This window comes from Pseudomonas sp. microsymbiont 2 (assembly GCF_054788395.1).
The window spans coordinates 2708143-2938828 of the sequence record NZ_CM139112.1 but is presented as its reverse complement, the minus strand read 5'-3'; the positions used below and the strand labels follow the sequence as shown (position 1 = coordinate 2938828).

Sequence of the window (230686 nt, the reverse complement as noted above, 5' to 3'; positions counted from 1 at the left end):
GCTGGCCTCGTTCGCCGAGCATGCCGTCGAGGCCCAGCGGCAGGGTTTGCACCAGGCTGTCCAGCCGCGTGAGCCGCACCACTCGCTCAAGATCTTCACGGCCTGCCTGCGGAGTGCCGTAGGCCAGGTTCTGCGCCAGGGTGCCGCGAAACAGCACGATGTCCTGGCTGACCACGGCGATGCGTCGGCGCAAAGCCTGCAGGTCGAGTTCGCGCACATCCACGCCGTCGAGCAGGATGCGCCCGGCATCCGGGTCGTAGAAGCGCTGCAGCAGGTCGATCAGCGTCGACTTGCCGACCCCGGAAGCGCCGCTGATGGCGACCTTGAGGCCAGGCGCCAGGCAGGCGTCGACCCGGTCCAGCACCACGCCCTGGCGTCCTTCGTGGGCAAAACCCACGCCTTCCAGGCGCAGTTCGCCAGGCCCTTGCGGCATGGGCCGCGGGTTGTCGGCCTCGCGCACCGCGACAGCCTCGCGCTTGAGTTCCATCACCCGTTGGAGGCTCACGGCCATGCGCTGTACCGCCACGTACAACCCCAGCAAGCTCTGCACCGGGCCTACGGCCATGCCCATGTAGGTGGAAAAGGCGATCAGCGCGCCCAGTTGCCAGGTGCCCTGGATCACCCACCAGCCGCCGACCAGGAAGGCGCAGGCGCGGCACCAGGAGGTCAGCGTGCCGGGCACCGCCTGGGTGAAGAATTCGCTGACCTGTACCCTGAGCAACTGCCCCATGTAACCCTGGCCCAGCCGATCCAGACGCTCGGCCTCGCGCTGCTGCTGGCCGCTGGCCTGGATGAACTTCATCGCCGGCAGGGTCTCGACCAGGAACGACGACACGTCCGCCGAGCGCTCGCGCAGTGCGCGCACCTCTCGCTCGACCTTGCGCCGCATCCAGCGCAACCACAGCACCTCGATGGGGACCAGCAACGCCAGCAGCAGCGACAGCTGCCAGGACAGCATCAGCATCAAGGCCACCGCGCCGACCAGGCCGATCAGCGCCGATACCGCAGCGAACAACGAGTCCACGGCAAAGCGCTGGATCTCGGCCACGTCGCCATCGAGCCGGGACAGAATGTCACCGGTGCGCCGGCGCCCGTAGAAGGTTGGCGACAGCCGCTGCAGGTGACGGTACAGGTCGTCGCGCAAGGCGAACAGGATGCGCCCGGACAGCCGCGTGTGCAGATAGCGGTTGACGCCGGCCAGCACGGTGCCGAGCAACCCGGCGATGATCATGATCGCGGCCATGTGCCAGAGCGTCTGGTAATCCTTGGCCAGCAGGCCCTCGTCGATCAGCGTCTTGACCAGCCAGGGTTGCGCCAGGGCCAGCAGCGAAGCGCCCAGGGACAACCCCAGCAGCACGCCGATGGCGCCACGCTGCGGGCGCACGAAGCCATACAGCCAGGCCAGGGCCTGGCGCATCAGCTGCGGGTCGCTGGACTCGATCAGCCTGGCGAACGGTCCGCCCATGGCTCAGCCGCGCAGTTGCTTGAGCTTGCGGTACAACGTCGCCCGACTGATGCCCAGGGCCTCGGCCGCCGCCGAGACATTGCCCTGGTGGCGGTCCAGCGCGACGCGGATCAGTTCCAGTTCGTTGTCTCGCAGGCTGCCGGACGACGCCCTGCCACTGGCCAGCTCGTCGAGCAGGCAGTCGGTGAGGTGATCGAGGGTCAGCACCTGCTCGCCCTCCTCGCGCATGGCCAGGGCCGTGCGCACCACCATTTCCAGCTGGCGGATGTTGCCGGGCCAGTCGAAGTTTTCCAGCAGCGCCGCCAGCGGCGCGTCGAGGCTAACGTCTCTGGCCCCGGCCTTGTCCAGCAGGCCCTCGATGATCGTCGCCAGGTCGTCGCGCTCGCGCAGCGCCGGCAGGCGCAGGGACACCCCGTTGACCCGGTAGTACAGGTCTTCGCGAAATGCCTGGTCGCCGACCAGGCGCTTGAGGTCGCGGTGGGTCGCGCAGATCAGTGCGACGTCGATATCCTGCTCCTCGCTCGCCCCCAGCGGCGCCACCCGGCGCTCTTGCAGCACACGCAGCAGGCGCGCCTGCAAGGCCAGCGGCATGTCGCCGATCTCGTCGAGGAACAGCGTGCCGCCATGGGCCTGCATCAGCCGCCCGACCATGCCGCCGCGGCGCGAGCCGGTGAAGGCGCCGTCGCGGTAGCCGAACAGCTCGGACTCGATCAGGCCCTCGGGAATCGCCGCGCAGTTGACCGCCACGAAAGGTTTGCCGGCGCGCGTACTGGCCTGGTGCAGGGCACGGGCGACGACCTCCTTGCCGGTGCCGGTTTCACCCAGCAGCAGCACCGGCAGCCCGTTGGCCAGCCCCTGGCGGGCCATGCGCAGGGCACGTGCCAGGCGCGCATCGCGACCTGCCAGCGTTTCCAGTGCCTGAGGCCTGGCGGGTTCGGCACCTCGGGCAGACGGGGCCTGTGTCATGGCACGCGCCTGGCGCGGCAACTGCAGCGCGCGGAAGAACAATTCGCCCTTGGCGGTCTGCACACTGCTGACGCCGCCCTGCCACAGGCGCGCGATGAACGCCGATGAGCGCTCGCCCAGCAGGTCGCTGCCGCGCCGCCCAAGCAACGCCGCGCGGGACATGCGCAGCAGCTGGCAGGCATTGTCGTTGGCCGCCACCACCTCGCCCTCCAGGCTCAGCGCCAGCAGGCCCTGCCAGGCGCTCGCCAGGTACTGCGGGCGGCTGTGGAAGGCGAGTACCAGGTGCTCGGGATGATAGAGCCCGAACAGGCGGCTTTCGATGTTGCCAGCGGCGAGCATCAGCGTGGAGAGGCTGTCCTGGGGCTGGGCCATGATGCCCTCGCGCGTCACGTCGAGCACGCCGATCACCTCCCCGTGCGGATCGCGCAACGGTACCGAGGTGCAGGAAAACGGGCTGAGGCGGTCGAGGTAGTGCTCGCCGCAGTTGATCAGCGTGGGCTGGCCCTCGACCACCGCCGTGCCGATGGCGTTGGTGCCACGCAGGGCTTCGCTCCAGCAGCTGCCGGGGTGCAGGTCGCGCAGGCCTTCGCGCTGGAGCACGTGCTTCTGGCCTTCGATGGCCAGCACGTTGGCCTGGGCATCGCCGAGGATGACGATGCCGTTGTTGCCCTGGCGCCGGACCAGGTAGTCCAGCTCGGGGGTGACCGCGTCGATCAGCAGGCGGTTGTGTTCCAGCAAGGCGCCCAGGTCCAGGCCATGGCGAATGCCCAATCCCACCTGTTCGCCCTGCAGGCAGTCCAGGCCGTGGCCGAGGCTGCGGCGCCAGGAAGCGTCGATCTCGTCGCGCAGCATGCCCGAGGGCAGCTCGCCCTCGTTGGCCAGCTTGAGGCGGACCAGGCGGGATTGGTGCAGCGGGTCGTTGGCGAGCGTTGTGGGGTGTTGTCGCGCCATGGCGTGCTCCAGCGGTGCCCCGGTTTGCCGGGGTGATGGGCGTCGGATTTTTCGGCAGTGTGCGTCAGAATTCGTTGCTAGTCATCAGGTATGGGGGATCGGGGGGCTGCCAGGGGTATGACGGGATATTTGCAGCGCCTATCAGATCGAGCGCCGCCCGCGCGGCGCATCGCGACGCAAGGCCGCTCCTACATTTGTTTCGGGCCAGTCAATCCTGTGCCATTACCTGGTCCGCCTTGTTTGCACGACGCGGTTTCAGCGTGAGCACCACTGCCGCCTCGCCTGTCTCAAGACATGCACCAAGGCGGGCAACCATGGCCTGACAGGTTCGGCACGTTGCAACAAATGTAGGAGCGGCCTTGCGTCGCGATGCGCCGCGCGGGCGGCGCTCGATCTGATAGGCGCTGCAACTCTCTCGACAAACACCTAGCAGCCTCACCCCATTCCCCTCGACAAACCTCTGGCAGCCTCACCCCATTCCCCAATGCTGGGTCCCCCCGCCCACCCGCAACACCCCGCCGAACATCGCCAGCCCCCGCCAACCCCCTGCCCCAGAGCCCCCGCACACCTCCCAAGCAAACCTGGCACAACAGTTGCCGGTCCCTCCCCAGACGCCCCAACCCATGGGCCCGTTTGCAGGAGGAATCGACTCATGCACCGACCGACACCCCACCCGCTGGCCGTCGCCATCTTCGCCGGCCTGCTCCATCTACCCGCCCAGGCTGCGCTATACGCGGTCGACACCGGCCCCTACACGTTGCCCACTGGCAAGTTCCCGGCCTGGTACCAGGACAGCCATGGCCGGGTCCTCGACCTGTGCCTGTCCAAGGCCGTCAGCTCGCGGGTCGCCGGTGCCCCAGGCGCGCCGTCGTACATGTGCACCCTGCTGCCGACCCCAGGCGTGTTCGACGACACCCAGCCGATCGTCTTCCCCAGCAATTTCCCCGATGAGGCGTTCTGGTTCACCGCCGACGCCACCATCGTCGACGCCGCCCGTGGCATCGACCTGAGCTTCGGCTCGGCCATCGAGGCGGCGTTCAGCGCCGAGGAGCCGATCGACGGCGACCAGGTCAGCTTCGCCCGGGTGCGCATTCGCGTCGATGTGCCGGTGGCCGGCACCTACGTGATCACCCACCCCTACGGCGTCGAAGTGTTCGATGTGCCCGCCGCCGGCCGGCGCGCGATCAACATGACCCGCGACATCGGCATCGGCTCGCCGGGCGACCACAGCGGCGCGCTCAAGGGCGACGTCGGGCCGTTCCTGCGCAGCGTCAACGGCCCGTATACCGAGACCAACCCGGTGTCCGGCGCCAGCGAGCGTTTCGTCGGCGACCCGAACCTGGAAGAGCCGGTCACCGGCAGCCCGTTCAACACCAACTTCGTGCGCATCGAAGGCCCCAACGGTATCGACCTGCGCACTGAGCTGTTCGCCATCTCCGGCAAGCTGTCCACGGTCAACCGCCCCACCCCGCTGATCCCGCTGCGCAGTACCTATTCGCGGCACAGCGTGAACGGCGACCTGCGCGCCCAGCAGGATGTGTTCGCCATGGCGCCACCGGCGCCGGCCACGGTCACGTTGTCCAGCCAGACCCCCACCCTGCCTTTGACCGAAGCCAACGGCACCGGCGCCTGGTATGCCCAGTCGGCGCTCAATCCCACCTTGCCGCTGACGCTGCAGGTGACCGCCGACAACAGCCTGGCCATCGCCACCAGCACCCCGACCAGCGCGCCGATGCCCCTGGTCGACCTGGTGACCATCAGCCGCGCCGAATACAGCCTGGCCAGCGGCCAGTTGACCCTGGTCGCCAGCACCAGCGACGAGACCAGCCCGCCGGCCCTCACCGCCCATACCGGCAACGGTGCGCTGATCGGCGGCCTGAGCGGCAACGGCGCGGTGAAGACCCTCAGCACCGGGCTGTCGCCGATTCCGCCGGCCAGGGTGCAGGTCACCAGCGCCAATGGCGGCAGCGACAGCGAAGACGTGGTGCTGGTGCCATGAACAGACAAAGGCCCCGCCTTCAAGGAGGCAGCATGAACACATGGTCACGCCGGGCGCTGTGCGCCGCCGGTTTCACCCTCACCGTGACCAGCGCGGCCTGGGCCGCGCTGTCGGAGGTCGACCCAGGCCCCTATACCTTCGCCACCGGGGGCTACCCCATGTGGTACAAGGACGCCAACGACCTTGCCCTGGAGCTGTGCCAGTCGCGCGCCACCAGCAGCCGGGCACCAGGCGCGCCGGGGGCGCCGGCCTACCTGTGCACCCTGCTGCCCGAGCCCGGCGTCTATGACGACGCCCTGCCACTGGTGTTCCCGGACAACTGGCCGCCAGAGATGTTCTGGTTCCTCGCCGAAACCGAGATTCCCGAAACGGGCAACAGCGGCTACGAGCTGGAAGTCTATGTGGCTGCCCTGGAAGCGGCCTTCGCCGCCGAAAATCCGGTCGACGGCGATCAGCAGAGCTTCGCCCGCATCCGCATCCGCGCTTCGGTGCCGCGTGCCGGCACCTACACCGTCACCCATCCCTACGGTGTGGAAACCGTCACCGTGGCGGCCAACCAGGTCGGTCGGCGGGCGATCAACATCACCCGCGACATCGGCATCGGCGCCCCTGGCAACTTCAGCGGCGCGCTGAACGGCAACCTCGGCCCGTTCCTGCGCGGTGTCGGTGGCCCATACACCGCGGTCAACCCGGACACCGGCGCCACCGAGACCTTCATCGGTGACCCGAATATCACCGAGGCGGTGACCGGCAGCCCGAACAACACCAACTTCGTACGCATCCAGGGCCCGGCAGGCACTATCCAGACCAACGCATTCACCGTGTCCGGCAAGCTGCTCGACCAGCGCCAGCAGACCCCGGTAACCCTCGAGCGCGCCACCTACCAGCGCAATGCCGCCGGCACCCGCGTCGAGGTCTTCGCCAAGGCGCCGAACAGCGCCAGCCTGTGTCTGCGCAACGGCCTGGCGCTGATCGGCACGCCGCCGTCGCCCTGCCAGTTCGGCATGCTCGCCGACAACAACGGGCTGTTCTTCAGCCAGCAGCTGAGCCAGGCCGTGCCACCGTCGGTGGTGGTGGTCACGGCCAGCAGCCCCGCCGGCAGCACCCGGCCGACCGCGCTGTCGAGCAAGCTCAGCGATGTGGTGAAGGTCAGCACCGCGCGTTACGACTGGGCCGCGAAGCGACTGGTGATCGAGGCCCGCTCCAGCGACGAAGTGCTGGTGCCCGATCTGCTGGTGCAGGGCTTCGGGCGCATGTCCAAGGCTGGCGTGCTGCAGAGCCTGACGGTCAACGACCTGACTCAGCCGCCAGCCAGCATCACCGTCAAGTCCGCCCACGGCGGCAGCGACGTGGAGCCGGTGGTGGTGGTCGGCAGCGCGCCGGTGCAAGCCGAGAACCAGCCACCGCTGGCCCAGGCCGACACCGGCAGCACCAGCGTCGGCGTACCCGTGACCCTGAACCTGCTGGCCAACGACAGCGACCCCGACGGCAACGTGCCGTTGGCGATAACCGACCTCACCCAGCCCGGCACCGGCCTGGGTGGCGTGGTCCTCAACGGCAGCACCGCGGTGACCTACACCCCGCCGGCCGGCGCCACCTCGCCGCTGGTGGCCACGTTCAGCTACCGCGCGCAGGACGCCAAGGGCCTGAAGTCGGCGATTGCCACGGTGACCGTCAACGTCGCGCCGAACCAGCCACCGACCGCCGTGGCCGACAGCGTCGCCACCCTCGGCGTGCCGGTGACCATCGGCGCCCTGGCCAACGACACCGATCCGGAGGGCAACCTGCCGCTGACCATCGCCAGCGTCACCCAGCCGACCCCGGCCGGGCGTGGCACGGTCAGCACCGACGGCAACGTGATCACCTACACGCCACCGGCCACGGTCAGCTCGGCGTTCAGCACCAGCTTCACCTATATCGCGCGTGATTCGGTCGGTGGGCTGTCGACGCCGGGCACGGTCACCGTGCAGGTGTCGCCACGGCCGGCCCAGGAAACCTTCGCCATCACCGCGGCGACGGTCACCGCCCGCTCGAACAACCGGTACAACTGGGACATCAGCGGCACGTCCTCGGTGACCACCGGCAACACCATCACCGTGCGGGTCACCACCACCAGCGGCGTGCAGACCCTGGGCACCACCACGGTACCGGTGACCGGCCGCTGGCGCCTGGCGGTGAGCAACAGCACCACGGCGATCCCGACCGCCAGCCCGACGGTGACCGTGACCAGCAGCCAAGGCACCACGCGCACCAGCAACGTGACCGTGCAGTAGCGCCTCGGGAGGACGCCATGAAACGCCTGTATCCACTGCTGCTGTGCCTGGCCGTCATCGGCCAGGCCAGCGCCGACGACCTGATGGACAACGCCGACCTCGCCGCCGGCAGCGACCTGGGCGAGCCCCTGGTGGTGCGCCTGCTGCCGGCGGGCAATGGCCAGGTGGCGGTGATCGAGCAGCAAGGCACGGGCAACCGCGCCGCCCTCGACCAGAACGGCCAGGCCCTGCTGGGTCGGATCGTCCAGGCCGGGGGCGCGCAGGAAGCTTACATCCTGCAGGAAGGCAGCGACCTGATGGCCGCGATCAGCCAGCAGGGCTATGGCAACAACGCGACGATCCGGCAGACCGGCAGCGGCAACAGCGCCACCATCGAGCAGCTCGGCAACCTCAACAACGCCACCATCGACCAGCGCGGCACGGGGCTCAACAGCTCCGTGACCCAGGCCGGCAATGGCCAGCAAGTCCATATCACCCAGTATCGCTAGACCCGTACCGACAAACCTGGAGGCACCACCATGCACAAGCTCGCCCCCCTGAGCGCCGCCATTGTCCTGGCCCTTGCCGGCCAGGCCATGGCCGACGACAGCACCTCGACCCAGACCCAACAGGGCGCCCAGAACATCGCCGAGGTCAAGCAGACCCTGGCGCCGTTCGCCTCGGCCACGCAGAACCAGGCCGGCCATGACCACAACCACATGGCCGTGCAGGACAACAGCACCAGCCACATCCAGCAGAGCGCCACCGGCTCGTTCAACGCCGGCTACGCCGAGCAACTGTATGAAAACGGCAGCCAGATCACCCAGCACGCGGGTGGCGAACTGAACGACGCGTTCGCCAGCCAGTCGGTGGGCGAGAACAACGAGGCATTGCAGACCCAGGCCGGCGCCGGCAACCGCTCGATCATCTGGCAGGACACCCAGACCGGCAGCAAGGCCACCACGCTACAGTCGGGCTTCGGCAACAGCGCCACCGTCGAGCAGCTGTTCGGCGGCAGCAACAACAAGAGCGTGATCATGCAGCTGGGCACCGACAACCAGGCCGCCGCCGAGCACATGACCCACCGCGATGGCGATATCGCCATCTATCAGGAGGGCAAGCAGAACTGGGCCTATGGCGACCAGCGCGACGGGTTGGGCGGCACCATCGGCATCAACCAGTACGGCACCGGCCATTCGGTGGAAGTCTGGCAGGACAACCAGACCGCCAGCCAGGCCAGCGTCCAGCAGAATGGTCAGCTCAACGAGGGTTACATCGACCAGAGCTTCGGCCAGAACAACAGCGCCAACCTGAACCAGAGAGGCAACGGCAACGCCAGTTGGTCGGACCAGTTCGAGAGCAACCAGTCGGTGACCAGCATCTCGCAGGACGGCAACAAGAACCTGCACTTCACCTACCAGACCGGCGACAACCATAGCCTGACCATCAGCACCGTGGGCAATGCCAACAAGATCATGGCCAGCAACTGGAAGGGCGAGAAATCCGGTGGGCAGTTCGGCGCCAACCAGCGTGCCGAGATCAACCAGAACGGCCACGGCAACAGCGTCAACATCACCCAGGAAGGCAACAGCCAGGTTGCCCGGCTGAACCAGAAAGGCCTCTTCAACAAGATGGAGACGCGTCAGGTAGACAGCAACAACGAGCTGTACTTCGAACAGAATGGCAACGACAACCTGCTCATCGCCGATCAGCGCGGCACCGCCAACTACGCCGAAGGCCTGGCCGCCGGCAGTGGTGGCAGCATCACCGTCGAACAGTCCGGCAGTGGCAACCAGAGCTACACCTACCAGCTGCACGGCTACGGCAACGAAGCCAGCATCAAGCAGACCGACGGCGTCAACCTCGCCTACGTGACCCAGGCCGGCAACGCCAACCAGGCGTTTGTCGACCAGAGCGGGGCCAGCCAGACGGCCACCATCACCCAGTACGGCAATGCCAACATGGCGACCGTTACCCAGCAGTGAGGTTCTCCCTCCCCCCTTGGACCGCGGTGTTGGCTCTCCCTGGCACTGCGGTTCCTTTTTGCTTCAGGTTCGAGAATGCCGGTTTTGATTTTTCATGCGCATTCGCAGGCGATGTTGATTGTTCTGGCCCTTTCGCGCGCAGGGCGGGAGCGTGAAGCCTCAGGAACTCTCGCGCACCATCAGCTCGAACCCCAGGTCCTGCTGCTCCTCGGCCACCCGCTTGCCGTCGAGCATCGCCAGCAAAGCCTGCGCCGCCCCTCGCCCAACCGCCGCCCGCGGCGTGCGAATGGACGTCAACCGCGGCACCATGTGCGCCGACCCCGGCAGATCATTGAACCCGACCATGGCCACCTGGCGTGGTACTTCGACCCCCTCGCGCAGCGCCTGCAGCACCGCCCCCTGCGCCAGGTCATCGTTGCAGAAGAAGATGCCATCGACATCCGGCGCCCGCGCCAGCAACCGACTGAACAGCACGCCGCCCAGGCCAATGGAAGACGGCTGCGGATCCAGCACCTCCAGCTCGGGCGCCTGCAGCCCGGCTTCGGCCAGCGCCTGGCGGAAGCCTTCGGCACGCTGCATCACCCTCGGGTCGAGCTGCGCCGCGATGAACCCCAGGCGCCGCCGCCCGCGCTCGATCAGGTGCCGCGCCGCGGCGCGCCCGGCCTCGTGCTGGGAGAAGCCCACCGACAACGCGCCTGTCGCCCCGCCCAGCTCCATCATGTGCACGCACGGCACCTGGCTGGCCGCGAGCATCTTGCGCGCGCCTTCGCTGCGCTCAAAGCCGGTGAGCAACATCCCGCACGGCTGATAGGCCAGGTAATTGCGGATCAGGTTCTCCTCCTCGGCGATATCGTAGTGATAGTTGCCGATCAGCACTTCCAGCCCACGCGGCCGCATCACCTCATGGATCGCTTCGAGGGTGTCGATGAACAGCTGGTTGGACAGCGACGGAATCAGCACCACCACCGACTGGCTGCGCGCCGAAGCCAGGGCGCGGGCCGCCGGGTTGGCGACATAGCCGAGGCTGGACGCCGCGGCCAGGACCTTTTCCACCAGCTCGGGCGCGACCGTGCTGACCCCGCGCAGGGCGCGGGAGGCGGTGATGGGGGAAACCCCGGAAAGCCTGGCGACTTCCGCCAGAGTGGGACGACCAGTGGTACGCGAGCCAGTACGAGACATGAGTGTTGTAATTTTACTGCTTGCAGGAATGGGGAACGGTCACTAAGGTAGCGCTGTCTCTGAATGCAGGCAATGCAATCTTGGTAGCAGGCATGCGTTCAGCGTCCATACTGCCAAAGACAAGATCAATAAAACCCGGGAGGGTCGCGTTGTCGCGTTTGGTCCGCCTTGACCAAGACAGCGCTATCTCACCCAGCAGGAGGTACAGATGAACCCTTCCCTGTCCGCGATCGTGGTCATGGGCGTGGCCGGCTGCGGTAAGAGCAGCGTCGGCGCCGCCATCGCCACCCGCAGCGGCGGCCGCCTGATCGAAGGCGATGCCTTTCACCCTGCCGCGAACATCGCCAAGATGAGTGCCGGCATTCCCCTGGACGACGACGACCGTGCCGGCTGGCTGGTACTGCTTGGCCAGGAACTGCAGGCCACCCTCGCCGCAGGCGAACGCCCCATCCTCACCTGCTCGGCCCTCAAGCGCCGCTATCGCGACACCCTGCGCCAGGCCGTGTCCGAGCTGTGCTTCGTGTTCCTCGAACTGACCCCGCAGGAAGCCGAGAAGCGCGTGCTCGCCCGCCCCGGCCACTTCATGCCGGCCAGCCTGATCGACAGCCAGTTCGCCGCGCTGGAAGCGCCGCACGGAGAGCCCCTGACCCTGGCCCTGGACGCCACCCGCCCGCTGGCGATGCTGGCCGAGGACGTGCATCAATGGCTAAAGCCCAACGGTGAGCAGGCGCTGGCGCGGACTGCCTGACCCGGCGGTTTTTCCAGCTCACCAAAGACAGCGCTGTCTCCCAAGCCTCTGATGGCCAATGACGCAAGACACGCGACACCAAAACAACAACGAAACGAAAAGACCGAGGTTCACGAACCATGTTCGGACTGGCTACCGATACCTTTCTGCTACTCGACGCACTGGTCACCATCGTCGGGCTCATCCTGCTGATCACTCACTTCAAGGTTCACCCCTTCGTCGCCCTTACCCTGGCCGCGGGCTTTCTCGGCCTGACCTCCGGCATGCCGGTGGCCAAGGTGATGAAATCGTTCCAGGACGGCTTCGGCGGCGTGCTGGGCTTCGTCGGCATCGTCCTGGCCCTGGGCACCATGCTCGGCAAGCTGATGGCCGACTCCGGCGGCGCCGACCAGATTGCCCAGACCCTGATCCGCGCCTTCGGCAAGCAGAAGGTGCACTGGGCGATGATGTTCGCCGCCTTCCTGGTGGGGATCCCGCTGTTCTTCGAGATCGGCTTCGTGCTGCTGATCCCGCTGGTGTTCATCGTCGCTCGTCGCTCGGGCGTGTCGCTGGTGAAGATCGGCATCCCGTTGCTGGCCGGCCTGTCGGTGGTGCACGGCCTGGTACCGCCACACCCGGGGCCGCTGCTGGCGATCGGCATCTTCCACGCCGACATCGGCAAGACCATTTTCTACGGCCTGCTGGTGGCGCTGCCGACGGCGGTAATCGCCGGGCCGCTGTTCGGCAATTTCATCTCGCGCTACATCCCGGGCAATCCGTCCCAGGAGCTGATGGACCAGATCGCCCGTGAAACCAACCAGCAAAACCTGCCGAGCTTCACCGTGACCCTGGTCACCGTGCTGCTGCCGGTGGCGCTGATGCTGCTCAAGACCTTCGCCGACGTGGTGCTGCCCGCCGAGCATATCGTGCGTCAGTGGATGGACCTGATCGGCCACCCGATCACCGCCCTGCTCGCCGCCCTGCTGCTGGCCTTCTACACCTTCGGTTCGGCGCGCGGCTTCAGCCGCCAGCAGATCATGAAGATGCTCGACCAGAGCCTGGCGCCCACCGCCGCCATCGTGCTGATCGTCGGTGCCGGCGGTGGCTTCAAGCAGATGCTGGTGGACACCGGCGTCGGCAACGTGATCGGGCAGATGGCGGTACAGGCCGAGATCTCGCCGATCCTGCTGGCCTGGCTGGTGGCGGCGGTGATCCGCATCGCCACCGGTTCGGCGACCGTGGCCACCATCACCGGCGCCGGCATCGTCGCACCGGTGATCGACCTGGTGCCCGGGGTGAACCGCGAGCTGCTGGTGCTGGCCACCGGCGCCGGCTCGCTGATCCTGTCCCACGTCAACGACGCCGGGTTCTGGCTGGTCAAGCAGTACTTCAACATGACCGTGGCGGAAACCTTCAAGACCTGGAGCATGATGGAAACCATCCTTTCGGTGGTCGGCATCATCTTCATCATGCTGCTGTCGCTGGTGGTGTGACCGTTGATCGCCGCAATGGCACCTTGCTGACGGGTTCCAGGCCCAAGTGAGACAGAGGCCCTGCGCTGGCAGGGCCGCTTTCTCCGTCGCAAAGGAGCCTGCCCGATGAAACACGCCTTCCTCCTGGCCGCCCTGCTCGCCTCGCCCCTGGCCTTGGCCGTGGGCACCGGCACCACCTATCCCGACGATCCGCACAATCCGGCGCCACAGCCGGGCGTCGACAGCACCCTCAATCCGATCGAGAAGCCCATGCCACGGGATACGGACCCGAGGATCAAGGGCAATGACCCGCAACGCGCGCCTGCCGAGCAGAACGATGCTCGCGATCTGCCGGGGATGGGCGACAGTGGCTCGGAGGGCATGGGGCGTGAGGGTGACGGGTCAGGAAACACCGGGAAACCTTGAGCGCACACCCCTTGTAGGAGCGGCCTTGTGTCGCGAAAGGGTCGCGAAGCGGCCCTTACAATCTTTGCATCAATGCTGAAATCCCGGGGCTGCTGCGCAGCCCTTTCGCGACACAAGGCCGCTCCTACAGGGATCGCGCCGCTACTCACCACTGCCGTTTGTCCGGCCTGCTCAGCCCCAGCTTCTCGATCTTGTAGCGCAGCATGTCCCGTGACAGACCCAGCAGGCGCGCCGACTTGGTGACATTCCAGTCGGTGCGATCGAGCGTGCGGCAGACCATGTCGCGCTCCATGTCCGGCAGGCTGCCGGAAAGCTCCGATTCGTGGCGATGCGCATCGAGAACGGCAATGGTCGACGGCTGCGCCATGGGCTCGTCGACCAGGGTCATGCACAGGTTCAACTGATGCGCGCCAATCACCTCGCTGGGGGCCAGCAGCACGGTCTGCTCCAGCATGTTGCGCAATTCGCGCACATTGCCTGGCCAGCCATACCCAAGCATCAAGGCCTCGGCCTCGGTCGAGAAGCGCAGGTTCGGCTTGCCATAGCGGCGCCCATGGTGCGCCAGGAAATGCCGGGCAAGACGCAGGATGTCCTGGCCGCGAGCATACAGCCGCGGGACCTTCAGCGCGATGATGCGCAGGCGGAAGAACAGGTCTCGGCGGAACTTGCCCTGCTGGACCATCTGTTCCAGGTTGCAGTTGGTGGCACTGATCACCCGCAAGTCCACCTTGCGTTCCTTGACCGCGCCGATGCGGCGGATGCAGCGGTCCTCCAGGAGCTTGAGCAGCTTGGCCTGCAGTACCAGGTCCATTTCACCGATTTCATCGAGGAACAATGTGCCGCCATCGGCCGCCTCGACCAGGCCGACACGCCGCTCCTTGGCATCGGTGAACGCGCCCTTCTCGTGCCCGAACAGCTCGGCCTCCAGCAGGTTGGCCGGAATCGACGCACAGTTGAACTCGATGAACGGCCCCTTGGCCCGGCTGCCATCGAAATGCAGGGCACGGGCCACCAGTTCCTTGCCCGTGCCGGTCTCGCCCTCGATCAACACCGGCGGCAGGTCGTCGCTGGCCATGCGCCGCTCGGCGTCGAGCAACTGCCTGAGCGTGTGCTTGAGCTCGAGCATCACCGGCGACTCGCCGATCAGCGCCTGCATCCCCGACTTCTGCGCCTCGCGCTCCTGGTAGAAGGTCAGCGTGCGCTCCATGCGCTCGGCAGCCAGGGCCTTGTCCAGCATCAACTTGAGCTCGGCCAGCACCACCGGCTTGGTCAGATAGTGAAAAGCGCCCTCTTTCATGGCCAGCACCGCGTCCTCGACGTTGCCGTAGCCGGTCATCATGATCACCTTGAGCTCCGGCGCCTGTGCCACCAGGGTCCGCAACAGCTCATGCCCGCTCATGCCAGGCAGCGAGTTGTCGGTCAGCACGGCATCGGGCTGAACGCGCTTGACCTGCTCGAGGGCCAGCTCGGCGCTATGGCACACCGAGACCTCGAAGCCCTTCAGATTCAGGTAGGTGCGAATATTGTCGGCGAGGATCTCATCGTCCTCGACCACCAGGATGCTGCGCTCCATGGTCCCCTCCCGCTGCGATATTGAAAGTCAGGCTGACGCGGGTTCCTTCCTCTTCGCGGCTGCTCAGTTCGACCGCGCCGCCAAAGCGTTCCATGATCCGTTTGACCAGGGCCAGGCCGACGCCCAGTCCGCCCTGCTTGGTCGTGAAGAATGGCTTGAACACCATCTGTCGTTGCTGCTCGCTCATGCCTTTGCCGGTGTCGCTGAGCTGCAACTGGGCCTGCTGGCCGTCGAGCTGGCGTACCTCGGCCCGCAGCACGCCGCCTCGGGGCATGGCCTCCAGCGCATTGGCGAACAGGCTGTTGAGAATCTGGGTAAGTTGCAGCGGCTGGCTCGCCACCCACTGCGCCTGCGGCCCTTCGAGGCTGAAACACACGCCGTTGCGCTCGATCTGCGGCGCGAAGGTCTGCCGTGCATCCTCGATGGCGGCCACCAGGTCGACCGCTTCCGCTTCATCGCTGGCGGGGCGCAGCGACACCAGCAGATCGCGCACCCAGCGCGACATGCGATCGACCTGGGTGATGATGTCGCCAATGTTCTTGCGCGCCGCCGGGCTGGCGATCTCCTGGGCCAGCTCGGCGCTGGAGCGGATGTTGGCCAGCGGGTTGCGCAGGCTGTGGGCCACCGCCGAGGACATCTCGCCCAGGGCCACGTAGGTCTCGCTGGCCACCAGCCGGTCCTGCTGATGCTGCAGCAGGCTCGCGGCGCGGCGCACGATCCAGAACAGCCCGAAGTAGATCAGCGCGCCACCGGCCAGCGTGGAGACCCAGATCAGCACATAGCCACGCTGGATCCGCCGCACCAGGTCCTGGGGTTCCTTGTAGATCTCGACCATGCTCAGCACCTGTTCGCCCTGGCTGTCGAACAGCGGAATGTAGTTTTCGATGAACAGCAGCCTGGGCTCGCGCTGGAACTTCTGCTCCTCACGGTCCTCGTCGGCCTTGTGGTAGCTGGCCGACACCGACTGGCGCGACTGGAAGGCATGCTCGAGATCGTCATCGCCCTCGATACGCTTGCCGATCAGTTGCGGATTGGTCGACCAGACCACCGTGCGATCCCGGGCATAGACATTGGCCAGGAGGATGTCGGGCAGGTGTTCGACATGATCGAGGAACTCGACCCGGGTGGACTGGGCCAGTTGCGGCGTGAACTGCAGGTGCTGTTCATCCAGCCGTGGGTCGAGCAGCTCGCCCATGGTGACGCCCGGCGGCAACTGTGAGTGCCGTACCTCGGCCTGGGCCATGGCCTGGATGAACTGGGCGGTGAGCATGGCGTCGCGCTCGACACTGTCGCGCACCACGAAACGGGTCGACACATACCCCAGCCCGCCGGCGACCGAAGCGATGATCAGCAGGCTGACCAGCGAGAACCAGCGCAACAGGTTGAACTCGCGCGGCGGCGAAAGCAGCCCCGGGATAGGGGGGACGGCTTTGTCGGGGGACTCGTTCTCGAGCGTCTGCATCGCTTCATATCCGCCTGGAGGCCGGTGATCGTCACCCGCGCGCCGTCGCTACTCGCGGTAGCAAAATCCCTGGCGGCGTCATGCCTGTCATCGCCACCCTGGGGTCGAGAAGGGTCTAAGCAAAAACTTGGCCAGCGAAAAATAAAAATCATTTTTATATATAAATCATTTGTTTAGAGCTTAAACCTAAACTCGAAAGAAGAAGAATTCCCCAGATGTGGGTAAAAACCACCCGATTCAATAAAAACAATAAAAATCATTAAGTTAAAAATCTTATCTGATAAATAACATCAGGTTATTACCACGCGAAAACTCAACAGCACACGGGTACCCAAGCCTTCCTGGCTGCTCAGGCGCACCGAGCCACCGCAACGCTCCATGATCCGCTTGACCAGCATCAGCCCCACCCCCAGCCCGCCCTGCTTGGTGGTGAAGAACGGTCGGAACGCCATGCGCTGCTGTTGCTCGTTCATGCCCTTGCCGGTATCCGACAACCGTAAGGTCAGGCTGCGCCGGTCATGTCTGACCAGCTCCACGCGCAACTCGCCACCTGGCTCCATTGACTCCAGGGCGTTGGCGATCAGGCTGTCGAAGATCTGCCCGATCAGCTCCGGCTGCCCCAGCACCTGCACTGTCGGCAGCTCCGCCAGCGCCAGGCGGATGCCGCCGCGCTCCAGTGCCGGGGTGAACGCCTGCAGGCTTTCGCGCAGGGTCTGGGCAATATCCACCGGCACCGTGTCGTCGTTGAGCGGGCGCAACGACTGCAGCAGCTCGCGTACCCACTTCGACATGCGATCGACCTGGCTGATGATGTCGCTGATATTCTTCTGCGCCGGCCCCTCATCGAAGGCCTCGGCCAGCTCCGCGCTGGAACGAATGCTGGCCAGCGGATTGCGCAGGCTGTGGGCCACCGCCGACGACACCTCGCCCAGGGCCACGAAGGTTTCGTTGCCGATCAGGCGCTTCTGCTGCGCCGCCATCAGCCGCGCGGCTCGGCGCATGATGCCGTAGAGCCCGAAGTAGACCAGCCCCACGCCCACGGCAATGGCCAGCCAGATCAGCAGCAGGCCATGCTCGATGCGGGTGATCAGGTCATGGGGTTCCTTGTAGATCTCGACCATTGCCGTGACCTTGTCACCGTCGGCGTCGAACAGCGGGATATAGTTTTCGATGAACAACTGCTCAGGCGGCGTGATGAACTTCTGCTCGCTGCGCGCCTGTTCGAAGTCGTGGTAGCTGGCCGAGACCCGCATCTTGTATTCGAACGCCTTGTCCAGGTCATCGTCGGAGTCGATCAGCTTGCCGATCAGGGCCGGGTTGCTCGACCAGATCACCGTCCGGTCAGGCGCGTAGATATTGGCCAGGAGCAGGTCCGGCAGATGGGCGACATGGTCGAGGAACTCGCCGCGCGCCTTGCGCCGCGCTTCTGGCGAGACCTGGGGCACGGCATGGTCGGTACGCGGGTCGAGCAGCTCGCCCATGGTGCGCACATTGGGGATCGACACATGCCGGACCTCGGCATCGGCGATCGAGGTGATGAACTGGGCAGTGAGCAACGCATCGCGCTCGACGCTCTCGTCGATGATGAAACGACTGGAGATCAGCCCCAGGCCGATGCCCACCGAGAGAATGATGGCCAGGCTGACCCAGGCATACCAGCGCAGCAGGTTGAACGGCTTGCGCCCGCCGCCGCCATCGGCGGGCACGAACGGTTCGAAACGGGGGGCGAGGTCCATGGCAGGCTCCGCGGCTGGGCACCTCTAGAGGTTATAGCCCAGAGTTGGGGAAACCATGGGCTGCCGGCGTGGCCTTGTCGCTCACAGAACAGGAGGCGGTCCGGCCGTCGACGGCCCTCGGACATTCTAGAGCGGCGCATCCTCGGCCAAGCCCCGCAGCAGGCGATATTCGCGCAGCACGTTCGGCACATAGCGCCGTGTCTCGGCAAAGGGCGGCACCACCCTTCCCCGGCTGAGCACCGCGTCCGGCCCGGCATTGTAGGCCGCCACCGCCAGGGTGATGTCGTTGTCGAACAACGTCAGCATGCGCTTGAGGTAGCGCGCGCCGCCATGCACGTTGGCCTCGGGGTCGAGCGCATCGCTGACCCCCATTTCCTTCGCGGTGCCCGGCATCAACTGCATCAATCCCACCGCGCCCTTGGCCGAACGGGCCTTGGGGTTGTAGCCGGACTCGGCCTTGATCAAGGCATGCAGCAAGGCCTGCGGCACATCGTTGGCCAACGCGGCGGCGGCCACCAGTTCGGCATATGGCCGGCCGATGACCAACTGCGCATTGGCCGGCCCGCCCTGCGCGTCCTTCTCGCGGATCACCCGGTCGTAGTGGCGTCCCGGACGGTGCACGTTGGACAGCACGAAGCCACCCTTGCCGTCGCTGGAGATGTACACGTCGGCCTGGGCGTCCAATGCCAGCAGCCCTACCAACAATCCCAGGATCAATCCACGCATGTCGGTCGCCTCCGAGCCGTGAGCCCCCGAAGTGGGGGAAATGCCCCGCCAAGCCGGGCTTTTCGGCAATGACGCAAGCAGCGTGCCGCCGGCCATCGCCCATGGCGCCTGGCCCCGACGCAGACGAGCACGGCAGTTGCATGAGCGCAGTGAAGGCAAGCCTGCCCACGCGACGGAGGGTTTCAACATGCAACGCAACATTCATGTCCAACGTGGCTTCACCTTGCTCGAACTGCTGGTGGTACTGGTGGTGCTGGGCCTGTTGGCCGGCATCGTCGCCCCCAAGTACTTCAGCCAGTTGGGGCGCTCCGAAGCCAAGGTGGCGCGGGCACAGATCGAAGGCCTGGGCAAGGCCCTGGATCTCTACCGCCTGGAAATCGGCCACTACCCCAGCAGCGAGCAAGGGCTGCAGGCCCTGGTGGTGGCGCCTAGCGGCGAGGGACGCTGGGCCGGCCCCTATCTGCAGAAAGCCGTGCCCCAGGATCCGTGGGGGCGCGCCTACATCTATCGACAACCTGGCGAGAACGGCGGCGAGTACGACCTGCTGTCCATGGGCAAGGATGGCCAACCTGGCGGTGACGGGGAAAACGCCGAGATCAGCAGCTGGCAGTGAGGAGTTCGCTCATGCGTTATCAGCTCAAGGCCTTGGGGCGCCAGGGCGTGGTGCAGTTGCAGGTCGATGCCGAGGACATCGAGCAGGCTCGGCGCCAGGCCGAGGATCAGGGGTTGCGCGTGCTCAGCGTGCGCGGCCAGGTTCGACTCTGGAAGCGCCGCGCGGCGGCGTTCGACCTGGTCCTGTTCAGCCAGGAACTGACAACCCTGCTCGCTGCTGGCCTGCCCCTGATCGATGCCCTGGAAAGCCTGGCCGAGAAAGCCCCCGGCAGCGACGCGCGCAAGACCCTCGAACAACTGGTGCGCCAGCTGTATGAAGGGCGCTCGTTTTCCCAGGCCCTGGCCCAGCAACCCAGGGTGTTCCCCACCCTGTACGTGGCCCTGGTGCAATCGAGCGAGCGTACTGGGGCGCTGGGCGACGCCCTGACCCGCTACATCGGCTATCGACAGCGCCTGGACCTGGTCAGGCAGAAGCTGGTCGGCGCCTCGGTCTACCCGCTGTTGCTGTTGCTGGTCGGCGGCGGCGTGGTGCTGTTCCTGCTGGGTTATGTGGTGCCCCGCTTCAGCCTGGTGTTCGAAGGGATGGGCAGCGAGCTGCCGTGGCTGTCACAGGTACTGATGCAGACAGGCTTGTTCCTGCACGCCCAGCAATTGCCGCTGGGGCTGGGCGCGCTGGCGCTCATCACGACACTGATCGCCCTGCGCCGCCACCCCGCGGTACGTCGCTGGGGCAGCCGGCAACTGCGCCGCGTACCGGCCCTGCACCAGCGCCTGGTCATGTATGAGCTGGCGCGCTTCTACCGCTCGCTGGGCATTCTCCTGCAAGGCGGCATTCCCATCCTCACGGCGCTGGGCATGGCCCGGGGCCTGCTGGGCAGCGACGCGGCCACGGGCCTGGAGCACGCCAGCCGGCAGGTTGCCGAGGGCCTGGCGTTGTCCGCCGCGCTGGAAGCGAACCAGCTGGTGACCCCGGTGTCGTTGCGGCTGCTGCGCGCCGGCGAGCACGCTGGCAACCTCGGCGAGATGCTGGAGCGCTGCGCAGATTTTCATGACCAGGAAATCGGCCGCTGGGTGGAGTGGTTCGTCAAGCTGTTCGAGCCGTTGCTGATGACGTTCATCGGCTTGCTGATCGGGCTGATCGTGATCCTGATGTACATGCCGATCTTCGACCTGGCCTCGAGCATTCATTGAACACGGCGGCCAATGGCCTTGGGCTCGTCGTCGTTCAGTAGTCGAAGCGCTCCACCGCCCGACGCCGATCATTGTCATCGCGCCGATCATAGCCTGCCGTGGTCTGGATATTGGCGTGGTGCGCCAGTTTCTGCGCGATCGACAGGTCGTGTTCTTCGATCACCCGGGTGATGAAGGCCCGGCGAAAATCGTGGGGCATGATCTTCGCCCCGACTTGCGCCCCACGCTGACGGGCAATGTAGTAGATCGCATGCTTGGTGATGCGTGCCCGCGTGATATGGCTGCCGCGACGGATCCGGTTGAACAGGAAGCTGTCGTCGCGCTCGCCGCTCGGCAGGTGTTCGCGACGCAGGTCGAGCCAGGCCTGCAGCTTTTCGAAAGCCCAGGCCGGGGCGTACTTGATCAGCTGGCGATTGCCCTTGGCCAGCACCTGCACGCTGCGTTCCTGGAAATCCACCTGGGCCAGGTCGACATCCACCGACTCCGACTTGCGCATGCCCGTGCCGTACAACAGCGCCAGGATCGCCGCATCGCGCACGCCCTGAGGACGCGGATCGGCGGCGCATACCTCCATCAGCTCACGGATCAGGCTGCGGCGCAGGTTGCGCCCCGGCGGCAGGCGACTTCCGCCGGCCGGTTTGATCTCGCGGATCTTGAGCAACCGCTCATGTTCGATCAGGCCCTGGCGCCAGGCTTCGTTCATCACGCCACGCACGGCGTTGACGTAAAGCGACGAGGTGTTGGGGGCGTAGCCGTCGGCGCGCAAGGCGGCGACCAGCGCGATCACGTGCCCGGGCTCGAGATGGTGCCAAGGGACATCGGCAATGTCGCAGTCGACGAAGCCCAGGCGGTCGGCGGCGTCCTGCAGGATGTAGCGCATGGTCAGCTGGCTCGATGGCGCCAGACGGGCGAAGTACTGCAACAGCGGGTTGCGCAGGAGGTCGGTCACAAAGGGAATCCTGTAGCGATGCCACATCTCGCGAACGGCGTGACACGGAAAAACGAGTCATTTCAACCTTGATGAAGGTCAAAATGACTTCAAAACAACAAAGTCATAATGACTACAACTGGTGCCATTACCTTGATATTCAAGGGCTTTGAGCAATGGCACGGTTCGTGATGGTACCCCATTCAACCGCTCCGATCGAACCAAGGTTCCCGCCATGCTGATTCAGCCGATCGTCACTCGTCCTCGCCAGGCCCTCTGGGCTCTGGGATTCCGTCCATTCTTCCTCGGCGGCAGCCTGTTTGCGCTGATCGCCCTGTTGCTCTGGGGCGGCACGCTCGCGGGCGCCCTGTCGCCCACCCCGCCCGGCGGCATGCTCGCCTGGCATCGCCACGAAATGCTGTTCGGCTTCGCGGTAGCCATCATCGCCGGCTTTCTGCTCACCGCCGTGCAGAACTGGAGTGGCATCCCTGGCCTGGCCGGTCGGCCGCTGCAGGCTTTGTTCCTGCTCTGGTTGCTGGGCCGCCTGGCCTGGTTCATGCCACTGCCAGCCTGGCTGCTGGTATCGATCCAGGGCAGCTTCCTGCCGCTGGTCGCCGTGGCCCTGGCCCGACCGATCATCCTGCGGCGGCTGCGCAACAACTACCCGATCGTCGGCCTGATCCTGCTGATCGCGGCGTGCCAGTGGCTGACCCTGGTGGGGTGGCTGGCGCACAGCGAGGAGTGGCAACGACGTGGTGTATTGGCTGGGCTCTGGCTGGTCGCCGCGATGATGAGCGTGATCGGTGGCCGGGTAATCCCGTTCTTCACTCGTCGTGGCCTGGGCAACATGACGCCCGCCAGGGCGCGCCCATGGCTCGACCGCGCCTGCCTGCTGGGCAGCGTGTCGGTGCCGCTGAGCTTTGTCGCCGGGCTCGGTGACAGCCCCCGACCTTCGATGGCCGTGCTGTTCGCCGCCCTGGCCCTGTTGCACGGCGCACGCCTGCTGTCGTGGCATGAGCGCGGGCTGTGGCGGCTGCCGCTGTTGTGGTCGTTGCACCTGGCCTATGCCTGGCTGATCCCGGCTTGCCTGGGCCTGGCCCTGTGGCATGCGGGGATGACGCTGGCTCCGAGCCTGGCGACCCATGCGTTGACGGTCGGCGCCATGAGCGGATTGATCGTGGCGATGATGGCCCGGGTGAGCCTGGGACATACCGGGCGGCCACTGCAGGTGCCGCGCAGCATCGGCTGCGCCTTCGCGCTGATCCAGCTGGCGGCGTTGGCACGGGTGGTGATGACGCCATTCACGCCATTGGGGCTGGGGTTGTCGGTGCTGTTCGGCAGCGCTGCGTTGCTGCTGTTCCTTTGGCATTACCTGCCTATCCTGATGCGCGCCCGAGCCGATGGCATGCCGGGCTGATCCACGACAAGAGCACGACTGGTCTACAGTTCAAGCCAGGCCCTCCCCGCCAAGAGACCGCATGGACTTTCTCCGCCTCACCCGCACCCACCCCCGCCTGAGCATCGCCACCCTGGCCGGCGTGCTCGGCGCGTGGCTGATTCCCGCCGACGATACGGTGCAGCATATCCTCAGCGGCTGGAACCTGGGCGTCTGGCTGTACTTGCTCATGGTCCTGTGGCTGAGCCTGCGGGCCAACGCCGAGCGGGTGCGCAACGTCGCGCGCATCGAAGACGAGAATGCTGGCCTGGTGCTGATCACCGTCTGTATCTCGGCCATCGCCAGCCTGGCCGCCGTCACCCTGCAGCTGGTCTCGAGCCGAGGGCTGGACGGCTCCGCCCTGGCCCTGCACTACCTGTACACCGGGCTGACGGTAGCCGGCTCCTGGCTGCTGATCGCCTGCATCTTCAGCCTGCACTACGCCCGGCTGTTCTATACCGACGGCGCACAGAAGCCGCCCCTGTATTTCCCCGACGGCGAGCGCAATCCGGACTACTGGGACTTCCACTATTTCTCGTTCACCATCAGCGTCGCCGTACAGACCTCCGACATCGGGGTCGGCAGCCGGGCCATGCGCAAGGTGGTGCTGGCCCACTCACTGGTATGTTTCGTGTTCAACACGGCGATCCTGGGCTTCACCATCAACATTGCCGCAGGCCTGCTCGGCTGACAGGCGCAAGGCGAAAGCAACGATGCGCTGGCATGCCGTCTCCAGCACCTCGGCCTCCAGCACCAGCCCCAGACGCACGTGCCCCACCGCGCTTGGCCCGAAGGCGTCCGCGGGCAGCAGCGCCACGCCCTCTTCGTCCAGCAGGCGCTGGGCGAAGGCCTGGGCGCCGAGCCCGGTGCCGCGAATATCGAGCATGACGAACATGCCTCCGGCCGGACGATGGACCTGTACGCCGGGGCAACCGTCGAGTTGCGCGCACACCCGGTCGCGCCGCTGCCGATAAGCCTCGCGCATTCGCTCCACCTCTGGCAGTGGCTGCTCCAGCGCGACGCAGGCCGCATGCATGACGAACTCCGGCAAACCGAACAGCATGGCCATGGCCAGGTTGCCCAGGTGAGCGGCCAGCGCTGGCGGCGCGATCACCCACCCCACACGCCAGCCGCTCATGGCGTGGGACTTGGACAGGCTGTCGATGATCACGCAGCGTTCGGCCATGCCGGGCAGCCGCCAGGGCTGCGGCGTCTCGCCGTCATGCGCCAACCGCCGATAGACCTCGTCACAGACCAGCCAGACATCATGCGCGCGGCACAGTGCCGCCAGGCGCTCCAGGTCCGCCGCGCCGATGACCGCGCCCGTAGGGTTGTGCGGGGTGTTGAGCAACAGCCCCCTGGTCCTGGGGGTGATGGCGCGGGCCACGGCGTCGGGGTCGAGGCGAAACGCCTCCTCCGGGCGCACCGCCACGGGTACCGCCCGTGCGCCGCAAGCCCCCAGCACAGCGTGATAGGTGACGTACATCGGCTCGGCGACGATCACTTCATCTCCGGCCTCGAACAGGCATTGGCAGGTGGCGAACAACGCCCCTTGCGCGCCGGCGGTGACCACCACCTGGTCCGGATCCAGCGCCAACCCGCTGCGCCGCACGATCGCCTCGCGCAGGGCTCGGCTGCCACGCACATCACCGTAGTGGGTATCGCCTCGACGCAAGCTGGCCACCGCGGCATCCACCACCGGCACCGGGGTATCGAAGTCTGGGTCGCCCATCGACAGCAGCAATACCTCTCGCCCCTGGCTGCGCAGGTCCAGGGCCTGATAATGAATGTCCCAGGCCGAGGCCGCATCGCCGGCGATGCGTTGAGTGAGCGAGGAATAACGCATGACTGTCTCCCTGTCTGCCAATCGGCACCGTTGGTCCGAAAGATGCTGCCGGTAAACATAGCAGAGCAAGGCCTGGCTTCTGGCCCGCGTCCGAAGGAAAACGTTTGCCCTGATAGCAGCCGACATGACGGAAGTGTGACCACGGTCATGCCTTGGTACATTTGTCCTGTTTCGCGCAGATCACTGCCATGGCAGGTGCTATGGTTAAAGTCCCGATGGCCAGGATGGCCATTTGCGCAGTGCTTTGGACTCTCCACGCTCAGGACATGAACAAGGAGGCTGGCATGACCAAGATGACGTTCCCCAACGCCTGTCAGGTCATGCGTTGGCATTTCCATCCACTGGGCTTCGAGGCCAGCATGGATGCGCCACGCAGCATGATCGCCCGTCTGTTCGACCGGGCCAGCGGCGAAACCTTGCTGGCTATCGCCGGCATCCCCTGCGCGGCGATCATGCCTGCCGCCGATGTCGAACGGATCATCGAGGCCGTGGAGGCCGAGCTGGAAACCTTCGGGCTGCTCGCCAGCCCTCTGCGCGACGTCGTCTAGCTCGACGTCCCCTGGCGCTCGCGCAGCGCCTCCAGGCCTTTCATGAACTGTTCGGGCGGCACCGGCTGGCCGAGCAGATAGCCCTGCAGCGAGTCGCAGCCGAGCCGGGTCAGGAAGTCCTGCTGGCGATCCGTCTCCACGCCCTCGGCGACGATACGCAGCCCAAGGGCCTGCCCCAGGGCAACGATGGCCGAGACGATGGCGGCGTCATCGCTGTCCTGTTCGAGGTCGCGGACGAAGCCACGGTCGATCTTCAGCTCGTTGGCCGGCAGGCGCTTGAGGTACATCAGGCTGGAATAGCCGGTGCCAAAATCGTCGATGGACAGGTCGACCCCCATGTCTGCCAGGCGCTGCAGTACATGCAGGCTGGCATCGGCGTCGCGCATGGCGGTGGTTTCGGTGATTTCCAGGGTCAGGCGGTTGGCCGGCAGGCTGTTTTGCTCCAGGGCCGTGGCAACGCTGTCGACCAGACCGGCATGACAGAACTGGATCGCCGACAGGTTCACCGCGATACGCCAGTCCTCATGCCCCAGGTCCATCCACTGGCGCATCTGCCGACACGCCTCGGCCAACACCCACTCGCCAATGGGAATGATCAGGCCGGTCTTCTCCGCCAGACCAATGAAGCGGTCCGGCAGCATCAGGCCGTGCTGTGGGTGCTCCCAGCGCAGCAAAGCCTCGGCACCGATGGGCTGGCGCAGCGCGGCATCGAACTTGGGCTGGTAGTGCAGACGGAACTGGCCCAGTTCCAGCGCCATGCGCAGGTCCTGCAGCAACTGCAACTGCTGGCGCGCGTTGCTGTTCATCGACGCGTCGAAGAAGCTGTAGCCGTTCTTGCCGGCGCTCTTGGCGTGGTACATGGCGGCGTCGGCATTGCGCAGCAGCTCATGCTGGTCCAGACCGTTGCCTGGGTACAGCACGATACCCAGGCTCGCCGACAGCTGCAGGTCATGCTCGGCGACGCGAAATGGCCGGGATACCAGGTTGACCTGCTTGACCGCGACGTTCATCGCATCGTCCGGCTCGTCCAGCTTCACCAACAACACGAATTCGTCGCCGCCAATGCGCGCCAGGGTGTCCTGGCTGTGCAGATGACCGCGCAGACGTGTCGCCACGGCCTTGAGCAGCAGGTCGCCGACATGGTGACCGAAGGCATCGTTGACCGGCTTGAAGCCATCGAGGTCGATGAACATGAGGGCGAAGCAGCCGCCCTGCTCCGCCACCCGGCCAATGGCCTGCTCGATACGGTCGGCCAGCAGCGTGCGATTGGGCAATCCGGTGAGGGTGTCGTGCAAGGCCAGTTGCGTCAGTTCCTGGTTGGCCAGCGTCAGCGAACGCGCCAGCTCCGCCGTGCGGGCCTCCAGACGCGCGTCCAGCACCGAGGTCAACAGCGCGACCGCCAGCACCGCCAGGGTGGTGATCAACACCACGTACTCCAGGCCATCGCCCGCCAGGCCACCGACCAGCGCGCCGCAGAAACTGCCCTCGGGGAAATTGGCCGCGGCCATGCCGGTGTAGTGCATGCCGACAATGGCAAAGCCCATCACCACCGCCGCCACGCCTCGGATATGGCGTACGTAGGGTGTGTGTCGGCGCAGGCGGAAGGCGATCCACAGCGCCGCCGCCGAGGCGCCAACCGCTATGGCCAGGGAAGCGCCGAACAGCGCCGGGTCATAGTCGATGCCCGGCTGCATGCGCAGCGCCGCCATGCCCATGTAGTGCATGCAGGCGATGCCGGTGCCCATGATCAACGCGCCAAAGGCCAGTTGCAGCCAGGGCAGTTTCGGCTGGCTCACCAGCCACAGGGCGAAGCCTGAGGATGCCACCGCGATCAACAGCGACACGGCGGTGAGCACCCTGTCGTAACCCAGCTCGACCGGCAGGCTGAACGCCAGCATGCCGATGAAGTGCATCGACCAGATGCCGATGCCCATGGCGAACGCTCCGCCGCCCATCCACAGGTACACTGCTCGCCCCTTGGCGGTGGCGATGCGCCCGGTAAGGTCCAGGGCCGTGTAGGAGGCGAGGATGGCCACGCACAACGAGATCAACACCAGGGAGGAAGAGTAACTACCGATCAGCATTTGCACATCCAGGAACGAACCAAGGGAAGGCTCGGAAAAGCGATGATTGTACTCAAGCGCTGAGGAAACGCACGGGGTTTTCGCGAATGAGAATGGATCCAATAACCCCTGGAAGGCTCGCAGATCCTTGATGCAGAGCGCTTTGATCGACGCATGAAGGCATATTGATACTGGTCGTTCGGAGCGGTTGTCGATGGCAACAGTTGGCACTCGAGCTTCTTGACCGCTGACAAACGCCGCACCAGACGAAGCGCCTCCAGCTAATCTGAATAGGCCAACACATCAGCAACTATTTCCAGGAGCCTAAGATGGTCACGTTCCGCGGACGAATGCTCGCCCTGCCCCTGCTCGCCCTGTCTCTGGTCCTGGTGGCTGGCTGCTCGAGCAAGCACGCCGCCACGCGCTATGCCGCCCAGGGCTCCAACTGCTATGCCAAGGCCCTGCCCAGCAGTGGCGAGGGTGGTCTGGCATTCGGCCCGACCCTCGCCACGGCCAGCAGGAAGTCGCTGGACAGCTGCGTGCGCTATGCCAGCCGCTCCGGTGGCACGCCACGCACCTGCCAGGTGGTCGTGGCCAAGTGCAAGGGCTGACTCAGCCCAGCGCTTCTTCGATCAGCGCGGCGACCTCCTTCGCCCGGGAAGCCAGCGAAGCATGGCTGGCATCCAGGGTGATGGTCTTGCGTGGGTTCATTCGCGCCGACATCAGCTTCTGGTTCTCGGGCGCGATCATGTGGTCTTCGCTGGAAATCTGATACCAGGTCGGCTTGTTCTTCCAGGCCGGATTGCTGATGGTGTCAGCGAAGGTACTCGCCAGCGGCGCCTTCTGCGTTACCGCCATGACCAGTGCCTCATCGGCCGACAGGTCCTGGCAGAAGCTTTCATGGAACTTGTCCGCCTTGATCCACAGGTAACCGTCGCTGTCCGGCGCCAGGTTGGGCGCCGCCTTGGGGAGGTGCTGCTGGGTCAGGCCACCAGGGCTTTCGTCCTGGTCGGGCGCAAAGGCCGCAATGAAGACCAGACCCATCACGTTTGGCTGGTTGCCGGCCTGGGTGATCACCGCCCCGCCATAGGAATGCCCCACCAACAGCACCGGTCCGTCGACCTGCGCGACCATCTTGCGCGTGCGCTCGGCATCGTCGGCCAGCGAGGTGAGAGGCATCTCCACGGCGCGGACATTCGTGATGCCCTTGCGCGCCAGTTCGACGATCACCTTGCCCCAATGGGCGGCTCCGCCCCAGAAACCATGTACCAGTACGACAGTCGGCTTGCTCATGAGTGAACACCTTTGCTGAGAGAACAGGATACGGGGTTGCCGCAACAGCATAGGCCAGCGGATCCTTCGCTTTAGATCAAAGGGGTTGGGCGGCCTGCCGCCTCATTCCTTGGCCAGCGCTTGCTGAGCATCCCAGCCACCGCCCAGCGCCGCAATCAACTGCACACTCGCCACCAACCGCCCCTGCAGCAGCGTCAGCACGCTGCGCTCGTTGCTCAGCGCCGTGGTCTGCACGTTCACCACATCCAGATAACCGATCAGCCCGGCCTTGTACTGGTTCTCGGTCAGGCGCAACGACTCGCGCGCCGCCTCCAGCGCTTCCTGGCGCACCACGGCTTCGTCCCCATAGACCTTGAGCTGCACCAGGTAGTTCTCGACCTCCTTGAACCCGTCCAGCACGGTCTGGCGATACTGCGCCACGGTCTGGTCGTACACCGCGACGGTGCGGTCCACCTCGGCGCTGCGCTTGCCGGCGTCGAACAGGGTCAGCGCCAGTTGCGGCCCGACCGACCAGTAGCGGTTGGGCAACTCGATCCAGTTGTTGAAGCTGCTGCTGGAGTAGCCGCCGCTCATGCTCAGCGACAGGTCCGGGAAGTACGCGGCCCGGGACACCCCGATATTGGCGTTGGCCGCCATCACCTTGCGCTCGGCCGAGGCGATGTCGGGCCTGCGCTCGAGCAATTGCGACGGTAGCGCCAGCGGAATCTGCGGCAGCGCCGGAATGTCGTTGCTCGCGGCCAGGGCGAAGTCCGCCGGCGCCTTGCCCATCAGCACGGCGATGGCGTTCTCGTACTGCGCGCGCTGCCAGGCCAGGTCGATCAGGTCGGCCTGGGTGCTCTTGAGCTGGGTGCGCGCCTGGGCCACGGCGTCGGGCCCGGAAACCCCGGCGCGGTACTGATTCTCGTTCATCTTCAACGAGCGCTCGTAGGCCGCGACCGTGGCTTCGAGCAGGCGCTTCTGCTCATCGATCACCCGCAACTGCAGGTAGTTCTGCACCAGCTCCGACTGCTGGCTCAGGCGGATCGCCGCCATGTCGGCCAGGCTGGCCTCGGCACTCGCCTGGTTGGCATTCAGGGTCTCGCGCAGCTTGCCCCACAGGTCGATCTCCCAGCTCACGCCGAGCTGCGCGTTGTAGGTGTTGCGAATGCCACTGCTGTTGTTCGACAGGCTGGAGCTGGAACTGCCGGTTCCCTGCGCCGAGCGATTCTTGCTGGTGGTCAGGTCCAGCGAGGGGAACAACGAGGCCCGGCTGCTGCGCACCAGGGCCTGGGCCTGGCGATACTGGGCCTCGTATTGCGCGACCGTCTGGTTGCTGCGGTTGAGCTCTTCGACCAAGGCGTTCAATTGCCGGTCGCCGTAGATTTCCCACCAGGCGCCACGGGCGATGGCATCCGACGGATTGGCCTGGGTCCAGCCTTCGGCCTGCTTGAACTGCGCCGGGGTGCTCAGCTCGGGCCGGTGGTAGTCCGGGCTCAGCGTACAGGCACTGAGCATTGCCACGCACAGGCCGGCGCCGACCAGGCGCGAGCCACGCCCTCGGGTCAGTAGCTGGAGGGCACGATGCAGGCGGGTGTGGGCAAAGTTCATAGCGGGGTATCCAGGGCAGCGTCGGTGCGCACACCGCGCCAACGGTTGAAACGGTGGCGCAGGCGGTCAAGGTACAGGTAGACCACCGGCGTCGTGTACAGGGTCAGGACCTGGCTGAACACCAGGCCACCGATGATGGTCAGGCCCAGCGGTTGGCGCATCTCGGCGCCTTCGGCCTGGCTGAGCAGCAGCGGCAGCGCGCCGAGGATGGCGGCCAGGGTGGTCATCAGGATCGGTCGCAGACGCAGCAGGCAGGCACGACGGATCGACTCTTCCGGCGACAGGCCATCGTTGCGCTCCAGCTGCAGGGCCAGGTCGATCATCAGGATGGCGTTCTTCTTCACCACGCCGATCAGCAGGAACAGCCCCAGCAGCGAAATCAGGCTGAATTCTCCGCCGGTCAGGTACAGCGCCAGCAAGGCGCCGACGCCGGCCGAGGGCAGCGTGGAGAGGATGGTCAACGGATGGATGTAGCTCTCGTAGAGAATGCCCAGCACCAGGTACACCAGCACCAGGGCGCCGAGAATCATCAACGGCTGGCCTTCGGTGGTCTTGGTGAAGGCGTCGGCGGTACCGCCGAGCTTGGCGATCACCGACTCGGGCAAGCCAAGCTTGGCCACCGCGCGCTCCAGCGCGGCCATGGCCTGGTCCGGGCTGTAGCCCTCGGCGACGTCGAAGGCGATGTCTTCGGAAGCGAACTGGTCCTCGTGGCTGACGCGGTCGTTGGCCAGGCTGTTCTGGTAGTGGGCGAAAGTGGACAGCGGCACGCGGGCACCGTCGGCGGTGATCACCTGCACCTGTTCCAGGGTGCTCGGGTCCCAGGCGTATTTCGGGTTAATCTCCAGTACTACCTGGTACTGGTTGAGGCTGTCATAGATGGTCGATATCTGACGCTGGCTGTAGGCGTTGTTCAGCACCGCGGTGACCATGTCCATGTCGATGCCGAGGCGCTTGGCCTGATCGCGATCGACCACCAGGGTCACCTGCTGGGTACCGGCGCCGTCGTGCGCATCGATGGCGGTCAGCTCGGGCAGCTTGCGCAGCTCGGCGGCGACCTTGGGGAACCACTCGCGCAGGGCGGCCAGATCCCCGCTCTGCAGGGTATAGAGGTACTGCGAGGTGTTCTGGTCGCGCCCTCCTCCCCCCAGTTGCAGGTCCTGGTCGGCCATCAGGTAGAGGCGCCCGCCCGGAATCTTCGGCAGGTCCTTGCGCAAACGGTCGATGACCTTCTGCGCATCTTCCTTGCGCTCACTGATGGGCTTGAGGCGCACCAGCACGAAGGCATTGTTGGTGCCACTGTTGCCGCCGATGAAACCCGCGACACTCTCCACGGCCGGATCCTTGAGCAGCGCCCGACGGTAGATCTCCATCTTCGGCTGCATCACGGTGAACGACAGGCCATCATCGCCGCGGATGAAGCCTTGCAACTGGCCGGTGTCCTGTTGCGGCATCAGGGTCTTGGGCACCACCACGTACAGGGCGATGTTGAGCACGATGGTAGCCAGCAGGCTGAACAGCGTCAGACGCTTGTGGCGCAGGGCCCAGCCCAGGCTCCTGTCGTAGCCGGCGACCATGCGCTGGTGGATGCGGTCGCTCCAGCGCTGCAGGCGGGTCTGCTGCTGCGGGCCATGCGCCTTGAGCCAGCGCGAACAAAGCATCGGCGTCAGCGTCAGCGACACCACCAGCGAGACGATGATCGCCGCCGCCAGGGTGATCGAGAACTCCTTGAACAAGCCCCGGACGATACCGCCCATGAACAGGATGGAGACGAACACCGCCACCAGCGAGACGTTCATCGACAGCAGGGTGAAGCCGACCTCCTTGGCGCCCTTGTAGGCGGCGCGCATCGGATTCTCGCCATTCTCGATATGCCGCGAGATGTTCTCCAGCACCACGATGGCGTCGTCCACCACCAGCCCGGTGGCCAGGATCAGCGCCATCAGCGACAGGTTGTTCAGCGAGAAGCCGCACAGGTACATGACCGCGAAGGTGCCCACCAGCGACACCGGCACCGCCAGGCTGGGGATCAACGAGGCTCGCAGGTTGCCGAGGAACAGGTAGACCACCAGGATCACCAGGACCACGGCGATCAGCAGCGTGTGCTCGGCCTCTTTCAGGGTGGCCTTGATCACCGGCGAGCGATCCATGGCCACGTTGAGCTTGACGCTGGCCGGCAGCAATGACTGCAGCGCCGGCAGCTCGGCCTTGATCTGCTCGACGGTCTGGATGATGTTGGCGTTGGTCTGGCGGTTGACCACCAGCAACACCGCGCTCTGGTCGTTGAAGAAACCGCTGTTGTAGCGGTTTTCCACGCCGTCGCTGACCTTGGCCACGTCCGACAGGCGCAGGATCGCGCCGTTTTGCTGGCGGATCACCACCGGCCTGTAGTCCTCGGCGCTTTCCAGCTGGTCGTTGGCGCGCACTTGCCAGTTGCGCTCGCGATCCTCGACGAAGCCCATGGGCCGGCGCTGGTTGGCATTGGCCACGGCGGTACGCACTTCGTCCAGGGACAATCCGTACTGGTTGAGCAACTGCGGCTCGAGCTCGATGCGCACCGCCGGCAGCGAGCTGCCGCCGATCTGCACCTCGCCTACGCCGCCGACCTGGGCCAGGCTCTGCGACAGGATGGTGTCGGCCAGGTCGTAGAGCTTGCCCTTGGACAGCACGTCCGAGGTCAGCGACAGCACCATGATCGGCGCCTGGGACGGGTTGATCTTCTTGTAGGTGGGCATGCTGCGCATGCCGCTGGGCAGCAGGTTGCGGGTGGCGTTGATCGCCGCCTGCACCTCGCGCGCCGCGCCGTCGATGTCGCGGCCCAGCTCGAAGCCGATGATCACCCGGGTCGAGCCCTGGTTGGAACTGCTGGTCAAGGTGGTGACACCGGCAATGGCGCCGAGCTTGCGCTCCAGCGGCGTGGCCACGGTGGAAGCCATCACCTCGGGGCTGGCGCCCGGCAGGTTGGCCTGCACCACGATCACCGGGAAGTCCATCTGCGGCAGCGGCGCCACCGGCAGCAGGCCGAAGCTCACCCCGCCCAGCAGCATGATCGCCAGACTCAGCAGCATGGTGGCCACCGGCCGGCGAATGAACGGTCCGGACAGGTTCATGCTTCGGCCTGCCGCGCATCGTCAGCCGGGCGCCAGCGGCGCGCCAGTCGGTCGAAGTACAGGTAGATCACCGGGGTGGTGAACAGGGTCAGCACCTGGCTCACCAGCAGGCCGCCGACCATCACCAGGCCCAGCGGCTGGCGCAGCTCGGCGCCGGAGCCGGTGGCGAGCATCAGCGGCACGGCGCCGAACAGCGCGGCCAGGGTGGTCATCAGGATCGGCCGGAAGCGCAGCAGCGCCGCCTGGTAGATCGCGTCGCGCGGGCTCATGCCCTGGTGACGCTCGGCCTCCAGGGCGAAGTCGATCATCATGATCGCGTTCTTCTTGACGATACCGATCAGCAGGATGATGCCGATGATGGCGATCATGCCCAGGTCGTTGCCGCTGAGCAGCAGCGCCAGCAAGGCCCCCACCGCCGCCGACGGCAGCGTGGAGAGGATGGTCACCGGATGGATGTAGCTCTCGTAGAGCACGCCCAGCACGATGTACATGGTCACTACTGCGGCCAGGATCAGCAGCAAGGTGCTCGACAGCGAGGCCTGGAATGCCTCGGCGGCGCCCTGGAAGCGGGTCTGCACGCCCAGGGGCATGCCGATGTCCTGCTGCACCTGCTCGATCACCTTGACCGCCTCGCCCAGGGACGCGCCATGGGCCAGGTTGAACGACATCATCACCGCCGGGAACTGGCCGATGTGCGAGATGGCCAGCTGCGCCTGGCGCTGCTCGATGCGCGCCAGCGCCGACAAGCGCACCTGGCCGCCGTCGGTGGCCTTGACGTGGATCGACTCCAGCGCCTGCGGGCCTAGGCTGGCGGCGGTCTGCGACTGGAGCACCACGCGGTACTGGCTGGCCTGGGTGTAGATGGTCGAGATCTGCCGCTGGCCGAAGGCGTCGTACAGGGCGTTGGTGATCTGCGCCACGCTGATGCCAAGGCGGCTGGCCATGTCGCGGTCGATCACCAGGTACACCTGCAGGCCCTTGTCCTGCAGGTCGCTGGCCACATCCCGCAGCTCGGGGCGGTCCTTCAACGCGCGCACCAGCTTGCCGCTCCATTCGGCGAGCAGGTCGGCGTCGGGCGAGCTGAGGCTGAACTGGTACTGGGTGCGGCTGACCCGGTCCTCGATGCTCAGGTCCTGCACCGGCTGCATGAACAGCCGGATGCCGACCAGCTTGTCGAGCCTTGGCTGCAGGCGGTTGATGACCTCGGCGGCGGTGACGTCGCGCTCGCCGTGGGGCTTGAGGTTGATCAGCAGGCGACCGCTGTTGAGGGTGGCGTTGTCGCCGTCCACGCCGATGTAGGACGACAGGCTCTGCACCGCCGGGTCTTCGAGGATCACCTTGGCCAGCGACTGCTGGCGCTCGCTCATGGCGGCGAACGAGGTGGCCTGGGGCGCCTCGGAAATGCCCTGGATCACCCCGGTGTCCTGCACCGGGAAGAAGCCTTTGGGCACCATCAGGTACAGCACCACGGTCAGCGCCAGGGTGGCCACGGCCACCAGCAGGGTCAGCGGCTGACGTTCGAGCACCCAGGTCAACGCACTGCCGTAGTGCCTGATCAGCCAGTCGATCCAGGCGCCACTGGCACGGTAGAAGCGGCCTTGCTCCGCTTCCTTGGGTTCACGCTTGAGCAGGCGCGCGCACATCATCGGCGTCAGCGTCAGCGACACCACCAGCGAGATCAGGATCGCCACCGCCAGGGTGATGGCGAACTCGCGGAACAGCCGCCCGACCACATCGGCCATGAACAGCAGCGGGATCAGTACCGCGATCAGCGAAAAAGTCAGCGAGATCAGGGTGAAACCGATCTGCCTGGCGCCCTTGAGCGCGGCTTGCAGCGGCGTCTCGCCCTCCTCGATATGGCGGGAGATGTTCTCCAGCATGACGATGGCGTCGTCCACCACGAAGCCGGTGGCGATGGTCAGGGCCATCAGCGTGAGGTTGTTGACCGAGAAGCCGGCCAGGTACATCACCCCGAAAGTGCCGATCAGCGACAGCGGCACGGCGATGGACGGAATGATGGTGGCGCTGACCCTGCGCAGGAACACGAAAGTCACCATCACCACCAGGGCGATGGCGAACAGCAGCTCGTGCTGCACATCGCGCACGGCGGCACGGATGGTCTGGGTGCGGTCGGTGAGCACGCTGACTTCCAGCCCTGCCGGCAGGTTGTCGGTGATCGACGGCAGCAGTTCCTTGATCCGGTCGACCACTTCGATGACGTTCGCCCCGGGCTGGCGCTGGATGTTCAGCAGCACCGCTTCGTTCTGGTTGGCCCAGGCGGCCAGGCGTTCGTTCTCGGCGCCATCGACGATCTCGGCGACGTCCTTCAGGCGCAGCGGCGCGCCGGCGTTGTACTTGAGAATGAGGTTGGCGTACTCGGCGGGCGAGCGCAGCTGGTCGTTGGCGTCGAGCATCGACACCCGCGTCGGGCCGTCGAAGTTGCCCTTGGGCTGGTTGACGTTGGAGGCGCCGATCAGGGTGCGCACGTCGTCCAGGTTGAGGCCGTTGGCGGCCAGGGCGTCGACGTTGACCTTGATCCGCACCGCCTGGCGCTGGCCACCGGCGATGCTGACCATGCCCACGCCGCTGATCTGGGCGATCTTCTGCGCCACGCGGGTGTCGACCAGGTCGTTGAGCTTGGGCAGCGGCATGGTCTTCGAGGAAATGGCCAGGGTCAGCACCGGGGTGTCGGCCGGGTTGACCTTGTTGTACACCGGCGGTGCCGGCAGGTCGCTGGGCAGCAGGTTGCTGGCGGCGTTGATCGCGGCCTGGACCTGCTGTTCGGCGACATCCATGTTCATGTCGAGGTTGAAGCGCAGGGTGAGCACCGAAGCGCCACCCGAGCTGGTCGAGGCCATCTGCTCCAGGCCCGGCATCTGGCCGAACTGGCGCTCCAGCGGGGCGGTGACCGCGCTGGTCATCACCTGCGGGCTGGCGCCCGGATAGAGGGTCATGACCCGGATGGTCGGATAGTCGACCTGGGGCAAGGCCGCCACCGGCAACAGCTTGTAGGCGATCAGGCCGGCCAGGACGATGGCCAGCATGCTCAGCGTGGTGGCGACCGGCCGCAGGATGAACAGGCGCGAGAGGTTCATGCGCCCGCCTTGTCGCTCGACTCACCGGTCTGCGCCGAGCCGCCGGCGCCCTGCCCTTGCAGGTGCTGGCCGGGGGTCGTCGGCACCTGGGAGCTGTCTTCGACCACCTCGACCTTGGTGCCTTCGCGCAGGCGGTCGGTGCCTTCCAGCACCAGGCGCTCGCCGGCGGCCAGGCCCTCGGCGATCACCGTGTTGTCGCCGTCGCTGGCGCCGACCTTGAGCTTGCGGATGTTGATGGTGTTCTCGGCGTTGACGACATAGACGAAGGTGCCGTCGTTACCGAACTGGATGGCAGCGGCAGGCGCCAGCACCACCTGCTTCAGGGTATCGGCGAGCAGGCGCACGTTGACGAACTGGTTGGGGAACAGGGCGTGGTCGCGGTTCTCGAAGGTGCCCTTGAACTTCAGGGTGCCGGTGGTGGTGTCGATCTGGTTGTCGAAGCTCCCCAGCACGCCGGTGGACTGGAGTTTCTGGTCACCCCGGTCCCAGGCCTCGACCGGCAGGCTGGCGCCGCTGCGGTAGCGGGCGAGCACGGTGTCGAGCTGGGTTTCCGGGAGCGTGAACGCGACACTGATCGGCTCGGTCTGGGTGATCACCGCCAGCGCGGTGGTGTCGTTGGCGGCCACCAGGTTGCCAAGATCCAGCTGGCGCAGGCCGACGCGACCGCTGATCGGGGCACGGATCTGGGTGAATTCGAGATTCAGGCGGGCATCGTTGACCTGCGCCTGGTTGGTCTTGACCAGGCCCTGGAACTGGGCGACCTGCGCCTCGGCGGTGTCCAGGGTCTGCTTGGCGATGCTGTCCTCGGCGTACAGGCCTTTATAGCGGGCCAGGTCGACCTGGGCATTCTTCAGTTGCGCCTGGTTCTGCGCCAGGGTGCCTTCGGCCTGCTGCAGGGCGATGCGGTAGGTGCGCGGGTCGATCTCGGCGAGCAGGTCACCGGCCTTGACCTGCTGGCCCTCCTTGAAATGGATCTTGACCAGTTCGCCGGCCACCCGGCTGCGCACATTCACCGTATTGGTCGCGGTGACGGTGCCCAGGGCCTTGTAGTACAGCGGGAAATCGCCCACGCGCACCGGTTCGACGCGCACCGGCACCGCTTCGACGGATGCGCCGAAGCCCGGGCGCCCGCCCATGCCCATGCCACGGCCCGGACGCCCATTGGCGCCATCCTTGTGGGCTACCGGCGCGGGCCACAGCCACCAGGCCAGCGCGGCCACCAGCAGCAGGATCAGCAGGCCGAACAGCCAGCGACGGAGGGAACGGGAATTGGAGGCTTGCATGGGTCGAACGAACCTTGTTCAGAGAAAGACGGCGAGAAGAGCGTGAACGATAAGCACTGGCATCGTTTTAGCAAAGGGGCTTTACCAGTGCTTTACCTTCGGCTGACGTTGGCAAAGGGGTGAACTTTAAATGAAAACGGCCTGGAACAGGGTCCAGGCCGTTACAGGGTGTGACGTACCAGTGGGAGCGGGCCCCACCGGGCGCGTGGTGTTACTTCAGGACAGCCAGCGCCGCATCGTAGTTCGGCTCATCGGCGATTTCGCCGACCAGCTCGCTGTGCAGCACCTTGTCGTTCTCGTCCAGCACCACCACGGCGCGGGCCGCCAGGCCGGCCAGCGGGCCGTCGGCGATGGCGACGCCGTAGGTTTCCAGGAACTCGCGGCCACGCAGCGTGGAAAGGTTCTTCACGTTCTCCAGGCCTTCGGCACCGCAGAAGCGCGCCTGGGCGAACGGCAGGTCGGCGGAGATGCACAGCACCACGGTGTTGGCCACGTCATTGGCCTGGGCGTTGAACTTGCGTACGGAGGTGGCGCAGGTCGGGGTATCGACGCTCGGGAAGATGTTCAGCACCTTGCGCTTGCCGGCGAAGTCTTTCAGCGACTTGTCGGACAGGTCGCCCGCGACCAGGGAGAAGGCCGGCGCTGCGGCGCCAGCCTTCGGCAGTTCGCCTTTGACCTGAACCGGGTTGCCTTTGAGAGTCACTTGAGCCATGGCGGAATTCCTTATGCGGGTTTGAAAAAGACCCTGAGTTAAGCATGAAGCCGCGCAAGTGCCTATAAGCAAACATGAAATTGTTGTATTGCCGGACAATTTTCGCGGACAAGAAAATGCCCGGGTGGCGACAACCGACCCGGGCACCTGGACTGAACGTGGCGTCAGGCCAGCAGGCCGTATACCACCGAGGTCAGGGCTACCAGGCCAATGACCACCACGAACACGTTGGACAGCGCGCCACTGTACTTGCGCATCGACGGCACGCGACGGATGGCGTACATCGGCATCAGGAACAGCAGCACGGCGATGATCGGACCGCCCAGGGATTCGATCATGCCCAGGATGCTTGGGTTGAGGGTGGCGACGATCCAGCACACCACCAGCATCAGCGCGGCGACGATGCGATCCAGGGCCTTGGCGCCCGGGCGCATGCCGGCCTTGACGATCATGCCTTTCAGGCCCTCGCTGGCGCCGATGTAGTGGCCCAGGAACGACTTGGCGATGGCGATGAAGGCGATCAAGGGCGCGGCGAAGGCGATGGCCGGCTGCTCGAAGTGGTTGGCCAGGTACGACAGGATCGACAGGTTCTGCGCCTTGGCCTCGGCCAGTTGAGCGCTGCTCAGGGTCAGCACGCAGCTGAACACGAAGAACAGCACCATCAGCACCATCAGCAGGTGGGCGCGACCCAGGATCTGCCCGCTGCGTTCGTCGGCGTGCTCACCGTAGCGACGCTTCTGGTCGACGGCGAAGGCGGAGATGATCGGCGAATGGTTGAACGAGAACACCATCACCGGGATCGCCAGCCACACCGTGTGCAGGAAGGCCGAGCCGGACGGCACTTGCGCCGCGGTGTCGAGGATCCCACCGGTCCAGTGCGGCACCAGGTACAGGGCCAGCAGCGCCAGGGCGACGATGAACGGGTAGACCAGCAGGCTCATGACCTTGACCGTGGCCTGTTCGCCGCAGCGCACGATGGCCAGCAGGCCGAGGATCAACACGAACGACAGGATCGCCCGAGGCGGCGGCGTCATGTGCAGTTGGTGCTCCATGAAGCTGCTGACGGTGTTGGTCAGCGCCACGCTGTAGATCAGCAGGATCGGGAAGATGGCGAAGAAGTACAGGATGGTGATCAGTGCGCCGGCGGTGATGCCGAAATGCTCCTCGACCACTTCGGTGATGTCGCCGCCCTTGCTGCCGGAGAGCACGAAACGGGTCAGGCCGCGGTGGGCGAAGTAAGTCATGGGGAAGGCCAGCAAGGCCAGGACCAGCAACGGCCAGAAACCGCCAAGGCCGGCGTTGATGGGCAGGAACAGGGTTCCGGCGCCGATGGCCGTGCCGAACAGGCCCAGCATCCAGGTGGTGTCGTGACGCGACCAGCTGCCGAGGGTGGCGGGGGTCGATTCTGCAAAGCGTTGTTCAACGCTTGGGGCCTGCTCATTCATTCCGGGTGAAGCTCCACTCGCAAGACTGCAACAGGCTGAGAATGGCGAAATAGACGTTTCGCCCAACTCAACCGGGAAAGGGGCCGCGATTGTGCATGCAAAGGTTGCACTTGGGGAAGCCCCGCCCGAGGGACGGTTGCACTTGTCTTTACAAGCGGGTTGTGCTGGAGGGTCTGTTTTGCAGCCCTTTCCAGCCGGTCCGGCGCCCCGGCAAGGCCGCTCCTGCAGAAAACGCTGATTGCTGCAGGAGCGGCCTTGCCGGGGCGCCGGACCGGCCGGAAAGGGCCGCAAAGCGGCCCCAGGCAGGTTACTTCTGAACGGCGGCGAACGCCTCGGCCACCTGGCGCAGGTTGGCCGGACGCAGCCCGGACATGCACACCCGGCCGCTGTCGATCAGGTACACGCCGAACTCGTCACGCAGGCGACGCACCTGCTCGACGCTGAAGCCGGTGTAGCTGAACATGCCGCGCTGGCGCAGGAAGAACTGGAAATCCTGGCCCGGCAGCAGCTCGCCGAGCAGGTCGACCAGCCCCTGGCGCATGTCCAGGATACGCTTGCGCATCACTTCCACTTCCGCCGCCCACTGGGCATTGAGCGCGGCATCACCCAGCACGCCGGCGACCAGTTGGGCGCCGAACGCAGGTGGGCTGGAGTAGTTGCGGCGCACGGTGGCCTTGAGCTGGCCGAGCACGCTGGAGGCGGTCGCGGCATCGTCGCAGACCACCGACAGCCCCCCTACCCGCTCGCCGTACAGCGAGAAGATCTTCGAGAACGAGTTGCTGACCAGGCACGGCACGCCGGCACGGGCCATCTCGCGGATGGCGTAGGCGTCCTCCACCAGGCCTTCGCCAAAGCCCTGGTAGGCGATGTCGAGGAACGGGATCAACTGGCGCGCCTTGACCACCTCGATCACCTGCTGCCACTGGTTCTGGTCCAGGTCGACACCGGTGGGGTTGTGGCAGCACGGGTGCAACAGGACAATGCTGTTCGCCGGCAGGGTCTGCAGGGTCGCCAGCATGCCGGCGAAGTCCACGCCACGGGTGGCATTGTCGAAGTACGGGTAATTGTGCACCTTGAAGCCCGCGCCTTCGAAGATCGCCCGGTGGTTATCCCAGGTCGGGTTGCTGACCCAGACTTCGGCGCCGTCGAAGTAACGCTTGAGGAAGTCGGCGCCGACTTTCAGCGCGCCCGAGCCACCCACCGTCTGCACGGTGGCCACCCGGCCCTCGGTCACGGCCGAATGGTCGGCGCCGAACAGCAGCGCCTGAATGGCCTGACGATAGGCGGCCAGGCCCTCCATCGGCAGGTACAGCGAGGCTTCGTGAGGCTGGTCGGCCAGGCGTTTTTCCACTTCGCCCACCGCCGCCAGTTGCGGCACCACCCCGGCTTCGTCGTAGTACAGGCCGATACTCAGGTTGACCTTGTCGGCACGAGGATCGGCCTTGAAGGTTTCCATCAACGAAAGGATCGGGTCGCCGGCGTAGGCATCGACATGTTTGAACACAGCGTGCAGCTCCTTGGAAATCAACTCGGTTCGCGGAAAGATCAGCCGAGGATACCCGCAGTGAGCCGCGAGGAACATCACCGAAATGCAAGGAAGTCGATGCAGCGCCGCATCGACCGCCGCACCCGCGGCTAACGCAACAGCGCCTGGATCTCTTCGTGCAAGGTATCCAGGTCGAACGGCTTGGCCAGGATCGGCGCCCGCCGGGCGATCGGACTCCCGGATTCGAGAATTTCCGCAGGATAGCCGCTGATGAAGATCACTTTCAGGTCAGGCCGCAGTTTCACCGCCGGCTCGGCGATCTCCACCCCGGAAATCCCGCCCGGCAGGCGGAAATCGGTGACCATCAGGTCCAGGTGCGGCTTGCTGGCCAGAATGGCGAACGCCTGCTCGCCATCTTCGGCCACCAGCACGTGGTAGCCCTCGCCCGCCAGGTAGTCGCGCAGGATCATGCGAATCGCCGGTTCATCCTCGACGATCAATACCACATCTTGTGCATCTTCACTCATGACAACGCCTTCGAATTCAACCAGTTGGCCATCAGACCCCAAGGTTACGCAGAGGTTGCCCGCGCCTGATCGCTGGATTGCCGTACCACTGACAACGGCAGGTGAAGGGTGAACGTCGCACCCGCGCCCTCTTCGCTTTCGACCTGGATACGCCCACCATGGGCCAGCACGATCTGCTCGGAGATGTACAGCCCCAGCCCCAGCCCGCCGCTGGCCTGGTGCGCGGCCACACGCTCGAACTGCTGGAAGATCCGTCGCTGATTCTGCGCACTGATGCCAATGCCGTGGTCGCGCACCTGCACGCACGCCATGCCAGCATCCTCGAACACCCGTACCTGCACCGGCTTGCGCTCACCATAGCGCAAGGCGTTGGACAGCAGATTGGCCAGCACCTGCTCGATGCGAAACTCATCCCACTCGCCCTGCAACGCCTCGCAACACGCGAGGTCGATACGGGTATCCAGGGCGGCGGCCTGGGCGGCGAAGTTTTCCACCAGGCCTCGCGCCAATTGCCCAAGATCGAAAGCCTTGGGCCGGATCGACAACTTGCCGGTACGGATCCGCGACACATCGAGCATGTCCTCGACCAGGCGGATCAGGCTGTTGATCTGCCGTTCGTCACGCTCGACCATCGCCTTGAGCTTGTCTTCGCTGAAGGCCGCCAGGTTGCCCCGAGACAGATGCATGCGTCGCAGCTGGGTTTCGAGAATCAGGCCGTTGAGCGGCGTGCGCACCTCGTGGGAGACGATCGACATGAAATCATCGCGCATGCGTACCGCCCGCTCCAGCTCGCCACGCGCCAGCTCCAGTTGCGCCAGCAACTGCGCCTGTTCCTCGCGACCGCGCTCCAGCGCCTGCAGCTGCCGGTCCAGCGCCTTGCGCTGGCGGAACAGGTCGACGAACACCGAGACCTTGCTCTTGACCGCCAGGGTGTCGAGCGGCTTGTGCAGAAAGTCCACGGCGCCGCTTTCATAGCCCTTGAAGGCGTAGTTCATCTCGCGCCCGGCGGCGCTGACGAAGACGATGGGAATGCTGCGGGTCTTTTCCGTGCCGCGCATCAGCTCGGCCAGTTCGAAGCCGTTCATGCCCGGCATCTGCACATCGAGGATGGCCAGGGCGAACTCATGCTCGAGCAACAGTGACAGCGCCTGCTCGGCGGACTGGGCCTGATGCACCTCGCGGTCCTCTCCCTGGATCAGGGCGTCCAGCGCCAGCAGGTTTTCCGGCAGGTCGTCGACGATCAGCAGTTTGGCGGTGATGTGACTTAGCATTCGCGGGGTTCCAGGGTAGCGAGCAACTGCCCGATACCGCTCAGAGAGAGAATATGGTCGGGCGCCTGCAGGGCCAGGGCGGCCTCCGGCATCAGCGCGACCTGTGCTTCGCGGGGATCCTGGACCACTGTCCGGCCACCGCTTTGTCTGATCCGTAACAGCCCTAGGGCGCCATCTTCGTTGGCGCCGGTGAGCAGCACGCCGAGCAGGCCGGGGCCATAGGCATCGGCCGCCGACTCGAAGAGAAAATCGATCGCCGGTCGCGAGAAGTGCACCGGCGCCTCCTGGCTGAGCGACAGGGTGAAGTCGCGCTCCACCGACAGGTGGTAGCCGGGCCCCGCCACATAGATCAGGCCCGGCTCGATCCGCGCCTTGTCGAGCGCCTCGCGCACCGGGCGATGCAGGCGCCTTTGCAGGACCTCGGCCAGCTGGCTGTGACGATCGTCCGGCAGGTGCAGCACGCACAGCACCGGGATCGCGAAGCTGGCCGGCAGCGCGCCCAGCACGGCGAACAGCGCCGCAACGCCGCCCGCCGAGGCGCCGATGACGATCGCGCGCACGCCGTTCATACCTTGCGGTAGATCCGCTCGGGCCGCACCAGCGGCTCGAAGCGCTCGCCGTAGGCCGAGAAGTCCACCGATTCCTTGCTGCCCAGTACCAGGAAGCCGCGATGGCACAGGGACTCGTGGAACAGCCCGAGGGCACGGTCCTGCAGGTCCTTGTTGAAATAGATCAGCACGTTGCGGCACGACACCAGCTGCGTCTCGGAAAACACGCTGTCGGTGGCCAGGCTATGGTCGGCGAACGTCACGTTCTCGCGCAGGCTGCCGTCCATGATGGCGTTGCCATAGGCGGCGGTGTAGTACTCGGCGAAGTCCCGGCGCCCGCCGGCCTTGCGGTAGTTTTCTTCGTACTCGCGCATGCTCTGCATCGAATAGATGCCCTGCTTGGCCTTCTCCAGCGAATGGGGGTTGATGTCGGTGGCATAGACGATGGTGCGCTCCAGCAAGCCCTCCTCGCGGAGCAGGATGGCCATGGAATACACCTCCTCGCCCGTGCTGCAGCCGGCGATCCAGATCTTGATCGACGGCCAGGTGCGCAGCAGCGGCACCACCTCGTTGCGCAGCGCTAGGAAATGCCCCGGATCGCGGAACATCTCGCTGACCGGGATCGTCAGGTACTGCAGCAGCTCGAGGAACATGCCTGGGTCGTGCAGCACCCGCTCCTGCAGCGCCGACACGGTGCGGCAGTCGAACTGGCGCAGGGCATGAAGGATCCGGCGCTTCATCGAGGCGCCGGAGTAGTCGCGAAAATCGTAGCTGTACTTGAGGTAGATCGCCTCGATCAGCAGTCGGATCTCGATATCGGTGTTGCGTTCACTGGTCAAGATTTCAGATTCGCTCCAATTGCGGCAGCCAGACGCGGATCAGCGAGAACAAGCGGTCCAGGTCGATCGGCTTGGCCAGGTAGTCGTTGGCGCCGGCCTGCAGGCAGCGCTGCTGGTCGTCCTTCATCGCCTTGGCGGTCACCGCGATGATCGGCAGCTTGCGCCAGCGTGGCTGCTGGCGGATCAGCCGGGTGGCCTCGTAGCCATCCATCTCCGGCATCATCACGTCCATCAGCACCAGGTCGATGTCGTCGTTGGCCTCCAGGCACTCGATGGCCTCGCGTCCGTTGCGGCCGATCTCGACGATCGCGCCCTTGTGCTCCAGGGCGCTGGTCAGGGCGAAGATGTTGCGCACATCGTCGTCCACCAGCAGGATCCGGCGCCCCTCGAACACCTTGTCGCGGCTGCGCGCGGTCTTGAGCATGCGCTGGCGCTCGTTGGACAGCTGCGACTCGACCTTGTGCAGGAACAGCGTCACTTCGTCGAGCAGGCGCTCGGGCGAGCGCGCGCCCTTGATGATGATCGAGCGCGAGTACTTGAGCAGGTCGGCCTCTTCCTCGCGGGTCAGGTTGCGTCCGGTGTAGACGATCACCGGCGGGAAGCTGCGGATGTCCTCGGCGGTCATGCGCTTGAGCAGCTCGTTGCCGAGCATGTCGGGCAGCTTGAGGTCGATGATCATGCAGTCGTAGATGTTCTCGCGCAGCAACGCCAGGGCATCCTGGGCCATGGCCACGGCGGTGATCTCGATGTCGTCGTCGCCGATCAGCCGGGCGATGCTCTCGCGCTGCAGGTCGTCGTCCTCCACCAGCAGGATCTTCTTGAGTTTCTGCGTGAGCTTGGCCTCAAGGCGACCGAACACCGCCTTGAGCTCCTCGCGGCTGGTGGGCTTGACCGCGTAGCCGACCGCGCCCATGTGCATGGCCGCCTCGACGCGATCCTCCACCGAGATGATATGCACCGGGATATGACGGGTGCCGGCCTGTTCCTTCAGACGCTGCAGCACGGTCAACCCGGAATGGTCGGGCAGGCGCATGTCCAGCAGGATGGCGTCCGGCAAGTAGCGGGCGGCCAGTTCGAAGCCTTCGTCGGCGGCGTGGGCGACCAGGCAGCTGTAGCCCAGTTCATGGGCCAGGTCGTAGAGGATGCGGGCGAAATTCGGTTCGTCCTCGACCACCAGAATGCAGCGATTGGCGAACGGTGCTCGCTCGCGATCGTCGGCAAAGACCGGGGTCGGACGCTCGGGCCGCGTCGGTGCGGGCACCTGGGGCGCGGGGGGCAGCTCGTCGACCGTCGGGCGCAGGCTGTGGACTTCCGGCTGCTGCGCCGAAGGCTCGAAGCGCTCAGGCAGGATCAGGCTGAACACGCTGCCTTGGCCCGGGCTGCTGTCGACGCTGATCTGGCCGCCGAGCAGGTGTGCCAGGTCACGGGAGATCGACAGCCCAAGGCCAGTGCCGCCGTAGCGGCGGTTGCTGGTGCCGTCGACCTGGTGGAAGGCGCCGAAGATCGCCTGCTGCTGGTCGGCGGCGATGCCGATGCCGGTGTCACGCACCGCGAAGACCAGGCCCATGCCGGTCTGGTAGCTGATGCGCAGACTGACCTGGCCACGTTCGGTGAACTTGATGGCGTTGGACAACAGGTTCTTGAGGATCTGCTCCAGCCGCTGGCGGTCGGTGAACAAGCTCGCCGGCAACGGTTGTTCGAGCTGCACTTCGAAGTTCAGGCCCTTGTCCCGCGCCAGCGGCTGGAACATGGCCTGCAGGCCGTCGACCAGGCGCTCCAGCGGCGTGGTCTCGGCGCGCACTTCAAGCTTGCCGGCCTCGACCTTGGCGATATCGAGGATATCGTTGATCAGATTGAGCAGGTCGTTGCCGGCCGAATAGATCGACTCGGCGAACTTCACCTGCTCCTGGCTGAGGTTGCCCTCGCCGTTCTCGGCCAGCAGCTTGGCCAGGATCAGCGAGCTGTTGAGCGGCGTGCGCAGCTCATGGGACATGTTGGCGAGGAATTCGGACTTGTACTTGCTCGAGCGCTGCAGGTCGTCGGCGCGGGCCTGCAGCTCCAGTTGCGCCTGGTTGAGTTCGCCGTTCTTGCGGTCCAGGGCCTCGGTGCGCTCGGCCAGCTGCTCGTTGGTCTGCTCGAGTTCGGCCTGCTGGGTCTCCAGGTGCGCCTGGGACTCCTTGAGCACGCGCGACTGCTCTTCGAGCTCTTCGTTGGCGGTCTTGAGTTCCTCTTGCTGGACCTGCAGCTCCTCGTTCAGTTGCTGGGTCTCGGCCAGTACCTCCTGGAGTCGCTGACGGTAGCGAGCGCTTTCGATGGAGATGCCGACGTTTTCCGCGACCCGTTCCAGCAGTTCGCTGTCGCGCGCCTGCAATGGGCGCAGGAAGCCCAGTTCGAGCACGCCATTGATGCGCCCGTCGTCCCTGGCCGGCATCAGCAGGCCGCTACGCGGCAAGCCGCTGCCCAGGCCCGAGCTGAGGCGATAGTAGTCCTCGGGCAGGTCATCCAGGCTCAGCAGCCGGCCCTGCATCACGGCCTGGCCGAGCAGGCTGCCATGGTCGCCCAGGCGCGGATCGCGCCCTTGTTGCTCGGCATCGAGGCCATAGCACGCCACGCGCACCAGGTTGCCATGTTCGTCACGCACGTACAGCGCGCCAACGACGCTGCCGAGATAACCGGCGAAGAAACGCAGGATATTGTCGCCCAGCATCGGCAGGGTGAGCTGGCCCAGCACCTGCTCGGCCAGCTGGGTCTGCCCGGCTCGCAGCCAGGCCTGGTGTTCCAGGCGCTCGGCACTGCGCTGCTGGGCCTGCAGGTTGTCGACGTAGCTGCTGGAGAGCGCCAGCAGGTCACGGCGTCCCAGGTACGCGAGCAAGCCACTCAGGACGATGATGAACAGCACGAAGGCGCTGATCGCCGTCACCGTGACGCTGCTGACCTTTTCATTGCGCGCCATGCGCAGTTGCTGCTCGGTGGCGACGAAGCCGTCGAACTCCCTGCGAATTTCGTCGGTGATGCGCTTGCCCCGGCCATTGCCGATCGGCATCTGGTAGTCGCCCTTGCCGCGGCGCAGGTTGATCATCTCGCCGGCGAAATCGTTCCAGGCCCGCTGCAACGCCACCAGGCGGTCGATGCGATCGACCTGCTGGGGGTTGTCCTCGACCATGCCGCGCAGGCTGTCGAGGCTGCTGAAAATTCGCGGCTTGGCCACCTCGTAGGGGTCGAGGAAGCGCTCGTCGCCGGTGATCAGGAAGCCGCGCATGCCGGTTTCCATGTCGATCGACAGCTTGACCGTCTCGTTGGCGTTGCCGATCACCCGGTCGGTGTGTTCGACCCACTGCATGGCCGAGAGCAGGTAGTTGATCACCGCGACGAACGCCACGGCCCCCAGGAGCCCCACGCCCAGGGGCAGGCCGACGTTGCGGCTGAGCAGCTTGCGAAAGCTGCGTTGGTCCATCGAGGCTGCTTGAATCATCTGGAAGATGCCCGAGTGAAAAAGTCCATTGAACAGCATGGCTGCCACATCGTGTGTGAATTGCCCTGCGCCATGCCGACCGGGAAATACAGCGAGTCTAACCAGCTTTGGCCGATCTGGCAGGGCATTTAGCCAGTATTTGAAGGCGCTGTGCGCCAATCGTTCCATCTATTTGCCCAGGCCGTTAAGCTGGGAACTTCTGCCACCGCCTCGGGCACAGAGTAGAGACACTCCACCGAAACAGGACCCGCGCCATGCACCTTCTGGTAGTCGAAGACGACGACATCGTACGCATGCTGATAGTCGAAGTGCTCGACGAACTGGGCTACACCGCCCTCGAGGCGGACAGTGCCAGTGCAGCCCTGAAGATCCTCGAAGATCCCGACCAGCCCCTGGCCTTGCTGATGACCGATGTCGGCTTGCCCGACATGCGCGGCGAAGCGCTGGCCGCCAGGGCCCGCGAGGTCCGGCCGACATTGCCGGTGCTGTTCGCCAGTGGTTACGCCGAGAACTTCGAAGTGCCTGAGGGCATGCATCTGATCGGCAAGCCGTTCAGCATCGAGCAGTTGCGCAAAAAGGTGATCGAGATGCTCGCCACGCAGTGACCGCTCCCCAACCATGAAGTTTTCCTCAACACTCACTGCAGAAAACAACGTTTTTTTCTGTTGATCACCCCCCTTACCCTGTGCCGGTACCCGACCACGGAACCGGCCCATGCTCGCTCTGCTGCTGACCACCCTCGTCCCGATCATCCTGCTCATTGCCCTGGGCGCCTGGCTGCGCGTGCGAGGGTTTCTCGCCGAAAGCTTCTGGCCCGGCGCCGAGCGCCTGAGCTACTACGTGCTGCTGCCGTCGTTGTTTCTCCATGGCCTGGCCACCGCCAACCTGGATGGCGTGCCCGTGCTGGGCATGGTTGGCGTGCTGATGCTCTCCACCCTGCTCGGCGCCCTGCTGCTGGTTTTCTACCAGGGGCTCGCCAGCCACGACGGCGCCGACTTCACCTCGGTGTTCCAGGGCGGGGTGCGCTTCAACAACTACATCGGCGCCACCCTCGCCGCCGGCATCTACGGCAGTGCCGGGATTGCCCTGGCCGCCGTGGCCAACGCGGCCATCGTGCCGCTGGTGAACCTGCTCTGCGTGCTGGTATTCGCCCGCTTCAGCGCGCGCCACAGTTCCCTGGCCAGCGTGCTCAAGGCGATCTTCGCCAACCCACTGATCGTCGGCTGTGCCGGCGGCCTGCTGCTGCGGGTGAGCGGCCTTGGCCTGCCGGCCGGGTTGGAGCCGACGGTCAAGGCGCTGGGCCAGGCCGCGCTGCCGCTGGGCTTGCTCTGCGTGGGCGCGGCGCTCGGCGGCGCGCGCCTCGGCCAGCAGGTAAAGCCCTTGCTGGCGGCATCGCTGTTCAAGTTCCTGGTAATGCCCCTCACCACCTGGGGCCTGTGCCGGCTGCTCGGGCTCGGGGGCCAGGCCGCGGTGGTGGCGGTGCTGTTCCAGGCCCTGCCCACGGCGTCGTCATCCTATGTCATGGCCCGGCAGATGGGCGGCAACGCGCCGCTGATGGCGACCATCATCGCCCTGCAGACCGTCGCTGCCGCCGCCACCCTGCCGCTGATGCTGACCTTGACGCTGAGTTGACGCGACACGGCTAGACTGTGGGCAAGCCACCCCCGCGGAAATCTCGACATGCGCCTCGCCTGGATGATGTTCGGTCTGTCCCTGACCCTGTTCGCAGGCCCGCTCCTCGCCGCCGACAGCCAGAAGGCCGCGGTTGCCGAAGACAAGGCCCAGGCCCTCGAGGAAAAGGTCGTCGAAGATGCGCCACCACCGAAAAAGGCGGAAACCCTGACGCCCAGCGAAGCCCAGGCGGTGGACCCCGCAGGCCAGGCGCCCATGGACGACAGCATCACCTGTCTGGCGCGCACCCTCTACTGGGAAGCCAAGGGCGCCGATGCCCAGGACATGAGCGCCGTGGCCAGCGTGGTGCTCAATCGCCTCGGCCATGAGGGCTTCCCGGACAGCATCTGCGGGGTGGTCAAGCAGGGTGTGGAGAACAAGAGCTGCCAGTTCTCCTGGTGGTGCGACGGGCGCTCCGACCAGGTGGAGGAAGCCGAACGCTATGCGGTGGCCAAGGAGATCGCGCGCAAGGCGCTGAACCAGCAACTCAAGGATGCCACCGGCGGCGCGCTCTACTTCCACGACCGCAACGTGCATCCCGACTGGGCCAAGGCCTATCGCAAGACGGCCGAGACCACGCATTTCCTGTTCTACAAGCCGAACCAGGCGCTGGCTCGGTAGCGCCACCGCAGAGCACGCCTTCAAAGCACTACGGCTCAGAAATCGATCGATCCCGAGAACTTCACCAACCGTGGATCGCCCTGGGTCAGGTAGCCGCCGTTGGCCGACGCCCAGTAGTTCTTGTCGGTCAGGTTCTCCACGTTCACCCGCAGTGTCACGTCCTTCTCCTGTACCTTGAACCGATACCGCGCACCCACGTCGAAGCGGTTCCAGGTCGGCAGGCTCAGGGTGTTGGCCGGGTTGGCGTACTGCCCCCCGGTGCGCAGCATGCGCGCGTTGAGCGCGACACCCTCGAGCCCCGGCACGTCCCAGTCAACGCTGGCGTTGAGCTGGAAGGTCGGCACGCCCACGGCATGGTTGCCATCGGCCGTGCCGCCTTGGGTGTTCTTCAGCTCGGTGTCCATGCGCGTCCCCCCGGCCATCAGGCGCAGGCCGCGCAGCGGCTCGCCGAACACGCTGAGCTCGATGCCCTTGTTGACCTGCTCGCCGTCCTGGACGAACACATTGCCCTCGACGAAGCCGTCGGTGGGCCGTTCGATACGGAATACCGCCAGGTTGCCACCGAAGCGCTGGTAGTCGAGCTTCACCCCCGCCTCGATCTGCTTGGTCTTGGCCGGCGGGAACACTTCCCCGACGTTGATCACCTGGCCCGAGGCCGTGGCGCCCTGGGCCAGGCCCTCGATGCGGTTGGCGTACAGCGAGACCGACGGGTTGAGCTTGTAGACGATGCCGTACACCGGGGTGGTGACGGTCTCGTCATAGAACGCGTTGCGCCCCAGGTCCGCCCCCGGGCCATCATAGGCATAACCTTCGACCCGCAGTTGCTGGCGCCGCACGCCCACCGTGAGCAGCAAGGTGTCGTCGAACAGCCCCACCGTGTCGGACAGCGCGATACTGCGGTTGCGGGTCTTGCCGGTGACCCCCGGATCATCCAGCTTGCCACCGACGAAGGTGGGCGTGGTCGGCTTGGGCAACGGGTCGGTGCGATAGATGTTGGTGGCTTGCGAGTTGTAGAAGACGAAAGCATTTTCCTGCTGGGTCCAGATGCTCGCCGCGCCGATGTTCAACTGGTGACTCACAGGCCCGGTCTGCAGGCGGCCGTTGATGCCAGCCATGAAGGTGGTGTTGTCCTCGTTGTGGGGAATCTTCGAGCCACCGATGGTGGCCGCGCCGGTGGCCGCATTGGTGAGGATCGGCGTGCCGTAGAAGCCGTTCTCGTGGGTGTGCTTGATGCCGCCGGCCAGGTAGCCGCTCCAGTTGTCGTTGAAGTCATAGTCGCCACGAACCATGCCGAAGGTGTCCTCGGTCTCGGTCCAGGCCCAGTCCTGGCCATAGTTGTGGTCGGCGTCCGGCGCGCGCGGGATGTCGGTCAGCCCGGCCCCCAGGCGCACCGAGTTGCGCAGGTGGTTGACCCGCTGCTTCTGGTAGCCGAAATCACCGGACAGGCGAAAGTCGTCGCCACGATAGTCGAGCCCGGCGACGAACAGCTTGCTGCGCTGGTCCTGATCGTCCACCGCCGTTTCGCCCTCGCGCTGGGACAGGTTCAGGCGCGCGCCGAAACGGTTGTCCTCGCCGAAGCGCTGACCGATGTCCAGGTGCTCGCCAATGCGCCCGTCGCTGCTGATGTCCTGGGTATAGCGGCGGGTCGGCGTGTCGCCGGCGCGCTTGGGCTGCAGGTTGACGTTGCCGCCCAGGCCCGTGCCGGTGGGGCTGGCGCCGTTGAGGAAGGCATTGGGCCCCTTGAATACCTCGACCCGCTCCACCGCGTCGGTGGAGATCATCTGCCGTGGCAGCACGCCGTACAGGCCATTGAACGCGACATCGTCGCCATTGAGCGGCAGGCCCCGGATGACGAAGACCTGGGACTGGTTGCCGAAGCCGAACGACTGACGCACCGACGGGTCGTTGAGCAGCACGTCGCCGACATCTTCTGCCTGCTGATCCTGGATCAGCTGCGCGGTATAGCTGGTCATGGTGAACGGCACGTCCATCATGTCCTGGTTGCCCAGCACGCCCATCTGCCCACCCCGGGCCACCTGGCCGCCCGCATAGGTCTCGGGCAACTCGCCGCGCGGCGCCTTGGCCGCTTCGGCGTTGATGGCGGTGGCATCCAGCTCGATGGGGCCATCGGCACCGTGAGCGGTGACAGCGACGGAACAGCACAAGGCCAGCAGGGTCGATTGATACGGACAGGTACGCGCCATGAAAGGCTCCTGGTTGATGGAGGGGAGCCTTCCTGGCAGATGAGAAACATAGGGTTATCGAGTAGTGTTTCTAGCCGATATTGCGAATTATTACCAAACAATCGCACTTTCCCGCCGACCAGCGGTCTACCCCCTCTTATGCCGCCAGCAACCGATTGCCGACATTTCCATTGCACAGCACATCGCCGGGCCAAAAGCCGTGCGCTTGTGTAGGATGAGCAGCGCAGATCCAGACGCTGCCAGTTACAGGGAGATCCACATGCGCGTCCCATCCGTTGCCTGCCTCTTCGGCCTGTCGCTGGGCCTGCTCGCCTCGACCAGCGCCCTGGCCATCACCGGTGAAGAGGCGCAACTGATCGATACGATCAACGCTTACCGCAGCCAGGCCCAGCGCTGCGGTGGCGAAGCCTCGCTGGAGCTGCCACCGCTCAACAGCGATACCCGCCTGGCCCTGTCGCCCGAAGGCACCCGCGACCTGCAACAGGCCATGACTCGCGCCGCCTACCCCATGGTCAATGTCCAGGCCATCAGCCTGTCCGGGCCACGGGATGCCAAGGCGGCGATGAACGCCATCGCAGAGAGTTTCTGCCAGGTAGTGCTCGACCCGCAGTTCGTCGATATCGGCGTCAGCCAGGAAGGCCGCGACTGGCGCATCGTCCTGGCCCGGCCATTGCTGAGCGGACGCCTGGGTGACTGGCAGGCCGAGGGGCAGAAACTGCTGCAGGAGGTCAACGCCGCGCGCAAGGTCCCCCGCCAATGCGGCGGCCAGCCCTTCCCCGCCGCCCAGGCACTGAGCTGGAACGCGACCCTGGCCGGCGTAGCCGCCAACCACACGCGGGCCATGGCCAACCAGAACTTCTTCGACCATATCGACCGCGACGGCCGCACCCCGGGCGATCGGGCGGAGCTGGCCGGCTACCTGTACCGGCAGATCGGCGAGAACATCGCCGCCGGACGCGACACCGCGCGCAAGGTGGTCGATGGCTGGCTGGCAAGCCCCGGGCACTGCGCCACGCTGATGAACCCGGACTTTCGCGAGCTGGGCGCGGCCTATGCCGTGGATCCGAAGAGCGACGCCGGGATCTACTGGACGGGGCTGTTCGGCACACCACAGTGAGCCCACATCGCCAGAGACACCACGTGTCAGCCGGTGGCAGCGGGCTTGCCCCGCGATGAGACCGACTCGGACCTGCGCAAAGCCATCGCCGTGCAGCCAAAGCGCCGTCGCACCCATTTGCCCAGCTGGCTGGCGTCCGCCATGCCCACTTCATCGGCGATCTGCGCCAGGCTGTGACTGGAGTTGAGCAAGCGCCAGCGTGCCTGCTGCAAGCGCAGCTCCAACCACCAGGCCTTGGCGCTCATGCCATGGCAAGCCTGGAACTGGCGGTCCAGCTGCCGCCGGCTGATGCCCAGCTCCGCCGCCAGCGCTTCGACAGGCAGCCTCGACGCCAGGTGATGACGCATCAGCGCCATGGCCCGTTGCAGCTGCCGTCCCCCAGTGGCCTCGATCTCCAGCGAGCGCAAGGCGTGGCGACTGTCGCGGCTTTCGTCCACCAGCATGTCGGCCAGGCCCTTGAGCGCCCGGGCACGGCCACTGGCGCGGGCGATCAGTTCCACCGCCAGGTCGATGGCCGCGGTGCCGCCAGCACAGGTGACACGGGCACCGTCGAAGCAATAGAGCTGCCCGGTCAGCAGGCGCACGCGGGGAAAGGCTACCCGGAACTCGGCCTCATGGCGCCAGTGCAGCACCACCTTGTGGCCATCCAGCAAACCGCAGGCGGCCAGCAGGAACGCCGCGTTGTCGACGCATACCAGCTTCAACCCGGCCTTTGCCGCCTGCTTGAGCATTGCCTTGTAGCGTGGCGCCAGGGCCGCCGTGGCACTGGCATTGCGCCCGCCGAACAGCACCAGGTAGTCGTGTTCGCGCCAATCCACCTGATCGTGGGCAACCTCGACCTGCACGACGGCGCCACTGCTCGACGCCACAGGCTGCAGATCCAGGCCCATTACCGTCCAGCGGCAGTAGCGCTGGCGACTGTAGTCCTCGTCATCCGCGGAGAAACGCAGCTTGTCGAGGAAGGCGCCAAAGGGCAGCAAGGCGAACTCTGGCAGCGGCAGAATCAGCAGGCGCAGGTCGGGCGTCATGAAGGTGTCCAGATATGACCATTAAATGTCCTAATACTACCCTTTAAATCCTCCGCCCTGTCCTACACTGGCGCCCTGAACCATCACTAGGCATCACCATGGCACTCGACACCTGGCTTCTCTACTTGCTCGCCAGCATCGGCCTGTCGCTGACCCCCGGTCCGAACAGCCTGCTGGCCCTGACCCACGGCGCGCTGTACGGCGCCCGGCGCACACTGTTCACCATCCTTGGTGGCGTACTGGGCTTCGGCACCTTGATCGCCCTGGCGATGTTCGGCCTGAGCGCGCTGCTGCAGACCTCGGCCTCGCTGCTGACCGTGCTCAAGTGGCTGGGAGGCGCCTATCTGCTGTGGCTGGGCATCCAGCTCTGGCGTACCCCGGCGCTGCAACTGGAACAGGCCCGGGGCAGCGCCCGGCTGAGCAACGCCGGACTGTTCCGCCAGGGCTGTCTGTCGGCGCTGGCCAACCCCAAGGTGCTGTTGTTCTACGGCGCCTTCCTGCCCCAGTTCATCGACCCGCAACGCGGCTTGCCGGTGCAGTTCGTGGTGATGGCGGTGACCTTCGTCAGCGTCGAGTTTCTCGTCGAGTACCTGCTGGCGCGTCTGGCGTTTCGCATCCGCCCATGGCTGGCCAAGGGGGGCCGGGGTTTCAACCGCTGCTGCGGGAGTCTGTTCGCCTTGATCGGCGTGGCGTTGCCGTTGGGACGCTGAGCAAGCCAAAGGGCGAATACGTCCTACACTCATACCGCCTTCGCCGATGAGAGTCGCCCATGCCCGCCAATCTGTTCGCGGCCCTGCCGCCACTGGCGCCCGATGCCGAGGAGCAGTTCACCGACCTGCTTCGTCGCCCAGGCCTGCGCATCGAGCGCATCGTCTCCAGCGGCCAGGCCAGCCCACCGGGGTTCTGGTACGACCAGGCCGAAGGCGAATGGGTGGTGGTGCTCAGTGGCAGTGCCGGGCTGCGCCTGGAGCACGAGCCGCAAACCCGCGTGCTGCACCCCGGCGACCACCTGGACATCCCACCCGGTTGCCGCCACCGGGTCGAGTGGACCGAGGCCGGCGTGGCCACGGTGTGGCTGGCAGTGTTCTATCAGGCCTGAGCCAGTGCCGCCGTGGCGGGCATCGCCTGCAACCGATAGAACCGCCACGGCAGCATCACCGCCGCCACGGCCAGGCCACAGGCGAAGCCCACCCAAACGCCGACCGCGCCCAGCGAGGAGTGGAAAGCCAGCCAGTAGCTCAGCGGCAGTGCCAGCAGCCAGTAGCTGACCAGGGTCACCCCCACCGGCCAGCGGTAGTCCTGCAACCCGCGTAGCGCCCCCAGCGCGGTGGACTGCAGGCCGTCGGCCACCTGCATGGCCGCGACCACCACGAACATCGGCACGGCGATGGCGATCACCTGCGGGTCGTCGCTCATGGCCTCGGCGATGGAGCGGCCGAACAGCGCCAGCAGCACGGTGGCCACCAGCATCCAGGCGGTGACGCTGGCAAAGGTGGCGCTGCCGATGGCGCGAATGCGCGCCGCCTCGCCGCGGCCCTGGGCCTGGCTGATGCGGATGCTTACCGCCGCGGCCATGCCCAAGGGCAGCATGTACAGCAGCGCGCCGATCGACTGCACCACTTGGTTGGCCGCCAAGGCCGCATTGCCCAGCCAGCCGAGCATCCAGGCGGCGATCACTACCGCGCCCGCCTCGGCCAAGTAGCCCAGCCCCAGCGGCCAACCCTCGCCCAGCAACGTGCGCCAGGCCAACCGCGGCCCGCGCGGGGCCTGGCGATAGCGCGCCAGCGACGGCGCCAGGCACCAGTAGACCAGCGCCAGCAGCACGGCCAGCGACTCGGCGATCACCCCGGCGATGCCGGCGCCCACCAGGCCCAGCGCCGGCAGGCCGAAGTGCCCATGGATCAGGCCATAGCTCAGCGGAATATTGAACAGCACCGCGCTCATCACCAGCAGCACGCCCGTCCACGGCCTACCGATGGCCTCAAGCACATCCTTGAACACCACGGCCAGGCAGTACGGGATCAGGAAGACCGCCATCGCCTGCCAGTAAGGTGTCAGCAGCGCCACGTCCGGCAGCGGCACGCCTAGCCATTGCACCACGTGCAGGCTGGCGAGCATCGCCAGGCAACCGAGGACGCCGACCAGCAGGCCGTAGCCCAGCCCGGCGCGCAGCGTGCGCGCCACGGCGCCGGGGTCGTCGGCGCCGTAGGCATGGCCGACGCGCACACTGAGGGTGGCGAGCATGCCGTACAGCCCGGCATGGAAGATCAGCCCGGCGCTGCTGGTCAGCGCGACACAGGCCAGCACCACGGTGCCCAGCGAAGCCAGCAGCACGGTGTCGGTCAGGCTGATCAGCTCGGCCGCCGACAGGCCCAGCACCAGCGGTAGCGCCAGGCGCAACAGGCCCGGCAGCTCACCCAGCCAGGCAACGTTCTTGCGTGAAACGAGGGCAGTCACGGTCGTAACCTCCAATTGACATACGTCGCGTATGCTAATGCTATTTATTGACATACGCAACGTATGCTAATTTGCAGCCATCGCTTTTTACCCGGAGCCCTCCATGCCCACCCCTCGCCGCAGTCGCGCCGCCATGAGCGCGGACACCACCGAACGGCTGATCGCCGTCGCCCGTCGCCAGTTCGCCGAAAAGGGCTTTGCCGCCGTGGTGATGGACGAGCTGTGCGCCGAAGCCGACCTTACCCGTGGCGCCCTGCACCACCACTTCGGCGGCAAGGCCGGGCTGTTCACCGCCGTGGTGGAGCACCTGCTCGACGAGATCAACCAGGCGATCGACGCCCGCTACGCCACCCACGACGACCCGTGGGAGGGTTATATCGACACCTGCCTGTACTACTACGACCTGCTGCACGAGCCAGCCCTGCGGCGCATCCTGCTGCAGGACGCTCCCGGGGTGCTCGGCCCGCGGCTGCGCGAGCTGGAGGAAGCCAGCTACATCGGCCCCATGGCCCAGGGGCTGGAGGAGTTGCAGCAAGCCGGCAGGCTGCGCGCCTTCGACCCCGTGGCCATGGCGCACCTGATCAACGGCGCGATGGGCGACAGCGGCATGTGGGTGATCGCCCAGGACGATCCGCAGGCGGCGGCGGAGCGGGTGAAGGGGGCGTTGCGCTGCCTGATGGAGGGGTTGCAGGCCTGAGTGCTTACTCATCACTACATGGGTGGCGCCTTCCGTGTAGGAGCGGCCTTGCGTCGCGAAAGGGCCGCGCAGCGGCCCCAGGGTTTCAGCGTTAACGCAAATATCGCCGGGGCCGCTACGCGGCCCTTTCGCGACGCAAGGCCGCTCCTACACGGGGGGCGTGCAGCCTACAGAATTTTGCTCGATGCAAAATGTACTAACTTGTTAATTAGCTTGCTAAGGGCTTAAACTTCTCGCATTCCACCTGCGAGATCCCTGGCATGAAAGACTCACCCCGCGCCACTGGCGCCTCAACCTTCATCCTGGTCGGCCTGGGCGTCGTCATCGCCCTGCTCGGCTTGCTCCTCGCCGCCGGCGGCGTCAAGCTGGCCGGCCTGGGCGGTTCCTGGTACTTCCTGCTCGGCGGCCTGGCCATGGCCATCGCCGGTGTGCTCATCGCCCGCCGCAAGCCGGCCGGTGCCTGGCTGTACGCAATGTTTCTCACCGGCACCGCCGTCTGGGCCGTGGCCGACGCCGGGCTGGTGTTCTGGCCGCTGTTCTCTCGACTGTTCATGTTCGCCGCCATCGGCCTGGTGGTGGCGCTGGTCTATCCGCAACTGGTCCGGCGCCCTGCGCATGGCGCCTATGGCGTCGCCGGCCTGCTGGCCGTGGCGCTGGCGATCGCCGTCGGCAACATGTTCGTCGCCCATCCCAGCGTCGCGCCCACCGGCAATGGCCCGGGGCTGACGCCAGTCGAGCCCGGCCAGCAACAGAAGGACTGGGCCCACTACGGCAACAGCGAGGGCGGCAGCCGCTTCGCCGCGCTGGACCAGATCAACCGAGGCAACGTCGACCAGCTCAAGGTGGCCTGGACCTACCACACCGGCGACGTCGCCATCAGTGACGGCAACGGTGCCGAAGACCAGCTCACCCCGCTGCAGGTGGGTGACAAGGTGTTCATCTGCACCCCGCACAACAACCTGATCGCCCTCGACGCCGACACCGGCAAGGAACTGTGGAAGAACGCCATCAACGCGCAGTCCAAGGTCTGGCAGCGCTGCCGTGGCCTGGCCTATTTCGACGCCAGCGCGCCGATCGCCCAGCCGACCCAGCCGAACAGCTCGCCGATCACCATGGCCAGCGTGCCGGCCGGCGCCAACTGCCAGCGCCGCCTGCTGACCAACACCATCGACGCCCGCCTGATCGCGGTCGATGCCGACACCGGCGCGTTCTGCGAAGGCTTCGGCGACAACGGCCAGGTCGACCTCAAGGCCGGCCTGGGCAACGTGCCGGACTCGTACTACCAGCTGTCCTCCGCACCGCTGATGGCCGGCACCACCGTGGTGGTCGGCGGCCGCGTCGCCGACAACGTGCAGACCGACATGCCCGGCGGCGTGATCCGTGGCTTCGATGTGATCACCGGCGCCCAGCGCTGGGCCTTCGACCCGGGCAACCCGGACGAGCGCGGCGCCCCGCAAGGCGACCAGACGTACGTGCGCAGCACGCCCAACAGCTGGGCGCCGATGTCGTACGACCCGGCGATGAACGCCCTGTTCCTGCCAATGGGCTCCTCGTCCACCGACATCTACGGCGTCGAACGCAGCGAGCTGGATCACACCTACGGCGCCTCGGTGCTGGCCCTGGACGCCACCACCGGCAACGAAAAGTGGGTGTACCAGACCGTGCACAACGACCTCTGGGACTTCGACCTGCCGATGCAGCCGAGCCTGATCGACTTCACCAAGGATGACGGCAACAGCGTGCCCGCGCTGGTGATCGGCACCAAGGCCGGGCAGCTCTACGTGCTCGACCGCGCCACCGGCAAGCCGCTGACCCAGGTCGATGAAGTACCGGTCAAACCGGGCAACATCCCCAACGAGCCGTACTCGCCGACCCAGCCAAAGTCGGTAGGCATGCCGCAGATCGGCGCGCAGACCCTGACCGAGTCGGACATGTGGGGCGCCACCCCGTACGACCAGCTGCTGTGCCGCATCGACTTCAAGAAGATGCGCTACGACGGCCTCTACACCGCGCCCGGCAGCGACCTGTCGCTGAGCTTCCCGGGCTCGCTGGGCGGCATGAACTGGGGCAGCATTTCCACCGACCCGGTGCATGGCTTCATCTTCGTCAACGACATGCGCCTGGGCCTGTGGATCCAGATGATCCCGTCGCAGAACAAGGGCGCGGCGGCGGGCGGCGGCGAGGCGCTGAACACCGGCATGGGCGCGGTACCGCTCAAGGGCACGCCGTACGCGGTGAACAAGAACCGCTTCCTGTCGGTGGCCGGCATCCCCTGCCAGGCACCGCCATTCGGCACCCTCACCGCCATCGACATGAAGACCCGGCAGGTCGCCTGGCAGGTGCCGGTCGGCACCGTCGAGGACACAGGTCCCCTGGGCATCCGCATGCACCTGCCGATCAAGATCGGCCTGCCGACCCTCGGCGGCACGCTGTCCACCCAGGGCGGCCTGGTGTTCATCGCCGGTACCCAGGACTTCTACCTGCGCGCCTACGACAGCGGCAACGGCAACGAGATCTGGAAGGCCCGCCTGCCGGTCGGCAGCCAGGGCGGCCCAATGACCTATGTGTCGCCGAAGACCGGCAAGCAGTATGTGGTAATCACCGCCGGCGGCGCGCGCCAGTCGACCGACCGTGGCGACTACGTGATGGCGTACGCCCTGCCCTGAACCGCGTCGCCCTCTTCGCGGGTAAACCCGCTCCCACAGGAGAACATCCTGTGGGAGCGGGCTTGCCCGCGAAAGGGCCCTTACAGACAACCCGAGATACCGCAATGCCCCGCGCTTTTCGCTTCACTCCACTCCTTCTGACGCTCACAAGCACCGTTACCCTCGCCGACAACACCCTGACCGGCGACTGGGGCGGCCTGCGCCAACAGCTCGAGGCAGACGGCATCACCTTCACCGGCGACTACAGCGGCGAGACCGCCTACAACGCCCATGGCGGCCTGCACCGCTCGGCCCGCTACTCGCAGAATCTCAAGCTGGGCGTGCAGTTCGACCTGTCGAAGCTGTACGGCCTGGACAACGGTGGCAAGGTCCAGCTGACCATCAACGATCGGCGCGGCAACAGCGCCTCGGAGGACCTGGTAGGCAACCGCCTGCCGATCCAGGAAAACTATGGCGGTCTCTACACCCGCCTGACCGAGCTCAGCTACGAGCGCAACCTGTCGCCCGCGCTGAATCTCAAGCTCGGCTACATGGCCATGGGCAACGACCTCGGCGGGTTGGACAGCGGCATCCTGTGCAACTTCATGAACGCCGGTTTCTGCGGCCATCCGTTGAACATGTCCGGCGGCAGCGGCTGGAGCAACTACCCCAACGCCCATCTCGGCGCGCGGGTGAAGTACGACCTGGCCCCCGACTGGCAACTGCGGGTGGCGGCGTTCAACGTCGATCCCGAGAGCAACGGCAACGCCAGCCGCGCCTGGCATCTGGGGCCCAAGCACACCACCGGCACCGTGGTCCCGGTTGAGCTGGTGTACAAGCGGCGCGGCGAGCTGCCGGGCGAGTACAAGCTCGGTTACTACTACGACAGCTCGAACGTGAAGCGCATCGGCAGCAGCGAGGAAGTTGCCGGTCGCGGCGGGCATTACCTGCTGGTCGACCAGGCCGTGTGGAACGACCCGGCATCGCCCGGGCGCAGCCTGCATGCCTTCGGCCAGTACTCGGCGTCGAGCAAGGCCGCCTCACCATTCACCAGGTGGTATGGCGCGGGGGTGGTACTGTACAAGCCGTTCGCCAGCCGGCCACGGGATACCGTTGCGCTGGGGTATGGCCGCGCGGTACCGAACCCGCGTAGCCGCGCTGTGCTGGAAGATGCGGCCGTCGATGCCGGGCAGCCCTTCCCGAACCTCGACAGCGCCGAGCAGCTGGTCGAGCTGAGCTATGGCTACCAGGCCACCGCGTGGCTGAACTTGCGGCCGGATGTGCAGTACATCATCGAGCCGGGAGCGTTTTCCGGGAAGGACATCGACAACGCGCTGGTGTTCGGCTTGCAGGTCAAGGCGACGTTCTGAATACAAGCCTGGCTTGACCTGTAGGAGCGGCCTTGCGTCGCGAAAGGGCCGCGCAGCGGCCCCAGGATTTCAGCGTTGACGTATCAATCGCCGGGGCTGCTGCGCAGCCCTTTCGCGACGCAAGGCCGCTCCTACAAGTCTGCGTTGACTCGCATAGTTTTTTCCTGCCCAGCAACCACATATTTACTAATTTCCCCGCCCTACCCCCTGCCCCAGTATCTGGCGCAACTAAAACAACAAAGAGCGGGGAACTGTCATGAGTGCAAGTGCATCCGTGCCTGCCAGCGTGCAGCACGATCAAGCCGGCTTTCGCCGGGTCCTGGGGCTGGGATCGCTGCTGGCGGTGGCCGTGGGCCTGGTGGTTTCGCAAGGGGTGATGGTGATGATGCTGCAAGGGGTCGGCGCCGCCGGCCTGGGCTTCATCGTACCCCTGGGATTGGCCTACCTGCTGGCCCTGAGCTACGCATTTTCGTTTTCCGAGCTGGCCTTGCTGATACCACGCGCCGGCAGCCTGTCGAGCTATACCGAAGTGGCGCTGGGGCATTTCCCGGCGATCCTGGCGACCTTCTCCGGCTACGTGGTGGTAGCCATGTTCGCCTTGTCGGCCGAGCTGCTGTTGCTCGACCTGATCGTCGCCAAGGTCTACCCCGGGGTGTTCCCGCAGTACTCGGTAGCCTTTGGCGTGCTCGCCCTGTTCACCGCGCTCAACCTGATGGGCATCGACATCTTCGCCAAGCTGCAGAGCGCCATGGCCGTGGTCATGGTGATCGTGCTGCTGATCCTCGGCGTGGCCGCGATCAGCGAAGGGCATGCCGAAGGGGTCACCACCACCCTGCTGCAGGGCGACTGGAACCCCATGGGCACCGGGGTGCTGGCCCTGACCGCCATGGCCGTGTGGGGCTTCGTCGGCGCCGAGTTCGTCTGCTCGCTGGTGGAGGAGACCCGCAAGCCCGAACGCAACATCCCGCGCTCGATGATCATCGGCCTGACGGTGATCTTCGCCACCATCGGCCTGTACGGCTTGGGCGCGCTGTTCCTGGTGCCCCGCGAAGCCCTGAGCAGCGACGCCCTGCCCCACTACCTGTTCGCCACCACGGTGTTCGGCAAGACCGGCGAGGTGTTCCTGGTGATCGCCGCGGTCACCGCCACCTGCAGCACCCTCAACACCTCGCTGGCGGCCATTCCGCGCATGCTCTACGGCATGGCCTGCAACGGCCAGGCGTTCCCCCAGTTCAAGCAGCTCAGCCCGCGCGCCCGCACGCCGTGGGTGGCGGTGCTGTTCGTCGCGGCGATCACCGGCCTGCCGATCCTGCTGATGGGCCAGGATGGCGCGGCAATCAACCTGCTGCTGCTGGCCGCCGCGCTGGCCTGGCTGCTGGCGTACATCATCGTGCACCTGGACGTGATCGCCTTGCGCCATCGCTATCCGCATCTGAAGCGGCCATTCCGTACGCCGTTCTACCCACTGCCGCAGCTGTTCGGCATCGCTGGGATGCTGTACGCGATCTGGCATGCCTCGCCCAGCCCGGAGATGAACCTGAAGGTCTTTGGTACGGCGGGGGTGGTGCTGGCGGTGGTGTCGCTGATTGCCGTCGTGTGGATCAAGGGGGTGATGAAGAAACCATTGTTCAGGCCTGAGCCGTTGTAACCCCATCGCGGGGCCAGCCCGCTCCCACAGGTAGCTGCAAAGCCTGTGGGAGCGGGCTGGCACCGCGATTGTCATGCCTGCTTCAGGTGATCCACCAACCGCCGCAACATCGCATCGCATCCCTGCAACTGCTCGATACTGACGAACTCGTCGGGCTTGTGCCCCTGGTCCATGCTCCCCGGCCCGCAGACCACCGTGGGGATACCCGCCTGGTCGAACAGGCCACCCTCGGTACCGAAGGCCACGGTACCGAAATCGCGCGAACCGCTGAGCAACGCCACCAGCTGTGCGGCCTCGCTCTCGGCTGGCGTGGCCAGGCCCGGGTAGGCGCTCAAGGCGCGCAGGCGAATGTCGCTGGCGGCACTGACGGCACGCATGCGCGGCAGCAGCTCGGCCTCGGCATAGGTCTGCAAGCGGTCGGCCACGGCCTGGGCCGCGAAGCCGGGCAAGGCGCGCACTTCGAAGTCGAACTCGCATTCCTCCGGGACGATGTTCAGCGCCCGGCCACCCTTGATCACACCGGTCTGCACCGTGGAGAACGGCGGATCGAAGCGTTCGTCATGGTGTTCAGGGCGCGCCAGGTCGTCACCGATCTCGCCCAGCTTGCCGATCAGCCGCGCCGCGTACTCGATGGCATTGACCCCATAGGGTGCATAGGCCGAATGGCAGGCGGCGCCCTGCACCTGGCAGCGCATGGCCAGCTTGCCCTTGTGGCCGAGCACCGGCTTGAGCTCGGTGGGCTCGCCGATCAGGCACAGGCGCGGCTTGTGCGCACGCTGTGCCAGGGCGGCTAGCATGGAGCGCACGCCCAGGCAGCCGACTTCCTCGTCATAGGAGAATGCCAGGTGCACCGGCATCTTCAGCGGCTGGGCAAGGAACGCCGGCACCGCCGCCAGCACCGAGGCGATGAAGCCCTTCATGTCGGCAGTGCCACGGCCATACAGCCGACCATCGCGCTCGGTCAGGCAAAACGGCTCGACGGTCCAGGCCTGGCCGTCCACCGGCACCACGTCGGTGTGCCCGGAGAGCACCACACCACCACGATCGGTTGGCCCTATGGTGGCGAACAGGTTGGCCTTGGTGCCTGCTTCGTTGTGGAACAGCTCGCTGGCGACACCAAGACCGGCCAGGTAGTCGCGGATGAAGGCGATCAGATCAAGGTTGGAGTCGCGGCTGACCGTGGCGAACCCGACCAACCGCTCCAGCAGCGCACGGCTGGAAACCTCATTCATCACCCGGCACTCCATAGCTCGGGGCGGCGGTCGGGTTCAGGGCACGGGTGACATAGTCCTGCATCTGCGGGCGGTAGGCTTGCCAGAGGCGGTCCAGCTCGCCGATGGGATCCTGCTCGGCCCAGTCCACGCGCAGGTCCACCAGCGGCCAGGTCAGTTCGCCGGCGATCTTCAACGCCGCCGAGTGCACCGGCCCCGCCTCGCCACCGGCCGCCATGGCCGCGTGCATCGCCGCCAGCAGACGATCGGCCAGGTGGCCGCCGGCCTGTTCGAACGCCACCACCATGGCCTCGATCACCGCCCGCGACGACAGCAGGTTGCCGGCCGCCGCGCATTGATCGCCCGCCACGGCATTGTGCACGCCCAGGGCCTCCTTGCCGGTGAACAGCGCGACCTGGCCATGGCTGTCGATCACCGTGACCTGACGATACTCGCTCCAGCCATTGGCGCTCAGCACCCGGTCCAATGCCGCGGCGGGTGGCAGCTGGCCCTGCTCGAGGGCATCGAGGATCTGCGGCCCGAGGGCCGGCAGGGTAATGTTCTGGGTCGACACCGCCCCGACCCCGGCCCGCACCCATGGGCAGCGGGCGCCGACGGCGATGCTCGATGAACTGATGGCGATGCCGACCTGGCCGGTTTCCTGGCAGCGGCCGATGATGGAGAAGGTCATGGTGCAGCTCCTGTGTTGAGGTTACCGGCATTCTCGGTGGGCCCCGAAAGCTGCGAAACCAACATTTTCCTCGGTACTGGGCAGGAAAAAACTAAGGCGCCTGCGAATGCATCCTGTGTAGGAGCGGCCTTGCCGACCGGTCCGACGCCTCGGCAAGGCCGCTCCTACAGGGTCCTGGACAACCCTGAGAAACCGCTGCAGCCCATTGCCAGCAAAGCCTTCGCCAATTTATCGGCAACCCCCAGCTAAATACTATTTTCGCGATTTCCCACTCATACCTAGTCTGGCCCCAGGCAAAGGCGGTCCCCACCGACCTGAACAAGAACGCCGCTGAAGAAGGGCTGGGACATGACACTGAACAACATCGAAATCGACACCCTCGTGGTCGGCGCCGGCCAGGCCGGCGTGGCCATGAGCGAACACCTGAGCAAGCTCGGGGTGCCGCACCTGGTACTGGAGCGCAACCGCATCGCCGAGGCCTGGCGCACGGGCCGCTGGGATTCGCTGGTGGCCAACGGCCCGGTCTGGCATGACCGCTTCCCGGGGCTGGAATTCGACCTCGACGCCGACGCCTTCGCCGGCAAGGACCAGGTCGCCGACTACTTCGAGCAGTACGTGCGCAAGTACAACCTGCCGGTGCGCACCGGCGTAGAAGTGAGAAAGGTGGTGCGCAACGCCGACCGCCCAGGCTTCACCATCGACACCAACCAGGGCGTGATCCGCGCCAACCGCGTGGTAGCCGCCACCGGCCCGTTCCAGCGTCCGGTGATCCCGGCCATCGCGCCGAAGGACGAGGGCCTGCACCAGATCCACTCCGCCGCCTACTACAACCCCGAGCAGTTGCCTGAAGGCGCGGTGCTGGTGGTGGGCGCCGGTTCGTCCGGCGTGCAGATCGCCGAGGAGCTGATACGCGCCGGACGCCAGGTCTATCTGTCGGTGGGCGCCCATGACCGCCCACCGCGCAGCTACCGCAACCGCGACTTCTGCTGGTGGCTCGGCGTGCTCGGCGAATGGGACGCCGAAATCGCCAAGCCAGGCCGCGAGCACGTGACCATCGCCGTGTCCGGCGCCCGTGGCGGCCACACCGTGGACTTCCGTGCCCTCGCCCATCAGGGCATGACCCTGGTCGGCCTGACCCAATCGTTCGAAGGCGGCGTGGCGCGCTTCCAGGACAACCTGGCCGAGAACATCAACCGCGGCGACGAGAACTACCTGGCACTGCTGGATGCCGCCGATGCCTATGTCGAGCGCAACGGCCTGGACCTGCCGGAGGAGCCCGAGGCCCGCAAGCGCCTGCCCGATCCGGACTGTGTCAGCCAGCCGCTGCAGCAACTGGACCTGGCCAAGGCCAACGTGCGCAGCATCATCTGGGCCACCGGCTACGGCGTGGATTTCAGCTGGCTGCAGGTGGACGCCTTCGACGCCAACGGCAAGCCCCAGCACCAACGCGGCGTGTCGAAAGAACCCGGTGTGTACTTCCTCGGCCTGCCCTGGCTGTCGCGCCGCGGCTCGTCGTTCATCTGGGGCGTGTGGCACGACGCCAAGCATGTCGCCGGGCACATCGCCACCCAACGCACCTACCTGGCCTACCGCGACCGCGAGCAACGCGCCACGGATGAGCAGGACACCTCGATCAGCAACGTCAGCACCTTCGGAGCCCATTGATGCCTACCCACACTCGCATCCGCATGTTCAACACCAAGCAAACCTATCCCAACCAAACCCTGGACAACGACCTGTGCCAGGCCGTGCGGGCAGGTAACACCATCTACGTGCGCGGCCAGGTCGGCACCGACTTCGAGGGCCGGCTGGTGGGCCTGGGCGATCCTCAGGCCCAGGCCGAGCAGGCGATGAAGAACGTCAAGCAGCTGCTCGAAGAAGCGGGCTCGGACCTGTCGCACATCGTCAAGACCACCACCTACATCACCGACCCGCGCTTTCGCGAGCCGGTCTACAAGGAAGTGGGCAAGTGGCTCAAGGGGGTGTTCCCGATTTCCACCGGGCTGGTGGTGGCAGGGTTGGCCCAGGCCGAGTGGCTGATGGAGATCGATGTGATCGCGGTAGTCCCGGAAGAGGTCTGACCGCCAGGGCCCTGAACGCCTGTGGGAGCGGGTTTACCCGCGAATGCTGCGGTGACTTCACCGACGCATTCGCGGGTAAACCCGCTCCCACAGATACCCTCTCCTTGAAACAGGCAGTCAGTGCCGAGCGCCGCGCTCGACGCCGCCCATCTGGCCAAACCGTCCGGCCTGGAAATCATCGAACGACTCGGCGATCTCCGCCTGGCTGTTCATCACGAACGGCCCGTAGCCAACGATAGGCTCGTCGATCGGCTCGCCGCTGAGCAGCAGCACACTGACCGCCTCCAGCGCCTCGATGCGCACATCGGCACCGTCGCGCTCCAGCAGCACTAGGCTGGCCGGCCCCGCCTCACGCTCGTCGTTGACGCGCAAGGTACCACGCAACACCACCAGCGCGGCATTGCGCCCGGCGGCCACCGGCAGTTGCAGGGTGGCGCCAGCATTCAGGCGCAGGTCCCATACGTCCATGTCGGTGAAGGTGCGCGCCGGCCCCTGGTGATCCAGGTAGCGCCCGGCGATCACTCGCAGGCTGCCCGCCTCGCCTTCCAGCGTCACCCGCGGAATGTCGCTGGCCAGCAGCGTCTGGTAGCCGGCAGCGGCACGCTTGTCCCTGGCCGGCAGGTTGACCCACAACTGAACCATTTCCAGCGTGCCGCCACTGCTGGCAAAGGCTGGCGAATGGAACTCTTCATGGATGATGCCGCCTGCGGCAGTCATCCACTGCACGTCGCCCGGACCGATCAGGCCACCGGCACCGGTCGAGTCGCGGTGCTCCAGTTCGCCCTGGTAGACGATGGTCACCGTCTCGAAGCCGCGATGCGGATGCTGGCCGACGCCGCGACGGGCCGTGGTTGGGGTGAAGTCGTGGGGGCCGGCGTAGTCCAGCAGCAGGAACGGACTGATGTGCCGGGCCAGGTGATCGTAAGTGAACAGGCTGCGCACCGGGAAGCCGTCGCCCACCCAGTGGGCGTGAGGGCTGCGGTGGATACCCTGGATCTTTTTCATGAGAAGCCTCCTCTTGGATAGGTATAACCTTACCGAGGAGGCTAATTAAGCGGTAGATGGAGGAAATGACATGGATCGTCCCACTGATGGAACAGCCATACGACCCTGTGGGAGCGGCTTTAGCCGCGAATCAGGCGACGCGGTGCCTGGCACCGGCTCTGCCGGTGTTCGCGGCTGAAGCCGCTCCCACAGGGACCGCATCGACCTGATGACACGCGGTAATTCGAACGATCAGGCGATCGCCGCGTCCACCAGCACCTGGGCTTCGGCCACCAGGCGCGCCAGGTGCGCCTCGTCGATGAAGCTCTCGGCGTAGATCTTGTAGATATCCTCGGTGCCCGAAGGACGGGCGGCGAACCAGCCATTCTCGGTCATCACCTTCAGGCCACCGATGGCTTGGTTGTTGCCCGGAGCATGGCTGAGAATCTGCTGGATCGGCTCGCCGGCCAGTTCGGTGGACTTGACCTGCTCCGGTGCCAGCTTGCTCAGCAGCGCCTTCTGCCGCGCGTCGGCCTTGGCCTCGACACGGGTGGCGTAGGGCTTGCCCAGTTTCGCGGTCAGGTCGGCATAGATCTGACTCGGGTTGCGCCCGGTTCGAGCGGTCATCTCCGCCGCCAGCAGCGCCGGGATCAGGCCGTCCTTGTCGGTGGCCCAGACCGAGCCGTCCTTGCGCAGGAACGAAGCGCCGGCACTCTCTTCGCCACCGAAGCCCAACGAGCCGTCGAACAGGCCCTGGGCGAAGAACTTGAAGCCCACCGGCACTTCGTACAGCTCGCGGCCCAGATCGGCGGTGACCCGATCGATCAGGCCGCTGGAGACCACGGTCTTGCCCACGGCCGCGTCCTTGCGCCACTGCGGGCGATTGCGGAACAGGTAGTCGATGGCCACAGCCAGGTAGTTGTTCGGCTGCAGCAGGCCGTCGGCGGTGACGATGCCGTGGCGATCATGGTCAGGGTCACAGGCGAAGGCCACGTCGAAGCGCTCGCGCAGGCCGATCAGGCCCTGCATGGCATGCGGCGAGGATGGGTCCATACGAATCTGGCCGTCCCAGTCGACGGTCATGAAGCGGAAAGTCGGGTCGACCTCGGTGTTCACTACTTCCAGGTTCAGCTGGTAGCGCTCGGCGATGGCCGACCAGTAGCGCACCCCGGCGCCGCCCAGCGGGTCGACGCCCAGGCGCAGGTTGGCGCCGCGGATCACCTCGAAGTCGATGACGTTTTCCAGGTCGGCGACGTAGCTGCTGACGTAGTCGTGACGCTGGGTGGTCGGTGCCGCCAGCGCCTGCTTGTAGTCCATGCGCTTGACGCCGGCCAGGTTCGCCGCCAGCAGCTCGTTGGCCTTGGCCTCGATCCACTTGGTCACGTCGCTGTCGGCCGGGCCACCGTTGGGCGGGTTGTACTTGAAACCGCCGCTCTGCGGCGGGTTGTGCGACGGAGTGATGACGATGCCGTCGGCCAGGCCCTGCTGGCGACCACGGTTGTAGCAGAGGATGGCATGGGACACCGCCGGGGTCGGGGTGTACTCGTCATCCTTGGACAGCATGACCTGCACGCCATTGGCCGCCAGCACCTCCAGCGCGCTGGCCGCGGCCGGGGCCGACAGCGCGTGGGTGTCGGCGCCGATGAACAGCGGCCCGTCGATGCCCTTCTCCTGGCGGTACAGGCAGATGGCCTGGGTGATCGCCAGCACGTGGTGTTCGTTGAAGCTCAGCTCGAACGAAGTGCCGCGGTGGCCCGAGGTGCCGAAGGCCACGCGCTGGGCCGCCACGGCGGCGTCGGGGCGGCCGGTGTAGTAGGCGGTCAGCAGGCGGGGGATATCGACCAGCACACTGGCCGGAGCCGGCTTGCCTGCCAAAGGACTGAGCGTCATGCGGAACCTCGAAATCAACGAATGTGGGTGTTGGAACGCGCAGTGTACTGGGAGTTTCAACGCCAGGCGATGGCAGCGTTCACGCCGACCGCCACCAGGCGGGAAACATCTGCCGCACCCGTGCCTGGGCAAATCGCTCGTCGATCAGCACCAGCACGCCACGGTCGTCGTCGCCTCGAATCACCCGGCCGGCGGCCTGGATCACCTTGCGCACGCCGGGATACAGGTAGGCATAGTCAAAGCCGGCACCGAACTGCCGCCCCAGGCGCTGCTTGAACTGCTCGTTGACCGGGTTGACCTGCGGCAGGCCGAGGGTGGCGACGAAAGCACCTATCAGCCGCGTGCCCGGCAGGTCCACCCCTTCGGCGAAGGCACCGCCCAGCACGGCGAAGCCGATCCCGCGCCCATCGGCCTCGAAGCGCGCCAGGAACGCCTCGCGGCCCTGCTCGTCCATGCCCGGCGCCTGACGCCACTGGGGCAGCGACGGATGGCGCTCGGCCAGCAGCCGCGCCACCTGCTCGAGGTATTCGAAACTGCTGAAGAAGGCCAGGTAGTTGCCCGGCTGGCGGGCATACTGCGCGGCGATCAGCGCGACGATCGGCGCCACCGAGGCCTGGCGCTGTTGGTAGCGCGTCGAGACCTCGCTGACAATGCGCACTTCCAGTTGCTCGGCCTTGAACGGCGCGGCGACGTCCAGCCAGGCGACGTCCACGGGCAGCCCCAGCAGGTCGACATAGAAATGTCGCGGGTTGAGCGTGGCGGAAAACAGCGTGACGCTGCGCGCCGCGCTCATCCTCGGCCCCAGCAGCCGCGCAGGGATCACATTGCGCAGGCTCAGGGTGGCCAGGCGCCGTCCTCGCGGGCCATTGCGCAGGCTGATGTCGAACAGGAAGTGCTCATCGAACAGTTCGGCGATCCGGCTGAACTGCAACGCCTGGTAGAAGAACTCCTGCACCTTGGGCTCGACCTCGGCGGGTGACTGGTTCATCCGCTCCTGGATCAGGCCGACGCACTGCTGCAAGGCCCGCAAAAAGGCATCCGGCAGCCGCTCGCTGGCCTGGTACGGCGCCACTTGCGCCTTGTACAGCGCATTCCACTGGCGGTTCAGGCGGTCCAGGGCGCTGCCAAGGCCGACCGGCTTGCTCTGGCGCAGTGCCAGCAGTTGCCCCTGGTCCAGGCTCGCGCTGTACATCTGCCGCCCGCGCTCCAGCAGGTTGTGGGCCTCGTCCACCAGTACCGCCGTGCGCCACTGGTTGGCCTGGGCCAAGCCGAACAGCAAGGCATGTCCATCGAAATAGTAGTTGTAGTCGGCCACCACCAGGTCGACCCAGCGCGCCATCTCCTGCGCCAGGTAATACGGACAAACCTGGTGCGCCAAGGCCACCTCGCGCACGGCTGCGCGATCGAGCAGCGGCACCTTCGCGGCGGCCTCGCGGGCGGCAGGCAGGCGGTCGTAAAAACCCTTTGCCAGCACACAGGAATCACCATGACAGGCGTTTTGCGCAAACTCGCAGGCCTTGTCCCGGGCGATCAGCTCCAGGCCCCGCAGCGCCGACTGCGAACCGTCCTGGGTGAGCTGACGCAGGGCATCGAGCGCCAGCGCCCGGCCAGGGGTCTTGGCGGTGAGGAAATACAGCTTGTCCAAGCCTTGCGGCACCACGGCCTTGAGCAACGGAAACAAGGTGCCGAGCGTCTTGCCGATGCCCGTGCTGGCCTGGGCCATCAGGCAGCGACCGGTGCCTACGGCCTTGTACACGGTCTCGGCCAGCTGGCGCTGGCCCTGGCGCCAGGCCGGCCAGGGGAAGGCCAGCCTCTGCAAGCCCTGGTCACGCTCGGCCAGGCGCTGTTGCTGGGCCTGGGCCCAGGCCAGGAAACGCTGGCACTGTGCTTCGAAGAACAGCTGCAGGTCGTGGGCGTGGTGGCGCTCGCAAAGGACCGTCTGGTCATCGCTGTCCACGTCCAGGTAGACCAGCGCCACGTCGATTTCCTGCAGTTGCCGCGCCTGGCACAGCAACCAGGCGTAGACCTTGGCCTGGGCCCAGTGCAGTTGCCGATGGTTGTCCGGTTGGCGGGCCAGGTCGCCGCGGTGGGTCTTGATCTCTTCCAGGCGATTGCCCACCGGGTCGTAGCCATCGGCGCGGCCGCGCACGCGCAAGCCTCGATACTCGCCCTCCAGCGCCACCTCGACCTCGTAGCCGGCGGCGCGCCGGGCCACGATCCGCCGATGGCCGGCGATGCCTTCCTGGGCAGTGGGCGACGGGGTAAAGCGCAGGTCCAGGTCGCCTGACTTGGCACTGAACTCGCACAAGGCGCGCACGGCGACGCTGTAGTTCATGCCTGGGTCGCCTTCCAGCGCACATGGCAGACGACGACCGGCAGGCCGTGTTGCTGGCAGAACTCCAGCCAGCGCAGCTGATTGTCCTGCAGCCGATCGCCCGGCCCCTTGACCTCGACCATGCGATAGCCTCCCTGCCCCGGCCAGAACTGGATCAGGTCGGGCATGCCGGCGCGATTGGCGCGAATATCCTGCAGCAGCCGCGCGAAACAGGCCTTGAGGTGCTCGCCTGGCACATGCTCCAGCGCCAGATCGAGCAACGGCCCGTCGAGCATCGACCAGAACACGAACGGCGACTGCAGCCCCTGCTTGGCCAGGTAGCACTCACGGATGGCCTGGCGGTAGCTGCCATCGTCGAGCCGCCCAAGGCAGCGGCCGAACAGCGCGGCGCGGCGTTGTTGGAAGTCGCTGTCGTGCAGGTCCTGTGGGCCGGCCTGGAACGGGTGGAAGAACGCCCCCGGCACCGGCGCGAAGATCGCTTCCCAGCACAGCAGGCCGAACAGACTGTTGAACAAGGTGTTCTCGACGTACCGCACCACCCCACCCGACTGCTCCAGATGCATGCGCACTGCCTCCTCCACGCCAAGGGCAGCCATTTCGCAAGGCAGTTCAAGCTCGATCAGCTCCACCGCCGCCGGCCGCCGACGCGCGCGCGGCGGCCCCCCGAGCTTGCGCGCCAGGCGCGGCAGCATGCGTTCGAGCGCCTGGCACTCCAAGGCGTTGGCCGGCGCTGCCGCCATGTCGCTGGCCAACGCATGGGCCAGCTGCCACTGCTCGCTACGTTCGAGCACTCGCACTTGGCGAATACGCGCCTCAGGATGCGCGCAACCGGCATAGATGTGCAGGGCCTGCGCCCAGTCGCCCTGGCGCTCGCATTGCTGGCCAAGGCTGAATAGCAACCGCGCGCGCCGCCGCCCTAGCCATGGATTGGCGCTATCGAAACCCTCCAGCGTGGCCAGCAACTCGGCAGGGGCGTCGCCCTGCTCCAGGCGTTCGGCACACCGGTGCAGGGCCATGGCCAGGTCGATGTCGACACGCTGGCGCAAGGCCCGGGAATCGTCACTGAACGGCACCTGCTCGTAGCGCAGCAGCCCCAGGTCGGCCAGGACGAAATCCGACCAGTCCTGGTAGAGATTGCCAAAGAACAGCAGGCGCAGCCGGTCACACAATGGCTGCAAGCGCCAGTGCAGCAGCTGCGCGGGGAAGTCCGCAAACCATTCGGCCAAAGGCCTGGCGGGCAGCTGCAATGCCTGCAATTGCGCCAGCAGCTCGGCCTTGCCGGCCCTGGGGCGAGTCAGCTGCCGGGCGAAACAGCGCGCCACCTCATCCTTGCGCAGCAGCTCGCACAACAGCTCCACGGCCAGCGGCGCATCGGCATCCACCCAGCCAAGTGCCAGCAGAGGGCGCAAGGCCACTTCGGTATCGCCGATTTCGGCATACGCCAGCTTGTCGCTGCGAAACCACTCGCCCTTGCGCATGACCATGCGCACCAGCAGCGCCTGGGCAGGCGTCGGCAGCACGGCGAAGGCGCGGATGAAATCATGTTCCTGCTTGTCGAGCAGATCGGCGTAGCGCTGCTCTACCCAGTTCAGGACCTGGCGGAAGTTGTGCAGGTAATAAAGAGGGTCATCGACGGAATGGGCGATCACGGTAGCGGGTCAGGGGCGAAAGACAGTACTGGTTATACATACAGAAAAGAAGGGAAACAAGCGCTCACGTCCAGAACGCGACCGATCTCGACCAATGGCCTATCGCGTAGGTTGGGCGTGCCCAGGCGATCGGCTGATCGCTGTCGCGCAGCCTCCCAGGCGTTGTACAAACACGACCAGCACGGCGACCATGCTGTAGTGAAACAGGCGCGCAACGCTCCCCCGTGTTCACCTTGCCTGGTCGCCGCCCGCGACTTTTCGGACAGCCCTAAGGCTCTGCTGTGCTGCTTCGGGCCCAGAACGCTGAGACGGGCGTCACGTCGACAGTGATGCCCTGCTCTGGAGGGCACGCGCACAGCAAGTGATTGCCACAGCCATTGCCGCATGCGACCGGGTGCAGTTCGAACACCGGAGCCACCGTGAGCAACCCTGAGCTCACCGGCTCCACCAACGCTTGCTCTTTGAACCTCGGGCTGAACTGGCCGCCGCTGCCGCGCCATTCCTCGGCAGGCAGGTGCTTGCGCGCAACCTTCAGCTCGCCCAGGTCAGTCATGAAGCCGAGCGAGTGAGCCTCGCCTTGCGCCGAACCGAAAGCGTCGCCCATGGTCTCGCGCAACCGGGTGATCCAGCCAGCAAAGTGCGCGCTCGATGCCGGAAACGCGAAAACCTCCCGCGCCAGATAGCCGGCGATGCTTTCAGGATGACCGATGATGGAAAACGTCATCATCAGGTCGTCATATTCCACGCCAACGCTGGCGGACACGAGCTGGATCCGCCACCGCGCCAGTTCCTCGCATGCCTGCGCAAGGCAGGTCATGACGCATGCTACATGGGCCGCCGCATGCTCCCCCCGGCACACGACCAGCGGCAGGTTGACGTTATGATCTTCGAATCCCAGCACCGCCAACCCATCGGCGATCGACACCGGCTCAGCGGCTGATCGCCGAATACGCTTCAGGTAGTCGACCGCCATTCGTTCGATGTGCCTGACCGATAGCTCGCCACCCGCGCCGAGGTAGTCGGAGGGACATATGTGAATGGCGGACCCTGACGCCTCGCCAACCAGCTCATGATAGGAGACACAGCCCTGCACGCCTTGAGGCGCGGGCAACAGTGGGTGCACCAAGCGCTGCCAGCAATCTTCATCCGGTGTCTGTTCCGTCGGGTGCGACGCGAGACGCTCGCCGAAATACTCACCAATCAGGTGATTGTCCTTGTAAAAGTCGCTGATCAGGCTTTTCCACTCGGCGATGCTCAACGGACCATCGATCCGCCACAGTTTGTAGTACGCGCTGTTCTTTCCAGCCTTGGAGATATCGGCGCCCAATCGCTCGATGTAGGCGTCTTCGTCGTAGAGCCGGATAGCGCCATCGAGGTGGTACGGCACACCATCCGCGCCAACCATGGAATGGGCGTAGCGCAGGCCGAACTTCTCCTCCCCGACGCCAAGAGAAGGGAAGTCGTTGACCTCTTCGCATTCCAGCGACTGAATGCCGTTCTGCGCATGCCACCAGAATTCGGTGAACTCCACCCCGCTGTAGGCCCGGTCCCGTTCACTGGACTGGTATCGGGTGACCCCTTCGGGAATATCGTTCAGTGACTCGTTGAACTGCGGCCCCACCAGAAATCCAGCTCGATCGGTTGGCGATAGGAACCCGCCAACCCGATGCTGTCCGGGTCCAGCGCGATCTTGACCTCAAGCCCGGCCCTGCTGGCCAATCGCTCCAGTGAGCCCAGCAGTTTTTGATTCAGGTTGTTGATGCTCGACAGCGATCGCCTGAAAAACCGATGGGCGAACAAGACGTAGCCATCCACCTCGTAGACACCCGGGGCAATGACCTTGAGATGCTTGAGTTCGACCAGGGAACGCTTGTCCAGGTCGCTGGAGACGAAGAGGTGTGGCAACAGCTTTTTCGCGATCCCCGAATCGACCACCGAAAGGCATTCACGGTTGACCACCCGGCCCGCGTCGGACACCAGGCGACGCACCGCCTCAGGAAATGCCTGCAGCGCCTCGTGCTTTTCGGCGAAAACCTTCTCGTCGATAAACCGCCTGGCCATCGTGGCGATCACTTGCCCGTCTTCGTTTGATTCCGCGCGCCAGGTCTTGCCCAGCAACGCTGTTTCGACCGGAGTCAGCCAGAGTGCGAAAGGCGTCGTCCAGGCTATCGGCCGATGATAATCGTGACTGATGAAGCTCGGTGCCCCCGATCGCCATTGCTGCGCTAGCGACTGCTCCAGCGCTGTCACCTCGAAACTGTAGCCATACTTGTTGGTCAAGTCGTTGTTCAGAACCCGTATCTGTTTCCTCATGACAAATCCTTTGCTCGCTCATGATTGATAAACGCTCGGCACTCGCGCCTGATCACGTCTGCGCAACCTGCCGCGTCAAACGTGCGCAAGTACGTCTCGGTCAGCGATAGAGACACAGCTGCGCAATGGTCGCAACCACAGGTCGCGCCGAGCCAGAAGACGAAACAGGCGCCGTGTCTGCGCACTGAGCGTGTCGGCATAGATCGCCCGCAGCTGCGCCAACTCCAGGCCACTGGTGTCCACCAGCCAGTGGCTGACCGGCTCCGGACAGGGTTGCCCGCGCAACGCCCGATGCAGATACGGCAACGCAACGCGCATGCCGGGATGGCAACGCAACACGAAGTGCTCGAGATTGCTGCCAGCGGCTTCGAAAGGCGTGAACAGCAGGCACGTCAGCTGTTTTTCAGTCACGCCATAGGCGCTGGCAAAGCGGGCCTGAGCCTCGTCGCGCAAGGCCTGCCCTTGAGGCCAGGCGATCTGCTGCCCCAGCCGGGTGAGAAATGCCTGCGCGCCCTCGCGGTAGCTACTCGGCTCCAGAAACTGTGCGCGCATGCCATGCAGGTGCGCCAGCGGCAACGGATCGAACAGCCCGGCCGGGCCCAGCCCATGGCACGGATCCACGTCCTGGCGCCCCAGCATGCGGTCGAGAGGATCACCTTCCTCCAGATGCAGCAGGTCTTCCATCGTCACGATCCGCAACGCGGCCGTTGTCGGGTCGGGGGAACGCGGTACCGGAGGGCCCAGCGGGTCCGCCAGCACCTGGCCCAGTTGCTCCAGCGATTCGGCCAGGGTATTGGCGCAGTGGGGCGCCATGGTGTGCGCGACCTCCAGCGTATGACGCAGACAGCGGCGCCCCCAGGCAAGCAGGCGGTGGCGCTCGACGAGCGGCACGGCGCTGACCAGGGCATCCATGCCCGCTTGCGCACCGAGCGCCTGTGCCAGGCTTGCGGCCAGTTCCAGATAGGCCCTGGCACCCAGCAAGGCGTCGGGCCGTGCTCCGGTCAGGTGGCCATACAGCAGCCAGGCGTTGCCCGCATCGGACAACTGGCGGGGGGTCGCGGCCTGCCGGGCGCCGAACGGCCCGACCTGCCCACCATCGGCCCGCAGCAACTCCACCCGCGGGTCGTCGTGCAGGAACAAGGCGCCGAAGCAGCGCTCATGCATGGCCAGGGTCGCATCGTCGAGCGTCGGTAGCCTGGCCACCAGCACGCGCAGGCGGAACGTGGCGGCGTAACGAATAGCGATGCTCAGCTGCGCCGCTCGAAGACAGGCCAGCAAGTGGCTGCTGCGTTGATCCCCGCCATGCAGCACCAGCACCCGGAACCCACCGATGTATTCCTGACCACCGGCGATCACCAGCAGCCGCTGCACCAGCAGTTGCACCGAGGCACGCTGCGCCTGGGTCATGTGTTCGAGCAGGCGTTGCAAGACTTGCTGGTAGATATAGTGCATGGCTTGATCGTGGGTAGTGCTCATGCGGTCGCTCCATCTTCCTGACGGCTTCAAAGTAGAAGGCGAGATTCTCGCAGATGAATACAGAACCGATCTTGAAGGAAACTTCCCAAAACAAGGTAAGAGATTTAATTGAGTGAGGCCAATTGGTGCAGCCGTCCGCCATCCGGCACCGGCCATGGGGTCGAAAATGAAAAAACCCGGGAAATACCCGGGTTTTTGATCAAGCCTGACCCACTCGGTCAGGTCGCAGTCACATCCAGCACCACTCGTCCGCCACAAGGGCATTCGTCCATGTAGCGATGCGCTTCGACCACCTGGTCGAACGGGTAGACCTTGATGATCTGCGGCGTCAGCAACTGATCGGCAGTGAACTGGTTGATATCCCGCAGGGCGCGCTGCAGGGCCACCTGGTCCTGGGCGATGCCCAGCTCGGGCTTGCCGGTGAAGTTGCCGATGCAATGCACATGGAACTGGATGTTCTTCTGGAACGCCGCGCAGGCTGGGAACGGCGTCTGGTTGCCACCCTGCAGGCCATACAGCACCAGGCTGCCACGGGGCGCCAGCACATCGCCAAGCAACGACATCTGCGGCCCACCCATGCCATCGAGGACCATGTCCACGCCGCGTCCATCGGTGTACTTGCCAACCTGCAGGACAAGGTCCTGTTCTTCGGTGACGATCACCTTGTCGGCCCCCAGCCCCAGCAGGTATTCGCGCTGCTCGGGTTCCTTGGTGGCCGCGAACACCTTCAGCCCCAGGGCCTTGCCCAGCTGCACGAAGGCAGGCCCGGCGCAATGGCTGGCATCGGTGATCAACGCACTTTGCCCGGCCTTGGCCCGCGCCAGGTCGACGAAGGCGAAATAGGCAATCAGGAGCGGCGTGTAATGCACGCTGGCTTCGATCGGGGTCAGCACGTCCGGGTAACGGGTAATGGCACTGCGTGGCAGGACGATCACGTCGCCGTACACCGGATGGTCGTTGGCGCTGGTGGCCGGGAAGCTGGCGACCCGGTCGCCCACCGCGATATCGTCCACACCCTCGCCCACTGCGGTGACCACCCCGGCCATCTCGTGGCCGATACCCGCTGGCAGGCGCGCCTGGGACGGCGCCAGGTTCTGCCGCCAGAGCACGTCATACCAGCTTATGCCGATCGCCTGGACGCGGATCTGCACCTCGCCGGAGGCCGGGGACGGTTCGGCCTGCTCCTCGCAGCGCAGCACATCAGCCGGGCCGAACTTGTGGAAACGGATCATGCGGGACATCGCATACCTCGCCTTTGTGAATCTCGTATTACCACGGACTTTATCCGGGCTTTCACGGTTGGGCCATCAGTGGCTGTTAATAGTCGACATGTCTGTCATTGATTGGGCCCCTGACAATTCTGTGCATTGGCACCCGGAAATCGGTGCAGGGTACCAGCCTTTGGCCTTAAGATTCACCCCTGCCCCACTTCAAGCGAGCCGCATCGAATGAATCGTAACGACTTGCGTCGCGTAGACCTCAACCTGTTGATCGTGTTCGAAACGCTCATGCACGAACGCAGCGTGACCCGCGCCGCCGAGAAGCTGTTCCTCGGCCAGCCGGCGATCAGCGCGGCGCTGTCGCGCCTGCGCAGCCTGTTCGACGACCCGCTGTTCGTGCGCACCGGGCGCAGCATGGAGCCCTCGGCGCGGGCCCACGAGATCTTCGCCCTGCTGTCGCCCGCGCTGGACTCGATCTCCACCGCCGTCAGCCGTGCCGCCGAGTTCGACCCGGCCACCAGCAACGCGGTGTTTCGTATCGGCCTGTCCGACGACGCCGAGTTCGCCCTGCTGCCGCAGTTGCTCAAGCGCATCCGTGCCGAGGCGCCAGGTGTCGTGCTGGTGGTGCGCCGGGTCAACTACCTGCTGATGCCCACCCTGCTGGCCTCGGGCGAGATCTCGGTGGGCGTGAGCTATACCAGCGACCTGCCGGCCAACGCCAAGCGCAAGATACTGCGCCGCAGCATGCCCAAGCTGCTGCGGGCCGACAGCATGCCCGGCAACATCAGCCTCGACGACTTCTGCGCGCGGCCTCACGCCCTGGTGTCGTTCGCCGGCGATCTGTCCGGGTTCATCGACGAAGCCCTGGACGAGGTCGGCCGCAAGCGCCACGTGGTGCTGGCCGTGCCGCAGTTCAACGGTTTGGGGAGCTTGCTGGCGGGGACCGATATCGTTGCCACGGTGCCGGACTACACCGCCGACGCCCTCACCGCGGCAGGTGGCTTGCGGGCCGAGGACCTGCCGATCGAGGTGCGCAGTTTCGAACTGCACATGGCCTGGCGTGGGGCGCAGGACAATGACCCGGCGGAGAAATGGTTGCGGTCGCGGATACAGATGTTCTTCGGCGACCCTGACAGCATTTAACCAATTTCTGCAGCAGGACAGGCCGAAAGCAAGCACGGCCGCCTGCCTTCAACTACACCTGTGGAGGGTGTCACTCCGCATCCCGTTCTGAATAATGACTATGTTGGTCGCGGGCCGGCACACTAGCGTCACTTTCCTATTTCGCGCGCATGATCGCCTCTGCGAGAAACGCAGCGGTTCGGCTTCCTGGCACCGCCGCCACCTGCCGCGGCGTGCCTGCGGCCACGATACGTCCCCCCGCCTCACCCGCGCCCGGCCCCACGTCCAGCACCCAGTCGGCCTGAGTCACCGCGCGCATGTCGTGCTCGATCATCACCACGGTATTGCCGGCATCGACCAAGCGCTGCAACTGCACCAGCAGACGGTCGGCGTCGGACGCGTGCAGCCCGGTGGTCGGCTCGTCGAGCACGTACAGGCTGCGGCCCCGCTGGCTGCGTTGCAGCTCCGTGGCGAGCTTGATGCGCTGCGCTTCGCCACCCGACAGCTCGGTGGCAGGCTGCCCCAGACGCAGGTAGCCCAGCCCGATATCGCGCAGCAGCTGCAGCGGCCGTGCGATGGCGTCTTCGTCCGCGAAGAACTCCTGGGCCTGCTCCACCGTCATCTGCAGCACTTCGGCGATGTTGCGCCCATTCCAGCGCACCGCGAGGGTGGCCTCGTTGTAGCGGGCGCCATGGCAGGTCGGGCACGGTGCGTAGACACTGGGCATGAACAGCAACTCGACGCTGACGAACCCTTCCCCTTCGCACGTCTCGCACCGCCCCTTGGCCACGTTGAAAGAAAACCGGCCAGCGTCATAGCGATGCCGGCGCGCGTCCGGCGTGGCGGCGAACAACTTGCGTACGTGATCGAACAGACCGGTATAGGTGGCCAGGTTGGAACGTGGCGTGCGGCCAATCGGCTTCTGGTCGACCTGCACCAGGCGCTGGACGACATCCACATCACCGGCGAGATGACCTCCGGTGGTCTCGATTACCGCGGGCCCTTCGTTGTTGGCATTTTCCGCCGCATCGTCCTCAGGCTCGTGTCCCAGGTGCAGCAACAACAGCTCTGGCAGGGCCTGCGCGACCAGGCTGGACTTACCCGAACCGGAAATGCCGGTGACCGCCGTCAGTACGCCTAACGGGATACGCGCGTCCACGTCATGCAGGTTGTGCCGCCGAATACCGCGCAGTTCCAGCCACCCGGCCGGTTCGCGCTCGCGGCTAGCCGGCGCGGCGGTTTCATCGAACAGATACCGGGCGGTGCGTGACTCGGCGACTTCGCGCAGTCCTTCCGGCACCCCGCTGTAGAGCACGCGTCCACCGCGCTCCCCGGCATCCGGCCCTACATCCACCAGCCATTGCGCGCGGCGCATCAGGTCCAGATCGTGCTCGACCACGAACAGCGAATTGCCGGCATCGCGCAGCGTATCCAGCGAGTCGTACAGCGCCTGGCTGTCCGAAGGATGCAGGCCTGCCGAAGGCTCGTCGAGCACATACACCACGCCGAACAGCATGGAGCTCAGCTGGGTGGCCAGCCGCAAACGCTGCAACTCGCCCGCCGACAAGGTCGGCGTTGCCCGATCCAGCGTGAGGTAGCCCAGGCCCAATCCGCGCAACTGGCGCAGACGCGCCATCACCCCGCCGGCCAGGCGCTGCGCGGCGAGACGCTTCTCCTCCGACAGCGCCGAGGTACGGCGCACGTCTGGCGATACCGCATGCACCGCGCGGCCACTGGCGGCACGCTCGGCCCGGTCACGACGGGTCGCCTCGCGGTCGGTACCCTGCCCGGCCGTATGCGCAGCGAAATCGCCCTGGGCGATAGGCTCGAGCAGTGCTGCCAAGCGGTCGAGGGGCATTTGCATGAACTCGCCAATGTCCACCCCGGCAAAGGTCACTGACAGCGCCTCGGCCTTGAGTCGCTTACCGTGGCAGGTCGGGCACAGCTTGCCTTCCATGTAGCGCGACACGCGCTTTCTCATCAGCGCGCTCTGCGTGTTGGCGAAGGTGTGCAACACATAGCGGCGAGCCCCCGTGAAGGTCCCCATGTAGCTGGGTTCGAGCTTGCGCTTGAGCGCCGCACGGGTCTCGGCAGGCGTGAAGCCCGCATAGACCGGCACCGTGGGCGTCTCTTCGGTGAACAGGATCCAGTCACGGTCCTTCTTTGGCAGATCCTGCCAGGGGCGGTCGATGTCATAACCCAGGGTCACCAGGATGTCGCGCAGGTTCTGGCCATGCCAGGCTGGCGGCCAGGAGGCGATGGCACGCTCCCGGATGCTCAGCGACGGATCCGGCACCATGGTGGCCTCGGTCACCTCGTAGACATGGCCCAGGCCATGACAGGCCGGACAAGCCCCTTGCGGGGTGTTCGGCGAGAAATCCTCGGCATAGAGCATCGGCTGGCCGGCCGGGTAGGCTCCGGCGCGCGAATACATCATGCGTACCAGGCTGGACAGTGTGGTCACGCTGCCCACCGATGAACGTGCATTGCTGGCGCCGCGCTGCTGTTGCAGGGCGACCGCTGGCGGCAGGCCGTCGATCGCATCGACGTCAGGCACGCCCGCCTGGTCGATCAGGCGCCGCGCATAGGGTGCAACCGACTCGAAGTAGCGCCGCTGCGCTTCGGCATAGATAGTGCCAAACGCAAGCGAGGATTTTCCGGAGCCGGAGACGCCCGAGAACACCACCAGGGCATTGCGTGGAATGGCGACATCCACGTCCTTGAGATTGTTCTCCCGCGCGCCGCGTACTTGCACCAGGCCGCTGGCTGCAACAGTGCACGAGGATTCACCATATGATGGGTTTGGCATAGGTTGCTGTCCTGCTGTTCGTGGATGGCTGCGCGCGGACAATCCGAGTCATGCCCGGCTCAATCTGGCGATGCCGAATCATCGAGCGAGCGCAGCCAGGCAAGCTTTTCGCCCAGTTTTCGCTCACGCCCCCGGTCCGTAGGCTGGTACCAGCCCGGTCGCGCCACCCCTTCGGGGAAATAGGTCTGCCCTGCGGCGTAGGCATCGGGCTCGTGGTGCGCGTAGCGGTAACCTTCGCGATAGCCCATCTGGCTCATGAGTTTGCTTGGCGCATTGCGCAAGTGCAGCGGCACAGGCTTGGAGCCGCTGCTCTTGACGAAGGCCTTGGCCTGGCCCCAGGCGGCATAGGCGGCATTCGACTTGGGCGCCAGGGCGAGGTAGGTCACCGCCTGGGCCAGGGGAATTTCGCCCTCGGGAGACCCCAGCCGTTCGTAGGCTTGCGCCGCGTTGAGCGCCAGTTGCAATGCCTGCGGGTCGGCATTGCCGATGTCTTCGCTGGCCATCACCACCATGCGCCGAATCACCTGGGTGACGTCACCGCTGCCATCGAGGATCCGCGCCAGCCAGTACAGCGCCGCATCCGGATCGGAGCCACGCAGTGATTTGTGGAAGGCCGAGAGCTGCCAGTAGAACTCGTCGCCGCCCTTGTCAAAACGGCGCAACGATGGGCTGGTCGATAATCGGGCGAATTCGCCGTCCACCAGTTTCTTGCCGACGCCGGACGCCGCAGTGGCGACCTGTTCGAGCAGGTTCAGGAAGCGCCGGCCATCGCCATCGGCGAAACCCTTGAGCAGATCCAGCGCCCCCGCATCCAGCGCGACACCGGCCAAATGTGGCAATCCACGCTCATACAGCTGCTGCAGTTCGTCATCGGACAGCGGTTCGAGGGTATAGACCTGCGCCCGCGAAAGCAGCGCCGAGTTGACCGCCAACCCCGGATGCTCGGTGGTGCCGCCGACCAGTGTCAGCAGCCCGGACTCGACATGCGGCAGCAATGCGTCCTGCTGCGCCTTGTTGAATCGATGAATTTCATCGACGAACAGCACCGTCGAGCGGCCATGCCTATCCAGCTCGGCCTGGGCATCGTCGATGGCCTGCCGAATGTCCTTCACTCCGGCCAGCACAGCGGAAATAGCGATGAACTGGCTATCGGTGACGCTGGCGGCCAGGCGCCCCAGGGTGGTCTTGCCCACCCCCGGAGGGCCCCAGAGAATGAACGAATGCAGCTTGCCCGCCTCGAACGCCAGGCGCAGAGGCTTGCCAGGCCCCAGCAGATGCCGCTGCCCGACGAACGCGTCCAGCGACGTTGGGCGCAAACGTTCAGCCAAGGGTGGCTCAGGCTTTGTCGTGAACAGATCGACCAAGATCATCTCCCTGGCATGTCGGATAGTTGAAAGCACCAATCCACGCAGCTGGACTGGTCCGCGCCCCGCGAGGCGAGGTCCTGCGAGTGATAACTCAGGAAGACTTCTCTTCCCCCGCTGGGTCGCCGTGCGCATGCCTGATTCGCCGGACCGTCCACCAGATCGCCAGAATGACCACCGGTACCAGGCCCGCGATCACCAGCTCGGGCGCGACCTTGTCGTGCACCCCTGGAATACCTTTGAGCAGATAAGCCAGCAGGCTGACGACGTAATAGGAAATGGCCGCGACCGACAAACCTTCGACGGTTTGCTGCAAGCGCAGTTGCAACTTGGCGCGGTTGTTCATCGACTCCAGCAGGTCCCGGTTCTGGCGCTCGAGCTCGACATCGATCCACGAGCGCAACAACGCGATGGCGCGTGTCAGCTTGTCGGAAAGCTTGGCCTGACGCTCCTTGACCGACAGGCAGGTGCGCATTGCCGGCGCAATGCGTCGATGCAGGAAGTCACGCCACGTGCAGTAGCCAGCAACCGACTCCTCGGCCAGTGCATCGAGCCGCTCTTCGACAATTTCGAAGTAGGCACGACTGGCGCCGAAGCGATAGAGGTTCGCTGCCGCACCGGCCTCCAGCTCCGCCCCGAGGGTGGTCAGATCGGCCAGCAGCACATCGTTCTCACGACGCGCGCCCTTGCCGGTGCGCATTTCGTCGGTGATGGCCGCGAGCTGCGATTCCATGCGCCGCAGATCCACGGTCATCGAGCGTGTCAGCGGTAGCGCCAGCAACGCCAGTGTTCGGTAAGTCTCGATCTCCAGCAGACGCTGGACGAGCGCCCCCGCCCGGGCCTGGGTCAGGCCACGGTCGAGCACGAGGATATTGGTCAGGCCATCCGCGTCCTGTCGGAAGTCGGTCACGATGGCAGCCGTACCGTTTTCCACGACCGAATAGCACAGGCTGACAGGGTCGAAACGCTCGACCTCCCGTTCAGCCGCCGAGGTCCACGGCAACACATTCAGGCGGACACCGGAAATGACCGGGCCTGGCGGGACGAATCCGCGCTTGAACGGGTTCTCCCCACTGGGCGCCCCCGTCTCGGGATCTAGCAGAGCGCTCCACAGGTAGGTCGAGAACTCGGTGTGCTTTTCGCAGTGCAGGTCACCTTCGTCCCAGGTCAGGCCGTGAAGCGGCGACGCATTGTCGGGTTGCGCAACCCCCAAGCGCTGGGACAGTTCGGTCATCGCCGCCTGATCCTTCGCAGGATCGCCCTCGGTCATGAAGGCTAGTTGCAACAGACCACGTGGTGCCTGGATGAGCAGGTGCGGACGTGCGTGCACTTCGTCGACGGCCAGCGTACGCCCGGCATGGGCCTGCATACCATAAACCAAGGCGCTAGCAGTGGAGTAAGGGGTCGTATCGGAGAGGGGCGACTGTGTCATGACGACCTCGTTTCTCGTGGGTTGAAGGATAACGCGCTTGGCGCCCGGTGCCCCTGGCAAGACCATGGGTGACCGGCGCCAGCCAGAAAGCGAGCGCCCCCGGCAGCCCCGAAAACGACAATGGCTCAGCGAAGGTAGGAGCGAACGATGGAGATCGTGTCGTCGATCGTCTGCTTCTGCGAATCGCTCCGGTCCTCGGTGTGCGGGAACTCTTCTCGCAGGTAACTTTCCAGGATTGCCGCCATCAAGCCGTTGACCGCGCCGCGCACGGCGGCGAGCTGCTGAAGAATCGCAGCGCACTCGGCCCCGTCATCAAGCGCTTGCTCGAGGGCACCTACCTGACCTTTGATGCGTCTTACTCGGGTCAGTGCTTGTTTTTTCTCGCGAGGGTTGTGGGGCATCGAACACCTTCAAGGGTAGCGCGCAGGCATAATACTATACTCCCGTGCAGTATAAAACCTGGCAAATGGTTGAAATTCGTCGCTCAGGTCGAGCGCCGTCCATGCTAGTCGAATTTCCCCTCGAAACGCATCATCCGCTTCCGAAGCCGCCATCATTGAAAACGACATGCCCAGGCCAGGACCCGCAGCGCAAACACCGTCGCGGCTGGCCACCCCACACCTGAGCGATATCGCCACCGGGTAGCGCACTACATGTAGATGAACTGCCGATACAAGGCATCCAGTTGTTGGCGAACAGCGTCCACACGCTGTTCATCGCCCACGTCGGCATATTCCAGCAACGCTTGCTCCTTACGGGTGATCTGCGCGCAAAGCACCGCCAGGTTCGCGCAGAAAGCGCCGGTGTGCGGGGATGCCTGCTCTGCCGCCACTGGCTCGCCAGCCAACCTGCGCACCGACGACACCGGCGAGATACCGTTGGCCTGGTTGAAGGCTATCTGGCGCTCACGGCGATTGTTCGTTTCATCAATGGCCTCGCGCATCGCCGGCGTCACGCTGTCGGCATACAGGACGGCCTTGCCGTGCTCATTGCGGGCGACGCGTCCGATCATCTGGATCAGCGCATGGGCCGAGCGCAGGAAGCCCGCACGGTCGGCATCGAGAATGGCCACCAGTGACGCCTCCGGAATGTCCAGCCCTTCACGCAGGAGGCTGATGCCGATCAGCACGTCGAAATCGCCCGCCCGCAGGCCATTGATGATCTCGACCCGTTCATCCACCTTGGTCTCGGCGTGCATGTATCGGGCGCGGATCCCCTGCCCTGCCATGAATTCTCCAAGCGCTTGCGCCGCGGCCTTCGTCAGCGTTGTCACCAGGACCCGCTCATTGTCCCGGGTGCGCGCTGCAATCTCGGCAAGCAGATCATCCATGCGCCCTTGCGCTGGCCTCACCTCCACCTCCGGATCGAGCAGCCCCGTGGGCCTGATGACCTGTTCGACGACGCGGCCTTTGCAGACCTTCAGCTCGTAGTCACCCGGGGTCGCGGATACGAATATGGTCTGCGGCTTGATCGCCTCGAACTCCTTGAAGCTCAACGGACGGTTGTTCTTCGAGGATGGCAGGCGGAACCCATAGTCGATCAACGTCTCTTTACGGCTTTGATCTCCCCGGTACATCGCCGATATCTGCGGTACCATCACATGTGATTCATCGACGAACAGCAAACCGTCCTCAGGCAGGTAATCGAGCAGGGTCGTCGGCGCCAGCGCCGGATCCCGGCCATTCAGATAGCAGGCGTAGTTCTCGATCCCCGAGCAGTAGCCAAGCTCGCGCATCATTTCCACATCGTGGGTGACACGCTCATACAGGCGATTGGCTTCGACCAGGCGATTTTCCCGGTTGAGCACCTCGACCCTCGATTCCAGCTCGGCCAGTATGTCGACCGTCGCAGATTCGATCTGGTTCTTCGGCGTGGCGAACAACGTCTTGGGCGAGACCAGGTAGTGTTCCAGAGCCCCTGAGCGCTTGCCTGTCACGGGGTCGATCCAGTCGAGAGATTCTATGTACCCGTCCAGAAGCGCCACGCGAACCGCGCGGTGCTCCGAGTCCGCCGCAAAGATGTCGATGACATCGCCGCGCACCCGGAAAGACCCGCGCTTGAGGGCGTGGTCGACACGGTCATATTGCAGCAATGCCAACCTGCGAATGAGTTCGACCTGTTCCAGCTCTGCCCCCGGAGCCAGGGGAACCTGCAGCGCGCGGTATCCGTCCGGATCGCCCAGGCCATAGATCGAAGAAACAGAGGCGACGACAATGACGTCGCGGCGCTCGATCAAGGATTTCGTGGTGCTAAGGCGCAGTCGCTCCAGGTGCTCATTGATGGCGGAATCCTTCTGGATAAAGCGATCGCTGCCCGGCATGTACACTTCAGGCTGGAAATAATCGTAGTAGGAGACGAAGTACTCCACCGCGTTCTCAGGAAAGAAGTGCCTCATTTCCGCGTAAAGCTGCGCGGTCAGCGTCTTGTTCGGTGCCAGTATCAATGTCGGCCGTTTCAGGCGATGGATCACATTGGCCATGGTGAAAGTCTTGCCCGAGCCGGTAATGCCTTTCAGCGTCTGGTGCGTCGCGCCCTCCTCGATGCCGCTGATCAGGCGCGCCACCGCCTCTGGCTGGCTGCCGGCGGGGGTGTAGTTCGAGTGCAGGATGAATGTACCGCTTGGCATGGGAGCTCCTCCTGTCGCACGCATTGCATTTCAACTGCCGTGCCGGCCATGTGCCACCGAGAATGGGTCAATCGCACTAGGCTTTGTACGAAAAGTGCCTGCGCGACGATCATGCTGCGTTGAAAACAGGCTCGGAATGCTCATTTACAACCAGTAAAGTCGAGCGCGACTCCGACCGTTCCTCGCCTGTTTTCGCCTTGCCTGATCGCCGCTCGGCGACTTTTCGTACAAACCCTAGCGACGACCCAACCTTGAGACTGTGCAGCGAGCATACCGCGCATCACTGCCACCGCAGGCTCGTTGCCGAGTATCTCGCAGGGAAATGGCCGAACATCGAGTTTATCCATCCATAGGCAACCGCCGCCCTGCTCGTCAATCCGCCGAAGATGGCTTGCCTGGAACCCTCCCAGTTTGTTCGCCGGGACGCATGATCAAGCGAGAGCCACGATAGCCGACGCTGTGGTTCCAGACCCAGCTCAACGCAACGCTCAGGCGATTGCGCACGCCAATCAGGAAGTAGATATGCGCCAGCTTCCAGATCCACCAGGCGATCGCCCCGCGCAAGCGGATACGGCCCATGTCGATGACCGCCAGGCTGCGACCGATGGTGGCCAGGTTGCCCTGGTGCTTGTACTTGAACGGCTCATCCATGCTTTTGCCCTTCAGCCGGCGCTTGACCAGCTTGGCGACGTACTGGCCTTGCTGCTTGGCCGCCGGCGCGATCCCGGGCACATACTTGCCATCGGCCATGGCCGACGCCGCGGTGTCGCCGATCACGAAAATCTCCGGACGCCCCGGCACGCTCATGTCCGGCCTGACCAGCACCCGACCGGCGCGATCCGCTTCGGCGTTCAGCCAGCGCGCCGCAGGCGAAGCCTGGACCCCGGCCGCCCAGACGATGGTCCTGGCCGCCAGCGGCTTGCCAGCAACCATGACGCCTTCTTCGGAGCATTCGGTCACCGGCGCGCCCAGGGCAACTTCCACGCCGAGTTTTTCAAGGGCTCGGCGGGTGTAGTCGGAGAGCTTTTCGGGGAACACCGGCAGCAGCCGCGGCCCCGCCTCGATCAGCACCACCCGGGTGGTGCGCGGGTCGATGGCGCGGAAGTCGTGGGCCAGGGTGTCCTTGGCCAGCTCGGCGATGGTGCCCGCCAGTTCGACACCGGTCGGCCCGCCGCCAATGATCACGAAGGTCTGCAACGCGGCACGTTCTGCCGGGTTGCTGGAGCGCTCGGCCTGCTCGAACGCCGACAGGATCCGCCCGCGAATCGTGGTGGCGTCTTCCAGGGTCTTCAGTCCGGGCGCATGGGGCTCCCATTCATCGTGACCGAAGTAAGCATGGGTGGCACCAGTGGCCAGCACCAGCGTGTCGTAACCCACGCTCGAGCCGTTGTCGAGCAGGACCTGCCGCGCGCCGACATCCACGCCCTGCACCTCTGCCATGAGTGTCTGCACGTTCTGGCGGTTGCGGAACAGGTAGCGAATCGGCCAGGCGATTTCAGAGGTCGACAGCGACGCGCCGGCCACCTGGTACAGCAGGGGCTGGAACAGGTGATAGTTGCGGCGGTCGATGATCGTGATGTCGACGTCGGCGCCGGAGAATCCGTTGACGACGTCCAGCCCGCCGAAACCCGCGCCAACGACGACGACATGATGCCGTTTGTCAGAGGTCTTTTTCATTTTCAGGGTCTCCCAGTGTTCAGCGATTCAACGCAGCCGCGTGGTGGGCCATGTGCTCGCCCAGGTAGGTCGAAATAAAGTAGTAGCTATGGTCATGACCGGGCCGCAGGTTGAGGGTCAGCGGATGCCCCGCCTCTTCACAGGCGGCGCGCAGCAGTTCCGGTCGCAGCTGGTTCTCGAGAAACTCATCGCCCAGCCCTTGATCGACCAGCAGCGGCAAGCGCTCTTGCGCAGTACGGATCAGTTCGACCGTGTCATAGCGTTTCCAGGCTTCCTGGTTGTGCTCGCCCAGGTAGGCCGCCAGGGCTTTCTGTCCCCAGGGCACTTGCGTGGGCGCGACGATCGGCGAGAACGCCGAGACACTGGCGTAACGGCCTGGATTGCGCAGCGCGGCGACCAGGGCGCCGTGCCCACCCATGGAGTGCCCGCTGATGCTGCGCTTGGACGACGCCGGGAAGTTCGCCTCGATCAGTGCCGGCAGTTCGTCGACCACATAGCTGTACATCTGGAAGTGATCGCTCCAGGGCAGCTGCGTGGCGTTCACGTAGAAACCCGCCCCTTGGCCCAGGTCATAGGCCGCATCGTCGGCGACGTTCTCGCCCCGTGGGCTGGTATCGGGGGCGACGACAATGATCCCGTGCCGCGCGGCATAACGCTGTACCGCCGCCTTGGTGATGAAGTTCTGTTCGCTACAGGTCAGCCCAGAGAGCCAGTAGAGCACCGGGCGTTCTTCATGCTCGGCCTGGGGCGGAAGATAGATGCCGAACTTCATCGTGCAGCCCAGCACGCTCGACTCATGCTGATAAACGTCCTGCCAACCCTCGAAGCTGGCGTGATGTTCAATGCGTTCCATGGATAATCTCCTTAACTCAACGAAGTGATGGCCAGGTGCCAGGCAACACGCGGTGTCGCGCCTTTCGGGCGCGGGCAGGCGTACCTTGCCTTGACCACCATCAACCAGGTGTCCAGCGTTGCCACTGGCATGAGGATCGCTACTACAAACCCAGGCGCCACCACACCACGAAGGCCAGATGTCGTCTTCGATGTACAAGCAATAAAATGTGCGGCCCAGTACGCTACTGCTGCGCTGAACCCGGCAGCCGAGGCGGCCCACTGGCCCGCTTTGAATTCGGTGTTGCCTGCCTCACGCACGGTGTGCGTGGGCATTGCCCTGCTTCGAGCGTCGAGGCCGGGCGGCAATGCTGTCGGAGCGCGAGTCAGCCGATGCGGGCTCCGAGTGCCGCGACCGCTTGGCACGGTCGCGGCCAGGGCGGTGGGTTCAGCCGTGGCGAGCGGAGCAGGCTCCGCTCACCACGACCTCACCTCGCCTTGGTTTCAGACGAAGGTGTAGGCACACACCTTGTTGCCAGCCGGGTCACGCAGGTAGGCCGCGTAGGCACCTGGCAGGTGGCCACGTGGGCCTGGCTGGCCTTCATCGGTACCGCCAGCGGCAAGGCCGGCAGCGTGGAACGCATCCACCTCGGCAGGGGTGGCGGCGGCGAAGCCGACGGTCACGCCATTGCTGGTGGGTGCCGCGCCATTGCCCGGACGGGCGATGATGAACGCTGGCTTGTCACGGCCGTACAGCACCCAATCGTTACCGAATGGACCCAGGTTCTTGATGCCCAGGGCACCCAGGGCGGCATCGTAGAACGCGGCCGATTTCTGGATGTCGGCGGCGCCGAAGAACACGTGGGAGAAGATGTCGTTACCGGAAATTACTGGAGTAGCCATTAATGTGTTTCCTTGAGTATGGGTATTGAATGATCAGGTCGTGATCAGTAGTGGATAACGGTGCGAATCGACTTGCCTTCGTGCATCAGGTCGAACGCCTCGTTGATTTCATCGAGCCCCATGGTGTGGGTGACGAACGGCGCCAGGTCGATCTCGCCTTTCATCGCGTCTTCCACCATGCCTGGAAGCTGGGTACGCCCCTTGACGCCGCCGAAGGCGGAGCCTTTCCAGGTCCGGCCAGTGACCAACTGGAACGGACGGGTCGAGATTTCCTTGCCGGCACCGGCGACGCCGATGACGATCGACTGGCCCCAGCCGCGGTGAGCGGCCTCGAGCGCCGAACGCATGACATTGACGTTGCCGATGCACTCGAAGGTGTGGTCGACACCCCAGCCGGTCATCTCGATCAGCACCTCGTGAATGGGCTTCGCGTGGTCCTTGGGATTGACGCATTCGGTGGCACCAAAGCGGCGTGCCAGTTCGAACTTGGCCGGGTTGGTGTCGATGGCGATGATGCGGCCCGCCTTGGCTTGGCGTGCGCCCTGGATCGCGGCGAGGCCGATACCGCCGAGGCCGAACACCGCCACCGAATCACCGGGTTGCACCTTGGCCGTGTTGTGCACGGCACCGATGCCGGTGGTCACACCGCAACCCAGCAGGCAGACGTGCTCTGGATTGGCATCCGGGTTGATCTTGGCCAGCGATACCTCGGCGACGACGGTGTATTCGCTGAAGGTCGAGCAGCCCATGTAGTGGAACAGCGGCTGGCCGTTGTACGAGAAGCGGGTGGTGCCATCTGGCATCAGGCCCTTGCCCTGGGTGGCACGCACGGCCACGCACAGGTTGGTCTTGCCCGATTTGCAGAACAGGCACTCGCCACACTCGGCGGTGTACAGCGGAATGACGTGATCGCCAGGTTTCACGCTGGTGACACCTTCGCCAACCTCGACGACGATACCGGCACCCTCGTGGCCCAGCACGACTGGGAAGAGGCCTTCAGGATCGTCACCCGACAGGGTGAACGCGTCGGTATGGCAAACGCCGGTGTGGGTGACCCTGATCAGCACTTCACCCTTGCGTGGCGGCTCGACGTCGATTTCGACGATTTCCAGCGGTTTTCCTGGCCCGAAAGCCACAGCTGCGCGTGATTTCATGATGTCACTTCCTTTTTTGAGTGAGTCCCCGTCACCTGGGCCACCAGGCCTCGGCTACCGGAGATACGACCGAACGATGGAGATGGTTTCGTCAATGGAGTGTTGCTGCGAGTCGCTTCTCGCCCCTCTGTCAGGAAACTCCTCCCGTAGATGGCTTTCCAGAACGGCCGCCATCAGGCCGTTGATCGCACCGCGCACGGCTGCCAACTGCTGCAACACCGTGACGCATGCTGGATCCGCCTCGAGATCCTGCTCCAGAGCAGTGATCCGCCCGCTGATACTTCTCGCGTGGCCAAGAGCCGTCTCCTTCTCTTCGGGGCACCGAGGCATTACTGTCCTCCTATCGCCGTTGAGATGATCATACTATACCCCCCCATAGTATCAAGAGGGAAGTAAAAAATTTTCTTGCCCTGCGTTTTCACCCTTCTGGATGTCACGTGCATCCACTAACCACAGTGTGCGCGGGCATGACCCAAGGATGTAACGCATCTGGCTCGGCTGAGTACCCACTCGCGGCAAGTGATCCGCTCGTCGGCAAGCGAGACTGCTGCCGACGCGATGGCGTTGCTCAGTGTGGATCAGGCGCCCAGGGAGGTTTTACAAAATCCGTCACGGATTGACCGCGGGCACGCCTGGTCGCGACAACTGCATATTTCGGGCGGCTCGCCTATAGTGATTCACTCACGTACGCACACCGTCTCCAACCGCTACTGCTTCACCCCTCTGTCGACTGTATGGGAAGTACGCCATGGCGACTGTTACCAGAGATTCGATGGACCCAGCGCCCCCAGCTAGCGCAGCCAGTACCGCGCTGACGATCATTGCCTGCTGGAGCGAGCCCATCCATGCCCCATTTCCAAGCTTGCGCACACACACTGTGTTCCCCTCCCCTTGCCCGCATGCCGACGAGGCACACGCGTCCTGCGAGCAACGCTGTGTGCAGCGGACACTTGAGTACATTCACGAGCATCTATGGGCGACCATCTCCTTGAACGAGTTGAGCAGCATCTTTGGTGCAAGCCGCTGCCGATTCACCGCGAAGTTCAAGCAGCACACCGGCTACACGCCGCATGCCTACATCCTGCATCGCAAGATCATGCGCGCCCGGGAGGCTCTCACGCAGACCGACAAGCCAATCCTCGAAATCGCCCTCGACCTGGGTTTCAACAGCCAGCCACACTTCACCAGCGCCTTTCGCAAGGAAGTGGGCGTGCCGCCGGCACGCTGGCGCCAGGAAAACCGCTGACGCACTCAGGGTCTGGGAGTCACCCGCCCACCTGGGCCTGGTAGGCAGCGACGAACTGCGCGAAGTCGCCAAGGTCCTGTCGCTCCAGACACGCCTGCTCGGCCAATGAGTCACGGGCCAGGCGCTCGAAGGCCTGCTGACGCTCGGCCGGCAACCGCTGTGCACGCCAGTTGGCAGCGTGCAAATGGCTCTGGCGCAGGGAGAATTGCGCGAAGCTCTCACCGTGCTCGATCATGCTGGCCAGCACCTGGGCCGACGGCGTCTGCCCAGGGTCGTCGACCTTGGCTCGCTGCATGCTCAGCGCTTTGGCATGCTCCGTGCCGCCATGGACACGATCGAGCAGCGTGGCAAGTGGGCCAATGCGTTCGAGCAGCTCGCCGGCCCAGGCCTGCAACGCGACCGGCTGACCATGGCGCAGCAGCTTGAGCCCTGGGCGACGCCCCTCCTTGGCCACGGCAAGGAAATTGCTGGCACACCGGCCATATTCGGCGTCATCCAGTCGCGGGCTGTCCTCCAGTGCACAGAACAGCACGAAGGCGTCGAGCAAGCGCGCCTCGCTCAGGTCGATGCCCAGTGGCAGCAACGGGTTGATGTCCAGGCAACGCAGCTCCACGTACTGCACGCCCCGGGCGATCAGCGCCCGCAGCGGCCGCTCGCCGGCAAGAGGACTGTGCTTGGGGCGGATGCTCGCGTAATGCTCGTTTTCGATCTGCAGCACGTTGGCATTGAGCTGCCGCCACTCACCGTCGCGGCCCGAGCCCAGACGCTCATAGGATGGACTGTGAGTCTCGAGGGCCTTGCGCAGCCCATCGAGATAGCGGTCGAAATGATTGAGATCAGGGCGCAGATTGGCTTGCTCGCTGCTCTGGTAGCCCAGATCGCTCATGCGCAAGCTGGTCGCATGAGGCAGATACAGGGTGTCGACATCGAAGGTTTCGAGCCCCCTCGCGCGGCCACGCAGAAAACCTTTGTCCAAGGCCGGCGAGGCGCCGAACAAATACAGCAGCAGCCAGCTGTAGCGGTGGAAATTGCGCATCAGCGCGAAATAGGCCGCGCATTGGTAGGCGCGCCCGTCTTCCTCGGTGCCCTCTAGGTCGCGCAGCAGTGGCCACAGTGCCTTGGGCAAGGAGAAGTTGTAGTGGATGCCGGCAATGCACTGCATCGTGCGACCGTAGCGCAGCGCCAGGCCCTTGCGGTAAACGTGCTTGAACCTGCCGATGTTCGAGTCGCCGTAGACGGCGATCGGGATGTCCTCCTCGGCGGGCAACACGCAGGGCATGGACGAACTCCACAGCAACTCGTCACCAAGCTGGGTGTAGGCAAAGCGGTGGATCTCGTCGAGATGCCCGAGCATCTGGGCCGGATCGGCGAGCGCCGGAGTGATGAACTCCAACAACGACTCAGCGTAGTCGGTGGTGATCTGCGCATTGTTCAGCGCCGACCCCAGGCCTTGCGGGTGCGGGCTCAAGGCCAGCTGACCTTGGGGCGTTACCCGCAAGCACTCGCGCTCCACGCCGCGCAGGCATTGCTTGAGCAGGTCCAGGTTTTCCTCGATCAGTTGCAAGCGCTGCTGGTAACGCCCAGGGCCCGGCATGCCTTGTGCGCCGATCAATGTACATGCCCCACGTGCGAGAACGCGCTCGCCAGTGCCACGCCGCCGATGCCCAGCAGCAGGCAGGCAACCTGGAACGAGGTGTCCAGGGTGGTCCGGCGCTGGTGCAACTGCGGAACCAGGTCCGACAGGGCCACATAGATGAAGCTGCTACCGGCCAAGGTCAGCAGCATGGGCTGCCAGCTCGACAACTGATCCAGCAGGACATACCCGGCGGCGCCACCCAGCGCGGTCATGGCCCCCGCCATGGAGACTTTGCGCACTGCCGCGTTGCGTGGGGCGTTCTGGCGCAGGACAACAAGATCGCCCATATGGTGGGGAATTTCATGCACCAGCACGGAAACGGCAGCGATAAAGCCCAGGTGCGTATCGGCAATGAACGCCGAGGCGATCAACACCCCGTCGCCGAAGCAATGAATGCCATCTCCCACCAACAGTACCCACCCGGCATCACGGTGACCGTGCCCCTGATGGGTGTGCTCATGGCCGTGATGCCAAAGCTGTGCCTTGCTCAGCAAAAAGAACAGCACCAGGCCCACCAGCAGCGTCACGAACAAACCGTGGGCATCTGTCCGGCTTTCGAACGCCTCCGGCAGCAGGTGCAACAGCGCGGTGGCCAACAAGGCACCCGCCGCCAGGCTCAACAAGCCCTGCTGCAAGTAGCGGTCATTGCGACGGATCGCCTGGGCGCGCACGACCAACTGGTCAGCCACCCAGACACTGCCTATGCCTGCCAGCAAGGTGACAAGGATCACGGTGATCAAGGACATGATTTCAGTGCCTGATAAGAAGACGAGGCGTCCCCCGCTTGCCGGAGGAACGAGTACAGGTTGAGCGCAGCGGTCGCCGCGACACGAAATATACTATAGGGGTGTATAGTATTTATCAAGAAGCATGATTCGATCCAGCCTCATGACTGCGAATCGAAGGCCACCTTGCCCTCCTCTCGCATCCACCATTGCCCCTCGGCCTTCTGACAGCATTTCGGCTACAAAGGCCCATGCCTACTGCGAGCTGATGGCCCCTCAGGCCGACTGACCTTACTGGCGCTTTGTTCCAAACGTTCTCTCGGGAAAACCTCCTGGGTGGGGTATCAGGGACTATGACATCGCCTACTTCGACGATGACTTGTCTTGGGAAGCGGAAAACCGGGTCATAGCCCAAGCTCAGCAGGCGTTCTCGCACCTGGGTGTTAACGTCGAGATACGCAACCAGGCCCGCGTGCATTTGTGGTACGAAGGGAAATTCGGCGGCAGCTATCCACCGCTGAAAAAGGTCAAGGATGGTATCGACCGCTAGCTGATTCGGTCGACCTGTCTAGGCGTTGATGCTTGTACGGGTAAGCTCTACAGCACCCAAGGCCTGAACAACCTCTTGAACAACTGGCTCAGGATGAACGAGCTGAATCCGCGTCCAGACTTATTCAGGGCGAAAGCTACCAGGCGCGCTGGCCGTAGGTTCAATTGGTTGAATTGGCGTGCGCAATGGGCCGAAAGGCACTGGTAACCGCTGGCACCTATCAACCCATGGAGGCCATCCGATGTGGGCCGCTAGCGGCCCAAAGCCGCATTAGAGATAACTCAATCCACGGGAGCTACTCGTCAATGTCGGTGAATTTCAATCTGGAGCCCTTCATCCTCATGTGGTGCTCGAAAGTAGCTAGTGATCAGATCGAACTCCGCGTCAGTCGCCGCAAACTCATGCTCCCCACGGTGGTTGCGAAGATGTAACCTGTCTCGACAGGTGTCATCGTTCACCTCGATATAGTGGACGCAATGTGAAACCTCGGCTGCGTCAGCCAGGCCTCGCAGCCATTGTCGATCTTGAGGAGTATTTGCGGGAAAATCCAAAACGACAGTCACTCCAGCCCGAAGCACATCAATGACGAGCGGGCTCAGCACCTCCCGAATCTGGTGCGCAAGACGCACATAGTCGGTTAATGACTTGATCTGTTCAGGGTATAGCTGTGAGAGCCAATGATCCTCACTCAGCAGAACCGTCGATCCTTCAGCTGCCAAGCTTTTGGCTAGCGTTGACTTACCGGATGCAATCTTTCCTGAAATGAGATGCAGCACTGGTTTGGGCATAGAGACGTCTCCTTGTCGAACCCCGATGATGCTCATTGAAAAGCGCCGAAGCAATCACGTCCGCTATGGGTCGATAACAGCCCTTCGTAAAAAGCATTCCCATACGTACACCGCCCTGTCCCGTTTTCGACCACACAACCGTGGAGGTACACTGAAGTCCGGCGAGCGCCTGTTCGAAATTTGTCAGGAATCGCCATTCTCGGTCGCGCATTCCGCTGGGGTATCCAAGGGTATTTCTGGGGGTACATTTTTGATTCTGATAACCAAAAACACCGCCCCAGAGCCCTGTCCAAATCTTCTTTGGCGACCCTGAGAGTCTTTGATATTCCAGTAGTTCCGCTAGGGCCATGGCCTATCCCAGGCACCACTCCGGGACCGGCCTGCTTGACAGACTTGCGTCACAAAGCATCCATCTCAGCAATATCGCGTGCCACCTGATCCGCAGAGTGGTCGAACATCACCTGTTCCTTCGTATCCAGCGGCAACTCGATCACCCGCGTCCCCCCTACACAGGGCACTCCCATGGCGATGCCTGTTCGCCCGTACTCACCCTTGAGCATCGCGACCGTCGGCAAGATGTGGTTTCGTCCGTTGCCGATAGCCTCCACCATCTGCGCGATTGCGACACCCGGCATCACAGGCGCTGCCCAGCTTCTTCAAGCCCAGAATCTCGCCACCGCCCTGGCGTGTGCGCTCCACACCTTTCTCGATCAGCTCATTGGACAGGAAGTGAGACAGAGGTATCGACCCAGCGCATGAGCGGCACCATGCTGTCGCCATGTCCTCCCAGGACCAGCGCCGAGATATCCCAGACAGAAAAACCTGTCTGTTCGGCGATAAAACACTTCATCCGCGCCGTATCCAGCACTCCTGCCTGCCCGAACACCTTCTTGCGTTCCTGCTCACTCCGACACCAATCCTGGCAGGTCGGCACGTCAACCGGATTCGCCACCACCAACACTGTCGCCGTCGGAGCGTGGCGTTTGATGTCCTGCATGATGCCATCGAGGATGGGCAGAACGCACAAGTGGACAGGTAGACATTAGAGAATCACATCTATTCCAGACGAATAGCATAACCGGGGATTCTAATGCCCTCCCTCCAAAGGCTGGTTTCAATTAAGACAGACACCAACCAAGCTATGGATTGCGATTGTTAACCAAAGCCGAACAATGTCTTAACTGTCTAGGCATTTTACCCAAGACGCCACTGGGTGAAAATCCAATCACACCTTTTAAAAGCATCACCCCTCCAACGAGTGATGCCTACAAGGGTGACCTTTAACAGGAGACCCGAAATGAAAACCTTAATTGTACTTGCCGTTCTTGGATTCGCCAGCCAGACGTTTGCCGCACAAAGCTCAAATGAAATTAACAATACTGTCTCTGGCGAAGCACAGGCATACACGTACGCTATGAAACTGGATATCGACAGCGTGATTTCGACCTCGAGCGAGAACGCTAACTGTGGCGTCGTACCGGCCCGCATGACCTTTATGGACCATAACGGTCACGCGCACACCATCGAGTACCACAAGAGTTCCGACTCGTGCCAGGGTGAAAATGGTTGATGGGTGCTCCGAGGCGAGCCTAATGCTCGCCTCGCCCTTGTAGGATCAGTTCATCGGCAGTCAACCGTTCAGGCAGATATTTTTTCAAGTAATCAATCCAGGTTCTGACCTTGGCATCCAGAAAATGTCGAGACGGGTAGATTGCTGTGATACTTCGCTGATTAGCGCGTACATGAGGCAACAGGCAAACCAAATCACCATTCGTTATTGCCGCTGCTGCCACGTAGCTGGGAATCAAACAAATACCCATGTTCTCCTTGGCGGCCTGAGCGAGTGCGTCTGCCACATTTACAGAAAACTGCTGGCGGACCGGCAGCAACTCCCCAATATCAACTCCCTCTATCTCCCATCCCATCGGAAAGGCAGGGTCGCGCAACCCTAAACACCTGTGTCCGATTAGATCTTTAAGTGATGTTGGCGCCCCATGCTCCTCAATATAACCACGTCCGGCACACAGCACACTGTAGGTCGAGCCCAGCGTCTGCGCGATAAAGCCTGAGTCGGCCACTCGGCTATCGGCAGAGATAACCAGGTCGTAACCTTCAGCAATCATGTCCGGTGCCAGCTGAGAGAGGTTCAATTCAAAATCGACATTCGGATGTAAACCCGAGTATTGGGCGATCAAGGGGATAACATGATAATGACCGATGCCGTTAGGCGAGTGCACACGCAACTTCCCGAACGCTTGCAGATGAGCACCAGCCGCCTCGAGCTCTGCAATTTTCATTTCTTCGATAATGCTGCGACATCTCTCCAGGTAACGCTGCCCTGCCTCGGTCAGGGCCAGTTTCCTGGTGGTTCTGTTTATCAGCCGTGCCTGTAGGTGGCTTTCGAGATCGGAGATGCTTCGCGAGACATGCGGAGTCGAAAAACCCAAGGACTCAGCCGCAGCGGTGAAACTGCCATGTTCTATAACTCGAACGAAAATCTGCATCGCATGGAAGATCTCCACGGCATATTCCCTCATGTAGCATCCAGGGGGCAGGCGAAGCCCGCTCGGGCTTCACCCTCAGCCTGGCTGCGCATCAGCCCAGCCTGGTCAGAAGCTTAGCGGCTCACAGACCTGCGCAGGCGTGGCCGCCATCGACGATGACTTCCGCTCCCGTCATGCCCTTCCCCGCATCGGACGCCAGCAACAGCAGCGCACCATCCAGATCGCCGCTGACACAGAACCTGCGACTGGGAATACGTGCGCGCAAGCGTTCACCCGCGTCGCTGGCCAGGAACTGCTGATTGATCTCGGTAGCGATGTAACCCGGCGCGAGGGCGTTGACGCGCACACCGTGACGGGACAGTTCCAAGGCCATGGAGCGGGTCAGATGGCTGAGCCCGGCCTTGGCCGCGCAATACGGCCCGACCCCTCCGCCGACACGGCTGGCCAGGATCGACGTCACATTGATCAGGCTGCCGCTGCGCCCCGCCGCGATCATGCGCCTGGCACACTCCTGCGCCACGATCCAGGCGCCCTTGAGGTTGGTGTCGACGATGCCGTCCCAATCCTGGTCGTCATAGTCCAGCACCCGCTTGGTATCGCTGACCCCGGCATTGTTGACGAGCACATCCAAACCGCCGAAGTCCGCCTCCACGGCGTCGAGGCAGGCGATGACGGACTGGCGGGAAGTCACGTCCAACGCATAGGCCCTGGCCTCATGCCCTTCGAACGCCAGGTCGCTGACCAGGTCATCCAGGCGCTCCACCCGCCGAGCCGCAACCGCGACGCGCGCGCCCGCCGCGGCAAGGGTCTTGGCAAAGTGCAGCCCCAGCCCGCTCGAAGCCCCCGTCACCAGCACGCGCTTGCCGGTCAGGTCGAAAAGCCGTGTGATGAAATCAGTCACAGCGCACCCCCTTCGACCCGCGACAGGATCTTGCGTGCCAGGCTCATGCGATGAACCTCGTTAGGGCCGTCGTAGATCCTGAAACCTCGGGCGTCACGGAAGATTCGGTCGACGATCGCCTCGCTGGTGACGCCTTGCCCGCCAAGCACCTGCACGCTGCGGTCGATGACGCGCCAGATCCCTTCCGAGCTGATGACCTTGGCCATGCTCGACTCGAAATTGCCACGTTCGCCCTGGTCCAGCACCCAGGCGCAATGCCAGATCGCCAGGCGCGTGGTGTGCAGGTCCATCTCGTTGTCGGCGAGCATGAAACCGACCCCTTGATGCTCACCCAGGCGCTTGCCGAAGGATTCGCGTTTGCCGGCATAGCTGCAGGCCACCTCGTGCGCGCGACGCGCCTGCCCCAGCCAGCGCATGCAATGCGTCAGGCGGGCCGGCGCCAGGCGCACCTGGGCATAACGGAAGCCCTTGCCGACCTCGCCGAGCACATGGCTCGCGGGAACGCGAAGGTTCTCGAAACGCAGCACGCAATGACCGCCCGTGAAGCAGGTGTCCAGCGAGTCCATCATGCGCTCGAGGATGAACCCCGGCGCGTCGGTATCAGTCAGGAACATGGTGGCGTTACCGTCTTCGGTGCGCGCCATGATGATCGCGAAGCTCGCGCCTTCGGCGCCGGTGATCAACCACTTGCGGCCGTTGATCAGGTAATCGTCGCCATCGCGTACCGCAGTGGTCATCAGCATCGAGGGGTCCGAACCCGCGCCCGGAGAGGGTTCGGTCATGGCGAAGCAGGAACGGATCAGCCCTTGCACCAGCGGGCGCAACCAGCGGTCCTTCTGCGCCTCGGTGGCGACCACTTCCATCAGGTGGATGTTGCCTTCGTCCGGGGCGTGGATGTTCATTGCCGTCGGCCCCAACGGGGAGTAGGCCGCTTCTTCGAAGATGATGGCCTTGGCGATATGGGTCAGGCCCAGTCCGCCCATTTGCGTCGACGCATGCGGTGTCAGCAGGCCGTGAGCGCGCGCCTTGGCCACCAGTTCATCACGCAGCTCGGCGGTGGGGCCGTGGGACGTCTGGCGAGGGTCGCCCTCCAGCGGGACGATCTCATTGGCGATGAATTCGCGGACACGCGCCTGGAGCGCAAGCAGATCAGCAGAGAGTGCAAAGTTCATGTCGAATACCTTGGCAAGTGGCGAGTCAGGCACGCAGCCCGCTCGGTTGAATGGCGCGGTACAGACTCTCCAGAACGGTGTCGTGAAGGCCTGCCTTGTGCGGGTCGTAGGGGGTGAAGTTGAGGGCGCGCAGGCTGGCGCCGTAGCGTTGCCTGCCGTGGCTGTCGACATCGAGGACGTTCAGGCAGGCGTAGTCCTGCTCGAACGCGGCGATGCCTGGCAGGCCTATGCCAGCGGCCCAGGCAAGAAGCACGCGGTTGACGGCATCGTGGCTGACGACCAGCGCGCACTGCCACGAATCATCCTCGAGCAACTCGAGGAAGGTACCCAGCACACGCTGGCTGAAGTCGGACCAACGTTCGCCGCCCAGGAAGCTCGCCCCAGGCTCGGCCGCGCCGGAATAGGCGCCGATGACCGCTTCACGCAGGCCGGGCGCTGGAATTTCGCGCAGGCGCCCGGCGCGAATCTCCCGCAGCTCCGTGCGCGTTTCGATCGGCGCCGCGCGGTCGCCTAGCAGCAGGCTCAACGTCTCTTGCGCCCGAGGGTAGTCGGAAACCAGCACCCGGTCGAAGTGCGTCCCTTGCAGCACTGCGCCGAGCGCGGTGGCTTGCTCCACGCCCTTGGGCGAGAGGCTCACGCTACGCGGATCCAGCGGCCGCCCCTGAGCGTCGAAGTACTCGACGTGCCCATGCCGAACCAGGTAGCAACGCCGCCGGCGTGCCGGGGCTTCGTGGTCAATGGCCATCGCGCAGTACCTTCGGGTTGCTGATGGCCAACCGCGCCTGGGTGATCCGCTGCAAGGCGTCCAGCATCTGCAACTGCGCATTGTCCGCTTCATCGAAAACACCTTTGCGGATGAAGCTGGCCAACAGGCTGCGCGCATGCGCAGGCGTTATCTCGGCCAGGCCATGGCGGGCCATGATCTGCGCCAGCGCGTTCGCCTCGATGCTGGCCAACGCCGGCCCCTGCTCGAGTTCTCGTTCGACGATGGCCATGGCCCGGGCGATCATCCTGCATTCGTAAAGGCGCGCCCCCTTGAGTTCGGGGACCACCTCGTCGATCAGCACGGACCTGGCGGTGCTCAGCAGGTCGATGGTGGCGAGGGTATTGGTGTTCATGGACGCGCTCCGCTAAGCCGAAGAATTTCATGTTCGAGTTCCGCGACCAGATAGCCGGTGAGGGCCAGCTCCAGGGACGGTTGCTGGCCACTGGCATGGCGCTGCGCCTGTTGCAGCGCGACCACCGCCCAGCGCAGATGCGCCAGCAGCTGCCAGAAACGCAGGTCCTCTGCGCCGATGCGGTACCCGCCTACCGCCGCGTAGCCATCCAGGAATGCGCTCAGCTCGCCGATGCCGCCGGCCTCCCGCTCGGGCCTGGCGAAACGCCAACAACGGGCGGTGAACCAGCCGATGTCTTCGCGGGGGTCACCCCAGCCCGCGAACTCCCAGTCGAGGATGCCGCTGAGCCGGCCTTCGTCGACCATGTAATTGCCGGTCCGATAGTCGCGGTGCAACAGTCGTGGCGATTCGCACGCAGGTTTGTGCAGCTCGCACCAGCGCAGCCCCCATTCGATCACCGGGTGCTTCTCGGGCAGTGCGTCCAGATACTCCCGATATTGATCGATGCTCGCCTGTACCGGGTCTTTGGCTGGTGGCGGCAGGAATGCCAGGCCGGCATGGTCTGGCGTGATGCGATGAAGTTGCGCAAGATTCCTCCCCAGCGCGCGACACAGCTCGGCGCGCGAGGGGTCCAAGGCGGGGTCAGTGGTCAGGCGATGCCCGTTGGCGACACCTTCGAGCTTGCGCATGATGAAAAAGTCGCGGCCAATCACCGACGGATCGCGACACAGCCAGAGTGGCTCTGGCACCGCCACCCCGGCACCGTGCACGGCCGACAGGACGGCGAACTCCTGGGGCCTGCTCATGCTCACCGCCACGGAAGATGCCGCATCGGTGCGCAGGACCCAGCTGTCGCTGGACAGCCGTTCACCATCGCGCAACGTGCCGCTCAGTAGCCAATTCTCCTGAATCGCGCCGCCGGAAAGCCTTTGGCAATGGTTCAGCGCTACTTCGTCCATGCCTAGCTGGTGCCGCAGATACTCGCCGAGGGCGGGTAGCGCATCGGGAATACTGATCCGCTCGAAGCTGGATCCTGTGGGGTGAGTGCTGTACATCGCGTCTTCAAACTCGCTCGGAAGGGTACGTATTCCCCTCAGCAAGAGCCGCGCCAGCTTTTTAAAAACTCTATTTAGTCGTTATTTATCAATTAGTTGATGCTGAAATTGAGGATCTACCGTGGCTATCGGCACCAACCGCCATTGCAGATCTGAAACAACGGTTTCACTATGGAAAAAAAACGGAAGCCGGCCATGCATAACGAAGACTACCTGCCCAGAGTGGTTGCGCTGATCACTCACCTGCGCCTGCCAGACGGCCTCAGCCGGATGGCCCGGATCGTCGAACAGGTGATTCCGGATTACTACGGCCGCGCCCGCATAGAGATCGTCGAAACCACTGTAAGCAAGTTGCTCGACGCCGGTCACGCCCTGGAGGCCAGGGAGGATGTCGATGTGATCATCTGCTCGGGCGCGACCTCCGAATACCTGAGGCGGCATATTTCGACCGCGATCCTGTCGATTCGCATGGGCGAATACGACCTCATCCGTGCGCTCGACCTTGCCCGGGCGCGGACCACCAAGGTCGGCATCGTCAGCTTCCAGCAGGTGCACCCCGAGCTTCAGGCCATGTCGTCGTTGTTCACCGTCGATATCCGCCAGGTCACCTACAGCAGCTACGAGGGCGCTCGCCAACAGGTCCACCGCTTGGTCGATGACGGTTATCGCGTGGTGGTGGGCTCGTCCACCGCGGTGGAAATCGCCGAGGCGGCTGGCGCCCAGGGGATTCTGGCACTCAATGCCGACACCGTGCGGCGCGCGCTGGAGGACGCCCTGGCGATTTGCCGAAGCCGCCAGCAAAGCCTGGTGCAGCAGCAACGCCTCAATGCGGTGTTGCGCAATCTGTCCGATGGCGTGATCGCCGTGGATGCCGAAGGCACCGTTCAATCGCTGAACCCACGCATGGCGACCCTGCTGGATATCTCCGGCGATTGGGCGCGTGGACGGCCGCTCAATGAAGTCGTACCCGGCCTCGACTTCGGCAATGTCCATTTCAGCGATGACGCAGAGGAAAGCCGTATCCTCAAGATAGGTGGCCGAACACTAGTAGTTAACGTCACACCCATCATCGAAAACGGACGTCCCGATGGCCTGGTGATCACCTGCCAGGAGACGAACGCGATTCAGCGAGCGGAACGACGCATTCGCAGCCAGGTCAAGCCACGGCAGTTCACCGCCCGCTATCGCTTCGAACAGATGCTGGGCGAGGCCCCTGGTTTTCGCGTCATGCTGGACCTCGCCCAACGCTATGCCAACGCCGACGCCACCGTGCTCGTGCATGGTGAGAGTGGCACAGGCAAGGAACTGCTGGCGCAAAGCATGCACAACGCCAGCCCCCGCCAGGCCGGGCCTTTCGTCGCCATCAACTGCGCCGCCTTTCCCGAGTCCTTGCTGGAAAGCGAACTCTTCGGCCATGAAGAAGGCGCCTTCACCGGGTCGCGCAAGGGCGGCAAGGCCGGCCTGATCGAAAACGCCCACACCGGCACGCTGTTCCTCGATGAAATCGGCGACATGCCGGTGACGCTGCAGACTCGGCTATTGCGGGTTTTGCAGGAGCGGGAAGTATTGCGCCTGGGGGCAGCCGAACCCACCCCCGTCGACATTCGCGTCATTGCCGCCACCCATCGCGATCTGCGTGCACGGGTGCGCGAAGGCGAGTTCCGCGAGGACCTCTACTACCGGCTGAACATCTTGCGCCTGGCCATCCCGCCTCTGCGCGAACGCCCAGAAGATATACCGATGCTCGCCCAGTCGCTGCTGGCCAGGCTATCGCCGCGTACGCCAACCAACGCGGCCTCCCATGCCCTGCTCGATCGGCTCATGCCTTACCTTCAGCGTCACAGCTGGCCTGGCAACATTCGCGAGCTGGAGAACATCGTCGAGCGAGCGGTGTTATCGGCCAATGTACTCCAGGGCAGCAACGCCACCCTGGCACTGCAAACGCTGTTCGCCGAGCTGTTCGAAGCATCCCCTGCCCCGTCGCCCGAAGCGCTCGCGCCGCACCCGGCCCAGGACTTGCGCAGCCTCAGTCGCGCGCAGGAAAGCGCCCGGGTCAGCGAAATGGTGGCCCTGTGCGCGGGTGACATGGACGAGGCAGCCAGGCGCCTGGGCATCAGCCGCACCACACTGTGGAGACGCTTGCGTTCGACGACCGCTGGCTAGCCGCAACCTCGTTTCAACTCTGAATTCAATTTCAGCAATGAAATGCAAAGCGACCTGCGCGCTCCACCTCCAGTACTGGATCGCGGCCATGTTTTATTTGCATCTATCTGATTAAAAAGGACTTTAACACTTACTCCAGCAGCGCGCCGTCAGTTGGCACATCGCTTGCTCCTCCTGCTCCAGGGCCGCCACGCCCCTACGTGCGCAGCTCTGCTCACTACAAAAACAAGGCAGGAGGTGCCTGTGCTAGGCCTGATGATGAACTTCGACCTGGGTATCACCGCGATCATGCGGCAGGCGCTCATGGTTGCTGCCAATCGCGAAATCGTCTCGCTGCTCCCCAGTGGCCAGGTGCATCGCTACACCTACGCCGATGCGTTCGCTCGCGCAGGTCGCCTGGCCAACGTGCTGGATGCGCTGGACTGCCCCCCGGATGCGCGGGTCGGCACTCTGGCCTGGAACGACCACCGGCATTTCGAGCTGCATTATGCGATCCCCTGCTCAGGGCGGGTCTGCCACACCATCAACCCCAAGCTGTTCGCCGAGCAGGTCAGCTACATCATTCGCCATGCCGAAGACGACCTGCTGTTCGTCGACCCGCAGTTCGTGCCGTTGCTCGAAAGCATCCAGCATGAAATCGGCAGCGTGCGTCGCTATATCGTGCTGTGCGCGCAGGACGCACTGCCCGCCAGTTCGTTGCCCAACCTGCTCAGCTACGAAGCGCTGCTGCAGTCGTGCAAGGCAAGCTACGACTGGCCCGAGCTCGACGAGCAGCGCAGCAGTGGGCTGTGCTACACCTCCGGGACCACCGGCAACCCCAAGGGCGTGCTGACCAGCCATCGCAGTACCGTGTTGCATGGCATGGCACAGAACATGGCCGACAATGTCGGGCTGCGGGCACTCGATGTGGTCATGCCCATGGTGCCGATGTTCCACGTCAATGCCTGGGGCATGCCCTACAACGCGGCGATGGTCGGGGCCAAGCTGGTGCTGCCGGGCCCTTGGGTCGGCGATGCGGGCACCATGGTGCAGTTGATCAATGACGAACACGTCAGCTTCTCTCTGGCGGTGCCCACGCTCTGGGCCAACATTACCCAGCATCTGGACAACCACGGCGGGGCCATCCCCTCCTTGCAGCGCGCCGTCAGTGGCGGTGCCGCCTGCCCGCTTTCACTGATCGACGCCATGCACCGCCATGGCGTGGCACTGGAAAACGGCTGGGGGATGACCGAGCTCAGCCCGATGGGCAGCTACAACCGACACCAACCCTGGTATGACGTGTTGCCCGACGAGGCCCGCGCCAGGCAACTACTCAAGTCAGGCAGGGCCTTGTTCGGCATCGAGATGCGCATCGTCGACGAAGCCCTGCACCCCCTGCCCCACGACGGCCAGGCCTCCGGCTCGCTGCAGGTCCGCGGCCCCTGGGTGCGCAGCGGCTACTTCGGAGAAGCGCCCTGCGAAGGCTGGTTCGATACCGGCGACGTGGCCACCATCGACCCGCACGGCTACATGCTGATCACCGATCGGATCAAGGACGTCATCAAGTCCGGCGGTGAATGGATCAGCTCGGTGGAAATCGAGAACGCCGTCATGGCGCACCCGCACGTTGCCGAGGCGGCTGTGATCGCGGTCCCCCATGCGCGCTGGAGCGAGCGCCCGTTGCTGGTCATCGTCCCCAGGCACGCCGAAACCGCCCCCACTCACGCGCAGCTCATGGCGTTCCTGGACGGCAAGATTCCGAAATGGTGGATGCCGGACGCCTGCGAGTACCTGGACGAGCTCCCCCATACCGCGACCGGCAAGGTCAGCAAGAAGATGCTGCGCGAGCGCTTCGCCAACCCCCTGCAGCGCTGACAGAAGCACCTCTGGCACATGGTCCCGCTGACGCATTGCCCAACGCATCAGCGGGCCGATCCCACAACAAGAACAAGCGGAGCCAGCATGAACATCACGCCCCCCAGCACTACCCAACACGCCCAACGCATCCTGGCCGACCCCAGGTTCATGGTGCTTGTCCAGACTCGCTCGAAACTGACATGGCGCCTGAGCCTGGTGGTGCTTTGCGCCTACTTCGCCTTCATGGGCGTCGCCGCCTGTTGGCCTACCCTACTGCATGCTCGACTGCACCAAGGCAGCCACCTCAGCGTGGGCATCGCGGTGTCGACGCTGCTCATCCTGAGTGGATGGCTGCTGACCGGCTGGTACGTTCACCGCGCGAACACGCATTTCGACAGCCTCAGTGCCAGCATCGTCGAGGAGAGCCAGGTATGAAACGTCTCAGCGCCCTGCTCTGCCTGGCCTGCCTGCAACCTGCCGTTGCAGCTCCGGCCGGCGCTGCACCACCGAGCAGCCTCAACCTGCCGGCCATCGGCATGTTCTTGCTGTTCGTCTGCATCACCTTGCTGATCACCGCGTGGGCCGCCCGGCGAACCCGCTCCGCCAGCGATTTCTATACAGGCGGTGGAGGCATCGGCGGGCTGCAGAATGGCCTGGCGATCGCCGGCGACTACATGTCGGCTTCCACCTTGCTCGGCCTGTCCAGCATGGTCTTCGCCAAAGGCTATGACGGCCTCATCTACGTGACCGGGTTCTTCGTCGGCTGGCCAATACTCACCTTCCTCATGGCCGAGCGCATGCGCAACCTGGGGCGCTACACCTTTGCCGACATCGTCTCCTTCCGGCTCGACCAAAGACGTGTGCGGGTACTGGCCGCCTGCGGTTCGCTGACGGTGGTGTGCTGCTACCTGCTGTTGCAGATGGTGGGTGCCGGCCAGTTGATCAAACTGCTCTTCGGCCTGAACTACAGCGTCGCGGTGGTCGTGGTCGGCTTGCTGATGCTGGTGTACGTGATTTTCGGTGGCATGCTCGCCACCACCTGGGTGCAGATCACCAAGGCAATCTTATTGCTATTGGGCGGCACGGCACTGATGCTGCTGGCCCTGGAACCCTTCGACTTCAGCCTTGAACGCCTGGCGCAACGCGCGATTGAAACCCATGCGGCCGGTTGGGCGATCATGGGCCCCGGCAGCATGCTGGCCAACCCGGTGAATGTCGCGTCCATGGCCCTGGGCCTGGTGTTCGGCCTGGCGGGCCTGCCACACATCCTGATGCGCTTCTTCACCGTGCCCAACGCTCGCGAAGCACGAAAGTCGGTGTTCTATGCCTCGGGATTCATCGGCTACTTCTTCCTGGTGGTGGCCGTACTGGGTTTCGCCGCGATCGTCGTCGTCGGCACCGACCCGAGCTATTTCGTCGATGGCAAACTGGGCGGAGCATTGCTCGGCGGCAACAACATGGTTGCCATGCACCTGGCCAAGGCCGTTGGCGGCGACCTGTTCCTCGGTTTCCTGTCCGCCGTGGCATTCGCCACCATCCTGGCCGTCGTCGCAGGACTCACGCTGGCCGGCGCCTCCGCCATCTCCCATGACCTCTACGCCATGATCATCAAGCGCGGCGCTGCCAGCGAGGCCCAGGAAATGCGCGTGTCCCGGGCTGCCGTGGCCGTGCTGAGCGTACTGGCCATGGCCCTGGGCATGTTGTTCGAACAGGTCAACATCGCCTTTCTGGTCGGCCTCACATTCGGCATCGCGGCCTCCGCCAACTTCCCGGTGCTGTTCATGGCCATGTACTGGCAAGACCTGACCACCCGAGGCGCCATCTGCGGCGGCCTGACCGGGCTGGTTTCGGCGCTGGGCCTGGTGATCCTGTCCCCTACGGTCTGGGTCACCGTGCTGGAGCACGAACGGGCGCTCTTCCCCTATGACCACCCCGCGCTGTTCTCGATGCCATTGACGTTCCTGGTCATCGTCGTGGTCTCCAAGCTCGACCGCAGCGCCAGAGCTGTGAAAGACCGAGACGGGTTCCACCATCAGCTGGTCCAGGCGCAGACCGGCCTGGGGACCGCGGGCGCCCACGATCACTGACATGCGGCCGTGTACGCACGCGCGCTGCCTTTCAACAACATCTGTTTCCAAGAGGTAAAGTCCATGCCCGACTACAAGGCGCCCTTGCGCGACATGCGCTTCCTGCTCAACGACGTGTTCGATGCGCCAACCCTCTGGCAGGCGCTGCCAGCCCTGGCTGAACGCATTGACAGCACGGTCGCTGACGCGATTCTCGAGGAGGCGGCAAAACTCACTGCGGGCCTGCTCGCCCCACTCAATCGCCTCGGCGACGAGCAGGGTGCGCAGTGGGAAAACGGCGTGGTGAGGACCCCTGAGGGTTTTCGTGAAGCCTATGCCACGTACGCCGAAGGCGGCTGGGTGGGGCTGGCCGGCAACCCCGAACACGGTGGCATGGGCATGCCCAAAATGCTCTCGGTGCAATTCGAGGAAATGGTCTACGCGGCCAATGCCAGCTTTGCCCTATATTCGACGCTGTCCGCAGGCGCCTGCCTGGCCATCGACGCTCACGCCAGCGAAACACTCAAGGCCAAGTACCTCCCGGCAATGTACGAAGGGCGCTGGGCCGGCTCCATGTGCCTGACCGAGCCCCATGCAGGTAGCGACCTGGGGCAGATCCGCACCAAGGCAACGGCCAACCCCGACGGCAGCTACGCCATTACCGGCACCAAGATATTCATCACCGGCGGCGAACAGGATCTCACCGAGAACATCATCCATCTGGTGTTGGCCAAGCTGCCCGGCGCCCCCGCCGGGTCACGCGGCATTTCACTGTTCCTGGTGCCCAAGGTGCTGGTCGACCACGCGGGGCAACTCGGTGCGCGCAATGCCGTGGCCTGCGGCTCCATCGAACACAAGATGGGTATCAAGGCCTCGGCCACTTGCGTGATGAATTTCGACGGTGCCACGGGCTGGCTGGTAGGCGAAGCCGACAAGGGCCTGGCCGCCATGTTCACCATGATGAACTACGAACGCCTGTCCATCGGAGTGCAGGGCATCGGCTGCGCCGCGCAGTCCTATCAGGCCGCCGTCGACTATGCGCGCGAGCGTCAACAAGGGCGAGCCCCGCAAGGCGCGCAAACGAAGGGCGCCGCCGCCGACGCCATCATTGTCCACCCTGACGTGCGTCGCATGTTGCTGACCATGAAGGCCTTGACCGAAGGTGGTCGTGCCTTCGCGACCTATCTCGGGCAGTACCTGGACATCGCCAAGTACGCTGCCGACGCACAGCAGCGCGCCCGTGCCGAAGCCTTGGTGGCGCTGCTCACGCCCGTCGCCAAGGCATTCTTCACCGATACCGGGCTGGAATCCTGCCTGCATGGCCAGCAAGTATTCGGCGGCCATGGCTACATTCGCGAGTGGGGTCAGGAACAGCTGGTTCGTGATGTGCGCATCGCGCAGATCTATGAAGGCACCAACGGTATCCAGGCGCTGGATCTGATCAGCCGCAAAGTGCTGGCCAACGGCGGTGAGATGTTGTCGTTGTTCGCAGAAGAAGTCCGCGCCTTCGTGGCGGCAGCCCCGCAGGAAACCTTCAGCCGTCGTCTGCTGGAGGCACTGGGGCAACTGGAGGCCCTGTCCTATCATCTGATCGACATCGCCAGGACCAACCCTTACGAACCAGGCGCCGCGGCCGTCGACTATCTGCATGTCTTCGGTTACACCGCCTACGCCTACATGTGGGCACGCATGGCACGGGCCGCCACCGGAAAGGAAGACAGTTTCCATCAAGCTAAACTGGCCACCGCCCACTTCTACTTCGACCGCCTGTTACCGCGCATCGAGTCCTTGATAAGTGCTGCTCGCGTGGGAAGTGCCTGCCTTTACGTGCTGGACGCCGAACAGTTCTGAGAGATCGGCGCTGCAGCGCAGCGCCGCCGGGGTCTGGCCTGGAAGGCCGACCCCGACTGGCCAGGGCCGCGAAAATCCAACGCCATCATCCAACTCAGCACACTCGACGATACTGGGTGACTTGCGCCGGCCCCTGCAGCCATCCGGAAACCTGGACCAACGCAGCCTCGAGGTGTTCGGATTGCCAATGCAGCGCTTCGGCCTCTTCGTCTTGCCAGACTTCGAAGGATGTCAGCTGCAAGGGATTTTCCAGCGACTGATAGTAGCCATAGTCCAGACAACCCGGCTCTTGCAGGGTAGCTTCGCTCAAAGTGGTCAACACCTCGAGCACAGATTCGAGCCCTTGGGCTTTGACCAGGAAGCTGGCGGTGACATACAACGTGGACATCGGCGGGTTCTCTGCGTGGAAATACATTGTGTGCCGTAGCCGGGATCAACACGCAGCCAAGCCCCGGCCAACGGCCGCCATCTGCTGCTACTTGAGATAGTTGTGCACGACCTTGCCGGGCGCCAGCATGAAGTTGCCTAGCGTATGGCGCACTGACACGATCTCGCGAACGGGCAGCGCGGCGATCGGGACCGCCTCGTGATCGAACAGCTCGAGGCTCGCGGCCCCCGCCCAGGCTTCCTTGAGCTCTACCGTCGAATATTCGAACCTTACCAGTTCGGCAATACGCGCTGTCTTGCCGTCCACATCGGGAATGACTTTGAGAACAACCCCGGGAGTGCGCATGGCCGCCGCCGCTTGCGCCAGGTCGACCTCCTGGTACTTGTAGGCCATGCTGGCCCTGGCCACCAACGTGCCGTCGTACTCGAGCGTGCCGACATAAGATTCATTGTTTTGCCCAACACGAGGATGGCCGTATTTCTTGGGCAATCCCCAGACCTCGCGGCCCAGCATGATGGCGGTGACATTCTCGGCCACCATGAGCGGGCGAAAACTGACAGCCTCGTCCCCCAGAAAACAAGCGATGCTCTGGGCGAACTCGTAGTAGTCGCCGATCCCAGGCGCAACCATCCAAAGGAATGAAAGGCTGACGAGCGGGTCCTTGACCATCAATGGTTCAGGCACCATTGCCCGCGCGAGCTCGACATCGGTGCGATAAGTTATCGTCAGTGACGGGCGGTCCAGAAACCAACTTGGTGGTTGCGGGTAAGCCGGCGAAACGACTGGCATCGCATAAGCCTTTTGACGAACGCTTTCAGGCGTCCATGGCGTGTCGGCGGCAGAATTCGGAAGATAGAGCCCGCCCGACGAGCGAGTGGAGAGCTGCGTGCCATTGAGCGACTGGGCGAGCAAGGGTGACGAAGCGGCCACAAGCCCGATGCCTGCCGTCAGTAAAACCTGCCTACGTGAAAGATCAACTGGACAGTTCATGACTGTTGCCTCCAAGCGATAGTTTAGAAACAGCGGGTCGTTACAGCGCCAGAGGAATGGCTTCCTCAACTGAGTTGAGTGTTTTTATTGCGGCCAGCTAGCCAAATTGTTTTTTACCCAGGGATTGAAACCACGTGGCGTTATCCCAATAGGCCTTCATCGCCAGAATCAGGCCGTCGTCAGCAAGGCCAAGAATGAAGACATGAGGCAGCTCGAAGCTGCGCCCCAGGTTTTCAATGCCAAATGCATCCTTCGCCTGAGTACCGCGAATAGTCACTTCGACTACAATCGTTTGTGCCTGCTCATCAACATAGCGCGCAGTCACCTGATTATTCAAATCGGGAAATGCATCAATCAGTGCCCCCCATATTTCAAGACCAGCGACATGTACCGGTCCCTCCAGGCCAATGGGAACATAATCAATTCGACCCTGTGGAGAGAAACAGGCCAGCATGCCTTGAAGGTCATGAGCGTTATAACGCGAGAAAAAGTGTTTAGCGATGCCTAGGGATGTTTGCATCTCAATCTCCTCGATTCATCAGCCGACCTATTGGTCAATACCGATTTCAAGCGCCTCCATTTTTCTACAGCATCCTTGGCTGGTTCAATTAAGCTATCGTTCCCATACGTCTGACTGCTCTTTCTTTACCATTTCTTCAGCACTGACTGGTCGAACAGTACGATAGCTGGGCTTGTCCTGTTCAATCACCGCAGTGATCGCATTGATCATCTCGGCAGGATCATGCTGACGATTGAGCTCACGCACCGGCCAATGAGCGACAACCCTGTCACCCTGGTCCCACCACTGGTCCATGCTCTCCATGCCCGTGTCATTGAAGCCCGTGCGGTACGCACCTGGGTTGACCGTCACTACTTCGACGCCGTAAGGCATCAGTTCATCGTGCATTGCCGAACAGATGCCTTCGACCGCATGCTTGGAGGCGGCATACGCCCCATCGAAAGGCACTTTGACTAACCCGGCCACCGACGACGTCCAGACGATCCGCCCATGGCCGCGCTGGACCATCCCCCGAGCAAAGCCTTGCGCCAACTCAAGGGCGGCAAATACGTTGGTCTCAAAAACCGAACGAAACACTGACATTGGTATTTCGATAATGGGACCCGACTCCATGATGCCCGCATTGTTGAACAAGACATCGATTTCGATTGCCAGCGCATGTTTGCGGTCAATCTCGTTGAGGACATCAAGTTTGATAACCTGCATCTCAATCCCGGCCAACAACGCAGCGTTGCGCAGCTCCCACACCTGCGGCCATATCTGGCATCCAGCGATCACCTGGTGCCCACGCTCCGACAGCGCCCAGGCCACGCCTCTTCCAAAACCGGTTGCCGCGCCTGTCACCAGCACTTTTTTACCCATCATGTTGGTCTCGACCATGACCAAGGTCGCCGTTGCGAATAGCGATCTTGATCGCTTGAGCAGTTGTAGCGACACCAAGACGGCGCCGCGCCGCACGAAGAGGGTTCTCCACAGTACGCTCCGACCAGCCCGGCGTCACCGCAATATCAGCATGCCGTGAACCCGCAGCCGTACAAGTCAACACCTCGCGCTCGCGAACGGAAAGCTGTCGGACACCTCCAGCATGGGGCGTTTCCAGCCATCGGCGAGCGGCATTGAAAGCATCGGTGGCCAATACCAGACGAGCGTCGGGGCTGCTATCTACTTGATTGCCACCCAGGCCGGAATCATTGCCCTGCGGCCTCTTTCAACAGTTCAGCCGCCGCCAGCTTGCCTAGAGCGTTACCCGCCAACGGACTGTCGCCGGTCAGCAATTTACGGTCCTTATGCACCGCTCCAGAAATATCTTTGTTAATTATCTCAAGGCCCAACGCCTCTAGTTTTTCACCAAACTTCCAGGTCAAGTGACCCGGCATATAGCCAATGTCCGGCGTTTTCGCATCCAGGTCGTCAGGGAACGCACAAATCTTGTACCCGTTGAAAATATAGTTTTCTCGCCCCCCACCCAAACCTGCAGCAATAAGCGCAGCCGGGCCATGACACAACGAAATCACAAACTTGTCATTCTTGGACGCCCACTCAAGCACCTTTTTAACATCGGGACTTTCGGGCAACCCGATCAGTGCGCCGTGGCCACCGGGAATAAACACGCCGATGTAATCGGAATCGTCACCCAGTGCCTGATCGATTACTTCAGCCAGTTTTTTGGGCTGTTTAAACTTATCGCGATATTTAGCGTACAGCCCCTTCACTTCGACGTCTTCTGATGGCATCGCCCAGAACTCGAACTTGACCGGATTGCCAGACAAGGTCGCAATGTCGAATTTGAACCCTGCTTTATCCAGATGATACATCGGCAGCAGCGTCTCAACAGGGTGATTGCCTGTAGAGAACATGGTGCCATTATCGGTCAACAGATAACGCTCGTCAGCGCCGATGACCAGTACCTTCCACCGGCCACCTTTATAGGGCGCAGGATAGTCGGCACCACTGAGATCGGATTTTGGCGAGGTGAACTGGCTTAGCGAATAAGGCGAGGGGAAAAACGCATTGTCCTCTGCGGGATCTTCGGTTGGGCGCTTGTCTTCAGCTTGCGCATTAGTCATGGCTTACTCCGTCGTGGCTGGCAAAATACGATGTTCATCCTAGGGGGCCACCCATCCCGACAGCAATGAGGGTTTTCCCCTAACCAGACAGCTCCTCAACTGAGATTCAGATTGAAATTTTAGTGCAGCATCAAGGCGGGTGGAATAACCCGACCGATGGCTTCGATCACCCACCTTCGACCTGTACGGAAGGCTGATACCAGGTGTCCAGTCCCGGAGAGTCATGGTGCATATGCGCCAGCAGAAGGTACGCTTGACCCCGTGGCCGCTAGGCATGCGTTAACACCACCGGCAAGCATCAAAGCCAGCCCCGATGCGGTGGCGCCAAACCAGGCCGTCAAGCCGACAGCATTCCATGTGGGCTCCCCTCCGAACGCAGCTACATCAGAACGTGCAAAAAGAATCCGCGCAAATGCCACATCGACCCAAGCCACTACAAAGATGCCTTGGCAGGACAACGCCTTGAGCAAGTATGCGAACACATCCGCAAGCACCGCCGATAGAGCAGCCATATGCATGAACCCCAGAGCCAGCCAGAGGTTGCAGCGCGGGCAGCCGCCCCCGCACCGAAGTGCGGCGTTGGCTTGCCTTTTTGGCTTTGCCCACGCGGTGCGGCGGGCGGATCAGGTAGGGAACAGCTTGCTCAGACAGCTGAGTTTTTTCTTGTAGGAACGTCGGGCTTGCAGCGCCTCTTCCAGCGTCACCGCGACGAAACGGGCCTTCTGGTTGGGTTGCATCTGCCCGACCAGATCGAGGTCGGCGCTGATCACCGTGCCGATCATCGCGTAGCCGCCACCGGACACAGCATCGCGGTGCAGAACGATGGGCTCGAGCCCTGCCGGCACCTGGATCGAGCCGATCGGGTAGCAGCTGTCGACGATGTTCGAAGGATCGGAGCCGGCGCCGAACGGCTGCTCGCGAGGCTGGAAGCTCAGCGGACTGCCACCCTTGAAGCGATAGCCGATGCGATCTGCCTCCGAGCCGACGGTCCAGGCTTCGGCGAAAAAGCTGTCCGCCGCCGCCAGGGTCAAGCGCTCGTAGTACAGCCCCGGCACCACCCGCAGGGTGATCTCCCCTCCCAGCGACTGACGCAGCGCCATGGGCAGACTCGCCCCGACACGACCCTTGCCGCTGTCTATGCCTACCGGCAGTTCATCACCCATCGCCAGCCTGCGCCCCTGGAAACCACCCAGCGCCCCCAGCGCGTAGGTGGAACGACTGCCGAGCACCACCGGCACATCGATGCCGCCGGCCACCGCCAGATAGGCCCGCGCGCCAGCCTTGGGAAAATCGAAACGCAGCACCTGTCCGGCCTTCACGGCGAAGGCGGTGTCCAAGTGCATGTCCACGCCATCGACCTTCGGCGTCATCTGCGCGCCACATACCGCCACCAGGGCGTCCCGCTGAAATTCCAGCTCCGGCCCCAGCAACGTGCACTCCAGCGCCGCCGAATTGGCCGGATTGCCAACCAGCTGGTTGGCCGCGCTCAGGGCGTACTGGTCCAGCGCCCCGGAAGGCGGGATACCCAGATGGTAGTAGCCTTCGCGGCCGAGGTCCTGCACCGAGGTGGCCAGACCGGGTTTGAGTACCTTGATCATGCCAGCGCCTCCTGCAGCGACTTGGGATAGCCGATCGGGTCGGCGAGGAACGCATCGAGCGAGAACTCCACTGGACGGATGCGCAGATCGAAGCGCCCGGCTTCGACCTCGGCCACGGCGTGGTCATACGCTTCGCGGTCCATCGGCTTGAACTGCACGATGTCGCCGGGACGGAAGAACACCATGTGTTCCTTCAGGTACGCCAGGTTCTGCCGCGGGTCATAGATCGGTGCCGGGGTGACGCCAAACATCTGGTAGCCACCGGCACCGCGTACCGAGTAAATGCAACCGAAGCAGCCGCCATGGCCCAGGGTCAATTTCGGTGTGTCGGTACGCGGTCGCAGGTACTTGGGCACCTGCAACTGGCGTTCGCGCTCGACCATCTGGAACATGAACGGCAGGCCCGCCACGAAGCCCACCATCGAAACGAACCACGGCGCGCCACTGTGGGCGGCGATGAACGCCTCGACGTCGGCCAAGCCGTTGATGCGCGCGGCGTACTCCAGGTCCGTGGCGTTCGGGTCCTGGTGGCGGTCGCGAAAGCGCATCAGGGTTTCGTGGGTCCAGGGATCGTTGTAGAGCACCGGGATCTCGATGATCCGGGTGTGCAGGGTGCGCTCGGCCACGGCCTGGGCCTCGGCCCCCTTCACCGCTTCGAGCAGATCGGCCGGCGCGATGCGATCCGGGTCGAAGCGGACCTGGAACGAGGCGTTGGCCAGGCACACGTCGAGCACGCCATCGAGGGCCAAACGCTCCACCGCGCGGGTGACCGCCATGCCCTTGAAGAAGGCTTCAAGGGACATGCTGTCGCTGACTTCGGCGAACAGATGTTCGTCGGCGCCAAAGCTGTAGCGAATCGCACTGCTCATGCTGCACCTCCGCTGCGGCGCTCGGCCAGCCAGGTTTCCAGAGTACCGGTGTGGAAGTCGGCGCTGTGCAACCAGGGTTGCTCCAGCAGTTCGCCGTGCAAAGACAAGGTGCTGGCCATGCCGGTCAGCGTGGTCTGCTCGACCGCCAGCCGCGCGCGGGCCAGGGCTTCGCTGCGATCACGGCCATGAACAATCAGCTTGGCCAGCAGCGAGTCATAGTATGGCGGTACCCGGTAGCCTTCATACAGATGGCTGTCGACACGCACGCCCTCGCCTTGTGGCCAGTTCAGCGCTTGCACAAGCCCTGGGCTTGGGAAGAAATCCCGCGCGGGGTCTTCGGCGTTCAGGCGCATCTGCAGGGCTGCGCCGTTGATCGCGATATCGCTTTGCTTGAGTCCCAGTGGCTCGCCACCGGCAATGCGCAACATGGCCTGGACCAGATCGACACCGGTGATCAGCTCGCTGACCGGATGTTCCACCTGGATCCGTGTGTTCATCTCGATGAAGAAAAACTCACCGGTGGCGTCGTCGTACAGGTATTCAAGGGTGCCGGCGCCCTGGTATCCCAGCGCCTCGGTCAGGCGCACGGCGCTCGCGCACAGGGCCTCGCGCTGCGGCGCAGCGAGGACCGGCGACGGCGCTTCTTCGAAGATCTTCTGTCGACGGCGCTGCAGCGAACATTCGCGCTCGAACAGGTGCACCGCATGCTTGCCGTCGCCCAGCACCTGCACTTCGATATGCCGGGCCTTGCCGATGAAGCGCTCCAGATACACCGCGCCATTGCCAAAGGCGGCCTGGGCTTCGCGCTGGGAACGGGGGAATTCTTCGCGCAACTGTCGCGGGTTTTCCGCCAGGCGAATGCCGCGTCCGCCCCCTCCGGCCGAGGCCTTGATCAGCAGCGGGAAGCCGACGGATCTGGCGGCCTCGACCGCCGCCTCCACATCGAACAGTTCATCGGCAGAACCGGGCACCACCGGCACGCCCGCCGCTTGTGCGGTGCGTCGGGCCTCGGCCTTGTCACCCATGCGGCGGATGGTCTCGGGGCTTGGGCCGACGAAGATCGCTCCGGCGGCGAGTACCGCTTCGGCGAATTCGGCGTTTTCCGAAAGAAAACCGTAACCGGGGTGGACCGCGTTGGCCCCGGTGGCCTTCAGGGCAGCGAGCAAGGCCTCGACATTGAGGTAGCTCTTGTCAGCGCGGGCCGGACCGAGGATGTGCACTTCGTCGGCCATGCGCGCGGCCTGGGAATCGACGTCTGCTTCGCTGCACGCCGCCACGGTTGGAATCCCCAGCGCTTTCGCGGCGCGGATGATCCGCACGGCGATCTCGCCACGGTTGGCGATCAGCAGTTTACCAATGCCTTGGGTCATGGTCGTGCCCTCACGCGTCTTCGAGTGTCGCGATGACCTGACCCGGCTCCACCGGATCACCGTCTTCGACCAGAAACGCGTCCAGGCGCCCTGCCGTACCCGCGGTCAGTTCGGAAAACTGCTTCATGACCTCGATCAGGCCAATCACCGTGTCGGCTCTGACGTTGGCACCGGCCTCGACGTAGTTCGGCGACTCCGGGGTGGCCTTGCGGTAGAAAGTCCCCGGCAACGGGGTGATGACGGTGTGCTGCGCCATGTCTGTTCCTCTTGGAATAGTTGTAGAAAGGCAGGCAAGTAATCTGTGTGGCGAATAAGCCCTGGCGTCTGCGTGCCAGGTGTCTTCGGTGGCTTTATCGCGGTGCGCGCACCTTGATCCCCGCGCCATCGAGCGCGTTGCGGGTGGCCTCGACCAGCGCCAGGGCACCGGGTGTATCGCTGTGCAGGCAGATGGAGTCGAACTCGATCGCCAGGTCTTCACCTTCCACCGTGCGCACCACGCCTTGCTGACAGGCGCGCAGTACCCGCGCGGCTACTTGCGCGGGGTCGTAGGCACGCACATTGCGGGTGAAGACGATGGAGCCGCTGATGTCGTATTCGCGGTCGGCATAGAACTCGCGGATCACCGGTTGGCCGAGCGCCCTGGCGATACGCCAGATCGTCGAGTCGGGCATGCAATACAGCAGTAGTCCAGGCTCCAGGCGCTGCAGGTTTTCCACCAGCAAGCGCGCCGCTTCTTCGTCCCGGGCCAGGTGCATGTACAGCGCGCCGTGAGGTTTGATGTGTTGCAGGGCCACGCCTTGAACTCGGGCGAGCTCACGCAGGGCGCCCAGCTGATACAGCATGTCGTCCACCAGCTCCTGGGCCGATGCATTGATGTGGCGGCGGCCGAACCCGACCAGGTCGCGAAAGCCCGGATGGGCGCCGACGGCCACGCCCAGGCGCTTGGCCTGCTCGACTGTACGCCGCATGGTGCCGGGGTCGCCGGCATGGAAACCGGTGGCGATGTTGGCCGAGCTGATGAAGCCCATCAGTTCGCTGTCGACGCCGTCGCCGATAGTCCACGGACCGAAGCCTTCGCCCATGTCCGAATTGAAATCTACTGCCTGCATGACACTCGCTCCTGACGCTTGTGACTTCATGCAGAGCACGTTAGATTCCTGCCACCCCCTTGGGAAGATCTATTATCGGAGGGGATATCTTCTGAAAATCAGATACCTCCTCAAGCGGAGCGTTCCATGTCACTGACCCTGCGCCAGGTTCGCTATTTCGTCGCCACCGCCGAGATCGGGCAGATCTCCCAAGCGGCGATTCATCTGAATATTTCCCAGTCGGCGGTGACCACGGCGATCAAGGAGCTGGAGGGCATGCTCGGCACGCTACTGTTCCAGCGCTCGGCCCAGGGCATGAGCCTGACCGATGCCGGACGGCACTTTCTCAATCGGGCCTACGTGATCTTGCGCAGCGTCGACGACGCCCTTAACAGCCCGCTGCCGGACGTTCGCGCCACCGGCCTGCTGCGGGTAGCGGCCAGTTACACGGTGATCGGCTACTTCCTGCCGCACCACCTGCAACGCCTGCAACACTGGCACCCGGACGTGGCCATCGAAGTGCACGAACGGGAGCGCCAGGCCATCGAGCAAGGCCTGCTGGAAGGCGAATTCGACATGGCAGTGGTGCTGACCTCGAACCTGACCCACCCGGACATCGTCTCGAAAACCCTGTTCAATTCCGAGCGCCGGCTGTGGCTGCCCAGCCATCACCCCCTGTGCGAGCGCTCGGCCGTGAGCCTTGCCGACGTCACCCGCGAGCCCTTCATCCTGCTTACCGTCGACGAAGCCGAACAAAGCGCCATGCGCTACTGGGAACATGCCCAGCAGCAGCCCAACGTGCGGGTGCGCACCAGTTCTGTGGAAGCTGTGCGCAGCATGGTGGCCAACGGCAGCGGCGTGGCGATCCTCTCCGACCTGGTACACCGTCCCTGGTCGCTGGAGGGTAAACGCATCGAAACGGTGACCATCACCGACAAGGTCACCCCCATGAGCGTCGGCCTGGCCTGGCATCGCGAGCGGGAATTCAGCCCGGCGATGCACGCGTTCCACAATTACTTCCACGACGCATTTCTGGCCCCGCAACAACTTTCTGCGCGGCGCTGAAAGCAACGAAGGCATATTTGAGTGATGGGCACAGAGCGGCCCATCTTGTCCCCACGCTGTCCACGCTCACTGCCTGCCCTGACATCGAACCCGCTGCTCGGCGGTGTTCGACCTGAAGTACAACCACACTGCCGTAAGTAACAGTGCGAACAAAGGCAAGCCATGGAACAAGACAATGACCAGCGTCAGCGGCCATGACGAGTAGAAGGGGCCGACCAACAACATGCCGACGCCAAACCCAACCATCTGGCTCAACGTCAGCAAGCTGAACAGCGGCAGGCGAAGGCTCTGCGGCTCGCTCTGCGCTCGCGATATCAATGCCACCTCCGCCACCCCGTCACCCATCCCGGCCCACACGATGAATGCCAGTGCCCAATGCAATTCGCTTTGCTGAAACGTGACAATGAACGCGCTGGACATCAATGCGACCCCCAGCAAGAACGCTCGCTCCAAGCGTTCGCTGGCACGCCCCTGCAGCCGGCTACTGGCAAAGCGAGCCCCAATGAACTTGCCAAGGGCCCAGACCGCCAGCAGATAGCCCATCACGCGCGTCGACTCGCCGGGGTCGATATCCTCGGCCAGCAGTGGAAATCCCACGTTATGGGCCGCACTGCCCAAGGTGTCCAGCAAGCTGATCAGCAACATCACGGCCAGCACTGGCGCGCCACGAAGTCCTCGAACCAGCTCACGCCACTGGTCCGACAGCGTGCCACGCTCCTGCTGCGTTGACGGATACAGCACGGTCAGCGGTAGGATCAGGCCAGCAGCAACCACGTAGGTGATGACGTTCACCGTGAAGATCATCTGAAAGCCGCCAGCGGCCATGATCAGTCCGGAGCACAAGCTGCCCAGCACCGCGCCAGTCGCGCCCACGGATGTGAGCCAGGCATTGGTCGCCACTCGCTGGTCGGCCGCCACCCAGATGGGCAATTGGCTATTGAGACCGATGGCGAACAACGAATTGCCAAGGCCTATGCCAAAGGCAATGAATGGCAATAGCAGCAGTTGCTGAGCCGACGGCAAGAACAACAATGGCGTCAACAGCGACGCTCGGAACAAGTCCAGAAAAACCAGCGGCACGCGCCCAGTGAAGCGTTGGAACAACGCAACGCCGAGCAGGCTGGCCACGATGCCTCCGAAGACCCGGCAAGCGAGAAATACACTGACAGCGATTGCGCTTTGACTGAGCCAATAAACATAGGTGCTCAGCGCCACCATGTTGAGGAAGGCGCCAAAGTCCGAAATGCTTCTGGCAACGATGATCAAGCCGCGGTTTCGATTGGACACGTTCAACTCGTCATCGAGCGTCATGGCACGTCCCCCCCAAGATCATCAGGGAGGCAGCGCATGCCCACCACCAACATATCGCGCCACGCCGGCGCCGCACCGTCCACCTGACGCACTTCCCCGGCTCGGTGGTAGACCATGCGGTCGTGGACAACAAGGGTATCCAGGAACCTTTCCAGGGGCACGCTCAATACCCGACTTTGCACATCGTCGTTGGCATAGACCTCAGACAGCACCGGTTGTGCATTGGAGGTGCCGATAAAGTGCATCGACACCCAATCCAAGCCATCCTGGTGAATACCGGAGGTCGTCGGACTGCACGCATTGCCATCCGCCTTCACGCGAAACTGATGTATATCGATGCTGAAGGCGCGATCACCAAACTGAGCCACCGCCATGCCAATATCGACAGCCAGGATCTGTCGGGTGATGGCGTGGGAAATAAAACCCTCCTCGGCATAGGACAGGACATTGGTCCCCTTGCGATAGTCGACGGGGTAAATGACCGGCGAGATGAAATCAACCTCCTTGTTCAACCGCAGTCGCCCTCCTGGCAGCAAGTGGTAGCGCAAGATTCGCCGTTCGCGGTGGGTATAGGCCTTGTAAGCCTCGTCCCGTACCAGGTTTGACCAGTAACCGCGAAAGGACTGCGCCTCTGCTGGCCCAACTTGGATCCCCTCGCCGAAATCTGCGAGGTGGCAGTAATGTTTTTCTCTCAATTCCTCTGACGCCTGCTGGATATCCACGATTCATGCCTCGGCCAAAGGATGAATGACAGGTTTCAGGCACTTGCTGAAATGCTCATGCAGCGCGTGTGCATGCGCGGCATCATCGACACTCGCCCAGCACTTGAGCAGGTAGTGCTCCTCGATGTCGGCATTCAGATAACCGCCGCTCTCCTGTACGGCGTACTCCTCGACCCCATCGCAATCATCAAGATGCTCGAGGCCTTCGAACCCTTCGAAAGCGCCACTTTCTTCAGGGTAGATAGCCAGCATCGCGTAGCGCTGTCGCGACTGGCTTGCCTTGAGGGTATGCGCCTCGAGGTCCGGGCTCGCGGGAGGGTCGCCCAGCAGTAGCGCTATATAGAAGGCGTAGGGATCCATGCCGGCAAGATCGCGCAAGGCGGCATTGACGTACAAGCCGCCGAGCCTCGGGTTGATTTCAATCGCGACCGGCCCGTCCGCACTCATGCGGAATTCAAAGTGCACCATCGAGTTCGTCATCCCGACGGCGCGCAAGCAATCCTTGGCATATTGGCGGATGTCCTCGCACTGTGCCTCGGTGAACGAGACCGGCGGCGTGATCAGCAAGTTCTCGAGGATGGTGCCGCTACGCTCGGTCAGGATCAGCTTTTCATTGATCAGCATGGGGTGAATACGCTCGTCGACGATGGCGCACTCGACGGTTCCTTCTATCCCCTCGATATAGCCCTCAAGCAAGATGCTGCGACCCGGAATGTAGTCGCGCAGCGGTTCACCCTGCTCCGACAGTGTATGCGCGGCCCCGTAGAAATCGGCGCACGCAGCCTCACCATGCTGGTGCAGGTAGCGCGCGTAATGGGCGCTCAGTTCATCCCAGTTCGAACACTTCTTGATAAATACCGACGCGGCGCCGAATACCGGTTTGGCGATCAGCGGAAAGCCAATGCGCGCCGCCGCTCGAGCCAGCGACTGTTGATCATTGCAAAGTTCGAAGGGCACCGAGCGCAACTGCTGCTTTTGCAATGCCCGACGCATTAGGAATTTGTTATTGCAGGCGGCAATGGCGTCGGCACAGCTATGCACCAGACCGAGTTGCCTGGCGACTTGCGCGACGATGAGCCCGACTTGCCCACGCGCCGAAGCATGCCCGGCGTGGCAAAAAATAGCGCGAATCGTGTATTGACCGCCGAGGCGCTCGAGCAAATCCAGAAGATCGGTTTCGCTCAGCGTATCGAGGAAATAAACATCGTCACTGGTTTCGTAGAGGCGCTGCAATCGACCGTGTTCCGATAACGCCGCGGTCAGACACGTCAGGCCCCGCGCGCGCGCCGCCGCGAAGTGCGGTTCGGCGTAGCGATAGCGTCCATCAGGGCTATCGTCGACATCGACGAAGAGAATGGCATCTTGTTTCATGATTGTTTTTCGCTCCATCTCAAACGGCAGCCGTTTCGTCGTGCCAGGTGCACCATTGACCCTGCCAGTTCTTGAACCGGTAGTAACGTTGCCCTTCGCGCGTCGTAAAGTGCGGAAAATTTTCAGGCGCCTCGAGGTCCACTAGCGGCACCGTGAATTTCCCTTGCGCATGGGGCAGGACATATTCAGGCATGGCGATATTGGATATCCGTCGCTTTAACCGATTCATGAGTTCGACCGCGTTGCCGACCGTGGTCTTGTACGCCGACGCCCCCGGCGAGAACGGCATGAAGTGATACAGGTAATAGGGTTTCACACCCATGCGATAAAGCTCGATGAATAGGCGATGCAGGACGTCTTCACTGTCATTGACACCACGAATAAGGGGCATATTGGAAAACACGATCGGGACACTTTGCTGAATACGTTTTACCGCCTGCTTGAATTCAGAACTCAATTCAAGGGGATGACAGACATGCACACCGAATGCGTTGACCTGATACCTGGCGAACAACGACACCAGCTCATCCGTTACCCGGTAGGGGTTGAAGCTCAATGCGCGGGAGTGGATGCGAATAAGCAGATCGTCTCGAATGGAGCGCAAGGCATCCAGGCGCTCTTCCAACCTGCGGTCTGCCAGCATCAGCGGATCGCCACCGCTGAGAATGACCTCCTCGACGTTCGGGTTGTCGCGAATGTATTGAACCGTTTCCCGGAAGGAGTCGGTGTTGGCGTTGGCCTTTTCCGTGCTCAGTTCCAAGGTCCGCAGTGCCTCGAAACAAAATTGGCAATACGCGTTGCAGGTATTGGTCAGGCGAATGATGACGCGATTGTCGTACTTGTGCTGACAGATCGGCGTCTTCATCTCATGATCCAGCTCCCAGTTCTCGGAGACGCCATCATAGTCAGCCACGCCCTTTTCATCCCAAAATGGCACAACTTGCCGCCACAAGGGGTTCTGGGTGATAGGCTCATCCCTCAGCGACTTCCTGATCAAGTCCGCGTAATAGGGGGTAATCTGCATCTTGCGTTCTTGCAGGTTACGTTCGATGTTCGCCGTTACGTTCGCGTCCCAGCCTCCGCAGGCCTGGCGAAGTGCCAACTCATCACGTATGGCATTCTGCTGCTGCCAGCGCCAATCAGTCCAATTTCCGACTGGGTGAATAGTGCGCTCGAATACTGACATACCTCTGAAACCTCCAGTGAAAAATTGGCAAATGCTCTAAGCGTGATCGCCCGCACAACAAGAACGCTGCGCGAACGCCGCCACTGCGGCGATTGGGTCGCCGCGGCTGAAAAGTGTTGAGATATATGAGACTAGGGAAGCTAGGACTTGATCGGATCGAGCCAGCATTCAGGCGGAACCCGAACGCACTCAGAAGTTCTCTCCCCGTCGATCAACTGCTGCCAACAAACTGCAAACGAAAAATACTGGCTATCAGTACCCATGCACTTTATTTGTTGGCACACAGTGTTTCGCAAAAGTCCGCAGGGGGCATCGCCCTTCTCGTTGATCAACGAGTTTATCCATGCCCCCCTCTCAAGCTACTTGAGCTTGAATTGCGCATCTCCCGTGAGTTTAAACAGCAATTCAACGCCCTCGGGCCAGGGGCCGTACCCGGTCTGGCCATTGATATGGCCAGCCTTTTCCACCCAGACCAGTTCACTCCCCCAGTCCTGGCAGAAAGTCTTGGCCCGATCCTGGGTGACGTACGGATCATCCGTGCTCGCCACCATGATCGTTGGAAATGGCAGGCGTTGCGTCGACATCGGCACAAACCCTGACGTGCCTGGGGGATAGCTGGGCGCCTCGGTATCACTCGGCGCCACCAGCAATGCGCCACGTACCTTGCTCACCAGGGCAGACTGCTGCGCCCAGTGCGTGATCAAGGTACAAGCCAGGCTATGGGCCACCAGCACGACCTCTCCGTCGGCAGCGGCAATTTCCTGATCCAAGCGCGCGACCCAATCCTGCGCCACCGGCGTTTCCCAGTCCTGCTGCTCGACCCGATGCAAGCCCGAAAACTGCCGCTCCCACTGTGACTGCCAGTGTGTTTCACCCGAATTGAACAGGCCCGGCAAGATCAAAACCCTGACTGTCATCTTCCTTCTCCTTCAAGGCCATTCATACGCCACCAAAGAACCATTGGGCTGCAAAAAACGCCAGCACACCGATAAAACTCGACAGCAACATGCGCCGAGTCAGCAAAAACAGCACAAAGACTGCCACGCCCCCCAGCAAATAGGGGTTTTCCAGGCTGGTGTTGAGGGTTGTCCCGGTGGGTACCAGCATCGCCGGCAGCACCAGCGCTGCCAGTACCGCCGGTGGCACCGCGCCCAGCACGGTCTTGGCCAGCGCTGGCAGCTCGCGCTGCCCCCAGAGCACCAAGGGCAGATAACGCGGCAGGAAGGTGCAAAGGCCCAAGCCGAAAATCAGGATCCAGGTACTCATTTCACACCTCCTTGGCGCGACGCTTTTCCAGCATTTCACACAGCACGCCCATCACCGCCCCCGCTGCGGTTGCAACCAGCAACCCCAGGTTGTACGGCAACCCCACAAACAGCAGCGCGATCACCCCGGAACAGCTGACGATGGCCCAGACCTTCCAGTTGACCAGCGTGGAGGCCAGCATGGCGACAAACACTGCAATCATCGGGAAATCCAACCCGTGCTGAATCAGGTCGGGCAACGAGGCGCCAATGGCAATGCCGATCACGGTCGCCACCATCCAGGTCAGATACATGGCCAGGGAAGCGCCACAGTAGAACCATTGCCAGCCGGGATAGGCGTCCTGCTTTTTCTTGAAGCGGTCAAGCATCACGAAAAACACCGCGTCGATCATGCCGAAGGCCACCACCGCCCGCCAGCGCTGCGACAGGTAGCGAGTGCTTGAACGCAGCACCGTGCTGTAGATCAGCAACCGCAGGCTGAGCACCAAGCCGGTCAGCAACAACACCGACACCGCCGCATCCTGTTGCAGCAACTTGATCGCGATGAACTGCACGGTTCCGGAGTTCAGCACCATGGCCAGCGCCAGGGTCTTGGCCTCCCCCAGGCCGCTGGTCATGCCGAATGCACCGCCCAGCAGGCCCATGGGAAACGCCGAGACCAGGAATGGCGTCATGGCCCTCGCCCCGGCAACCAACTCCTCGCGCCGGTCGGGCACGGAGTTGGCATCAAGATCGGCTGCTGCAACTGCGACCGCCGCGTCCTGTACAAAAGACTCTTTGTTGGTCATGTCGATTCCTTATGAAGCAGTACGCGGGGTGTCTGCCTGGATCGCACCGATGATCACGGCAGCGACCGCCTCTGGGCGAGTCCGGCAGAAGTAATGCCCACCGTCCTCGATGACGTTCAGGGAAACGTCGTCGCTGAACAGGTTCCAGCGTTGGTAGCGCTGCGAATAGTCCGGGGTCATGCTGTCATCGTGAGTCACCACCACCGTGAGCGGTGCCGCCAGGCGGTGGGCGTTCCACGCTTGCTCGGCATCCGCCAGGTAGAGATTGGCCACCGTGGCATCGTGACGGAAGGCGCGGATCAAGGTTGTCGACTGCTGCTCACTCATCTGCGCCAGTTCCTGGTAGCCGGTCTCGCCGACCATCCAGTCCAGCACCTGCTCATGGGACAGCGCCTGAGTCTGGGCTACGCGCTGACGAGTCACCTCGGCGCTGTCCAGCAGCTTGCCAGCGACAAACACCCGGCTGATGGGCCGGCCGAGCCCTTCGAGGATCCTGGCGGTTTCCAGCATCAGCGCCGCCCCTACGCAATGGCCCCAGAACAGCAACGGCACGGACGGCGATGCTTGCTCGATGGCCCGGGCGACGCGTTGCGCGGCCTCGCGCACATCCAGCAGCGGCTCATCGGCACGGGTGATATCGTGCCCCGGAAGCTCGACCGCGAAGATATCCCGCTCGCGCCCGTCCGCCATCAGGGCCTGCCCGAGGTCACGGAAGTTGATGGCGTTGCCACCCGCATAAGGGAAGCACACCACGGCGACGCTGGCATCGCTGCATGGCGGCGTCAGGCGCTGCAGCAAGCCCTGGGCATTGCCGGCCCCCTCATCAATGGCCTCGGCCAACGGCTTGAGCGTGGAATGACGCATCAGGTTGGGGATGGAGATCAAGCCGTCGGACACCAGGGCCACGCGGATCGCGGCCAACGAGGTGCCTCCCAGCTCGAAGAAGTTGTCGTCCACCGTGATGCTCTGCACCGGCACGCCCAGAACTTCTGCCCAGACCTGGGCAATACGCCGCTCGGTGGCTGACTCTGGCGCCTGTGGCGCCCCGCTCTGCCCGGTGATTGCAGGCTTGCTCGCCCGCGAGAACGTCATGGCCTCGATGGCCCTGGCCTGGTTCAACAACCGCGCCTGCTCAGGACTCGGCAGCGCGATCGCGTCATGCCGGGCGTGCATGTCAAGGGTCATCAACTCGAACGCCTGGCGGTAGTAACTGCCCATCTGTTCGATGTACTGCGCACTGAAGACATGATCGTGATAATGCAGGCTGAGCCGGACATCATCGGTGGAGAAATGCCGGGAGAATTCGGCCCGCAGGACAAACTCGGTTTCGGAGTTGGCGCGCACGTCCAGCAGGTCGAACTCAGGCAGGCTCTCCAGGTCCTTGAGCAGGTAGAAGTGGGTGTAGTTGAACGCCGTTTCGAACAGTGCTTGCTGAGTGCCCATGTCTTGCTTGATCTGGGCCATCGGGTAACGACGATGCGGCAACAGGTCCGTTTCCGCGTTGTACACCTGCTGGATCAATTGCGCCCAGGAGCCCTCGGCAATCTTCACCCGCAACGGCAGGGTGTTGAGGAACAGGCCAATGGCCCGCGTCGCCCCCTCCACTTCCGGGCGGCCGCTGTGCTCATAGCCCACCAGCACGTCGTCATCGGCGGCCAGTTCGCTGAGGACTTTCAAGTGTGCGGTCATCAGCACGGTCTTGACCGGCACATGCAGGGCGTCGGCCAGGGCAATGATGCGCTCCGACAGCATGCTGTCGATCTTGACTTCATGGAACACCACCGACAGGCCCGAGGTGGGCGCTTCGGGTTGCAAACGCGGCACTTGAGTAAACCGCGCGCCCTCCATCAGCTTGTGCCAGAACTGGCGATCGGCTTCGCTGGCCAGGGACTGCTGCTCCAGCCCCATGTAATTACGCAGGTGGTTATCCACCAGCGGCTTGTCGTAGGCATTGCCCTTGAGCAAGCTGTAGTAGATTTCAAAAAGCTGCGTGTGAACCAGCGTAATGCTCCAGCCGTCCAGGGCCGAGTTGTGCTGACTGAGCACATAGCGGTACAGATTGTCGCTCAGTACATGCACATGCAGCCGCACCAGCCCGGCGTTTTCCCAGACAAACCGGTGGGCCTTTTCATCCTCGAGCCATTGCTGGTACCACTGCTCCTGCGCATGCTCATCCATGCCACGCAGGTCTGCCATGGTCAACGGCAACTCCACGTCCCGATTGACCATCTGAATGAACTGGTCATACCCGGACAAGTGATAGCTGGTGCGGAAAATCGGATTGCGCTGCACCAGAATCCGAACGGCCTGCTCGAATACCGCCAGATCGATCGCACTCTTGATCGTATAACTGATGATGTCGTGATACTGCGCGGTGCCAAAGCTGAGTTCGTTCTGGAAGATCAGCCCCGCTTGCAGCATGGACAGCGGGTAGGCGTCTTCGGCGCTTGAAGGCAGGCGGTCGCGATCGGCCTGGGTCAGCAACTCATAAGGCTCGAAGGTATGGCGGGCCTGCTCACCGACACTGCCTGACGTCAGCCCTTCCACCAGCTTGGCAATCGTTGGCCGGGCAAAGAAGTCCTGGAACGTGAAGTCCAGCCCTTGGCTGCGTGCCCGGCCGAGGATGGTCACGAAGTGGATGGAATCTCCCCCCAGCGCAAAGAAGTTGTGATGCACACCAATCGGGCGCACACCCAGCACGTCTTCCCAGATCGTTACCAGCAACGCCTCGCAGGCATTGCGCGGCGCCACATATTCGGTGTCGTCGGCTTTTGCCAGCAGCGGATCGGGCAAGGCCTTGCGATCAAGCTTGCCGCTCGGGGACAAGGCAAAGGCGTCAACGATGGTCAAGTGCGTCGGCACCATGTACTCCGGCAAAAATTGCCCGAGGAAACCGCGCAGGTGCGTCAAGTCCAGTGTCTGCGGCGCCTCGATGTAGCCGCACAGCGATTGGGTCTCACCGATCTGGCGAACCACTACCACCGCCTCGCGCACCTCGGGGAAGTCCCGCAGGCGGGTTTCGATTTCCCCCAGCTCGATACGCAGGCCACGCAGCTTGACCTGGTTATCGATACGCCCCAGGTACTCGATTTCGCCGCTCGGCAACCAGCGCGCCAGGTCACCGGTACGGTAGATGCGCCCTTGCGCGTCCGTTGGTCGCTCGACAAAGCGTTCGGCAGTCAACGCCTCACGCTGATGATAACCACGCGCCAGGCCGGCACCGGCAATGCACAGCTCCCCCGGCACGCCCACCGGCAACGCCTTGAGGTTGGCGTCCAGAATGTGCAGGCGGGTGTTATCGATGGGCTTGCCGATCGGTACCAAGTGGCTCAAGTTGCGCCCGCAACAATTGAAGTACGACACGTCCACCGTGGCTTCAGTCGGCCCGTACAAGTTGATCAAGGCCGTTGCGTGAGCGTCGAACAGCAGCGTTTCAAACAGCCGTACCTGATGCACGCTCAGCGCTTCACCGCTGGCAAACACCTGGCGCAGGCTCGCCAATCGGGTGCTGGCCTGAGTGCTTTGCACATAACCAAGGAACGCGTTCAACATAGAAGGCACAAAGTGCAGGGTCGAGACCCGATGGGCCTCGATGGTGTTGACCATCGCTTGCGGATCACGCTCGGCGCCCGGCGCCAGCAGACAGACCGTCGCACCCTCGATCATCCACCAGAACAATTCCCACACCGATACATCGAAGGCAATGGGGGTCTTCTGCAAAATCACATCGCCAGGGCCGATGGGATAGGCGCGCTGCATCCAGGCCAGGCGATTGACCACCGAGTGGTGCTCAACCATGACGCCCTTGGGTTGCCCGGTGGAGCCGGAGGTGTAGATGACATAGGCCAGATTGCGCGAGTCGCCCACCACAGGCAGGGCCTGGTCGTCAGCGGCATACGCGCTGGCATCATCCAGGTCGATGAGCTGCTGGGTGCGCTCCTGGGAGGCACTCAACAAATGCGTCTGCGCCAGGATCAGACGGGCGCCGCTGTCATTGAGCACATAGTCGATGCGTGACTGGGGGTAGTTCGGATCAATCGGCAAGTACGCCCCGCCAGCCTTGATGACCGCAAGAATCGCCACCAGCATTTCGTTGGAGCGCTGGGCGACCACCGCCACCACCTGGTCACGGCAGACGCCCCTGCCGACCAGGGTACGGGCCAGTTGGTTGGAGCGCTTGTCCAGCTCGGCAAACGTCATCTCCCCGTGGTCCGAGACCACCGCGACGGCATCGGGGCGCAGGCTCACCTGACGGGCGAACAGCGTTTCGAGTCTCACGTTCTGGTCGTAGGCCTGCTCGGTGGCATTGACGGTGGCCAGGAAATCCACGTCATGAGGCGTCATCAGATCCAGATCCGCCAGCGGCGCTTCAGGCGCTTGCAGGGCCTGGGCAAGGAGCTCCTCCAGGTGCATGGCCAGCCAGCGCAGCGTGGTCGCCTCATACAAGCGCGCATCAAAGTGGATAGCCAATTCGACCTGTTCAGCGGTGACGGTGAAACTGAACAGCATTGCGAGATTCAGACGCTGCGCAAGGCTTGGTTTTTCTGGGTGGGCGATCTCCACCGCCACGTCGAAGAACGGGCTCTGGCCTTCGGCCTCAGGCAGCGAGAACTCTTCGGCAAACAGCTCGAGCGGGTAATCACTGTGCTCCATGGCACCCAGTACCCGGCTGCGCACCTGATCCAGCAACTGCTTGAAGCTGGTACCCGCCTCCAGGCTGGCGTGCAGCGGGAAGGCCAGGTTTTGCGAAGCGGCCAGGCGGGCCTCGAAGCTGGCCGGCAGGCCGACCACTAGCACCTCCCGGCGCGTGTAAACGTGCAGCAGCGCCATGACCGCCGACGTCAGCAGCACTTGCTGGCTGGCTTCATTGCCTCGGGTCACCTTGATGACATTGGCCGCGACCTCAGGACGTAACGTGAAGCGCGAGGCACTCTGGCGCGGCTCGCCATTGGCCGCCTTGTCCACGGCAAAACCGGTTCTACTCCAGTCCAGCTTGAACAATTCGCGCCAGTAACTGGCTTGTTTCGGGCGCTGGGCCGCGGCGACCTTGAGTTGACCAAGGGTTTCAATGGATTGCATGACAAGCTCCAGAATTTCAGAAACAGAAATCGATAGTGGGCAGCTCGACGGCCTGTCCGGCCGGCTCTGTGATCAGCGCATCAAGGGTTTGCGAAGGGTCGGCCAACAACGCATCCAGCAATGCCAGATAGGTATCGCGAAAGCTGCCTATCGTGGGCGCAAGAAACAGATCGGTGCTGTACATCCAGGCCGCCGTGAGTTGCTGCGGCTGCTCGCTGATCTGCAGGTTGAGCTCGAAAATCGTGCTCTGCGTTGCCTCGGGGACCCAGCGTGGCTGGCCACCGAGAAAATCGATCGACTCAAGCTCAGTGTTTTGCAGGGCGAACAGGCTGTCGAACAACGGGTTGCGGTTGGGTTCACGCACCACTGGCAACTCTTTCACCAGCGCGTCGAACGGGTAGATCTGATGGTCGAAAGCCTGATTGGCGTGTGCGGCAACCTCCTGGAGGAACTGGTCAAAACCCAGGTGCCCCGGCAGTGCCAGACGCAGGCACACGGTGTTGACGAACATGCCCTGCATGCCTTGGCTTTGCGCCAGGTTGCGGCCCGAGACCGGCGTCCCGAGGGTCACATCCCGGGCCATGCTGACACGCGCCAGAAACAGGCCGTAACCGGCCAGCAAGACCTGGAACAGGGTGACGTTTCGCTCCCGGGCCAAGGCCCGCAACGCTGTGGTGCGCAGGGTGCCGAGCTCGAAATCGAGCCGGCCGCCGGCATTGGATCGCTTTGCCGCGCGAGGACGATCACAAGGGATATCCAGCGGCCTGAAGGGCAAGCGATACACCTTGTGCCAATACGCCCTGGCTTGCGTCAACAGCGGTGCTGCCGCCCCCTGGGAGATCCATTGGGCGTAGTCCTTGTAATGCAACGGCGGCTCGGCGACCGGCACGCCGCCATAGGCCAGGGCCCATTCCCGGAACAGCATGGCCAGGGAAAAACCGTCAGTGATGAGGTGATGGATATCGAACACCAGCGCGGTACCGCCGCTGTGCCGCACCAAGGCCGCTCGCCACAACGGCGCATGACTCACCTGAAACGGGCGAACGAACTCCCGCACAAATGCCTCGACCGTGCCGAGATAGTCATGGACATTCAGTTCGACCGGCACGTGTTCATGGATCCGCTGCCAGGTCGAGGCGTCTTGTTGCTGGAAATCCGTGCGTAATATTTCGTGGCGTTGCACGAGCGCCTGCAAGGCACCCCGCAATTTCGTCACGTCCACTGTTGCGGGGAGAGCTACCACCATCGGCAAATGATAATGGGTGGACCGATCGTCCTTCATTTGCTCGATGTAGACACGGTGCTGTTGCGCTGAAACCGGATAGAGCGGTTGTTTACCCGCAGCGCTCATTCCCTCGACAGGCAGCGCCAAACGCCTTTGCGCCGAATCCAGGTAAGCCGCGACCTGGGCAATGGTCGGGGTGGCCAGCAACTGCGCCACCGGGCAGCGCAAGCCCAAGGCGTGTTCGATACGCCCCGCCAATAGCGTCGCCGTCAACGAACTGCCCCCCAGCTCGTACAGGCTGGCATGGACCCCCACCTGCGCCATGCCCAGCGCCTCGGCCCATAGCCGCGCCAATACCTGCTCGGTGTCAGTCGATGGCGGCGTGGCATCAAGCGTGCCGCGGGTGAAATCAGCAAGCTCAGGCAGCGGCAGCGCCGAACGGTCGACTTTGCCATTGGTCGCCAGAGGCAAGCCCGCGAGCCTGACAAAGGCTGCAGGTACCATGTGCCCTGCCAGCTTCTGAGCCAGCGAATGCCGCACACGGTCCATGGACCCAAGGTCATCCAGGGTCACGTAGGCCACCAGCACACGCTCCTGGGTCACCGGTTGTCTCAGCACTGCCACCAGGGCTTCACGAACATGTTCCAGCGCCAGCAATTGCTGTTCTATCTCACTGGTTTCCACCCGAAAACCACGGATCTTCACCTGATGGTCACGGCGTCCGAGAAACTCGATACGACCGTCCTCCCGCCAGCGCGCCATATCACCGGTGCGATAGACCTGGCGCCCACCAATGCCGGCAGCGGACTGAAACGCTGCTTGCGTCAGCTCCGGCTGATTCAGGTACCCCAGGCCCAGGCCGTCGCCACCGACCCACAGCTCACCTTCGACACCGATCGGTACGGGGTAACCAAAGCGGTTGAGGATGAACGCCGTCGAATTGGCGATAGGACGCCCGATGGTAATCGGTAGCCCATCGGCCTGCGTAACGGTGCAAGCCGTGGAAATCACCGCGTTTTCGGTCGGCCCGTAGGCATTGACCAGGCGCAACTGGGTACAGGCGTGCAGCACCCGTTGAACGTGCGAAGGGGAAATGGCGTCCCCACCGACCAGCAACTGGCGCAACGGTTTGAACAGCGCCGGATCCTGTTCGGCCAATTGGTTGAACAGCGATGTCGTGATCAGCGCGCAGGTGGTTCGATGGGTGGCGAGGAAGCCGCCCAGCGCGGTCGCATCGAGCAATACGTCGCGATCAACAATCTGCAGGCATCCACCGTTGAGCAGCGCCCCCCAGACTTCGAAGGTCGCCGCATCGAACCCGATGGCCCCCGCTTGCAGCATGCAGGTGTGCTGATCAAGCTCGACATAGTCAGGGTTGCAAACCAGGCGCATCACGCCCCGGTGGGTCACAATCGCCCCCTTGGGCCGGCCTGTGGTGCCGGAGGTGTACATGACGTACGCCGCGGTGGCGGCGCGGTCAGGGGCCAGGGGCGCGGGATCCGCTGGCGGTTGGCAGGCAAGGTCGGCGACGGTCAGGATGCGCCCGGCAAATGCCTCGCGCCCTTGCATCTGCCACGCGCCATCCACCAGTAGATGCCCCGCGCCGCTGTCACGCAGCAGGAAGTTGATCCGCTCTTCGGGATAGTCCGGGTCGATCGGCAGATATACGCCGCCCGCCTTGAGAATCGCCAGAGTCGCCACCACCATGGCGGGCGCGCGCGGCATCAGCAGCGCCACGATCTGGCCTGGGACAACACCCTCGGCGCGCAGGCGGGCCGCAAGACTGTTGGCCTGCTGCTCCAGTTGCTGATAGGTCAAGCCGTGCGTGCGGTGCATGACCGCGCAGCGCTCAGGAAACTGCTCGGCAATCCGCGCAAAACGCTGTTCGATGGTCAGGCTCCGCGGGTAGTCACGCGCGGTCTGGTTGAATCCTTCGAGCACCTGCGCCGCCTGCTCGGCCGGCAAAGCCTGCATCTCACTCATGAGCCGGTCAGGCGCTTGTGCCAGCAGTCGATAGACATGCGCCAACTGACAGGCATACCGCCCGAAAGCGCGTGCATCCATGGCCAGATCGCTGCGCAGGCACAGTTGTCCGGCCGCACCGGCTATCGTGATTTGCTGCCAGTTACGCGGCGCGTCGTCTGGCACCTCGGCGCCGGTGGACGCGATGTAAAGCGCGGTCTCAGGCATCGGGCCCAGTTGCCGTTCAATCTGCTGCGCAAAGGCCAGGAACGCCTCGGGCAGCTCGACATCGAGCTCCAGGACCTGCGAAGGCGCATGGGTCACCAGCCGTTCAAGCTTGATCTGCGGCTGTTGGCTATAAACCTGGATCAACCAGGCCCATCCCGCCAGAAGCAACGCCGGGCTGAGGGTGGTTGCGCCGGAATCCGTCAGGTCCAGCGTTTGTTCGCGAACGACGCTGTCGTCGAGGGATGCGTGGATATTCGTCATCACAGGTCCACGCTCGACTGTTCAGCGCCAGAGGCGTGCAAGAACCCCAGCAGATTGCGAATCGTCTGCTGGATGTAGATCTCGCGCATGGGAATCGAAGGCAGATGCTGCTCACGCAACATGGCATCGATGCGCACGGCATAGAGTGAGTTGCCCCCCAGCGCGAAGAAGTTGTCATCCAGGCCCACCGGCACGCCGAGTACCGCTTCCCAGATTGCGACCAGGCTCATGGTCACGGCATCGCCGTCAGCCACAGCCTTCTTCTGCGACTGGAGTGACTGCACTTGCACCATCGGTGCCGGCAAGGCCCGCACGTCCAGCTTGCCATTGGCCGTCAGTGGCAAGACGTCGAGCACGGTGAAGGTGGAAGGCAGCATGTAATCCGGTAAGAACTTGCCGGCATGCTGACGCACGTCCTGGGCGCTGCCGCCATTGAGCACCAGATAAGCATCCAGTCGCGCCGACGCGGCATCGCCGGCCTTGCCTTGATTGAGCACCACGGCGGCCGCGACCACCGCACTGGCCTGCAACAGCACCGAGCGAATCTCATCCAGCTCGATGCGAAAGCCCCGCAGTTTGACCTGGCTGTCCAGGCGGCCAAGGTGTTCCAACCGGCCATCGGGGCGCAGGCGCCCTTTGTCGCCGCTGCGATAGAGCCGTCCCGTATCACAAGGCCTAGTGATAAAACGCTCGGCGGTCAATTGCGGCTGATTGAGGTACTCCAGGGCAACCCCGGCACCGGCGACACAGATCTCACCGCTGATCCCTGGCGGCAGCAATCGACCCGCTTCATCCATGATGTAGACGTGCCAGCCATCCACCGGCCGCCCCACCGAACGCGTGGCCTTGAGGGCCTCTCGACGGGTAATGGTCTGTGCCGTGACATGCACCGTGGTTTCAGTGATGCCAAACATGTTGACCATCCGGCACGCGGATTCGGGGTGACGATCGAACCAACGCACCAGCATCCGGGCGTCCAGAGGCTCACCGCCAAACACGACCAGGCGCAATGCCAAGGGCTCGCCACTGTGCTCGTCGGCCTCGATCAACTGGGAAAATGCCGAAGGCGTCTGGTTCAGCACGCTGACCCGCTCACGCACCAGCAGTTCGTGAAACTCCCGGGCCGACCTGGACACCCAATAAGGAACCACCACCAGATGCCCACCGGTCAACAGGCAGCCCCACATTTCCCAGACCGAAAAATCAAACGCACTGGAGTGGAACAGCGTCCAGGTATCGGACGCGGACAATTTGAAGTCCTTTTGCGTGCCGGCCAGCAGGCTCATCAGGTTGCAATGGCGAACCACCACACCTTTAGGCTTGCCGGTGGAACCGGAGGTGTAGATGACATAGGCCGGCGCTTGCGCGTCGCCAGTTATCGCCGGGGCAACCGACGGATAGTCGACGCTGCGCTCGATGATGGCCTGGGGAGACAGCAACCGCACCGGGGTCGGGAACTCCGACAGGGTACTGACGACCAGGCTTATACGGGCATTTTCCACGGCATAGCCCAACCGTTCGGCAGGGTACGCGGGGTCGAGCGGCACATAGGTGGCACCGGCCTTGAGCACCGCCAGCAGCATCACGACCAGTTCCAGGGAACGCTCCAGGCACACGCCGACCAAGTCCCCCTGCACAACCCCTTCGGCGCGCAGCACATGGGCCCACTGGGAGCTCTGCTGGTCCAGCGCTTGATAGCTCAGCTTCTGGCCTTCGAACGACAGCGCCAGGGCATCGGGATAGGCACGGGCTTGCTCGGCAAACACCTGCTCAATGCGCTGGAGCGGATCCGCCCCCCTCACCGTGCGCCCCAGCGCCCCCACCTCCAGGGCATGCTTGTCGCTGAGCAAGTGCAGGCTTTGCACGCGGTGCTGCGGGTTGGCGAGCAGTTGCTGATGAACGAAGACCAGTGACCGGGCAAAGTGCCGAATGACCTCGCCATCAAACCCGCGGCAATGGTAGGAGCATTCGAGATAGGCCTGGCCTTCAGCATCCCGAGCGCGCAGGAACAGCAGCGAATACAGGCGGCTCAACGATGACTGATAGTCACTGAAGGGGATCAGGTCGGCCTGGGCATCGTGCACGATCATGGCAGGCACAAAGGCCTTGAGCAGGCCCGCAGGCGCTTGCTCCAGACGTGGCAGCCGCGCTTCGATGTCTTCCAGCAACCCTGCGCACGGGCCCTGAGGCTCAAGGCTTATCGGCAGGTGCACCAGTCGCTCGCAGGCGCCCAGGGCATAAGGCGAACGCTGGCTATCGATTACCAGCGTCGCGACCTCGCAAGGCTCCATGTCACCGTATCGACTCAGGGTCACCGCCAATGCCGCCAGCCAACTGGCCGTGCTGCCGATTTCGTCCTGCGCCAATGCCAGACGGAAACGTTTGCGCAGCGGCGCCTGGTCAGGCTCGCCAAGCGCCCATTCCGGCACGGGAAAACGCTCATCCTCAAGGCTTTCGTCATCAAGCAGGCAGGTGCCCGCAGCAGGCTCGCCGACCAAGCGAAGCGCCAGTTCGCTACCGCCCAGCAAGGCATCCCCCAGCAGCATCAGCGAACGCAAATCCAGTTGGCTGCGACGCCCGACGAGGATCAAGTCGCATACCTCATCCTCGTACTCCAGCAACACTGCCCGCAACGCAGCCGGGCTGGAGGACGAAAGTGGCTTGCGCAGTTGCGCACGGCAGTGAGCTACCGCGATGGCGTCGCCGGATTGGCCTGCAACGGCTTCATGCCAGAGGATGGCAGGCACAGGCGCGGCGCCCGCATGGCCATCAGGCAAGTAGCGCATGACCACACGAGCATAATGTTGTTGAAGCTGTGTAACGCAGGAAACGCCACTGATCCTGTAGCGCAGGGCATGGCAATAGGCGCCATCGCGGCTCTTCGCGCCCACGACGGCGGAGCGCTGAAAACCACCAGGCTCAGTCGATACAGCAGTGCTAGGTAGAATGTCCATTTTGAACCTGCCCTCGATGCTCCTGGATATACGCCACCAAGAGCCCTGGAAAATGATGAAAAACGGGCGGACTTCAACGGGCAGTAAAACCGCCGTCGACCGTGATGACGCTGCCAGTCACCTGGCGGGCGTCATCGGACGCCAGCCAAACCGCCGTGGTCGCGATGCTCTCTGGCTCAATCAAGGCATTCATCGGCTGGGCCTGGACGAAGATTTCCTCATGCTCGCCGGGAGGCACTTCAAGTGAGCGGGCGATCTCCGACAGCATCCGTCCTTCGACCTTGGGATCGTCCCGCACCGAGCCTGGGCAGAGCGCATTGACCCGAACCTTGAAGGGGGCGAAGTCCAGTGCCGCCGCCTTGGTCAAGCCGACAATGCCGTGCTTGGCGCTGACGTAGCCGGCGAAATTGCGGTATCCCACCAACCCTGCGGTCGACGCGATATTGATGATGCTGCCGCTGCGCTGGGCCAACATGCAGTGCCCGACAGCCTTGATCATTCGCCAGGCCCCCGTCAGGTCGACGTCAATCATCAGTTGCCACTGCTCTTCGGTGATTTCGTGGATCATTTTTCCCGAAGGCGCGGCAATGCCCGCGTTGTTGACCAGCACATCGACCCGGCCAAAGCGCTCCAGGGTCGTGGCAATCGCCGCATCGATTTGTGCATCGTTGCGCACATCGACCGGGGCGGTCAGCACCGAGACGCCGTGCTCCCGGCACAGTTGCGCGGTGTAGTCCAGTTGGCTGCGGTTACCCAGCGCATAAGGGACACCCTCAATGTCCGAGGCCACATCCAACAGCACCAGGTCAGCGCCCTGCGCGGCAAAATGAACGGCACAGGCGCGTCCCAGTCCACGGGCCGCCCCAGTAATCACCGCCGTCTTGTCAGCCAGCCGCATGGGCAGCCTCCGGCGCGACGCGCGACAAGGCTGTGTGGATGGCCTGCAATACGGCGCCTGGGTTTTCACTCAGGTACATATGCCCGCCCTCCACTTCCAGGGCGGTGAAGGCGGCCGTGGTGGCGCGGGACCACTCTGCGGCCTGCTCGCGGGTGACCAGGTCATCCTGCGCGCCGCGAAGTGACAGCACAGGCACGGGCAACGGCTGATCCGATTCCGGCAGGTAGCCCTCATGCAGTTCGACGTCGGCACGCAGGGAAGGCAGCAGCATGGCGCGCATATCGGGGTTGTTCAGCGCCGGGTGGTTGTAGCCGGCGAACGAGGCAACCTGCGCCAGGAACATGTCGTCGCTCAGGCCTGTCGCCCGCGCCTCACGGGGAGACATGGGGCCCGGCGAGCCGCTGACGACCAGATGGACGACCTTCACTGACGGCTCGGAACAGAGTTTGCGCGCCATCTCGAATGCCAGAACGGCCCCCATGCTATGGCCGAAAATCGCCACTTCAGCGCGTCCCGCAAGGAGTTCCAGAACTTGCGCCAGGCTACCCTCGATGGCGTCCCTGACCGACCGGTAGGCCGGCTCGACAAACCGTCGCTCACGGCCCGGCAAGGTCACCGGCAGAATTTCAAAGAGATCACCCGCCAAGGCTTTCCATGGCTGGAAGACAGAGGGACCGGCTCCGGCAAACGGAAAGCACAACAATGGAACTTTAGACATTCTGCACCTAGATAGAGATTATCCGAGACAATTAATAACGCGACTTGAAGTGAAACTTAATCAAGGAACAGCGACAACAAAAACACAACCACCGCCCACTTGAACGCAGACCCGCAACTTGCCATTTTTCGGCAAATGCTTTTCCGAGCGCACACGAGCACCCAATACAAGTTGTATGAGTTACTGGTTTTAAAAAATGTAACTGCTCGAACGAACAGTCACAACTGAACAAGCGGAGCTTAATTAAAGCCTTGCGCGTACTGGCGGCACATCCCCACTGACTGCGTCTTGGAAGGGTTGCCTATCAAAGGCCTGGACGAAGGGTTAGACGCAATGACTGGCCAAGTATGGCCCGCGGCGAAGAGCGATGCCGAGGCTGGCCGCTCGCTACAACGGCACGTACCTACTAATATCAAGTCCCTGACACACATGATGTTTCTCCCAGAATCGCTTCCAATCTCGAGCCGAAAGGCACGCCTGGAAAAAGCCGACGAACATGTGTAACCGTCGTTCCAGGAAAAATCAACCGACCCAACCGATAAAGAAAATTTCACCTATGCGTTTGGTGAATTTCATATGCCTTTAGTGAATTTCACTACCTGCGTGCACAGTGCTTGGAAGCGATGCTGCGCATTCGCTTACTGTAGAACTGGTTTTCGCGGAGCGGTCCGGCAATGGAAGAAACATCGTACGCGATCACTTCGATACACCAGTTTGCTCGACTGACGCTCAGTGTGCCGATTCGCGAAGACGCGACCCTCATGATGTGCGCCAGGGCTCCATCGACAAAACCCAATACCAGGTTCAGCAATGGTGTCATGATGAAACCCTGATCGGCGCCAACCTCCGTCACCACGGGAATCAACCCCGTGGTCAGCAGTAATCCATCAACATGATGTTCAAAGGAGCAGGATTTCATGGCAGCACTGGATAACGTTTTTCATGGCCTGCACCAGCAAGGGCTGCTGATCCTGGCCAACGTGGCTGATGCTGGCGGCGCGCGCCTCGTCGAACGTCTGGGTAGCAAGGCAGTAGCCACCAGCAGCGCGGCGATGGCCTGGTCCCACGGCTACCAGGACGGCAACAAGCTCCCGCTGCGGTTACTCAGCTCCACCATCGGTTCGATGACTCGGGTACTCGGCGTGCCACTGACGGTAGATATCGAAGGGGGTTATTCGGACGATCCCGAACAGGTCGCCAAAGTCGTCGAGGCCGTCATCGCCGCAGGCGCGGTGGGCGTCAATATCGAAGACGGCGTGGCCTCCCCCGAGCTGCTCGTGCACAAGATCGACGCCGCCAGGAGGGTTGCCAATCAGCATGGGATCAACCTGTTCGTGAATGTGCGCTGCGACGTCTACCTGAAAAACCTGGTGCCCGCCGAGCACCGCCTGGAAGAGCTCCTCAAGCGCGCCGCACGGTATGCCAACGCGGGCGCGGACGGATTGTTCGCCGCAGGCGTCGTTGAACCCAATGAGATCGCCGCGGTGTGCCGGGAGTCGAGTTTGCCGGTCAACCTGCTCTGGCGCACAGGGCTGGCTGCTCCCGACGAGCTGCAACGTCTTGGTGTCAGACGTCTGAGTGCCGGCTCGAGCATCGCCGAGTGCTTGTATGGCGCCATGGATGGATTGGCCCGCCATTTCCTGGAGAGTGGGCAACTCGAGACCCACGACTTCAAGGCCCATACCTACGGCGAGCTGAACGCACTGATGGCACCTCAGACCGATTGACCTGTTTGAGTTCAGACGTAAGGACAACGCTCTATGGCAAGCGCCCTCGCCTACGCCTAAATGTGTCGTTGCCTCCCAGGCCAACCAGCGTATGAACGGAGCCGGCTGCAAGGCCTGTGATGACATCATCGTTATCGCTGCCCTGCGGGCCGGGCTTGGCGAACCCGTTCAGATCACCCCGTGATAAGGGTCGATTTTTTTGGACTGCGAAGAGATTCGCCGTCCATTGATCGCCTACCGCTGCTCCATTATTAACTGGTTTCTCGACCAGCGCGGCGAAAGCTTAATCGATTTGCCCAGCAGATCAGCTGAGATGCTCGGCACATTCACAGACATTGGTGGAATTTCAATCTGTTGGTTGACTCGGCCAGATGTCACCATTTTTAGCATTTTGCTCGTTTCTTCTTGATTGCCGGGCACCGCCCGCTCAATCGCGCCAACAATATCAAGCGGTGTGAAAGCAGAAATTTTGCCAAGAATCGTCGCGCTGCCTAAAGCCCCCGTCAGCACCGGGTTGCATGTTACGAAAACATGGGGATTCTGTACAAGAAGCGCCTCGAGCGGCCCAGGTGAAAGCTGTCCTGTCACTTGAATCGGGTCGAAACTTATATTCAAGTCCAGGTCATCTCCCTGTGAAGCGTCTGCCGGGGCTACATGCCCGACTATCGTGGTGCGAGCGCCAAGTAGAGCTCCGTTCAAGTGAAATGGAACAGTGCCCGGGGTCGGGCAAACCAGGACGAGACCAATTTCGTAGGGCTGAAAGTGAAGATCACCACTCATTTCCAGAGCAACGCTCGGAAGCATCTGTAGCGTCATGGTGGCCTTGTTGGGATCGTAGTCGAGCGTGGGCTCTGTAATTGAAGCGTCCGCAAGTACTCGGGCAGAGCCACTGATTGAACCGATGCCATCAAGCTTCTGAATGGCCCGAATGGCTTCGTTGACGATGTTGCAGCCCAATTTTTCCAATTCACGCAGCGTATTGCAGGCAGCTAATTTTGTTTCTTCGGCTACGTCGCAGGCTGCCTTCTCGGCGGTAGCCTGGATGTTGCATGCTCCGCGCTGAGCTTCCTCACGAACATTGCACAGCGCTTCGGATGCCTTACAGACGGGATCATCCCAAGATCCACCAAACGGTAAGCCTCTTCTGCAGTCATAGTTGCAACTATTCCGACTGCAGCTCCGTAGCCGGCAATCGTTTGTTCGCCGGCATTCTTTATCAGCGGCGCAACTGGCCTGTAGATCACCAGTCAACCTGAGTTTGCCGCTGTCGTAGGGAATACTCCCGCTATCCACGTGTCCTGCAATCGAGATATTGTTTTGCTTCAGCGTCCGATTGATCAAGGATGTGACCCAGCGCAGTGACACCGTACCCAGCAGCTCAGGTACCTGAGCATCAGGAAGCGAATAAGGCGGCAGGGTTGTCTCCCAACGAGCCTTGAAAGCCTGATCGACCATTGATGGGGTGATTCCTACAAAGACGCCGATATCGCGTTTCTCAGCTGCCAGAGCCGCTTTGGAGACGGCTTCAACAGCCTGGCTAATAGCAATGTTGGGGACTGCATAATCGTAGCCCAGCACCTGGTCTTGGAGCTCTGGCGCTTCAAGCACGAGTACTTTTATACCCTCGGGGCTGATCCGAGGAATCAGCAATAGTGCACCTGGCTTGGCAGGTACCAGCGTCTCTGGCCGCACCTTGATATTTCCGGTCGAAACCGCCACCGGCGCGAGGTCAGGTAGCGGTAAACTGATCGGTTTCTCAACCAGGGCAGAGTTAATGTACGGCAGTAACTGAGCGACCACGTCGTTCACGGAGGTCACAAAGGGTTGAATAGAGATTGGCCCACCCACATGTTGCAGATGCTGTAGCGTGATGCTGCCAACCACCAGGCGGTAGTACAGCTTGCCATCTTGAGAGGCCAGTACCCCACCACCCTGTACCGTCCCTTCGTAGTTAAGATTTGCCCCTTTTATCACGCCTTTCACAGGAAGGGTTACTGAGACAGTTTGCTCGCCGAGCTGAACCACCGGTTCGCCGAAATCCGTATCCTCAGTATCCTTGAGTGCCTCGACAAGCCCGGCATGTATTCCATCGAGCAACGTTCTCGAGCTCACCAAAGCGCCAGCGGCCACGTCCCCGAAGCTTCTAAGCGAGAACAGCGTTTGGGCCAATGCTGTTTGCTGAAGATCCTCGAGCTTGATCGGCGTGAAACTAGGTTTAAGCAAGCGTTCGAGCAACGCATCCGAAAGGAAGAGACCGGCATCACTGCGCCTTTCTCCTGATCTAATGACTGCGGACTTGCTCCAGAAAGCACTTCTGTACGCCTCAAATGAGTTGGAAGTCGGCAATATTTCTGTCTTCTTCACAGTGCCTGGGACGTCAACCTGCCCCAATAGATGAACGCCGCTGTCATCCACCAAAACTGCTATTGGGCCAAGGCGAACCGAAGGCACCACGACGACCCGGCCGTCGGGTAGAGTGATGGGAACCGGAGACGCGGGCAGCCCGGTAGCCGCTTGGTCTATCGGATACTCAAGAGGCTTTATCTGACCGTTGACGTTGGATATATACCGAGCCAGTAGCGCATTGATGGTATTGGCGATCACCCTGTCTGGTGTCCACCATCGGTCGAGGCTCAAGCTTGTCAGCTCCGCGCTCTCGAGAATTGGCTGAATGGATGCAGTTTGACCGCTGATGCTTAAAACGCTCCACCCTTTGAGTCTTGCCCTGAAGGTCCCGCCAGGCTCGGCCATGGACCCTTCAACTTCAGCAGTAACCGTTAGACCTTGTTCATCTGGGGCGACCTCTGCGGAAAGAACTCTCAGCTCACCAGAGTTAAACGTACTCAGACTATGGGCAACAGCCTCGCTCAGGGCTGCTCGCGGAATATTGAATAGCAAGCCAGGAGATTGAATGGTCGCCAACTGAGCATCGGACCGGCTCACTGCTTCCCGCTTGGCCTCTGCATGGGTTATAGGCGGGAAGTTGCTTTCAACCATCTCGTCTGCTTGGCGAAGCAAAAGCGAGCAACCTGTCTGGGTGATAACAGCAACGAGAAGAGGGAGGATTGCAAGCAGGCGAGAAAGTAGGAATGAGTGGCGTTTCATGGCTCCCCCCTTGCTATCATCAACCCTATTAGGGTTGCCAAGGCACCGCTTTTTAGCAACGGTAGTACCTTATAGAGGGATGTCAAAACGACATCCCCTGCTTCTCTTGGGTGGAAATGCCGTTGCTACGCCGCTCGAGTGCAGGACTTCACGAATGTTCTTCGGCAGCACTGAGGGACTTTGGCTCAACGAGTAAAGTCGAGCCACCTTCAGAACGTTGGTCGCGGACTGCTTCTTGAGCATGGCCATCGACTACCAGTTCTTGGCGCATGGCGTAGGAGATGCCAGCCCTACATGGCTGGCTCAGGCGATAGTGGCGCTACCAGGAGCAAGACTTGCCAGCAACGTCCACCATCGGCACTAAAACTCCACCTTGCCCCGACCTGCCTTGACCGTGCTCCGCCTGGCTTTTCCTTCGAGGCGGCGGGTCCTAGAACCGAGGGTAGGCTTGGTCGGACGGCGTTTCTTCTCGGTCTTGCCGGCAGCGATGATCAACTCGGCAAGACGCGCCAGTGCGTCGGCACGGTTCTGCTCCTGGGTGCGGTACTGCTGGCCCTTGATGATCAACACGCCATCGCCGGTGATGCGACTGTCACGCAGCGCCAGCAATCGCTCCTTGTAAAACTCGGGCAACGATGAGGCCCGGATGTCGAAGCGCAGGTGCACGGCACTGGACACCTTGTTGACATTCTGCCCACCCGCGCCTTGCGCGCGAATGTAGGTCAGTTCGATGTCGGCATCCGGCAGATGCACGTTATTGGAGATGGTCAGCATGACAAGGTCCTTGTGATTACCCTGCATTATCACAGCCTTCGTCGCTCTCCCACAGAACAAAACACGTTTGACCTCAATCACAATGATCGAGACGTTCTGATCCGCCCGTGCCAAATAGGCCTCCCAGGCCATTTTCTGCATTGAGGCTTTTGATCAAGGATGTGCAGTGTTGCCCAGCACCACGCCCTGGATGTCGAATTGCTTCTCAGCCTGGGCTCACTGTCAGCGCTTGCAGGGGAGCGAGCGATCAAAAGCGGACAGTCGTGCAGACATCTGCGAGCCACGGTACTAACTGGCTTTCAATCTATCGCGCACGAACTCGATAAAGCGCTGGGTCTTGGCAGGTAATAACCGCGTCTCAGTGAGTGCGTACACGGACACCGACGACGCCTGCCACTGCGGCAAGATACGCCGCAACTTCCCCTCAGCCACATCCTGTGCGGCAATCAACTCCGGCAGCAACGTGATCCCCAGATCCAGTGACGCCAGACGCCGCAGCATCCCGACGCTGTTGAGTTCGAAACGTCCGCCAATATCGACCTGTTCGCTTCCACCTTGGCCCGTGAGCGTCCAGCGATCCGAATCTGGGCCACGTAGTCGCAAGCATTGATGGTGGGGGAGGTCCGAAGGCAATTGCGGTTCGCCCGAGGTTTTCAGGTATTGGGGGGATGCATACAGGAAACGCTGAAGGCTCACCAGTTTTCGGGCGATCAAGTTAGAGTTTTGGGGCTCGCCCATGCGGATCACGACATCCACGGGCTCGCTGATCAAATCGACCTGGCGCGGGGTGAGGTCGAATTCAAAGCTGATGCCAGGGTAAAGCTGAGCGAACTCGGCGATCAGTGGCGCCAGGTAGACATTGGCGAAATCCACAGGAAGTGATGCCCGTAACAACCCGCTCGGGCGCGCCAACATTTCCCCCAACTGCTCATGAGCAAGCCTAGCCTCGTCGACGATCCGTTTGCAGCGTTCGTAATACAGTTGCCCGGCCTCGGTCAGCTCGATCTTGCGCGTCGTACGGTGAAGAAGACGCAGACCAATGGCTTTCTCCAGGCCGCTGATACGGCGCGAGAGCGTTGAGTTCGGCATGTCCAGTGCCTGCGCTGCCCGTCGGAAGCTACGTACCTTCACAACCTCGACAAACAACGCCATGTCATTGAGATACTCCAACACATTGCTCCACCAGTGGATCAGTGATTTCAATTTTACCGGATTTATCCCGAATTCGGATTGATCAATCATAGCCACCTCACCACTGAGGCGCAGCGCAATGAACGCTCTTTTTTCCGAAGTCAAAGTAGGCCCTTACACCCTCTCCAACCGCATGGTCATGGCACCAATGACCCGTTCGCGTTCTGATGCTGCTGGGGTGCCATCTGATCTGGTCACCACTTACTACGCCCAGCGCGCATCGGCTGGCTTGGTTATCAGCGAAGGTGTTTTTCCAGTTGCCATGGGCAAAGGCTACGTTCGCACGCCGGGTATCGAAACCGCAGAGCAGGTGGCTGCCTGGAAGAAAGTCACCAACGCCGTTCACGCTCGCGGCGGTCGCATCTTCATGCAACTGATGCATTGCGGACGTGTGTCTCACCCGTCGCTGCTGCCAAACGGTGCACAGCCTCAGGCGCCTTCGGCGATTAAAGCAGCAGGTCAGACTTACACTGCGACGGGTCTGCAAGACTTCGTCACCCCACATGCTCTGACCGTTGTCGAGATTGCCGAAGTAATCGCGGGCTATCGTCAAGCGGCACGCTTGGCAATCGAAGCCGGTTTCGACGGTGTCGAGCTGCATGCGGCTTCGGGCTACCTGCCAGAGCAATTCCTTTCCACCGGCAGCAATCAGCGCGACGATCAATACGGTGGCTCAGTCGCAAACCGCGCTCGCTTCGTACTGGAAGTGCTCGCCGCGATGGTCAGCGAAGTGGGTGGAGATCGTGTGGGCATCAAGATCTCGCCAGAAATGAACTTCAACGACATCGTCGACGCCAACCCGCAAGACACCTACACCCATCTGGTCGCTCAACTGCGCGAGCTGAAACTCGCCTACCTGCATGTCGCGCTGTTCGCTGCCAAGTTCGACTACCACGCCGCCCTGCGTCCTCTGTTCGATGGCAGCTACCTGATCGGCAGTGGCCAAACCAAAGAAAGCGCTCAAGCGCTGATCGCCGAGGGTAAAGCCGATGCTGTCGTATTCGGTGGCGCATTCCTGGCCAACCCCGACCTGCCAAAACGCTTTCTGGAAGACGCCGAGTTGAACGTACCGAACAAAGGTCTCTTCTACGCCCCAGGCGCTGAAGGCTATATCGATTACCCCGCCATGTCCGAAGAGGCGTAAGGAGGCCGTCATGTCATCCAACGCACGTTTGCAGGGCATGAGCCACGGTAGCCGATTCAAGGCCTTCACGCTGCGTGGCGGCCAGTATTCCAGGCCAATCGATCCATTCCTGGGTATTGATCACGCCCGGATCAGCGGACCAACGTTCTTACCCCACCCTCGCGCAGGCTTTGCAAAGCCGCAGTGGGTCTTCCACAGAAGCAGATCGGGTAGTAACCCTGGCCGCAAGAAAGGGTAACGCCAAAGCCGCCCTGCTTTCAGGCATTGCCCTCCATCAGCCCGTGTTCTGGAAAGGGCACTGGCACTCGCTTGCGAGAAGGCCTTGGCCAAAGCGACTGCAGGTTACCAGCGCGGTGCGTTTGGCAACCTGCAAGTCGCCGATTCAAGTAGAGCAACCCCAACCGGGGTGATGCACCCCACGCACTCTCCAGGAGAATGACCATGACGTACGAAAAATTCAGTGCCGACAATGCGGCCCTGCTACTGATCGACCATCAGGTTGGCACCATGGGCTGGGCGAAATCCATGCCCTTTGCAGAACTCAAGCGCAACGCGCTGATGCTGGCGAAAGCTGCTCGCATCTTGAAGCTTCCCGTGGTGCTGACTTCCAGCATGGAAGAGTACGCGCAGGGGCCTCTGTTGAGCGAACTGGAAGGGATCCTTCCGACTGAATTTGCCGGTCGCATCAAACGCCTGGGCATTGTCAACGCAATGGACGATGAGAACTTCGCCGCGGCGGTGCAAGCTACAGGTCGCAAGAAACTCATCATCGCCGGCGTGACCAACGACGTCTGCACGGTATACCCAGCGCTGTCGCTGGTACGCGATGGTTTCGAGGTTCAGGTCGTGGCCGACGGTGGTGCTTCCCCTACCAAAATGGCTGACGACATCGCCTTGCGTCGTATGGACAAGGCCGGTGTGACCCTCACCACCACCAACCAGCTGATTGCCGAACTGGCAGGCAGCTGGGCTACGCCAGAGGGCGGCCAGTTGGTTCAAGTGCTGATGGAAGCATTTGGCGAGTGACTCTCCAGTCTTGACCAGAGGAGCCTGTTACAGGGTTCCTCCGGTCAAACTCCGGTGAACGATGGATATAAGTTGGCGACCAGAGGCCCGGCCAATGAAAGGTATCAGTCTCGCACTGGCGCCTTGGAAGGAGGGAAACGTGTCTCCTCAGTTGCTGATCTAAAACGCTGTATCTGAGAAAGACTTTCCGATTTTGCGTCAGTTCGCCAGGCTGAACCTGGAACGTATTCCCGAAGAAACCACCATCCTCAACTTCCGTCGTCTGCTGGAGAAACATAAGCTGGCCGTTGGCATCCTCGGAGTGATAAATATCTGCCTGGGGGATCGTGGCCAGTCGCTGCGCCAAGGCACCCTTGCCGATGCCACGTTGATCCACGCGCAGAGTTCGCCCAAGAACTTCGCGCCCACTGACTGTCTCTATAATCCGACTGTTCAAACGCACCAACCGACCAAGACAAGACACCTGGATGGACAAATACGCACCCCGACAATGGCTGCCTCACGAGAAGCCCTCGATGCCGGGTTCGCCGTCAACGCCCCTGCACAGCCCCCCCAAACGCCTGGCGTTCGGCATGGTCGGCCTGCTGGTGGCGATCACCGGTGGCCTGGGCAATGCCCTGGTAACCGCCAACCTGCAGTTTCTGCAAGGCGCGCTGGGCGCGACCACGGCAGAAATGGCCTGGCTGCCGGCGGCCTACGTCATGACCAATGTGTCGATGAACCTGCTGCTGGTGAAGTTTCGCCAGGAGTTCGGCCTGCGCGCCTTCACCGAGATTTTCCTGGTGCTGTACGCCTTGGTGACATTCGCCCACTTGTTCGTCAACGATCTCAACTCCGCGATCGCGGTGCGCGCTGCCCATGGTCTGGTTGGCGCGGCGTTGAACTCGCTCGGCCTGTACTACATGATCCAGGCGTTCCCGGCCAAGTGGCGGCTCAAAGCCCTGGTACTGGGTCTGGGCGCCTCGCAGCTGGCGTTGCCGCTGGCGCGGGTGTTTTCCGAAGACCTGCTGCAGATTGCCGAATGGCGTGGCCTGTACCTGTTCGAACTGGGCCTGGCACTGGCCGCCCTGGGTTGCGTGCTCATGCTCAAGCTGCCACCGGGCGACCGCTTCAAGACCTTCGAGCCGTTGGACTTTCTGACCTTCCTGATCATGTCCAGCGGCGTCGCCCTGCTCTGCGCGGTGCTGTCGCTGGGGCGCATCGACTGGTGGCTGGAAGCGCCGTGGATCGGCATGGCCCTGGCCGCCTCGATCGCCCTGATCATCACTGGCCTGGCCATCGAGCACAATCGCCGCAACCCGCTGCTGATGACCCGCTGGCTGGGCAGTGGCGTGGCCCTGCGTCTGGCCTTCTGTGTGATCCTGATCCGCATGGTCACCTCCGAGCAATCCACCGGCGCGGTGGGTTTTCTGCAGGCGTTGAACCTGGGCAACGAGCAGATGCGCGACCTGTACTGGGTGATGCTGCTTGGCGCGGTTGCGGGGCTGGCGGTCAGCGCCCTGACCATCAACCCGCAGCACCTGGTGCTACCGCTGTTCATTTCCCTGGCGCTGATGGCGACCGGCTCGTTCATGGACTGCTCATCGAGCAACCTGACCCGGCCGTCGCAAATGTACCTGAGCCAGTTCCTCCTGGCCTTCGGCAGCACGTTCTTTCTCGGCCCGACCATGGCCTTGGGCATCAGTCACATCCGTACCAACCCGCGCAACCTGGTGAGCTTCTCGGTGATGTTCGGTATCTGCAACAACCTTGGCGGCCTGATAGGCGCCGCCTTGTTGGGGACCTTCCAGATCGCCCGGGAGAAATTCCATTCCAGCTACCTGGTCGAGCAACTGACCCTGCTCAATCCCCAGGTGCTCAGCCGCATACAAGGTGGCGCAGCGTCCTACGCCGGGGTCATCGCTGACCCGGCCCAGCGCACCTCGGTGGGCAACCGCCTGCTGGCCAACGCCGCCACCCGCGAGGCGAACATCCTCGCCTACAACGATGTCTTCATGCTGATCGGCAGCATCGCGATACTGACCATGCTCTGGATATTCATCCGCAGCCTGTGGCTTTGGTACGCCAGCCGCACCGCCAGCAGCCTGGACACCTTGGACCCTAGCCGTGGTACCCCTGCACAATGAACCAACCGACCACCACCACCACCACCACCACCACCACCACCGCCATTGCCGAAACCCCCGAAGGCGTTGCCCCACCGCCCAACGCCGCCAGTGAACAACGCTCAAGGCGCCAGCGCGTACTGTCATCGATGCTCTTCGCCAGCGTGGCCATCGTCGGCGTGCTGGTGGTGCTCTATGCCTGGCGCTTGCCTCCCTTCGGCAGTGCCATCGAAAGCACCGAGAACGCGCTGGTACGCGGCCAGGTGACCCTCATCGGCCCGCAGCTCAGCGGCTATGTGTTCGAGGTGCCGGTACAGGACTTCCAGTTCGTCAAGGCCGGTGACCTGCTGGTGCGCCTGGACGATCGCATCTACAAGCAACGCCTGCACCAGGCCCAGGCGCAACTCGAGCAACAGCAGGCGGCGCTGGCCAACAACCTGCAGCAACGCAACAGCGCCGAGGCCACCATCCTCCAGCGGCAGGCGGCGATCGTCGACAACGAGGCCCAGGTGCAAAAGAGCCGCGCCGACTTGCAACGCAACGAAGCGTTGATTCGCGACGGCTCGGTGTCGCGCAGCGACCTGGACATCACCCGTGCCGCCAATGCCCGTGCCATGGCCGCCCTCGCCCAAGCCAAGGCGGCCCTGGAAATCGCCCGTCAGGACTTGCAAACGGTCATCGTCAACCGCGACTCGCTGCAGGCTTCGGTGGAAAACGCCAGGGCGACCCTGGAACTGGCCCGCATCGATCTGGACAACACCCGGGTCACCGCCCCGCGTGATGGCCAGCTGGGGCAGATCGGCGTGCGCCTGGGGGCTTACGTCAACTCCGGCGCACAGTTGATGGCACTGGTGCCCGATACCGTGTGGGTGATCGCCAACATGAAGGAAACCCAGATGGACAAGGTGCGTATCGGCCAACCGGTGACCTTCACCGTCGATGCGCTCGACCACCTGAAACTGCACGGGCACGTGCAGCGCATTTCACCCGCCACCGGATCCGAATTCGCCCTGTTGCAGTCCGACAACGCCACCGGCAACTTCGTCAAGATCGCCCAGCGCATCCCCGTGCGCGTCAGCGTCGACCCCGACCAACCCCAGGCACAGCGCCTGCGCCCGGGGATGTCGGTGGTGGTGAGCATCGATACCCGAGTCGTCACGGAAGAGGACCGCAAGGGGCGCTGAAAGGCCTGGAGCACTTCTTTCGCAATGTGCTGGCGCTGGAGCGCTTTGAGGATGTGGTACCTGTACTGATCAATCCGCTGGTGCCGCAGTCGCCGCACTAGCCTGTAGGAGCGGCCTTGTGTCGCGAAAGGGCCGCTCAGCGGCCCCAGGATTTCAGCGTTGATGCAAAAATCGCCGGGGCCGCTTCGCGGCCCTTTCGCGACACAAGGCCGCTCCTAAAGAGAGATGTGCAAGCCCGTGGGTTACTGGCTCGCCCAGCGCAGCCGGCAACCGCGGGGTTTGCTCGACGCTTCCTGGCTCACCACCTCGCGCCACCAGCGCTCGCCGGTACGCGGCAGGCGCAGGTCGACCCGCTCGCCCATCTTCGGAGTGGCCACCGGCACACCCTCATGCTCCGCCCACTCCAGCACCTGCTCGAAGGGCGCATACCAGGCATGCAACGCCAGGTCGAAGGTGCCGTTATGGATCGGCAGCAACCAGCCCCCGCCCAGGTCCAGGTGAGCCTGCACCGTCTGCCGAGGGTGCATGTGCACATAGGGCCAGTGCTCGTCGTAGGCGCCGGTTTCCATCAGCGTCAGGTCGAACGGCCCGAAGCGCCGGCCAATCTCGGCGAAACCAGCGAAATAGCCGGTATCGCCACTGAAGAACATCCGCAGTTGCGGCGCCTCGATCACCCATGAGCACCACAGCGTCCGGTTGCCGTCGCGCAGCCCCCGGCCGGAGAAATGCTGGGCCGGGGTCGCCGTCAGGCGCAAGCCGCCCGCTTCGAGCCCTTGCCACCAGTCCAGCTGGTGGACCTTCGCCGCCGGCACGCCCCAGGCCAGCAGGCGGTCGCCCACGCCCAGCGGAGTGAGGAAGCGCTCCACCTTCGGCGCCAGGGCCTTGATCGTCGACCGGTCCAGGTGGTCGTAATGGTCATGGGAGAGGATGACCCCGCGAATCGGCGGCAGCTCGTCCAGGGTCAGGGGTGGCGCATGGAAGCGCTTGGGGCCGGCGAACGAGAACGGCGAGGCGCGCTTGGAAAACACCGGGTCCGTCAGCCACCAGCCACCTTCGAGCTTGAATAGCACCGTGGAGTGGCCCAGGCGGAACAGGCTGGCATCCGGCGCGGCGTCGAGCTGTGCGCGGGTCAGCTGCAGCACCGGCACCGGCGCGCGCGGCACCGTGAACTTCGGCTTGTTGAACAGCGCGTTCCAGATCGTCCTGGCATCGGGCTCGGGCATGTCCGCCGGGCGCGGTGACAGGTTGTGAAAGCGCCCTTCGCGGGACTGCGCAGAGTCGCGGTGCTGGAAGACCGGTGCATGGCGTTTCAAGGTGCTGACCTCATACGAGCGCAAGGGGGGAGCCGACAGTATAAGAACCCTCGCCGTGACGACCTTGCCCAATCCAACGAGGTCCATGCCCGATTCTGCGCCCGTGCACGCCCGACACTGCCTGGACAATCTGCCGCACCTGCGCCGCGCAAGCGTCAATGCCAGCCAATGACGTGAGACTCAGTTAAGGCGCAAGCGGCGAATGTCGCGTTGGGGCGGTTCGCCAAAAAGCCGGGCATATTCACGACTGAACTGCGAGGCGCTTTCATAGCCGACCCGCGCAGCGGTCACGCTGGCATCCAGGTTCTGCGTGAGCATCAACTGACGGGCTTCCTGCAGGCGTAGTTGCTTCTGGTACTGCAGCGGACTCAAGCCGGTGATCGTGCGAAAGTGCTGGCGCAACGTCGAAGGGCTCATATGGCAGCTGGCGGCCAGTTGTTCGATCTTCAGTGGTTCGGCGAAGTGGCGCTTGAGCCAGTTGATGGCGCCGGCGATCTGCTGGCTGGGCGCTTCCTGGTTGATCAGGTGGCGCAGTTGCGCGCCATGGGGCCCGGTCAGCAGGCGGTAGGTGATCTCGCGCTGGATCAGCGGGGCCAGGTACGGCAGCAGCACCGGGTCCGAGAGCAACTGCACCAGGCGCAGCACGGCATCCAGCAACCCCTCGGCCAAGGGCTCCACGGCCATCGAGCAGAAGCCACCGTCGCGGCTGGGCGAAGGCAGGCGCAGTTCAGTGGCCAGTTGCAGGATGTCCTGTGGCACCAGGTTCAGCATCAGGCCAAGAAACGGCTCGGTGTGGCAGCCCTCGACCACCGCGGATACCACGGGTAGATCGACAGCGGTCAGCAATGACTGGCCCGGCCCGAAACGCAGGACTTGCTCGCCGGACACGACCTGCTTCTCGCCCTGGGCGGTGATCCCCAGTCCCAGGCCGTAGATGCAGTGCATGGGTTGAGTGACAGCCCGGCGGCGGTGCAAGGTCAGGCCGGGAATGGCCGTCTCGTAGTCGCCGTCCGAGGGCGCGACGCGGGCGATGGCCTGGGCCAGGGCGCGACTGTCGACAAAAGACGGCCGCAACGGTTCGAAAGGCGCGTTCATGGGCTACCTCGGTGGACGTTTTGCTGGGGCCGCGCAGGCAACCCGATCAGGCTGGCCAGCCGATGGCATCACTGCAGATGCTTGCGCAGGAAGGGCACGGCCTGCGCCATGGCCAGCGCGACAGGTTCGGGCTTGTCGTACAGGTCGTAGTGCGACCAGCCTTCGGCCACGTAGATCTGCTTGTCGGTGGAGGCCGCCCGGCCGTAGATTTCCCAGCCATCACGGTACGCGCCGAAAGCACCCGGCTTGTCGCCGATGACCACCAGCAGCGGCTGGGTCAGCAGCGATTCGGCATGGAGGAAGGCATCCCAGCCGAACGCCGCGCTGTTGAACGAGAACAGGCCGCTGGTGGCGCCGTTGGGCTGTTGGCCACGCGGGGTCTTGTAGTAGTCGGTCGCTTCGAGCACGTCGATATCGGTGATGCCCGCCTGGCGCCCCTCCTCGACCGAGTTCGGCAAGTAGTTGATCACGTTGCGCGCGCCGCCCTGGGCTTCGGCGGTGCGCTGGGCGGCCATGGCCTGCAGCGCCGCGACCGGCTGGAAGTTGCTGAAGCCTTCGCGGATCAGGCGGCCGAAGTTGACCCCGGTGATCGACACCAATGCCTTGATGCGGTGGTCGGTGATGGCCGCATGCACGGTGTAGGCACCACCGCCGCAGATGCCGATGGCGCCGATGCGCGCCGGGTCGACGTAGGGCAGCGTCACCAGATAGTCGATGGCGTAACGGATATCGGACACGCGGATCGACGGGTCTTCCATGAAGCGCGGCTCACCGCCGCTGGCACCCTGGAAGCTGGCGTCGAAGGCGATCACCACGAAGCCCTCCTTGGCCAGGCCCGCGCCATAGACGTTGCCTGAGGTCTGCTCCTTGCAACTGCCGATCGGGTGGGTGCTGACGATGGCCGGATACTGTTTGGCAGGGTCGAAGCCTGGCGGCAGGTACAGGTCTGCGGCGGTCTCCCAACCCAGGTTCTGGTAACAGACGTGCTTGATGGTGATATCGCTCATGGGTTTCTCCAGATAGGTCGTATGCACAGGGAATAGCGAGTGATCAGAGGTTGGCCTGGAAAAACGGCGCAAGGTGTTGCATGGCCGTATTGACCCCCGGACCGTCGTACAGGTCCATGTGCGCCAGGCCATTCAGTACCACCAGCTCTTTCTTGCCCAGCGCCTTGGCGTGCAGCTCCTGGCTGTGCCACAGCGAACCGGCTTCGCTGCCGGCGATGACCAGCGTGGGCTGGGTCAGCAACTGCTCGACCAGGTCGAAGGCATCGAAGGCGACCCAGGCGCCCAGGCCGTTCATCAGCATCTTGTTCTGCGCATTGGGGTGCTGGGCGCGCGGCGTCAGGTAGTAGTCGGCGGCTTCCTGCAGGTCGCGCGGCGCACTGGTGTCGCCCAGTTGCGGCACATAAGGCGCGTAGACAGGCGCTGCACCGGCCGCTTCGACCGTGCGCTGGCCGGCCAGGGCGTCGAGTACCGGCAGCAGGTCGTTGATCGAGCCCTTGCCCTCCCAACCTTTGCGGGTGGCGGTGCCGACGTTGACCGCGCTGGCGGTAGCCAGCGCCTTGATGCGGCGGTCGACCGAGGCTGCCTTGGCCGCGAAGCCGCCACCGGCGCAGATGCCCAGCACGCCGATGCGCTGGGCGTCGACGAAACCGAGGGTGGTCAGGTAGTCGACGGCGCTGTACACATCGTCCACCCGGTTCATCGGCTCATCGAGAAAGTGCGGTTCGCCGCCGCTGGCGCCCTGGTAGGAGGCGTCGAAGGCCAAGGTGACAAAGCCTTGCTCGGCCAGCAACCGGGCGTAGGTGCCGGCGGTCTGCTCCTTGACGCCGCCGCCTGGGTGGACGGTGACGATCGCAGGGTACTGCTTGCTTTCATCGAATGCGCTCGGCAGGTAAAGGTGGCCGGCCATCACGATGTTGCGGTTGTTGAACTGGACGTCTTGCATGGTGTTGCCTCCGGGTGGGCAGCGCGAGGTGCTTGCGCGGGGTGGCTGATGCAACCACCCTTCGTTGGAGACAAGTATAGGAAGCAGGGGTACTGCGGTTTTGCCTGATTCGATGCCTTGCTTGCACGTTTCAAGGAAAGTGCGCAGTCATCGAGCATTGCCAGAGCCAGACCGGACCTCGGCAATATCTAGCGCTTGAGCGCAGGAAGACCACCATGGAGCCGCAAGATGCACCATGGTTGGATTGCCTATTACATAGCGCTCAGCCTTGCTGGCGCATGCGCCGAACATCCCGCTGCGGCGGTGCGCCAAAGGCCCGGCTGTACTCGCGGCTGAACTGCGAGGCGCTTTCGTAGCCCACCCTTCCAGCGGCCTGGCCTGCGTCCATGTGCTGGTTGAGCATCAATTGCCGGGCCTCCTGCAAGCGCAATTGCTTGTGGAACTGCAACGGGCTGACGCCGGTCAGCTCGCGAAAATGCTGGCGGAAGGTCGACGGGCTCATATGCACCCGCTCGGCCAGGTCGTCGACGCGCATCGGTTCGGCCAGGTGCTGTTTCAGCCAGGCGACCACCTTGGCGATCTGCTGCATCGGCGAGCCGGCGGCAACCAGGTGACGCAGGGCGACACCGTGCTGGCCGACCAGCAGCCTGACGATGATTTCCTGTTGTATCAGCGGGGCGAGATGTTCGAACAACGCCGGCTCGTCCAGCAGCCCGAGCAGGCGCTCCAGCGCGCGCACCACGCCGCTGTCGAGTTCGGCGATGACGATGGCTTGGTGGGTGCCGGCCTTCGGCGGCGGTGGCAGCTGCAGGTCTTCGACCGTGCGCATGACCTGGCTGGGGTCGAGGGTCAGCATCAGCCCCAGGAAGGGCCTGGCGGGTGTGGCCAGGGCGACATGGGAGACCACGGGCTGGTCGATGCTGGTCAGCATGCCCTGCCCCGCCTGGTAATGCAGCACGGCCTCCTGTTGCATGACCTGCTTGCTGCCCTGCGCGACCACGCCCAAGCCCAGGCCGTAGATGCAGGGCATCGGCTCGGTGGGCGAGGCGCGGCGGTGCAGGCTCAGGGCCGGTAGCCGGGTGACCAGGTCCCCTGCGCTGGGGACGTGTCGGGCGATCAAGGCGCTCAGGCCTGGCAGGCCTGACTCGACGGGGTCGCGGGGGGGCTCGAGGCGGGTCATGCGTTTCTCCATCGGCACTGCCGTCATGCTCCGGGCAATAATGAAGGTTTTTGCACGAATCAACCACTGTGCAGCCCCCCGCAGGGACATTGCCGTCGTTGCCCTATATGAAATAGATCAACCTACCGGCTTCGCGTGCTTGATGCTCTTCTGCCCTATGGCGCAGGCCACCGTTGCCCCTAGGCTTGCCCCTTGGCCGCAATCAGGCTGCCAGCGGGCGGCTGCTGGCGGAAATAGCCATCCAGCCCGGCAAAGATCGCTGCGGCCACCTTGCGCTGATGCCGAACATCATGCAGACGCTTGCAATCGCCGGCATTGGAAATGAACCCCGTTTCGACAAGGATCGAAGGCACAGCCGCCGATTTGAGCACCGCGAACCCGGCCTGCTCCACCCGCGCCTGGTGCAGGCCCGACACCTGCCCCAACTGGCCGAGCACCTGATGCCCCAGGTCCAGGCTGGCGGCGATGGTCGAGCTCACGGACATGTCCAGCAGCACGCCCGCCACCATGGGGTCGGGCTGGCGCAGTTTCACCGGCAGACCGCCACCGACCTTGTCCGCCTCGTTTTCCCGCTGCGCCATCCAGCGCGCCATCGATGACGTCGCGCCGCCCTGGGACAAGGCAAAGACAGAGGCGCCCGAGGCGGTAAGCCGGGGCGCCGCGTCCGCGTGCACCGAGACGAACAGGTCGGCATTCAGGCGCTGGGCGAGTTCGGCGCGCTTGCGCAGCGGGATGAACACATCATCGCTGCGCACCAAGCGTGCCTTGTAGCCCTTCTGCGCGTCGATACGCCTGGCCAGCAACTTGGCAATCTGCAAGGCGACGCGCTTTTCCTGCTCACCCTTGGCCCCCACTGCGCCAGGGTCCTTGCCGCCATGCCCGGCATCCACCACGATCAGCAGGTCACGCAGGCGCGCCGATGGTGGTTGTGCCGCCAACGGAGCGGCAGCCAGAACAGGCCCGGTGAGCGACAGCTCGAACCCGTGTCCCCCGGCCTGGACCGTGCGAACCTCGCTACGCAAGGTCGCGTCGGCCAGATCCACGACGATACGCAGATCTCCGGCTGCAGTGATCCCGCTGCGAATCGCCGTGACCGCGCTGCCTTGCAGTGCAAGGTCGGCCAGCGACGCCCGAAGGGTGGTCTGGGGAAGATCGAGCACCAGCCGCGGTGGCGCGGCGAGGTTGAAATGCCTGGCCGCCACTGGCCCGGTCAGGTCCAGCATCACCTTGGTGACATTGCCCACCCGGCTCACGCGAACGTTTCTGACAGCTTGCGCCGCCTGCGCCGCAAAGGGCAGCGGCAGCGCCAGGCATGCCAGCAACAATTTCAAGACACGGCGTCGATCCATGCGAACTCCAATTGGCCTGCGGGCCAGCGAAGACCCAGGCAATATTGCTGGCCTTTCAAAAAAAGATACATTATAACATTTCTAGCATTATCGTACTGAAGACTCCCGCAGGCAGACAACCAGTGCCGGGACTGACCCTGAATCTTTGAACCAAGGAAACATCATGCATCCATCGTTGAAAGCCGCCACCCTGCTCACCATGATGATCAGCGTCGACGCTGGCGCCCACGGTCTGTGGACCGAGGAGCGACGTGGCAATATCGAGGCGGTGTACGGCCACGGCGCCGAGGATAGCGCCTACAAACCGGAAAAGATCAAGCGTGCCTGGGCGTTCGACGCCGCCGGCAAGATGGTCCCGGTCACGGTCGAGCGCCTGACGGATCATGCCGTCCTGCAACCGCTCGCCCCGCCTGCGACGCTTGCCGTGTTGCTGGACAACGGGCCTTGGTCGCAACGCCCGGACAAGCAGTGGGTCAACCAGGACCGCACCCAGGTCAAGGACGCGATCGCCTCTACCCACAGCCTGAAGTACAGCCTGGCCATTTATCAGAGCGGTGCCCGCCTGCCGAAACTGGACATGCTGCGCCTGGCGATCATCCCCCTGAGCGACCCGCTGAAGGCCGGTCCAGGCAAGCCTCTGGAAGTACAGGTGCTACTTGATGGCAAACCGGCTGCGGATATCCCGCTGCAAGGTGACTACCGCGGCGCGCCCCACCAGATCAATGCCACCACCGACAAACAAGGCCGGGCACGGATCACCGTACGCAACGAGGGGCTGAACATCATCGCCGCCCAAACCACCCTGCCAATGCCCGAAGGCGAATCGGTGGCGCAACAGAGCCTGTTCAGCTCACTGACGTTCCTGGGTGAGCCGCACCACGAGTAGCGTGCACGCCCTGCCTCGAACGTGCGAGCCGAGGCAGGCGCTCGCTCACGCTCGGTCCTGCGCCTGGGTGAGGGTCTGCCGCAGGCGCGGCTGGCACGATTTCTTGGCAGGCCCTGGCAATGCTCAGACCGCACTGAGTTCGGCAAGGTTGCGGTATTGTCCCTTGAAGTACAGCAAAGGCTGAGCGGCATAGGCTTCTTGCAGGTTCAACGCCTTTACTTCGCCAATCACGATCAGGTGATCCCCGGCGATGTGTTCGGCGTGAATCTCGCAATCGAGCCAGTGCAGGCTGCCGGCGATGATCGGGTTGCCCAGCGGCGAGGCCTGCCAGTCGATGCCTTGCCACTTGTCCGTGCCGCGCCGTGCGAACTGGTTGGAAATCCCGGCCTGCTCGCCCGACAGGATATTGACCGCGAAGCGACCGGCCTGGCGAATCCCGGGGTAGCTGGCCGAGTTGGACATGACGCTGAATGACACCAGCGGTGGGCTCATCGACACGCTGTAGAACGACTGGCAGGTAAAGCCAAGCGGCTCGCCATCACTGTGCGAGGTGATCACCGTGATGCCGGAGGCGTAATGCCCGAGCGCTTCGCGAAAGCGCAATGGCTCGATAGCAGTACAGGGAAGCGACATAGTAAATCCTGAATGTTAGGTACAACCCGCCAACAATGGGAAAGGGCTGGAGCTGCACGCCCCTGCCCTCTCACACCGCGCTCGGTTTTACTTCAAGAGTTCCCGGCGCACGATCTCTGCACCTGCACTCAATGCATTGAGCTTGCCGCGTGCCACGGCGCGCGGCAACGGTGCCATGCCGCAGTTGGTGCACGGGTAGAGCTTGTCGGCATCGACGAATTGAAGGGCCTTGCGCAGGGTATTGGCCACTTCCTCTGGGGTTTCGATGGCATGGTTGGCCACGTCGATGGCCCCGACCATCACTTTCTTGCCACGGATCAGCTCGATCAACTCCATGGGGACGTGGGAGTTGTGGCACTCCAGCGAGACGATATCGATCTTGGACTTCTGCAGTTTGGGGAACGCCTCCTCATACTGGCGCCACTCCGAACCCAGGGTCTTCTTCCAGTCGGTGTTGGCCTTGATGCCATAGCCATAGCAGATATGCACGGCCGTTTCGCACTTGAGGCCTTCGATGGCCCGCTCCAGGGTGGCAACGCCCCAGTCGTTCACCTCGTCGAAGAACACGTTGAAGGCCGGCTCATCGAACTGGATGATATCGACACCGGCAGCCTCCAGTTCCCGGGCTTCCTCATTGAGGATCTTGGCGAATTCCCAAGCCAGTTTTTCACGGCTCTTGTAGTGGCTGTCGTACAGGGTATCGATCATGGTCATGGGACCAGGCAACGCCCATTTGATCGGTTGCGTGGTCTGCTGACGCAGGAACCTGGCATCTTCGACGAACACCGGTTTCTGACGAGAAACCGCACCGACCACCGTCGGCACGCTGGCATCGTAGCGGTCGCGAATCCGCACGGTCTCGCGCTTCTCGAAATCAACGCCACTCAAGTGTTCGATGAAGGTCGTCACAAAATGCTGACGGGTCTGCTCACCGTCACTGACGATATCGATACCGGCGAGTTGTTGTTCATGCAGCGACAGGCGCAGCGCATCCTGCTTGCCCTCGACCAACACCTGGTCTTGCAGTTTCCAAGGAGACCAGAGGGTCTCCGGCTGCGCCAGCCAGGAAGGTTTAGGCAGGCTGCCGGCAGTCGAAGTAGGGAGTAGTTTTTTCATGACGCAAGGCCTTGTGTATTCGATCGATCAAACAGCGTAATGAGCGGACCATTGCTGCAGCACAGCGTGGTACGGCTTGATGAATTGTTCTTCTGCATACTTGCCTTGCTCGATGGCCAGACGACTGCGTTCTTCGCGATCGTAGACAATTCGAGTCAACGAGTAGTCCTGATGCTTCAGGCTGGGCTGATAGGATTTCCCAGCCGCCGAGTTCGCGTTGTAGATCTCGGGGCGGTAGATCTTCTGGAAGGTGTCCATCGTGCTGATGGTGCTGATCAGCTCGAGATTGGTGTAGTCGCCCAGCAGGTCGCCGGCAAAGTAGAACGCCAACGGCGCAACACTGTTCGGTGGCATGAAATAGCGCACCTTCAGGCCCATCTTGGCGAAGTACTCATCGGTCAAGGAGTACTCATCCTGCTGGTATTCATAACCCAGGACCGGGTGCTGATTTTCAGTGCGGTGATAGGTCTTGCTGCTCGAAACACTCAGGCAGATGACCGGCAGTTTGTTGAAGTGCTCCTTGAAGGCGCTCGAGTTCACGAAGCACTTGAACAGTTTCCCGTGCAGCTCGCCAAACGCCTCCGGCGTGCTGAAGCCGGATTGCCCTTTGTTGTGGTCCAGCAACAGCACGCTGAAGTCATAGTCCCGCACGTAAGAGGAGAAATTATTCCCGACAATGCCTTCGATGCGCTCGTTGGTCTGGTGATCGACAATGCTGGTTTTCAGGATCTCGATCAACGGCAAGGCATCCCCCGCCTTTTCATCCGCGATCTTCATTTCGACAGAGACGATATCGAGCTCTACCGAATAACGGTCACCCTTGGGGTTGTCCCAATGCGCCAGGGCATTGAAGCGATTGTCGATCATCGCCAGCGTGTTGCGCAGGTTCTGCTGGCGGCTCTCGCCCCTGGCCAGGTTGGCAAAGTTGGTGGTGATGCGCGTGTTGTCCGCAGGCAGATAGTCCTCGTCGAAACGAATGCTTTTGATGGCGAACGTGAAGGCTTTATTCATTGTGACCCGGCACCCTGATTCCCGAAGTAGATCCTGAAAATATTTCCTGCTTGCCTGCCCGGCTTCGAAGGAAAAATTCAATGGGGGGATTGTCAACAAACGACCTTCATGAGACAAACTCATTTTTTTTGCGCTGATCTGTAATTTTGCTCATGATCGATCTAAGGCACCTGCGCACCATCCACGCACTGCGCGACACCGACAGCCTGCACGACGCCGCTGAACGCCTGCACCTCACCCAGTCCGCCCTGTCGCACCAGTTCCGCGAGCTGGAAGAGCGCATCGGCATGCCGCTGTTCGTGCGCAAGTCCAAGCCGGTGCGCTTCACCAGTGCCGGCCTCAAGCTGTTGCAACTGGCCGAACAGGTATTGCCACTGATCCGCAGCACGGAACGCGATCTGGGCAAGCTCGCCAGTGGCACTGCCGGGCGCCTGCATATCGCCATCGAATGCCACAGCTGCTACCAGTGGCTGATGCCCTCGGTGGACGAGTTCCGCGGTGCTTGGCCTGAGGTGGAACTGGACCTGGCCTCAGGCTTTGCCTTCGCCCCGCTGCCCGCGCTGGAGCGCGGCGACCTCGACCTGGTGGTGACCTCCGACCCGGTCACCCTCCCCGGCATCAGCTACGTGCCGCTGTTCGGCTATGAAGCGGTGCTGGCCGTCGACAATCATCACGCACTGCGCGCCAAGCCCTACCTCGAACCCGCCGACCTGGCCAGCCAGACGCTGATCACCTACCCCATCGAGCGCCACCGCCTGGACATCTTCAGCCGCTTTCTCGAACCCGCGGACATCGAGCCCGCCCAGGTACGGACTTCTGAGCTGACGGTGATGATGATGCAGCTGGTCGCCTCGGGCCGCGGCGTGTGCTGCCTGCCCAACTGGGCGCTGCATGAGTACAGTTCGCGTGGCTATGTGACCGCCAAGCGCCTGGGCGAAACGGGTTTGCAGGCCCGACTGTACGCCGCGATCCGCAGCGACATGCTGGAGGTACCCTATGTCAGTGATTTTCTGCTGACCGCCAAGGACATTTCGTTTGCGACCCTGGAGGGTGTCAATGTCGTGTCGGGGCTGGCGACATGAGGCGCTAACCTGACCCGAACTGTCCGGCAAACAGCATCATCGCCAGCACCAGCGGGATCAGGCCAGTCGCGGCAGTCCACTCGGCCTCGACGCGCTCGGCGAACCAACTGCCTTGTGACGGGTACCTGCCAAGCGTGGCCAGCTTCACCACAGGCCAACCCAGCGGATAGCACAATGCTCGGAAAACGAAGTGCACAGACAGCTCGCTGATCACCGCGATACTCCCGTTGAAGGTCATGGGGTGGCTTTGCACAAGGCATTCATTTCAGCGATATCGCTCACCACCTGATCCGCGGACCGGTCGAACATCGCCTGCTCCCCAGCGTCCAGGGGCAACTCGATAACCCGTGCGAGCCCCTCCTGCGCCAGCACACAGGGAACACCCATGGCAATATCGGTTCGCCCGTATTCGCCTTCGAGAATCGCCACCGTCGGCAAGATGCGGTTTCGCCCATTGGCGATGGCATCGACCATCTGCGCGATTGCCACACCCGGTGCATCGCAGGCACTGCCCAGCTTCTTCAAGCCCAGGATCTCGCCACCGCCCTGACGCGTACGCTGCACGATGCTCTCGATCTGCTCGCTGGACAGAAAGTGCGACAGCGGCACCGAACCAATCGCACAGTAGCGCATCAGCGGCACCATGCTGTCGCCATGCCCTCCCAGGACCAGCGCGGTGATATCCCGAGCGCAATACCCTGTCTGCTCGGCGATGAAACACTTCATGCGCGCGGTATCCAGTACCCCCGCCTGGCCGAACACCTTGTCGCGCCCCAACCCACTGAGGCTCCAGGCTCGATAGGTCAGCACATCGACCGGGTTCGACACCACCAACACCGTCGCCGCCGGAGCATGACGATTGATGTCCTGCATGATGCCGTCGAGAATGGGCAAATTGATGCTCAATACATCCTGGCGCGACTGACCTGGTTTGCGCGGGACGCCCGCCGTGATCACCACCAGGTCCGAACCCTGCAGCAATTCGGCATCGGACCCGCCGTAAACCCTGGTATCGGAACCCGACTCGACTGCCGCCTGCCAGACGTCCAGTGCCTTGCCCCGCGCCAACTCGCCCTGCACATCGATCAACGCCAGCTCACGGCAGATCTCGTCCCGGGCGAGGACCTGGGCCGCCGCCTCGCCCACCATGCCAGCACCCACGATTGATAGCTTGTTCACCTCGCACCTCCCGCGGGTCGCGCCACCCGCCTGTACAGAGAAGTATTGTCCGCCAGGGCCAAAAGGCCACCCGACTTCATCGCCTGCGCGATGTCGTGCGCGCATCGAAAATCATTGCGTGGCAATGCGCGGTTTCATCCAGAAGCGCCTGGCCAGGGCGCTTTATCAAGAATTTACGCGGCAGGTAAGTAAACCGACAGCAACTTGATACGCGAATCAATACCCTTTCGCCACGTCTTCGCAGTATCGAGAGAGTGACATGTTCCTGTACGTCAATACCTTCATTCACCCGGTCAAACCCGTCTCGTTCACGCGTGTCGACAAGGCCGGGAAACTCGCCTTGCGGCCCTTCCACACCGGGCTTGCCACGGTGCTGAGCCACAGCCCCTGCAGCCGCGCAGGATCTCGCGGGCACGCCCAAGAGCATGTGACGATCAAATTCCCGAGGTTTGCATGAATACGCCCCTCGAACGACTGCAACAGCAGCTCAGGCAGCGTGGCATCAGCGAAATCGAATGCACGGTCAGCGATTTCTGCGGCATCGGCCGCGGCAAGATCACCGCCACCGCCAGGTTCCTCGAAGAAGGCGGCATGCGCTTGCCGGAAAGTGTGCTGCTGCAGACGGTGACCGGCGACTTCGTCGACGACCAGGTGTTCGATGCCCTGCTCAACGAGGCCGGCGCCGACATGTTCTGCCGCCCCGACCCGCAGGCCTGCTTCGTCCTGCCCTGGCTGGCCGAACCGACCGCCATGGTCATCCACGACCCCTTCGACAGGACCGGCAAGCCCATTGACCTGGCGCCCCGCAACGTGCTCAAGCAGGTGCTCGACCTGTATGCCAACGAGGGCTGGAAGCCGGTGGTTGCACCTGAGCTTGAGTTCTACCTGACGCGGCGCAGTCACGACCCGGGCTTGCCACTGGAGGCGCCCGACGGCCGCTCCGGCCGCCCGGAGCGCGGGCGGCAAAGCTTTTCCATCGATGCCACCCACGAATTCGCGCCGCTATTCGAGGACCTTTACCACTGGTGCGATGCCCAGGGGTTGGACCTGGACACCCTGAGCCACGAAAGCGGCCCCGCGCAAATGGAGGTCAACTTCCGCCACGGCGATGCCTTGCGCCTGGCCGACCAGCTCATCGTGTTCAAGCGTACCCTGCACGAAGCCGCGCTCAAGCATGGTATCGGCGCGACATTCATGGCCAAGCCCATCGCCTGCCAGCCGGGTAGCGCGATGCATATTCACCAGAGCGTGCAGAGCCTGGACAGCGGCAAGAACCTCTTCGCCACCGACGACGGCGCCATGAGCGAGCAATTCCTGCATTACATTGGCGGTCTGCAGCGCTACATCCCGCACCTGCTGCCCCTGTTCGCGCCCAACGTGAACGCGTTCCGCCGCTTCCTGCCGGATAACTGCGCACCGGTCAACGTCGCCTGGGGACACGACAACCGCACCGTCGGCCTGCGCGTGCCAACAGCCTCGGTCGCGGCCATGCGCGTGGAAAACCGCCTGCCCGGCGCCGATGCCAACCCCTACCTGGCGTTGGCCGCCACCTTGTTGTGCGGCTATCTCGGCCTGCATGAACAGCTCGAACCGACCCCTCCACTCTCCGGGCGCGCCTACGATCACGACGGCCTGAGCCTGTCGCACACGCTCGAGGAGGCGCTGGCCCGGATGGAGGCATGCGACACGCTCAAGACGTACCTGGGAGATCGCTTCGTGCAAGGCTATGTCGCGGTCAAGCGCACCGAGCACCGCCACTACCGGCAGGTCATCAGCACCTGGGAGCGCGAGTACCTGCAATCGAGTGTGTGAGTGAAACGCCGTGTGGCGTTACATCTCGACCTGGGTCCCCAGCTCGATCACCCGGTTCAGTGGCAGCTTGAAGTACTTGAGGTTGCTGTTGGCGTTCTTCAGCAGGAAGGCGAACAGGTGCTCGCGCCACTTGGCCATGCCAATGCGCTTGGTCGGCACCACGGTTTCCCGGCTCAGGAAATAGGTGGTGCGCATGGGGCTGAAGTCCAGCTCAGGCGTGCTGGACTGGCTCAGGGCGAGCGGCACGTCGGGTTCTTCCATGAAGCCGAAGTGCAGGCTGACCCGGAAGAAGCCTTCACCGAAAGCCTCGACCTCGAAGCGCTTGTCGGCGCTGATCCGTGGCGAATCCTCCGAGACCACCGTCAGCAACACCACCTGCTCGTGCAATACCTGGTTGTGCAGCAGGTTGTGCAACAAGGCATGGGGCACCGCGTCGGTACGGGCGGTGAGGAACACCGCGGTGCCCTGCACACGATGGGGCGGCTGCGCCTGGACGCTGCCGATGAACAACGGCAGCGGCAGCGCGGTTTCATCCAACCGCTCGACGATGATGCTGCGCCCACGCTTCCAGGTGGTCATCAGCACGAACAAGGCCAGGCCGGCGATCACCGGGAAGGCACCGCCCTGCAGGATCTTCGGCGCGTTGGCGGCGAAGTACAGGCTATCCACTAGCAGGAAGCCCAACAGCAGGGGAATGGCCAGCCAGCGGGGCGTCTTCCACAGCAGCAAGACCACCGCCGAGGCCAGCAACGTGGTGATCAGCATGGTGCCGGTCACGGCAACGCCATAGGCCGCCGCCAGTGCGCTGGACGACTCGAAGCCGACCACCAGCAGCACCACGCCCACCATCAACGCCCAGTTGACCATGCCGATGTAGATCTGCCCCTGTTCCTCGCTGGAAGTGTGCTGGATGAACATGCGCGGCACATAGCCGAGCTGGATGGCCTGGCGAGTCAGCGAAAACGCACCGGAGATCACCGCCTGCGAGGCGATGATGGTGGCCAGCGTGGCCAGTGCGACCATCGGCAACAATGCCCACTCGGGGGCCAGCAGGTAGAACGGGTTGCGCACCGCTGCCGGGTTGTTGAGGATCAATGCCCCCTGGCCGAAGTAGTTCAGCACCAAGCCCGGCAGCACCAGCATGAACCAGGCCCGGGAAATCGGCTTGCGGCCAAAATGCCCCATGTCGGCGTAAAGGGCCTCGGCACCCGTCAGGGCCAGTACCACCGCCCCCAGGATCGCCACGCCCACGCCCGGATGGGCGACGAAGAAATGCACGGCCCAGGCGGGGCTCAGCGCCTGTAGCACCTCGGGGCGCTGGACGATGCCATAGATACCGAGCGCGCCCAGCACCACGAACCACACCACCATCACCGGCCCGAACAGGATGCCGATGCGCGCCGTACCGTGCTTCTGGATCACGAACAGCCCGACCAGCACCACCACCGACAGTGGCACGACCCAGTGATCGATGCCATCGATGCCCAACTGCAGCCCTTCCACCGCCGACAGCACGGAAATGGCCGGGGTGATCATGCTATCGCCGTAGAACAGCGCCGCGCCGAACAGCCCCAGCAGCACCAGGACCTTGCTCAGCCGTGGATAGGGACGTGCCGCCCGCCTGGCCAAAGCGGTCAGGGCCATGATGCCGCCCTCGCCCTGGTTGCTGGCACGCAGAATGAACAGCACGTACTTGACCGTCACGACCCAGACCAGCGACCAGAACACCAGCGACAGGATGCCCAGCACCCCCTCGATATTGGCCTGCACACCGAAGTGACCGTTGAAGACCTCCTTGAGGGTATACAGCGGGCTGGTGCCGATGTCGCCATAGACCACCCCTACGGCCGCGACCAACAGGCCGACGCCCGTGCTCTTGTCTGGATGGGATTGTTGCTCAACGATCACGGATTGGCTCACTGGTAACTTCTCGTCAACATCGCGTAAATACTGAGTGCAGGCAGATAGGCGGCAGGGTCGAAAAACGGCCGCCAGTATCGGCTCTGGCAGCAATGCCGAACATAAAGAAAGCGTAAAATTAGCAGCCCCACAATGCCGGCCAGTCAAAGCTTTCCCGGCATTTTCGGGGGGGGGCTTCTCAGCAGCTAGTCGCAGCGCCCACCCTGTGGGAGCAACTGTCTTGCTCAATGGCGCGATCCCTGTGGGAGCGGGCTTGCCCGCGAATACGGGCGAAGCCCGTGCCATCCACAACGTGCCCAGCCCCAGCAGGTCAGCAGCGAAAACGCAGACAAGCCCGAGTTCCCCTGGGCTCCAGGCTTTCCAGCGTGGCGGCGCCACCGAAGCGCTCCATGACCTGCCTGACCATCGCCAGCCCGATACCCAGCCCCCCCTGCTTGGTCGAATAGAACGACTTGAATGCCGACAGCTCCTGCTGTCGCGTCATGCCCAGGCCTGAATCGTCGATGCACAGCAACACGTCGCTGCCCGTGCGCTGCAGTGTCAGGCGCAATGATCCGCCGTCGGGCATCGCCTCGATGGCATTGGCGAGCACACTGTTCAACACCTGGCCGAGCAGCAGCCGGTGACTGATGACCACAACCGGGCCTTCGATATCCACCTGCGGCGTTATTCGCAACTGCTGCATCCGAGGTGCGAGCGCCCCCAGGGCCTGATGGATGCTCGGCGCCAGGTCGACCGATTCCGCTTCGCCTTGCAATGGCCGCAGGCAATGGAGCAGTTCGCCCACCCAGCTCGCCATTCGGTCGACCTGGGCGATGATGTCGTTGATGTTCCTGCTCGCCGGCTGGCCTGGCAGCGCCTGCGCCAGTTCGGCGCTGCTGCGGATGCTGGCCAGTGGGTTGCGCAGGCTGTGAGCGACCGCGGTGGACATCTCCACCAGCCCGCCGTAGGTCTTGTTGGCGACCAGCTGGTCCTGCTGCTGGGCCAGCAGCCGAGCGGCGCGCAGCACGATCCAGAACAGCCCGAAATAGATGATCAGGCCACCGACCGCCGTGGCGCCCCAGATTTGCTTGCGCCCACGCTCCAGACGCTCTATCAGGTCGACCGGTTCCTTGTAGATTTCCACCATGGCCAGGACCTTGCCTTGATCGTCCAGCAGTGGAATGTAGTTTTCGACGAAGAACATCTTGGCCGGCCGGGTAAACTGCTGTTCGGAGCGATCCGGGTCGACTTCATCGTAGCGGGCGCTGACCCGTCCGCCGGAATTGAACGCCACCTCCAGCGGCCCATCCTCATGCACCCTGCGCCCGATCAGCCCTGGGTTGGTCGACCAGATGACCTCGCGCTCCGGGGAGAAGATGCTCGCCAGCAGCAGGTCCGGCAGGTTGGCCAGGTGGTCGAGGAACTCCGACCGCGCCCGATGGCGGTTCTGCAGGGTCTGCGGATCGAGCATGCCGTAACGCGCCGAAGACAGCACATCGCCCATCTTCATCCCCGACAGGTCATGGTGGCGGATTTCGCCAGTGGCGATCGACTGAATGAACTGGGCGGACAGCAGCGCATCGCGCTCCAGGCTTTCGTTGACCAGAAAGCGCGTCGAATACCAGGCCAGCCCTATCGCCACGCAGCTGATGATGACGAAGCTGGTCAGCGAGAACCTGCGCATCAGATTGAACGGTTCGACCATGTCGCCGAGCGGCGCGCTCACCTTGCGCCCGGGCCACCCTTGCGAAAATGCTCTCATCGCCCCTCCGAGGATCTGTGCCGGATCATCGCTCACCAGCGGGTGAGCCTTCCCCACATTCGGGGGCCGCGCGACCGATGGCGGCAACCGAGTGCCGGCGCGTTCAGCACGGCAATCCCGTGAGCTCGCGCCCCTTCATTGCCCAATGCTTCATAGCGAGCAAATCCGGTGCCAGGGACCGCGGGGTCAGTGGCACCGTCGAAACACCTGCTTGCCGGAATTTATCGAGTCTTTACGCCAACCGGCAGGAAACCGACAGCAACTTGACCTGCAAAAACCATAGTCTTTCACCACGTCATTCAAGGCCCGGCAGGGCCGCACGGGGTGATGCTTGGCCCCCCGGACGTATCACGCCCCTACAGACTCCCCGCAGGCAGGTTGCAATGGAAAACTCAGACATCGGACTGTTCATACTGGCACTGGTGGCAATCACAGGAACCCTCATCAGTCTGTTCGAGCGCCGGCTCGCCAAACCTGGAAAACCTTCGATGAAGAGCCAGGCGACCAAGATCGAGCGGCGCAGCTGAAACCCGGGCCATATGGCGCAAACCGTGGCCAAGCACGCCTGGCGTCGCCGGCGGCGGGAGACCGATTTTTTTTCGTGTGGCCGCATCCAGATGGCTCCTCGGCGGGTATTACCTCAGGGTAATACACGATTGCCCTGCCGATACCCCCACCAGGAGTTCGCTCGATGAACATCTCTCGTTTCTCGTTCCTGCTCGCCTCCGGCCTTGCGCTGGCCATTGCGCTACCGACTGCCCAGGCCCAGACCGGAGTCCCCGATGCCGTCAAGGTGCCCGACGGCCACAAAGTGGCACTGGAAACCGTCGGCGTTGGCGAGATCACCTACGAATGCCGTGACAAGGCCGACGCTCCCGGACAGACCGAATGGGCCTTCGTCGGCCCCAAGGCCGTGCTCAAGGATCGCGCCGGCATGGCGGTGGGCGACTATTTCGGCCCGCCCGCGACCTGGCAGGCGAAGGATGGCTCGAAGATCACCGGCGCTCAACTGGCCATCGCCCCGGCAGCCAAGGGCGACCTGCCGTACCAGTTGGTCAAGGCCAACCCCGCCGAAGGCAAGGGTGCGATGAGCGGCATCAGCTACGTCCAGCGCCTGGCCACCCGTGGCGGTGTCGCCCCGCAAGCCGCCTGCACGGCGCAGAACAAAGGTGAGAAGCAAATCGTCAAGTACCAGGCCGACTATATCTTCTGGGTCAGCAACTGATCACCGCGCCGGCATCCTTCGGCTACGCTCATCGACACCCCCCGGCCAAAGGGCCGGGGGTATCCGTCAGCAGAAGGATCGGCCCGACCTTGAACCTGCCCACGACACCGTTCGACTTCCAGCGCTGCCTCCAGGCCTGCGCCATGGGTGATCGCAGCGCCTTGCAGGCGCTCTACGACCAGGAAGGCGCCCGACTGCTCGGCGTGGCACGGCGCATCGCCCGCGACGAGGCCACCGCCGAAGACATTGTCCACGATGCCTTCATCCGCATCTGGACCCGCGCGGCCAGCTTCGACCCTGCGCGTGGTTCGGCGCGCGGCTGGGTCTACAGCCTGACCCGCCACCTGGCGCTGAACTTCATACGCGATACCCGCCGTGAAGTCGTGCTGGACGATGCTGGCCTGGCGGATATCGCGGCCATGGCGCCCTACCACGACGACATGGCCCTGCTGGCCGACTCGAGCAAGGTTCACCGCTGCCTCGAGCAACTCGAACCCGCGCCGCGCCGGTGCATCCTGCATGCCTACGTCGACGGCTGTAGCCATGCCGAGATCGCACGCCTGCTCGATACACCGCTGGGCACGGTCAAAGCGTGGATCAAGCGTAGCCTCAAGGCTTTGCGCGAGTGCATGGGATGACTAACGAATCTGGTGGCGAAAACGCCGATGACCTCGACCATCTGGCCGGGGAGTATGTACTGGGCACGTTGTCGGCCGAACAGCAGGATGCCGTGCTCAGACGCCTGGACAGCGACCGCGCCTTGCGAGACGCGGTGGATGCCTGGGAGAACCGTCTGCTGGGGCTCAATGCACTGGCACCACCCCAACCGCCCAGTGCGCGGCTGTGGCAGCGGATCAACCGCAGCCTGGGCCAACGCCCCGCTCGCCCCTCGTGGTGGCAACGCCTGGGGCTGTGGCAAGGGTTGGCCGGCACGGGCCTGGCGGCAAGCCTGGTGCTGGCTCTGGCGCTACTGACGGCGCAGCCGCCGGCCACCACTTACCTGGTGGTGCTGGTGGCACCCGCCACACAGGCGCCTGGCTGGGTGGTCCAGGCCCGCGACGCGCGCCAGATCCAGTTGATTCCGCTGGGCAAGGCCGAAGTCCCGGCGGACAAGGTGCTGCAGTTCTGGACCAAGGGTGAGCAGTGGCAAGCACCGATCTCCCTTGGGCTGGTCAAGCCCGGAGAGCAGGTCACCGTGCCGCTGGAGCACTTGCCGGCGCTCGAACCCAACCAACTGTTCGAGCTGACGCTGGAGAACCTGGGTGGCTCGGCGAGTGGGCGACCGACCGGTCCCGTGCAGTTCATTGGCCGCGCGGTGAAAGTGATCTGATACGGTGGCAGGATGATCGTGGTGCCAAGGTGCTTGGTGAACTTCATCGTCCGCCCCTTCAGGTTGACAAAAAAAGCACCGGCGCCTGTAGGCGCCGGTGCTTTTCATTGCCTCGTTTGCCAGCCCGGAGAGAACACTTCAATCAGGCACGTCTGCCGGATATCGTGTTGACCGAGCGCTAGTCGGCAGCCTGCGTGGCACCATGGATCAACTGCCCATAACGCCGGCTGAATGCCTGGTTGTACGGCACATGGTTCCTGTCGACCCCGCTGTCCCAGTTCACCGACCAGGTCATCAGCCCCCTGATCGCCAGTCCCTTGGACGCCAGGCGGCGGAACGCGTTGGCAACCGCCGTCGGCTCGATCACATATCCGGTGGCGGCCGCATCGACGTTGGCGGGCAGGCCAATGACCAACCTGTCGGGCGCAATCCGCGTGAAACCACGGGTGCCGTTCGCCAGGCTTTCGCTCAGGTAGTAGAGGAAGTCCTCCTTCAACGCATCGTTGTTCTGCGCGATCCAGGCCCCCTTGCCATTGTTGGCTTCCTCGACCCAGACACCGTCGCCCCCCTGGTTGTAGAACTGCGGGGCGATGAAGTCGTAATACCCTTCCAGTGCATTCAGGTAGTCAATGTACTTGCCCGCACGGGTCAGATAGGGAAACTCCGGCGCCATGCTGATGATGAAATGCTTGCCCTCGGCGGCGTAGTGATCCTTCACCCGTTTCAACGCGGCTGGCAGCACGGTCTTGTTGCTGGCGAAATCAATCGCGCTTTGCTCAAGATCGATGTCCAGCCCGTCGAACCCGTAGGTTTCCACCAGGCGGATGATTTCATTGGCCAGGGGCTGTTCATGGCCTGGGTTCAACGCGATATGCGCATCAGCGCCGCCCAGGGACATCAGTACCGCCCTGCCCTGGCTGTTGAGCACGCCCACCTGACGGCGGAACTCGGCGTCGGACAGGTTGTACGGCTTGAACGTCGGAATGCCGCTGCCTTTCATGAACGCCACGGCCACTACGTTATAGTCCCGTGGCACATCCTCCAGGCTCATGTTGGCGAACTGGCCGCGCTGGTAGCCGTCGGCGGGGCCTGCCGGCCAGTTGTGCCAGTAGCCCATGAGGATCTGTCTGCCGGCCAGGTTCGGCATCGACGATGCCGCGTCCTCCTGTGGCGCCTTGAGTGATGTGAAGTCGATCGTTGTCATGTTCCGGTCCCTCAGAACGTGTTGAGCAGCCGCCGAGCTATTTGAAGTCGACGTCGAAGGCCTGATAGAAGGCGTTGCCGGTGTTGGCCACGATCCACATCAGCACGATCACGTGGCGGCCTTTCTTGGTGGCCGGCAGCTGCACTTCGTGCTCGACCTTGGCCTTCAGCTCGCCGGCATGGCTGTAGTACGGCACCTGCGGGTAGAAGTCCTCGGCGAACGGTTGCGCCTCCAGCTGCGCGCGGCTGATGCGCTGTTGCGGATCCCAGCCGTCCTTGGTGATCAGCCAACGATAGCCACGGGTGGTGTGCGGCGCGGTGTAGCGCCAGGTCACCTTGAACACCTGTCCAGGATCGACGTTGATCGCCGGCCAGGTGAAGGCGCGGTTGAGCTTCTTGCTCATTTCCTCGTCGGTGAAATTGACGCAGTCGCGGGCATCGGCCTTGCCGCCGCTGAGAATATGGCCATCGGCAGGCGGCGCGACGCTGGGGTTGTCGGTCTGGAACGGCGCGGGGAACGGGCCGGCCACCAGGGCCGGGAAGTTCTTGCCGCCTTCCATTTCATCGACCTGCCAGCCGCTGAGCACGCCAAGGTCGATGGCGACGGCGCCGCGCGATGCTGGGGAGGTGACACGGCCGTGACGCAGTGGGTTCTGGGTTTGTGGTTGGTTCATTGGTATTGCTCCATTTGATTTGAGAACTCTCCCTTTCCAAAGGAGAGGCCTTCAAACTAACCGAGCAGGATTTTCCGTCCACGGGCGCTTTTTTCGCGTTTTCCTACCTTGGTGGAGGAACGCCCAATGAATACTGGATAAATATACAGCATCACCAAGGTTTTCCTACTTCAACCAAGGCTGAAGTCCTACATATCGAGGTGGTGGTCGTCGACTGGGCCAGCGAGGAATCGAGTGAGCGCCGCAAGGTGTCCGCCGCAAACCTTGCAGCGCCTATCAGATCGAGCGCCGCCCGCGCGGCGCATCGCGACGCAAGGCCGCTCCTACATTTGTTTCGGGCCAGTCTCTCCTGTGTCATTACCTGGTCCGCCTTGTTCGTACGACGCGGTATCAAGGTGGGCACTGCTGGCGCCTCGCCTGACTTGAGGCATGCACCAAGGCGGGCAACCATGGCCTCACAGGTTCGGCACGTTGCAACAAATGTAGGAGCGGCCTTGCGTCGCGATGCGCCGCGCGGGCGGCGCTCGATCTCACAGGCGCTGCAACGCCAACGGCGAACACCTTGAAAGGGATGGCTCTCAGCGCTGCGCGAGCAATACGAGCGCGCCCACGATCAAGGCACGCATTCCCTCGCTCAGTTCCTGCTCCATCTCCGACTCTTCCCCCGCGCGATCGACATCCAGCAGCGGCTCACGGGCCGAAACGCTGTACACGGAGTCGGCCACCGCGAAGCCATGGAACGCCACCGTGGACAACAGCCAGCGCGACTGCTCCAGGCTCAAGCCATAGGCCTGGGCGATGTGCGCTTGATGATCGTTGATCTTGTCGATCATCGCCTGCGTCGCCGCCAACCGGCGAATCACATAGGGCGTAAGCCCTGGGTGCGCCTTGACGAATGCCTGCACGGACGCCGCGAAGCCCATCAGGTACGCCTGCAGGTCTTGCGCTGAGTCGGCGCAGGCCTGCGGGATCTGCCAGCGCTGGAAGACTTCCTCGGCCACCAGGCACTTGAGCGCCTCGATATTCGGCACGTGCTTGTACAGCGCCATATGGCTCACCCCCAACGCGGCGGCGACACCCACGAAGGTCAGGTCGGGCAGGCCGATGGCGATGCTCACGTCGGCAATCCGTTCACGGGTGATGGTACGAGGGCGACCGCGTCCGGGGGATCGGGGTGGGGCTTGCATCAATTTCTCCAGGCTTGGTGAAGACCGTCTTGTAGCCGTCTTGTCGGGTTTTCGCAAATTAGTTTATAGTCATGCAACTAATTAATTTCCAGCTTTCCAGGCCCGCTTCATGTCCAATCCTTCAGCGTCGCCGCACAGTGCCGCTCCTGCCGAGCCCGAGATTCGCAACCCCATCAACCGCGTACTGGCCCCCATTCGCGGCCGGCTTTTCGTCGCCACGCTGCTGGCGGCAGTGGGGTCGATGCTGACACTCGTGCCACTGGCGGGCATCGCCCATCTCGCGCGCCTGGCCTTGACCGATGCCGGCGCGCCCGACGCCATCGTCCCGGTCGTCGTGGCCAGTGTGGCCAGCCTGTTCACCGGCATGGCCATGATCACCACCGGCGAGTGGCTCGCGCACCTGGCCGACAACCAACTGACCCAGCAGCTGCGTAGCGCCATCGGCCAACGCCTGATGCAGGTCCCGCTCGGCTGGTTCAGCGAGCGAGCCTCGAGCGATGTGAAACGCACGCTCCAGGACGACATCGGCACCTTGCACAGCCTGACCGCGCACTTCTACACGACGTTGGGCCGCGCGGCGGGCGCGGTGCTGGTTTCAGTGGCCTATCTGTTCGCCACCGACTGGCGCCTGGCGCTGGTCGCGCTGCTGCCCTTCCCGGCCTTTTTCCTGTTCCTGCGGCGGGCCATCGATGCCAGCGGCGCGCATATGGGCGAGGTGATCGCGGGCATGGCGCGCATCGACAACGCCGTGGTGGAGTTCGTCAACGGCATGCCGCTGGTCAGGGCGTTCGGTGACCGCGGCAACGCCCAGGATCGCTATCGCGACGCCGTCGATGCCTTTGCCGACACCTTCACCGACTTCACTCGCCCACTGGTCGCCTCGATGGCCAAGGTCAACGCCTTGATCGCGCCGGTGTCGGTACTGGGGCTGGCACTGTTGACCGGCATGCTGTTCATCACCCTGGGCTGGGCCGAACCGCTGGACCTGCTGCCTTTCGTCCTGGTGACGCCTGGGTTGTGCGCCCCTTTGCAGCTGCTGCACTACATCACCCATGACCTCAACACTGCCGTCGGTGCGGCCCGGCGAGTGCTGGCCCTGCTGGACACCCCCGTGCTGGCGCCCCCTGCCGCCGGCCACCAGCCAAGCGGTAGCGAGATACGTGTGGAACGGGTCAGCCACGCCTATGTTCCGGGCAGCAACGTGCTCGACGACATCAGTTTCACCCTGACACCGGGAACCACCACGGCCATCGTCGGCCCCTCCGGCGCCGGCAAGTCGAGCCTGGCACGCCTGCTGCTGCGCTTTTTCGACCCCGATGCCGGACGCATCACACTGGGTGGCGTCGACCTGCGGCAGATCGAGAGCCGCGAGCTGTACCAACGGATTGGCTTCGTGCTGCAGGACGTGCGGCTGATCCACGCCAGCCTCGCCGACAACATCGCGCTCGGCCGGCCCACGGCAACCCGTGGGGAAATCGAAGCCGCCGCCCGCCTGGCCAGCATCCATGAGCTCATCCTGCGCTTGCCGCGCGGCTATGACTCGGTCATCGGCGAGGATGCGCAGCTCTCCGGTGGCGAACAGCAGCGCCTGAGCATCGCCCGCGCCGTGCTGCTCGATCCACCGGTGCTGGTGCTCGACGAAGCCACCGCGTCAGCCGACGCCGAAAGCGAGGCGGCGATTCAACAGGCCCTGTCGCTGTTCGGCCAGGGCCGAACCCTGCTGGTCATCGCCCACCGGCTGGACACGATCAGGCACGCCGACCAGATCCTGGTGGTCGACCGCGGCACCCTGCGCGAACAGGGCCGCCACGACGAATTGCTGGCACAGCGGGGCTTGTATGCCCGGCTCTGGACCCAAGGCCACTACCAGACCTCCCAGAACAAGGCGCCGTCGGCATGCTGAACACCTTGACTCGCCTGCTCGGCGACAACACCCCGATCCTGCGTCGCTACCTGCTGATGACCGTGCTGTATGGCGTCTTCAGTGGCCTGACCATCAGCAGCGTGGCGCCGATCATGGCGCACCTGCTGAGCGGTGATATCCGAAGCGCCAGCGCCTGGCTCGCGGCCCTGGCGGTCGGCATGGCCCTGTGCTGGGCCTGGCGACGCCGTGTCGAGCAGGCAGGCGTGGCCGTCGCCGTCGCCGTGCTGCGCAGTGGCCGCCAGCAGATCGGCGCGCATATGGCGCGCTTGCCGCTGGGTTGGTTCAACGCCGACAACAGTGCCCGCCTGGCTCACGTCATCAGCCAAGGCACGATGGCCGTGGCGCAGTTGCCGGCTCATGTGCTCACACCCTTGGTCAGCGGCGCGATCGCGCCATTGGTACTCGTGCCGGCGCTGTTCGCCCTGCATGGGCCGCTGGGTCTGATCGCCCTGCTGGCGCTGCCGCTCCTGGTCGCGGTGATGCTGTGCAGCGCGCGCCTGGGACACCGGGCCGAACGGACGTTTCACCAGCATTTCGCCGAAACCAGCCAGCGCATGCTCGAGTTCGCCCAGGCCCAGTCGGTGCTGCGTGCCTTCAATGGCACAGGCGGCGGCACGCGCCTGCTGGAGCAAAGCCTCCAGCGTCAGCACGGCAGCGCCAAGGGCCTGATCGCCCGCGCCACATTGGCGGCATTGCTCAACAGCTGGGCCGTGCAGGCGACGTTCGCCGCCTTGCTGCTGGCCGCCGGCCTGTGGCTGGGGAGCCAAGTCGGCGGCCAGCCACAGGAGGTGCTCGCGGTGGTCGCGGCATTGTTGCTGGTTTGCCGTTTCATCGACCCGTTGCAGGATGTTGCCAGCCATGTGGAAATCCTGCGCGGCGCGCAGGGCCAGCTCAGGGAAATCGAGCGAATCCTCTCGACAGAGCCCCTGCCAGAGCCTGCCTCGCCCCAACGGCCAATGGACGGCTCGATCGACCTGCAAGGCGTGAGCCTGCGCTACAGCGCCGACGGCCCCGACGTGCTGCGCAAGGTGGACCTGCATGTTCCGGCAGGCAGCATGGTTGCGATCATCGGTGCCTCGGGCTCGGGCAAGACCTCACTGTTGCGCCTGATCGCACGGTTCTTCGATGCCAGCGCAGGCAGCGTGCGGATCGGCCATGTGGATGTGCGCCAGATCGCCCGCACCACCCTGACCGACACGCTCAGCCAGGTGTTGCAGGACACCTGGCTGTTCCAGGGCGACATCGCCGCCAACATTCGCATCGGCAAGCCTGACGCTGGTGCGCACGAGGTGCTGCAAGCCGCCCGCCTGGCGGGCCTGACGGAGGTCCTGCAACGCCTGCCTCAGGGCCTCGCGACGCCGGTGGGCGAAGGCGGCGCGAGGCTGTCCGGTGGCGAACGCCAGCGGGTGAGCATTGCCCGGGCGCTGGTCAGGCAAGCCCCCATCCTGCTGGTGGACGAAGCCACCGCCGCCCTTGACGCGCAGAACCAGGCGCTGATCAGCGAAACCCTGCGCAACCTGCGTGGCCGCTGCACGCTGGTGGTCAGTGCGCACCAACTCGGCACCATCAGCATGGCGGATCACGTCGTGGTGCTGGAGGCCGGCCAGGTGGTCGAACAAGGTTCGCCCGAGGCCTTGCGCGCCAGCGGCGGGCGCTATGCCCACCTGCTCGAACAAAGCCGCGCCGCCAACGGCTGGCGCAGCACCGCGGCGCAGGTGGAACCCGACTGATGCGGCTGCCGTGGCTTCTCATGTTCGTCTTGCTGTGTCTCGCCTCGCTGGCGGTGGGTGCCCGCGAGCTGGCGTGGTCCCAGCTGCTGGCGCTGCACGGCGACACCTGGCTGACCCTGACCGCCAGTCGCTTGCCGCGCCTGGCCGCGCTGATCCTGGTCGGCGTCGGGCTGGCGGTGTGCGGCGTGATCCTGCAACAGATCGCGCGCAATCGCTTCGTCGAGCCCGGCACCACCGGCGGGCTCGACGCCGCCCGGCTCGGTATCCTGCTGTCGCTGGGCCTCGCACCGGCGGCCGGGGCGCTGCCGCGCATGCTGTTCGCCCTGGCCTTGTGCTTTGCCGCCAGCCTGCTGTTCATCGCCATCATCCGCCGCATCCGTGCCCGCAACGCGGTACTGGTGCCGGTCATCGGCTTGATGTACGGCGGCGTGCTGAGCGCCCTGGCCGAATGCTACGCCTACCGTTTCAACCTGATGCAAAGCATGCAGGGCTGGTTGCTGGGCGACTTTTCCAGGGTGGTGCAAGGCCGTTACGAAATCATCTACGTCATCCTGCCGATCATCGTGCTGACCTACCTGTACGCACAGCGCTTCACGGTGCTCGGCATGGGCGAAGACATGGCCACCAGCCTGGGCCTGAACTACACCGCCAACGTGGCGCTGGGCCTGATGCTGGTGGCGGTGACGGTGTCCGCCAGCGTGATCGCCGTCGGTTCGATCCCCTTCGTCGGCCTGGTGATTCCCAACCTGGTCGCCCTGCGCCATGGTGACAACCTGCGCCATACCCTGCCCCTCGTTGCCCTGGGCGGCGCCGCGATGCTGCTGGCCTGCGACCTGCTCGGGCGGCTGCTCATCCACCCCTACGAAGTGCCTATCGGCCTGACCGCGGGCGGCCTGGGCGGTCTTGTCTTCCTGGGGCTGATCCTCTGGAGGCGACGATGAACGGCCAGCGCCTGGCATGGGCGACGGCGCTGGTGCTGGCCTTGGTGTTCGTGTTCATCGATTCCGGGCTGGACCTCGACTACGTGATACCCAAGCGCCTCGCGCGGCTGAGTGCGATGGTTCTCGGCGGTGTGTGCGTGGCCTGCTCGGCCATCGCCTTCCAGACCCTCTCGAACAACCGGATTCTCACCCCGGCGGTGATGGGCTACGAAGCCGTCTACCTGCTGTTGCAGTCCGTGCTGGTGCTGGGCATGGGCGTGCAAGGGGCGCAGTTGCTCGGCAGCGCAGGCAACTTCGCGGTTTCGCTGCTGCTGATGCTCGGCTACTCATGGGCGCTGCATCGCTGGCTGTTTCGCGACGGCAAATGCGACGTGTATTTCCTGCTGCTGGTCGGGCTGGTGCTGAGCCTGGTCATGACCACCCTCACGCAATTCGTCCAGCTCAAGGTCAGCCCCGGCGAATTCTCGATGCTGCAGGGCCAGACCCAAGCCTCCTTCCAGTACACCTCGACGCCACTGCTGCTCGGCTCGGCCTTGCTGGTGGCTGCCCTGTGCGCCGTGCAGGCTCGGTCGGTGCGGGTGCTCGACGTACTGGCGCTAGGGCGTGACCAGGCCATCTCCCTGGGCGTGGACCACCCGCGCAACGTGCGCCTGCATCTGGCCGTGATCGCCGCGCTGGTGGCGATTTCGACCAGCCTGCTCGGCCCCACCGCGTTCATGGGCGTGTTCGTCGCCAACATCACCTACGCCGTGGCCGGCACGTTCCGCCATCGGACCACCCTGGTGCTCGGCAGTGTCGTGGCCGTCGCCGTTTTCATTGCCGCCCAGTTGCTGGTCGAGCATGTCTTCAACTACAGGACCACCGTCGGCATTCTCGTGAATCTGGTGTGTGGCACCTACTTCCTCGCCCTGATGGTGCGTAACCGAGGAGGCGCATGATCAGCGTCCACGACCTGCATAAAACCTACGGCGGCAAGGCTGTGCTGAGCGCCGTGAACAGCTGTTTTCCAAGCCGGCGCCTGACCTCGCTGATCGGCCCCAATGGCGCCGGCAAGACGACCTTGCTGATGATGCTCGCCCGGTTGCTCGAACCCGATCGGGGCGACATACGCCTGGACGGGCGCTCGATCAGCGGCATCGCCATCGGCGACTATGCCCGGCGCGTCGCCACCCTGCGCCAGCAGGTGGATTTCAACCTGCGCCTGAGCGTCGCCGAGCTGGTCGCCTTCGGTCGATTCCCCCATAGCCGCGGCGCCCTCACCCGCGAAGACCATCGGGCCGTCGACGAAGCGCTCGCCTTCCTCTCCCTGGAGCCGCTGCGCGAGGCCTACCTCGACGAGCTCAGCGGCGGCCAGCGGCAAATGGCGTTCCTGGCCATGACCATCGCCCAGCAGACCGATTACCTGTTGCTCGACGAGCCGCTGAACAACCTCGACATGCACCATGCGGTACGCATCATGCGCGCGCTGCGCCGGCTCTGCGACGAGTTCGGGCGCACGGTGATCCTGGTCGTGCACGACATCAACTTCGCCGCCAGCTACTCCGATCACATCGTCGCCATGCGCGACGGCCAGATCCATTGCGCGGGCAGCGTCGACGACGTGGTGACCGAACAACAGTTGCAAGCGCTGTACGGGCTGGATTTCGAAATCACCCATGGCGCGAGCGGCAGACTGTGCAACTACTTCAACCCACCAGGAGAACTGCGATGAATTTCGACCACTGGCCTCGGGCGCTGCTGCTGGGCGCAGCCCTGACCCTGAACGCATGCGATGCCCCCCAGGACGCGGCCAGCACGACGGCGGCGAGCGCTCATCACGGCGACTACGCGCCCGTCAGCGTCCAGCACAAGCTGGGCACCACCGTGATCAGTCGCTCCCCGCAGCGCGCCGTGGCCCTGGACATGAACGAAGTCGACTTCCTCGACCAGCTCGGGGTGGCGGTGGCCGGCATGCCGAAGGATTTCGTGCCGCGTTTCCTGGCGCGCTACAAGTACGACCCGCAGATCGTGGATATCGGTTCGATCGTGCAGCCCAACCTGGAGCGGGTACACGCCGCGCGGCCCGACCTGATCCTGATCACCTCCTTGCAGGCCAAGCACTATGCCGAGCTGAGCGAGATGGCGCCGACCCTGCATTTCGACGTGGATTACCGCGACAGCGAGGTCGGGCATATCGCCCTGATCAAGCAGCACCTGGCCAGCCTTGGCCAGGTGTTCGGCAAGCAGGCGCTGGCCCGGCAGAAGACCGCCGAGCTCGAGGCCAAGCTCGACCAGGCACGCCGTGTCATCCGCGATCGCCCGGAACGGGCCCTGGTGGTGCTGCACAACAACGCCGCGTTCAGTGCCTTTGGCGTGCAGTCGCGCTATGGGTTCATCTACAACGACCTGGGCGTCAAGCCAGCCACCTTGACCCGCGAGACCGGCCTGCACGGCCAACCGATTGCAAGCGAGTTCATCCAGCAGACCAACCCCGACATCCTCTACGTCGTTGACCGTACCGCGGTGATGGAGCATCGCCCGTTGATGACGGCCCAGACATTGGGCAACCCGCTGCTGCGCCAGACCAATGCCTGGAAAAACGGGCGCGTGGTGTTCGTCGACCCCGAGGCCTGGTACGTCACCGCCGCCAGCCCGACGTCGCTGGCGCTGATCGTGGACGACGTGCTCAAGGGTTATCAGGACTGATTCGCACGCGCCGCAGGCGCGTTCGACCACGCAAGCTTTTGATTCTCATTCGCCTTACGACTTCGCTTTTTAAATACAACCACTGCCATCCATTGGAGCCATCGCGTGTCCCATCTGCCCAGCCCCACCCGCTCGAGTCTTGCCCTCATGCCTCCCGCGCTGCAACGAAAGCCATTGGCACACGCCGTGCTGGTCGGTCTTGCCCTGGGCGCCTGCGCACTTTCGCCAGTGCCCACCCTGGCGGCCGATAGCGAACAGACGCCACGCACGACCGACGAAAAGCCGGCAGTGCCAGAGCTGCCCGCCACCCTGGTCGATGCCCTTGCCGATGCCACCGATCCGCTGCCACCGGTCTACGCGGGCGGGCAAGTGGCCACTGGCGGCCGCGTCGGGCTGCTGGGCAACAAGGACTTCATGGAGACCCCGTTCAGCACGATCAGCTACACCGACACCTATATCCAGGACCTGCAAGCCAAGGACATCACCGACGTGATCGCCGCCACCGACCCCTCGGTGTTCAGCAACGGCCTCACCGGGACCTACAGCGAGAACTATTCGATCCGTGGGTTCCAGACCAGCATCAGCGACATGACCGTCGATGGGCTGTTCGGCATGGCCCCCTACTACCGCGCATCGCCCGAGATGTACGAGCGCATCGAAGTGCTCAAAGGCCCATCCGCCCTGCTCAACGGCATGCCGCCCGGTGGCTCGGTGGGCGGGATCGTCAATCTCATTCCCAAGCGCGCCGGCGACACGCCCCTGACGCGACTGACCGCCACCTACGCCTCCGACGCCCAGGTGGGCGGGCATGTCGACGTGGGCCGGCGCTTCGGTGAGGACAATGCGTTCGGCGTGCGCTTCAATGGCGTGTACCGCGACGGCGATGCGGCGATCGACGACCAGCGCCAACGCAATGTGCTTTCCTCGCTGGCCCTGGACTGGCGCGGCGAGCGTGCGCGCATGTCCATCGACCTGTTCGACAGCGATGATCATATCCGCGGCCAGAACCGTGGCATGGGCCTGGACGATGGCGTGCCGGTGCCCAGGCCACCGCGCAACGACAAGCTGCTCAACCCCGACTGGGCCTATGTCGAAACCAAGGACAAAGGCGCCATCCTGCGCGGCGAGTACGAGCTGCGCGACGACCTGCTGGCCTATGGCGCGATCGGCACCAGCAGGACCGACTACAAGTACAGCGGCGCGCTGATGGCCACGGTGAACAATGCCGCCGGCGACCTCACCACCACCATGGGCCAGCTGCAGATGGAGATTCACAAGACCTCCGCCGAGGTCGGGCTGCGAGGCCACTTCGACACCTTTGGCATCAACCATCAGTGGTCGGTCAACGCGACCCAGTACAGCGAGACGAAAAAGGATTTTGGCCGTCGCGCCGCGGGCTCCAGCTGGACGACCAACATCTATCGTCCAAGCTGGGGGCCGAAAGTGTCCGAAGCCTGGCCGCAGATCGCCCACACCGAGGACGACCTGAAAAGCTACGGCATCGCCGACACCTTGTCGGTGCTCGATGGCCGCGCGCAGCTGACCCTGGGCGTACGCCGCCAGGAGGTGGTCACCGACAGCTACAACGTCGCCGAGGGCGTGCGCAACAAGCCCGGCTACGATACCCACGCCACCACCCCCGCCGGGGCGATCCTGTTCAAGCTGACCGACGAGCTGTCGCTGTACGCCAACTACATCGAAGGCCTGAGCAAGGGCGCCGCCGCGCCGATCACCGCGGCGAATCATGGCCAGGTGTTCGCCCCCTACAAATCCAAACAGAAGGAAATCGGCCTGAAGCTCGACCTGGGCACGTTCAGCCACACCTTGGCGCTGTATGAAATCAAGCGTCCGAGCAGTTACACCGACCCGGCCACCAATGTCTTCTCGTTTGGCGGCGAGCAGCGTAACCGAGGCGTGGAGTGGAGCTTCTTCGGTGCAGCGCTGCCCGATGTACGCTTGATGGGCGGCGTCGCCTATGTCGACCCCAAGCTGATCAAGACCCAAGGCGGCAAGAACGACGGCAAGACCGCCACCGCCTATCCCAAGCTACAGGGCAAACTGGGCCTGGAATGGGACGTCCCCGGCCTGGAGGGGCTGACCTTGACGGGCAACGTCACCTCGCAATCCAAGCAGTACATCAGCAACGACAACAGCCTGTCGATCCCGGGTTACACGCTGTTCGACGCCGGCGCTCGATTCACCACCCAGGTGGCCAGCCGCCCGCTGACCTTGCGCGCGAACATCAGCAATCTCACCGACAAGGACTATTGGGGCGTACCGCTGACCCAGACCCTGGGGCTCGGCGCGCCGCGCACCTACGAGCTGTCGGCGAGCGTGGACTTCTGACCGCCAGGGCGCGCTACCTGCCGTCGCGCACGCCCTGGGCCGTGCTCATGAAGTTGACACTGATCCGTGTACCGTCGATGCCCGGCTCCTTGGGCACGCAATGTAGCCAGTCCTGCTGGGCGCGCCCGCCCATCACCACCAGGTCACCGCAAGATGGCCTGAACGTGATGGAGCGTCCGCCCTTCGCCGGCTTGATCAGGAAGCGTCGGGAAGTGCCCAGTGTCAGCACCGGCACGATGCACTCCAGCTTGCGGCAGGAGCGATGATCGCGGTGCCAGCCGGTACTGTCGTTGCCGTCGCGGTAGAGATTCATCCACAAACCGTCATAGACCACCCCGTAGTGGTTCGATAGCGCACTGACAGCCTGCAGCAGGCCCTCTTCGCGCACCTCGCGCAGATCCTGGTAGACCGCGGTCATGCGCGGCTCGAGCAATGTTCGGTTGAACATGCGCCGTTCGTGTTCGCGCCAGGGCACGCTGCGGCGCATCTGCTCGTAGAGCTGCGCGGCACCCGACAGCCAATCGGGCACGACCTCGACCCAGGAATACGCATCGAGCGCGACACGCCTTGCGGTTCGAAACGCCGTGTCGACGGCCAGCGGTGCATCGATCATGTCGAACAGGTCACTCTGCATGGCGTCCGGATCCGCTGTAGGCGTTGAGGGTCGCATCGCGCGCCGCCAGCCCTTGCCAGGCGCGCAGCACCGCATAGCCACGCCAGGGCCGCCAGCCCTCGGCGGCCTGCGTGGCGGCTCGCGCGCTGCTCACGCCCAGGGCCTTGTGCAGCGCCACGTCACCCGCGGGAAAGGCATCGGGCCAGCGCAGCGCGCGGAGCGCGATGTACTGTGCGGTCCAGTCACCGATACCAGGCAAGGCGCGCAATGCCGCGCAGGTTGCCGCGACGTCCACGCCTGGACGCAGCAGCAGCCGTCCGTCCAGCACGGCCTCGGCCAGCGCTTTCAAGGCGCCCTGACGCTGACGGGTGATGCCCAGCCGACCCAGTGCGTCGCCACTGGCCGTGGCCAGGGCGGCGGGTGTGGGAAACAGGCGATCCAGCCCTGTGATCGGGGTTTCGACGGGCATCCCGAAAGCGGCGACCAGGCGCTTGCCCAGTGTGCACGCGGCGGCCACCGTGATCTGCTGGCCGAGCACGGCGCGCACGGCCAGCTCGAACCCTTCCAGCGTGCCCGGTACGCGTACGCCATCGCTCGCCGGGAACGTGGCCTGCAGCAAGGCGTGAATGGCCTGCGGGTCGGCGTCCAGATCGAACGCCGCGCGCACGCGGCTGATCAGCGTCGGCAAGGCAACGGCCAATGAATCGCTGACGGTCAGCAGCACCTGGGCACGCGCCTCGTCGAAACGTACCCGCAGCCAGCCGCTGCAAGCCTGTCCGCGCTGAACGACCTGCAAGGTGCGCGCGTACTCCCACCCCTGCACACGCTCCACGCCGGACAAGGCGCGCAGATGCAGAAACTGGAGCATGGCACCGACGTCATAAGGCGGGCGCCAGCCCAACCGCACGCTTGCGCCCTGTCCATCCACGACAGACCTGGCGCGGCGCAGGGCGCTGGGGTTCAACCCGTAGTGTCGGGAAAACGCGTCGTTGAAACGCCGGACGCTGGCAAAGCCGCTGGAAAGTGCCACCTGGGTCATCGGCAGCGGCGTATCGGCGATCAGCTGCTTGGCCGCCAGCAGGCGCCGGGTCTGCAAGTACTGCAGGGGCGACACGCCGAAGTGCGCCTCGAAGATCCGTCGCAGGTGGCGGTCGCTCACACCCAGGTGCCCCGCGATCCGCGCCATCGCGCCCCCGGTGGCCTGCGACTGTCCGGCGCGTGGCGGGACGATGCTGGCCAGGGCATCGGGCTCGTCCATCAGGCGCGCCGCCTGCAACGCCAGGATGCGCGAGGCGTCTTCGGTGCTCCATGATGCCGCGCGTGGCGCCAATTCCGGGCGGCAGCGCAGGCAGGGTCTGAAGCCCGCGGCCTCGGCCTGAGCGGCATGGCGATAGAAGCGGATGTTCTCGCGCCGTGGCGTTTTCACCCGACACACCGGTCGGCAGTAGATGCCAGTGCTGGTCACGGCGGCGAAAAAGGCGCCATCGAAGCGCGCATCGTGCGCTTTCAGGGCCTGGTAGCAGGCGTCGCTTTCGGGAGGATCGATGATGTTTGGCATAGACGACATCGTATTCTCCCATCGTGGGCGAGACTCGCCATTTTCGGACATATGGTGCGAAACACCGCCATGCCTTGCAAACCGCACATCCGGGCAACTGGACATCCGCACTCGATGTGCTGGAATTTTCACTGCCGCACGCAATGACCCGAGCCATTTGAGCGGACCGCCACGGCCTGATCTCTGGCTCCCCGCAAGCCGACAACGTCAGGGACTCGTCATGGCCAAGGTTCTCTGTGTGCTTTATCCGGACCCCGTCACCGGCTACCCTCCGCGCTATGCGCGCAGCACGATCCCGCGCATCGATACCTACGCCGATGGCCAGCGGGCACCCTCGCCGACGCCACCCCTGGGCTTCGAGCCTGGCGAGCTGGTCGGCTGCGTCTCCGGTGGGCTTGGTTTGCGCGCCTACCTGGAACAGCACGGTCACGAGCTGATCGTGACCAGCGACGAGCGTGGGCCTGATTCCGCGTTCGAGCGTCACCTGGTCGACGCCGACATCGTCATATCCCAACCCTTCTGGCCCGCCTACCTGAGCGCCGAGCGAATCGCCCAGGCACGAAAGCTCAAACTGGTGATCACCGCAGGGATCGGCTCCGATCATGTCGACCTGGCCGCTGCCGCCGCGGCCGGCATCACCGTCACCGAAGTCACCGGTTCCAACTGCATCAGCGTCGCCGAGCAGGTGGTGATGCTGATCCTCGTGCTGGTGCGCAACTACCTGCCGGCACACGCGATCGCCGGCGATGGTGGCTGGAACATCGCCGATTGCGTGGAGCGCAGCTACGATATCGAAGGCATGCATTTCGCCACCATCGGCGCGGGCCGCATCGGCATGGCCGTGTTGCGTCGACTGCAGCCCTTCGGCGTGCACCTTCACTACTTCCAGCGTCATCGCCTGGCGCCGCACATCGAGGACGAACTGGGGCTCACCTACCACGCGGACATGGCCTCGCTGCTGCCCGTCGCCGACATCGTCAACCTGCAGATTCCGCTCTACCCCGCCACCGAAAACCTGCTGGACGATGCCCGGCTCGCGCAAATGAAACGAGGCGCCTATCTGCTCAACTGTGCCCGTGGCAAGCTGGTGGAGCGCGATGCGCTGGTGCGCGCCCTCGCGTCAGGGCAGCTGGCCGGCTATGCCGGCGATGTGTGGTTCCCGCAGCCCGCGCCGGCGGATCACCCGTGGCGAAGCATGCCGTTCAACGGCATGACGCCGCACATCTCCGGAACCTCGCTGTCGGCGCAGGCACGCTATGCGGCTGGGACGCTGGAAATCCTGCAGGACTACCTCGGCAACCGGCCCATTCGTGATGAATACCTGATCGTGCACGGTGGCGCGCTTGCCGGTACCGGTGCCCGCTCCTACCAGTTGCAATGACACAGGCCAGCGGCAGTGACCGGACCTTGTGGGCATTAACATTCGTCCCTATTCTCTATCGCTGGAGCGCGCGGAAGGCCCACCATCGCGATCGCGCCCGGGGCTTCTTGCGCAGCAAACGCCAGTTCCGCAGTGCCATCAAGGAGGCGCAGTGCCGTCGATCACATCCCAGGCCGTCGAAGCCCAACTGACCTCTGCCGCCATTTTTCTGGTGGTGTCGATCAACCCCGAACCCCAGAGCGAAGCCACCGTTCGAGCGCTTTGCGCAGACCTTTCATCCCTGGTGCGCGGCGTGGGGTTCAGAACCCCCGACGGTGCGCTGTCGTGTGTCACGGGCATTGGTTCCCACGCCTGGGATCGCCTGTTCGGCGCTCCACGGCCCAAGGCACTGCACCCGTTCCGGGAGATTCGCGGCGTTCACCACGCCCCCTCCACTCCCGGCGACCTGCTGTTCCATATCCGCGCCACGCGCATGGACCTGTGCTTCGAACTGGCCAGCCAGATCATGGCGCGCCTGGCGAGCACCGTTACCGTGGTCGACACGGTGCAGGGCTTCAAGTACTTCGACAACCGTGACCTGCTGGGCTTCGTCGACGGCACTGAGAATCCGGTGGCCCAGGCCGCGGTGCAGGCGACCCTGATCGGCGACGAGGACCCCGCATTCATCGGCGGCAGCTACGTCATCGTGCAGAAGTACCTGCACGACATGGACAAATGGCAGGCGATCCCGGTCGAACATCAGGAAAGGATCATAGGGCGCAGGAAGCTGTCGGACATCGAGCTGACCGATGCCGAGAAGCCCAGCTACGCGCACAACGTGCTGACCAGCATCGAGGAAAATGGCGAGGACCTGCAGATACTGCGCGACAACATGCCCTTCGGCGACGTCGGCAAGGGTGAGTTCGGTACCTACTTCATCGGCTATGCGCGATCGCCGGCCCGCACCGAGCGCATGCTCGAAAACATGTTCGTCGGCAACCCGCCCGGCAATTACGACCGCCTGCTCGACGTCAGCCGGGCGGTGACTGGGTCCCTGTTCTTCGTACCCACCACCACGTTCCTCGACGCGGTGACCAGCGAGGCGGCGGTGGCCTTGAACGCGCCACCGGCCAACCCGTGATCACTGTTCTGCGCTACGCCATGTAGTTGGGTCCGCTTCGCGGGTAAACCCGCGCCCACAAGGCCTGTGGGAGCGGGTTTACCCGCGAAGGGCTGCAAAGCAGCCCCAACAAGCACCAGGTTTTCTTACGTGAACACCATTACGCACTACACCGGCAGTTCGCTTCGACTACCCTTCAGCAGGAAACGCGCCCGACGATGGCGAACGCGGGAGGGCCCACGGTGAAGATACGAAACGGGATCAACGTCGTGAAGCAGGCCGTCGAACTCGTCGGCCGACATCCACTGGTTACCGGCATCCTGGCAATCACCGGGCTCCTCGGTTTTGTGTTTTCCATCTACACCTATGAAGCCGATCGCCAGAGCGCTGTCGAAAACAGCCAGCAGACAGAGCGAAACATCAGCGCGATCAACAAGGTGGATCAAGGTGTAAAAGCCATCTCGGCGGCAACCTTCGCATCCTGTGCCCGGGCGCCTTGCTGGACGCTCGAGGACCTGGTCAGTCGAGACACGATCGGCAAACCCAAAGACCTGGTGGACGCCAAGGTCGCGCCAGCGATGAGGAAAGACAAGGGTCAGTTCATCTACGAGCTCGATGGCTGTTTTGTGAGCGTCGAGTACACGGACGATGCGGTCTCATACATTTCCGCCAACCTGTTCAAGCACGTCGAGATCGCAGGTCGCAAGGATCAGTATGGCTATCCGTTGCAGGAGAGAAAGCCCTGCGCGTTCTCGATCGTTCGACTGCTTGCGCCAGATGAGCGACCTGCGCAAGTCGACAACGCCAACCTGACGGTCGCCGACGCCATTCGGCTCATATCGCCATCGGCCGACTGCGCGGGATGCGATGGGCCTGCCCTGCAGATTTCCAGCGCCTGCATCGACTGTGGCAACTATGCCGAGCCTTACATCGAGTTCATGAAAGCCGGCAGTCATGCCGAGATGTTCATCGATTCATTTTTCACGACAGCGTTCGACACGGTGGATGACACAGGCGCGCAAGGGTTCGATATCCTTGCTGCGTTCCGGGAGTCGATGCGCGCGAAAATCGGACCGGACGCTGAGTACGGCATAGAAATCGCGCCCTTGTGCCAACTGGACATCTATCCCGAGATCAAACGAATCCTCGCCCGTTCGCAGATCACCGCCGTGGGCCTGGGCACCGGCCCACGGCGGTGGACGAATGCGCTCTTCTGCAAGTGGTGGGAGTAACAGTCAATCAGACCGCTGCATTACCGGGGCTGCTTTGCAGCGGATTGCTGTATCGTTCACTCCTGCCGTGCAACCAGACGCCAATGAAGCGATAAACCATGAACCGTCGTAAAAAGATCAACCAGCTGTTGAAAGCCCACGCCAAGAAGGCCAGCGCCAAGCTGGCGCCGAAAAACCGCAACACCTACATATCCAAGGCCGACCGACTGAAGCTGGCGGCCGAGGCCAGCCTGAGCGTCGAGCAGACCACGGCAGACAACGCCGCCCCCGCACAGCCCTGAGCCTGACGATGACAATGCCTGCCGATACAGCGAGCAATGCGATGGACCTGAAATTCAGCCATGTGGATGTGCTGGTCGCCGATCTGCGCGCCGCCTGCAGCTATTACGCGCAGGTGCTGGGCGCCGCTATCTCGAGGACGCTCGTCTGGGAGCGTGGCGGCCTGCACGTACACTACGCGATCGCCCGGGTCGGCCAGGAACGGTTCATGCTGGTGCAGCCACTGGCGGGTAACCTCAAGGACCTGCTCGACACGCACGGCGAGGGGATGATCTACCGCCATTGCTATTGCACGCCGGACATCGAGCAGGCCTACGACCAACTGACCGCCAACGGCATCCAGCCCGAGGACGAGAACGGCAAGCCACTGGCGCGCGAGCACCTGCAGTCGCCTGCCGGTGCCCGCATCATCTGGCTGCCGAAGCGTTTCGGGCATTTCTCGATCGAAATCATCGAGGCGCAGGCACTCGAAGCCTTCATCGAGGAGGCGTTCCTCCCACTGCCCTGAGTCAGAACGCGTACTGCACCCCGACGGTCGAGGTGACCGGCGTATCCTGGCGGATGATCGGGCTGTGGCGGACCTGGTCGGTGTAATGCATTACATTCACGCTGGCGATCGTCGACCAGTGCGGATCGAACCGGTGCATCCACGACAGCTCGCCCGAGTAGGCATAGATACCCTTGTCCGCCTCGAATCGATCGAAACCTGTGTTGTCACTTTGCTGGCTGGTGACGCCGAAGTAGGTCTGGTTGTACCTGGCCTGCCCCGCATGCGCGTTGACGCCCAGGGTGACGGTGTCGGCGTCGCTGTGGTGAAGCGTGCCCAGCAGGCCGAACTGATAGCGATCGCCGCGCTTGTAGCCACCGGTACGCAGCTCGGCGTCGGCGGTGATCGCCAGCCAGGGCAGGATCTGCTGGGCCAGGTTGATCTCGACGACCGTCGCACCGCCCACCTCGCCCATGCCCTTCAAACGGTCCGAGCCATCGCGGTACTGGCTGTCACCGTCGGCACGGCCGAAGTCGTAGCCGAGCGAGACGCTGGCGCTCAAGCCATTGTCGAACTGGTGCTGGACGCCTACGCCCTGGAGGCTATCGGCGAAAAAGATCCCACGCTGGATGGACACCGATGGCAGCAGGTGGCCCCGGCTGCCCTTCGCGCCCATGTAGCGGGGCGCGGTGTGCAGGGCGAAGCCGGCGGTGACCTGGGTCTCGTCGCCCCAGAGGCTGTCCAGCGCGGTCTTTTCCTCTGCGCTGGCCTGGCTGCAGGCAAGCGCCGCGTTAAGGGCAAGCGACGTGCCCAGTATCTTCCTGATGGACGTTGATTCGAACATGCTCATGACTCGCTGGATAAGGTTTGAACACCATGGAAAACGCACCGGGATTGCCCGGCGCATTTCAACGGGGCGCACTCTAGCGAGGGTCTGTCAACGTTCCTTCCAGCGATTGTCAAGCTCGTGTGAAGATGGCTGATTTTTTCTGGGCAGGCCTCAGCTGTCCTGGCCCAGCACATAGCGGTCGAAGTGCTGGATATGCTCGTCGAGGTTGTCCTCGAGCATCATCCGGTACTGCTCGCAGAAGTACTTCAACAACTCCTCGCGCGCCGCGGCCATTTCCTGCGCCGACTTGAAACTGCGCGCCGTCATCCAGGCATTGAAGCGACTGGCGGCGAAGGTCATCGAAGCGCTGACCTTGCCCAGGTCCTCGAGCTTTTCGATCTGCTGGTTGGCCAGCTCGATATGCGCGTCGGCGCGGTCGTAGAAAGTCTGGTCGGTGGCTTGTGCCATGCGGTACACCTATTGGGGATGCTTGGCTCAGGCCGTCTTGGCCTGAACGGTGAACAGGCTGGCCCCCAGCGTCATGAACGACACGCCGAACAGGCGGTTCATCAGGCGCGCGCGGCTTGGCGCGGCCAGCTGGCGTTTCAAGGCCTGGGCCAGGGAGACATAGAAGGCATGGGAGAGCATCGAGCACAGGGCGAACGTGACCACCAACAGGCCGAGCTGGCCGTCGGCGCCATGGCCGGTGCGCACGAATTGCGGCAGGAAGGCGGCGAAGAACAGGATGGCCTTCGGATTGGTCAGCGCCACCGTCACGCCATTGAGCAGCAGCCGGCGATTGCTGGCGATGGACCTGGCCGGCTGCTCCAGCTGGTCGAAGGCACTGCTGCGGCTCTTCCACTGCTTGATGCCCAGGTAGATCAGGTAGCTCGCGCCCAGTATCTTGAGCAGCAGGAAGGCCGTGGCCGAGGTCTGCAGCAGCACCCCGAGACCGGCACTGGTGGCGGTGGACACCACCAGCAGGCCGAAGGCGTTGCCGAGCGAGCCGAGCATCGCCCGCCGCGGGCCATGGGACAACGAGTTGGACAGGGCCATGATGACCCCAGGGCCTGGCGACAGGGTCACCAGCATCGAGACGACGACAAAACCGAACCAATCGTGAAGCGACATCCTTGTACATCCCCGGACCGATAACGTGAGGCGGCGACTGTAACAGAATGCTGCCCCGCTCCGGAAATGAGCTTCGAAATCTCAGCCTGTGGGAGCGGGTTCACCCGCGAACACCGGCAAAGCCGGTGCCAGGCACCGCGGCGCCTGTTTCGCGGCGGTTCGGCGCCCCGCTAAACCCGCTCCCACAGAGGTCTTCTGCCCTCAGACCGAACGCAGGTTCAATGGGTTCGATTCAACCGGCTGCCGCGCATCGTGGCCACAGGCCACGAAATCCTCCTTGCGCAGCACCACCAGCGCCACCAGGGACGCCACGCCGGTGCCCACGTAGAAGTACCACGGCGCGGTGATATCCCCGGTGACCTTGATCAGCCAGGTGGAGATCAGCGGCGCGCTACCGCCGAACACCGCCACCGGGATGTTGTAGGCCATGGCGATGCCGGTGGAGCGAATGCGGGTCGGCAGCAGCTCGCTCATCAGCGCGTAGGTCGAGGACGCGTACAGGCCGAACAGGATCGCCACCGCCATCAGCGGCCAGAACAGCGTGGCCGGCGTGGCGCCCGGCGCGCTCTTGAAGAACCAGTACATGGCCAAGGTCGCCAGGGTGCCGATCACCATCAGGAACGGCTTGCGCCCATAGCGGTCGGTGAAGGCGCCGCCGAAGGGCATCACCAGCGCCGCCGACAGGCTGGCGACGAACACATAGAGCAAGGTGGTGCCACTGTCGAACTTGAGGGTGTTGGACATGTAGGTCGAGGCGAAGGTCAGCACCAGGTAGAAGATCGAGCTGTGCAAAGTGATGATGAAGAACACCAGGGCAATCGAGCGTTTCCACTGCCACACTTCGCGCAGCGGTGCCTTGGAGGTCTGCCCGGCCTCGACCAGGGCGAGGAACTCGGGGCTGTCCTCGAGCTTGAGGCGGATGTACAGCGAGATGAAGCCCAGCGGCCCGGCGATCAGGAACGGAATGCGCCAGCCCCAGTCCTGCATCAGCTCCGCGCCCAGGGCCCAGGTCATGCCATTGGCCACGGCGCCGCCCAACAGCAGGCCAAGCACTGCGGTGACCATCAGCCAGCAGGTGGCGAAGCCCCGCCGCCCGGGGCCTGCGTATTCGGAAATGAAACTGGTGATGGTGCCGATCTCGCCGCCGGCGGAGAAACCCTGCACGCAGCGGATCAGCACCAGGATGATCGGCGCGGCGATGCCGATGCTGGCATAGGTCGGCAACAGGCCGAGCAGGAAGGTAGAGCCGGCCATCATCACCAGCACCGTGATCAGCGTGCGCCGACGGCCGATCTTGTCGGCCAACGGGCCGAAGAACAGCCCGCCCAGCGGGCGGATGAAGAAGCTCAGGGCAAAGGCCGCGAAGCTCGCCAGCAGGCTGCTGGTGGGGTCGTCGGAAACGAAAAAGGCCTTGCCGATGTACAAGGCCAGGAAGCCGTAGACGCCATAGTCGTACCACTCGATCAGGTGACCGGTGGTGGCGCCGATGAAAGCCCGGCGCCGCTGGCGCCGGGTGTTGCCGGGTGACATGCCCATAAGGGAACTCCTGTCGTGTTGCTGTCCATGAATTGTCGTTGCTTCAGGGGATGCTCGAAGGCCCCGAGGGATCCTGCAGCCACTGGCGCAAGCGGGTCTTGAGAATCTTGCCATAGCTGTTTTTCGGCAGCTCGGCGCAAAACTGATATTTCTTCGGTTTCTTGAACGAGGCCATGCGCGCCAGGAACCACTGGTTGAGCGCCTGGGCATCGACACGACCACTCGCGCGCGGCACCACGAAGGCCACCACCGACTCGCCCCACTCGGCATCGGCCTCGCCCACCACGCACACTTCGAACACCTCGGGGTGCTGCATCAGCACTTCCTCGACTTCGCGCGGGTAGATGTTGCTGCCGCCGGAGATGATCACATCCTTGCAGCGATCGGTCAGGGTCAGGTAGCCGCGCGCATCGAAGTAGCCGATGTCGCCGGTGCGCAGCCAGCCATCCACCAGGGTCGCCTGGGTAGCGGTCGGATTGTCCCAGTAGCCCAGCATCACCGGTGCGCCGCGCACCGCGATCTCGCCGGGCTCGCCCGGCGCGAGCGGCTGGCCGGCAGCGTCCACCACCCGCACCTCGACACACGCCTGGGCGCGTCCTACCGAGGAGGCCATCGCCGACCAGTCGGCGTGGTCACGGTCGGCGATGGTTTCACGCGCCAGCGCGCTGATGGTCATCGGGCATTCGCCCTGGCCGTAGATCTGCACCAGGCGCGGGCCGAAGGTGTCCAGGGCGTCGGCCAGGTCCGCGAGGTACATCGGCCCACCGCCGTAGACGATGGTCTTGATGCCTTCCCCGGCATAGCCCTGCTGCCGGGCCTGCTCGACCATGCGCTTGACCATGGTCGGCGCAGCGAACAGGCTGACCTGCCCCAACCCCTGGGCCAGCTCGAACAGCTCCGCCGCCTGGAAGCCGCGCGATGCCGGCACCACATGACGGGCGCCACAGCGCACGTGGATGAAGTTGTACAAGCCTGCACCGTGGGACATCGGCGCGGCGTAGACCACGGCGTCGCCAGCCGACACCGGATCCACATCCAGCGGATAGCACAAGGACATGGCGATCAGGTTGCCATGGGACAGCATCACGCCCTTGGAGCGCCCGGTGGTGCCGGAGGTGTAGAACAGCCAGGCCAGGTCGCTGTCCTGGCGCGGATGCGGCGCCTGCAGATCGACGCCCGCGACGGCCACGGCCTGGCCGGGCGCGGCCAGCTCGCGACAGCCAGCGGGCAACGCCAAGCCATCGAACAATCGGCCCTCGTCGGTGTAGATCAGCCGCGCCCCGGCGTTGCCGGCGATCCAGGCTGCTTCCAGGGCGTGCAACTTGTTGTTGATCGGCACCGCCACCGCCCCGCTCCACCAGATGGCGTAGAGCAGTTCGAGGTAGGCGCAGCTGTTCTTCATCAGCAACGCCACCCGCTCGCCCGGAGCGATGCCGTATTCGTCGCGCAGTTGCAGCGCGCGAGCCCGAGCCAGCTCGGCAAGTTGCTGATAATCGGCGACCTGGCGCAGGCCGTCGAACAGCGCGGCGCGCTGCGGCCAGCGCTGGGCCGCGTCGAGCAGCCAGTGCGCGATGTTCATCTCAGACCCTGACCGCTTGCAGCACGCTGGCGTAGTTGGCCGCGGCCATGCCGCCCATGTTGAACAGCAGGCCGAACTCGGCACCGGGCACCCCCAGGCCGATGGGGTTGCCGGTAAGCTGGGCAAAGCCCAGGGCGTGCATCGACACACCGGTGGCGCCCACCGGATGGCCCTTGGCCTTGAGCCCACCAGACAGGTTCACCGGCAGTCGCCCGCCCTGGCGCACGATGCCGTCGTCCAACGCCCGATGCCCCTCGCCGCGCGGCGCCAGGCCCATGGCCTCGTAGATCAGCAGCTCGGCGATGGTGAAACAGTCGTGGACCTCGGCAAAGCTCAGGTCGTTCAGGGTCACCCCCGCCTCGCGCAGTGCGCCATGGATGGCCCGCTGCGGCCCCTCGAAAGCCAGAACGTCACGGCGCGACAACGGCAGGAAGTCATTCACCTGGGTCATCGCACGGATCGCCACCTGGCGCCGCATCGAACGGGCCCGCTTGGGCGAAGCCAGGACGATCGCCGCCGCGCCGTCGCTGATCAGCGAGCAATCGGTCAGGCGCAGCGGCGCGGCGATCAGCGGATTGCCCTGGGATACCGTGTTGCAGTGCTCGAAGTCCATCACCCGGTGCATCTGCGCCAGCGGGTTGGCCATGGCGTTGGCGTGGTTCTTCACCGCGATCGCGGCCATCGAGGCCAGTGGACTGTGGTAGCGCTCGGTGTACTGCTGCGCCACCTGGCCGAACAACTGGGCGAAGCTCAACCCCGCTTCCTCGATGGCATTCTGATAGCCGGCGCCGGCCAGCGCGCGGGTAACCTCGACGGTGCTGTTGCCGGTCATCTTCTCCGCGCCCACCACCAGCACCAGTTCGGCGGCGCCGCTGCGGATCGCGTGGATGCCCGCCTGGATCGCCGCCGAACCCGAGGCACAGGCGTTCTCGCAGCGGGTAGCCGGCTTGAAGCGCAATTGCGGGTCGGCCTGCAGCATCAGCGAGGCCGGAAAGCCATCGGCCACCAGGCCCGAGTTGAAGTGTCCGAGGAACAGCGCGTCGATCTCGGCGGCGTCGATCTCGGCGTCCTTGAGCGCGTCGCGGGTGACCTGCACGATCAGGTCCTCGAGGTTCTGGCCATCCAGGCGACCGAAAGGACTGTGCGCAGCGGCGACGATGGATACGGAATCGTGAAACATGGTGATTTTCTTCTGTCCTTGAAGCGGGTATTTCATACAATGGGCCAGCGCCCGAATCCCACGCTAGTTGGGGCAACTACGTACGCCTGTACGTAGTGAGTCATACGGGCATGACCCTGAAACCGAGGCAGGATGCCTGATGACCGTCGATACACCGCCCTTCCAGGACCTCGAGCGCGTGGCGTTCCAGGTGTCCCCTGCCCCCCAGATGATCACGGCCCATCGCCGGATGCTCGATTGCAACCAGGCGTTCGTACGGTTGTTCGGCTACGAGCGGGAAGAGTTGCGAGGCAACCTGACACTGCTGCTTTATCCCTCCCATGCGGATTACCAGAGCATCGGCGAACGTAGCGAGCACTGGCTGCGCACCGGGCCTGGGGCTTTCTATACCGATGAACGCTTCATGCAGCATCGCAATGGCGAAGTGTTCAGGGCACGGGCCCACGGGTTTACCCTGACGCTCGATGACCCGTTCAAGCTGATGGTGTGGCATTTCGAGCGGCTGGACCGGCAGCCAGCGCCCGCGGTGCAGTTGACGGCGCGGGAGCGGGAGATTTCGCTGCATATCGTGAACGGGTTGACGTGCAAGGAAGTGGCGCGCCAGCTGGGGATCTCGCATCGCACGGTGGAGGTGCATCGGGCGCGGTTGATGAAGAAGTTGCAGGCGAAGAACAGTGCCGAACTCGTCTCCAAGATCATCTTCATCAGTTGAAAACCCAACCTGGCTCAGGCAAAGAATGCTCAATCCCCACGGCTCACCAACTGCGCATGTTGGTGATCACGCGCTCACCCTTATAGAACCATGCCAATGAAATATATCCTGTTCTTCATCATTACGTTTTCCACCTTATGGCAGTTGATGTTCAGCTACGAGTCGTGGTGGCATTTCGCACTGCTTTCACTGCTGTCTGTTTCCTGGGTGGTCGCTGCCATCTATATCTATGACCTGACATGGGCATTGACCGGGCGCAGCTCTGCATACTATCGAGCGTTCTACAGCGAGCTGAAGAAAGACTTTTTCATCGCCCTGGTGTCTGGCCTGGTGCTGGTATTCGTCATCAACATGTCCTCCGCCAGCTATAGCCTTTCAAGCATCGACATCGCCTTCGCCGGCTTTCCATTTCTGCTGATGAGCATCATCGACACCTACATTTTGACGAAGAGCAAAATCGTCGGCGAACGCTTGCCAAGGTCAATCACCCGCCTGCTCATGACCTTTCAATGCCTTACAGCGCTGATCTACATCTATTTCCTGATCAAGATAAACTCCACGGCCTACGCGCCGGCAGAGTCGCTCTGGCTGCAAATCACCCTGCTGCTCACGGCGTTTTGTCTGAGTATCTTCTCGCACCAGCTGGTGTTCATCCTCAAGAAACAGCGCATGGAATTATCGCCAGCGCTCGTCGAGCTTTTCGACAGCATGAAAATGAGCCAGGGCATCTACAAGCAAGCGGGCATCGCCGTCGAGCAATGGAACAGCATCGTATTCAAGAAAAAAGCGCAGCAACGCAGCATCAGGTCACGGCGAAACAAGAAGAAACGTTGAGTACGGCACCACCAGGCACTCGGGCCATGGCACCTTCCCCGTCTCCCCCCCGCAGCTAGCTCGGCGCTATCGTTCGCGCGCTGCCGATGGCGACGACTCGGACTCAAGCTGCGCTTGAATCCAGTCGATGAATGCACGCACCTGCGGTCGACCCAGGTTCTCCTTGCGGGCCACCAGGTAATAGGCAAAGCGCGAAGGCCAGGCCCGGTCCACTGCTACCACCAGCCTGCCGCTGCGCAAGTCATCTGCGGCGTGCTGTGCCTGCACGAGCGCGATGCCTTGGCCACTGACGGCCGCGCGTAACAAAAGCAGATCTTCGTCAAAGCTCGGTCCTCGGCGGCTACGGCGATCGGGTTCGGCCCCGTGAGCCTGCAACCACAGCGTCCAGTCGGCACGGTCGGCGTCCTGCAACAGTGGGTAGCGCAGGCAATCGCACGGTTCATCCAGTGGCGGCCCACCGGCAAGCAGGTCGGGGCTGGCTACCGCAAGCAGCACAGGAGCCAGTAACGGTATCGACTCCAGCCCTGGGTACTCGCCCAGGCCATGGCGCAGGGCAATATCGACAGGTTCACGATGCAGATCGACAAGCTCGGCCGTGGACTGCACATGCACGTCGATCTCTGGGTGCCGCGCATTGAAGTCAACCAAGCGTGGCACCAGCCAGCTGGACGCGAACGAGGGCTGAGTGCTGATCGTGAGGGTGTTGACGCGCGTCAGGGCTTGCAGATCGAGCAGAGCGCTTTCGATCTGGCCAAAACCGCGTGACAACCCCGGATAGAGACTCGCCCCCGCCTCCGTAAGCTGCACGCCGTAGCGACTGCGCGTCAGCAGGCGGACCCCGAGGCGGTCTTCCAGCAAACGGATCTGTTGACTGATGGCACCTGGGGTGACGCCCATGGACTCGGCGGCGGCCTTCAAGCTACCCAGTCGAGTGGTTTCGGAAAAAGCACGCAACGCGAGCAACGGCAAGACTGCACCCATGAAATTTAAACCTTAGAAAAACTAATCTGAATGAATGAAATGATCGTTCGTAAACCTTATGGATGATGCCTAGCATAGCGTGACTGCAAACATATTCAGATTAGTTTTATTGAGGCCAATAACATGCCGGATCCCGCGCTTGTGCTTTATACCGACAGCTCCCCCAATGGTTTCAAGATCACCATTGCCCTTGAGGAATTGGGACTGCCTTATCGCCTGATCCACGTGAATATCGACTTGGCCGAGCATCGCCACGAGGATTTCCTCGCACTCAACCCGGCAGGTCGCATCCCGGTATTGGTAGACCGCAAGGCTGGAATCGTGCTGTTCGAATCAGCAGCGATCCTGTTGTACCTGGCACAATTGAGCGATCAATTGCTCGAGCAGGCAGCGCAACCACGTTGGACAGCCATCACCTGGCTGATGTACCACAGCGCCAGCATGGGCCCTTTGCTGGGGCAGCGCGTTCACTTCGAGTGCTTCGCGCCCGCGCCCAACCCTACGGCGCAGCAGCGCTATCGCGCCCTCACCGAGGAGGCTTTCGCACTTCTCGATCAGCAACTCGCCACCCGTGCGTGGCTGGCCGGCGACGCCTATTCGATTGCGGATATCGCCAGTTTCGCCTGGCTGCATATCGCAAAGGTCATTGGCTTCGACTTCAGCCCCTACCGCCATCTGAGTCGCTGGTTCCGACAAGTCGAGCAGCGTCCCGCCGTGCAACGCGGTATTCGTCTCCCAGCGCCAGCGACCGGCCCCTGACTCCCTCGAACAAGGAATGTCCATGACCTCTATCAGCAGCAAAGGCGCCAGCGCCGATGCCTTCGCCCTGCATCCCGGGTACCGTCGCATGTTCGCCGACGGTCAGTTGACCCTGGGCATCTTCTTGCCGCTTCGTTTCTATGACGCAGACATGAGCGTGCTTCACGGCCAGGCGCAACTGGTCAGCGAGATCGACCGTTTGGGCTTTGCCGCCGTGTGGGTACGCGATGTGCCCTTGTACGACCCTGCATTCGGTGACGCCGGGCAGGTATTCGACCCGTTCACCTACCTGGCCTATCTGGCAGCCCATACCCGCAGGATCACCCTGGCAACCGGCAGCGCGATTTTCACCCTGCGCCACCCCATCGACCTGGCGAAAGCCGCTTCCAGCCTGGATTGCCTTTCAGGTGGGCGCCTGGTGCTGGGCATCGCCTCGGGCGACCGACCGATTGAGTTTCCGGCCTATGGCCTGGCCCATGACGAACGAGGGGAGCGATTTGCGCAGAGCGTGGATTACTTCCGCCGACTGCTGGCCGGCCATCCTGCGCCGATCCATTCGCCACTGGGACAGCTCGATGGCGCCCAACTGCTCCCTGCCCCCGTCACTGGTCGGATCCCGCTGCTGGTGACCGGCTCATCACGCCAGTCGTTGCAATGGCTTGGCGAGCAGGCCGACGGTTGGATCACTTACCCCGAAGCCACTCACAATAGTCTTGGCCCTCGGCGCCTGGCCGAAAAGATCAGCGCCTGGCGAGCGCTCATTCCCGACGCAGGTTTGCGCCCACATGTCACCAATGAATGGATCGACCTGGATGAGAATCCGACCTTCCCGCGCACGCCGCAACAAGGTGGCTACGTGTTGCGTACAGGTCGTAACGGCCTGATCGACCTGCTGCATGAGTGGCGCGACGCCGGGGTCAATCATGCGGCGCTGGGCATGCAAATGGCACGGCGCCCGCCCAGGGAAATCATTCAGGAGCTGGCCGAAGAGGTCCTGCCACTGTTTCCAGCGCTGCCTGGGCCAGCGCCTCATGCACAAATCTGGTAGCCATTGCCGTACAATCGCGCCGCGACAAACCCAGCCTGCGTCGCCGGAGGATGCTTCATTGCAACGAGTGATGATCGTTGGCCAGCCTGGTGCCGGAAAGAGCACCCTGGCACGCAAGCTTGGTGAATGCACGGGCCTGCCGGTCATTCACATCGACACGATTCATTGGCAGCCGGGATGGATCGAGAGAAGCCGCGACGAAAAGACCCGCCTTTGCCACGAGGTCGAGGCCAGTGATCGCTGGATATTCGAAGGCGGCCATTCGGCCACCTGGAGCAACCGGATTGCCCGCGCGGACCTGCTGATATGGATTGACCGGGCGGCGCCGCTTCGATTTTGGCGCGTGTTCATCAGAGCGCTGTGGTACCGCCGCCGATCCCGGCCCGACTTGCCAAATGATTGCCCGGAATTGCTGGCCAACCTGCCTGAGTTCTTTGGATTCATGTGGCGGACGAACAAGTCGGCCCGAGCAAAGCTCGAGCAGCTCGTGGCCACGGCGCCAGCGGGTTGCCGCGTGGTCTGCCTGCGATCCAACCGAGAGACCTGCGCTTTGCTGGCGACCATCGAACCCTCGCCAGGCGATTAGTCGTTCAGCCTGCACCTGGGCAACGGCAGGCGCTTGCCGTGAAGGAACAGCAGCATGTTTTTATCCTGCCCAGGGACGGCACATGGCGCTGGCCAGCAAGATTACCCCCTACAGCCCTGAGTGACCTGATCGGTCCCGAGCAGACAAATCGATAGCTGATGCTCTACTCCGGGCGTCTCATCGATAACGCTGATGATTACTATCGAGCCGGCCGCCTGTCGAGTCGGCAAAAGCGGCCTCTATAATCGCGGCCAATTTCCCCTCCCCCACGCCTGCTCCAGGCGTCATTCCTCTTTGGAACCCACACCCATGCCCAGTGCCAACCCAACCCACCACAGCCCCCCCGAACATAGCCAGCAAAGCGTCCGACAGCAGTGGCTGGCGATTCTCTCGGTCGCCGTGGGCGCCTTCGCCCTGGTGACCAGCGAGTTCCTGCCGGTGGGCGTGCTCAACGATGTGGCCAGCGACCTGGGCATCAGCGCCGGCCAAGCCGGCCTGATGGTGACCCTGCCCGGGATCATGGCCGCCCTCGCCGCGCCCTTGCTGTCGGTGGGCATCGGCGCCATGGACCGACGCTACCTGTTGATCGCCCTGACGCTGATCATGATCGTCGCCAACTCGGTGGTGGCCTACGCCAGCGACTTCAGCCTGCTGCTGCTCGGCCGGGTGTTGCTGGGCATCAGCATCGGCGGCTTCTGGGCAACGGCGATCGCCCTGAGCGGTCGCCTGGCGCCCAAGGGCGTGAGCGTCGCCCAGGCCACCTCGATCATCATGGTCGGCGTGACGTTGGCCACCGTGCTCGGCGTGCCCGTGGGCACCTGGCTCAGTGGCCTGATGGGCTGGCGCATGACCTTCCTGGTCACCGCGCTGCTGGGCGTGCCGGTGCTGCTGGCACAGGTCCTGCTGCTGCCGCGCCTCAACCCGGAAAAGGCCATTCGCGTCAGCGACCTGCCGGCGCTGTTCATCAACCCACAAGCGCGGGTTGGCCTGATCGCCGTGCTGCTGATCGGCCTGGCGCACTTCGCCGCGTACACCTATGTCGCGCCGTTCTTCAAACACAGCGCCGGCTTCGATGGGCCGACCATTGGTTCGCTGCTGTTGCTCTACGGCGTGGCCGGGGTGCTGGGCAACGTCTTCGCCGGTTTCGCCGCCAACCAGAGCGTGCGCCACACCCTGTTGCTGGTGGCGCTGCTGATCGGCATCGGTACCGCCCTGTTCCCGCTGTTCGCCACCAGCCTGACCGGCGCCGCGATGCTGATCGCGCTGTGGGGTTTCGCCTTCGGCGCGTTCCCGGCCTGCGCGAGCATCTGGATGTTCGTCGTCGCGCCCAAGGATGTCGAACGCGGCATGCCGCTGTTCGTCGCCATGTTCCAGGTGATCATTGCCCTGGGCTCGTTCTTCGGCGGACGGATCGTCGACCAGATGGGCAGCGCGGTGCTGTTCAGCCTGGCCACGGCCCTGGTGGGCTGCGGCTTCGTCACGGTGCTGGTGCTGGGGCGTAGCGTCAGCAATCGCCTGGCGGCGCAACCTTCCTGAGCGATCGAGCTGATCGACCGGGCGGCCCGTCCCGCGGCGCCCGGTCGCCCTTTTCAGACCTGCTTCAACATGCCCATGTGCGCATCATCCATCAATGCCTTGGCCATCTCGCTGAGGTAGTGCGACGCCCAGACCAGTACCGGTTCGTTGTCCATCACGCCGATAAACGAGGCACGGCGGGCGCTGTCGAGCAGCACCGAGGCTTGTTCCAGGGCGTAGTTGGCGCAGTTGCCGGACTCCACGCGGAACAATTGCTTGCCGGGGACGGCGCCATCCAGGCAGGTGGAGGTGCCGACGGTCCAGCCGAGCTGGCCATGGTCTGCGGGTGTTTCATTGTCCATTGCCAAATTCCTCTTATGTCTTCGAAGTCATCCATTCGGCGATTGAATCAAGTGAGCTCCTGTGGGAGCGGGCTTGTCGGGGCGCCGAACCGCCGCGAAGCAGACGACGCGGAGCATGGCACCGGCTTCGCCGGTGTTCGCGGGCAAGCCCGCTCCCACAGGGACAGGGCTAACCACACATGACGTGCTAGGTGACCTAGGTCGCTGTGTCTTCGAGAAAGTGAGGTAACTAGGGGAGGAAACGGTGGATCGGGGACGATCTTGAGCATAAACACCTCGCAATGCAGAAGTCCGACCGTCAAGCCTTCACTTGCAGGTGAAGGGTGGCGGCTACGTGCAGGTCTGCAAGACCGGGGCATTACGAGGCGATAACCCGGCAGACCAAAGGTCCCCCGCCCGTAGCCACCATTGAACGAGACCCACGGCGAGGCCGGGACTCATGGTGAGCGCCATCGTATACCGTGCGGGCTTGCAGACCCGGTCGTTGATTTGGCAACGACCCGGCGAGACTAGCCGCCCCTTCCAAGGCGCAAAAGCGGCCAAAGCATGCTTGGGAAACGCCCTACCCGGAATAGGGAAAATCCGATTCGCTTATGTAGGACCACGCAAAAAACTGCCAGATTTATCTGCACTAAGCTCGATGTGCCGACGCCATTTCCGTCTGCAGAAACGCCAGCAACCCCTGCGCCGCCGGCGACAGGCTCCGCCCCTTGCGCGTCAGCATGCCGATCCGCCGCTCCACCTTCGGCGCCGCCAACGGCAAGAACGCCAGCTTGTCGTTCTCCAGCGGAAACGCCAGATACGGCAAGGTGCTGATCCCCACCCCCTGCTCCAGCATCGCGATCAGCGAAATCATGTTGGACACGAACAACCGGCTGTCTTCCAGCAAGCTCTCGGCCTCGGTGCCTTCAAGCAGCCGCGAGGTGCCGTTGCGGATCATCGCCAGGCCGCGCAGCCGCGACCAGTGCAGCGCGCCGCCCGCCTGCACCAGTGCATGGTCGGCCCGGCACACCACCCCCACCTGGTCATTGACGATGGGCGTCATCGCTACCTGTCCATCGTCTTGCCACAGGCTGCCAATGCCGAAATCCACCAGTCCCTGGGCCAGCAGTTGCTGCACGCTTTCAGCGGTGCCGTCCTGAATGCTCACCTGCACGTTCGGATGCCGGGCAACGAAGCGCGCCAGCGGCCCAGGCAACAGGCGGCTGGCCACCGACGGCACGGTGGCGATGCTCACCTGGCCGATCTCGTGGCGGGCCAGCAAGGTGGCCTCGCGGGCGATACGGTCGTGATGCTCGATCAGGCCACGGAACAGCGGCAGGCAATGCAGGCCGAACGGCGTCAGTTCCAGACGCCCACCGCCCTTCTCGATCAGCGCCTGGTCGAGCTTCTGCTCCAGCTCGCGCACCGCCAGGGAAATCGCCGGCTGGGTACGGCACGCCTGACGGGCGGCGGCATGGAAACTGCCAAGTTCGGCGACCAGCACGAAGTAGCGCAGCTGGGTGATCTTCAGCTCGGGCAACATGGTTAGTGATCCTTATCAAAGCATATTTTTTATTAATTTTATTTTGCTCGATATTGCTCGCAAGATGACAGCCAGGCAATCGGAGGCTTCATCCATGTCACTCAATACCTACAAGAACTACATCGATGGCCAGTGGTGCGACGGCCACGCCACCCTGGCCAACCACAGCCCCTCGGACACCCTGGATGTGATCGGCGAATACCACCAGGCCAGCGCCGAGCAGACCCGCCAGGCCATCCAGGCAGCCCGCGCCGCGCAGCCGCTGTGGGCCGCCATCGGGCTCGAAGCGCGCCAGCGGGTGCTGATGGCCATCGGTGACGAGCTGATCGCACGCAAGGACGAACTCGGCCAGCTGCTCTCCCGCGAAGAAGGCAAGCCATTGGCCGAGGGCATCGGCGAGGTCGCCCGCAGCGGCCAGTTCTTCCACTACTACGCCGCCGAAGTGCTGCGCCAGATGGGCGAGACCGCCGCTTCGGTGCGCCCGGGCATCGACATCGAGGTGCACCGCGAACCGGTCGGCGTGGTGGGCATCATCACCCCATGGAACTTCCCCATGGCCACCGCCGCCTGGAAGATCGCCCCGGCCCTGGCCTTCGGCAACGCCGTGGTGTTCAAGCCGGCCAACCTGGTGCCGGCCAGTGCCTGGGCGCTGACCGAGATTATCAGCCGCCAGGGCCTGCCGGCCGGCGCCTACAACCTGGTCATGGGCAGCGGCGCCAGCGTTGGCGAAACCCTGGTCAACTCAGCCGAGATCGACGCCCTGACCTTCACTGGCTCGCTGGCCACCGGCCGTCAGGTGGCGGTCGCCACCGCGGGCAACCTGGTGCGCTGCCAGCTGGAGATGGGCAGCAAGAACGCGCTGGTGGTGATGGACGACGCCGACCTCGACCTGGCCGTGGACTGCGCGCTCAACGGCGCCTTCTTCGGCACCGGGCAGAAATGCACGGCGTCGTCGCGGCTGATCGTCTGCGATGCCATCCACGACCGCTTCGTCGAGGCCCTGCGCCTGCGTATGCGCGCCCTCAAGGTCGGCCACGCCCTGGAGCCAGGCGTGCAGATCGGCCCGGTGGCCGAAGCCCGCCAGCTGGAACAGAACCTGGAATACCTGCGCCTGGCCCAGGCCGAGGGCGCGAGGCTGATCGAGGGTGGCGAACGCCTGCAACTGGACCGCGACGGCTACTACATGCGCCCGGCGCTGTTCATCGACAGCCGCAACGACATGCGCATCAACCGCGAGGAAGTGTTCGGGCCGATCGCCTGCGTGATCCGCGTGGCCGATTTCGAAGAAGCCCTGGCCATCCTCAACGACACCCCGTACGGCCTCACCGCCGGCATCGTCACCCAGTCGCTGCGCCACGCCAGCGCGTTCAAGCGCCGCGCCCAGACCGGCTGCGTGATGGTCAACCTGCCCACCGCCGGCACTGACTACCACGTGCCGTTCGGCGGGCGCAAAGCCTCCAGCTTCGGCCCGCGCGAGCAGGGGCAGTACGCCCGCGACTTCTACACCGTGGTCAAGACCACCTACGTGCGGCCTTGAAGGAGTGCTTGCCATGCAGGATTTACTGATGATCGATGGCTTGCAGTACTCCAACTGGAGCCCGGAAATCTTCCAGCAGATGCGCGACGGTGGCCTGAGCGCGGTACACGCCACCATCGCCTACCACGAGAACGCCCGCGAAACCCTTTCGCGCCTGGGCGAGTGGAACCGGCGCTTCGAGACCTGGCCCGAACTGATCCGCCCGGTGCGCAGCGCCTGCGATATTCGCGCGGCGCAGCAAGAAGGCCGGGTCGGGATCTTCTTCGGCTTCCAGAACTGCTCGCCGATCGAGGACGACATCGCCCTGGTGGAGGTGTTCCGCCAGCTCGGGGTGTTCGTCATGCAGCTGACCTACAACAACCAGAGCCTGTTGGCCAGCGGTTGCTACGAGCAGGAGGACAACGGCATCAGCCGCTTCGGCCGCCAGGTGATCGCCGAGATGAACCGGGTCGGCATGCTCATCGACATGTCCCACAGCGCCGAGCGCAGCACGCTGCAGGCCATCGAGCTGTCCAGCCGGCCGGTGATCGTCTCCCACGCCAACCCGTCGAGCTTCCACGCCGCCAAGCGCAACAAGTCCGACGCGGTGCTGCGCGGTATCGCCGAGTCCGGTGGGCTGCTCGGCTTCAGCACCTACCCGTTCCACCTCAAGGGTGCCTCGGCGTGCAGCCTGGAGAGCTTCTGCGACATGGTCGCGCGCACCGCCGACCTGATGGGCGTCGAGCATATCGGCATCGGCACCGACCTGTGCCAGGCGCAACCGCTGTCGGTGCTGGAGTGGATGCGCAACGGCCGCTGGAGCAAGGACAAGGACTACGGCGAAGGCTCCAAGGACAACGCCAACTGGCCGGCGCCGCTGCAGTGGTTCCGCGACAGCCGCGATTTCCCCAATATCGCCCGGGGCCTGCGCGCCCGGGGCTTTGCCGAAGACGATGTACGCAGGATCATGGGACTGAACTGGTTGCGCCTGCTGGAGACCGCCACCACGGCGCAGACCTGAACCACCCCGCACGGACGGCTGAACAATAACAACAAACGCAGGTTCCGGAGGCTTCATGAAAAACCCAACCACCCTGCCAGCGGATGGCCAGGCCATGCGCCTGCCCCTGACGCGGGACATCGACTGGCCGCTGTTCCTGATCAGCGGCGGTTTCCTCGGCGCCTTCCTGGTCGCCGCGCTGGTCGACATCGACGCGGTGTCGGCGCTGGTCAACACGCTGTTCGCCTGGTCGACGCGCTTCTTCGGCCTGTACTGGCAGGTGCTGATGCTGGCCACCTTCGCCGTGAGCCTGGTCATCGGCTTGTCGAAATGCGGCCGCGTGCGCCTGGGCGGCGTCACCCAGCGTCCGGACATCAGCACCTTCAACTGGATCGCGGTGATCATGTGCGCCCTGCTGGCAGGCGGCGGCGCCTTCTGGGCCGCCGCCGAACCCTTGATGCACTTCGCCAGCCCGCCGCCGTTCTTCGCCGGCGTGGCGCCGCACAGCGAAGCGGCCGCCACCGCGGCGCTGGCGCAGTCCTTCGTGCACTGGGGCTTTCTCGCCTGGGCGGTGCTCGGCAGCCTGCTGGCCATCGTGCTGATGCACCTGCACTACGACAAGGGCCTGCCCCTGGCGCCGCGCACCCTGCTCTACCCGCTGTTCGGCGAGCGCGCACTGAAGGGGCCGATCGGCACCCTGGCCGACGCCAGCTCGATCATCGCCGTGGTCGCCGGCACCATCGGCCCGATCGGTTTTCTCGGGCTGCAGATCAGCAGCGCGCTGCATGCGGTATGGGGCGTGCCCAACGACCTGCTGACCCAGTCACTGACCATCGTCCTGGTCACCTTGATGTACACCGTGTCCTGCCTGGTGGGACTCAAGGGCATCCGCTTCGTCAGCGAGATCAACGTCTGGCTGATGCTGGGCCTGGCGCTGTTCATGGTGGTGTTCGGGCCGACGCTGTTCATCCTCGGCGGCTTCCCTTCGGCCTTCGCCCTGCACCTGGAGCACTTCATCCCGCTGACGCTGTACCGCGCCGACGCGAAGTGGCTGGACTGGTGGACGGTGTTCTACTGGGGCTGGTTCATCGGCTATGCGCCCATGGTCGCGCTGTACGTGGCGCGGATCTCCCGGGGCCGGACCATTCGCGAGATCATCGTGACCCTGTCGATCGTCGCGCCGCTGGTGACCATGTTCTGGTTCACCGTGGTCGGCGGCAGCGGTATCGGCATGGAGCTGCAGTCGCCGGGCACCGTCACCGCCCATGGCACCCAGCCCGAGGACCTGCTGCTGGGGGTCACCCAGAACCTGCCGCTGGGCGGCCTGATCAGCGCGCTGTTCCTGTTCCTGAGCTTCATCTCGGTGGCCACCAATGGCGACGCCATGGCCTTCACCGTGGCGCTGGCGATGTCCAGCAGCGACAAACCGAAGCGGTGGCTGCGCGGCTTCTGGGCCATCGGCATGGGCCTGGCGGCGGTGGTGCTGATCACCATCGGCGCAGGTGGCGTCACGGCCTTGCAGTCCTTCATCGTCATCACCGCGGTACCGGTATCGCTGGTGATCCTGCCGGCGCTGTGGGATGCCGTGCGCATCGCCCGGCACATGGCCCGTGAACAAGGCGTCTGAACATGATGCATCCTGGTACGACAACAATGACCGACACCGTGCTTGCCCGCTACCCGCTGCGCCCCGCCTGCCAGGTCATGGACCTGGCCCGGCTGGGCAGCCACTTCCAGAGCCCGCTGAGCTTCGTACGCGCCAGCATGCGGCGGATGATGAACCAGCGCTGGCAGATCCGCCGCGCCCGCTTCGACCTCGATGGCGAGGGCTTCGGCACCGCCGTCTACCGCATCGACACGCCGAACGCCCACTACCACTGCGTGATCTTCTCGGCCTACCTGCCGCCGGAGAAACGCAGCGACCGGGTGATCGCCGATCAGTGGGATGTCAGTTTCGTGCTGCTGGCCGGTGACGTGGATGCCGCGCAACTGACCGACCTGCAACGCAATGTGCCGCTGCAGGAGGCAGGGCGCTTCGATGCCCGGGTGCTGGTGCTGTCCCGCGCCAACCGCAGCCTGCGCAACTTTGACCGATTCCTCGCGGCCCTGGCCGAAGGGCAGCAACCGGACCCAAGCCAGCTAGCCGAGGTGGGCTACCTGTATCGCACCACCGCCGTGTACGGCAACGGCAAGTTCGGCATCGCCGACTTCGCCTGCCTGCAGGGCAACGAGGACTTCGCCCAGCCGTTCAGCGCGCAGATGTTCACCGTATACTTGCTGCGCCACTTCAGTATCGAGCAGATCGAACACATGGCCCACGCACTTGCCCCACAACGGGCGGTGCGGCTGGATCCTGCACTGCAACGCTACCTTGGGGTCGGCAACGCCACCGGGCTGGGCATGGCACCGTTCCTGATCAACCACCCGCAGCTGGTCGAGCGCTGGATAGCCACCCGGGAAACCGCTCTGGCCCAAGTGCTGGCGCAACCGGCGCAACCAGAACGGTTGGCACGCTTGCAGACCTTGCTGGCACGTGCCGGCCAACACCTGGCTCAGACCCAGACCGAAGATCCGCGCCAGCACCAGCAGAACCGGCAGACCCTGGCCGAACTCGCCGCGCTGACCGACTGGCTCGCCCGCCAGCCCAACCACGATGACCTCTGGCCGCGTTTGCTGGCCTGGAGCGAAACCTGCTGCGGCGTCGGATGCCAAGAGTTGCTGGTGAGCGTGCTGTTGGAGCTGTATCCCGCCCTCGTCACACCCTTGGCCGAGCAGATGGGCGTGACCGAAGGCTGGCGCCTCGATGCGCAGATGCCCCTGGCGCAGCTGGACGAGCTGATCGAGCAGCAGTACGACTGGGCGCTGGCCTATGACTTCAGCGACCTGCAGGCCGAGCACTTCTTCTGGTACCGCTCCGCCGAAAAAGAAGAGCCAAGGCTGGGCATGCGCCAGGAGGAACCAGGGGCCGAGAAGGAAATGCAGCTGGGCATCGCGCGCAATATCCAGCGCTGTCACAGGGCGCTGCGCGAGTATCTGGACAGTCACCCACAAGCGTTGACCGCGCACTTTCTGATCGCCCATCCGGCGTTCAAGGGCACGGTGCGCCGCTTGCAGGCCATGGCCGGCACCGCCTATGGCGAGATCCGCGCCAACCTGCTGGCCCACGACCTGCTGCCGATCCACTTGCTGCGCTGCAAGCTGGCGTTCTTCGGTGCCGGCAAGTTCGACCCCAAGTCCAGTCGCTGGGTGCGCATCACGCTGTTCCAGGGCGCGCCGCTGGTCAGCGACATCGGCCAGCCGTTCGCCGATGACTGGAACTTCGCGGTGCTGCCAGAGGGAGGCCACTGATATGCGCGTGTCACTCAACGAGGTCCAGGTGATGTGCCGCAAGGCCTTCGAAGGCATGGGCTTTGCCGCAGGCGATTGCGAGGATGCCGCGGACCTGGTCGGCTGGCTGCAGCTGCAAGGGCTGGACGGTATCGGCACGCTGGCCAAGGCCCTGGACTACCTGCAGCGCGAAGCCGCCCGGGACTTTGTCCTGCACTACGAAGACAGCACCCTGCTGGTGCTCGACGCCAATGGCCAGAGCGTGCTGCGCTGCGCCGCCACCGCCGTGGACATGGCGCAAGCCAAGGCGCTGCGCGGTGGGCAGGCGGTGCTGCGCATTCATCACTGCCATAACCGCATCCTGTTGCTGGGTCTGCTCAGCCGGGCCGCTGAAACGGGCCTGGATGTGCAGGCCCACTGGCGCGATGCACGTCAGCGGCACCGGGCGACGTTTGCCGCCAGTGCCGCACAGCTGCGCCTGGACAGCGAGGCCAACACCTGCGACGGGTTCGAACAAAGCATCACCGTGCTGTTCAGCCGCCCGGCCGCTTGCCCCCGGCCGCTGACCAACCCTGTCCCCCTCTCCCCCCAGGGCTTCATCGTCGATGAAGCCGTCTGGCAACGGCTCAGGCAGTTGGCCGAACGGATTCTGGTCGAGAGCAGCGAAGCCTCGCGCCGGCACGGCGCCGGAGGCGGTAGCGATGCCGACTGACCTTCACCCAGGAACCTACCCCATGAAGCATGTGATCAAGACCGACCTGTACGCCTCCAAGGCCCCGCTGGAATGGGCCGTGATCGGCAATGGCACGCTCTACACCGCGCAGATCCCCATCGATGCCCAGGGCCAGGTGGTCGAAGGCGGCATCGAGGCCCAGGCCCGCCAGACCCTGGACAACCTGCGCCACACCCTGGAGGCCGCTGGCAGTTCGCTCGATGCGGTGACCCAGGTGTTGATCTACGTGACCGATCGCCGCTACCTGGCGCCGGTCAATGCGTTGTACGCGCAGTATTTCCAGGCGCCCTACCCCAACCGCGCGGCGGTCGTGGTGGCAGGGCTGGCGCGCGAGGAGATGCTGGTGGAGCTGGTGGTGTACGCCTGCGTGCCGATGCCGGCCTGAGGCGGCACAGTTGCTGTGGGAGCAGGCTTGTCGGCGAAGCAGGCGCCGTGGGGCATGGCACCGGCTTGGCCGGCTTTCGCGGGGCAAGCCCGCTCCTACAGCGATGCGACACAACGATGGCGTTATGCCTTTAAGCACATTACTCTTGCGCCGGTTAAGGCCCCAGTTCCGTTCGCTGGGCCTCCACCTGACCCTCGTATCCACACGCTTTTACAGGAAGTGATCCGTGCGCAAAATGCTCGCCAGCTTGTCGCTGGGCATGGCCGTTCTGCTGTCCGGCTGCAACACCACCCCCTATGACCGGGCCACCATCTACTACGACCGAGCTCAGTTCGCGACACAGGTCACCAAGGACTTCCCGGATATCAAGGGCCCGATCCTGCAGCATGGCCGCTGTTCGCTGCTGATTTCCACCCCCGGCTCCACCACGGGCACCTACCATTTCTGCACCTTCGCCCTGACCCAGGACGAACTCCGCGTCCTCGGCTGGGATGCTTCGACCCTCAAGTACACGGAACTCCTGCGAATCGACCTGGCGACACTGAACAAGGTCGCGCTGGAGTCGTATTTCCGGACCAATCAGGTGCAGCTCATCGAAGAGCGCCGCCAGAGCGCATTGAGCGTGATGATCGATGACGGCGGGTATCACGACACTGGCGCCACCGAGCGCGTGTACGAGACCCTCCAGAAGCGCGGAATCCAGGTGGTGAAGAGCGAGGGAATGATGACACCACCGGCGCCGCCTACGCCGATCATCGTTCCCATGGTATTGCCTCGATAAACAAACAGATGGGTGGGGCGAACGCATGCACCCACCCCCTACCTGCCTTGGCTCGACCACGATAGGTGATGGCGGCTACCGGGGCTGCGCAACGCTGCGAGCATCGAGCGTGCGATACGTCCCCGTGGCATCGGACACGCAGTAGTTCGCGGCAACCGGAACATCCTTCGCCACACTCGCGACACTGCCTGCCGATTGCAGCTCATAGACCCCCACCCGGCACGTGACCGGGCCGAAATAGGAGTGCGCGGTATAGTCGAGCCGTACCTCGTAATCCTTCCCGGCTTGAGGTGTGAAGCTCGCCGGCGCCGGGCTGCAGGACGATCCGCGAGTGCCCAGCCACAGGTCCGCAATGAAGTTCTGTCCGGCAGGCACCACCCTCTCGTCGAAATAGCCGTGGGTCGCGTCGATGCGCTGGGTTTTCGCAGAGGCCGGCATGCCGATGACGTTGTTGTAATAGTCCGAGGGGTAATGGCTGGAGAACGGTATCATCTCCTCGCTTGTGTGACTGCGCACCACGCGCCAACCCGGAGGCGGAACGATCCCACTCTTCCTGCTGACGTTGTAGTAGGTCTCACAGGACTGGCCGCCGACATAGCCAAACGACTCACCGCCGCCGGTGATCAGGCGAATCCGCGCCGTGCTGGCGGGATCGTATTTTTGCGCCTCGGCCAAGTTACTGACGTTGGTCTTGGTGGTACCGCATCCTGCCGTGGCAAGCGCTGCGACAAGCAGCGGATAAAACCGCATTGACACGTATCCATTCCTCCATGGGTTGACTTGCCTGGTGGGCCAGGCCAGAGAGCAAACTACTCCAATGATGGCACTATTGCCATCATCGATGCCGCTAGAACTGCCCCAGCCAATACGCCACATCCACCTCATCGATCTGCTCGGGCCGCAAGAACCGCTCGGCATACGCCCGGTGCACCCCGCTGCCGAGGAACAAGCGCAACAGCTGGCCGTCGATATGACCGTCGCGAGCCATGCCCACCAGGATCTTCACCGACTCCGACAAGGTCTTCGCCACCTTGTACGGCCGATCCGCCGCGGTCAGCGCTTCGAAGATATCGGCAATCGCCATCACCCGTTCGGCAATGCTCAGATCTTTCTGGCCAAGCCGGCGCGGATAGCCGCTGCCGTCCATCTTCTCGTGGTGGTTGCCGGCGATCGCCGGCACACGCCGTAGCTGGCGGGGGAATGGCAGCGCGCTGAGCATGATGATGGTCTGCACGATGTGCTCGTTGATCTTGAAGCGCTCTTCGTCGTTCAACGTGCCGCGGCGGATCGACAGGTTGTACAGCTCACCGTGGTCGCTGGCATGGGCCGGCAGGCGCATGTCGAAGCCCCAACTGTTGCGTGGGTCATCCTTGCTTACCGGCGGCTTGCGCGCCCCCCAAGGTACTCGGTGCTCAGGGCGGTCGGCCAGCAATGGCTCGTCCACCGGCAACGGCAAGGGTGGCGCACCGGCAAAGCGCGCCTCTTCGTCACGGGATATGCCCAAGCGATTGTCGAAGTGGCGCCGCCAGCGCCGCTCGCCGATCTGGCGCAGGCGCTCGATATCCTGCTCCTGCATGAACTCGCCACCGATGTTGGCTTTGGCGACGAAGGCGAACTCTTCGCGCAGTTGCGCACGGCAGTCGTCGAGCGTGCGTTGCAGCACCGCTTGATCGCCGCCGCTGGCCAGGCCTTGCCAATAGGCCAGTTCGGCATCGCGCCAGAGCACTTCGAAACGCATGCGGATCTCGTGGATGCGGTTGTACAGGGTCTCCAGCTTGGTCGCCTTGTCCACCACATATTCAGGGCTGGTGACCTTGCCGCAATCGTGCAGCCAGGCGGCGACGCGGAACTCGTAGCGCTCGGCCTCGCTCATGGTGAAGTCGGCATAGGGGCCACTGTCGGCCTGCACGGCCTGCTCCAGCAGCATCTGCGCCAGCTGCGGCACGCGCTCGCAGTGGCCACCGGTATAGGGGCTCTTGGCGTCGATCGCGTCGGCCAGCAGCTTGATCATGGCGTCCAGCAAGCGTTGCTGGGCCTCGACCAACTGGCGCGTCTCGATGGCCACGGCGGCGGCGCCGGACAGCTCCTCGACGAAGCGGCGAAACGGCTCGCTCGCCTGTTCCTGGGCGTGCTCCAGTTGCAGCGCGAGGACACCCAGCCGTGCCTGACTGCGGTCGTTGAGCGCCACGGCCAGGCAGCGCTCTTGCAGTGCCAGCCCCCGGATCACGAGCGCGCTCAGGTCTTCACCTTCGCTCACCGTCAACTCCACCGGATAATCCTCGCCCCGGCAGGCGGCGGCCAGGCGCAGGCGACCCTGCTCGGTATCCAGCAGGTACACCGCGCCAGCACTCACCCCGGCGGCCTCCACCAGGTGGCGCAGCACGCCGTCGAGCATGCGCTCGAGCTGGCTTTCCCGGCTGAGCGTGAGGGTGATCGCCTGGAAGCTGCGGATCGTGCCGGACATGCGGCCAAGCACGCGGCTCAGCTCGCGCACCTCGGACACTCGCGAGACCACGCCGACCTCGCGGCTGAAGTCGAAGTCGGCCAGGCCCCGTACCTGTTCGGTCAGCAGCCTCAGCGGGCGGCCGATGCGCCGCCCCAGCAGCGCGCCGAGCAGCAGCAACACCGCCGTCAGCGCGCCGGCCCAGAGCAGCTGCTCGAACAGCACCTTGCGCGCGCCGGCCAGCAGCTCCTGGGCGGGCACGGCGATCAACACCTGCAGGTGCTGCCCGGCGACGGTGGTCAGCGGCTCGCGCATGCCGTACCAGGTCTGCCCGTCCACCTGATAGGCCTGGGGGCCATCGCCGCGCGGCGGCTCGGCATGGATGCGCTCGAGGCTGGCCACACCCAGCTCGCCGATGCTCGACAGGCGCGCCGCCTCGCCCTCGCGCACGATGATGCGCTGCAAGTCCGGATAGGCCACCACCGCGCCCTGGTCGTCGATCACGGCGATCTCGGTGCCTGCGGTCATGCGCAGGTCGCGGCTCTCGCTGGCCAGGTCGTCGACCGAGACATCCATGCCGATCACCGCCGCGCCATCGGCGCTGCGCTGGGCCATGGTCAGGCCGATCTGGCGGGTGGTGAAGAACACATAAGGACGGGTGAGCACGGTATCGGCCTGCGTGGAGGCTTCGATGAACCAGGGACGCGAGCGGGGATCGTAGCGGTAGTCCGGCCGGGCCTGGGCCTGCAGCAGGGTCAGCGCCTGGTCGTAGAAGCGCCATTCACCCTGCAGGGTGCCGTTCGCGTCCAGGCTGACGCGCTGCGCCAGGAACGCGGTATTGGCCGGTGCCGCGAAACGCTGCAGCAGCTGGGGGTCGCGCAGACGCCGGACCAGCAGGAACTCGCCGTTGGGAAAGCCGATGTAGGCGGCGCTGAGCATGCGATTGGCATTCAAACTCTCGGCCAGCTGCGGTAACCACTCCAGGCGCTGCGCCAGGTTGTCGGCGAGCGGGTTGAAGGCGAGCAGGCGGATACTGCTCTGCACCGGGTCGACCAGGCGTCGGGCGCGTTCGTCGATGGTCCGGCCGACCTGCTGGGCGGCGTCGCCGGCGGCGGCCACCAGGGTCTGCCGGACCCCAAGGTAGCCCTGCCAGGCCAGGGCGGCGCCGAGCAGCGACATGCCCAGCACGATCGCCAGCGCCACCAGCAGTTGCAGGGAGATACTGCGCCCGCGGTTGTTCATGGTCGCCCGCCCCAGGCAGGTGCCGATCCAGCAGCATGACCCCTCGACGCGCAGCCCATCGCAGGCACTCCCGTGTGGTGGTTTTCACAGTGTAATCAGCCAGGGCGATCATGCCGGGCCGAGTTGAACCGAGCTGGATACTGGCATATTGATAGCGATCGGCTCCAGCGGCGGATATGCACCAACTTTCCGTATACAAAAAACATCAGTTCTGTTTACATTGTCCCGCGCCTACGACAGCGGTATTCGCCGCTGCGTATTGCGACAGGCTCAAGCCATGCGCTACCCACTGCCGCTCGACGCCCTCGAGCACCTTCTTCGAATGCCGTTCGACGCCCACGCGATCAACGCCACATTCACCTTGTTGCCGTTCACCTCCACGCCTGCCACCGCCTCCCTGAAGCGGCACCTGCGCGTGCGCGGAACACCGATCGCTGCCGTTTTTCGCCAGCACGCCTGACGGCAACGGTGCGACCGGCGCGAGCGCCGGCCACCTCCTACATTCAAAAGACAGAACAACATCCCCATGCGGGAGGGAACACACATGCCCAAGACCCTACTGGTGAAGAACGCCGCACTGCTGGTGACCATGGACGGCGAACGCCGCGAGATCAGACACGGCGGCCTGTACATCGAGGACAACCTGATCCGCCAGGTCGGCCCCAGCGAAAGCCTGCCGCAGCACGCCGACGTGGTGCTGGACATGACCGGCAAGGTCGTCATTCCCGGCCTGGTCAACACCCACCACCACATGTACCAGAGCCTCACCCGCGTGGTGCCGGCGGCCCAGGACGGCGAGCTGTTCAACTGGCTGACCAACCTCTACCCGATCTGGGCGCGGCTGACCCCGGAAATGATCGCGGTGTCGACCCAGACGGCGATGGCCGAGCTGATCCTTTCCGGCTGCACCACATCGAGCGACCACCTGTACATCTACCCCAACGGCTGCAAGCTCGACGACAGCATCCACGCCGCCGAAGAGATCGGCATGCGCTTCCACGCCGCGCGCGGCAGCATGAGCGTGGGGCGCAGCCAGGGCGGCCTGCCGCCGGATTCGGTGGTGGAGAAGGAAAGCGACATCCTCAAGGAGTCGCAGCGCCTGATCGAGGACTACCACGACGCCAGCCATGGCGCGATGCGCCGCGTGGTGGTAGCGCCCTGCTCGCCGTTCTCGGTGAGCCGCGACCTGATGCGCGAGGCGGCGGTGCTCGCCCGCCACTATGGCGTGTCGATGCACACCCACCTGGCCGAGAACGTCAACGACATCGCCTACAGCCGCGAGAAGTTCGGCATGACTCCAGCCGAGTATGCCGAGGACCTGGGCTGGGTCGGCCATGACGTATGGCACGCGCACTGCGTGCAGCTCGACCAGCACGGCATCGAGCTGTTCGCTCGCACCGGCACCGGTGTCGCCCACTGCCCATGCTCGAACATGCGCCTGGCCTCGGGCATCGCGCCGATCCGCAAGATGCGCGACCACGGTGTGCCGGTGGGGCTGGGGGTCGACGGCTCGGCCTCCAACGACGGAGCCAGCATGATCGGCGAAGTGCGCCAGGCGCTGCTGCTGCAGCGGGTGGGCTTCGGTCCCGATGCGATGACCGCGCGCGAAGCGCTGGAGATCGCCACCCTGGGCGGCGCCAAGGTGCTCAACCGCGACGATATCGGCGCCCTGGCACCGGGCATGGTCGCCGACTTCGTGGCCTTCGACCTGGGCCATGTGGCCTATGCCGGCGCCCTGCACGATCCGTTGGCGGCGCTGGTGTTCTGCACCCCGACCCATGTCGATACCAGCGTGATCAACGGCCGGGTGGTGGTCGAGGCTGGGCAGTTGAAGACCGTCGACCTGCCACGGGTGCTCGAACGCCACAATCAGCTGGCCTATCAGCTGGTCAGCGGCGAGTAGCCCTCGGCGCGAAGCGCTTCCTCCCAGTGGGTGGGAGCGGGTTTACCCGCGAAGCAGCTCCTGCGGTGGATGGCACCGGCCTTGCCGGTGTTCGCGGCTAAGGCCGCCCCCACAGGAGCCGCGCCAGATTGAGAAATCCGAGCAAGACAGTTGCTCCTACAGAGTGGACCAGGCGCATGCATCTTTTCGAGGGCGCATTATCGGTAGATCACTCTGTTCAGATACCTCAAACGATGTAGAATCCGCACGCCAAACACTTTCCCTTTCCCTTCGAGCTTTGCCGATGAAGCTGGCCCGCCACACACGATCGCACGTTGCCTGGTTGCTGTACTTCAGCATCCTGTTCGGCTCGTTGCTGTGTGCCATCGGCCATGGGCAGATGGCCGGCCTGCGCCTGGCAGGCCTGGATGACGCCGCCTGGTGCGCGGCCGACGCCAGTGGCGTGTTCAAGGGCGACCAGGACGCCACCGACCCGGTGGTGCCCGCCGGCAGCGACTGCGTGATCGCCAGCCTGTTCAGCGCCAGCCTGCTGGCAGTGTTCTTCGGGCTGCTGGCCGTGCTCGCCGGCGAATCGAGCAAGCCCTTACCCAGACAACCCGCGCCACGCCTGCCCAAGCAGCGCTGGCCACTGGTCAATCCCCGCGCCTCCCCCGCTTCGCTTCTCGCGTTCTGACATCGCCACGCCCGAGTGCCGCCTGATCGGCAGCGGGCGCGCGCTCACCGATTTCAGCCAGGAAGCCTTGCATGTTCCGCATGACCACTTTGGCGCTGCTCGTTGGCAGCGCAACCTGCGCCTGGGCGCAGGATGACACCCTGACCCTGCCCGCCAGCAACGTCACGGCCACGGCCGACCACCCCAAAGAAGCCACCACCCTGGATCTCGACCGGCCTATCGAAAGCGGCTCGCGACTGAACCTCAGCGCACGCGAGAACCCCGCCTCGGTCAGCGTTGCCGACCGCAAGACCATGGAGCGCATCGGCGCGCGCAACTTCCAGGACGCCGCCAACGCCCTGCCCGGCGTCAACGCCTCGGCACCACCCGGCTGGGGCGGCTACGTGTCGTACCGGGGCTTCAACGGTGCCCAGGTCAGCCAGTTGTTCAACGGCATCAACCTGCAATACGGCGCCACGGCGCGCCCGGTTGGCGCGTGGATCTACGACCGCGTCGAACTGCTCGGCGGCCCCTCGTCATTCCTCAACGGCAGCGGCGCCGTCGGCGGCAGCCTGAACATGATCACCAAGCTGGCCAACCGCGACGAGGACAGCTTCGAGGGCCGTGTCAGCTACGCTCGCTACGACACGATGGAAACCTCGGTCGGTTTCAACAAGGCGCTCAACAGCGGCGATGGCCCGCGCCACTATGCGCGGCTCGACTACAGCCGCACCAGCAGCAACGGCTATATCGACCGCCAGGAAAACGGTGCCGGCAACCTGGCCTTCTCGCTGCTCAGCGACATCAACGACCAGCTGTCGCACACCCTGGCCATCGAGTACCTGGAAGAAAAAGAAGACAGCCCGTACTGGGGCACGCCGGTGCTGCAGCCGGCGGTCGGCACCCTGCACATCGACAAGCACAATCGCTTCGACAACTACAACGTCGAGGACGGCCGCTACGAGCAGCGCACCCGCTGGCTGCGCTCGATCACCGATTACCGCATCGATGACAGCAACCAGCTGCGCAACACCTTCTACCACTACAACGGCCAGCGCGATTACCGCAACCTCGAGGTGTACCGCTACAACGCCGGCAACACCAACATTGCCCGCTCCGGCGGCTACCGCCAGCGCCACGACCAGGAGGTCAACGGCAACCGCACCGAACTGACCCATCAAGGCCAGCTGTTCGGTCTGGCCAGCGACTGGGCGTTCGGCGTGGACTACAGCCGCAACCAGCAGACCACCTATCCGCTGTCCAAAGGTGCCTTCGATACCATCGACCCGAATGGCTTCCAGCCCGGCCACTTCCTCGACATCCCCGGCATGGACGCGCCGCGCGCCAAAGGCCGCAGCACCAACACCGACACTACCGCGGGCTTTGTCGAGAACCGCACCCGCCTGACCGACCAGCTGTCGCTGATCACCGCGTTGCGCTACGACCATATCGACTTCGACGTGGTCGACCACGTGACCCGGGCCAAGCTCGACCGACGCTGGGACGCCTTCACCGGCCGCCTGGGCCTGGTCTACGACCTGACCGCCAATGTCAGCCTGTACACCCAGTACAGCACCTCGGCCGAGCCACCGGGGGGCTCGCTCACCGGCGCCTCGATCAGCCAGGTCGGCGACTTCGACCTGAGCACCGGGCGCCAGGTGGAAGTGGGCAGCAAGTTCGACTTCCTCGACGGGCGCGGCTCGGCTACCGCCGCGGCCTATCGCATCGTGCGCAAGAACATCTCGGTGCCCTCCTCGACCGTGCCCAACACCACCGAGCAGGCCGGCCAGCAGACCTCCACCGGCATCGAGCTGGCGGCCTCGTTCAAGGTCACGCCCAAGCTACTGGCGGCGGGCAACTTCAGCTGGGTCAATGCCGAGTACGACGAGTTCAACGAGACCATCGGCGGCGTGGTGTACTCGCGCAAGGGCAAGAACCCGGTGAACATCCCCGACCGGGTGGCCAACCTGTGGCTGACCTACGACCTGGCGCCGGGCTGGCAGGTCGGCGCCGATGCCCGCTACGTGTCGTCGGTGTACGCCAACACCGCCAATACCGCCTGGGTGCCGTCGTACACCGTCTACGGGCTGTCCATGACTCACGACCTGGACCAGCACGTGCAAGTCAGCGCGCGCCTGCGCAACCTCACCGACGAGGTCTACGCGCGCTTCATCCACCAGACCAACACCCAGTACTACCTGGGTGAGCCGCGCAGCCTGGAAGTGGCCGTGCAGTGGCGCTACTGATGGGCCTCAAGCGCCAGCTGTACCTGTGGCACCGCTGGCTTGGCATCGTCGCCTGCCTGTTCATGGCGCTGTGGTTCGTCTCCGGGGTGGTCATGCTGTATGTCGGCTACCCCAAGCTGACCCCGGCCGAGCGCCTGGCCCACCTGCCGGCGCTGCCGGCCGGGTGCTGCGCGCAAATGCCAGGCAGCTGGGCGCAGCAGCCGTTGAAGGCGCTACGCCTGACCAGCCTGGGCGGGCGACCGTACTACCTGCTGGACCTGGCCGATGGCCGGCGCGTCGCCCTCGATGCCGCCAGTGGCAAGCCCCTGGCCGGCGCCGATGCGGCCTGGGCGCTGGCCAATGCCAGGCAGTTTGCCGGTGATGTGGCCCTGGATTACCAGGGCACGCTGGACGAAGACATGTGGACCCACTCCCGGGCCCTGGACGGCGAGCGCCCGTTGCATCAGGTGCGGGTCGCCGATGCGGCCGGCACCTGGCTGTACCTGTCCGGGCGCACCGGCGAGGTGGTGCGCGACGCCACCGCGCAGGAGCGCGCCTGGAACTGGGTCGGCGCCTGGCTGCACTGGCTCTACCCGTTGCGCGGCGGGTTCGGCTTCGACAATGGCTGGCGCACGCTGGTGATCGGGCTGTCGCTGCTGGGCACGCTGATGGCCGTGCTGGGCATGGCGGTGGGCGTTCTGCGCCTGCGCCTGCGCAAGCGCTATCGCAGTGGGTCGTGCAGCCCGTACCCCGGTGGCTGGTTGCGCTGGCACCATATCGGCGGGCTGCTGTTCGGCGGCGTACTGCTGCTGTGGGTGTTCAGCGGGCTGATGTCGATGCGCCCCTGGGGCCTGACCGACAGCCGCTCGCAGGTCGCGTTGTCTGCCCTGCAACAGGGCCCGTTGCGTGCCGCCGATCTGCGGCTGTCGGTCGGCGCCGCGTTGCAGCGGCTGGGCGAGGCGAACTTCACGGCCGTCGAGTTGCAGTGGCAGCGTCTGGGCGATGCGACTTACCTGGTGGCACGCAGCGCCAATGGCGACAGCCGCATCCTGGAAAGCGACGCACCGCCGGTCAAGGCGTTTTCACGGCAGCGGTTGCTGGCAGCGGCCCACGCCATGGCGCCAGAGGTGGCGAGTGTGGATGAGTGGCAAGACACCTACGACTTCCACTATTTCGCCCGCGACCCACAGAGCATGTACGGCTTCCAGACACGTCCCCTGCCGGTACTGCGCCTGCGTTTCGCCGACGCCGCCGACACCTGGGTCTACCTGGACCCGGCCAGCGGCACGCTGGTGGCCAGCCACGACCGGGCGCAGCGTGTCGGGCGCTGGCTGTTCAACCTGTTGCACAGCTGGGACTGGCAACCGCTGCTAGCGCGACCGTTGTTGCGTGAAGGGCTGATCATCGCCCTGAGTGCCGGTGGGTTGGTGATCTCGATCAGTGGCGTGGTGCTGGGCTGGCGGCGCTTGCGCCGTGCCTGTCACCAGTACCGGCATTGAGAGCAGCCTGTGCAAGCGGGCTCGTCGGGACATGGCACCGCCATGCCGGTGTTCGCGGCGGTTCGGCGCCCCGACACCCCCTCCCACAGGGATCGCAATGACCGCAAGGCTTGCGCTGGTCCGGTGGGAGCGGGTTTACCCGCGAAAGCCTACTAGCCCCGCTTCTTCTTCACCCCTCCCTGCCGCGCCTTGAAGCGTGGATTGGACTTGCAGATCACATAGATCCTTCCACGGCGCTTGACCACCTGGCAGTCACGATGACGGCGCTTGGCCTGTTTGAGCGATGACAGTACTTGCATGACAACCTCCGTTAACGTAATAACATAACATTAACGCGAATCATTCCCATCGCACAATCACTCTCGCCTCAGGCAGTGGCATCTGTCCAAATCAAAATGTTATGTTATTACATCAATAACGGAGACCCCACGTGAACCCTCGCGCACCGCTTCTGGCCGGCCTCACCCTTGGCCTGTTCGGCCAACCGCTTTCCGCGGCCCAACCCTTGCTGCTGGATGAAACCTCGATCACCGACGCCTACGTCGAGGAACGCGCGGACGGCCCGGTGCGTGGCTACCGCGCCACCCGTTCGGCCACGGCCACCCGCACCGACACCGATATCCGCGATACGCCCCAGAGCATCAACGTAGTCCCTGCCCAGGTGCTCAAGGACCTCAACACCACCCGCATCGACCGGGCCCTGGACTTTGCCGGCGGCGTCTCGCGCCAGAACAACTTCGGCGGCCTCACCTTCCTCAACTACAGCGTGCGCGGCTTTACCACGGGCGAGCTGTACAAGAACGGCTTCGCCATCAACCGCGGCAGCTACAGCTCGCCCGACACCTCCAATATCGAGCGCATCGAGGTGCTCAAGGGCCCGGCCGCCAGCCTCTATGGCCGTGGCGACCCCGGCGGCCTGGTCAATATCGTCACCAAGCGCCCGCAGGCCGAGACCTTCAGCACCCTCAGCCTGAGCGCCGGCAGTTGGGACCGCTACCGCACCACGCTCGACGCCAACGCCCCGCTGGACAGCGAAGGCAACCTGCTGGGCCGGGTCAACCTGGCCGTCGAGGACAACGGCAGCTTCCGCGATCATGTCGACAGCGAACGGCGGATCGTCAGCCCATCGCTGAGCTGGCAGCTCTCGCCGGATACCCGCCTGATGCTCGATACCGAGTTCTCCCGTACCGAGTCGGTATTTGATCGGGGTATTCCAGCGGTCAACGGCGAGCTGGGTTCGGTGCCGCGCTCGGCCTTCATGGGCGAGCCCAACGACGGCAAGATCCGCAACGACAACCAGACCATCGACCTGGCCCTGGAGCATGTGCTCGACGACAACTGGAAACTGCGCCTGGCCAACCACTACACCCAGGGCACGCTCAAGGGCAACAGCTCCGAACCCCAGGCCCTGGTCGGCAGCACCCTCACCCGTTTCTATCGCGAGCGCGACTTCGAGTGGAACGACAACATCACCCAGGCCGAGCTGCATGGTCATTTCGAGCTGTTCGGCTGGCAGCACCAGACCTTGGCCGGCTTCGAATACGAGAACTACCGCAACAGCCAGAAGTACCCGCAAAGCGCGACGCTGGCCAGCTATGGCCAGGACATCCGCAACCCGGTGTACGGCAAGCCCAAGCCGGCCCTCGCCCGGGCCAACGACTTCTTCGAGCGCACCGAGAGCTACGCCCTCAACCTGCAGGACCAGATCGCCTTCACCGAGCGTCTGCGCGGCTTGCTCGGCGTACGCCTCGAACACATCGAACAGACCTCGCAGAACCGCAGCACCAGGGTCAGCAACACCCAGGAAAAGGATGTCGCCACCCCGCGCATCGGCCTGCTGTACCAACTGACGCCGCAGGTCGGCGTGTTCGCCAACGCCTCCACCTCCTTCAAGCCCAATACCATCGGCACCCAAGGGCAGGTGTACAAGCCCGAGAAAGGCCTGGGCTACGAGACCGGGCTGAAGCTCGACCTGCTCGACAGTCGCCTGGGCGCGACCATCGCGCTGTTCCATATCGACAAGGAGAACGTCGTCACCACCGATGCCCTCGGCGACAGCGTGGCCGCCGGCAAGGCGCGCAGCCAGGGCCTGGACCTGCAGTTCAGCGGCCAGCTCAGCGACGCGGTGCGGGTGATCGGCGCCTATGCCTATATCGATGCCGAAGTCACCAAGGGCGACGCCGCCGTGCCCAAGGGCAGCGACCTGCTTGGCATTGCCCGCAACAGCGGCAGCCTGATGGGCGTGTACGAGTTCCAGAACGGTGCCCTGCGCGGCTCGGATGTGGGCGCGGCCTTCAACTACGTGGGCGAGCGCTCAGGCCAGGCCGGCAGCCGCTTCACCCTGCCCTCCTACAGCACGGTCGACCTGCTGGCGCACTACAAGGCCAGCGAACAGGTGACCGTGGGGCTGAATCTCAACAACCTGTTTGATCGCAAGTACTACGAACGCTCGTACAACAGTTCGTGGGTGCTGCCGGGGGAGCCGCGCAATGTCAGTTTGAGCCTGACGCTCAGTCTTTGAGGGGGACGGGTTATTGAGCGGGTGAAGGTCACCAAGTGTCCGCCGTAACCCTTGCAGCGCCTATCAGATCGAGCGCCGCCCGCGCGGCGCATCGCGACGCAAGGCCGCTCCTACATTTGTTTCGGGCCAGTCGCTCCTGTGCCATTACCTGGTCCGCCTTGTTGGTACGACACGGTATCAAGGCGGGCACTGCTGGCGCCTCGCCTGACTTGAGGCATGCACCAAGGCGGGCGGCGCTACTTTCACAGGAATAATTGGCCCGAAACAGATGTAGGAGCGGCCTTGCGTCGCGATGCGCCGCGCGGGCGGCGCTCGATCTGATAGGCGCTGCAACTCCAACGCCGAACACCTGCAAACCCCACCACTCAACTCGCCTCGGACACCCCAGACCTGCGCCCAAGCGCCTGCCACCCCAGCACCAGCACGAACACCCCGGCAAAGGCCATGACGATGGTCGGCGCCGGCGCGCTGTCGAGGTAGAACGAGCAGTACACGC

The 230686-nt window shown here is 63.9% G+C and carries 192 protein-coding genes and 2 pseudogenes (2 of these 194 running past the window's edge); 80 read left to right on the top strand and 114 right to left on the bottom strand.

What is annotated here, in order from left to right:
* On the bottom strand, window positions 1-1465 hold the 5' portion of the coding sequence (locus ACYUME_RS13225; protein WP_460414970.1) for an ABC transporter ATP-binding protein. It extends 263 nt beyond the left edge of the window; 1465 of the gene's 1728 nt are visible here — the first part of the coding sequence; it begins with the start codon at window positions 1463-1465; its stop codon lies off the left edge, out of view.
* Between the two features lie 3 nt (window positions 1466-1468).
* Entirely contained in the window at window positions 1469-3382 is a 1914-nt protein-coding gene (locus tag ACYUME_RS13220; RefSeq protein ID WP_460414968.1) for a sigma-54-dependent Fis family transcriptional regulator, read from the bottom strand.
* A gap of 652 nt (window positions 3383-4034) precedes the next feature.
* Here ACYUME_RS13220 and ACYUME_RS13215 point away from each other — a divergent pair.
* From ACYUME_RS13215 to ACYUME_RS13200, 4 genes are read left to right on the top strand one after another with little or no spacing between them, the layout of a single operon-like run.
* Window positions 4035-5381 carry a hypothetical protein gene (locus ACYUME_RS13215; protein ID WP_460414966.1) on the top strand — a complete coding sequence of 449 codons (1347 nt, stop codon included), beginning with the start codon at window positions 4035-4037 and terminating at the stop codon, window positions 5379-5381.
* A gap of 32 nt (window positions 5382-5413) precedes the next feature.
* Complete coding sequence (locus ACYUME_RS13210; RefSeq protein ID WP_460414964.1) at window positions 5414-7654, top strand: Ig-like domain-containing protein; 2241 nt, start codon at window positions 5414-5416, stop codon at window positions 7652-7654.
* Between the two features lie 17 nt (window positions 7655-7671).
* Window positions 7672-8142, top strand: a complete 471-nt coding sequence (locus ACYUME_RS13205; RefSeq protein WP_460414962.1) for a curlin — start codon at window positions 7672-7674, stop codon at window positions 8140-8142.
* A 30-nt stretch (window positions 8143-8172) separates the two neighbouring features.
* A complete protein-coding gene (locus ACYUME_RS13200) occupies window positions 8173-9618 on the top strand; it encodes a curlin (protein WP_460414961.1) in 1446 nt (481 codons plus the stop codon).
* A gap of 159 nt (window positions 9619-9777) precedes the next feature.
* Here ACYUME_RS13200 and gntR read toward each other — a convergent pair whose 3' ends face one another.
* On the bottom strand, window positions 9778-10797 hold the full coding sequence (gene gntR / locus ACYUME_RS13195) for an HTH-type transcriptional regulator GntR (protein WP_279885070.1): 1020 nt from the start codon (window positions 10795-10797) through the stop codon (window positions 9778-9780).
* 208 nt (window positions 10798-11005) lie between these two features.
* Between gntR and ACYUME_RS13190 the strand changes: the two genes are divergently transcribed.
* The 3 genes from ACYUME_RS13190 to ACYUME_RS13180 all read left to right on the top strand — a co-directional run bounded on the left by ACYUME_RS13190 (window position 11006) and on the right by ACYUME_RS13180 (window position 13422).
* Entirely contained in the window at window positions 11006-11545 is a 540-nt protein-coding gene (locus ACYUME_RS13190) for a gluconokinase (protein ID WP_279885066.1), read from the top strand.
* Window positions 11546-11664: 119 nt separating this feature from the next.
* Window positions 11665-13017 (top strand): GntP family permease, encoded by a 1353-nt coding sequence (locus ACYUME_RS13185; RefSeq protein ID WP_279885064.1) that lies wholly within the window; start codon window positions 11665-11667, stop codon window positions 13015-13017.
* Window positions 13018-13122: 105 nt separating this feature from the next.
* Window positions 13123-13422 carry a hypothetical protein gene (locus ACYUME_RS13180; protein WP_279885063.1) on the top strand — a complete coding sequence of 100 codons (300 nt, stop codon included), beginning with the start codon at window positions 13123-13125 and terminating at the stop codon, window positions 13420-13422.
* Between the two features lie 145 nt (window positions 13423-13567).
* Here ACYUME_RS13180 and ACYUME_RS13175 read toward each other — a convergent pair whose 3' ends face one another.
* From ACYUME_RS13175 to ACYUME_RS13160, 4 genes are all read right to left on the bottom strand, one after another.
* Entirely contained in the window at window positions 13568-14995 is a 1428-nt protein-coding gene (locus ACYUME_RS13175; protein WP_460414958.1) for a sigma-54-dependent transcriptional regulator, read from the bottom strand.
* Window positions 14961-16457, bottom strand: coding sequence for a sensor histidine kinase (locus ACYUME_RS13170; protein WP_460414956.1), 1497 nt, complete (start codon window positions 16455-16457; stop codon window positions 14961-14963). The genes ACYUME_RS13175 and ACYUME_RS13170 overlap by 35 nt, the downstream gene beginning before the upstream one ends.
* Before the next feature lie 290 nt (window positions 16458-16747).
* The gene (locus ACYUME_RS13165) at window positions 16748-18193 is read right to left on the bottom strand and encodes an ATP-binding protein (protein WP_460414954.1); all 1446 of its coding nucleotides are present in this window, start codon (window positions 18191-18193) and stop codon (window positions 16748-16750) included.
* Between the two features lie 126 nt (window positions 18194-18319).
* A complete protein-coding gene (locus tag ACYUME_RS13160) occupies window positions 18320-18919 on the bottom strand; it encodes a lytic transglycosylase domain-containing protein (protein WP_279885058.1) in 600 nt (199 codons plus the stop codon).
* Between the two features lie 187 nt (window positions 18920-19106).
* On the opposite strand from ACYUME_RS13160, the gene gspG reads away from it, so the two are divergent.
* Window positions 19107-19532, top strand: coding sequence for a type II secretion system major pseudopilin GspG (gspG, locus tag ACYUME_RS13155; protein WP_460414952.1), 426 nt, complete (start codon window positions 19107-19109; stop codon window positions 19530-19532).
* A gap of 11 nt (window positions 19533-19543) precedes the next feature.
* Window positions 19544-20722 carry a type II secretion system F family protein gene (locus ACYUME_RS13150; RefSeq protein ID WP_460414950.1) on the top strand — a complete coding sequence of 393 codons (1179 nt, stop codon included), beginning with the start codon at window positions 19544-19546 and terminating at the stop codon, window positions 20720-20722.
* Window positions 20723-20756: 34 nt separating this feature from the next.
* Here the strand turns inward: ACYUME_RS13150 and ACYUME_RS13145 are convergent, their stop codons facing one another.
* A complete protein-coding gene (locus ACYUME_RS13145) occupies window positions 20757-21671 on the bottom strand; it encodes a site-specific integrase (protein ID WP_279885050.1) in 915 nt (304 codons plus the stop codon).
* A 214-nt stretch (window positions 21672-21885) separates the two neighbouring features.
* On the opposite strand from ACYUME_RS13145, the gene ACYUME_RS13140 reads away from it, so the two are divergent.
* Window positions 21886-23067 carry an NnrS family protein gene (locus ACYUME_RS13140; protein ID WP_460414948.1) on the top strand — a complete coding sequence of 394 codons (1182 nt, stop codon included), beginning with the start codon at window positions 21886-21888 and terminating at the stop codon, window positions 23065-23067.
* 61 nt (window positions 23068-23128) lie between these two features.
* Window positions 23129-23776 (top strand): DUF1345 domain-containing protein, encoded by a 648-nt coding sequence (locus ACYUME_RS13135; protein ID WP_460414946.1) that lies wholly within the window; start codon window positions 23129-23131, stop codon window positions 23774-23776.
* Here ACYUME_RS13135 and ACYUME_RS13130 read toward each other — a convergent pair.
* On the bottom strand, window positions 23702-24931 hold the full coding sequence (locus ACYUME_RS13130; protein ID WP_460414944.1) for a pyridoxal phosphate-dependent aminotransferase: 1230 nt from the start codon (window positions 24929-24931) through the stop codon (window positions 23702-23704). The genes ACYUME_RS13135 and ACYUME_RS13130 overlap by 75 nt on opposite strands.
* 284 nt (window positions 24932-25215) lie before the next feature.
* Between ACYUME_RS13130 and ACYUME_RS13125 the strand changes: the two genes are divergently transcribed.
* On the top strand, window positions 25216-25479 hold the full coding sequence (locus tag ACYUME_RS13125; RefSeq protein ID WP_279885039.1) for a DUF1652 domain-containing protein: 264 nt from the start codon (window positions 25216-25218) through the stop codon (window positions 25477-25479).
* Here ACYUME_RS13125 and ACYUME_RS13120 read toward each other — a convergent pair.
* Window positions 25476-27563 (bottom strand): putative bifunctional diguanylate cyclase/phosphodiesterase, encoded by a 2088-nt coding sequence (locus ACYUME_RS13120; RefSeq protein WP_460414942.1) that lies wholly within the window; start codon window positions 27561-27563, stop codon window positions 25476-25478. The two genes, ACYUME_RS13125 and ACYUME_RS13120, sit on opposite strands and share 4 nt — an antisense overlap.
* Before the next feature lie 308 nt (window positions 27564-27871).
* Here ACYUME_RS13120 and ACYUME_RS13115 point away from each other — a divergent pair, with 308 nt between their 5' ends.
* Window positions 27872-28153 (top strand): hypothetical protein, encoded by a 282-nt coding sequence (locus ACYUME_RS13115; RefSeq protein ID WP_279885034.1) that lies wholly within the window; start codon window positions 27872-27874, stop codon window positions 28151-28153.
* 1 nt (window position 28154) lies between these two features.
* Here the strand turns inward: ACYUME_RS13115 and ACYUME_RS13110 are convergent, their stop codons facing one another.
* The 13 genes from ACYUME_RS13110 to ACYUME_RS13050 form a co-directional block, all read right to left on the bottom strand.
* Window positions 28155-28835 (bottom strand): alpha/beta hydrolase, encoded by a 681-nt coding sequence (locus ACYUME_RS13110; protein WP_279885031.1) that lies wholly within the window; start codon window positions 28833-28835, stop codon window positions 28155-28157.
* A gap of 102 nt (window positions 28836-28937) precedes the next feature.
* The gene (locus ACYUME_RS13105; RefSeq protein WP_460414939.1) at window positions 28938-30422 is read right to left on the bottom strand and encodes an efflux transporter outer membrane subunit; all 1485 of its coding nucleotides are present in this window, start codon (window positions 30420-30422) and stop codon (window positions 28938-28940) included.
* Complete coding sequence (locus ACYUME_RS13100) at window positions 30419-33529, bottom strand: efflux RND transporter permease subunit (protein ID WP_279885025.1); 3111 nt, start codon at window positions 33527-33529, stop codon at window positions 30419-30421. Before ACYUME_RS13100 ends, ACYUME_RS13105 begins: the two co-directional genes overlap by 4 nt.
* Window positions 33526-36624, bottom strand: a complete 3099-nt coding sequence (locus tag ACYUME_RS13095) for an MdtB/MuxB family multidrug efflux RND transporter permease subunit (RefSeq protein WP_460414937.1) — start codon at window positions 36622-36624, stop codon at window positions 33526-33528. Before ACYUME_RS13095 ends, ACYUME_RS13100 begins: the two co-directional genes overlap by 4 nt.
* Window positions 36621-37907 carry an MdtA/MuxA family multidrug efflux RND transporter periplasmic adaptor subunit gene (locus ACYUME_RS13090; RefSeq protein WP_460419260.1) on the bottom strand — a complete coding sequence of 429 codons (1287 nt, stop codon included), beginning with the start codon at window positions 37905-37907 and terminating at the stop codon, window positions 36621-36623. Before ACYUME_RS13090 ends, ACYUME_RS13095 begins: the two co-directional genes overlap by 4 nt.
* A gap of 211 nt (window positions 37908-38118) precedes the next feature.
* A complete protein-coding gene (gene tpx / locus ACYUME_RS13085) occupies window positions 38119-38619 on the bottom strand; it encodes a thiol peroxidase (RefSeq protein WP_460419258.1) in 501 nt (166 codons plus the stop codon).
* Between the two features lie 164 nt (window positions 38620-38783).
* On the bottom strand, window positions 38784-40064 hold the full coding sequence (locus ACYUME_RS13080; RefSeq protein WP_460419257.1) for a serine/threonine transporter: 1281 nt from the start codon (window positions 40062-40064) through the stop codon (window positions 38784-38786).
* A gap of 307 nt (window positions 40065-40371) precedes the next feature.
* Window positions 40372-41568, bottom strand: a complete 1197-nt coding sequence (locus ACYUME_RS13075) for an amino acid aminotransferase (protein WP_460419255.1) — start codon at window positions 41566-41568, stop codon at window positions 40372-40374.
* 131 nt (window positions 41569-41699) lie between these two features.
* Window positions 41700-42077: a response regulator gene (locus ACYUME_RS13070; protein ID WP_279888080.1), complete on the bottom strand. Its 378-nt coding sequence runs from the start codon at window positions 42075-42077 to the stop codon at window positions 41700-41702.
* Between the two features lie 44 nt (window positions 42078-42121).
* Window positions 42122-43348, bottom strand: a complete 1227-nt coding sequence (locus tag ACYUME_RS13065) for a hybrid sensor histidine kinase/response regulator (protein WP_279888081.1) — start codon at window positions 43346-43348, stop codon at window positions 42122-42124.
* On the bottom strand, window positions 43342-43917 hold the full coding sequence (locus ACYUME_RS13060; protein WP_279888083.1) for a chemotaxis protein CheB: 576 nt from the start codon (window positions 43915-43917) through the stop codon (window positions 43342-43344). Before ACYUME_RS13060 ends, ACYUME_RS13065 begins: the two co-directional genes overlap by 7 nt.
* Window positions 43914-44735 (bottom strand): CheR family methyltransferase, encoded by an 822-nt coding sequence (locus ACYUME_RS13055; RefSeq protein ID WP_279888084.1) that lies wholly within the window; start codon window positions 44733-44735, stop codon window positions 43914-43916. Before ACYUME_RS13055 ends, ACYUME_RS13060 begins: the two co-directional genes overlap by 4 nt.
* Before the next feature lie 4 nt (window positions 44736-44739).
* Window positions 44740-48207 (bottom strand): response regulator, encoded by a 3468-nt coding sequence (locus ACYUME_RS13050; protein ID WP_460419253.1) that lies wholly within the window; start codon window positions 48205-48207, stop codon window positions 44740-44742.
* Between the two features lie 254 nt (window positions 48208-48461).
* Between ACYUME_RS13050 and ACYUME_RS13045 the strand changes: the two genes are divergently transcribed.
* The 3 genes from ACYUME_RS13045 to ACYUME_RS13035 all read left to right on the top strand — a co-directional run bounded on the left by ACYUME_RS13045 (window position 48462) and on the right by ACYUME_RS13035 (window position 50499).
* Window positions 48462-48812 carry a response regulator gene (locus tag ACYUME_RS13045; RefSeq protein ID WP_460419252.1) on the top strand — a complete coding sequence of 117 codons (351 nt, stop codon included), beginning with the start codon at window positions 48462-48464 and terminating at the stop codon, window positions 48810-48812.
* 109 nt (window positions 48813-48921) lie between these two features.
* A complete protein-coding gene (locus ACYUME_RS13040; protein ID WP_460419250.1) occupies window positions 48922-49839 on the top strand; it encodes an AEC family transporter in 918 nt (305 codons plus the stop codon).
* Window positions 49840-49887: 48 nt separating this feature from the next.
* Window positions 49888-50499 (top strand): cell wall hydrolase, encoded by a 612-nt coding sequence (locus ACYUME_RS13035; protein ID WP_279888088.1) that lies wholly within the window; start codon window positions 49888-49890, stop codon window positions 50497-50499.
* Between the two features lie 35 nt (window positions 50500-50534).
* On the opposite strand, the gene ACYUME_RS13030 is transcribed toward ACYUME_RS13035, so the two are convergent.
* Window positions 50535-52703, bottom strand: coding sequence for a TonB-dependent receptor (locus tag ACYUME_RS13030; RefSeq protein WP_460419249.1), 2169 nt, complete (start codon window positions 52701-52703; stop codon window positions 50535-50537).
* A gap of 259 nt (window positions 52704-52962) precedes the next feature.
* On the opposite strand from ACYUME_RS13030, the gene ACYUME_RS13025 reads away from it, so the two are divergent.
* On the top strand, window positions 52963-53820 hold the full coding sequence (locus tag ACYUME_RS13025; protein WP_279888090.1) for a CAP domain-containing protein: 858 nt from the start codon (window positions 52963-52965) through the stop codon (window positions 53818-53820).
* Between the two features lie 26 nt (window positions 53821-53846).
* Here ACYUME_RS13025 and ACYUME_RS13020 read toward each other — a convergent pair whose 3' ends face one another.
* The gene (locus tag ACYUME_RS13020; RefSeq protein WP_279888091.1) at window positions 53847-54848 is read right to left on the bottom strand and encodes a GlxA family transcriptional regulator; all 1002 of its coding nucleotides are present in this window, start codon (window positions 54846-54848) and stop codon (window positions 53847-53849) included.
* Between the two features lie 98 nt (window positions 54849-54946).
* Here ACYUME_RS13020 and ACYUME_RS13015 point away from each other — a divergent pair, with 98 nt between their 5' ends.
* Together ACYUME_RS13015 and ACYUME_RS13010 are read left to right on the top strand one after the other, a co-directional pair.
* Window positions 54947-55558 carry a LysE family translocator gene (locus ACYUME_RS13015; RefSeq protein WP_460419246.1) on the top strand — a complete coding sequence of 204 codons (612 nt, stop codon included), beginning with the start codon at window positions 54947-54949 and terminating at the stop codon, window positions 55556-55558.
* Window positions 55559-55617: 59 nt separating this feature from the next.
* Window positions 55618-55947: a cupin domain-containing protein gene (locus ACYUME_RS13010; RefSeq protein ID WP_460419244.1), complete on the top strand. Its 330-nt coding sequence runs from the start codon at window positions 55618-55620 to the stop codon at window positions 55945-55947.
* Here the strand turns inward: ACYUME_RS13010 and ACYUME_RS13005 are convergent.
* Window positions 55938-57305 (bottom strand): MATE family efflux transporter, encoded by a 1368-nt coding sequence (locus ACYUME_RS13005; protein ID WP_460419242.1) that lies wholly within the window; start codon window positions 57303-57305, stop codon window positions 55938-55940. The genes ACYUME_RS13010 and ACYUME_RS13005 overlap by 10 nt on opposite strands.
* 103 nt (window positions 57306-57408) lie before the next feature.
* Between ACYUME_RS13005 and ACYUME_RS13000 the strand changes: the two genes are divergently transcribed.
* From ACYUME_RS13000 to ACYUME_RS12985, 4 genes are all read left to right on the top strand, one after another.
* Window positions 57409-58002 (top strand): TetR/AcrR family transcriptional regulator, encoded by a 594-nt coding sequence (locus ACYUME_RS13000; RefSeq protein WP_279888096.1) that lies wholly within the window; start codon window positions 57409-57411, stop codon window positions 58000-58002.
* Between the two features lie 260 nt (window positions 58003-58262).
* On the top strand, window positions 58263-60668 hold the full coding sequence (locus ACYUME_RS12995) for a glucose/quinate/shikimate family membrane-bound PQQ-dependent dehydrogenase (protein ID WP_460419240.1): 2406 nt from the start codon (window positions 58263-58265) through the stop codon (window positions 60666-60668).
* A gap of 104 nt (window positions 60669-60772) precedes the next feature.
* Window positions 60773-62017, top strand: coding sequence for a carbohydrate porin (locus tag ACYUME_RS12990; protein WP_460419239.1), 1245 nt, complete (start codon window positions 60773-60775; stop codon window positions 62015-62017).
* A gap of 256 nt (window positions 62018-62273) precedes the next feature.
* On the top strand, window positions 62274-63665 hold the full coding sequence (locus ACYUME_RS12985) for an APC family permease (protein WP_460419237.1): 1392 nt from the start codon (window positions 62274-62276) through the stop codon (window positions 63663-63665).
* Window positions 63666-63736: 71 nt separating this feature from the next.
* Here the strand turns inward: ACYUME_RS12985 and argE are convergent, their stop codons facing one another.
* Complete coding sequence (gene argE / locus ACYUME_RS12980) at window positions 63737-64897, bottom strand: acetylornithine deacetylase (protein WP_460419236.1); 1161 nt, start codon at window positions 64895-64897, stop codon at window positions 63737-63739.
* A complete protein-coding gene (locus ACYUME_RS12975) occupies window positions 64890-65567 on the bottom strand; it encodes a DUF1028 domain-containing protein (RefSeq protein WP_460419234.1) in 678 nt (225 codons plus the stop codon). The genes argE and ACYUME_RS12975 overlap by 8 nt, the downstream gene beginning before the upstream one ends.
* Window positions 65568-65915: 348 nt before the next feature.
* On the opposite strand from ACYUME_RS12975, the gene ACYUME_RS12970 reads away from it, so the two are divergent.
* Both ACYUME_RS12970 and ACYUME_RS12965 read left to right on the top strand, forming a co-directional pair.
* Entirely contained in the window at window positions 65916-67232 is a 1317-nt protein-coding gene (locus tag ACYUME_RS12970) for a flavin-containing monooxygenase (RefSeq protein WP_460419232.1), read from the top strand.
* Window positions 67232-67648 carry a RidA family protein gene (locus ACYUME_RS12965; protein ID WP_460419230.1) on the top strand — a complete coding sequence of 139 codons (417 nt, stop codon included), beginning with the start codon at window positions 67232-67234 and terminating at the stop codon, window positions 67646-67648. Before ACYUME_RS12970 ends, ACYUME_RS12965 begins: the two co-directional genes overlap by 1 nt.
* A gap of 117 nt (window positions 67649-67765) precedes the next feature.
* Here ACYUME_RS12965 and ACYUME_RS12960 read toward each other — a convergent pair whose 3' ends face one another.
* The 8 genes from ACYUME_RS12960 to ACYUME_RS12925 all read right to left on the bottom strand — a co-directional run bounded on the left by ACYUME_RS12960 (window position 67766) and on the right by ACYUME_RS12925 (window position 79536).
* Window positions 67766-68653, bottom strand: a complete 888-nt coding sequence (locus tag ACYUME_RS12960) for a pirin family protein (RefSeq protein ID WP_460419228.1) — start codon at window positions 68651-68653, stop codon at window positions 67766-67768.
* Between the two features lie 231 nt (window positions 68654-68884).
* On the bottom strand, window positions 68885-70522 hold the full coding sequence (gene pgm, locus ACYUME_RS12955; protein ID WP_460419227.1) for a phosphoglucomutase (alpha-D-glucose-1,6-bisphosphate-dependent): 1638 nt from the start codon (window positions 70520-70522) through the stop codon (window positions 68885-68887).
* Between the two features lie 79 nt (window positions 70523-70601).
* Window positions 70602-72857: a helicase C-terminal domain-containing protein gene (locus tag ACYUME_RS12950; protein WP_460419226.1), complete on the bottom strand. Its 2256-nt coding sequence runs from the start codon at window positions 72855-72857 to the stop codon at window positions 70602-70604.
* Window positions 72854-74506, bottom strand: a complete 1653-nt coding sequence (locus tag ACYUME_RS12945; RefSeq protein WP_460419225.1) for a VRR-NUC domain-containing protein — start codon at window positions 74504-74506, stop codon at window positions 72854-72856. Before ACYUME_RS12945 ends, ACYUME_RS12950 begins: the two co-directional genes overlap by 4 nt.
* 268 nt (window positions 74507-74774) lie before the next feature.
* The gene (locus ACYUME_RS12940) at window positions 74775-76127 is read right to left on the bottom strand and encodes a hypothetical protein (protein WP_460419223.1); all 1353 of its coding nucleotides are present in this window, start codon (window positions 76125-76127) and stop codon (window positions 74775-74777) included.
* The gene (locus tag ACYUME_RS12935; protein WP_460419221.1) at window positions 76100-76819 is read right to left on the bottom strand and encodes a hypothetical protein; all 720 of its coding nucleotides are present in this window, start codon (window positions 76817-76819) and stop codon (window positions 76100-76102) included. The genes ACYUME_RS12940 and ACYUME_RS12935 overlap by 28 nt, the downstream gene beginning before the upstream one ends.
* A 75-nt stretch (window positions 76820-76894) precedes the next feature.
* Window positions 76895-78295: a hypothetical protein gene (locus tag ACYUME_RS12930; RefSeq protein WP_460419220.1), complete on the bottom strand. Its 1401-nt coding sequence runs from the start codon at window positions 78293-78295 to the stop codon at window positions 76895-76897.
* Between the two features lie 218 nt (window positions 78296-78513).
* Window positions 78514-79536 carry a zinc-dependent alcohol dehydrogenase family protein gene (locus ACYUME_RS12925; RefSeq protein ID WP_279879665.1) on the bottom strand — a complete coding sequence of 341 codons (1023 nt, stop codon included), beginning with the start codon at window positions 79534-79536 and terminating at the stop codon, window positions 78514-78516.
* Window positions 79537-79743: 207 nt separating this feature from the next.
* On the opposite strand from ACYUME_RS12925, the gene ACYUME_RS12920 reads away from it, so the two are divergent.
* Window positions 79744-80658, top strand: coding sequence for a LysR family transcriptional regulator (locus ACYUME_RS12920; RefSeq protein WP_460419218.1), 915 nt, complete (start codon window positions 79744-79746; stop codon window positions 80656-80658).
* Window positions 80659-80794: 136 nt separating this feature from the next.
* Here the strand turns inward: ACYUME_RS12920 and ACYUME_RS12915 are convergent, their stop codons facing one another.
* The 10 genes from ACYUME_RS12915 to ACYUME_RS12870 form a co-directional block, all read right to left on the bottom strand.
* Complete coding sequence (locus ACYUME_RS12915; protein ID WP_460419216.1) at window positions 80795-83446, bottom strand: excinuclease ABC subunit UvrA; 2652 nt, start codon at window positions 83444-83446, stop codon at window positions 80795-80797.
* A 59-nt stretch (window positions 83447-83505) separates the two neighbouring features.
* Window positions 83506-84816, bottom strand: coding sequence for a replication-associated recombination protein A (locus ACYUME_RS12910; RefSeq protein WP_460419215.1), 1311 nt, complete (start codon window positions 84814-84816; stop codon window positions 83506-83508).
* Window positions 84817-84904: 88 nt separating this feature from the next.
* Window positions 84905-86242 (bottom strand): DUF3422 family protein, encoded by a 1338-nt coding sequence (locus ACYUME_RS12905; RefSeq protein WP_460419213.1) that lies wholly within the window; start codon window positions 86240-86242, stop codon window positions 84905-84907.
* 125 nt (window positions 86243-86367) lie between these two features.
* Window positions 86368-86643 (bottom strand): formaldehyde-responsive transcriptional repressor FrmR, encoded by a 276-nt coding sequence (frmR, locus tag ACYUME_RS12900; RefSeq protein ID WP_460419212.1) that lies wholly within the window; start codon window positions 86641-86643, stop codon window positions 86368-86370.
* A 248-nt stretch (window positions 86644-86891) separates the two neighbouring features.
* Window positions 86892-88868 carry an excinuclease ABC subunit UvrB gene (gene uvrB / locus ACYUME_RS12895; RefSeq protein ID WP_460419211.1) on the bottom strand — a complete coding sequence of 659 codons (1977 nt, stop codon included), beginning with the start codon at window positions 88866-88868 and terminating at the stop codon, window positions 86892-86894.
* Between the two features lie 372 nt (window positions 88869-89240).
* Window positions 89241-90545, bottom strand: a complete 1305-nt coding sequence (locus tag ACYUME_RS12890) for an NAD(P)/FAD-dependent oxidoreductase (RefSeq protein ID WP_460419210.1) — start codon at window positions 90543-90545, stop codon at window positions 89241-89243.
* A 19-nt stretch (window positions 90546-90564) separates the two neighbouring features.
* A complete protein-coding gene (gene fghA / locus ACYUME_RS12885; RefSeq protein ID WP_460419209.1) occupies window positions 90565-91398 on the bottom strand; it encodes an S-formylglutathione hydrolase in 834 nt (277 codons plus the stop codon).
* Window positions 91399-91880: 482 nt separating this feature from the next.
* Window positions 91881-92279, bottom strand: a complete 399-nt coding sequence (locus tag ACYUME_RS12880) for a VOC family protein (protein WP_460419207.1) — start codon at window positions 92277-92279, stop codon at window positions 91881-91883.
* 44 nt (window positions 92280-92323) lie between these two features.
* Entirely contained in the window at window positions 92324-93433 is a 1110-nt protein-coding gene (locus tag ACYUME_RS12875; protein ID WP_460419206.1) for an S-(hydroxymethyl)glutathione dehydrogenase/class III alcohol dehydrogenase, read from the bottom strand.
* Window positions 93434-93487: 54 nt separating this feature from the next.
* Window positions 93488-93763, bottom strand: a complete 276-nt coding sequence (locus tag ACYUME_RS12870; RefSeq protein WP_460419205.1) for a metal-sensing transcriptional repressor — start codon at window positions 93761-93763, stop codon at window positions 93488-93490.
* 658 nt (window positions 93764-94421) lie between these two features.
* Between ACYUME_RS12870 and ACYUME_RS12865 the strand changes: the two genes are divergently transcribed.
* Complete coding sequence (locus tag ACYUME_RS12865) at window positions 94422-94679, top strand: helix-turn-helix domain-containing protein (protein ID WP_460419204.1); 258 nt, start codon at window positions 94422-94424, stop codon at window positions 94677-94679.
* Between the two features lie 19 nt (window positions 94680-94698).
* On the opposite strand, the gene gshA is transcribed toward ACYUME_RS12865, so the two are convergent.
* Both gshA and ACYUME_RS12855 read right to left on the bottom strand, forming a co-directional pair.
* Window positions 94699-96273: a glutamate--cysteine ligase gene (gene gshA / locus ACYUME_RS12860; protein ID WP_460419356.1), complete on the bottom strand. Its 1575-nt coding sequence runs from the start codon at window positions 96271-96273 to the stop codon at window positions 94699-94701.
* 14 nt (window positions 96274-96287) lie between these two features.
* Window positions 96288-97061, bottom strand: coding sequence for a ZIP family metal transporter (locus tag ACYUME_RS12855; RefSeq protein ID WP_460419203.1), 774 nt, complete (start codon window positions 97059-97061; stop codon window positions 96288-96290).
* A gap of 322 nt (window positions 97062-97383) precedes the next feature.
* Here ACYUME_RS12855 and ACYUME_RS12850 point away from each other — a divergent pair, with 322 nt between their 5' ends.
* Entirely contained in the window at window positions 97384-97590 is a 207-nt protein-coding gene (locus ACYUME_RS12850) for a nucleotidyltransferase family protein (RefSeq protein ID WP_460419354.1), read from the top strand.
* A gap of 302 nt (window positions 97591-97892) precedes the next feature.
* Here the strand turns inward: ACYUME_RS12850 and ACYUME_RS12845 are convergent, their stop codons facing one another.
* On the bottom strand, window positions 97893-98378 hold the full coding sequence (locus ACYUME_RS12845; RefSeq protein WP_460419201.1) for an AAA family ATPase: 486 nt from the start codon (window positions 98376-98378) through the stop codon (window positions 97893-97895).
* A gap of 398 nt (window positions 98379-98776) precedes the next feature.
* A pseudogene (locus tag ACYUME_RS12840) lies at window positions 98777-99396 on the bottom strand (malate dehydrogenase); the annotation flags it as partial.
* A 279-nt stretch (window positions 99397-99675) separates the two neighbouring features.
* Here ACYUME_RS12840 and ACYUME_RS12835 point away from each other — a divergent pair.
* The gene (locus ACYUME_RS12835; protein WP_460419200.1) at window positions 99676-99948 is read left to right on the top strand and encodes a DUF2790 domain-containing protein; all 273 of its coding nucleotides are present in this window, start codon (window positions 99676-99678) and stop codon (window positions 99946-99948) included.
* Window positions 99949-99967: 19 nt separating this feature from the next.
* Here ACYUME_RS12835 and ACYUME_RS12830 read toward each other — a convergent pair whose 3' ends face one another.
* From ACYUME_RS12830 to ACYUME_RS12805, 6 genes are all read right to left on the bottom strand, one after another.
* Window positions 99968-100915 (bottom strand): LysR family transcriptional regulator, encoded by a 948-nt coding sequence (locus tag ACYUME_RS12830; RefSeq protein ID WP_279880037.1) that lies wholly within the window; start codon window positions 100913-100915, stop codon window positions 99968-99970.
* Window positions 100916-101003: 88 nt separating this feature from the next.
* Window positions 101004-101783, bottom strand: a complete 780-nt coding sequence (locus ACYUME_RS12825) for an SDR family NAD(P)-dependent oxidoreductase (RefSeq protein WP_460419198.1) — start codon at window positions 101781-101783, stop codon at window positions 101004-101006.
* Window positions 101780-102955 (bottom strand): acyl-CoA dehydrogenase family protein, encoded by a 1176-nt coding sequence (locus ACYUME_RS12820; protein WP_279880041.1) that lies wholly within the window; start codon window positions 102953-102955, stop codon window positions 101780-101782. Before ACYUME_RS12820 ends, ACYUME_RS12825 begins: the two co-directional genes overlap by 4 nt.
* 25 nt (window positions 102956-102980) lie before the next feature.
* Window positions 102981-103700, bottom strand: a complete 720-nt coding sequence (locus tag ACYUME_RS12815) for a histidine phosphatase family protein (RefSeq protein ID WP_460419196.1) — start codon at window positions 103698-103700, stop codon at window positions 102981-102983.
* Window positions 103690-104073 carry a DUF6285 domain-containing protein gene (locus tag ACYUME_RS12810; protein WP_460419195.1) on the bottom strand — a complete coding sequence of 128 codons (384 nt, stop codon included), beginning with the start codon at window positions 104071-104073 and terminating at the stop codon, window positions 103690-103692. Before ACYUME_RS12810 ends, ACYUME_RS12815 begins: the two co-directional genes overlap by 11 nt.
* Window positions 104070-105128: a phosphotransferase family protein gene (locus tag ACYUME_RS12805; protein WP_460419194.1), complete on the bottom strand. Its 1059-nt coding sequence runs from the start codon at window positions 105126-105128 to the stop codon at window positions 104070-104072. Before ACYUME_RS12805 ends, ACYUME_RS12810 begins: the two co-directional genes overlap by 4 nt.
* A gap of 195 nt (window positions 105129-105323) precedes the next feature.
* Here ACYUME_RS12805 and prpR point away from each other — a divergent pair, with 195 nt between their 5' ends.
* The 5 genes from prpR (at window position 105324) to ACYUME_RS12780 (ending at window position 113044) form a co-directional block, all read left to right on the top strand.
* Window positions 105324-107291: a propionate catabolism operon regulatory protein PrpR gene (gene prpR, locus ACYUME_RS12800; protein WP_460419192.1), complete on the top strand. Its 1968-nt coding sequence runs from the start codon at window positions 105324-105326 to the stop codon at window positions 107289-107291.
* Between the two features lie 243 nt (window positions 107292-107534).
* A complete protein-coding gene (locus tag ACYUME_RS12795; RefSeq protein ID WP_460419191.1) occupies window positions 107535-109145 on the top strand; it encodes a long-chain fatty acid--CoA ligase in 1611 nt (536 codons plus the stop codon).
* 87 nt (window positions 109146-109232) lie between these two features.
* Entirely contained in the window at window positions 109233-109562 is a 330-nt protein-coding gene (locus ACYUME_RS12790; protein WP_460419190.1) for a DUF485 domain-containing protein, read from the top strand.
* Complete coding sequence (locus tag ACYUME_RS12785) at window positions 109559-111214, top strand: cation/acetate symporter (protein ID WP_460419189.1); 1656 nt, start codon at window positions 109559-109561, stop codon at window positions 111212-111214. The genes ACYUME_RS12790 and ACYUME_RS12785 overlap by 4 nt, the downstream gene beginning before the upstream one ends.
* Window positions 111215-111277: 63 nt before the next feature.
* Window positions 111278-113044: an acyl-CoA dehydrogenase C-terminal domain-containing protein gene (locus ACYUME_RS12780; protein ID WP_460419188.1), complete on the top strand. Its 1767-nt coding sequence runs from the start codon at window positions 111278-111280 to the stop codon at window positions 113042-113044.
* A 94-nt stretch (window positions 113045-113138) separates the two neighbouring features.
* On the opposite strand, the gene ACYUME_RS12775 is transcribed toward ACYUME_RS12780, so the two are convergent.
* The 11 genes from ACYUME_RS12775 to ACYUME_RS12725 all read right to left on the bottom strand — a co-directional run bounded on the left by ACYUME_RS12775 (window position 113139) and on the right by ACYUME_RS12725 (window position 121954).
* Entirely contained in the window at window positions 113139-113432 is a 294-nt protein-coding gene (locus tag ACYUME_RS12775; protein WP_460419186.1) for a putative quinol monooxygenase, read from the bottom strand.
* 87 nt (window positions 113433-113519) lie between these two features.
* Window positions 113520-114422 carry an acetoacetate decarboxylase gene (locus ACYUME_RS12770; protein WP_460419185.1) on the bottom strand — a complete coding sequence of 301 codons (903 nt, stop codon included), beginning with the start codon at window positions 114420-114422 and terminating at the stop codon, window positions 113520-113522.
* A gap of 97 nt (window positions 114423-114519) precedes the next feature.
* The gene (locus ACYUME_RS12765) at window positions 114520-114942 is read right to left on the bottom strand and encodes a nuclear transport factor 2 family protein (protein WP_279880065.1); all 423 of its coding nucleotides are present in this window, start codon (window positions 114940-114942) and stop codon (window positions 114520-114522) included.
* Between the two features lie 93 nt (window positions 114943-115035).
* Complete coding sequence (locus ACYUME_RS12760; protein ID WP_279880068.1) at window positions 115036-115821, bottom strand: SDR family oxidoreductase; 786 nt, start codon at window positions 115819-115821, stop codon at window positions 115036-115038.
* Window positions 115796-115987, bottom strand: a complete 192-nt coding sequence (locus tag ACYUME_RS12755) for a helix-turn-helix domain-containing protein (protein WP_460419352.1) — start codon at window positions 115985-115987, stop codon at window positions 115796-115798. Before ACYUME_RS12755 ends, ACYUME_RS12760 begins: the two co-directional genes overlap by 26 nt.
* 142 nt (window positions 115988-116129) lie before the next feature.
* Window positions 116130-117008, bottom strand: coding sequence for a glyoxalase III HchA (gene hchA / locus ACYUME_RS12750; RefSeq protein WP_279880073.1), 879 nt, complete (start codon window positions 117006-117008; stop codon window positions 116130-116132).
* A gap of 623 nt (window positions 117009-117631) precedes the next feature.
* Window positions 117632-118606, bottom strand: coding sequence for a 5-oxoprolinase subunit C family protein (locus ACYUME_RS12745; RefSeq protein WP_460419183.1), 975 nt, complete (start codon window positions 118604-118606; stop codon window positions 117632-117634).
* Window positions 118603-119475 (bottom strand): 5-oxoprolinase subunit B family protein, encoded by an 873-nt coding sequence (locus tag ACYUME_RS12740; RefSeq protein WP_460419181.1) that lies wholly within the window; start codon window positions 119473-119475, stop codon window positions 118603-118605. The genes ACYUME_RS12745 and ACYUME_RS12740 overlap by 4 nt, the downstream gene beginning before the upstream one ends.
* Window positions 119472-120845: an acetyl-CoA carboxylase biotin carboxylase subunit gene (locus ACYUME_RS12735; protein WP_460419180.1), complete on the bottom strand. Its 1374-nt coding sequence runs from the start codon at window positions 120843-120845 to the stop codon at window positions 119472-119474. The genes ACYUME_RS12740 and ACYUME_RS12735 overlap by 4 nt, the downstream gene beginning before the upstream one ends.
* A 10-nt stretch (window positions 120846-120855) precedes the next feature.
* On the bottom strand, window positions 120856-121101 hold the full coding sequence (locus ACYUME_RS12730) for an acetyl-CoA carboxylase (protein ID WP_460419178.1): 246 nt from the start codon (window positions 121099-121101) through the stop codon (window positions 120856-120858).
* 94 nt (window positions 121102-121195) lie between these two features.
* Window positions 121196-121954 (bottom strand): 5-oxoprolinase subunit PxpA, encoded by a 759-nt coding sequence (locus ACYUME_RS12725; RefSeq protein WP_279880086.1) that lies wholly within the window; start codon window positions 121952-121954, stop codon window positions 121196-121198.
* 126 nt (window positions 121955-122080) lie between these two features.
* Between ACYUME_RS12725 and ACYUME_RS12720 the strand changes: the two genes are divergently transcribed.
* Entirely contained in the window at window positions 122081-122998 is a 918-nt protein-coding gene (locus tag ACYUME_RS12720; RefSeq protein WP_279880087.1) for a LysR family transcriptional regulator, read from the top strand.
* Between the two features lie 66 nt (window positions 122999-123064).
* Here the strand turns inward: ACYUME_RS12720 and ACYUME_RS12715 are convergent, their stop codons facing one another.
* The 13 genes from ACYUME_RS12715 to ACYUME_RS12655 form a co-directional block, all read right to left on the bottom strand.
* On the bottom strand, window positions 123065-124309 hold the full coding sequence (locus ACYUME_RS12715; RefSeq protein ID WP_460419177.1) for an MFS transporter: 1245 nt from the start codon (window positions 124307-124309) through the stop codon (window positions 123065-123067).
* A complete protein-coding gene (locus ACYUME_RS12710) occupies window positions 124306-125031 on the bottom strand; it encodes a 2OG-Fe dioxygenase family protein (RefSeq protein ID WP_460419175.1) in 726 nt (241 codons plus the stop codon). Before ACYUME_RS12710 ends, ACYUME_RS12715 begins: the two co-directional genes overlap by 4 nt.
* Window positions 125032-125034: 3 nt before the next feature.
* A complete protein-coding gene (locus ACYUME_RS12705) occupies window positions 125035-126402 on the bottom strand; it encodes an ATP-grasp domain-containing protein (RefSeq protein ID WP_460419173.1) in 1368 nt (455 codons plus the stop codon).
* Window positions 126403-126421: 19 nt separating this feature from the next.
* Window positions 126422-127588, bottom strand: a complete 1167-nt coding sequence (locus ACYUME_RS12700; protein WP_460419171.1) for a KamA family radical SAM protein — start codon at window positions 127586-127588, stop codon at window positions 126422-126424.
* A gap of 359 nt (window positions 127589-127947) precedes the next feature.
* The gene (locus tag ACYUME_RS12695) at window positions 127948-128505 is read right to left on the bottom strand and encodes an RBBP9/YdeN family alpha/beta hydrolase (RefSeq protein ID WP_460419170.1); all 558 of its coding nucleotides are present in this window, start codon (window positions 128503-128505) and stop codon (window positions 127948-127950) included.
* A gap of 22 nt (window positions 128506-128527) precedes the next feature.
* A complete protein-coding gene (locus ACYUME_RS12690) occupies window positions 128528-128854 on the bottom strand; it encodes an AzlD domain-containing protein (protein WP_460419169.1) in 327 nt (108 codons plus the stop codon).
* A 1-nt stretch (window position 128855) separates the two neighbouring features.
* Entirely contained in the window at window positions 128856-129641 is a 786-nt protein-coding gene (locus ACYUME_RS12685; RefSeq protein ID WP_460419167.1) for an AzlC family ABC transporter permease, read from the bottom strand.
* A 9-nt stretch (window positions 129642-129650) separates the two neighbouring features.
* Window positions 129651-134720 (bottom strand): amino acid adenylation domain-containing protein, encoded by a 5070-nt coding sequence (locus ACYUME_RS12680; protein WP_460419166.1) that lies wholly within the window; start codon window positions 134718-134720, stop codon window positions 129651-129653.
* A 16-nt stretch (window positions 134721-134736) separates the two neighbouring features.
* Window positions 134737-138396, bottom strand: a complete 3660-nt coding sequence (locus ACYUME_RS12675) for an amino acid adenylation domain-containing protein (RefSeq protein WP_460419164.1) — start codon at window positions 138394-138396, stop codon at window positions 134737-134739.
* Complete coding sequence (locus ACYUME_RS12670; RefSeq protein WP_460419162.1) at window positions 138396-141182, bottom strand: amino acid adenylation domain-containing protein; 2787 nt, start codon at window positions 141180-141182, stop codon at window positions 138396-138398. The genes ACYUME_RS12675 and ACYUME_RS12670 overlap by 1 nt, the downstream gene beginning before the upstream one ends.
* A 241-nt stretch (window positions 141183-141423) precedes the next feature.
* Window positions 141424-142248, bottom strand: a complete 825-nt coding sequence (locus ACYUME_RS12665) for an SDR family oxidoreductase (RefSeq protein WP_279880115.1) — start codon at window positions 142246-142248, stop codon at window positions 141424-141426.
* A complete protein-coding gene (locus tag ACYUME_RS12660) occupies window positions 142235-142966 on the bottom strand; it encodes a thioesterase II family protein (RefSeq protein ID WP_279880118.1) in 732 nt (243 codons plus the stop codon). Before ACYUME_RS12660 ends, ACYUME_RS12665 begins: the two co-directional genes overlap by 14 nt.
* Window positions 142967-143561: 595 nt before the next feature.
* Window positions 143562-143885 carry a hypothetical protein gene (locus tag ACYUME_RS12655; RefSeq protein WP_460419160.1) on the bottom strand — a complete coding sequence of 108 codons (324 nt, stop codon included), beginning with the start codon at window positions 143883-143885 and terminating at the stop codon, window positions 143562-143564.
* Between ACYUME_RS12655 and ACYUME_RS12650 the strand changes: the two genes are divergently transcribed.
* Window positions 143884-144693 carry an isocitrate lyase/PEP mutase family protein gene (locus tag ACYUME_RS12650; protein ID WP_460419158.1) on the top strand — a complete coding sequence of 270 codons (810 nt, stop codon included), beginning with the start codon at window positions 143884-143886 and terminating at the stop codon, window positions 144691-144693. The genes ACYUME_RS12655 and ACYUME_RS12650 overlap by 2 nt on opposite strands.
* Before the next feature lie 234 nt (window positions 144694-144927).
* Here the strand turns inward: ACYUME_RS12650 and ACYUME_RS12645 are convergent, their stop codons facing one another.
* From ACYUME_RS12645 to ACYUME_RS12635, 3 genes are all read right to left on the bottom strand, one after another.
* Window positions 144928-147798, bottom strand: coding sequence for a hypothetical protein (locus ACYUME_RS12645; protein WP_460419156.1), 2871 nt, complete (start codon window positions 147796-147798; stop codon window positions 144928-144930).
* A 360-nt stretch (window positions 147799-148158) separates the two neighbouring features.
* Window positions 148159-148572: an alternative ribosome rescue aminoacyl-tRNA hydrolase ArfB gene (gene arfB / locus ACYUME_RS12640; protein WP_460419154.1), complete on the bottom strand. Its 414-nt coding sequence runs from the start codon at window positions 148570-148572 to the stop codon at window positions 148159-148161.
* 288 nt (window positions 148573-148860) lie between these two features.
* A complete protein-coding gene (locus ACYUME_RS12635) occupies window positions 148861-149742 on the bottom strand; it encodes a LysR family transcriptional regulator (protein WP_460419350.1) in 882 nt (293 codons plus the stop codon).
* A gap of 100 nt (window positions 149743-149842) precedes the next feature.
* Here ACYUME_RS12635 and ACYUME_RS12630 point away from each other — a divergent pair, with 100 nt between their 5' ends.
* The 5 genes and pseudogenes from ACYUME_RS12630 (at window position 149843) to ACYUME_RS12610 (ending at window position 155222) form a co-directional block, all read left to right on the top strand.
* The gene (locus tag ACYUME_RS12630) at window positions 149843-150907 is read left to right on the top strand and encodes an alkene reductase (RefSeq protein ID WP_460419153.1); all 1065 of its coding nucleotides are present in this window, start codon (window positions 149843-149845) and stop codon (window positions 150905-150907) included.
* Between the two features lie 441 nt (window positions 150908-151348).
* Window positions 151349-151933 (top strand): isochorismatase family protein, encoded by a 585-nt coding sequence (locus ACYUME_RS12625; protein WP_460419152.1) that lies wholly within the window; start codon window positions 151349-151351, stop codon window positions 151931-151933.
* A gap of 190 nt (window positions 151934-152123) precedes the next feature.
* Window positions 152124-152330, top strand: a pseudogene (locus ACYUME_RS12620) (IS5/IS1182 family transposase); the annotation flags it as partial.
* A gap of 70 nt (window positions 152331-152400) precedes the next feature.
* Window positions 152401-154059 (top strand): MFS transporter, encoded by a 1659-nt coding sequence (locus ACYUME_RS12615; RefSeq protein ID WP_460419150.1) that lies wholly within the window; start codon window positions 152401-152403, stop codon window positions 154057-154059.
* Complete coding sequence (locus ACYUME_RS12610) at window positions 154056-155222, top strand: HlyD family secretion protein (RefSeq protein WP_460419149.1); 1167 nt, start codon at window positions 154056-154058, stop codon at window positions 155220-155222. The genes ACYUME_RS12615 and ACYUME_RS12610 overlap by 4 nt, the downstream gene beginning before the upstream one ends.
* 242 nt (window positions 155223-155464) lie before the next feature.
* On the opposite strand, the gene ACYUME_RS12605 is transcribed toward ACYUME_RS12610, so the two are convergent.
* From ACYUME_RS12605 to ACYUME_RS12580, 6 genes are all read right to left on the bottom strand, one after another.
* The gene (locus tag ACYUME_RS12605; protein WP_460419147.1) at window positions 155465-156535 is read right to left on the bottom strand and encodes an MBL fold metallo-hydrolase; all 1071 of its coding nucleotides are present in this window, start codon (window positions 156533-156535) and stop codon (window positions 155465-155467) included.
* 180 nt (window positions 156536-156715) lie between these two features.
* Window positions 156716-157630 (bottom strand): AraC family transcriptional regulator, encoded by a 915-nt coding sequence (locus ACYUME_RS12600; protein ID WP_460419146.1) that lies wholly within the window; start codon window positions 157628-157630, stop codon window positions 156716-156718.
* A 68-nt stretch (window positions 157631-157698) separates the two neighbouring features.
* Window positions 157699-158637, bottom strand: coding sequence for an alpha/beta hydrolase (locus ACYUME_RS12595; RefSeq protein WP_460419144.1), 939 nt, complete (start codon window positions 158635-158637; stop codon window positions 157699-157701).
* Window positions 158638-158680: 43 nt separating this feature from the next.
* Window positions 158681-159580, bottom strand: a complete 900-nt coding sequence (locus ACYUME_RS12590; RefSeq protein WP_460419143.1) for an alpha/beta hydrolase — start codon at window positions 159578-159580, stop codon at window positions 158681-158683.
* 262 nt (window positions 159581-159842) lie between these two features.
* Window positions 159843-160760, bottom strand: a complete 918-nt coding sequence (locus tag ACYUME_RS12585; protein ID WP_460419141.1) for an AraC family transcriptional regulator — start codon at window positions 160758-160760, stop codon at window positions 159843-159845.
* A 179-nt stretch (window positions 160761-160939) separates the two neighbouring features.
* Complete coding sequence (locus tag ACYUME_RS12580) at window positions 160940-162109, bottom strand: N-acetylmuramoyl-L-alanine amidase (protein WP_460419139.1); 1170 nt, start codon at window positions 162107-162109, stop codon at window positions 160940-160942.
* Window positions 162110-162272: 163 nt separating this feature from the next.
* Between ACYUME_RS12580 and ACYUME_RS12575 the strand changes: the two genes are divergently transcribed.
* Window positions 162273-162995, top strand: a complete 723-nt coding sequence (locus tag ACYUME_RS12575; protein ID WP_279887549.1) for a DUF4198 domain-containing protein — start codon at window positions 162273-162275, stop codon at window positions 162993-162995.
* Window positions 162996-163118: 123 nt separating this feature from the next.
* Here the strand turns inward: ACYUME_RS12575 and ACYUME_RS12570 are convergent, their stop codons facing one another.
* From ACYUME_RS12570 to ACYUME_RS12560, 3 genes are all read right to left on the bottom strand, one after another.
* Complete coding sequence (locus ACYUME_RS12570) at window positions 163119-163628, bottom strand: flavin reductase family protein (RefSeq protein WP_460419137.1); 510 nt, start codon at window positions 163626-163628, stop codon at window positions 163119-163121.
* Between the two features lie 87 nt (window positions 163629-163715).
* Complete coding sequence (locus ACYUME_RS12565) at window positions 163716-164744, bottom strand: methionine synthase (RefSeq protein ID WP_460419135.1); 1029 nt, start codon at window positions 164742-164744, stop codon at window positions 163716-163718.
* A gap of 27 nt (window positions 164745-164771) precedes the next feature.
* Window positions 164772-165755, bottom strand: coding sequence for a DUF1852 domain-containing protein (locus tag ACYUME_RS12560; RefSeq protein WP_460419133.1), 984 nt, complete (start codon window positions 165753-165755; stop codon window positions 164772-164774).
* A gap of 152 nt (window positions 165756-165907) precedes the next feature.
* Between ACYUME_RS12560 and ACYUME_RS12555 the strand changes: the two genes are divergently transcribed.
* Window positions 165908-166837, top strand: a complete 930-nt coding sequence (locus ACYUME_RS12555) for a LysR family transcriptional regulator (RefSeq protein WP_460419131.1) — start codon at window positions 165908-165910, stop codon at window positions 166835-166837.
* Between the two features lie 4 nt (window positions 166838-166841).
* Here ACYUME_RS12555 and ACYUME_RS12550 read toward each other — a convergent pair whose 3' ends face one another.
* Window positions 166842-167075, bottom strand: coding sequence for a hypothetical protein (locus tag ACYUME_RS12550; RefSeq protein ID WP_460419129.1), 234 nt, complete (start codon window positions 167073-167075; stop codon window positions 166842-166844).
* Complete coding sequence (locus ACYUME_RS12545; protein WP_279887558.1) at window positions 167072-168016, bottom strand: malate dehydrogenase; 945 nt, start codon at window positions 168014-168016, stop codon at window positions 167072-167074. Before ACYUME_RS12545 ends, ACYUME_RS12550 begins: the two co-directional genes overlap by 4 nt.
* A 259-nt stretch (window positions 168017-168275) precedes the next feature.
* Here ACYUME_RS12545 and ACYUME_RS12540 point away from each other — a divergent pair, with 259 nt between their 5' ends.
* Together ACYUME_RS12540 and ACYUME_RS12535 are read left to right on the top strand one after the other, a co-directional pair.
* Window positions 168276-168473: a hypothetical protein gene (locus ACYUME_RS12540; RefSeq protein WP_460419127.1), complete on the top strand. Its 198-nt coding sequence runs from the start codon at window positions 168276-168278 to the stop codon at window positions 168471-168473.
* Entirely contained in the window at window positions 168470-169828 is a 1359-nt protein-coding gene (locus ACYUME_RS12535) for a glutamine synthetase family protein (protein ID WP_460419126.1), read from the top strand. The genes ACYUME_RS12540 and ACYUME_RS12535 overlap by 4 nt, the downstream gene beginning before the upstream one ends.
* 18 nt (window positions 169829-169846) lie before the next feature.
* Here the strand turns inward: ACYUME_RS12535 and ACYUME_RS12530 are convergent, their stop codons facing one another.
* The gene (locus ACYUME_RS12530; protein WP_460419125.1) at window positions 169847-171748 is read right to left on the bottom strand and encodes a potassium transporter Kup; all 1902 of its coding nucleotides are present in this window, start codon (window positions 171746-171748) and stop codon (window positions 169847-169849) included.
* 310 nt (window positions 171749-172058) lie between these two features.
* Window positions 172059-173492: a sensor histidine kinase gene (locus tag ACYUME_RS12525; RefSeq protein WP_460419123.1), complete on the bottom strand. Its 1434-nt coding sequence runs from the start codon at window positions 173490-173492 to the stop codon at window positions 172059-172061.
* A 383-nt stretch (window positions 173493-173875) separates the two neighbouring features.
* Between ACYUME_RS12525 and ACYUME_RS12520 the strand changes: the two genes are divergently transcribed.
* From ACYUME_RS12520 to ACYUME_RS12505, 4 genes are all read left to right on the top strand, one after another.
* On the top strand, window positions 173876-174019 hold the full coding sequence (locus ACYUME_RS12520) for a hypothetical protein (protein ID WP_460419121.1): 144 nt from the start codon (window positions 173876-173878) through the stop codon (window positions 174017-174019).
* 164 nt (window positions 174020-174183) lie between these two features.
* Window positions 174184-174717, top strand: a complete 534-nt coding sequence (locus tag ACYUME_RS12515) for a DUF3455 domain-containing protein (protein WP_460419119.1) — start codon at window positions 174184-174186, stop codon at window positions 174715-174717.
* A gap of 89 nt (window positions 174718-174806) precedes the next feature.
* Entirely contained in the window at window positions 174807-175355 is a 549-nt protein-coding gene (locus tag ACYUME_RS12510) for a sigma-70 family RNA polymerase sigma factor (protein WP_279887531.1), read from the top strand.
* Entirely contained in the window at window positions 175352-176047 is a 696-nt protein-coding gene (locus ACYUME_RS12505; RefSeq protein WP_460419118.1) for an anti-sigma factor, read from the top strand. The genes ACYUME_RS12510 and ACYUME_RS12505 overlap by 4 nt, the downstream gene beginning before the upstream one ends.
* A 178-nt stretch (window positions 176048-176225) precedes the next feature.
* Here the strand turns inward: ACYUME_RS12505 and ACYUME_RS12500 are convergent, their stop codons facing one another.
* The 3 genes from ACYUME_RS12500 to ACYUME_RS12490 form a co-directional block, all read right to left on the bottom strand.
* Window positions 176226-177251: a chitinase gene (locus ACYUME_RS12500; protein WP_279887527.1), complete on the bottom strand. Its 1026-nt coding sequence runs from the start codon at window positions 177249-177251 to the stop codon at window positions 176226-176228.
* A 37-nt stretch (window positions 177252-177288) separates the two neighbouring features.
* On the bottom strand, window positions 177289-177924 hold the full coding sequence (locus ACYUME_RS12495) for a lytic polysaccharide monooxygenase auxiliary activity family 9 protein (protein WP_460419117.1): 636 nt from the start codon (window positions 177922-177924) through the stop codon (window positions 177289-177291).
* A 578-nt stretch (window positions 177925-178502) separates the two neighbouring features.
* A complete protein-coding gene (locus ACYUME_RS12490; RefSeq protein WP_279886046.1) occupies window positions 178503-179111 on the bottom strand; it encodes a TetR/AcrR family transcriptional regulator in 609 nt (202 codons plus the stop codon).
* A 109-nt stretch (window positions 179112-179220) separates the two neighbouring features.
* On the opposite strand from ACYUME_RS12490, the gene ACYUME_RS12485 reads away from it, so the two are divergent.
* From ACYUME_RS12485 to ACYUME_RS12455, 7 genes are all read left to right on the top strand, one after another.
* Window positions 179221-181014: an ABC transporter ATP-binding protein gene (locus ACYUME_RS12485; protein ID WP_460419116.1), complete on the top strand. Its 1794-nt coding sequence runs from the start codon at window positions 179221-179223 to the stop codon at window positions 181012-181014.
* A complete protein-coding gene (locus tag ACYUME_RS12480; protein ID WP_460419115.1) occupies window positions 181008-182765 on the top strand; it encodes an ABC transporter ATP-binding protein in 1758 nt (585 codons plus the stop codon). Before ACYUME_RS12485 ends, ACYUME_RS12480 begins: the two co-directional genes overlap by 7 nt.
* Before the next feature lie 20 nt (window positions 182766-182785).
* Window positions 182786-183706: an ABC transporter permease gene (locus ACYUME_RS12475; RefSeq protein ID WP_460419113.1), complete on the top strand. Its 921-nt coding sequence runs from the start codon at window positions 182786-182788 to the stop codon at window positions 183704-183706.
* Window positions 183703-184644 carry an iron chelate uptake ABC transporter family permease subunit gene (locus tag ACYUME_RS12470; RefSeq protein ID WP_460419111.1) on the top strand — a complete coding sequence of 314 codons (942 nt, stop codon included), beginning with the start codon at window positions 183703-183705 and terminating at the stop codon, window positions 184642-184644. Before ACYUME_RS12475 ends, ACYUME_RS12470 begins: the two co-directional genes overlap by 4 nt.
* Window positions 184641-185417, top strand: coding sequence for an iron ABC transporter ATP-binding protein (locus ACYUME_RS12465; RefSeq protein ID WP_460419110.1), 777 nt, complete (start codon window positions 184641-184643; stop codon window positions 185415-185417). Before ACYUME_RS12470 ends, ACYUME_RS12465 begins: the two co-directional genes overlap by 4 nt.
* Complete coding sequence (locus ACYUME_RS12460) at window positions 185414-186391, top strand: siderophore ABC transporter substrate-binding protein (protein WP_460419108.1); 978 nt, start codon at window positions 185414-185416, stop codon at window positions 186389-186391. Before ACYUME_RS12465 ends, ACYUME_RS12460 begins: the two co-directional genes overlap by 4 nt.
* 147 nt (window positions 186392-186538) lie before the next feature.
* Window positions 186539-188737 (top strand): TonB-dependent receptor, encoded by a 2199-nt coding sequence (locus tag ACYUME_RS12455; RefSeq protein ID WP_347881630.1) that lies wholly within the window; start codon window positions 186539-186541, stop codon window positions 188735-188737.
* Between the two features lie 13 nt (window positions 188738-188750).
* On the opposite strand, the gene ACYUME_RS12450 is transcribed toward ACYUME_RS12455, so the two are convergent.
* The gene (locus tag ACYUME_RS12450; RefSeq protein ID WP_460419106.1) at window positions 188751-189371 is read right to left on the bottom strand and encodes an alpha-ketoglutarate-dependent dioxygenase AlkB; all 621 of its coding nucleotides are present in this window, start codon (window positions 189369-189371) and stop codon (window positions 188751-188753) included.
* Entirely contained in the window at window positions 189361-190917 is a 1557-nt protein-coding gene (locus ACYUME_RS12445; RefSeq protein WP_460419105.1) for an AlkA N-terminal domain-containing protein, read from the bottom strand. The genes ACYUME_RS12450 and ACYUME_RS12445 overlap by 11 nt, the downstream gene beginning before the upstream one ends.
* Window positions 190918-191128: 211 nt before the next feature.
* On the opposite strand from ACYUME_RS12445, the gene ACYUME_RS12440 reads away from it, so the two are divergent.
* The 5 genes from ACYUME_RS12440 to ACYUME_RS12420 all read left to right on the top strand — a co-directional run bounded on the left by ACYUME_RS12440 (window position 191129) and on the right by ACYUME_RS12420 (window position 195407).
* Window positions 191129-192289: an NAD-dependent formate dehydrogenase gene (locus ACYUME_RS12440; RefSeq protein ID WP_460419103.1), complete on the top strand. Its 1161-nt coding sequence runs from the start codon at window positions 191129-191131 to the stop codon at window positions 192287-192289.
* A 151-nt stretch (window positions 192290-192440) separates the two neighbouring features.
* Entirely contained in the window at window positions 192441-193409 is a 969-nt protein-coding gene (locus tag ACYUME_RS12435; RefSeq protein ID WP_460419101.1) for a Dyp-type peroxidase, read from the top strand.
* Between the two features lie 248 nt (window positions 193410-193657).
* Window positions 193658-194620 carry a hypothetical protein gene (locus tag ACYUME_RS12430; protein ID WP_460419100.1) on the top strand — a complete coding sequence of 321 codons (963 nt, stop codon included), beginning with the start codon at window positions 193658-193660 and terminating at the stop codon, window positions 194618-194620.
* Window positions 194621-194718: 98 nt separating this feature from the next.
* Complete coding sequence (locus ACYUME_RS12425) at window positions 194719-194901, top strand: DUF2986 domain-containing protein (RefSeq protein ID WP_460419099.1); 183 nt, start codon at window positions 194719-194721, stop codon at window positions 194899-194901.
* Between the two features lie 41 nt (window positions 194902-194942).
* Window positions 194943-195407 (top strand): VOC family protein, encoded by a 465-nt coding sequence (locus tag ACYUME_RS12420; protein WP_460419098.1) that lies wholly within the window; start codon window positions 194943-194945, stop codon window positions 195405-195407.
* 1 nt (window position 195408) lies between these two features.
* On the opposite strand, the gene ACYUME_RS12415 is transcribed toward ACYUME_RS12420, so the two are convergent.
* From ACYUME_RS12415 to ACYUME_RS12390, 6 genes are all read right to left on the bottom strand, one after another.
* Entirely contained in the window at window positions 195409-196230 is an 822-nt protein-coding gene (locus tag ACYUME_RS12415; protein ID WP_460419096.1) for a MipA/OmpV family protein, read from the bottom strand.
* 156 nt (window positions 196231-196386) lie between these two features.
* On the bottom strand, window positions 196387-196683 hold the full coding sequence (locus ACYUME_RS12410) for a DUF3144 domain-containing protein (RefSeq protein ID WP_279886002.1): 297 nt from the start codon (window positions 196681-196683) through the stop codon (window positions 196387-196389).
* A gap of 27 nt (window positions 196684-196710) precedes the next feature.
* Window positions 196711-197346, bottom strand: coding sequence for a LysE family translocator (locus ACYUME_RS12405; RefSeq protein WP_279885999.1), 636 nt, complete (start codon window positions 197344-197346; stop codon window positions 196711-196713).
* A gap of 201 nt (window positions 197347-197547) precedes the next feature.
* A complete protein-coding gene (locus ACYUME_RS12400; protein ID WP_460419094.1) occupies window positions 197548-198882 on the bottom strand; it encodes an MFS transporter in 1335 nt (444 codons plus the stop codon).
* 43 nt (window positions 198883-198925) lie between these two features.
* Window positions 198926-200461, bottom strand: a complete 1536-nt coding sequence (locus tag ACYUME_RS12395; protein ID WP_460419093.1) for a class I adenylate-forming enzyme family protein — start codon at window positions 200459-200461, stop codon at window positions 198926-198928.
* Between the two features lies 1 nt (window position 200462).
* Window positions 200463-201641, bottom strand: a complete 1179-nt coding sequence (locus ACYUME_RS12390; RefSeq protein ID WP_279885990.1) for an acetyl-CoA acetyltransferase — start codon at window positions 201639-201641, stop codon at window positions 200463-200465.
* A 139-nt stretch (window positions 201642-201780) separates the two neighbouring features.
* Here ACYUME_RS12390 and ACYUME_RS12385 point away from each other — a divergent pair, with 139 nt between their 5' ends.
* Both ACYUME_RS12385 and ACYUME_RS12380 read left to right on the top strand, forming a co-directional pair.
* Complete coding sequence (locus tag ACYUME_RS12385) at window positions 201781-202353, top strand: LuxR C-terminal-related transcriptional regulator (RefSeq protein ID WP_460419092.1); 573 nt, start codon at window positions 201781-201783, stop codon at window positions 202351-202353.
* A 96-nt stretch (window positions 202354-202449) separates the two neighbouring features.
* Window positions 202450-203187: a hypothetical protein gene (locus ACYUME_RS12380; protein WP_460419090.1), complete on the top strand. Its 738-nt coding sequence runs from the start codon at window positions 202450-202452 to the stop codon at window positions 203185-203187.
* A 66-nt stretch (window positions 203188-203253) separates the two neighbouring features.
* On the opposite strand, the gene ACYUME_RS12375 is transcribed toward ACYUME_RS12380, so the two are convergent.
* Window positions 203254-204168: a LysR substrate-binding domain-containing protein gene (locus tag ACYUME_RS12375; RefSeq protein WP_460419088.1), complete on the bottom strand. Its 915-nt coding sequence runs from the start codon at window positions 204166-204168 to the stop codon at window positions 203254-203256.
* Between the two features lie 123 nt (window positions 204169-204291).
* On the opposite strand from ACYUME_RS12375, the gene ACYUME_RS12370 reads away from it, so the two are divergent.
* From ACYUME_RS12370 to ACYUME_RS12355, 4 genes are all read left to right on the top strand, one after another.
* Window positions 204292-204927 carry a glutathione S-transferase family protein gene (locus ACYUME_RS12370; RefSeq protein ID WP_460419086.1) on the top strand — a complete coding sequence of 212 codons (636 nt, stop codon included), beginning with the start codon at window positions 204292-204294 and terminating at the stop codon, window positions 204925-204927.
* A gap of 22 nt (window positions 204928-204949) precedes the next feature.
* Window positions 204950-205975 (top strand): LLM class oxidoreductase, encoded by a 1026-nt coding sequence (locus tag ACYUME_RS12365; protein WP_460419085.1) that lies wholly within the window; start codon window positions 204950-204952, stop codon window positions 205973-205975.
* A gap of 58 nt (window positions 205976-206033) precedes the next feature.
* The gene (locus ACYUME_RS12360; RefSeq protein ID WP_279885978.1) at window positions 206034-206561 is read left to right on the top strand and encodes a P-loop NTPase family protein; all 528 of its coding nucleotides are present in this window, start codon (window positions 206034-206036) and stop codon (window positions 206559-206561) included.
* Between the two features lie 309 nt (window positions 206562-206870).
* Window positions 206871-208097 carry an MFS transporter gene (locus ACYUME_RS12355; RefSeq protein ID WP_460419083.1) on the top strand — a complete coding sequence of 409 codons (1227 nt, stop codon included), beginning with the start codon at window positions 206871-206873 and terminating at the stop codon, window positions 208095-208097.
* A 53-nt stretch (window positions 208098-208150) separates the two neighbouring features.
* Here the strand turns inward: ACYUME_RS12355 and ACYUME_RS12350 are convergent, their stop codons facing one another.
* Window positions 208151-208438 carry a DUF3077 domain-containing protein gene (locus ACYUME_RS12350; RefSeq protein ID WP_460419081.1) on the bottom strand — a complete coding sequence of 96 codons (288 nt, stop codon included), beginning with the start codon at window positions 208436-208438 and terminating at the stop codon, window positions 208151-208153.
* A 631-nt stretch (window positions 208439-209069) separates the two neighbouring features.
* On the bottom strand, window positions 209070-209963 hold the full coding sequence (locus ACYUME_RS12345) for a LysR substrate-binding domain-containing protein (RefSeq protein WP_460419080.1): 894 nt from the start codon (window positions 209961-209963) through the stop codon (window positions 209070-209072).
* A gap of 94 nt (window positions 209964-210057) precedes the next feature.
* On the opposite strand from ACYUME_RS12345, the gene ACYUME_RS12340 reads away from it, so the two are divergent.
* The 7 genes from ACYUME_RS12340 (at window position 210058) to ACYUME_RS12310 (ending at window position 217705) form a co-directional block, all read left to right on the top strand.
* A complete protein-coding gene (locus ACYUME_RS12340; RefSeq protein ID WP_460419079.1) occupies window positions 210058-211500 on the top strand; it encodes an aldehyde dehydrogenase family protein in 1443 nt (480 codons plus the stop codon).
* Between the two features lie 13 nt (window positions 211501-211513).
* Window positions 211514-212500, top strand: a complete 987-nt coding sequence (locus ACYUME_RS12335; RefSeq protein ID WP_279886431.1) for a dipeptidase — start codon at window positions 211514-211516, stop codon at window positions 212498-212500.
* Between the two features lie 55 nt (window positions 212501-212555).
* Window positions 212556-214106 carry a BCCT family transporter gene (locus ACYUME_RS12330; RefSeq protein WP_279886433.1) on the top strand — a complete coding sequence of 517 codons (1551 nt, stop codon included), beginning with the start codon at window positions 212556-212558 and terminating at the stop codon, window positions 214104-214106.
* 26 nt (window positions 214107-214132) lie between these two features.
* A complete protein-coding gene (locus tag ACYUME_RS12325) occupies window positions 214133-215827 on the top strand; it encodes a hypothetical protein (protein WP_460419076.1) in 1695 nt (564 codons plus the stop codon).
* 1 nt (window position 215828) lies between these two features.
* Window positions 215829-216518, top strand: coding sequence for a DUF3726 domain-containing protein (locus ACYUME_RS12320; RefSeq protein WP_460419074.1), 690 nt, complete (start codon window positions 215829-215831; stop codon window positions 216516-216518).
* A 22-nt stretch (window positions 216519-216540) separates the two neighbouring features.
* The gene (locus tag ACYUME_RS12315) at window positions 216541-216924 is read left to right on the top strand and encodes a RidA family protein (protein WP_460419072.1); all 384 of its coding nucleotides are present in this window, start codon (window positions 216541-216543) and stop codon (window positions 216922-216924) included.
* A 235-nt stretch (window positions 216925-217159) separates the two neighbouring features.
* On the top strand, window positions 217160-217705 hold the full coding sequence (locus tag ACYUME_RS12310) for a hypothetical protein (protein ID WP_460419348.1): 546 nt from the start codon (window positions 217160-217162) through the stop codon (window positions 217703-217705).
* 75 nt (window positions 217706-217780) lie between these two features.
* On the opposite strand, the gene ACYUME_RS12305 is transcribed toward ACYUME_RS12310, so the two are convergent.
* Window positions 217781-218455 carry a hypothetical protein gene (locus ACYUME_RS12305; protein WP_460419071.1) on the bottom strand — a complete coding sequence of 225 codons (675 nt, stop codon included), beginning with the start codon at window positions 218453-218455 and terminating at the stop codon, window positions 217781-217783.
* 97 nt (window positions 218456-218552) lie between these two features.
* Window positions 218553-221390, bottom strand: coding sequence for an HD domain-containing phosphohydrolase (locus tag ACYUME_RS12300; RefSeq protein ID WP_460419069.1), 2838 nt, complete (start codon window positions 221388-221390; stop codon window positions 218553-218555).
* A 277-nt stretch (window positions 221391-221667) separates the two neighbouring features.
* Between ACYUME_RS12300 and ACYUME_RS12295 the strand changes: the two genes are divergently transcribed.
* The 5 genes from ACYUME_RS12295 (at window position 221668) to ACYUME_RS12275 (ending at window position 227669) form a co-directional block, all read left to right on the top strand.
* Complete coding sequence (locus ACYUME_RS12295; protein WP_460419068.1) at window positions 221668-221850, top strand: hypothetical protein; 183 nt, start codon at window positions 221668-221670, stop codon at window positions 221848-221850.
* A gap of 84 nt (window positions 221851-221934) precedes the next feature.
* Window positions 221935-223293, top strand: coding sequence for an 8-oxoguanine deaminase (locus ACYUME_RS12290; RefSeq protein WP_460419067.1), 1359 nt, complete (start codon window positions 221935-221937; stop codon window positions 223291-223293).
* Window positions 223294-223576: 283 nt separating this feature from the next.
* Complete coding sequence (locus tag ACYUME_RS12285; RefSeq protein ID WP_460419065.1) at window positions 223577-223966, top strand: DUF2946 family protein; 390 nt, start codon at window positions 223577-223579, stop codon at window positions 223964-223966.
* A 71-nt stretch (window positions 223967-224037) separates the two neighbouring features.
* Window positions 224038-226191, top strand: a complete 2154-nt coding sequence (locus tag ACYUME_RS12280) for a TonB-dependent receptor (RefSeq protein ID WP_460419064.1) — start codon at window positions 224038-224040, stop codon at window positions 226189-226191.
* Window positions 226191-227669, top strand: a complete 1479-nt coding sequence (locus ACYUME_RS12275; RefSeq protein WP_460419347.1) for a PepSY domain-containing protein — start codon at window positions 226191-226193, stop codon at window positions 227667-227669. The genes ACYUME_RS12280 and ACYUME_RS12275 overlap by 1 nt, the downstream gene beginning before the upstream one ends.
* Before the next feature lie 152 nt (window positions 227670-227821).
* Here the strand turns inward: ACYUME_RS12275 and ykgO are convergent, their stop codons facing one another.
* Window positions 227822-227968, bottom strand: a complete 147-nt coding sequence (ykgO, locus tag ACYUME_RS12270; RefSeq protein WP_023632134.1) for a type B 50S ribosomal protein L36 — start codon at window positions 227966-227968, stop codon at window positions 227822-227824.
* A 131-nt stretch (window positions 227969-228099) separates the two neighbouring features.
* Between ykgO and ACYUME_RS12265 the strand changes: the two genes are divergently transcribed.
* Window positions 228100-230190, top strand: a complete 2091-nt coding sequence (locus tag ACYUME_RS12265) for a TonB-dependent siderophore receptor (protein ID WP_460419062.1) — start codon at window positions 228100-228102, stop codon at window positions 230188-230190.
* A gap of 365 nt (window positions 230191-230555) precedes the next feature.
* Here the strand turns inward: ACYUME_RS12265 and ACYUME_RS12260 are convergent, their stop codons facing one another.
* On the bottom strand, window positions 230556-230686 hold the 3' portion of the coding sequence (locus ACYUME_RS12260; protein ID WP_279886470.1) for a metal ABC transporter permease. Its footprint extends 712 nt past the window's final position; the window shows 131 of its 843 coding nt (coding positions 713-843); its start codon lies off the right edge, out of view; the stop codon is at window positions 230556-230558.

Excerpts from the sequence above, each read along its gene's own strand:
- ACYUME_RS12370 (WP_460419086.1), top strand. The coding sequence starts at position 204,292 with ATGCCGGATCCCGCGCTTGTGCTTTATACCGACAGCTCCCCCAATGGT.
- ACYUME_RS13045 (WP_460419252.1), top strand. The coding sequence starts at position 48,462 with ATGCACCTTCTGGTAGTCGAAGACGACGACATCGTACGCATGCTGATA.
- ACYUME_RS12285 (WP_460419065.1), top strand. The coding sequence starts at position 223,577 with ATGAAGCTGGCCCGCCACACACGATCGCACGTTGCCTGGTTGCTGTAC.
- ACYUME_RS12740 (WP_460419181.1), bottom strand. The coding sequence starts at position 119,475 with ATGAGCAGTGCGATTCGCTACAGCTTTGGCGCCGACGAACATCTGTTC.
- ACYUME_RS12680 (WP_460419166.1), bottom strand. The coding sequence starts at position 134,720 with ATGCAATCCATTGAAACCCTTGGTCAACTCAAGGTCGCCGCGGCCCAG.
- ACYUME_RS12295 (WP_460419068.1), top strand. The coding sequence starts at position 221,668 with ATGCGCTACCCACTGCCGCTCGACGCCCTCGAGCACCTTCTTCGAATG.
- ACYUME_RS12655 (WP_460419160.1), bottom strand. The coding sequence starts at position 143,885 with ATGAAATCCTGCTCCTTTGAACATCATGTTGATGGATTACTGCTGACC.
- ACYUME_RS13150 (WP_460414950.1), top strand. The coding sequence starts at position 19,544 with ATGCGTTATCAGCTCAAGGCCTTGGGGCGCCAGGGCGTGGTGCAGTTG.
- gshA (WP_460419356.1), bottom strand. The coding sequence starts at position 96,273 with ATGCCGGGCCCTGGGCGTTACCAGCAGCGCTTGCAACTGATCGAGGAA.
- ACYUME_RS12765 (WP_279880065.1), bottom strand. The coding sequence starts at position 114,942 with ATGCAAACATCCCTAGGCATCGCTAAACACTTTTTCTCGCGTTATAAC.
- ACYUME_RS12810 (WP_460419195.1), bottom strand. The coding sequence starts at position 104,073 with ATGAACACCAATACCCTCGCCACCATCGACCTGCTGAGCACCGCCAGG.
- ACYUME_RS12815 (WP_460419196.1), bottom strand. The coding sequence starts at position 103,700 with ATGGCCATTGACCACGAAGCCCCGGCACGCCGGCGGCGTTGCTACCTG.
- ACYUME_RS13130 (WP_460414944.1), bottom strand. The coding sequence starts at position 24,931 with ATGCGTTATTCCTCGCTCACTCAACGCATCGCCGGCGATGCGGCCTCG.
- ACYUME_RS12930 (WP_460419220.1), bottom strand. The coding sequence starts at position 78,295 with ATGAGCACTACCCACGATCAAGCCATGCACTATATCTACCAGCAAGTC.
- ACYUME_RS12470 (WP_460419111.1), top strand. The coding sequence starts at position 183,703 with ATGAACGGCCAGCGCCTGGCATGGGCGACGGCGCTGGTGCTGGCCTTG.
- ACYUME_RS12505 (WP_460419118.1), top strand. The coding sequence starts at position 175,352 with ATGACTAACGAATCTGGTGGCGAAAACGCCGATGACCTCGACCATCTG.
- ACYUME_RS12565 (WP_460419135.1), bottom strand. The coding sequence starts at position 164,744 with ATGAAAAAACTACTCCCTACTTCGACTGCCGGCAGCCTGCCTAAACCT.
- ACYUME_RS13220 (WP_460414968.1), bottom strand. The coding sequence starts at position 3,382 with ATGGCGCGACAACACCCCACAACGCTCGCCAACGACCCGCTGCACCAA.
- ACYUME_RS12365 (WP_460419085.1), top strand. The coding sequence starts at position 204,950 with ATGACCTCTATCAGCAGCAAAGGCGCCAGCGCCGATGCCTTCGCCCTG.
- arfB (WP_460419154.1), bottom strand. The coding sequence starts at position 148,572 with ATGCTGACCATCTCCAATAACGTGCATCTGCCGGATGCCGACATCGAA.
- ACYUME_RS12595 (WP_460419144.1), bottom strand. The coding sequence starts at position 158,637 with ATGAGCGATATCACCATCAAGCACGTCTGTTACCAGAACCTGGGTTGG.
- ACYUME_RS12695 (WP_460419170.1), bottom strand. The coding sequence starts at position 128,505 with ATGACAGTCAGGGTTTTGATCTTGCCGGGCCTGTTCAATTCGGGTGAA.
- ACYUME_RS13035 (WP_279888088.1), top strand. The coding sequence starts at position 49,888 with ATGCGCCTCGCCTGGATGATGTTCGGTCTGTCCCTGACCCTGTTCGCA.
- ACYUME_RS13140 (WP_460414948.1), top strand. The coding sequence starts at position 21,886 with ATGCTGATTCAGCCGATCGTCACTCGTCCTCGCCAGGCCCTCTGGGCT.
- ACYUME_RS12400 (WP_460419094.1), bottom strand. The coding sequence starts at position 198,882 with ATGGGCATGTCACCCGGCAACACCCGGCGCCAGCGGCGCCGGGCTTTC.
- ACYUME_RS12575 (WP_279887549.1), top strand. The coding sequence starts at position 162,273 with ATGCATCCATCGTTGAAAGCCGCCACCCTGCTCACCATGATGATCAGC.
- ACYUME_RS12390 (WP_279885990.1), bottom strand. The coding sequence starts at position 201,641 with ATGTTTCACGATTCCGTATCCATCGTCGCCGCTGCGCACAGTCCTTTC.
- ACYUME_RS12555 (WP_460419131.1), top strand. The coding sequence starts at position 165,908 with ATGATCGATCTAAGGCACCTGCGCACCATCCACGCACTGCGCGACACC.
- ACYUME_RS12340 (WP_460419079.1), top strand. The coding sequence starts at position 210,058 with ATGTCACTCAATACCTACAAGAACTACATCGATGGCCAGTGGTGCGAC.
- ACYUME_RS12490 (WP_279886046.1), bottom strand. The coding sequence starts at position 179,111 with ATGCAAGCCCCACCCCGATCCCCCGGACGCGGTCGCCCTCGTACCATC.
- ACYUME_RS12820 (WP_279880041.1), bottom strand. The coding sequence starts at position 102,955 with ATGAACTTTGCACTCTCTGCTGATCTGCTTGCGCTCCAGGCGCGTGTC.
- ACYUME_RS12915 (WP_460419216.1), bottom strand. The coding sequence starts at position 83,446 with ATGCCAAACCCATCATATGGTGAATCCTCGTGCACTGTTGCAGCCAGC.
- ykgO (WP_023632134.1), bottom strand. The coding sequence starts at position 227,968 with ATGCAAGTACTGTCATCGCTCAAACAGGCCAAGCGCCGTCATCGTGAC.
- ACYUME_RS13200 (WP_460414961.1), top strand. The coding sequence starts at position 8,173 with ATGCACAAGCTCGCCCCCCTGAGCGCCGCCATTGTCCTGGCCCTTGCC.
- ACYUME_RS12300 (WP_460419069.1), bottom strand. The coding sequence starts at position 221,390 with ATGAACAACCGCGGGCGCAGTATCTCCCTGCAACTGCTGGTGGCGCTG.
- ACYUME_RS13080 (WP_460419257.1), bottom strand. The coding sequence starts at position 40,064 with ATGAATGAGCAGGCCCCAAGCGTTGAACAACGCTTTGCAGAATCGACC.
- ACYUME_RS12535 (WP_460419126.1), top strand. The coding sequence starts at position 168,470 with ATGAATACGCCCCTCGAACGACTGCAACAGCAGCTCAGGCAGCGTGGC.
- ACYUME_RS12685 (WP_460419167.1), bottom strand. The coding sequence starts at position 129,641 with ATGACCAACAAAGAGTCTTTTGTACAGGACGCGGCGGTCGCAGTTGCA.
- ACYUME_RS12725 (WP_279880086.1), bottom strand. The coding sequence starts at position 121,954 with ATGCAGGCAGTAGATTTCAATTCGGACATGGGCGAAGGCTTCGGTCCG.
- ACYUME_RS12460 (WP_460419108.1), top strand. The coding sequence starts at position 185,414 with ATGAATTTCGACCACTGGCCTCGGGCGCTGCTGCTGGGCGCAGCCCTG.
- ACYUME_RS12670 (WP_460419162.1), bottom strand. The coding sequence starts at position 141,182 with ATGCGCTACTTGCCTGATGGCCATGCGGGCGCCGCGCCTGTGCCTGCC.
- ACYUME_RS12645 (WP_460419156.1), bottom strand. The coding sequence starts at position 147,798 with ATGAAACGCCACTCATTCCTACTTTCTCGCCTGCTTGCAATCCTCCCT.
- ACYUME_RS12420 (WP_460419098.1), top strand. The coding sequence starts at position 194,943 with ATGGACCTGAAATTCAGCCATGTGGATGTGCTGGTCGCCGATCTGCGC.
- ACYUME_RS13125 (WP_279885039.1), top strand. The coding sequence starts at position 25,216 with ATGACCAAGATGACGTTCCCCAACGCCTGTCAGGTCATGCGTTGGCAT.
- ACYUME_RS12745 (WP_460419183.1), bottom strand. The coding sequence starts at position 118,606 with ATGATCAAGGTACTCAAACCCGGTCTGGCCACCTCGGTGCAGGACCTC.
- ACYUME_RS12890 (WP_460419210.1), bottom strand. The coding sequence starts at position 90,545 with ATGAAAAAGACCTCTGACAAACGGCATCATGTCGTCGTCGTTGGCGCG.
- ACYUME_RS12785 (WP_460419189.1), top strand. The coding sequence starts at position 109,559 with ATGAAACGTCTCAGCGCCCTGCTCTGCCTGGCCTGCCTGCAACCTGCC.
- argE (WP_460419236.1), bottom strand. The coding sequence starts at position 64,897 with ATGAATGAGGTTTCCAGCCGTGCGCTGCTGGAGCGGTTGGTCGGGTTC.
- ACYUME_RS12700 (WP_460419171.1), bottom strand. The coding sequence starts at position 127,588 with ATGTCAGTATTCGAGCGCACTATTCACCCAGTCGGAAATTGGACTGAT.
- ACYUME_RS12375 (WP_460419088.1), bottom strand. The coding sequence starts at position 204,168 with ATGGGTGCAGTCTTGCCGTTGCTCGCGTTGCGTGCTTTTTCCGAAACC.
- ACYUME_RS12550 (WP_460419129.1), bottom strand. The coding sequence starts at position 167,075 with ATGACCTTCAACGGGAGTATCGCGGTGATCAGCGAGCTGTCTGTGCAC.
- ACYUME_RS12455 (WP_347881630.1), top strand. The coding sequence starts at position 186,539 with ATGCCTCCCGCGCTGCAACGAAAGCCATTGGCACACGCCGTGCTGGTC.
- ACYUME_RS12485 (WP_460419116.1), top strand. The coding sequence starts at position 179,221 with ATGTCCAATCCTTCAGCGTCGCCGCACAGTGCCGCTCCTGCCGAGCCC.
- ACYUME_RS12385 (WP_460419092.1), top strand. The coding sequence starts at position 201,781 with ATGACCGTCGATACACCGCCCTTCCAGGACCTCGAGCGCGTGGCGTTC.
- ACYUME_RS12870 (WP_460419205.1), bottom strand. The coding sequence starts at position 93,763 with ATGCCTCGGTGCCCCGAAGAGAAGGAGACGGCTCTTGGCCACGCGAGA.
- ACYUME_RS12515 (WP_460419119.1), top strand. The coding sequence starts at position 174,184 with ATGAACATCTCTCGTTTCTCGTTCCTGCTCGCCTCCGGCCTTGCGCTG.
- ACYUME_RS13170 (WP_460414956.1), bottom strand. The coding sequence starts at position 16,457 with ATGCAGACGCTCGAGAACGAGTCCCCCGACAAAGCCGTCCCCCCTATC.
- ACYUME_RS12615 (WP_460419150.1), top strand. The coding sequence starts at position 152,401 with ATGGACAAATACGCACCCCGACAATGGCTGCCTCACGAGAAGCCCTCG.
- ACYUME_RS12275 (WP_460419347.1), top strand. The coding sequence starts at position 226,191 with ATGGGCCTCAAGCGCCAGCTGTACCTGTGGCACCGCTGGCTTGGCATC.
- ACYUME_RS13105 (WP_460414939.1), bottom strand. The coding sequence starts at position 30,422 with ATGAACTTTGCCCACACCCGCCTGCATCGTGCCCTCCAGCTACTGACC.
- ACYUME_RS13165 (WP_460414954.1), bottom strand. The coding sequence starts at position 18,193 with ATGGACCTCGCCCCCCGTTTCGAACCGTTCGTGCCCGCCGATGGCGGC.
- ACYUME_RS12395 (WP_460419093.1), bottom strand. The coding sequence starts at position 200,461 with ATGAACATCGCGCACTGGCTGCTCGACGCGGCCCAGCGCTGGCCGCAG.
- gspG (WP_460414952.1), top strand. The coding sequence starts at position 19,107 with ATGCAACGCAACATTCATGTCCAACGTGGCTTCACCTTGCTCGAACTG.
- ACYUME_RS13135 (WP_460414946.1), top strand. The coding sequence starts at position 23,129 with ATGGACTTTCTCCGCCTCACCCGCACCCACCCCCGCCTGAGCATCGCC.
- ACYUME_RS13115 (WP_279885034.1), top strand. The coding sequence starts at position 27,872 with ATGGTCACGTTCCGCGGACGAATGCTCGCCCTGCCCCTGCTCGCCCTG.
- ACYUME_RS13095 (WP_460414937.1), bottom strand. The coding sequence starts at position 36,624 with ATGAACCTCTCGCGCCTGTTCATCCTGCGGCCGGTCGCCACCACGCTG.
- ACYUME_RS12590 (WP_460419143.1), bottom strand. The coding sequence starts at position 159,580 with ATGCAAGACGTCCAGTTCAACAACCGCAACATCGTGATGGCCGGCCAC.
- ACYUME_RS13070 (WP_279888080.1), bottom strand. The coding sequence starts at position 42,077 with ATGAGTGAAGATGCACAAGATGTGGTATTGATCGTCGAGGATGAACCG.
- ACYUME_RS12875 (WP_460419206.1), bottom strand. The coding sequence starts at position 93,433 with ATGAAATCACGCGCAGCTGTGGCTTTCGGGCCAGGAAAACCGCTGGAA.
- ACYUME_RS12660 (WP_279880118.1), bottom strand. The coding sequence starts at position 142,966 with ATGTCTAAAGTTCCATTGTTGTGCTTTCCGTTTGCCGGAGCCGGTCCC.
- ACYUME_RS12415 (WP_460419096.1), bottom strand. The coding sequence starts at position 196,230 with ATGTTCGAATCAACGTCCATCAGGAAGATACTGGGCACGTCGCTTGCC.
- fghA (WP_460419209.1), bottom strand. The coding sequence starts at position 91,398 with ATGGAACGCATTGAACATCACGCCAGCTTCGAGGGTTGGCAGGACGTT.
- ACYUME_RS13030 (WP_460419249.1), bottom strand. The coding sequence starts at position 52,703 with ATGGCGCGTACCTGTCCGTATCAATCGACCCTGCTGGCCTTGTGCTGT.
- ACYUME_RS12580 (WP_460419139.1), bottom strand. The coding sequence starts at position 162,109 with ATGGATCGACGCCGTGTCTTGAAATTGTTGCTGGCATGCCTGGCGCTG.
- ACYUME_RS12960 (WP_460419228.1), bottom strand. The coding sequence starts at position 68,653 with ATGAAAAAGATCCAGGGTATCCACCGCAGCCCTCACGCCCACTGGGTG.
- ACYUME_RS12330 (WP_279886433.1), top strand. The coding sequence starts at position 212,556 with ATGAAAAACCCAACCACCCTGCCAGCGGATGGCCAGGCCATGCGCCTG.
- ACYUME_RS12975 (WP_460419234.1), bottom strand. The coding sequence starts at position 65,567 with ATGACCTTCTCCATCATCGGCCGCTGCCAGGAAACCGGCCAGGTCGGC.
- ACYUME_RS12790 (WP_460419190.1), top strand. The coding sequence starts at position 109,233 with ATGAACATCACGCCCCCCAGCACTACCCAACACGCCCAACGCATCCTG.
- ACYUME_RS12305 (WP_460419071.1), bottom strand. The coding sequence starts at position 218,455 with ATGCGGTTTTATCCGCTGCTTGTCGCAGCGCTTGCCACGGCAGGATGC.
- ACYUME_RS13050 (WP_460419253.1), bottom strand. The coding sequence starts at position 48,207 with ATGATTCAAGCAGCCTCGATGGACCAACGCAGCTTTCGCAAGCTGCTC.
- ACYUME_RS13160 (WP_279885058.1), bottom strand. The coding sequence starts at position 18,919 with ATGCGTGGATTGATCCTGGGATTGTTGGTAGGGCTGCTGGCATTGGAC.
- ACYUME_RS12610 (WP_460419149.1), top strand. The coding sequence starts at position 154,056 with ATGAACCAACCGACCACCACCACCACCACCACCACCACCACCACCGCC.
- ACYUME_RS13015 (WP_460419246.1), top strand. The coding sequence starts at position 54,947 with ATGGCACTCGACACCTGGCTTCTCTACTTGCTCGCCAGCATCGGCCTG.
- ACYUME_RS12920 (WP_460419218.1), top strand. The coding sequence starts at position 79,744 with ATGAATCGTAACGACTTGCGTCGCGTAGACCTCAACCTGTTGATCGTG.
- ACYUME_RS13110 (WP_279885031.1), bottom strand. The coding sequence starts at position 28,835 with ATGAGCAAGCCGACTGTCGTACTGGTACATGGTTTCTGGGGCGGAGCC.
- tpx (WP_460419258.1), bottom strand. The coding sequence starts at position 38,619 with ATGGCTCAAGTGACTCTCAAAGGCAACCCGGTTCAGGTCAAAGGCGAA.
- ACYUME_RS12600 (WP_460419146.1), bottom strand. The coding sequence starts at position 157,630 with ATGAACGCGCCTTTCGAACCGTTGCGGCCGTCTTTTGTCGACAGTCGC.
- ACYUME_RS12405 (WP_279885999.1), bottom strand. The coding sequence starts at position 197,346 with ATGTCGCTTCACGATTGGTTCGGTTTTGTCGTCGTCTCGATGCTGGTG.
- ACYUME_RS13100 (WP_279885025.1), bottom strand. The coding sequence starts at position 33,529 with ATGAACCTGTCCGGACCGTTCATTCGCCGGCCGGTGGCCACCATGCTG.
- ACYUME_RS13180 (WP_279885063.1), top strand. The coding sequence starts at position 13,123 with ATGAAACACGCCTTCCTCCTGGCCGCCCTGCTCGCCTCGCCCCTGGCC.
- ACYUME_RS12970 (WP_460419232.1), top strand. The coding sequence starts at position 65,916 with ATGACACTGAACAACATCGAAATCGACACCCTCGTGGTCGGCGCCGGC.
- ACYUME_RS12805 (WP_460419194.1), bottom strand. The coding sequence starts at position 105,128 with ATGTACAGCACTCACCCCACAGGATCCAGCTTCGAGCGGATCAGTATT.
- ACYUME_RS12320 (WP_460419074.1), top strand. The coding sequence starts at position 215,829 with ATGCGCGTGTCACTCAACGAGGTCCAGGTGATGTGCCGCAAGGCCTTC.
- ACYUME_RS12315 (WP_460419072.1), top strand. The coding sequence starts at position 216,541 with ATGAAGCATGTGATCAAGACCGACCTGTACGCCTCCAAGGCCCCGCTG.
- ACYUME_RS12650 (WP_460419158.1), top strand. The coding sequence starts at position 143,884 with ATGGCAGCACTGGATAACGTTTTTCATGGCCTGCACCAGCAAGGGCTG.
- ACYUME_RS12585 (WP_460419141.1), bottom strand. The coding sequence starts at position 160,760 with ATGACCCGCCTCGAGCCCCCCCGCGACCCCGTCGAGTCAGGCCTGCCA.
- ACYUME_RS12335 (WP_279886431.1), top strand. The coding sequence starts at position 211,514 with ATGCAGGATTTACTGATGATCGATGGCTTGCAGTACTCCAACTGGAGC.
- ACYUME_RS12540 (WP_460419127.1), top strand. The coding sequence starts at position 168,276 with ATGTTCCTGTACGTCAATACCTTCATTCACCCGGTCAAACCCGTCTCG.
- ACYUME_RS12770 (WP_460419185.1), bottom strand. The coding sequence starts at position 114,422 with ATGAACTGTCCAGTTGATCTTTCACGTAGGCAGGTTTTACTGACGGCA.
- ACYUME_RS13120 (WP_460414942.1), bottom strand. The coding sequence starts at position 27,563 with ATGCTGATCGGTAGTTACTCTTCCTCCCTGGTGTTGATCTCGTTGTGC.
- ACYUME_RS12350 (WP_460419081.1), bottom strand. The coding sequence starts at position 208,438 with ATGGACAATGAAACACCCGCAGACCATGGCCAGCTCGGCTGGACCGTC.
- ACYUME_RS12325 (WP_460419076.1), top strand. The coding sequence starts at position 214,133 with ATGACCGACACCGTGCTTGCCCGCTACCCGCTGCGCCCCGCCTGCCAG.
- ACYUME_RS12410 (WP_279886002.1), bottom strand. The coding sequence starts at position 196,683 with ATGGCACAAGCCACCGACCAGACTTTCTACGACCGCGCCGACGCGCAT.
- ACYUME_RS13175 (WP_460414958.1), bottom strand. The coding sequence starts at position 14,995 with ATGGAGCGCAGCATCCTGGTGGTCGAGGACGATGAGATCCTCGCCGAC.
- ACYUME_RS12845 (WP_460419201.1), bottom strand. The coding sequence starts at position 98,378 with ATGCCCAAACCAGTGCTGCATCTCATTTCAGGAAAGATTGCATCCGGT.
- ACYUME_RS13190 (WP_279885066.1), top strand. The coding sequence starts at position 11,006 with ATGAACCCTTCCCTGTCCGCGATCGTGGTCATGGGCGTGGCCGGCTGC.
- ACYUME_RS12560 (WP_460419133.1), bottom strand. The coding sequence starts at position 165,755 with ATGAATAAAGCCTTCACGTTCGCCATCAAAAGCATTCGTTTCGACGAG.
- ACYUME_RS13065 (WP_279888081.1), bottom strand. The coding sequence starts at position 43,348 with ATGCTAAGTCACATCACCGCCAAACTGCTGATCGTCGACGACCTGCCG.
- ACYUME_RS12290 (WP_460419067.1), top strand. The coding sequence starts at position 221,935 with ATGCCCAAGACCCTACTGGTGAAGAACGCCGCACTGCTGGTGACCATG.
- ACYUME_RS13025 (WP_279888090.1), top strand. The coding sequence starts at position 52,963 with ATGCGCGTCCCATCCGTTGCCTGCCTCTTCGGCCTGTCGCTGGGCCTG.
- ACYUME_RS12990 (WP_460419239.1), top strand. The coding sequence starts at position 60,773 with ATGCCCCGCGCTTTTCGCTTCACTCCACTCCTTCTGACGCTCACAAGC.
- ACYUME_RS12935 (WP_460419221.1), bottom strand. The coding sequence starts at position 76,819 with ATGAGGAAACAGATACGGGTTCTGAACAACGACTTGACCAACAAGTAT.
- ACYUME_RS12910 (WP_460419215.1), bottom strand. The coding sequence starts at position 84,816 with ATGATCTTGGTCGATCTGTTCACGACAAAGCCTGAGCCACCCTTGGCT.
- ACYUME_RS12925 (WP_279879665.1), bottom strand. The coding sequence starts at position 79,536 with ATGTCCCGCATGATCCGTTTCCACAAGTTCGGCCCGGCTGATGTGCTG.
- ACYUME_RS12495 (WP_460419117.1), bottom strand. The coding sequence starts at position 177,924 with ATGAACCAACCACAAACCCAGAACCCACTGCGTCACGGCCGTGTCACC.
- ACYUME_RS12500 (WP_279887527.1), bottom strand. The coding sequence starts at position 177,251 with ATGACAACGATCGACTTCACATCACTCAAGGCGCCACAGGAGGACGCG.
- ACYUME_RS12630 (WP_460419153.1), top strand. The coding sequence starts at position 149,843 with ATGAACGCTCTTTTTTCCGAAGTCAAAGTAGGCCCTTACACCCTCTCC.
- ACYUME_RS13040 (WP_460419250.1), top strand. The coding sequence starts at position 48,922 with ATGCTCGCTCTGCTGCTGACCACCCTCGTCCCGATCATCCTGCTCATT.
- ACYUME_RS12525 (WP_460419123.1), bottom strand. The coding sequence starts at position 173,492 with ATGAGAGCATTTTCGCAAGGGTGGCCCGGGCGCAAGGTGAGCGCGCCG.
- ACYUME_RS12730 (WP_460419178.1), bottom strand. The coding sequence starts at position 121,101 with ATGGCGCAGCACACCGTCATCACCCCGTTGCCGGGGACTTTCTACCGC.
- ACYUME_RS12965 (WP_460419230.1), top strand. The coding sequence starts at position 67,232 with ATGCCTACCCACACTCGCATCCGCATGTTCAACACCAAGCAAACCTAT.
- ACYUME_RS12665 (WP_279880115.1), bottom strand. The coding sequence starts at position 142,248 with ATGCGGCTGGCTGACAAGACGGCGGTGATTACTGGGGCGGCCCGTGGA.
- uvrB (WP_460419211.1), bottom strand. The coding sequence starts at position 88,868 with ATGCCAAGCGGTACATTCATCCTGCACTCGAACTACACCCCCGCCGGC.
- ACYUME_RS12715 (WP_460419177.1), bottom strand. The coding sequence starts at position 124,309 with ATGACGCTCGATGACGAGTTGAACGTGTCCAATCGAAACCGCGGCTTG.
- ACYUME_RS12475 (WP_460419113.1), top strand. The coding sequence starts at position 182,786 with ATGTTCGTCTTGCTGTGTCTCGCCTCGCTGGCGGTGGGTGCCCGCGAG.
- ACYUME_RS12345 (WP_460419080.1), bottom strand. The coding sequence starts at position 209,963 with ATGTTGCCCGAGCTGAAGATCACCCAGCTGCGCTACTTCGTGCTGGTC.
- pgm (WP_460419227.1), bottom strand. The coding sequence starts at position 70,522 with ATGACGCTCAGTCCTTTGGCAGGCAAGCCGGCTCCGGCCAGTGTGCTG.
- ACYUME_RS12425 (WP_460419099.1), top strand. The coding sequence starts at position 194,719 with ATGAACCGTCGTAAAAAGATCAACCAGCTGTTGAAAGCCCACGCCAAG.
- ACYUME_RS12465 (WP_460419110.1), top strand. The coding sequence starts at position 184,641 with ATGATCAGCGTCCACGACCTGCATAAAACCTACGGCGGCAAGGCTGTG.
- ACYUME_RS12835 (WP_460419200.1), top strand. The coding sequence starts at position 99,676 with ATGAAAACCTTAATTGTACTTGCCGTTCTTGGATTCGCCAGCCAGACG.
- ACYUME_RS12855 (WP_460419203.1), bottom strand. The coding sequence starts at position 97,061 with ATGTCCTTGATCACCGTGATCCTTGTCACCTTGCTGGCAGGCATAGGC.
- ACYUME_RS12675 (WP_460419164.1), bottom strand. The coding sequence starts at position 138,396 with ATGACGAATATCCACGCATCCCTCGACGACAGCGTCGTTCGCGAACAA.
- ACYUME_RS12950 (WP_460419226.1), bottom strand. The coding sequence starts at position 72,857 with ATGAACTACAGCGTCGCCGTGCGCGCCTTGTGCGAGTTCAGTGCCAAG.
- ACYUME_RS13090 (WP_460419260.1), bottom strand. The coding sequence starts at position 37,907 with ATGCAAGCCTCCAATTCCCGTTCCCTCCGTCGCTGGCTGTTCGGCCTG.
- ACYUME_RS12450 (WP_460419106.1), bottom strand. The coding sequence starts at position 189,371 with ATGCAGAGTGACCTGTTCGACATGATCGATGCACCGCTGGCCGTCGAC.
- ACYUME_RS12355 (WP_460419083.1), top strand. The coding sequence starts at position 206,871 with ATGCCCAGTGCCAACCCAACCCACCACAGCCCCCCCGAACATAGCCAG.
- ACYUME_RS12775 (WP_460419186.1), bottom strand. The coding sequence starts at position 113,432 with ATGTCCACGTTGTATGTCACCGCCAGCTTCCTGGTCAAAGCCCAAGGG.
- ACYUME_RS13215 (WP_460414966.1), top strand. The coding sequence starts at position 4,035 with ATGCACCGACCGACACCCCACCCGCTGGCCGTCGCCATCTTCGCCGGC.
- ACYUME_RS13010 (WP_460419244.1), top strand. The coding sequence starts at position 55,618 with ATGCCCGCCAATCTGTTCGCGGCCCTGCCGCCACTGGCGCCCGATGCC.
- ACYUME_RS12760 (WP_279880068.1), bottom strand. The coding sequence starts at position 115,821 with ATGGTCGAGACCAACATGATGGGTAAAAAAGTGCTGGTGACAGGCGCG.
- ACYUME_RS12720 (WP_279880087.1), top strand. The coding sequence starts at position 122,081 with ATGTCACTGACCCTGCGCCAGGTTCGCTATTTCGTCGCCACCGCCGAG.
- ACYUME_RS13000 (WP_279888096.1), top strand. The coding sequence starts at position 57,409 with ATGCCCACCCCTCGCCGCAGTCGCGCCGCCATGAGCGCGGACACCACC.
- ACYUME_RS13185 (WP_279885064.1), top strand. The coding sequence starts at position 11,665 with ATGTTCGGACTGGCTACCGATACCTTTCTGCTACTCGACGCACTGGTC.
- ACYUME_RS13210 (WP_460414964.1), top strand. The coding sequence starts at position 5,414 with ATGAACACATGGTCACGCCGGGCGCTGTGCGCCGCCGGTTTCACCCTC.
- ACYUME_RS12705 (WP_460419173.1), bottom strand. The coding sequence starts at position 126,402 with ATGAAACAAGATGCCATTCTCTTCGTCGATGTCGACGATAGCCCTGAT.
- ACYUME_RS12380 (WP_460419090.1), top strand. The coding sequence starts at position 202,450 with ATGAAATATATCCTGTTCTTCATCATTACGTTTTCCACCTTATGGCAG.
- ACYUME_RS12445 (WP_460419105.1), bottom strand. The coding sequence starts at position 190,917 with ATGTCGTCTATGCCAAACATCATCGATCCTCCCGAAAGCGACGCCTGC.
- ACYUME_RS13060 (WP_279888083.1), bottom strand. The coding sequence starts at position 43,917 with ATGAACGGCGTGCGCGCGATCGTCATCGGCGCCTCGGCGGGCGGCGTT.
- ACYUME_RS13205 (WP_460414962.1), top strand. The coding sequence starts at position 7,672 with ATGAAACGCCTGTATCCACTGCTGCTGTGCCTGGCCGTCATCGGCCAG.
- ACYUME_RS12280 (WP_460419064.1), top strand. The coding sequence starts at position 224,038 with ATGTTCCGCATGACCACTTTGGCGCTGCTCGTTGGCAGCGCAACCTGC.
- ACYUME_RS12905 (WP_460419213.1), bottom strand. The coding sequence starts at position 86,242 with ATGACACAGTCGCCCCTCTCCGATACGACCCCTTACTCCACTGCTAGC.
- ACYUME_RS12570 (WP_460419137.1), bottom strand. The coding sequence starts at position 163,628 with ATGTCGCTTCCCTGTACTGCTATCGAGCCATTGCGCTTTCGCGAAGCG.
- ACYUME_RS13020 (WP_279888091.1), bottom strand. The coding sequence starts at position 54,848 with ATGACGCCCGACCTGCGCCTGCTGATTCTGCCGCTGCCAGAGTTCGCC.
- frmR (WP_460419212.1), bottom strand. The coding sequence starts at position 86,643 with ATGCCCCACAACCCTCGCGAGAAAAAACAAGCACTGACCCGAGTAAGA.
- ACYUME_RS12480 (WP_460419115.1), top strand. The coding sequence starts at position 181,008 with ATGCTGAACACCTTGACTCGCCTGCTCGGCGACAACACCCCGATCCTG.
- ACYUME_RS12880 (WP_460419207.1), bottom strand. The coding sequence starts at position 92,279 with ATGGCTACTCCAGTAATTTCCGGTAACGACATCTTCTCCCACGTGTTC.
- ACYUME_RS12995 (WP_460419240.1), top strand. The coding sequence starts at position 58,263 with ATGAAAGACTCACCCCGCGCCACTGGCGCCTCAACCTTCATCCTGGTC.
- hchA (WP_279880073.1), bottom strand. The coding sequence starts at position 117,008 with ATGACTAATGCGCAAGCTGAAGACAAGCGCCCAACCGAAGATCCCGCA.
- ACYUME_RS12690 (WP_460419169.1), bottom strand. The coding sequence starts at position 128,854 with ATGAGTACCTGGATCCTGATTTTCGGCTTGGGCCTTTGCACCTTCCTG.
- ACYUME_RS12830 (WP_279880037.1), bottom strand. The coding sequence starts at position 100,915 with ATGAGGGAATATGCCGTGGAGATCTTCCATGCGATGCAGATTTTCGTT.
- ACYUME_RS12310 (WP_460419348.1), top strand. The coding sequence starts at position 217,160 with ATGCTCGCCAGCTTGTCGCTGGGCATGGCCGTTCTGCTGTCCGGCTGC.
- ACYUME_RS12735 (WP_460419180.1), bottom strand. The coding sequence starts at position 120,845 with ATGACCCAAGGCATTGGTAAACTGCTGATCGCCAACCGTGGCGAGATC.
- prpR (WP_460419192.1), top strand. The coding sequence starts at position 105,324 with ATGCATAACGAAGACTACCTGCCCAGAGTGGTTGCGCTGATCACTCAC.
- gntR (WP_279885070.1), bottom strand. The coding sequence starts at position 10,797 with ATGTCTCGTACTGGCTCGCGTACCACTGGTCGTCCCACTCTGGCGGAA.
- ACYUME_RS12520 (WP_460419121.1), top strand. The coding sequence starts at position 173,876 with ATGGAAAACTCAGACATCGGACTGTTCATACTGGCACTGGTGGCAATC.
- ACYUME_RS12625 (WP_460419152.1), top strand. The coding sequence starts at position 151,349 with ATGACGTACGAAAAATTCAGTGCCGACAATGCGGCCCTGCTACTGATC.
- ACYUME_RS12780 (WP_460419188.1), top strand. The coding sequence starts at position 111,278 with ATGCCCGACTACAAGGCGCCCTTGCGCGACATGCGCTTCCTGCTCAAC.
- ACYUME_RS12985 (WP_460419237.1), top strand. The coding sequence starts at position 62,274 with ATGAGTGCAAGTGCATCCGTGCCTGCCAGCGTGCAGCACGATCAAGCC.
- ACYUME_RS12440 (WP_460419103.1), top strand. The coding sequence starts at position 191,129 with ATGGCCAAGGTTCTCTGTGTGCTTTATCCGGACCCCGTCACCGGCTAC.